Genomic DNA, 207,334 nt, shown 5'->3' with positions numbered 1-207,334 from the left:
GCTCGGTCACTTGCTTCACCGCCTCAGCTTTAAATTCCGCCGGGTATCTGACTCTCTTCATGACTAACTCTCCAGTTCAATTTCGACCTTAACAAGTGTCTATTGAAGCGGGTGAAGTCCACACTGATTGGACAGCCTGCAAGCATTTTCCAAAGAGGTCGCGTCTTCCCGAAGGGGCTCATCAGACCAAGTGACATAGATTCCGCCATCCCAGAACCAGTCACTCAAGTTAACCGGGGCACTAAAAAACACATCGTCATTGAGGTAAAAGTAGCGCTCAGAAAGATTAGGAATGCGGTGAATGTAGGATTCAATATTCCCAGAATCAAAAGTTGGCAGCGACTCTGCTGGTATCAATTCCTTGTGATCAACAACCGTGAGCCGGTCTGAGGGGCACAGCCATGCTGGCGCTTGGTCATCGGTCACGACGTAGACGTGTCCGTGCTCGGGAAAATAGCACTCAAGCGCTCGAAGGCTGTAACGCAATTCATCATTGTCCCGAAAACGTCCTTCAACGTTGCCATACATGGCAATGGCGTTGAGATTTCCAGGGCTTAATTTGTCAACAGCATGGTGACGTTTTCTTTGCCAGACGGGATCATTTCCATTGACCCAAAGGTAAACTATGTCGATGGGTTTGTCGATTTTCATGAGAGAAAAATGAACGTTCGAAAATGGTTTGAAAAACATCGACTGGAACATGTCGTACGTTTAACCACGTCTTTAAACTCAGTCGGGGCCTCAACTGGATAACATCAACTCAACGTCTCAAAAAGAGCTCAGAGGCAGGCGTAATGGCGAGGGTAAACCCAACAGGAGACACAACGACAAAGGGATTAGCAAGAGCTATCCTGCTAATCCCTGTCAAATTTGGTCGGTGTGAAAGGATTCGAACCTTCGACCCCTTGCACCCCATGCAAGTGCGCTACCAGGCTGCGCCACACACCGAACTAAGCTTTAATTATAACCGTTGAAAATCAAAAACTTTAGAGTGAAAGCGACAGTAAGTCACGAATTTCAAACAGTTCACGTCGTACGAATTGCAAGTGGTCGGAAATACTCTCGTAGGGCCTGTCCAGCTGACTATCTTTAAAATCATTTAGTCCGGCATCACCCATCTCGATGACTTCGACGCCATCCAACTGTATTTCACCCGTATTCTTTCTCTCTCGCTCGGAATGCAGTATTTCCTGCATTTTATTCCGGGCACCACTGATGGTGAAACCTTGCTCGTAGAGCAAATCACGGATGCGCCGGATCATCAGCACCTCATGATGCTGATAGTAGCGGCGATTCCCACGACGCTTCATGGGGCGCAGCTGCGTGAACTCCTGCTCCCAATAACGTAGCACGTGAGGTTTAACACCACATAAATCACCGACCTCACCAATGGTGAAATAGCGTTTAGCAGGAATGGGCGGAAGAACTTTCTCCATAGAAATCAATGCTTTACGAGAGAAATCGTAGAGATTACCCTAAGCCACTACGGTATGTAAAGTCACATTTTGCCCTTAAACACTAAATATTCAAATCAGGTACTAAATTACTGAAGCAGCACGACCTTCGCCCTGAATTTGTTCCTTGAGTTTGTGGCTGGCATGAAAAGTCACAACCCTGCGAGCCTGAATGGGGATGGACTCTCCCGTTCGGGGGTTGCGCCCCGGGCGCGGCGCTTTGGTACGAATTTGAAAGTTGCCAAAACCTGATATCTTGACGTCATCACCTTCAACAAGACTGTCAGAGATCAGGTCGAAAAATGCGTCAATCATGTCCTTGGATTCTCGTTTGTTCAGGCCAATTTGCTCAAACAATAGTTCTGACAGCTGAGCTTTGGTCAGTGCAGGGGTTTCCAGACTTTCAACCGAGGTATCCATTCAATCCTTGTATCTAAATGAAGCTGATAGTGACAATTTAGCCACGCTGACGAGCACCCAGAGTGCTTATCAGTGAAATCAAGACCGCTTGTACCGTGGTATCAATTTGATCTTCGGTCAACGTAGTCTCTTGGCTGTTGAGTGTCATGCGCACGGCCATACTTTTTTCAACACTTGCCACAGCAACCCCATCTGGATCTTTGGCAGGTTTTGGGCGATAGACATCAAACAGCACGGCACCGCGAAGCAGTCCAGCGGTAGGTGCGGCCCAAACAGCCTCCATCAAAGCAGCATACGTCACCTTTTCATCCACAAGAATGGCAATATCGCGCTCAACACCCTGGTGTTTGGTTACCGCTTTGTACACAGGCACTTCACGCTGGAGGACGGCATCAAGCTCCAGTTCAAACATGATAGGCGCTTGGGCCAGATCGTAAGCCTGACGCCATTTGGGATGCAATTCACCCACAAAACCAATCACTACACCGTCCAGCAAGACGCTGGCACAGCGTCCTGGGTGCATAGCGGGATGAGCAGCTGGCGAAAAAGTGGGCTTGCGTGGCGCAAGCATGGCGTCCACGTCGCCCTTAACGTCAAAGAAATCAACGCCCTTTTCTTTGACATCCCATTGCAGCTCGTCGGTACGGCCATACACCATGCCCGCTACCCGCATGGGTTGATGAAATCCTTCTACCGTGGTGTCGGTATTTTTAACCGAGGAATCACGCAAGAATACGCGACCTAACTCAAATACGCGCACGCGCTGGGCCTTGCGATCAAGGTTGAACTTTAAAACTTGAAGCAACGATCCCAACAAAGACGAGCGCATCACGCTCATCTGGCTGGCAATTGGATTGAGCAGTTTGATGGGATTCAGGTTACCGGCGAGTTCATGCTCCCAGCGCTCCTCAACAAAACTAAAGTTGATAGTTTCCTGATAACCCAACGCGGCAATAGCACGACGGACGGCAAATGGACTGCGCTGCGCCTCGGTCAGAATTTTGGCAGTAATAGGAGCCAACGGGGGCGTATGCGGAAGATTGTTGTAGCCCACCATACGGGCTACTTCTTCAATCAGGTCTTCTTCAATTTGAAGATCAAAACGATACGACGGAGGCACTACAGTGATGAGGCCATCGCTCTGGGTCACAGGCAGCCCCAGTCGCGTCAGCGCGTCAACACATTGAGCCTGTGTGAGTGGCATGCCAATGACCTTGCTGGCACGCGCCACACGCAGATTGACCGTACCGGCAGCCGGCAGATTCACCTGCAGATCGTCGATAGGGCTACATACCGTATCTGCAGTGCCACAAATATCTATGATCAATTGCGAGATGCGTTCGATGTGCTCGACGGTCTGGCATGGATCTACACCGCGTTCAAAGCGGTGGCCGGCATCGGTGGAAAAATTAAAGCGCCGTGACCGGCCTGCAATGGCTTTGGGCCACCAGAAGGCTGCTTCTACATAGACATGCTGCGTGTCATCAGACACCGCCGTCGCATCGCCGCCCATGATGCCAGCGAGCGACTCCACTTGTTGGTCGTCTGCAATCACACCGACCTTGTCATCCACCGTGACGGTGCTGCCATTCAGAAGCTTGAGTTGTTCACCCTGCTTGCCCCAGCGCACGTCCAGGCTGCCATGAATTTTTTCCAGATCGAAAATATGCGATGGACGACCCAATTCAAACATCACGTAGTTGGAGATGTCCACCAACGCGGTAACACTGCGCTGCCCGCAGCGCGCCAGCCGATCCACCATCCATTGCGGTGTACTGGCACGGGGATTGACGTTGCGCACAATGCGACCAGAAAAACGCCCACACAGATCAGGCGCGCTAACCTTCACGGGTAACTTATCAGAACAACCGACCGTCACAACGGGAAAGTCAGGAGACTTCAAAGGTGCGCCGGTCAGGGCGGCCACTTCACGCGCCACACCATAGACGCTCAGGCAATGTGCCAAATTGGGTGTGAGTTTGAGGGTGAATAAGGTATCGTCGAGATTCAAATGTTCGCGAATGCTTTGACCCAGCGGTGCATCACTGGCAAGTTCCAGCAGACCACCGTGATCATCCGCAAGCTTTAACTCACGAGCAGAACACAGCATACCCTGACTCTCGACGCCACGGAGCTTGCCCACCTTGATGAAGAATGGTTTTCCGTCATCACCTGGAGGCAACTCGGCACCGACTAAGGCAACTGGTACCCGGATACCCACCCGGGCGTTGGGTGCGCCGCACACAATGTCAAGCAAAGTTGCCTGACCAACATCGACCTTGCACACGCGCAGTCGATCCGCATTAGGGTGCTGGACTGCTTCTTTAATTTCACCCACAACAATTTTTGTGAATGGTGGCGCGACAGGCTTGAGTTCTTCAACTTCAAGACCGGCCATGGTAAGCGTCTCGGAAAGTTGGGCGGTAGTCAGTGGCGGGTTGCAAAATTCGCGCAACCAAGATTCAGGAAATTGCATAGTCAGCTTTTCTAATTAGTTGCGGACAGAGCTTGCACGGGCAGCACTACAGGCTGCGTTGCAAAGTCTTCTCATTGAAACTGCGACAAAAAGCGGATATCGCCGTCAAAAAACAGGCGTAAATCATTCACGCCGTAGCGCAACATGGTGAGACGATCTGGCCCCATTCCAAAGGCGAATCCAATGTATTTTTCAGGGTCGAGTCCCATGTTACGAATCACATTGGGATGCACTTGCCCCGAACCCGCCACCTCAAGCCAGCGACCAGAAAGCGGCCCGCTCTGGAATTGAATGTCAATCTCGGCACTGGGTTCGGTGAAGGGAAAGAAACTGGGGCGAAATCGCAGCACCAAGTCGTCTGACTCAAAGAAAGTCCGACAAAAATCAGTAAAAACAAACTTGAGATCTTTGAAGCTTATATTCTCACCTACCCACAAGCCTTCACACTGGTGAAACATGGGCGAATGGGTGGCATCACTGTCAACGCGGTAGGTTCGGCCGGGCGCGATAACGCGAATCTCGGGCATGGAACCTGAAAAGAGTCCCTCGCCAGCCTGTTCAGCATCAGCACGGTGCCGTTTGACGTGCTGCACGGCATGGCGAATCTGCATGGGACTGGTGTGAGTCCGCAATAGATTGGGCGCAGCAGCGGAGCCCCCCTCGACGTAGAAGGTGTCGTGCATCGAACGCGCAGGATGGTCCTCAGGCGTATTCAGGGCGGTAAAGTTGAACCAATCAGTCTCGATCTCGGGCCCTTGCGCCACCTCAAAACCCATTGAACCGAAAATGGCCTCAATACGTTCCAGTGTGATCGATACCGGATGCAAACCGCCCTGCCCGCGCTGGCGACCTGGCAAGGTAACATCCAACGCCTCTGCTTGCAGCTGAATCTGTAATTCGGCGTCGGCCAGCGCCTGACGACGGTTGTTCAAAGCAGTTTCAATGGCCTGCTTCGCGAGATTGATAGCAGCGCCGCGTGACTTTTTCTCATCCACCGGGAGGGCGGCCAAACCCTTCATCAACTCCGTGATACGGCCAGACTTGCCGAGAAACAGCGCTTTCGCGTTTTCCAGGTCTGCGGGTGTAAGAGCTTTCTCAAAAGCCACTTTTGCGCTGTCAACGACGACGTTCAACTCGTTCATAAATTCTCATTGTCAATGAAAAAGGGCTAGTGCTTTTTCAAGCTCTAGCCCTTGTTTCTAGTGCATAGAACGCTATTCAAAGAATAGCGAACCACCGTGAACTCAAGCAGCCAGCTTGGCCTTGACTTGTTCCACGATGCCGGCAAATGCGGCCATGTCATGAATAGCAATATCGGACAACACCTTACGGTCAATCTCGATGTTTGCTTTCTTCAGACCGTTGGCAAATTGACTGTAAGTCATGCCACACTGACGCGCAGCTGCATTAATACGGGCAATCCACAACTGACGGAAGACGCGCTTTTTAGTACGGCGGTCACGGTAGGCATATTGCCCAGCCTTCATCACCGCTTCTTTGGCTACGCGATATACATTACCGCGGCGACCGCGAAAACCTTTTGCAAGGGCTAAAACTTTTTTATGGCGGGCGCGAGCCGTTACACCACGTTTGACGCGAGGCATGTGATTACTCCTTATTCGTCGTTAATTAAATACCACGGCCGGGCAACATCTGTGCCATGTGACCCATATTGGTCTCATGTACAGCGGTCGTACCGCGCAATTGGCGTTTATTTTTAGTGGTCTTCTTGGTCAAGATGTGACGTTTGAAGGCTTGGCCGCGTTTAACGGTACCACCTGGACGGACTCGGAAGCGTTTTTTAGCCGCGCTCTTGGTCTTCATTTTGGGCATATTCATGCTCCTTCTTCATTGTGCTCGTGAGGCGTCTGTAAACTATTTACAGCCTTGTTGGCCCCGAGCCACTTTTAAGTGACACACATTTAATGCGTCACTTGCGTGGCAGTAGTTAAACCACCACTTTCGCAGAACACCAGTTAAAACCAATGTCCAAACAAAAATTTATGATGCCGCAGATGATGAGTCTGCGACGGGCTTGGCCGCAATCTTCTTCTTGCCAGGCGCGATCATCATAATCATCTGACGACCTTCAAGCTTGGGAAATTGCTCAATCAAGATCAAATCGCCCAATTCACTGCGAATACGATTCAACAAGGCCATGCCGATTTCCTGGTGCGTAATCTCGCGACCACGGAAACGCAACGTAATCTTGCACTTATCACCTTCGGACAAAAAGCGCTTGATGTTGCGCATCTTGATGTTGTAGTCGCCATCATCAGTACCAGGACGGAACTTGATCTCTTTGATCTCAATAACCGTCTGCTTTGCTTTCGCTTCCGCCGCTTTTTTCTGCTCTTGGTATTTGAATTTACCGTAATCCATCAAACGACAGACCGGCGGAACCGCCGTGGCAGAAATCTCAACCAAGTCAACATCCAAATCACCAGCCATACGCAGCGCCTCCATGAGGCTAACCACTCCAAGCGGCTCATTTTCAACCCCGGAGAGTCGAACTTCAGGAGCCATGATTTCACGGTTCAGACGGTGTTTGCGTTCTTCGCGGTGACGGCGGTCACGAAATTCAGTAGCGATGGCTTAATCCTTCACATATTCTGCTACATAAAACGTAGCGAAAACCAGTACATGTACGCGGGAAAACTGCAATCTTGCTTGATATCAGCTTAGACAACAGACTTGCCAGTGATGTCTTCTGCTATTTTCTGCACGAATGCATCGAGAGACATCACACCGAGATCTTGACCACCCCGGGCGCGCACTGCAACGGTACCCGCTGCCTTTTCCTTATCGCCCACGACAAGGATGTAGGGCAGCTTTTGCATTGAATGCTCTCGTATTTTATACGTTATTTTCTCGTTACGCAGATCCGTAATCACCCTAAGCTCTTGATTGGGCAATGACTTCTTTAATTTTTCAACAATTTCGCGACAGTAATCAGCTTGTGCATCGGTAATATTGAGCACCGCAACTTGCACCGGCGCCAGCCAGACAGGCAATGCGCCTGCACTTTCTTCAATCAAAATTCCGATGAAACGCTCCAGACTGCCCACGATGGCACGGTGCAGCATCACAGGTCGGTGACGAGCGCCGTCCTCACCTACATATTCAGCATCCAGGCGCTCAGGCATCGAAAAGTCAACCTGAATGGTTCCACATTGCCAATGACGCCCAATCGCATCCTTGAGTGTGTATTCGATCTTGGGACCATAAAAGGCACCCTCCCCCGGGGAGATTTCATACTCGCAACCAGAGGCACTCAGGCTTTCAATCAAAGCAGCTTCTGCCTTGTCCCAGACTTCATCACAGCCAATGCGCTGCTCTGGACGAGTGGCGATCTTGTAAATGATGTTTTTGAAACCAAAGTCGGTATAGACTTTTTGCAACAAGGCCGTGTAATCAACGCACTCTTGCAGGATCTGGTCTTCGGTGCAAAAAATATGGCCGTCATCCTGCGTAAAGCCACGCACCCGCATGATGCCGTGCAGACCACCCGATGGCTCGTTGCGGTGGCATTGGCCAAACTCGCCGTAACGCAACGGCAGATCACGATAGCTCTTGATGCCCTGCTTGAAAATCAGAATATGACCCGGGCAGTTCATTGGTTTCAGGGCGTACTCGCGTTTTTCCGACTCGGTCGTGAACATGTTTTCGCGGTACTTTTCCCAGTGACCCGTTTTCTCCCACAGCGTTTTGTCGATGATCTGCGGGCCCTTGACCTCCTGATAGCCGTTGTCGCGGTACACCTGGCGCATGTATTGCTCAACGCCCTGCCATAGCGTCCAGCCCTTGGGGTGCCAAAACACCAGTCCCGGCGCATGGTCATCAATATGAAACAGGTCGAGTTCACGCCCGAGTTTGCGGTGATCGCGTTTTTCGGCCTCTTCGAGCATTGTCAAATGCTGCTGCAATTCATCCTTGGTGGCCCAGGCTGTGCCGTAGATGCGCTGCAGCATTTCGTTGTGATGATCGCCGCGCCAGTAGGCGCCCGCCAGCTTCATCAGCTTGAAGTGCTTGAGCTTACCGGTACTGGGCACGTGCGGCCCACGACACAAGTCTTCGAAGTTACCTTCGCGATAGAGCGATACATCCTCGTTGGCGGGAATGCTGGCGATGATCTCCGCCTTGTAATGCTCGCCCAAACCCTTGAAATAGGCCACCGCTTCATCACGGGGCAGCACGCGACGGGTAATGGGCTCGTCTTTGGCCGCCAGTGAGAGCATTTTTTTCTCAATAACGATCAAGTCGTCCGGTGTGAAGGGCCGCTTGTACGAGAAGTCGTAGAAAAAACCGTGCTCAATCACCGGACCAATCGTGACCTGCGCATCCGGAAACAACTCTTTGACGGCATAAGCCAGCAAGTGCGCCGTGGAGTGGCGAATGACTTCCAAACCATCGGCATCTTTGGCCGTGATGATGGACAAAGGACTGTTTGCCTCGATCAGATAACTGGTGTCGACCACCTTGCCGTCAACCTTGCCTGCCAGCGCCGCTTTGGCCAGACCTGCACCGATGGAAGCAGCCACTTCGGCCACCGTCACCGGACCGGAGTAGTCACGTTGGGAGCCGTCAGGAAGTGTGATTTGAATCATGATGAAAAACCAGAATGAGGGAGAGCAAAACAAAAAGCGCGGAACCAGCCGCGCTTTACTATGAATTCTATAGCTACGTGCGCAATAGGCGCGGGGGCTAACGGCCTATAAGCTATTTAACTTTTCGGTGGTCGTTCGCGGTGTCATAACCAGACTGCCTTTCTCGCGCTTTTTATGAAATTAGGCTTTAAGTCTAACAAAAAAAGGGCCTGTGCCACCCACTTCAGGATGACACAGGCCCTTATTGAATCAGCAATTCTGCTTAGTGGAACTGCTCTTCTTCGGTGGAGCCGGTCAGCGCAGTGACACTGGACTTGCCGCCCTGAATCACGGTGGTGACTTCATCGAAGTAGCCGGTGCCCACTTCTTGCTGGTGCGACACGAAGGTGTAACCACGGTCACGGGCAGCAAATTCAGGCTCTTGCACCTTCTCGACGTAAGCCGACATGCCGCGTTTGACATAGTCTTGTGCCAGATCGAACATGTTGTACCACATGGAGTGAATGCCAGCCAAGGTGATGAACTGGTACTTGTAGCCCATGGCGCCCAGTTCTTTCTGGAACTTGGCGATGGTGGCATCGTCCAGGTTTTTCTTCCAGTTGAACGATGGCGAGCAGTTGTACGCCAGCATCTTGCCAGGATGTTTGGCATGCACAGCATCAGCAAACTTCTTGGCGAAGGCCAGATCAGGCGTACCGGTTTCGCACCACACCAAGTCAGCGTATTCAGCGTAGGCAACGGCACGGCTGATCGCCTGGTCCATACCCTTGTTGGTCTTGTAGAAGCCTTCTGCAGTGCGCTCACCGGTCAGGAATGGCTTGTCGTTTTCGTCATAGTCGCTGGTCAGCAAATCAGCCGCTTCTGCATCGGTACGGGCGATCACCAGTGTTGGCACGCCGCAGACGTCAGCCGCCATACGGGCAGCCACCAGCTTCTGGATGGCTTCGGCGGTTGGCACCAGCACTTTGCCGCCCATGTGGCCGCATTTCTTGACCGAAGCCAATTGATCTTCCCAATGCACACCAGCTGCGCCGGCCTTGATCATGGCCTTCATCAGCTCAAACGCGTTCAGGACACCGCCGAAACCGGCTTCAGCGTCCGCCACGATCGGGGCGAAATTATCAATATAGCCCTTGTCACCGGCGTCAACACCTCTGGAGTGTTGAATCTCGTCAGCGCGACGGAAAGTGTTGTTGATGCGTTCAACCACGGTCGGCACCGAGTCCACGGGGTACAAGGACTGGTCCGGGTACATGGAGGCATACGAGTTGTTGTCCGCAGCAACTTGCCAGCCGGACAGGTAGATGGCTTTCACGCCAGCCTTGACTTGCTGCATGGCTTGGCCGCCGGTCAATGCGCCCAGGCAATTGACATAGGGTTCGGTCGTGACCAGATTCCAGAGCTTTTCAGCACCGCGACGGGCCAAGGTGTGCTCGATGGGGAATGAACCACGCAGACGGACAACGTCAGCAGCGCTGTAGCCGCGTTTGATACCCTTCCAACGGGGGTTGGTCGCCCAGTCTTTTTCCAAAGCGGCGATTTGTTCTTCGCGGCTCAAAGTTTCTGTTGTGTATTTCGGCATGAGATCACTCCAAGGGTTGATTAAAACAGTCTGTACCGGCAATGATGCAATCCGGTGTTCATGAGATCTATTCTAGTCTTATATAAGACTTATTTTTAATCTTATGTCTTATATAAGACATAAATTTAACCCAATAAAATCAATGACTTGAGAGAGTGAATTTGCGATATGAAAAATATTCTCTTGTCTATTTTGTATTTCACGTCATGCAACTATTGAATTTTTTATAAAACAAACATTGATACCACAATGTGAAATATACGCATCATCTGCACGCCGGCGTCGGAATTGCATCACCGTACCGACTCTTTTTCTTACCTGCCGTGGTATTGGCTGCCCTGCCCGTCAGCGTCGACAAGGTTTAAACCCGAATCAAATCAAACGGCCGGCGCCAATCACCATGCCATCTTCATCGGCATAAAGCCAATCGCCGGGACGCACCCAGACCGCCTGTAATTGAACCGCGACGTCTTTTTGTCCTTCATTGCGCTTCTCCGTTGGCAGCGGCATGCTGGCCAAGGCGCGAATGCCGACGTCCAGCGCGGCCAACTCAGCCACGTCGCGCACACAACCATCAACCACAACGCCAGCCCAACCGTTTCTGGCCGCCGCAGCGCCAAGGTTGCCGCCCAACAAGGCCCGGCGCAAGGACCCTCCACCGTCAACCACCAATACCTTGCCGACCCGGCCGAAAGCAGTCTCTTCAAAGCCCACAGAATCAACCGCCGCTTTAACCAGCGAGTTGTCCTCAAAGCACTTGATGGTCACGACCGGTCCGCAAAACTTGCGCACAGCACCAAAGTCATGAAACACAGGAGGCAAGACTCGGAAGTCGCCGGCTGCATCATTTTTATGGACGTCGCACAGGTCACAAGTGGCAAATGAAGGGGTCATGGTGGGTTCCTTTAGTTCACAAAATTGTAGGGCTTCCCATCGGGATATCACCAGACGTTGGCGCATGAAATAGCGTTTCAAGACCGTGCGTTGATACCGACATCGTCAGACCTTTGCGCGTACTTTTCAGCGACACACACGGATACATTTTGCTTCCCACTCAAAAACCATTGAATCGCCTATGAAAAAACAACGTTCTCCAATGAAATAAACCCTTTTTCCCTAGGAAACACGCATATTCTCCAGTAGCATTCAGTTTGCCAGTGAAGAAGCAGTTTTTTGCTGGTGATTAATCAACTTCTAGAAGGACAATAAATCATGGCAACTGCAACGAAAGCTCCGGCAAAAAAAGCTGCTCCCGCAAAAAAAGCAGCGCCGGCCAAGAGCGCGGCCCCGGCTAAGAAAGTAGCCCCCGCCAAGACGGTCGCCGCCAAGGCACCAGCCAAAAAAGCAGCACCCGCTAAAAAAGTAGTCGCTGCCAAAAAGGCCGTACCGGCTAAAAAGCGGACTGCCAATGCAGCCTTCATGAAAGCCCTGACACCTAGCGCCGCACTGGCTGCTGTCGTGGGTGCAAGCCCACTGCCACGCACCGAGGTGGTGAAGCAGTTGTGGGTTTACATCAAAAAGAACAAGCTGCAAGACGCCATCAACAAGCGCATGATCAATGCCGATGCCAAGCTGAAGGAAGTCTTCGGCAAGGTGCAGGTGTCCATGTTCGAGATGGCTGGCCTGATCGGCAAGCACCTCAAGTAATCAGCCCCGGCTGTTTGCTCCAAAAAAGGCCGACGAAAGTCGGCCTTTTTTTGTTCTCAAAACCGTCAAACCAACTCGACGCTTTGTCTGATCAGTTAGGCGCCGTGCGTCTGGAAGTGCGCTGACCAACCCCCACCGCCGCCACCACGCTGAGTAGCAACACCGCGGCCGCGCCGAACAAGGTCGCGCCGTACCAGCCCCGATCCATGAAGCCGCCAAACAGGATCGGGGAAATTGCAAAGCCCACATCCAGCCCGGAATACACCATGCCATACACCCGGCCAGTGGCCCCTTGGGGTGTAGCTTTCTTGATCATCATGTCGCGCGACGGCCCGCCGATACCCACCGCGAAGCCGGTGCCGGCCAGCACCACCATCGTGCCCAAAGCCCCGAATAGACCGGTGCCACACAGCGCCAACAAGACCGCCGCCACGCTCATGGCGATAGCGACCACGCGGTCACTGTTGTCTGTGCGTGCGGCGATGAAACCGCCCACGAACATACCCACGGCACCACACAGCATGTAAGCGGTCAGTGTCAGGGTGGCCGCCTCAAAGCTCACGCCGTGCATGGCCTTCAGAATGGAGACGGAAAAACTTTGCACCACTGCCAGCGTCATGGTCGACAACATAAAGAAGCCAAAGCACCACCAGACCACCGGCAGCTTCATGAAGGCCAGGTCATGCTACGCAGGGGTGTCCGCATGGCGCACCGCAACCTGGGTGCTCAGTTTGTCGCGCTGCAGGACCAGCAAGCCCAAAATGACCACATACATGGCAGCGGCAGCCAGGTAAGCGGTGCGCCAGCTGTACAGGCTGCTGATTGACGCGAAAAAGACAGGCGCGGCGGCCCAGCCCAGGTTGCCCGTCAAGCCATGGGCACTGAAGGCATAACCCAGCCGCGGACCAGAAACCCGCTGATTCAAGATGGTGAAATCAACCGGGTGAAAAGTGGCATTGCCCAGACCCGCCAGCGCCGCCACCACCAGCAAGCCGGTGTAGCCAGTCACCATGGACGCCGCGCTGCACGCCAGCACAAAAATGCCGAGCGCCACAAACAGCAAAGGCCGCGCACCCAGCCGGTCCACCACAAAACCGGCGGACGCCTGTCCCAGACCCGAGACGACAAAAAACGTGGTCATCAGCAGGCCCAGTTCAGAGTAGCTCAAACCGAACTCTTGCATGAATACCGGAAACATCAGCGGCAGCAGCAGGTGGGCAAAGTGCGAGCTGGCATGGGCCAGCCCGACCAGGCCAATGATGGTGGCGTCCTGCTTGAGAGGAACAGGAAGAGGGAAATGGCTTGTCGTGCTGGTCATGGCGCAATGGTAAGTCAGGCAGCGCCGCCATATTCGCAGGTGGTCACCTCCGCGACATTTAGAAAAAAATAGCCTCTAGCCCCCGTCGAATATACGCAAGCAGCTATTATTTCCATAGTGGATAACGCGCGCAGAGACGATAGGATAATGGCGCACCTTTTGAAATTCAACCCGGGATACCCATGAATCTGGACCTCGCCATTGCCAAACACAGCGAATGGAAGAGCCGGCTGTTGGCGGCCATCACGAACAACGAAACACAGACATATCAGCTTCAGTTTATGAAGCATCCAAGATCACGCACCGCATGAATAAATTCCATACACCGATCGCCGTCTTCGCGGCACTGGGCGCGGCTGCCTTGTTTGGGGCCAGCACGCCTTTTGCCAAGCAGTTCGTTGGTGAATTGTCTGCCATGCTGCTGGCGGGCTTGCTGTATCTGGGCAGTGGTGTCGGGCTAATGAGCTGGCGCCTCATGCGTGACCGTGGCTGGCGCAACCCCGGGCTGATGCGAAGCGAATGGCCCTGGCTGCTGGCCGCGATTGCCTGCGGCGGCGTTGCCGGTCCTACCTTGCTGATGCTGGGCCTGGCACGCGTGAGCGCCGCTTCTGCGTCCCTGCTCCTCAACTTTGAAGGCGTCTTGACGGCCGTGCTGGCCTGGCTCGTATTCAAGGAAAACGCCGACCGGCGCGTGGTGCTGGGCATGTTGCTGATCGTGCTGGGTGGGCTGGTGTTGTCCTGGCCCGCGACCCAGGTTAGCGCGGGCGATGGGGGGCTGGGCGCGGCCTTGATTGTGGGCGCTTGCCTGTGCTGGGCGCTTGACAACAACCTGACGCGCCAGGTGGCCAACTCGGATGCGCTGTTTATTGCCGGCCTGAAAGGACTGAGCGCTGCCGTGGTCAACATCGGGCTGGCTTTAGTGATGGGCCAATCACTGCCGCCACTGCACGTGGCAAGTCCGGTCCTGCTGATCGGTTTTCTCGGTTACGGCGTCAGTCTGACGCTGTTCGTTGTGGCGCTGCGCGACTTGGGTGCGGCGCGCACCGGGGCTTACTTCGGCGCCGCGCCGTTCATGGGCGCGGCGATCGCCATTGGCGTGTTCCATGAAAGCACGTCACCCTTGTTCTGGGGCGCCGGGCTGCTCATGGCTCTCGGCATCTGGCTGCACCTGACCGAACGGCATGAGCACACGCACCAGCACGAGGCCCTGCAACACGGCCACTGGCACACGCATGACGCGCACCATCAACACCACCATGCCGAGGCGTTGGATGAGCAGGAGCCACATAACCATGCGCACACCCATGTCCCGCTCGCCCACAGCCACCGGCACTTTCCGGACAGTCACCACCGGCATGACCATCCCTAGGATGAATGCCAGTTGATGCGGTCAGTCGCTCAGTGTGCGGTTCGCTCGAAGCTGAACTGCCCGGGCGAACGGATCGGATCCACATCGACCGGGATCACGTCTTTGGGCAGGAACTTGCCTTCCAGCAGCAGCTTGGACAACGGGTTTTCAATCCGCTGCTGAATCGCACGCTTCAAGGGGCGGGCGCCAAACACCGGGTCGAAACCGACCTTGGCCAACTCGGCCAGCGCCGCCGGCGACACCTCCAGCGTCAGGTCCATCTTGGCCAGCCGGGCTTGCAGCACCTGGATCTGGATACCGGCAATCTCAGCAATATGCGTCGCATCCAGCGCGTGGAACACCACGGTTTCATCAATTCGGTTCAAAAATTCCGGCCGGAAATGGTTTTTCAGCTCGCCGGTCACCGCGTCCTTGATGTCCTCACTGTCCTGCCCCACCATCGACTGGATCAGGTGCGAGCCAATATTGCTGGTCATCACGATCACGGTGTTTTTGAAGTCCACGGTGCGGCCCTGGCCATCGGTCAGGCGGCCATCGTCCAGCACCTGCAACAGCACGTTGAACACATCGGGATGGGCTTTTTCGACTTCGTCGAGCAGCAGCACGCTGTAGGGTTTGCGGCGCACGGCTTCCGTTAAATAGCCGCCTTCCTCGTAGCCGACGTAGCCCGGAGGCGCCCCAATCAGGCGCGCCACCGAATGTTTCTCCATGAACTCGCTCATGTCGATGCGCACCAGATGGTCTTCCGAGTCGAACAGGAAACCGGCCAGGGCCTTGCACAACTCGGTTTTACCAACACCGGTGGGGCCGAGGAACAGGAACGAACCGGTCGGACGATTCGGGTCTGACAAACCAGCGCGGGAACGGCGAATGGCGTTCGACACGGCGGTGATGGCTTCGTCTTGCCCCACCACGCGTTGGTGCAATTTGGTTTCCATTTGCAGCAGTTTGTCGCGTTCACCCTGCATCATTTTGCTGACCGGAATGCCGGTGGCACGGCTCACCACCTCGGCGATTTCTTCGGCACCAACCTGGGTGCGCAACAGGCGCGGCGCAGCGCCTTCGCCGCGGGTAGCTTCCTTGGCCTGCACTTCTTGCAGGCGCTTTTCCAACTCGGGCAGCTTGCCATATTGCAACTCGGCCACCTTGTTGAAGTCGCCCTTGCGGGTGAATTCTTCGATCTGGAACTTGAGTTTGTCGATCTCCTCGCGCACCTGGGCACTGCCCTGGGCGCTGGCTTTCTCGGTTTTCCAGACTTCATCGAGGTCGGCAATTTCTTTTTGCAGTTTGCCGATCTCTTCGTTGATCAACCCGAAACGCTTTTGCGACGCTTCGTCTTTTTCCTTCTTGACGGCTTCGCGTTCGATCTGCAACTGGATCAATCGACGGTCCAGCTTGTCCATCACTTCGGGCTTGGAGTCCATCTCGATCTTGATCTTGGAGGCGGCCTCGTCAATCAGGTCAATCGCCTTGTCGGGCAAGAAACGGTCCGTGATGTAGCGGTTGCTGAGCTCGGCGGCCGCCACAATGGCCGGGTCGGTGATGTCCACGCCATGGTGCAACTCGTAGCGCTCTTTCAGGCCGCGCAGAATGGCAATGGTGGCCTCCACCGAGGGCTCACCGACCAGGATCTTCTGAAAGCGACGCTCCAGTGCGGCATCTTTCTCGATGTATTTGCGGTACTCGTCCAGCGTGGTGGCACCGACGCAGTGCAACTCGCCGCGCGCCAGTGCCGGCTTGAGCATGTTGCCAGCGTCCATCGCCCCTTCGGCCTTGCCGGCGCCCACCATGGTGTGCAACTCGTCAATGAACACAATGGTCTGGCCTTCGTCCTTGGCCAAGTCTTTCAGCACGTTTTTCAGGCGCTCTTCAAACTCGCCGCGGAACTTGGCACCGGCCAGCAGCGAGGCCATGTCCAGTGACAGCACGCGTTTGCCCTTGAGGGAATCCGGCACCTCACCGGCAACGATGCGCTGCGCCAAGCCTTCCACAATCGCGGTCTTGCCAACGCCGGGTTCGCCAATCAGGACCGGGTTGTTTTTGGTACGGCGCTGCAGCACCTGGATGGCGCGCCGGATTTCATCGTCGCGGCCAATCACCGGGTCCAGCTTGCCCATGCGGGCGCGCTCGGTCAGGTCGACACAGTATTTTTTGAGCGACTCACGCTGGTCTTCGGCATCCGCGCTGTCCACGTTCTGGCCGCCGCGCACGGCGTCAATGGCCGACTCCAGCGACTTGCGGGTCAGGCCGTTTTCTTTGACGATTCTTCCGATGTCCTGCTTGCTGTCGGTCAGCGCCAGCAGAAACAACTCACCAGCAACAAACTGGTCACCGCGTTTGATGGATTCTTTTTCGGCGGCCTGCAACAGCGACACCATGTCGCGTCCCACCTGCACCTGCTCGTGGCCCTGCACCTGGGGCAGCTTTTTCATGACCGTCTCGGCTGCCGCCAGCAAACCTGGCACATTCACGCCAGCCCGCTGCAGCAAGGCTTTCGGGCCGTCTTCCTGGCGCAGCATCGCCACCAGGACGTGCGCGGGCTCGATATAAGCGTGGTCATTGCCGAGTGCCAGCGTCTGCGCCTCGCTCAAGGCTTCCTGAAACTTGGTGGTGAGTTTTTCGATTCGCATATCTGTCCTTTGAGTTTGCTCGCAGCTTGCGCTTAATCCAGGATTTTCAAGGCTTCGACCCGGCTAGTTGTTAGACATTCATCAAGGCAAGCGCACTCTGCGCCCTACCCCAGCCGTCAACCGTTGCGCGACTCGATGCCCCATTTGGCCAAGGCGGCATCATCCGTGACCCGCGCATCGACCCAGCGCGCGCCCTCCGGCGTCTGCTCTTTTTTCCAGAACGGGGCCTGGGTCTTCAGGTAGTCCATCAAGAACTCACAGGCCTGAAAGCTCTCACCGCGATGGGCCGAAGTCACCGCCACCAGCACGATCTGGTCCAGCGGCTGCAACAGGCCGATGCGGTGAATGACGCGGGCCCCCCAAATATCAAACCGCTTATGCGCCTCGTCAATCATGGCTTCGATGGCTTTTTCGGTCATGCCGGGGTAGTGCTCCAGCTCCATGCTGCTGATGCTGCCCGGGGTGCCCGCGGTTCGGTCACGCACGGTGCCGACAAAACTGCAGACGGCACCGACGCGCGGATCATTGGCACGCAGGGCCTTGATCTCGCTACTCAGATCGAAATCAGCGGTCTGAATGACAACGCGTGGCGCGGAAATTTGAGAGGCGGTCATACCAGCCCTTAGCCGCCGGTGACCGGCGGGAAGAAGGCCACTTCGGCCCCGTCCAGCAGCACGGCGGCTTCGTCACTCATCACCTGGTTAACAGCCATGCGCACGGCCCGGCCACGCGCCAGGCTCTCGGCGTGGGCGCCGCCCAAGGCGATCAACTCATCCCGCAGCGCCGCCAGGGAGGACGCCGTGGTGGCGACCGACTCACTGGACACGCCAATGTCCTCGCGGATCGAGGCGAAATATTTCACTATGACATTCATCCCAACAACTCCGTAAAGGGAATAAACCGGACCACGTCACCCTGCGCGATGGTCTGACCGGGCGGGTTGTCGACCACGCCATCGCCCCAGACGGCGGAGGTTAACACCCCGGAACTTTGATTGGCAAACAGATCGAGCCCACCCGCGGCATTGCGTTGCACCCGCAAGAATTCACGGCGTTTATCGGCTCTAGCCCAGGTGAAATGGGCGGGGACAGCTATTGATTTAGGAGCAACCTGGGTGACGCCCTGTAATTGAAGCAAGAACGGGCGCACCAGCAGCAAGAAGGTGATGAAGCTCGACACCGGGTTACCCGGCAAACCAATGAAATGAGTGTCCTGCACCTGGCCGTAGGCAAACGGCTTGCCGGGCTTGATGGCAATCTGCCAGAGGTCCAGCGAGCCGAGCGACTGCACGGCGGGTTTGATGTGGTCTTCTTCACCGACCGAGACACCACCACTGGTCAAAATCAGGTCATGCTGTTGCGCCGCCTGTTGCAGGGCTTGCACGGTGGCCTCCAGCCGATCCGGCACGATGCCGAGGTCCGTCACGTCGCAGCCCAAGCGCACCAGCAGCGCCCGTAAGAAAAAACGGTTGGAGTTGTAGATGGTGCCGGGCTTCATCTGCGCCGGCGCCACGTCGCCGGGCATCACCAGCTCGTCGCCGGTCGAAAACAAAGCCACCCGCGGACGCCGCACTACCGGCAACAGGTTGAGGCCAATACTGGCCACCAGCCCAAGTGAAGCGGGCGTAAGGCGCTCTCCTTTTGAGAGCACGATCGAGCCGAGCGTGACATCCTCGCCAGCGCGGCGAATCCACTGCCCCGGCACCGGCACCGCCTTGATGCGCACCGCGCCGCCCTCCAGGACCTCGCAGTCTTCCTGCATCACCACTGCATCGGCCCCCGGTGGAATGGGGGCGCCGGTAAAAATCCGGGCCGCGCTCAGGGGCGCCAGCGGCGCGCCAGACGCGCCAGCGGCAATGCGCTGCGTCACCTGCACAACGCCCTGCGCCTGCAACACGTCAGCACAGCGCACGGCGTAGCCATCCATGGAACTGTTGTCCTGCGGTGGTACATGCAGGGCCGACACAATGTCTTGCGCCAGGACGCGGCCATCGGCCTCAAAAGTCGAGACTGACTCGACACCTTGCAGCACCGCGGCAAATCCCAGCAGTTCAACCAGGGCGTCATCGAGCGATTTCAGGGGGGGCCGTGATGCAGTCATGCAAAAGTCTCCAGGCGGTAGTCAAACCGGGTTGCGTTAGCGGTCAGCCAGTTCCCAAGCGCCGCAGCATCATTGAGGTCCAGCACGGGGAGCTGGGTGACATGGGGCAGTTGTTCCGGCGAATCGGTGGCAATCGCGACGATGAAATCATCGTCCAGGTAGCGGGTGGGTTTGCCTGATTGCGCCCGCCAGACTTCGATCTTGCGCAAATCAGAGTCCTTGAAGCCTTCCACCAGCACCCAGTCCACACCATCGTCCAGTTCGGCAATCAACTGGTGCACCGAGAGCTGCATCGGTTGCTCAAACTCGCGCATCAGCGCCAGGCGCCGGTCTGACGCCACCACCACTTCAAAGGCACCGGCCTCACGGTGCCGGTAGGTGTCTTTGCCGACGTGGTCAATGTCAAAACGGTGATGGGCGTGTTTCACGACCGACACGCGCAAACCCTTGAGCCGAAATTCCGGAATCAGGCGCTCCACCAGCGTGGTCTTGCCGGAGCCGGAATACCCCGCAAAACCCACGACCTTCATGGGCAATGCTGCACGATATAAGCCTTGACGGCCTCGGCGTCCGCCGCCATGCGGGTCACGCGTTTGGGCAGCACTTCAATGCCGTCAAACCGGACCGGTCGGTCCGGCTCACGCCCGAGCGCTTCCACAATGGTGGCGGCAAACTTGATGGGCAAGGCGGTTTCCAGCACGATCATCGGCCCCCCCGCTTGCAGATGCTCCCGCGCCACCTTGACGCCGTCTGCGGTGTGGGTGTCGATCATCACGCCAAAGCGCTCAAAAGTATCCTTGATGGTGGCCAGGCGGTCAGCATGCGTGCTCTTGCCACTCTCAAAACCATAGCGCGTCGCGGCTTGCTTGAAAGCTGGGTCGTTGCCCAGATCAAAGCGGCCGTCTTTGGCCAGGGTCTCGCCAAACAAGGCTTTGACACGCTCGCCATCACGGCCCAGCAGATCGAACACAAAGCGCTCGAAGTTGGAGGCCTTGGAAATGTCCATCGACGGACTGGAAGTCTCATGCGTGTCGGCGCTGCCGCGCACACGGTACACGCCGGTACGGAAAAACTCGTCCAGCACGTCGTTCTCGTTGGTGGCGACGATCAGTTTGTCAATCGGCAGGCCCATCATGCGGGCGACGTGGCCGGCACAGACATTGCCAAAATTGCCGGACGGCACGGCAAAGCTGACCTTCTCGGTGTTGGCTTGGGTGGCCTGGAAGTAGCCGGCAAAGTAATACACCACCTGCGCCATCAGGCGCGCCCAGTTGATGGAGTTGACGGTGCCGATTTTGTACTTGCGCTTGAAATCGAGGTCGTTGGACACGGCCTTGACCATGTCCTGGCAGTCGTCAAACACACCGTCCACGGCGATGTTGTGGATGTTCTCGTCCATCAGGCTGAACATCTGCGCTTGCTGGAACGGGCTCATGCGGCCATACGGGCTGGTCATGAAGACGCGCACACCTTTTTTGCCGCGCATCGCGTATTCGGCCGCGCTGCCGGTGTCGCCGCTGGTGGCGCCCAGAATGTTGAGCTCTTCGCCGCGCCGCGCCAACTCGTACTCGAACAGGTTGCCCAGCAACTGCATCGCCATGTCCTTGAAGGCCAGCGTCGGGCCGTTGGACAGGGCTTCCAGGTACAGCGCGTTTTCCAGATGGCGCAGCGGCACGATTTCACCGGTGCCAAACACGGCAGCGGTGTAGGTTTTTTCACACAGCGCGCGCAGGTCGGCGGCGGGAATGTCGTCGATGTAGAGCGACAGCACCTCGAACGCCAGCTCGGCATAGCCCTGCTCGTGGTAGACGGTGCGCCACTTCAACAGCGTGGCATCGTTGACCTGCGGGTAGGACTCGGGCAAATACAGGCCGCCATCCGGTGCCAAGCCTTCCAGCAGGATTTCACAAAACCGTTTGCGCTCAGTCGAATCAGTGGCGGCCGCGCGGGTGGAGAGGTATTTCATCAGGCCAACTCTTCCTTGCGGATACGGGTGATGGGTTCCAGCACCGTCGGCTGGGCCTGCATCAGGGCGATGGCGGCGTTCATTTTGGCTTCGACGCAATCGTGGGTCAGGATGATGAGGTCGGTTTGCGTGGAACCCTCGCCGCCCACCTCGTCGGCTTCGCGCTGCAGCACCGCATCAATGCTGATGCCGGCCTCGGCCAAGATGCCGGTCACCTTGGCCAATACGCCGGTCTCGTCGGCCACCCGCAACCGCAGGTAGTAGCTCGTTACCACTTCGCTCATGGGCAGCACATGCAAATCACTCATGGCGTTCGGCTGGAAAGCCAGATGGGGCACGCGCTGCGCCGGGTCCGCCGTGTGCAGGCGCGTGATGTCGACCAGGTCGGCAATGACAGCGCTGGCGGTGGGCTCGGCGCCGGCGCCCTTGCCGTAGTAAAGCGTGGTGCCGACGGCATCGGCTTGCACCATGACAGCGTTCATGGCGCCTTCGACATTGGCAATCAGCCGCTTGGTCGGGACCAGGCTGGGGTGCACGCGCAATTCGATGCCTGCGGGTGTGCGCTTGGTGATGCCCAGCAATTTAATGCGGTAGCCCAGTTGTTCAGCGTATTTGATGTCGGCGGCACCGAGTTTGGTGATGCCTTCCACATAGGCCTTGTCGAACTGCACCGGAATACCAAACGCGATGGCCGACATGATGGTGGCTTTGTGCGCGGCGTCCACCCCCTCGATGTCGAAGGTCGGGTCGGCTTCGGCGTAGCCCAGCGCTTGCGCTTGCTTGAGCACCACGCCAAAGTCCAGGCCCTTGTCGCGCATTTCAGACAGGATGAAGTTGGTGGTGCCGTTGATGATGCCGGCGATCCACTGGATGCTGTTGGCGGTCAGGCCTTCGCGCAGCGCCTTGATGATCGGAATGCCACCGGCCACGGCGGCTTCAAATGCCACCATCACGCCTTTGGCGGAAGCGGCCGCGAAAATCTCGGTGCCGTGCACCGCCAGCAGCGCCTTGTTGGCCGTCACTACGTGCTTGCCTGCCGCAATCGCTTCCAGCACCAGCGTCCTGGCAATGCCGTAGCCGCCGATCAGCTCGATCACGATGTCAATATCCGGGTTGGCAATCACAGCCCGGGCGTCGTTGACCACTTGAACGCCCGCACCGACAAGGCTTTGCGCCCGTGCCATGTCGAGATCCGCCACCATGGTGATCTCGATGCCACGGCCGGCACGCCGTTTAATTTCTTCCTGATTGCGCTGCAACACGTTGAACGTTCCCGTTCCCACAACACCCATGCCCAGCAGGCCTACTTGAATCGGTTTCATAAAGTTTTTTAGTTAAATCAGCCTGTAGCCCTCGTGCAGTAAGCGCGAGTAGCTATTAAATAAATAGCAAATCAGTTGCTATGCCGTTTGCGGTAATTTTCAAGAAACTTCGCCACACGGCCAATCGCCTCGCGCAAGTCGTTTTCGTGCGGTAAAAACACAATGCGGAAATGGTCGGGCGTCGGCCAGTTGAAGCCCGTGCCCTGCACCAGCATCACCTTGGTTTCCTGCAGCAGCTCCAGAAAAAACTGCTGGTCATTGGCGATCGGGTACATGGTGGGGTCCAGGCGCGGAAACATGTACAGCGCGGCCGACGGCTTGACGCAAGTCACCCCCGGGATCGCGGTGATCAACTCATACGCCAAGTCGCGCTGGCGGCGCAGACGTCCACCTTCACCGACCAGTTCATTGATGCTCTGGTGGCCACCGAGTGCCGTCTGGATGGCCCACTGGCCGGGCACGTTGGAGCATAGACGCATGTTAGAGAGCATGTTCAGTCCCTCGATGTAATCCTTTGCCGGCTTCTTGTCGCCGGACACCACCATCCAGCCGGCCCGATAACCACAGGAGCGGTAACTTTTGGACAGCGAATTGAACGTGAGCGTCAGCACGTCCTGCGAGAGGCTGCCGATGGCGGTGTGCTTGGCATCGTCGTACAGCACCTTGTCGTACACCTCGTCGGCAAAGATCACCAAGCCATGCTCGCGCGCGATCTGCACGATGCCCTTCAGCAACTCATCGGAATACAGCGCACCGGTGGGATTATTGGGATTGATGACCACAATGCCCTTGGTATTCGGCGTGATCTTGGCGCGAATGTCGTTCAGGTCGGGCATCCAGCCGTTGGCTTCGTCGCACGCATAGTGCACAGGGGTGCCGCCCGACAGGCTGGCCGCCGCCGTCCACAGCGGGTAGTCCGGCGAAGGCAGCAGCAACTCATCGCCCGTATCGAGCAGCGCGTTGGTTGCCATCACGATCAGCTCGCTGGCGCCGTTACCCAGGTAAATGTCGTCCAGCGTCACCCCCTTGGTGCCTTGCTGCTGGGTGTAGTGCATGACCGCTTTACGTGCCGCAAAAATGCCCTTGCTGTCCGAATAACCGGCCGAATTGGGCAGGTTGCGGATCATGTCCTGCTGGATTTCCTCGGGCGCATCAAAACCGAACACGGCCAGATTGCCGATATTGAGTTTGATGATCTTATGACCCTCTTCCTCCATTTGGCGGGCCGCGTCCATGATCGGACCGCGAATGTCGTAGCAGACGTTGGCCAGTTTGGCTGATTTTCGAATAGTCTTCAAAGTCCCTCCGGAAGTGGGTGACGTAAGGCGAAATCTATAATTTGACCACATTTCCGTACAGTTTCCTGTGAAACGTACTCAAGGGCAACCAGACTCAAGCGCAAACAACATGAAGATCCAGCCAGACAACATCAGTGTGCAATCCATCAGCGGTTATGGCCCCGACTGGATCAGCGTCGGGAACGAGAAAATCAGCACCAGTGTGGTTATTGGATCGAGCGGGGAACGTTTCATTTGGAATTGCAACCGCTTCGAGGATCTGACCACGGATCACTTTGCCCAACTGGCGGCCATGAACACGGAACTGATCATATTCGGCAGTGGCAACCGCCTCCGGTTTCCCCAGCCCGCCTGGATCAAATCACTGATTGACAAACAAACCGGCATCGAAACCATGGACACGCAGGCGGCCTGTCGCACCTACAACATTCTGGCGGGAGAAGGACGACGCGTCGCCGTTGCGCTGCTCATTGAAACAGCCCCGGGATAACACTGACAGCGACCCAAAGGGGTCGCAGTAGTTTTCGGGGTAAAATATTAGGTTGCAGTCGGAGGCGCCACACGCTGTCACAGGATAGCGCCAATGACTTGAGAGAACGACGCATCCTGTCACACGAGATTTAAGAACTATGGCGATTGTTGTCAATAAACCCATCCCTGAATTTGAATCGAATGCCACCAGTGGCATCAGAGTCTCCAACACGTCTCACCTCGGGAAAGTTGTCATTCTGTACTTCTACCCGAAAGATAACACGCCTGGCTGCACCACGGAAGCCATGCAGTTCCGGGACAAGTACAAAGACTTTGTAAAAGCTGGCGCTACTGTGTTCGGGGTGTCGCGTGACAACATGAAATCCCACGATGAGTTCAAAGCCAAACTGGAACTCCCCTTCGAATTGATTGCCGACACAGAAGAAAAAATGTGTCACATGTTTGGCGTCGTCAAAAACAAGATTATGTACGGCAAAAAAGTTAAGGGCATTGAGCGCAGCACTTTCCTGATTGGTGCTGATGGTTTGGTCAAGGAAGAATGGCGTGGACTCAAGGTTCCAGGCCATGTGGATGATGTTCTGAAAGCCGTGAAAGCGCTCAATAAAACGGCTGCACTCGTCTAACAACGACTGGGGTGAGTCAGCACGCATGTGTTGACGTATGCAAAGTTTATGCATAATGGGCACATGCCGTTGAAATTCACAACCGTGCTCCCCGAAAAAGCCGCCTTGGTCTCAAGGCGGCTTTTTCGCTTCTAAAGCCTGAATCCAATCCACTTTTTGCGAGCAAACCACCCTATGCCATTGCCAACTGCCCCCGCCAAACGTGCCGCGCTGCTGTCTGAGAAAGACTACGAAGTACAGGCCAGAACAGCACCCAAGGCACGCACGACTGAATCTTCATTGAGCGAACGTCCTGTTGCAGAAAAACCGCAAGCCCGGGACACGCTTGAACGAACAGACAGCAAATTGCAACCCCTCACCACGACAGAGAAAAGCGTGACTGAGAGCCGCAGCAAAACGCCCCGCGCGGACGCACCAACCCGGAAAACTCGTCCCGAAGCTGAAGCACCAACCGAAGTCCGCACCAAGAAAGTCAAGCACACCGGCCCAAGCAAACTGTTTGTGCTGGACACCAACGTGCTGCTGCACGATCCCATGTGCCTCTTTCGCTTTGAGGAACATGACATCTTTCTTCCCATGATCGTTCTGGAAGAACTGGATGCCCATAAAAAAGGCATGACCGAGGTCGCCCGCAATGCCCGTCAAACCAGCCGTACCCTCGACGCGTTAGCCGGCCATCAAGGCGCAGACATCACCATGGGCTTGCCACTGAGCACCACGGGTCACCGGGAAGCGGGCGGCAAGTTGTTCTTCCAGACCCAACTGCTGAACTACACCCTGCCCACCAGCCTGCCCCAAGGCAAGGCGGATAACCAAATTCTGGGCGTGGTGGAAGCGCTGCGTCAACAACATGCCCCACGTGAAGTGGTGTTGGTGTCCAAAGACATCAACATGCGCGTCAAATCGCGTGCACTGGGCTTGGCGACCGATGATTACCAGAATGACAAAACGCTGGATGACGGCGACTTGCTGTACGCCGGATCCTATGCCCTGCCCGCCAATTTTTGGACTTCTCACGGCAAAACGATAGAGAGTTGGCAGCAAGGTGCGCACACCTTTTACCGCATCACTGGTCCTATCGTCCCCAACTTGCTGATCAATCAGTTCGTCTACTTCGAGTCTCCCGGTGAGCCCAGCCTGTACGCCAGGGTCACAGAAATTCGTGGCAAGACCGCCGTATTCAAAACACTAAAGGATTACACCCACCTCAAAAACTCGGTTTGGGGCATCACCACGCGAAACCGTGAGCAAAACTTTGCCATGAACCTGCTGATGGATCCCGAGGTCGACTTTGTCACTTTGACGGGGACAGCGGGCACTGGCAAAACATTAATGGCACTGGCCTCCGGCCTGACCCAGGTGCTGGACGATCGGCGCTATACCGAGATCATCGTGACGCGCGCTACAGTGAGCGTCGGTGAAGACATCGGCTTTCTGCCGGGTACCGAAGAAGAGAAAATGGGACCCTGGATGGGGGCATTGGACGACAACCTCGAAGTATTGGGCAAAACGGATACCAGTGCAGGCGAATGGGGCCGCTCCGCTACCAGTGAACTCATCCGCAGTCGCATCAAGATCAAGAGCATGAACTTCATGCGGGGACGCACTTTCCTGAACAAGTACGTCATCATCGATGAAGCACAAAATCTGACCCCCAAGCAGATGAAGACCTTGATCACCCGAGCCGGTCCAGGTACCAAAATTATTTGCATGGGCAACATCGCCCAGATCGACACCCCTTACCTCACCGAGGGCTCTTCCGGCTTAACCTTTGCCGTTGATAAATTCAAGGGCTGGCCGCACGGCGGGCATATCACCCTGGCACGGGGTGAACGTTCGCGGCTGGCTGACTTTGCGAGTGAAGTTTTGTAATTTGAAAAGTTAGGGGACAAAAGGGCGTTAGCTAAGCCAACGCCCTTTTGTCTTTTAGAGCTTAAAAATCGCCGCTTCCGCCTGATGCCAGGGACTCAAACTTGGTAATCCGGTTAATGAAGGCCAGCTTCACCACACCCGTTGGACCATTTCGCTGTTTGGCGATGATGACTTCGGCCACCCCCGGCTCCTTGCAAGCATCCTTGGTGTAGTACTCGTCGCGGTAAATAAACATGATGATGTCCGCATCCTGCTCAATCGCGCCGGACTCACGCAAGTCACTCATCATGGGGCGCTTGTCTGGGCGCTGCTCCACACTTCGGTTGAGCTGAGATAGCGCAATCACAGGACATTGCAACTCCCGGGCCAACATTTTCAGTCCGCGTGAAATTTCACCCAATTCCGTCGCGCGATTTTCTCCATCGCTGGAGGAACCACTCATCAGCTGCAAGTAATCGACAACAATTAAGCCCAATTTTCCGCATTGGCGCGACAAACGACGGGCGTTGGCGCGGAGTTCGCTGGAGGTCAAACCTGCAGATTCATCGATGTGCAAGGAAATAGTCCGCAACTTCTCGATGGCCTCGGTTAGACGTGGCCATTCTTCGTCTGTCAGTTTACCGGTGCGCAAATGGCCCTGGTCAATGCGTCCAATCGAACCCACAATACGCACAGCAAGCTGTGCGGCACCCATTTCCATCGAAAACACAGCCACCGGCAAGCCTTCGTTGAGCGCCACATGCTCGGCAATATTGATCGCCAGCGCTGTTTTACCCATCGAAGGACGGGCCGCAAGCACAATCAAATCCCCAGCTTGAAAGCCAGCTGTCATGCGGTCAAGATCATAAAATCCGGTCGGCACCCCCGTGACATCATTGGGGTTGTCAGCCATTTCCTGAACCCGGTCGAGCAGATCAACCACCAGCGTGTCCATGGACTGAAAGCCCTGCTTCGTCCGTGCACCCTCTTCCCCAATATTGAATATCTTTTGCTCCGCCTCGTCCAGTATGGCGGCCACTGGCCGTCCTTTGGGATTGAAAGCGTTGGTCGATATTTCATCACTGGCAGTTACCAACTTACGCAGGACCGACCGCTCACGCACGATCTCGGCGTAGCGTCGAATATTGCCTGCGCTTGGCACATACTGGGCTAACGAGTTGAGGTAGGCCAGTCCACCGACTTCTTCTGCCTTGCCCTGGTTTTGCAATTGCTCAAACACCGTGATCACGTCAGCGGGTTTGGAGGCATTGATCAGGGCACCAATGGCGGCAAAAACCATTCGGTGTTCATATCGGTAAAAATCACGATCCGTCAACAAGTCACCCACACGATCCCAAGCGCCGTTATCCAACAGCAGCCCCCCCAGCACACTGGACTCGGCCTCGATGGAATGCGGAGGTATGCGCAGTTGCGCTACTTGTCGATCTTGACTGAAGTCGTCACCCACGGCAGAAAGTACGGCAGACATTGAGGTTTCCTTTAAGCTTGGATGCTACGACGACGCTTGATCGACGTCGAGTGAAAGGCTGGGCACAAGCCATTTATAAGCTGTGCACAAACTGTGGAAATTTCGGGACAAGTTTCCCCGAAAATACAAAAGCCGCCTAGGCTTGCACCCTGGCGGCTTTTGAACTGAGCGTAGCGGATTAAGCCGTTTCGCCGTATACCGAGACGGTGATGTCAACAACTACGTCGGTGTGCAATGACACACTGACCGTGCTGTCACTAACAATCTTGATCGGACCGTTAGGCATCCGAATCTGCGACTTGGTTACCTTGTAACCATTTTTGGTCAGTTCTTCAGCGATATCCGCATTGGTCACGGAACCAAACAGACGACCGTCAACACCGGCCTTTTGGGTCAACTTGCAGGTCGTACCAGCCAGTTTTTCACCCAATGCTTGGCATTCGGCCAACTTGACGGCAGCAGCTTTTTCAAGTTCAGCACGTTTGACTTCAAACTGCTGTTTTGCTGACTCCGTGGCGCGACGGGCGCGGCCAGAAGGAATCAGAAAGTTGCGGGCGTAGCCATCTTTAACGCGAACGATTTCGCCGAGATTGCCAAGGTTCACGACCTTGTCGAGCAGAATAATTTGCATGGTCGTATTCCTTAGATCTTGTGCTGATCGCTGTATGGCAGCATCGCGAGAAAACGCGCACGCTTGATAGCGGTGTTGAGTTGACGCTGGAAAATGGCACGGGTGCCAGTCAGGCGGGCAGGAATAATCTTGCCGTTCTCAGCGATGAAATCGCGAAGCGTGTCGATGTCTTTGTAATCGATCTCTTCAACGCCAGTCACGGTAAAGCGGCAAAAGCGCTTACGCTTGAACAGCAGGTTCTGGGCTGGGCGCTTAGGGCGCTTGTCTTTGTTATTGAAACGTTTTGGTCCGGCCATGATGGACTCCTTAAATTTTTACGAATTAGCTAATCTTGCTGAAATTCTTGAATATGAAACACGACATATTTTCCATTGCGCGGTGTCGCCAGAAAACCACTGAACTTCCAAGCACTGCCTATGGCTTGTTTAACAAGCCGTTCAGCCAATGCACCAAAAGCCACTGCTTTCATTGCTGCCTTAACCTGTCTTGTCTGCCCTGCTTCCTGAATGTCAGACTCATGATCGAGCCGGATGTTCAGTGCGGGTAATCCGGCTGGTGTGTAACGCAGAGCTTCAATCTCGGCGATACAGGCAGTCAGAACAAGCTGGTTGGCAACGTGGTTCACATTCCTAGCTGGAAAATAATGACGTTAAGCTTGGTATTCAGCTTGTTGTGTCTTGCGAGCATCTTCACGCTCGACAGTTTTCATCATCGAAGAAGGGCCGGTATCGGCTTTTTTCTTCAGCACTGTCAGGTGACGCAAAACAGCATCATTGAACTTGAATGCGTGTTCAAGTTCAGCCATCACAGCTTGATCAGCCTCGATGTTGACACAAAGATAATGAGCCTTGGCAAGCTTGTTGATCATATAGATCAACTGGCGACGGCCCCAGTCTTCAACACGATGCACTTTTCCACCGCCAGCTGTGATCATGCCTTTGTAGCGTTCCAGCATAGCGGGAACTTGCTCGCTCTGATCCGGGTGGATCATGAGAATAATTTCGTAATGACGCATTGATACTCCTTATGGATGGCCCAAATTCAGGCAGAAAAAACCACCCTCAGCGTCTAATTGAGGTATGGCAAGGGGAAGCCCAATATTATATGCCATCGTAAACCGGGCGTCGCACTAAATCAGTTGGCAAGGCTTGGGGGCGCGACAACAGGGTAACTAAAACCGTGACCAAAACGCCAGCAAAAACGCCAAATACACCGGAAGATACAGGCTGAATGCCAAACCACAAACCCGTGCCGCTTAAGCCTAATGCAGCTCTGACCTGTGTGGCATTGACCAACATATAGTAAATGGTCAAACCAAGACCAGAAAGCATTCCTGCGACAGCCGCCTTCCGCGTGGTCCTGGTCCAAAATATTCCCAGCACCATGACAGGTACAAATGCAGCGCCCGCCAGCGAAAACGAAGCGGAAACAAGATAAAGAATATCAGCGGGTCGCTGAGCTGCCACATAGGCCGCAGCAAGCGCTACGACCAACAGAGCAAACTTGGACAACATCACCTTTCGCACGGCCCCCGCCTGGTTGCTTTCTCCCTGAAAAAACAAATCGTGCCCTAACGCATTACCAATCGTCAACAACAGGCCATCCGCCGTTGAGAGCGCAGCAGCCAGCCCGCCCGCTGCCACTAAACCGGAGACAACATAAGGCATACCGCCAAGTTCAGGCGTTGCCAGCATCACAATATCGGCTCCCATTTTCAGCTCTGCGAACTGGAGAATGTGGTCGCCATTGACATCGCTGACCGAAATCAGCGTTGGATCTACCTTAGCCCACTGCGCAATCCATGGAGGCAAGGAGTCAAAATTTTGTCCCACCAGATGACTCATAACCTCGAATTTCACCAGAACAGCCAACGCAGGTGCCGCCAAGTACAGCAGCGCAATGAAAAACAAGGACCATGCCACCGAAGTTCTCGCCTCTGCCACGGTCCGGGTTGTGTAAAAACGAGTCAGCAGGTGCGGCAAACCCGCCGTGCCGACCATCAAACAAAACATCAGTGCCAAAAAGTTGCGTCGGGAAACTTCAAACGTCTGTTGCTCGCTAATGCTTCCCTGCGGGTCGCCAGCGAAGGGTTTGGCATGCGGGGGCATGCCGCCCAAAGGTTGGGCTCTGTCAAGGTTATCCTGCATGGCATGCGTCCAATGCTCGCGAGCAGATACTGAATCCCTGGGCAGCGCCGCAAGCTCTCGTCTTGCGGCGACTATGACCGATTCATCAGCATGGCGTTCGTTCAATGAACGAATTTTTTCCCTCATCGCATGACGTTCACTCTCCAGTGAGGCATCCACGTTTTGCAACTTCAGCTGATAGTCCCGCGCACGACGAGCGTATTCATTGATCACCTGCAACTCTGCGGGTGAATTTACAAGTTGCTGCTCCAGAGCGGTGATTTTTTGTAGTTGCTGACCGTATACGAATGGGGCCAGTGGATTGCCAAGCTGCTTGTAGGCAAGCCATGAAACCGGGATCAAAAAAGCCAGGATCAGGACGACATACTGAGTTACTTGAGTCCAGGTCACAGCCCGCATACCACCCAAAAACGAACATACCAATACGCCACCAAGCCCCAGCAAAATGCCAATTTCGAACTGGACACCTGTAAGTCGAGAAGTTATCAGCCCGACACCGTAAATCTGTGCCACCACATAGGTAAAAGAACACAGGACGGCGGCAAAAGCCGCAATCATTCGTGGCCAACGGCCTCCGAAACGAGCGCCAAAATAATCGGGGATTGTGTACAGACCCAGTCTTCTCAGGTAGGGCGCCACCAGCAGAGCAACCAAACAGAAGCCCCCTGTCCATCCCAGCACATAGACCAACCCTCCGGGCTGCGACTGGGTGCCAGAAAAGCCTTGAAGATAGAGGCCGCCGGCCATACTGATGAACGACGCCGCACTCATCCAGTCAGCGGCGGTCGCCATGCCGTTATAAACCGCAGGGATGCTGCGGCCGGCAACGTAATACTCGGCGGCATCCGACGTTCGGCCATAGATGCCGATCACAGCGTACAAACCAACCGTCGCGAACAGGAAAATGGCGCCCACCCATGTTTTTTTCAGACCCCACTGCTCAGCCAGGGCCAGAGCAAGCAAGAACAACAGCAAGCAGACAACATAAGTTGCAAATTTACGATGTAGCCGTTGCTTGTAGGCGCCATACGCAGCATCGCCCGTTGGCATCTCGCCATCCCGTCTATTGGCTACCCAAGCGAATACCGCGACGATGGCGATAAATACGAATACGCTCCCCTGCGCAGCAAACCAGTAGCCTAAAGGCCAGCTGCCCACAATCATTTGCAGATCACGTGCAAAGAAAACCACACCAAACGAGGCTGCGAACCAAGTTGCAAGAAGCCACCCGTGCAAGCGCAAGCCACCCGGAACAGGTTTAAATACGCTCGTCTCAACTACGGGTGGCATCATCGCTTCATCATGGCATCCAGTGATGCCGCCGGCTATAGGTGTTTGCTATTGCCCAGCCAGTTGCTTCCAGGTGGCAATGACAGAATCCGGATTCAGGGAAATGGATGAAATCCCCTCCTTTTTCAGCCACTCGGCAAAGTCAGGGTGATCACTAGGTCCCTGACCACAAATGCCGATGTACTTGCCTTGCTCTTTGCAAGCTTTAATAGCAAGGCTAATCAAGGTGGTCACGGCGGGGTCACGCTCATCAAAATCGGCGGCCAGCAGTTCCAGCCCGGAATCACGATCGAGTCCCAGTGTGAGTTGGGTCAGATCGTTTGAGCCAATCGAGAAACCATCAAAGTACTGCAAAAACTCATTCGCCAAGATGGCGTTACTGGGAATCTCGCACATCATGATGATCTTCAGACCATTCTCACCGCGTTTGAGGCCGTGAACCGCTAATAGCTCGGTCACTTTTTTGGCTTGTCCCAAGGTTCGTACAAAAGGAACCATCACTTGCACGTTACTCAAGCCCATATCCTGGCGAACACGCTTGAGCGCTTCGCACTCCATCGCGAATGCCTCGCTGAAATCAGCGCTGAGATAACGCGCTGCGCCACGAAAACCGAGCATTGGGTTCTCTTCTTCTGGCTCGTAGCGGCTGCCACCAATCAGTTTGCGGTATTCATTGCTCTTGAAATCGGACAAACGCACGATCACTGGTTTAGGCCAGAAGGCAGCGCCAATCGTGGCAACACCTTCAGCGACCCGGTCCACATAAAAAGCACGCGGCGACGCATGGCCACGGGCGACGGACTCGACTGCCTTCTTCAAATCAGCATCAATATTTGGGTAATCCAGAATCGCCTTGGGATGCACACCAATGTTGTTGTTGATGATGAACTCAAGGCGCGCCAAACCGACGCCCTCATTGGGTAACTGGCAAAAGTCAAACGCAAGCTGTGGATTGCCAACGTTCATCATGATCTTCAATGAAATTTCGGGCATTTCGCCGCGCTGAACTTCGGTGATTTCTGTTTCCAGTAATCCGTCGTAAATGAATCCTGTATCACCCTCGGAGCAACTGACAGTCACCAGCATGCCGTCCTTAAGCACTTCGCTCGCATCACCACAACCGACCACCGCTGGGATTCCCAACTCACGTGCGATGATGGCAGCGTGACAGGTACGCCCGCCACGGTTCGTCACAATGGCTGCCGCCCGCTTCATCACCGGCTCCCAGTTGGGGTCCGTCATGTCAGTTACCAGAACATCGCCGGGCTGCACTTTGTCCATCTCGCTGATGTTGTGCACGATGCGAACCGGGCCGGTACCAATCTTCTGGCCAATGGCCCGTCCTTCGACGATCACCGCGCTTTTACCCTTGAGCTTGTAACGGTATTCAGCCTTGCCTGCCGCCTGGCTCTTCACCGTCTCAGGACGCGCCTGCAAAATATAGAGTTCGCCGTCCAGCCCGTCTTTGCCCCATTCAATGTCCATGGCGCGACCGTAGTGCTGTTCAATCACCAACGCATAAGCGGCCAGCTTTTCGACATCAGCATCGGTTAACGAGTAACGATTACGCAGTTCGGTGGGAACATCTGTCGTTTTGACCAGTTTGCCACTGGCAGCTTTTTCCTCAGCCGTTGTGAACTGCATCTGGATCAATTTGGAGCCCAGACTGCGACGAATGACAGCGCGCTTGCCCGCCTTGAGCATTGGCTTGTGCACGTAGAACTCATCAGGATTCACCGCGCCCTGCACCACCGTCTCACCCAGTCCGTAGCTGGAGGTAATGAAAACTACGTCTTGAAAACCGGACTCGGTATCAATGGTGAACATGACGCCTGCCGCGCCCAAGTCAGAACGCACCATGCGCTGAATGCCTGCACTCAAGGCCACATGCTCGTGCGCAAAGCCTTTATGCACCCGGTAACTGATTGCCCGGTCGTTGTACAAGGAGGCGAACACCTCCCTGATTTTGTGAAGGATCTCGTCGATACCAATCACGTTCAAAAAAGTTTCTTGTTGGCCAGCAAATGACGCATCCGGCAAATCTTCTGCGGTGGCGGACGAGCGGACGGCAAATGACGCTTCTGGGTTTCCTGAACTCAGAGTGATAAAGGAATCGCGAATTGCCTGCTCCAGATCTGCTGGAAACGGCTGAGATTCCACCATGGCACGAATCTCGGCGCCAACCTGAGCCAGTGCCCTCACGTCTTCGGTATCCAAGGCACTCAGCCGAGCATTGATCCGGCCAGCGAGGTCTTCATAGGCCAGAAACTCGCGAAAGGCATGAGCCGTTGTCGCAAATCCGGTTGGTACCTTGACGCCTGTCGGCAAGTTAGAAATCATTTCGCCGAGACTGGCGTTTTTACCGCCAACCGACTCGACGTCGGTCATTCTCAGGTTTTCAAACGGTACGACCAAATCGGTCGGATTGAAAAGTGCAGACATGGGAAAGCTCCAGAAGTTAAAAACGGTGCGATGCATGAAGCCGAGCGTTCTGGTGCGCTGGCAATGCCCATGCAAACAGTCTGACTTTGTTGTTGTTCTAGTTGGTCAGTGCTGCGCATGGAAGAAATGGGTTAGATTGGCATTATTGTAGGTTGCCAACCAAAACGACAATAAAAGCCGTTCCTGTCGAAAGGCTGAAAACTAATCGACCCCCTAATTTTCAAAAGATCATGCCCAACAGAACTGTGTTTTTTATTTCCGACGGTACGGCCATCACGGCAGAAACCTTCGGCAAGGCCATTCTTGCCCAGTTTGAGACGGATTGTCTTCACATACGTTTGCCGTTTGTGGACACGGTCGAAAAGGCGAACAAGGCAGTCCGACAGATCAATCATGCCGGGATAGTGGACGGTAAAAGACCCATAGTTTTTACAACCTTGGTCAACATGGAGGTTCTTAAAGTCATCACCAACGGCTGCCAGGGCATGCTCCTGGACATGTTTGGCACCTTCGTCCATCCGCTTGAAACCGAACTTCAACTCAAGTCCAATCATCGAATTGGCCGCTTTACCGATGCCAGCAAAAGCAAGGAATACCAATTACGCATTGAAGCCATCAACTTTTCGCTGGCCCATGACGACGGGCAGTCCCACCTTGACCTTGAACACTCGGATGTTATTTTGGTAGGCGTCAGCCGGAGCGGAAAGACACCGACCTCCCTCTATCTGGCCATGCAATATGGACTCAAAGCCTCCAACTACCCGCTGATTCCAGAAGACTTTGAACGCCGCCATTTGCCGCCTGCGCTGACAACGCACAAGAACAAGCTCTTCGGCCTGACGATCCAACCTGAACGTTTGAGTGAAATCCGCAACGAGCGACGACCCAACTCCCATTACGCATCGCTGGAAAACTGTCGCCAGGAGGTGAAGGAAGCCGAGGCCATGATGCGTCGTTCCGGTATTCGCTGGCTGTCGACCACAACCAAGTCCATCGAAGAAATCGCAACGACCATCCTGCAAGAAATCAGACCGGAACGGCTGGCTTATTGATCTCCGTCAAGCGGGTTTTCAGTATCACTTGAATCTAATTGAGAATCAATGTCATTAGCGTGAGTTTTTAGTATACTGGGCGGCAAGGCGCTAACCCTTCAGCATTTGTATCGGCAGCGCATCCTCCCAACTAAAAACCAAACGCTCATGCGATCTAAGCAACTGAATACCTCCAGCCAACCTTTTCAATGTTCCGTTGATCAGATGGCAGCCAACAGCAGCGGAACCGTCATCGGCTTAATTGAGCCACCAGGTGTAGCAGGCGAATTGGGTCTGGTTCGACGCTTGTCCGAGTTGGGTTTTTTACCTGGTGAAAGCGTGACTGTTTTACGGCGTGGACCAGGAGGCCGCGAGCCCATCGCAGTGCAGATTGGGGAGACCGTTTTTGCACTGCGAAGCATTGAAGCCTCGTGCATTGAAATTGACCGGCAACTGATGACGGAGCCGGCATGAACCCGATGGCCATGAGTCTGCAGCAACCTTGCGTTGCGCTGGTGGGTAACCCCAACTGCGGCAAAACCGCGCTGTTTAACCTGCTTACAGGAGCCCAGCAAAAGGTGGCCAACTACGCTGGCGTCACGGTTGAGCGCAAGCAAGGTCATGCCCAGCTGGCCGATGGACGCACGCTCTCCATCGTCGATTTGCCGGGAACCTACAGCCTGAACCCCTCTACCGCCGACGAATCGGTGACGCATGATGTGCTGATGGGGCTTCGTTCTGGAGAAACACCCCCGGACGCCATCGTGGCGGTGGTGGATGCCACCAATCTGCGCATGAATTTGCGATTGGTTCTGCAGTTGCGCGCACTGGGACAGCCCATGGTCGTGGCACTGAACATGATGGACATTGCGCGCGCGCACGGCCTGCAAATCGATGTGCAAAAACTCAGCTCCGAGTTGGGTTTGCCGGTGGTGGAAACTGTCGCCGTTGACAACAGCCTGCTTGGCAACTGGCTGTCGCGCTGGACGGGCCACGCTGCGGAAAATGGCCGCGACGCCCTGCTTGCGGCTGCCCAACAGGCGCTGGCAACGCAGTCCATCAACGTCAAGCGCCTTGATCTGTTAAACCAAGTTCCGCTTGATCAGGTGGTATTACAAAAGCAGGTTAACCGCATCCTTTCAGTGGCAGTCCCGAGCGCGCCGCGCATCAAACGCTTTAACCACCGTGTCGATGCCGTGGTGATGCACCCGGTTTGGGGGCTGGTACTGCTGTCGGCTCTGTTGATGATGATTTTCCAAGCCGTTTTTTCATGGGCCAATGTGCCGATGGACATCATCAAGGAAGTGATGGCGGCCGTCGCTGACTTCATCCGGGCGAACATGCCGGCAGGCCTGCTGCAAAGCCTGCTGGTGGACGGCGTGGTGGCAGGCTTGGGCGGTGTGGTGGTTTTTTTGCCGCAAATCCTGATCCTGTTTTTCTTCATCCTGCTGCTGGAGGATTCGGGCTACCTGCCACGCGCTGCTTTCTTGCTGGACAACGTGATGGGCAAGGTCGGCTTGTCAGGCCGGGCCTTTATTCCACTTTTATCCAGCTTTGCCTGTGCCATTCCAGGCATCATGGCCACCCGCACCATCCCGAACTGGCGGGACCGACTGGCCACCATCATGATTGCGCCGCTGATGACCTGTTCAGCCCGACTGCCTCTTTATGCCTTGTTGATTGGAGCGTTCATTCCGGCGCGTGATGTCGGCATGTTCAACCTGCAAGGCCTGACCCTGTTTGGCCTCTACGCCGCTGGCATTCTGTCGGCCATGGCGGTTGCCTGGGTATTCAAACGCACCTGGATGAAAAGTGGGTACCAGCCACTGATGCTGGAGTTGCCACCCTACCGCATGCCCAATCTTCGCAATTTGATGCTGGGGCTGTGGCAGCGAGCCGCCATTTTTATGCGCCGGGTTGGCACGATCATTTTTACCGTTATGGTGCTGCTGTGGTTCCTGTCCACATTTCCCGGCCCACCGGATGGCGCCACCGGTGCCGCCATTCAGTACAGTTTTGCCGGCATGCTGGGCCACGCGTTGGAGTATATTTTTGCTCCGATTGGTTTTAATTGGCAAATTTCTCTCGCCCTGGTGCCCGGTATGGCCGCCCGTGAAGTGGCGGTCGGCGCACTGGCGACCGTTTACTCGCTGTCGGCCACAGGCGAAGAAACCGCCCAAGCCCTCAGTCCCATCATTGCCCAGGGCTGGTCGATTGCCACGGCCTACTCCCTGCTGGCCTGGTACGTTTTTGCACCGCAATGCATCTCGACCTTGGCTGTCGTCAAACGCGAAACCAATTCGTGGCGTTACCCGGTTTTGATGGCGGCCTATTTGTTTGCTTTGGCCTACCTGGCTTCGTTCGTCACATTTCGCGTTGTCAGTGCACTTGCGCTGAATTGACCACCATGAACACCCATTTTTTATTCGATGTTTTCCAGTTTCTGGTGATCTTTATTCTGGTCGCTGGTTGCACCGTGTACTGCCTGCTGACGCTGGCCCCGAACGTCATCAAGCAACCTTTGAAACTGGCTTTGCTGCGCTGCCCGCTACCTGCTTTTGTCTCGGCCAAGCTGCGGCAGACCACGGCCACCGGCGCCTGTAGCTCGAGCTGTGGCGCTTGCTCACCCAGCCCAAGTGCGCCACAAACCGTGAAGTGGCATCCACGCAAGCGGTAAAGCCAGGAATTTCAGCAGCGGCTAATGGACACCCCGTTCGCACGTCGACAGTAGCGGTGCATCGCAACGGGCTTGTGTCAGCAGCACCCACAAACAATCCAGACCCGGTACGAAGCGGCCGCGGAAATATCTTTTTAAATTGAGTTTCAAATAGTAATAATTCTCATTTAGAATAAAGGTAACTTTAAAGCCAGCCACACCGCGCATTTTTGCTGCTTGCGGATTCAGCCAGCCAATCACACTTTGACCAAGGCCGCAAGCATGACCACCCGCACAAAAATAGAGATAAAACAGGCTATAGCCCCCGTATTTATTGCGCAATCAGCTATTAATTCAATAGCAAATACTTCGACACTACTCCCACTTGGCGCCCTGCTGCTGGCCGGCTCCATGAGCGCCACGGCCCAGCAAACCGCCATTGACTCGGAAAAAACACTGACGCCTGTGGTCGTCAAGGAACGGGCGGAAGCGCCCGAGGGCAAAGACGCCCTGCGTGCCACCACGACCAGCATCGGCAAGGGCAAACAGGCATTGCGTGACATTCCACAATCAGTCACGGTGGTGACCGAGAAACTGGTGGATGACCGCAATCTGGACACCCTGAAAGACGTGCTGCACAACACCGCGGGCGTCACTTTTCAGGCGGCTGAGGGGGGCGAAGAAGATATTCGGTTGCGCGGCTTTTCACTGGCAACCACCGGTGACATTTTTGTAGACGGCCTGCGTGACCCCGCGTTTTATGAGCGCGACACCTTCAACAGCGACCGCATTGAGTTGCTGCGCGGCTCGGCCTCCATGCTGTTTGGCCGTGGCTCCACCGGCGGCGCGGTCAATCAGGTCAGCAAGCAACCGCATGCCATGGATGAGAGCGAAATTTCCACCACCCTGGGCAATTACAACTACCGACGCATCACGGGCGACTTCAACATCCAGACCGGTGAAAACGCCGCCTTGCGCATCAATGCCATGGCCACCAAAGCCGACAACAACGGCGCTGGCAGCAGCATTGACAAGAAAGGGATTGCAGCGACCTACCGCTTTGGCATCGGCACCGCCGACGAATTTTCGGTGGGGGCGTATGACCTGGACAACAACAACGGCATGAATTACGGCATCCCCTGGATCAAGCCCACCTCAGCCTCTGCGGCATCAACCACCACCCTCATCAACCAGCTCGACCCCAGCGCCTATTACGGCTTGGCCAGCGACTACAACGCGGGCAGCGCCCAGTACTTGACCGCCAGTCACACCCACCGCTTTCAAGATGACAGCGAGCTGAAAACCAGCATTCGCAAAGGCCGCTTTGAGCGTGATCAACGGGCCAACACCATCCGTCTGCCCAATACAACAGGCTTGAACAACCTAACTGACGCCACCGTACTGACCCGCAGTGCCAAGCTCAAAATCCAGGACCTGGACGCTTTGTATCTGCAAAGTGATTACAGCCACAAATTCGTGGCCCTCGGCTTCAAACACGAGGTACTGGCGGGCGTGGACTTTGCCGACGAAGCCAAAAATGTCTACCGCGCTTCGGGCAGCACGGCAAATTTGGGAACCACCGTGGGCACGCCAGACGACGGCGTCTGGGTCAATGAAAGCCAGCGCGTCGTCAGCGTGTCAAGTGCTTTTCAGGCTAAGAACATGGGGGTGTATGCCCAGGACATGATTCAAGTTGCACCGCACTGGAAAGTGCTGGCGGGCCTGCGCTACGACAGCATGGAAGGCAGGTTTGACAATGTGTCGACCGCAGGCGTCATCACCTCCAGTTACCAGCAAAGCATCGCGGACTGGAGCAAGCGCGTTGGTGTGCTGTACCAGCCCAATGAGCTGAGTTCGTACCACTTTTCGTTCGGCACGTCGTTCAACACCTCGGCCGACACTTACTCCTACAGCGCACTCAGCGCCAATACCGACCCGGAACAAAGCCGCAACATCGAAATCGGCGCCAAACTCGACACCGCCGACAAGCGCTTCACCACCCGCCTGGCACTTTTTTACTCGACCAAGTACAACGAGCGCAACACCGACCCGGACTCGGCCGCCACGGCGCTGCTGTTATCCGGCCAACGCCACACCGCCGGTTTTGAAATCGACACCACCGGCCGCCTGACCGACAAATGGGAGGTTTATGGCTCTTACATGTGGATGCCCACGGCGGTCATTGACATCGCTGCCCCTACGGCCCAAGCGGGTGAAAGACAGGGCGAGCGTCCCTCGCTAACCCCGGAACACAGCGGCACCGTATGGACGACTTACCAAGTCACCCCGCAATGGCGCGTGGGCACCGGTATCAACTTTCGCAGCGAACAGGCCCCCAACCGAAACCCAGGCTGGCTGGCACCCGGCTTCGCCACCCTCGACTTGATGAGCGAATACAAGTTTGACGAGCGCTACACCGTGAAAGCCAACCTGACCAACGTCGCCAACAAGCTCTATGCCGACTCCCTGTACACGGGGCATTACGTACCCGGCGCCGGTCGCATGGCGCAGGTCACACTGAACGTCAAGTTTTAAGCTACCGAAAGTCAACGCCATGCTGCTCCATATCCCCCATATCTTGACCACCGATGAAGTACGCCGCGCCCAGGACCTTCTGGCTAGCGCACCTTGGGGTGACGGTCGTCCCGGCGCTGGCGTGCAGGCGGCTCAGGTCAAAAACAACGAGCAGTTGCCGCACGATTGCGACGCTGCCCGGGAAATCCGCGCCCTGGTGCTGCGCGGGCTGGACCGCCAACCCCTGTTTTTTTCGGCGGCCTTGCCCAAACGGGTGTTCCCGCCCCGGCTGAACCGCTACGGCGGCGACAGCAATTACTACGGCAACCATATTGATGGCTCCGTGCGGTATATGCCGGAAACCGGTCAGCGCGTTCGCTCAGACGTCTCGTGCACCGTGTTTCTCTCCGACCCCGCAGACTACGACGGTGGCGAACTGTGCATTTCAGACACCTACGGCGAACAAGCCGTTAAATTACCCGCCGGTCACATGGTGCTGTACCCCGGCACCAGCCTGCACCAGGTGAAACCCGTGACGCGTGGCTACCGCCTTGCCTGCTTCTTCTGGATCGAAAGCATGGTGCGCAGTGATGAACAACGCCGCCTGCTGTATGAGCTGGACATGAACCTGCTGCGTCTGCGCGAGCGCCATGGCGAAACAACCGAAACCACCGGATTGACCGGCACTTATCACAACCTGCTGCGCATGTGGGCAGACACCTGAACCGGGAGCAAACGATGCAATTTATCTCAACCCTTGGCGCCAGCCTGACTTTGGTTATTGGCTCAGCTTGGTGGGTTTTTCGTAAATAACCATGGCTCACTACCAAAGCTGTTAGCTTCTAAACTATGGTTTTATCTGAACGCCCCAAGCATTTTCCCGTCATGAACCGCACTGTCACCATCGCTATCAGCGTTGTCGTCTTCCACATCGCCATGCTATGGGCTTTGCAAACCGGTCTGCTGCGTCGCGCCGTCGAGGTCATCGTGCCCGCCGAAATCCTGAGCGAGTTCATTGAAGCACCGTCGCCTAAAGTAGTGCCGCCACCGCCGGCACCACCGACACCCGTCAAACACCTGGCGGCCAAAGCACCCGCGCCGACCCAGACCGCGGCACCCCAACCGCTGGCCATTGCAGACCTTACGCCGTCACCCAATGCCCCGGTTAGCGTCATCGCCCCGGCGCCCGTCGCCCAGACGATTGCGGCCCCGGTGGCCATGGCGGCACCCGCGCCAGCCCGCGTGGAGTTACCGTCTAGCAACGCCGACTACCTGCAAAACCCCAAACCGCCCTATCCCGCTTTAAGCAAACGGCTGGGCGAGCAGGGCAAGGTCATGGTGCGTGTCCTGATCGGGGTGGACGGCATGGCGCAAAAAGCCGAAATCAAACAATCCAGCGGTTTTGACCGACTGGACCAGTCCGCCCTGAACACGGTCCTGCGCTGGCGTTACGTTCCCGGCAAGCGGGCTGGCGTGGCCGAGGCCATGTGGTTCAACGTGCCAATTAACTTCGTACTCGAATAATCTTTTTTCTCTGGAGAATTTATGGAATCACAACTCGGCCTGGTCAACGTCTGGACCCAAGGTGACTGGGTCACTAAAACCGTCGCCCTGATCTTGCTCACCATGTCGCTGGCCTCGTGGATGGTCATCATCATCAAGGCACTGGACATCCTGAAATACAAGAAACTGGCCGCCAGCGCTGAGAACTTCTGGCACAGCGAAGACTTGGCCGCCGGGCTGGCCCGCCTGGGCGGTGACGACAGCAACCCGTTTCGCCAGTTGGCACTGGCCGGGCGTGAAGCCACAGCCCACCACCGCAACACCAAGGTCCAGCTGCACGACACGCTGGATGCCAGCGACTGGATCACACGCTGTTTGCGCAACGCTATCGATGACAGTACCGCCCGCCTGCAATCAGGTCTGGCTGTGCTGGCCTCGGTCGGCTCAACGGCCCCGTTTGTCGGCCTGTTTGGCACGGTCTGGGGCATTTACCACGCGCTGTTAGGCATTGGCGCCGCCGGACAAGCCACCATTGACAAGGTCGCCGGCCCGATTGGTGAGTCGCTCATCATGACGGCACTGGGACTGGCGGTAGCCATTCCGGCTGTGTTGGGCTACAACGCGCTGGTGCGGGGCAACAAGTCCATACTGATCAAACTCAACCGCTTCGCCCACGATTTACATGCTTACTTTTTGACCGGGGCCCGGGTTGGCACTGGTGACGGCAAAGTCGTGGCCATGAAAAAGGCTTAAGAGGTACATCATGGCTTTTGGAACCCAAGACGAACCCGATGAAGTGATGAACGAGATCAACATGACGCCCCTGGTGGACGTGATGCTGGTGTTATTGATCATTTTCATCATCACCGTGCCGGTCATGAAACATGCCGTCAACGTGGATTTGCCGCGTGCGACCAACCAGGCGCAGGTGGTCAAGCCGCAAACCATTTTGCTGAGCGTGAATGCGCAGGGCAACTATTACTGGAACGAGACACGCGTGGAAGACGACGCCCTGCCCGCGCTGCTGCAGGCCGAGGCGGCCAAAACTCCACAGCCCGATTTACACATCCGCGGCGACAAGGATGTGCGTTATGAGCGGGTGGCGCAAGCCATGGCGGCCGCACAACAAGCCGGCGTCAAAAAAATCGGTTTTATTACCGAACCTAAACGCTGAAATCGGGACTTGATGATGCAGGCCACCACGCATATCCAGAAGCAAGGCTCCGTCGCCACGGGGGCCGTACTCCACCCATCTTCGGATGATTCGTCCGGAACGGTGCAAAGTACGGAACTATTCCAAGGGAAAAAATCAGTTGCGATAGAACACAACGGCGCGATCTACCGCCTGCAAATGACCAAATTAGGCAAACTTATTTTGACCAAATAGCGTTTGCCTGAATGCAAGGTCAGTTTTAAAGGCCGATTGCCGCAATGCCCGCCTTGGCGATCTGGGCATCTTCATTGGACTTCACGCCGCTGACACCCACGGCGCCCAGACATTGGCCGTCTTTCATGATTGGGACACCGCCTTCAAGCAGGCCTTTGATATCAGGCGCGCTCAAAAACGAGGTGCGGCCGCCGTTGACGACATCTTCGTACAGCTTGGTTTCACGGCGACCCAGCGCGGCCGTATGGGCCTTGGCGGGTGCAATGTGGGCAGAGATGGCGGCGGCGCCGTCCAGGCGCTGCAAGCACAGCAAATGGCCACCGTCATCCACAACCGCAATGGTCACGGCCCAGTTGTTTTTCAGGGCTTCCGCTTCGGCGGCGGCCACAATGGCTTTGACGTCTGTCAATTCGAGGGTAAATTTGGTTTGCATGGGTGAAATCACTTGATTTGAAGAAGTATTGAGGATAACGGCAACTTGGCCCGGCTTTGACCGCATTGTGGGTGAAGGTATCCTTACAAAATATAGGCGTCGGTCATGATAGATTTTCGCCACCATCCCGATTCGCCCTAAAATAATCTGTAACTGCATGATGCAGACACTGAAGGAGTTTGACTATGAATGACAACGTTCAATCGATCGGCTACGGCTACGTGGCATCGGCCGAACAGCGCAATAAAGTGCTGCGCAATACTTATTGGCTGCTGGCGTTAAGCCTGGTGCCTACCGTGCTGGGTGCCTGGCTGGGTGTGGCCACCGGTATCACCCGCTCTCTGGGGGGGGGCTTGGGCCTGGTTGTGTTTTTGGGTGGGGCGTTCGGCTTCATGTACGCCATTGAAAAAACCAAGAATTCAGCGGCGGGTGTGCCCGTGCTGCTGGGCTTCACTTTCTTCATGGGCTTGATGCTGTCACGCATGATTGCCATGGTGCTGGGCTTCAAAAATGGCCCGGAACTGATCATGACCGCCTTTGGCGGCACGGCGGGCGTGTTTTTTGTGATGGCCAGTCTGTCCAGCGTGATCAAGCGCGACCTCTCCGGCATGGGCAAGTGGCTGTTTGTGGGCGCCATGGCGGTCATGGTTGGCGGCATCATCAATGTGTTCGTCGGATCGACGGCAGCCATGATGGCCATTTCGGTCGCGGTGATTGGTATTTTCAGTGCCTACATGCTGTATGACCTGAAACGCATCGTGGACGGTGGCGAAACCAACTACATCAGCGCCACGCTGGCGCTGTATCTGGACATCATCAATGTATTCCAGGCCCTGTTGGCCCTGCTGGGCATTGCGGGCGGTGAGCGCGATTGAACGCCATTCGCTCACTGGAAAAAGACCCTTCGGGGTCTTTTTTGTTGGTAAAAACATGGCCGTGCTCAATGCAGCGCGCAATATGCCGATAAAGAAGTTATGCCTCTGCTCCATCCCATGACTCAACGCCTGATCATCACGGCGATCGCCCTGCTACTGGCAGGTTGCGAAATCCCCGGCATGGAGCCTGACCCGAGAATTGCCAAGCGCGAAGCCGATGCCAAAGCCATTGGCAGTGCCTGCCGGCACGGGTTGCGCAGCATTGAAGACTGTTACAGCCTCAATGAGGACGCCTCCAAAGCGGACATCTTTAGCGGCTGGAAAGACATGGATCAATACATGCGTGAGAACAAGATTGAGGGCGTTCGTGCGTCGGTGGGCAAGACCGAGCCAGCTGAAGAAGTAGTCACCGAAGAAAAGCCGTCCAAAGCCGACACCCGGGCGAGCGCTAAATCGACCACCAAGCAGGCCGCAAAAGCAGCCGCGCACTGAGAAGTTACTTCCTCAAGCGGCCGCTTCCCGGTCAGGCCTCCAGGTCGAACACCGCCATGCTCTCCACATGGGCTGTGTGCGGGAACATGTTCACCACCCCGGCTAAAGAACAGCGATAACCAGCCTGATGCACCAGCAATTCGGCATCGCGCGCCAGCGTAGATGGATTGCAACTCACATAGACAATTCGTTTGGGCGGCGTCCAGGCCTCGGCACCCGGCGTTAGCGGGTGATTGAGAGGGTCCAGCTTTTGCTGGTGCAAGTCAGCCAGCGCCTGCACCAAGGCAACCGCGCCCTCACGCGGTGGGTCAATCAACCATTTGTCAGCCACGCCGTCTTGAATCAACACCGCCGGTGTCATTTCAAAGAGGTTTCTTGCTACAAAATTAGTAGCTGCTAGCGCACTATGGACGGGGGCTAGAGCCACGTTTATCTTGTAATTTTCGCGCGACCGCGCCACCAATGCCTCGCTGCCCTCGACACCCAAAACCTCCCGCGCCTGCGTTGCAATCGGCAGCGTGAAATTGCCCAGGCCACAAAACCAGTCGATCACCCGTTCATTTTTTGTGGCGCCCAACAGGCGCAAGGACCGTGACACCAGCACCCGGTTGATGTGCGGGTTGACCTGCGTGAAGTCGGTCGGCTTGAACGGCATGTGGATGCCGAACTCCGGCAAGTCGTAACTCAACTCATCCCCGCCTTCGTCCAGCAGATGCACCGTCTCCGGGCCTTTGGGCTGCAACCACCATTGCACCCCGGCATGCCGTTGCGCAAAGTCACGCAGCAGGGCCAGATCGCCCTCACTCAAGGGCTGCATATGGCGCAGCACCAGCGCAGTCACGGAATCACCACACGCCAGTTCGATCTGGGGACAATCCTCAATCGCGTCCATCGACGTAATCAGTGCCCGCAGTGGCAGCAGCAAGTCGCTCACATGCGGCGGCAACACGTGGCACTCTTTCATGTCGGCCACATAGCCGCTCTTGCGCTCATGAAAACCCACCAGCACCGCGGCCTTTTTACGCACATGACGGACCGAAATCCGGGCCCGGTAGCGGTAACCCCAAGCCGGGCCTTCGATCGGCCGCAAAATATTGTCGGCCTTGACCTTGCCCAGATGCCACAAGTTGTCTTCCAGCACCCGCTGCTTGACCGCCACCTGGGCGCCGATGTGCAGATGCTGCATTTTGCAGCCACCACAAGCACCTTCATGCAAACCAAAATGCGGGCAACCCGGTTGCACGCGTTGCGAGGACTCGCGGTGAATCGCGGTCACCACGCCCTGCTCCCAATTGTTTTTCTTGCGGTGCACCGTGGCGCTCACCAACTCGAACGGCAACGCGCCCTTGATGAACACCACCTTGCCATCGGCCCGGTGCGCCACACCCTGTGCTTCGAGGTCCAGCGACTCGATCAATAGCCAGTCAGGCGGAAGAGTGTCAGTTTTTTGAATTTCGTCAGTCATGGGGCTATTGTCTCAGGCCCACGCCTTCAGATATTCAGCCCAATGCGATTCCAACGGTGCCAGCTGACCCAGTGTGTCCTTGACCATGGCGATCTCCTGCTCGTACTCGCTCGCCAGCAGGCCGCCGCGCATTTTCTGGAAACGACAGTACAACAGGTAAGTGTTCATGACATCGGTTTCGCAGTAGCGACGGATGTCGTCAAGCTTGCCTTCCAGGTACGCCGGATACACGGCTGAGCCGTCCATGCCCAGCTTGCCCGGAAATCCACAGAGCTTGGCCAGCGCGTCCATTGGCGCATTGTTTTTGGGCTGGTACATGGCCAGCAGATCCATCAAGTCAAGGTGCCGCATGTGGTAGCGGCTGATGTAGTTGTTCCACTTGAACTCACGATCATCCTCACCCATGTCCCAATATTTATCGGCCACCACGCCGTGTTTCAGCCCGCGGTAGTGCAGCACCGGTAAGTCAAAACCGCCGCCATTCCAGCTCACCAGCTGCGGCGTATGCTTTTCCAGCGTGTTGAAGAAAGTCTGGATCACCTTGCCTTCGCTGTGATCGTCTTTGTCCACAAACGAATGCACGCGCAAGCCCTCGGCATTGCGAAACACCAGGCTGATGACCACGATGCGTTGCAGATACAAGGGCATGAAATCGCTCTGTCCTTTGGCCTTGCGCTCTTCTAGCCAGGCGCCGTAGACATCGGCATCACTCACACCAGAAGATTCACCGCGCAAGGCGCGCAGGCCCGCAATGTCGGGAATGGTTTCAATATCGAAGACAAGAACCGGCGAACTCATCCGTTGCCCGTCAAAGCAGCGCTTGTTGCGTGATACCGCGCCGCGCCAGATAGCGCTTGAGCTTGCACAGCGCCTCGTTCTGGACCTGCCGCACGCGCTCGCGGGTCAGCCCCAAGCGCAGGCTGAGCACATCCAGCGTCTCGGGGTCGCGGTCATGCAAACCAAAGCGACCTTCGAGAATCTCTTTTTCGCGTTCCGATAAGGTGCCAATCCAGTCTTCCAGCAAACGCTCCACTTCGTGGGCCTGCGTCACGCCCAGTGGATCCACGGTGATCTCATCCACCAGTGAGTCACCCAAGGTCTGATCATCACCGGAGCGATCCAGCGAGGCGTCCAGCGATCTGGGCGCTTCTGCCAGGGCCAGTAAATCGGCAATGTCAGCGGCATCACGCCCCAACAAGGCGGCGATATCGTCGACACGAATGCCCTCAGGGCGATTGGTCACCAGCGTTGCATCATTTTCCAGCGCCCGGCGTGCGCGCAACACCTGCTGCAGCTCACGGACCACGTTCACGGGTAGCCGCACCGCCCGTCCCTGGTACATCAAGGCACGGTCTACCGATTGACGAATCCACCAGGTGGCATAGGTCGAGAACCGAAACCCGCGCTCGGGCTCGAACTTGTCAATGGCATGCATCAAACCCAGGTTGCCTTCCTCAATCAGGTCAGACAAGGGCACGCCGCGCCCCAGATAGGCCTTGGCGATGCTCACTACCAGCCGCAGATTGTGCTCAATCATGCTTTGGCGGGCGGCAAAGTCGCCAGCGCGGGCCTTGGTTGCAAACTCGAACTCTTCTTGCGCCGTGAACAGCTCGGTGCGGCGCACGTTGCGCAGATAAACGGTCAGGGCATCACCTGGTTCACCGGTCACATCGACCGTGAGAGGAAGTTCGGAGAATGAAGTATCTGCTATTAAATCAATAGCTATCTGCGTACTATCAACGGGGGCTAGGAGTGGATTTACCTCATAATTCGACGCGCCACGTGTCTGGGGTCTGGCTGACAGGCCATTGCCATTCACGGGGCGTTTTTTCACGGCATGTTCCCGTCACCTGGCTGGCAGGTACTTGGCCGGATCAACGGGTTTGCCTTGACGGCGAACTTCAAAATGCAGCTTGACGCGGTCTGCATCGCTGTTGCCCATCTCGGCAATCTTCTGGCCCTTGCGCACCGATTGATCTTCCTTGATCAGCAAGGTCTTATTGTGGGCATAAGCCGTCAGGTAAGTATTGTTGTGCTTCAGGATGATCAGGTTGCCATAGCCGCGCAAACCAGCCCCGACGTACACAACCCGACCGTCCGCCGCGGCCAGCACGGGGTCGCCCGCATTGCCGCCAATATCCAGCCCCTTGTTCTTGACTTCATCAAATCCGGCCAGCACGGTGCCGTTGGTGGTTGGCCAGATCCAGCCGATTTCATCTTCATTCGACGACGCAGCCGCAGCCGGCGTCGCACTGGCCGTACTGGCGGCCGATACGGCACGCTTGTCAGCACTGGCCGCCGAGGCTGGCGCAGTGGCCACCGGCGTGACGCTTGATGAGGCCACCGGCTTTGCAACCACCCCGTTCGACACTGTGGCGGTCGGCGGCACGACACGCACCACCTGACCCACTTCGATGAGATTGGGGTTTTCCAAGTTGCTCCAGCGAGCGATATCCTTGGCTGCTTGTCCGTGTTCCAGACCAATCCGGATCAGTGTGTCACCGGGTTTGACCGTGTAATAACCCGGCTTGCCTGCATTCTCAAAACCAGGCAACTGCTTGACGATCGGATCCACCACGGCGGACCCCGATCGACCGCCACCAGTCCCGCGATCTTCCACCGGCGCCCGATTGAGTGTTTTGGAACCACACCCTCCCAGCACCAAGACAACAGACACCACCGCCAAAACTGAACCCAAGCGGGCACTCAAACCAAACATACGACATCCCTTCATGCGATCCCCGATTTTAAAGGGACAAAGTGAACTGCCTCAAGAACAGTTTGCCGTATGCCCTGAGGGGTTTTATCAATCACCACAAGCGCTTGCTGTCCCGCAGCGGTCGCGCCAGCGGAAACGGGGGCCACGAGTCGCCCTCCCATGGCCAGTTGATCGACCCAGGCCTGGGGCACTGACTCGCCACCAGCGGCCGCAATGATGGCGGCATAGGGCGCGCCCTTGGCATAGCCCGCCATGCCATCACCAAACAGAAGATGCAGGTTGGCCAAGCGTAAATGGCGCAGATTTTCCCGGGCCTTGTCATGCAGACCGCGAAGGCGCTCGATACTGTAGACCTCTTGCGCCAGCAAACTCAACACAGCGGCCTGATAACCACAGCCGGTCCCAATCTCAAGCACGCGCCCCAGCCGGCCAGACGCGCCGTTGCGCAAAAGTTCAGCCATGCGAGACACCACACCGGGTTTGGAAATGGTTTGCCCCAAGCCAATCGGCAAACTTGTGTCTTCGTAAGCCTGATTGACCAAGGCGCTGTCTACAAACCGGTGACGCTCGATGGTCCGCATGGCGGCCAACACCAGCGGGTCCGTAATCCCTTGGCCGGCCAGTTTATGCACCATGTTCATGCGCACGGCGCTGGAATCCAGACCGACCCCTTGCGATAACACGCCGACTGGCGGCCGGCCCCCTTGACTCAGCACACTGTGAGCATGCCCGGTTGCCGGCCGGCTCGCCTTGGGTTTTCCGACCGTGAAATCCAGCCGGGCAGGAAATGTGGGGCGTTCTTTCATGCGGTGGTCATGTAGGGGTGCTCGAATGCGGGGCGGAAGACTCAGTCGGCTCAATCGTCTGTGGCGAAGACGCCGCCAGCCGGGCCGCCGTCTGGGCCCAATAACCCAAGTGATCATGGTCCGTCAAATCCACCTTCAACGGTGTGATCGACATGTGGCCCTGCGCGGTGGCATGAAAGTCGGTCCCTTCGGCCTCGTCCATGACCGGCCCCGCCGCGCCAATCCAATACATCGTGTCACCACGCGGACTGACTTGGGTAATCACGGCTTCGGCCGCATGACGCCGCCCGAGCCGACACAGCTTCACATGACCGACCTCGTCAAAGGGCAAGTTGGGAATATTGACATTGAGCAGCCAAGGACTGGTGCCGATCAGGTTTTGACGCGCCATCTGCAAAACCAGATCACGCGCCTTCAGCGCGGCCGACTCCAGATGTCCCCAATTTCTTTCAACCTGAGAAAATGCAATGGCCGGGATGCCAAACAGGAACCCTTCCATGGCCGCGCCCACGGTGCCGGAGTAAATCGTGTCATCGCCCATGTTGGCACCGTTGTTGATACCCGAGACCACCAGGTCAGGCCGATAGCCCAGCAGTCCGGTCAAGGCAATATGCACACAGTCAGCCGGCGTGCCATTGACATAGCGAAACCCATTGCTGGCGCGGGTGACATACAGCGGGGAATGCAGGGTCAAAGCGTTCGATTTAGCACTGTTGTTTTGTTCCGGCGCGATCACTTCGACATCGGCCACGTCTTTCAGGGCTTCATACAGCGCTACGATGCCTGGCGCCTGATAACCGTCGTCATTGCAAATAAGAATTTTCATATTCAACCAGAGTTCGTGTGGATTGTAGGTGGCTGATCCGCTCCTGCCTGCAGCGTCACAAGTGGGACATTTTTCACCGCGACTAACCTCTATCATTTGCCCAACTAATTTGGAGATTCCCCCCATGCATGCCTGGCTTTGTGAAAACCCCGTGGGCGTTGACGCCCTGACTTGGACAGAAATGCCCACGCCGCAGCCGAAGGCGGGCGAAGTGCTGATTGAAATCAAGGCGGCCAGCCTGAATTTTCCTGATTTGCTGATCGTGCAGAACAAGTACCAGATGAAGCCAGCCTTGCCTTTTGTGCCCGGCTCGGAGTATGCGGGCGTTATTCAGGCCGTGGGCGACGGCGTCAGCCACCTGCAAGTAGGTCAACACGTGGCCTGCCTGTCAGGCACGGGCGGCTTTGGCACGCACACCCTGGCACCAGCGGCACTGTGCATGCCATTGCCAGCAGGTTTCCCTTTTGTCGATGCCGCCGCCTTCATCATGATTTACGCCACGTCGTACCACGCGCTGGTGGACCGGGCGCAACTCAAACCAGGTGAAACCGTGCTGGTACTGGGCGCGGCGGGCGGCGTGGGTACTGCAGCTATACAAATCGCCAAAGCTTGTGGGGCCCGGGTGATTGCAGCAGCCTCAAGCGACGAAAAATGCGCCTTGTGCAAGTCAATCGGAGCCGACGCCACCATCAACTACGCGACCGAGAACCTGCGCGAAGCCATCAAGACCCTCACCGAGGGCCATGGCCCCGATGTCATCTATGACCCGGTTGGCGGCGACTTCACTGAGCCCGCCTTCCGCTCCATTGCCTGGCGCGGGCGCTATCTGGTGGTCGGGTTTGCCTCTGGCCCCATTCCGACAATGCCTCTCAACCTGGTGCTACTCAAGGGCGCCTCTATTGTGGGCGTATTCTGGGGCGACTTCGCGAAACGCGAACCCCAAGCCAATGCGGCCATGATGATGGAATTGTCCCAATGGTACGGTCAGGGAAAAATAAAGCCCGTCATTGATCGCACCCTGCCCATGGCCGAACTCAAGGCCGCCTATGCCCACATGGGATCAAGAGGCGTCATGGGAAAACTGGTCATGGTGAACTAACCTACCACTAGTCATTTGAGTCCACTCTCTGATTCTGCGACAACATCCTCCAGGTCAACCCAAGCGGCATATCGGTCTTGAATGACACCAGTTTTCTGGAAAGCCGCGCCATCTCAACCCCTTTGCGCAGATTGGCGCCAACTTGCCCCGCGACCTTGTCGGCGTTTGATATCACCCGGTCCAGATTGCCATTGATGCGAAGCAGTCCGGCTGCGGTTTTGCTACCGACCTTGTCCACACCAGGAATGCCGTCCACAGCATCACCCATGAGGGCCAGCAGATCGCCCATCTGAGATGGATTGACACCAAATTTCTCCAGAACATAGGCCGGATTGCGCCAAATGCCTTTGAAGTGATCATAGATGCAGATCTGGTCACTCGGCAGCTGCAAAAAGTCCTTGTCGGTCGACAAAATGATGGCCCGATCTGGGCACGCCATGCACCATTTCTCAGCCAGAGCGGCAATAGCATCGTCGGCCTCAATGGCAATCCAGTGCAAACCGATGTGCTGCAACTCTTGCTTGATGGTCAGCAAGCCGTCTCGCAAGAGTACCGGCATGGGTTTTCGGTTGGATTGGTAGTACGCATAGAGATCATGCTTCCACGTACGACCACCATGGTCAAAAACCGCAACGGCGTGTGTCGGACGGTGAGTCTTGAGCGCGCGCTTGAATGAGGCCAAGCTTGATTTGATGGTGTCCGTGACCTTCTCTTCACTTTCTGGCCCGGGAACGGCCTCATGGATGCGCCTGATGATGTTCATCGCATCAATAATCAGTAGAGACATCTTGTGATCACGCCTATTTGAAAGTTTTCATGCCGTGAAGTGTAGTAACGATGCCTGCTTTCTTTTCAGTCAAGACACCGAGAGGTGCCAGTAAAGCATCCAGATCGGCTTCGCCAAACTTCAGTGCGCCCACCGCATCGTGCCCTAGCACGCTGTTGGCCAGCGCCAGTTTTCGCGCCTGCAATTCCAGCATGCGCTCCTCGATACTGCCTTCCACCACAAGCTTGTAGACGAACACAGGCCGGTCCTGACCGATGCGGTGGGCGCGCGCGGTCGCCTGCTCTTCCACGGCTGGGTTCCACCACGGGTCCATGTGAATCACCGTGTCGGCGGCGGTCAGGTTCAGGCCTATGCCGCCAGCTTTCAGGCTGAGCAAAAGTACAGGTACTTCTTGCGCCTGAAACCGCTGCACCAAGCTGCCGCGCTCCTTGGTCAGGGTCTTGCCGGTCAGGCTGAGAAACGGCAACTTCAGTGTCAGCAGTTGTTCTGCAATCAGTTCCAGCAGCTCGGTGAACTGCGAGAACACCAGCACGCGGCGGCCTTGTTCCACCAGCGCCGGCAGCATGTCGGTCAGCAGCTCCAGCTTGGCGCGCTCCATTGTGGGGCCAGGCTTGCTGCCCTTGACCAAGTGCGGGTCGCAGCAGACCTGGCGCAGCTTGAGCAGCGCGTCCAGGATGCTGATCTGTGCGCCGTTAAAGCTTTGGCGTTGCAGCACGCGGCGCACCTGAACATCAGCCGCTACGCGCACACTCTCGTACAGCTCGCGCTGCCGACCTTGCAACTGCACGCGTTTGATGACCTCGGTGCGCGGTGGCAGTTCGCTGGCCACGTCCTGTTTGCGTCGGCGCAGGATAAAGGGGCGCACGCGTTGGGCCAGCAGCGCAGCGCGCAGGGTTTCGCCGTTCTCCTCGATCGGCTTGCGCCAGTGGGCGGCAAAGTGGCGGGAATCGCCCAGAAAACCGGGCATCAGCCAGTCAAACTGTGCCCACAGCTCGCCCAGATGGTTTTCCATCGGCGTACCGGTCAGGCACAAGCTGTGCCGGGTCTGCAGGCGCCGCAGGGCGCGGGCGCTGCGGCTGCCAGCGTTCTTCACCATCTGCGCTTCGTCCAGGATCACCAAGTGAAAGTGCTGCGCGGCCAGCGCATCCATGTCGCGCCACAGCAGAGGGTACGTGGTCAGCACCAAATCGTGGGTGGGCATCTGCACAAACAGCGCTTCACGCTGCGGCCCTTGTAAGGTCAACAGGCGCAGGCTGGGGGCCATGCGTTTTGCTTCTGCCTGCCAGTTGAAGATAAGGGATGTGGGCAGCACCACCAGCACCGGCAGATTCAAGCGACCAGCTTGTTTCTCAAGGAGCACATGGGCCAGCGCCTGCGCAGTTTTGCCCAGGCCCATGTCGTCGGCCAGTATGCCGCCCAGGCTGCGTGCGCGCAGGTATTGCAGCCAGGCCAGTCCCTCCAGCTGGTAGGGGCGCAGTTGCACTTGCAGGCCTTCGGGCGCAGCCACCGCTTGCGGCGCGCCCAAGACCTTCAAGCGTTTTGCCAAGCTGGCCAGGCCCAGATCGCCCTCCAGTTGCCAGGCGTTGTGCGAACCCACGCGGTGGGTATCCAGCAGGCTGGCACGCAAGGCGTCGAGTCGACGCGCTTCCCATGCGCCCAGGCGCAGCAAACCCTGATTTTGATGGCGAAGCGGGTCGGTCAGCAGGTCCAGCATCGCGCCGATGATGGCCTTCAGTGGGGCGACCGGCGCATCGATGCGCTTGCCACCCGGCGCGCGCAAGGACACGATGGCCAGATCGTCAATGGCGGCGATTTGCGCCGCGTTGAGCCAGCGGACGTCGCGGCGCAGCAGGTCGGCCAGCATGGGTGCCAAGTCGAGTGTTTGGCCATCAATCTCGATGCCCAGGCTCAGCAACCAGGCCCCTTCACGTTCAGGGAGTTGCAGCTTTTCGACGCCGCGCGCGGGTTTGACCAGCGGACTGTCAAGCTCCTTGCCCAGCACCTCACCGGTGTCCGGGCTCACCACCAGCCGCCAGCGTTGCACCGTGACACTCTCGTGGGCAAAGCCCGGTAGTACGGTAACCAACCAGCCTTGGGCTTGCAGATGAGGCACCTGGTCTGCCCAAAAGTCGCCAAAAAACTCTTCTTGCGCCAGTGTCCACACCGAGCCCAGCACCGGGCTGCGGTCACGACTGCGCCATTGGAAGGAGCTTTCTGCCAAAGGTACAAAGCTCATACCCCACACAAGCTCCATGGCAGCGGCTTCGGCGGCCAGGTCGCGCTGCATCCGCACCACGGGGCCACCGGTGTGGAACAGTTCCTGAATAAAAGGCTGACGATTGTTCAGGATGGAGGTGGGGGCGGACGTTTGCCAGCGATCTCCCGCCTCTGTCTGATAGGTCCAGTCGAACTGGGCCAGGGTCACGCTGTCCCCGCGGGGGCCGAGCTTGCCTTGGGGCTTAAGGCCCAGCAGTCCATGGCCACGGTCCAGGGTTTGAAGGGTGATGCGGGGGCGGAAGTGGCCGATGACACTGTTGCCAGACACTTCAACGAAAGGTAGTGGATCAGCAGCAGGTGGTTTGTCCAATCGCAGCATGGTCATCACCCGACTTGCATCTGCATCGGCCAGGATGGGCAGGTTTTTTAAGGTGGCTGCATCAGCCTTGCGCCGCAGCGCCTCAACCCACATCGCAACCGTGCGAGCACGCGCGTCAGCACCGGATGGCAGATTCAGGGGGTTGTTGCGAAGGTGCGTCATGTGGGAATTGTGCCGCGTGACTGAACCCATTGATGACGATAGCGACTGGGATCAGGCCAACTTGAGCTTTCGAGAAACTCAAATTCAATGATTGGCTTGTCGGCCAACAGTCATCCGTGTTCTCGACCAGACAAGCCAGAGTCATTCAACCTGCGAGACCAGATATTCCAATTCGTGGTCAGAAACGAAAAGGAACCCGTTATTTACGCTATTTGCAGGGAAAGACTAGCTGGACCGCCCAAACCATTGAGGCCAAGTCGCTAGAAACGAGCGCTTGATCAACCTCAGTGTTCCAGGCATGGTGGCCATTAGGCGATTTCCCCCAGCCGTCCGTCGCGGAAGTCGCTCAGTGCCTGGTAAATCTCGTCCTGCGAGTTCATCACAAATGGGCCATACTGAACAATAGGCTCTCCCAAAGGCTGGCCTGAAATGAGCAGCACCCTGGCGTCAACGCTGGCCTCGATCACAACACCATCGGCCTGGACGTCATTAACCAGGATGGCCATGCGCTGCACCGGTACGGCCTTGCCAGCAACGTTGACCTCACCGCGGTAGACATAGATAAAGGCGTTGTGGCCAGCGGGCAGTTGCTGCGCGAACCGTGCGCCAGCGGGCAGGTGCAAGTCGAGGTAGTTCGGCTGCGTGGTGTCGCGTGTCACGGCACCACTGATGCCGTGACTTTCACCCGCAATCACCGTCACGGCCACGCCTTCTTCAGTCACAAATTTTGGCAGGTCAGCGTTCTTGAAGTCGCGGTACCAAGGGGTGTTCATCTTGTCGCGTTGGGGCAGATTCAACCAGAGCTGAAAGCCCTCCATCACGCCTTCTTCCTGCTGCGGAATCTCGGAATGGATCACACCTTTGCCGGCTGTCATCCACTGCACGCCGCCGTTTTCCAGCAGACCCTCGTGGCCGGCACTGTCACGGTGCAACATGCGCCCGGCAATCATGTAGGTCACGGTCTCGAAACCGCGGTGCGGGTGGTCGGGAAAGCCGGCGATGTAGTCGTCAGGCTGGTCGCTGCCAAAGGCATCGAGCATCAGGAAAGGGTCGAGCCGATGCTGCAGGTTCTGTGTCAGCACGCGGGTCAGTTTGACACCAGCGCCGTCGGAAGTTGCCTGGCCGGCAACCAGCCGCTCCACAGTGCGTGATACTTGAACATTGTGCTTGTTGATGGTGGTGTTCATTTGCAGTTCCTTCTTGAAGCAGGGTGCTTGGCAACACCCTGCAGGGTTCATCAGTTATTCGAGGGTAGGTTCAAGCGCGACGTGAATCAAGACTCCATGCGCCAGCGCCGTTGGCAGCAATCGCCAGCAAGCCACCGACCACAGCGATGTTCTTGAAAAACAGCAGTTGCGTCACGAATGCCTGGTCAGCCGGGACGGCCCAGTAGGCGTGGAAAAAGAAGCTGGCGACCAGCGTGAACGCAGCCAGAACCAAAGCAGCGATGCGGGTCCCAAAACCGGCCAACAGTGCCAGGCTACCGACGATTTCAACGATCAGGGCCATGGCGGCCGCCATGGTGGGCAGCGGCAAGCCTACCGACGAGATGTAGCCCACGGTGCCGGCAAAGCCGGTGAGCTTGCCGATGCCGGCGGGCAGGAACAAAGCGACCATGAGCAAGCGGGCAGCCAGATTGAGGGGGTTTTGCATTGAGTTTGACATGATGGGTTTCCTTTAAAAAATGAGACAAACACTGTGTTTTACGGTGGATGTAGTTTATTTGTCATCAATCACTTTGAGAATCCCCTTGGATGGATATGATTGATCCCATGATGGAACAATCGAACGCAGCGATCGACCCCAACGACCTGCTTATCTTTGCCAGCGTGGCCGAGTTTGGCAGCTTCAGCCGCGCTGCCGAGCGCATGGGGTTGCCTAAATCCACCGTGTCGCGCCGGCTGGCCGCACTGGAACACCGCTTGGGCGAGCGCTTGCTCTTGCGCACCACCCGGCGCCAGTCATTGACCGAGTTCGGCCTGCAACTGCTTGAGCATGCGCGTCAGGTGGTGTCTGAGGTAGCGGCAGTGGCGGCGCTGAGCGAGCGTCGCCAGGCCACACCAAGCGGACGCTTGCGTGTTTCCATGCCCAGTGACTTTGCCAACCTGCTGTTGGCCGACACCTTGGCCGCGTTCATTGCGTTGTATCCGTCTATCCAGCTGGAGCTTGATTTGTCACCGCGTCGGGTTGACCTGCTGGGCGAAGGCTTTGATGTGGTCCTGCGCATTGGGAAACTGCCGGACGATGCCTCGCTGGCAGCACGGCGCCTGGCCGTATTTTCTTTCGGCTTGTACGCTGCCCCCAGCTATCTGGCCGAGCACGGGGAGCCCGCTGACCCCGATGATCTGGTCCGGCATGCGGCCATCAGGATGCTGCAAGCCAATGGTGAGGCGGCGGCCTGGACACTGGAACAAGGTGAGCAGCGTTGGCAGGGCATACCGCCCGGCAGGGCCAGCGCCAATGCGCCCGAGTTACTGATCAGATTGGCGTGCGCCGGTGCCGGGATTGCGGCCGTGCCAGATTACTTTGCCGCACCTGACGTGCGCCGCGGCGCGTTGCGACGGGTGTTGCCGAACTGGTGCCTGCCCAGCCATACCGCCTGGGCGGTGTTCCCGGAGCGCAAGCTGATGCCGGTCAAGACACGGGTCTTCATTGACATGCTGCAGACTGCGTTGTCACAGGTGCCGGCTTGAAGCCGGGCATCGCAGCCTGCGCGTGTGCGGGCGTTTATCGATCTGGTGGTGGCGCGCCTGTCAGGTGAAGGGGCCTTCGTGCTAACGGCCAAGGAACTCGCCTCTGCGGAGTCGGCTGGGCAAAAGGCCACCAGTCGTCGCCGATAACGTTTGTTCACGTTGAGTCTGGAAGTTACTTTCCGCTTCTGAATCGCCGCCATCGCCCCAACTACTTTCAAGGCCCGGATTGAGTATTGGGCACGTTGTTTAACGTCATGTGCGGCGACAGACTGGTCCCCTGACTCTCTCAATTGGCGTGTCGTGAAACTGTCACTGGTGAGCGTCGGCCACCATTGAGCGGTTGAATCCAAGCCGCAAACTAGGCATTCGGTTTGTACTGGTGACTGACAGCAAGTGTTAAAGGTGATCGAAGCCAAGAAATTTCAATGAAAGTCCCGACTCGGTGCAGTGAGCCGCCCCAGCAAGTGCGTTAAATCAATGAAGTGCTTGGCAATCAGATTGCGCACTTCGCCTTCGCGCTGCCAAGTCCCGTAAACGCCCAGCAGTTTTGCATTCATCAATTCTTTGCGCTGCTGTTCCCGCACCCCTTTCCAGACGATGACTTGCACGGCGCCATCTTCGTCCTCAAGCGATACGAAAATCACCCCTTTGGCCGTTTCAGGCTGCTGCCGAAGCGTCACGATGCCGCAGGCCCGCACCAGTCTTCCATTCGAAAAGTCATGCAATTCGCGCGATGACTTGAACCGCATGGCAGTCAATCGACCTCTGAGCAGCGCAAGCGGATGCCGCCTAAGCGAGAGGCCCAACGCGGCGTAGTCAAAGACGATTTCTTCCCCTTCGGGAGCCTCGGGCAGTTCAAGAATATTTTCTTCCACAGGGGCATCACGCAGCAACTCGGGTGGCGCATGCAGTGCTGCAGCATCCCAGACCTGCTGTCTTCGATGGCCGGACAGACTTGCCAGAGCATCAGCTCCGGCCAAAATTTTCATTTCATGCTGCTCCAGGTTCGCGCGCCGTGACAAGTCCTCGGCACTTTCAAAGGGATGCTGCGCGCGAGCGGCAACGATGCGCTGTGCGGATGCGCTCTTGAGCCCGGAAATCAGCCGCAAGCCCAGGCGCACCGCCGGCTCGTGTGGCAAGTCTTCGAGGGTGGTGTCAACATCACTGAACATCACGTCCACAGCCCGCACGTCCACCCCATGCCGCCTTGCATCTTGCACCAGTTGATTGGGGGAATAAAAGCCCAAGGGCTGCGAGTTCAGCATCGCGGCCAGGAACGCCGCGGGCTCGGCGTGTTTGAGCCAGCAGCTGGCGTACACCAGCAAGGCAAACGATGCGGCATGCGACTCGGGAAAGCCGTATTCTGAAAAGCCCTTAATTTGTTCAAAAATCTGGAGCGCGAACTCCTTTTTGTAACCGCGCGCCGTCATCCCATCCACGATGCGGTCATAGTATTTTTCGAGCCCGCCTTTACGCTTCCAGGCCGCCATCGCCCGGCGCAAACCATCCGCTTCGCCTGGGGTGAAGCCGGCGGCCAGGATACTGACTTGCATGACCTGTTCCTGAAAGACCGGTACCCCAAGGGTTCTGCCCAGCGCTTCCTCCAGGGCTGCACTGGGGTACGACACTGTTTCCTTACCTTGCCTTCGGTTCAGATACGGGCTCACCATGCCGCCCTGAATCGGGCCTGGTCGGACTAGCGCGACCTCAATCACCAGGTCGTAAAAGCACCGCGGCTGCAACCGGGGCAGCATGCTCATCTGCGCCCGTGATTCGATTTGAAACACCCCCACCGTGTCGGCTTTGCAAATCATGTCGTAGGTGTCCGGGTCTTCCACCGGAATGTCTTGCATCTGGAACTGAAAGCCGCGGCGCATGCTGACGAGTTCAAGTGACTTGCGAATCGCCGTGAGCATGCCCAAAGCCAGCACATCCACCTTGAGCAGGCCCATCGCATCCAGGTCATCCTTATCCCATTCGATGACCGTTCGGTCTTCCATGGACGCAGCTTCTATGGGAACCATTCTGGAAAGTGGCCCCTTGGTGAGCACAAAACCGCCAGGGTGCTGTGAAAGATGCCGCGGGAACCCCATCAATTGCCGGGTGAGTGACATCAGCTGCCGGACGTCCAGGTCATCAAGCGAAAGTCCCAACTCGTTTAGCCGGTCAGCGTGTATCTCTCGTCCATCCCAATGACGATGGGATTTGCCCAGCTTTTCCAGTAGCTCCAAGTCAAAGCCCAGTGCCTTTCCGACGTCCCGGATTGCTGACTTGGGTCGATACGAAATCACCACGCCAGTCAAGGCAGCTCGGTCTCGTCCATATTTCTGGTACAGGTACTGAATGACTTCTTCCCGGCGCTCGTGCTCAAAGTCGATGTCGATATCGGGCGGCTCATTGCGCTCTTTGCTGATAAACCGCTCAAACAACACACTCATGCGGGCCGGGTCCACTTCCGTCACCCCCAGGCAATAGCAGACAGCGCTGTTGGCGGCGGACCCTCGCCCCTGACAAAGAATGTGGCGAGACCGCGCGAAGGCGACGATGTCGTAGACAGTCAAAAAATATTGCTCGTAATGCAGCTCACAAATCAGCGTCAGTTCGTGCTCAATCTGATACTGTACTTTGGCGGTCATGCCACCGGGCCAACGACGGCCAGCGCCTTCATAGGTCACCCGGCGCAGATACGACGCAGGGGTCTGACCGGCCGGCACAACCTCCTGCGGGTACTGGTATTTCAACTCATCCAGAGAGAAATGACACCGGTCAGCCACCTTGAGTGTCTCTGTCAGCAGGTCTTGCGGGAACGCCTGCGCCAGCCGCAAACGGGTGCGCAGGTGCCGCTCCGCGTTTTGTTGCAAGTCCAGGCCGCATTCCGTGAGAGGCTTGCAAATTCGTATGGCCGTCATGACATCCTGCAGCGGCTTGCGCGAACGAACGTGCATGTGCACATCGCCGACCGCCACGAGCGAAATGGCAGTTGCGTTGCTGACTTGCCTGAGCTTGTACAGCCAGATTTCATCATCCAGCGTGCGCAGCTGTTCAACACCAAGCCAGCATCGGCCGATGAAGTGCTGCAGGGTCCATTGGCCAATGGCCAGGAGTTGTTCAGGGGTACTGCCGCGGTCGGGTGACACGACCACCAGGCAATCGGCCAACTCCTTCCCCTGCAGCTCGTCTTGCCGCAAGCGGTACGTGCCCTTTTTCTCGGATGTTCGCCTCAAGCGAGTGATGAACTCGCACAGATTGCCGTAGCCGTTCAGGTTGCAGGCCAGGATGACCAGATTGAAGGGCTTGTCACACTCGACTTGAAACTGTGAGCCAATCAGCAGGTTGAGTCCAACTGCCTTGGCCTCGACATGCGCGCGCACGATGCCGGCCATGCTGCATTCATCTGTCACGGCCAGCGCCGAGTAGCCCAGAGCGTTAGCGCGCTGAACAAGCTCCTCAGGCTTACTGGCACCCTTGAGGAAGGAAAAGTTGGAGAGGCACCGAAGCTCGGCGTAATGGGGCAGTACGGACATTGTGCTGACTCACGCAAAAAGCCCATGCAAATACCAGGACGCAATTTCGTCTTTTGGCAGGCGCTGCTGGAATATCCAAAGAGTCCCCGCATGCTGGCTCAGCGCCACCCAGTAGTCGCGCGCGACATTCAGGCTGCGTTGGCCACTGCCCTCGGTGTCCTTGACGCGATGCCACCAGCCGCCCTCGACGCGCTCCGGGCCCAACAGCAATTGCAGCGGCCCCTGATACAAGGGTCGCTCGTCCATGACGTCCAACCTCAGCGGTGTTTTGAGAATCCAGGTCGGCTGCGGTCCCGGCACCTGGCGTACTTTCGTGGTCGGCCTTTTGGCGTCCATCGGTTGCCAACGGTTCATCCATTCCATGCGGGTGTCTTCAGTCAGCACGGGCCGCAGCACGCGTTTCTTGCCGAGGCGCGCCTCGATGCGCTCCAGCACCAGTTCAACCGCTTCCCCAGTGGCTCGGGCATCGGGCAACAGGGAGCGGCTCTCTTCAATGATGGAAGTGACCTCAGTGGCGCTCAGGACGAGGTCACTGGCGGGTGCCAACAATTGCACCTTCGCCAGGTTTTCGGTCAAGAGGCGGCACAGGTGCTCCACGCTCTGGGTTGACTGCGCGGTGCGAACGGTGATTTCGCCGCCGTCGCCAGCGTCCCGGGTGCGCATCGTGTCATGGCACCAGTGCAGAGTGAAAGCGGTAACACCACAATGGCGTGCCGCAAGCCATCCACCCAGCTGCACCAGCAGGCGACGGGCACCGAACATCAGGCCGGGTGCCGTGTCGACGCGACCAGGCAGCTCTAACTTCGCAGAAAACGTCTCAGGCAATGTCACCCAGGGGTACCCCTCGGAGCGCAATCCGTAGGCTTGGTCCAGCGCCAAAAGCAATTGGCTATCGAAGCGCCGACTGATACCGCCTCGGGGCAACTTGCGTACATCGGCCAGTGTTCTGCATCCCAATCGGGCCAAAGTGGCGCCATGGACATTGACGGCATCGATGCACTCAAACGGCAAGGGGTCCAGCACCTTTGCAAGCGGTCCGGCAAAACCGTCGCGGATGCCTACGCGTGCGCAGGCCAGTGCAGCCAGGCTGGTTGGGGCCCAGGCTAGCCGTGAGACCCCGAGTTCCGAGGCACCTTCCTCCACGAGCTGATGCATGTGGTCTTCACCGCCAAACAGGCGCAGGCTCTGCTCGACCTCCAGCAATACCGTTTGGTCCTTCTGTGCCACACGAGGGGTGAACTGAAGGGCCCAAACAGCAACGCCGCAGGGGTCAATGCGCAGCGAGCTGTCGCCGGCGTTGTCGAGTAACAGCGCTGCCCAATACATGGACATGGGAGGCCTCCGTCTTTGCAATTAACTGGCTCGGGTGCATCAACCGCGGTGTGAGCACGCTTGCCAGCGTTCCCGGTATGGAAGACAGCACGATGGTGCCGTCCAACAAAGCACCTTTGCGTTTCAGAATGTGGACGTGAAGCGCCCAGTCATGGCCGAGAGTCGTCAGCACACGTAACGGCGCCGGTGACGCATCAAGCTGTGCCGCCGCTGGTCGAAAAAGAAAAACCGGGCAGTCACAGGATTGGGCATGCACCTGCAACCGGCGAAGTTGCTCAGCGCGCACTTGGGGCAGCCAGGCCAGAATGGCACCACCACGTGGATTGGCCTTCACAAGCTGCTCGGTGCACCACAAGCGTTCGGCCGGGGTGTCGGCAGCAATCCAGACCAGGTTCTTTTCTGAAATACCCAACTTCACCAGTCCAGGTGCATGCGGGCGTTTGGGTGGGCCTACCAGCAAAATTTGACCGCCGGAAGCTACGAGTCGCGCCAATGCGGGCGAGAGCAGGCGCCACTCGCAAAGAGACGGTTGCGGCTGCAGCAGTTCGGTTAGCGAATTACATGGCCAGCCACCGCCAGGCAACTGCGCATCAAGGCTGTCGAATCCGGTTGCAACGACGGTTTGATTAGCCTGACCAATGTCTGTACCGCGCCAAATGGCCTGCGCAACATTGCCAGGAAGTTGTCCGACTTCAAACGGCGGCGACGACACAGCACCAAGAGGTGGTGCGGCGCTCACTGTCCATTGACGTGCTGTAGACATTGAGGTCCTGGCTATTGCTGTATAAAACAACAGTATATCCAAATCCACCAAGTAATCAAAACTTTATGCTCAGCAAGCTCCGTTTGACATCAGAACAAGTCATCCGTCGGGTCGCTGGGTTTCGGTGCTGGCAGCTTCGATTCCCTCTTGGGCGCTTGGGTATGGGGAAGGTATTTGTCAATTGCTTTCACAGGGGCTGCTCCACAGGTTTGTGTTACAGGCTGTGTGACAACTGAGCAGTCGCCAAAAGCAAAAGAGCTTGATTCCCTAGGAAATCAAGCTCTTAGCACGTTAAAACGAAATTTTGGGGTGGCTGATGGGGCTCGAACCCACGACAACAGGAATCACAATCCTGGACTCTACCAACTGAGCTACAGCCACCGTAAGCTTTATATTATAGCGCGCTAGAGTTTACTTTGAAGCAGCTACTGATAAATCTATTGAAGTCCGCGCCGGACGTGCAGCCATGATCTCAACTTTGAAAGTTTCTTTAAGAAGATTGTAATAAGCTTGATTTTCGGCACCGATCCACCACTGGGCATATTGGGCGCGATCTTGCTTGGCGGCGGACTCCGTGGGCGTCGGACGCGGCACAATCTTATTGATCTTGACGATAGCGTAACCCTGGGCGCCTAAATCAACACCAACAAAAGCAGGCAAAGCTGAAACATCCGCCCGCAAAGCAGCACTCAAAACCTGCGGTGGAATATTTTGAGACTGATCGCGCGACACGACCAGTGCCGTCGGCATAAGCGCTGAGGCAGGCGCGGCCTTCCAGGCCAGCAGTTTTTCCAAACCTTGTTTCTTAGCAAGCTCGGCAGCATGCGCAGCAACGACACGGTCACGTACAACACTGCGCACATCAGTAAACGGGATGGTCCGCGCCGGAGTGTATTGGGTGATTCGAGCAGCCGTTAACTGATTCGGCGCTGTTTCAATTGCTTCCGTATTCCGTTTTTTCTCAATTGAGTCAGGTCCGAAAATCGCAGCCAGAAATTTTGCATTCGCCAATACACCTGTCGCGCCAGGCACAGGATTGCGGGTCAAATTGGCAGCTGACTTGATTTCCAGCTTGAGCTTCTCAGCAACTGGCTTCAGGCTATCAGACTGTTCATAAACACCGTTAGTGAAAGCCTCGGCTGTTTCGGCAAACTTGCGTTGGGCTTGCTGCGCCTTCAGGTCCGCCTCAATACTGGCACGCAACTCCTCAAAGCTGCGCTGCTTGGGTGTTTTGACCTCGGTGAGCTTGATGATGTGGTAGCCAAAATCAGACTCAACCACTTCACTAATATCCCCTTTTTTCATGGCAAATGCTGCAGCTTCAAACGGTTTGACCATCGCGCCACGCGCAAAAAAATCAAGATCCCCACCATTCGCGGCGGATCCGGTATCTTGCGAGTTCTTCTTGGCAACTTCAGCAAAACTGTCAGGCGATTTACGCACTACTTGCAATAATTCCTCAGCACGTGCTTTGGCTTTTTGACGATCGGCAGCAGAGGCGTCCTTGCCCGCATTGATCAAGATGTGACTCGCACGCCGCTCTTCATTTCCACTGAGACGAAGCGCATTTTGGTCGTAATACGACTTGAGGTCAGCCTCATTGATAGAGATGCTCTTTTTTACCGCTTCCAGGTCCAGCACAACATATTCAATACTGGCCTGCTCGGGCGCCTGGAACAACGCCTGATTGGCTTTGTAAAACGCATCCAGTTCGGCCTCGGTTGGTGCGACTTTTGACGCAAACTCGGAAGTCGTGAAGCTGGCGATCTGCACTTCACGTTTTTCGAAAAATGCATTCAATGACACATCGGCGACGCTTGCCGCAGAAAAACCTGTGCTGATCACGCCGGCTTCCACCTGACGGACCGATAAATCTTGGCGTACACGGGCTTCAAAGCCTTCAGGCGTCAAGCCCTGACTGGCGGCCAATTGTCGATAGCGCTCCATGTCCAGTTTGCCATCAGGCAAACGCAGCGATGCAATGGTGGGGTTCTCCTGCAACTCGCGGGCAAGTCGTGCATCGCTGGTCGTCAGTTTGAATTTGTCAGCAGCTTGGGCCAGAACCCGTTCGCGCACCAGTCGCTCCAGGGTGGCATAACGGGCTTCCGGAGAATCCAGCAGTTTGGCATCCAGATTGGGCATTGAAGCGCGCAAACGGTCAGCTTCCGATTTGTGTGCCGCATCCCATTCGCCCTGGGTAATCTCATGCCCACCTACCCGAGCTACAGCCAAGCCATTTTCTCGAGATCGGTTATAGCCATCAATACCAAACAACACAAAGGAAGGGATGATCAGCAGAAACATCACGAACATCATGATCTTCGTGTGCTTGCGGACAAAATCAAACATGCGCGAACTCTCCAGAATATAAACAAAAAAGGCGAACATTTTGTTCGCCTTTGCTTGGGTGGGTGGTGGGTGATGACGGGCTCGAACCGCCGACCTACGCCTTGTAAGGGCGCCGCTCTACCAACTGAGCTAATCACCCCACCTAAACCTGCTATCAGTTCAAAGCATCCTTCAACGCTTTGCCCGGACGGAATTTTGGCACTTTGGCCGCTTTGATTTTAATCGCATCACCAGTTCGGGGATTGCGACCCACGCGTGCTGCACGTTTGCCGACAGCAAATGTACCAAAACCAACCAGCGATACAGAGCCGCCTTTTTTCAGTGTGGTCTTGACAGCACCAATCGTTGCTTCCAGAGCCCGGGCAGCGGCTGCTTTGGAAATATCTGCATGCACTGCAATGTGCTCAATCAGTTCTGTTTTATTCACAAACAACCCCTAGTATAAAAACAGAGTTAATCAAATTAACTCTTTAAAAATTCTTGCAATTACTGATGATGCATGCGATTGACGCAAGGGCCTTGACTGTGTCAATACTACCTGCAGCTTTACAACAATGCGGTGGTAAATTCTAGTCGGTTTTCAGACGCCCACCTGTTCTATCCAAGCTGATTTTTTCGATTTTTGAATAAAGTTGTGATTTAAAAAATCTCGACCAACTCGTTAAAGCGCACCTGCAATGGCGAGCCCTACATCTTTCGTACTGGCTGTTCCGCCCATATCAGGCGTGAGAGGTGCCCCACTTTGGGGATCGAGAACTTTTTCAATGGCAGCCAAGACAGCATCATGTGCGTTCTTGTATCCCAGATAGTCCAGCATCATGGCGCCACACCAGATCTGACCGATAGGATTTGCGATGCCCTTGCCGGCAATGTCGGGGGCCGAGCCATGAACTGGCTCAAAGAGTGAAGGAAATTTGCGTTCAGGGTTCAAGTTGGCACTGGGCGCTATCCCAATAGTCCCCGTGCAGGCTGGCCCCAAGTCACTCAGGATGTCGCCAAAGAGATTACTAGCGACGACTACATCAAAAAAATCGGGACGCTGTACAAAGTGTGCAGTGAGGATGTCAATGTGAAATTTATCCAGCGTGATGCCGGGGTAGCCTTTCGCCATTTCAATCACACGTTCATCCCAATACGGCATCGTGATGGCAATGCCATTGGATTTAGTGGCGCTGGTCAGATGCTTTTTGGGACGCGACTGGGCCAACTCGAAAGCGAACTTCAACACACGATCAACGCCAATACGGGACATCACGGTTTCCTGCATCACGATTTCGCGCTCAGTGCCCTGGTACATGCGCCCACCAATACTGGAGTATTCACCTTCGGTGTTTTCACGCACGATGTACATATCGATTTCGCCGGGCTCACGCCGACTGCCATCTCGTCGCACCACAGGCGCAATGATGCCCGGCATCAAGCGTGCAGGGCGCAGGTTCACATACTGGTCAAACTCGCGGCGAAACAGCAACAGAGAGCCCCACAGCGAGACATGATCCGGAATTTTTTCAGGCCAGCCCACCGCGCCAAAGTAGATGGCGTCATGACCTCCTATCAAATCCTTCCAGTTGTCGGGCAACATTTTTCCGTGTTTCTCACAGTAGTCCCAACTGGAAAAATCGAAATAATCAAACTGCAAGTCGATGCCGAATTTGCTGGCAACAGCATTCATCACCCGAATGCCTTCGGGCATCACTTCCTTGCCGACTCCATCACCGGCGATGACTGCGATTCTTTTCTTGCTCATGTCGATTCATTCCTTGCTTAACGGGCATAAAACTGAAAGCACCAGACCATCAAGAGGCCATGCGGGGTGAACGCACCACGAGGCTCACACCAAAAGCAGTGAGTGCAGTGCCTCCGATGGTGATCGCGGTAATCGGCTCTGCAAACAACAGCCACGCCAGGAGCGCCGTTGTAGGTGGAACCAGGTACATCAAACTGGCCACAGACGTTGCAGCGCCACGCTGAATCAGCAGATACAACAGTGAACTGCCGCCCAGCGTTACCATTACAGACCAGGTCATGGCGCCGACCAGTTCAGCGTTCCAGCGCATGGACTCAGTTTCAAGAAATATAAAAGGCAACGTCACAAGCAAAGCGGCCCCCAGTTGAATGGCGTTGGCCGATCGAACATCGCAGGCTGACACAAAACGTTTTTGGTACAGGGTCCCGATGGTGATGCTGAACAAGGCGCCAACCGCCAATGACATGTTCAGCCAGTCGGCCTCACCTCCCTGCCCAAACTTGCGCGACACCACCAGCACCAGCCCCACAAAACCCAGCACCAACCCAACCCACTGCCGGGCCGCAATTTTGCCGCCCGTGGCGGACAGCCACAGCGCGGTCAACACAGGCTGCAAGCCAACAATCAGTGCGGAAAGTCCGGAACCCATCCCTGCCTTTACAGCCGACCACACACCGCCCAGGTAAAAGGCGTGCATGAACACCCCGGTCACTGCGAGATGCAGCCACTGGGCGCGGGTACGTGGCCAAGCCACATGGGCCAACATGATCCACGGCAAAAAGCACAGAATGGACAAGGCGTAGCGCACGACCAGAAACTTCATGGGCGGTGCGTAGGGCATGCCATACCGGGCGACAATAAAACCTGTACTCCAAATCAGCACAAACAAGGCTGGCATGGCCCGGATCAAAGCGCGATCGTCGCGCACAGTCACTTTACCCTTGCCCGAATTTCAGGCAGCGCCTTCTGCAGGTAGTACACCATGGACCAGACCGTCATGACGGCGGCAATCCAGATGAGCCAGACACCCCATTCATGGGTATCGATGACACCGAGCAACAGACCGTCAAACAACAAAAACGGAATCGCCACCATTTGCACCACCGTTTTGAGTTTGCCAACCATGTGCACCGCCACGCTCTTGGAGGCCCCGATCTGGGCCATCCATTCACGCAGCGCGGAAATTGCAATTTCGCGACCGATGATGATGAGGGCGACGAAGACGTCGGCACGGCCGAGATGCACCAACACCAGCACGCTGGCACACACCAGAATCTTGTCGGCCACCGGGTCCAGGAACGCACCAAAAGAAGATACCTGATTGAGCTTGCGGGCAAGGTAGCCATCCAGCCAGTCGGTGGCTGCCGACACCACAAACAGGACTGTTGCAACCAAATTACGGCTGGCCGGCTCAATCGGCAGGTAGAACACTCCGACTATCAACGGGATCGCAGCAATGCGCGCCCAAGTCATGATCGTCGGAATAGTAAAAAACATAGCGTGATTGTGGCACGACCCGACGGCAATCTGGCCGGGTCCGGTCAGTGCAGGGCCCGGTATATTTCCTCGGCCAGTTCCCGGGAGATACCCTCCACGGTCGCAATATCTTCGACACCCGCCAACCCCACGCCACGCACCCCGCCAAAACGCTGCAACAACCTGGCGCGCCGTTTCGGCCCGATACCGGGAATTTCCTCCAGTTTGCCGCCATCCACCCGCACTTTGGCCCGTTTCGCGCGCATGCCGGTGATGGCAAAACGGTGCGCTTCGTCCCGAATCTGGGCTACCAGCATCAAGGCCGCCGAGTCCTTGCCCAGATAGACCTTCTCGCGGCCATCGGCAAACACCAACTCTTCCAGCCCAACCTTGCGCCCTTCCCCTTTCTCGACCCCCACGATCAGTGACAGGTCCAGCCCCAACTGCTCAAACACCTCACGCGCCATGGACACCTGGCCCTTGCCGCCGTCCACCAGCACCAGATCGGGCAGCCGGCCAGTACCAGCGGGCGTTTGCCCGGTCTTTTGCGCTTCCCGCAAAGTCTCGGCCAATTTGCCGTAGCGCCGCAGCAGTACCTGGCGCATGGCCGCATAGTCATCACCCGGGGTGATGCCGTCAATGCTATAGCGGCGGTACTCGGCGTTTTGCATTTTGTGGTGATGAAACACCACGCACGAAGCCTGGGTCGCTTCGCCGGCGGTGTGCGAAATGTCGAAACACTCCACACGCAGCTCATCCAGATTGTCGAGCGCCAGATCCAGCGCATCGGCCAACGCCCGCGTGCGCGCCTGCTGCGAGCCCTCTTCCGACAGCAACCGGGCCAACTGCAGACTGGCATTGGTTTGCGCCATTTCCAGCCATTGGCGGCGCTGTTCGCGCGGCTGGTGCACGGCCGTCACCTTGACGCCGGACTGGATCGACAGCGCTTTGATCAGGTTTTTATTCACCGGCTCACTCACCACCAACGAGGGTGGGATCGGCACATTCAGGTAATGCTGCGCCACAAAGGCCTCCAGCACCTGGGCCTCAACGGACGGCGCCGCTGCCGCGCCCTCGTCGTCTTCGGTGTAGACCCCCGCCGCATCTTCCACATGCACCGGAAAATAAGGTCGGTCACCGAGGTGGCGCCCACCGCGCACCATCGCCAGATTGACGCAGGCACGACCGCCCTGCACCTTCACCGCCAGAATATCCACATCGCGGTCCGACACATTGTCGACCGACTGCTGGTGCAGCACATTGGACAGCGCCGCCACCTGATTGCGCAGTTCGGCCGCCTGCTCAAACTCCAGCCGTTCCGCATGCGCCATCATGCGGGCCTCCAGCACGTCCATCAGCTGGCGGGCATCGCCGCGCAAAAAGCGCTCGGCATTGGCCACATCCTGCGCATAGTCCGCCGCTGAAATATGCCCCACGCACGGCGCGGAACAGCGCTTGATCTGGTACAGCAGGCAAGGCCGCGTGCGGTTGTTAAATACTGGGTCTTCACAGGTGCGCAGGCGAAACACCTTCTGCATCAGCAAAATGGCCTCTTTGACCGCCCAGGCGCTGGGGTACGGCCCAAAATAATGGTGCTTCTTTTCAACCGCACCCCGGTAATAGGACACCCTGGAAAAGCTCGAACTCGGATTCGCAGAAGGACTCACCCCCGTCATCTTCAAGTACGGATAACTCTTGTCATCCCGGAACAGAATGTTGTACTTGGGATTGAGCGTCTTGATCAGGTTGTTTTCCAGCAGCAGCGCCTCGGCTTCTGAACGCACCACCGTGGTTTCCATGCGCACAATCTTGCTGACCATGTGCCCGATGCGCGTGCCGCCATGATTTTTCTGAAAATAGCTGGACACCCGCTTTTTCAGGTTGATGGCTTTGCCCACATAGAGCACCATGCCTTCGGCATCGAAATAGCGGTACACACCGGGCAGCGCGGGCAGGCTCGCCACGTCACTTAATAACTGTTCGGGGTGAGCCGGCAGTGAAGTCAATTCAGAGGACACGGAGGGCTCGGGCGGGTTGGAATCAGGCAAAACGGGCATAGGTGCGTATTGTGGACAATCTCTAGCGTGAATACAGAAAACAGCAAGCTTTGGGACATTTTTTGCAAGGTCATCGATAACTACGGTGACATTGGTGTGTGCTGGCGTTTGGCGGTCGGCTTGGCCGCGCGGGGCGAGCGGGTGCGTTTATGGGTGGACGATACCAGCGCCCTGGACTGGATGGCCCCCGGGGGTGCCGCCGGTGTCGAGGTCCGGGTCTGGACACAGCCGATCCCAACCAATGACTTGGTGATGGGCGATATTTTGGTGGAAACCTTCGGCTGCGAGATCGCTCCTGAATTTATAGCTGCTTACGCAATGAGTACGAGGGCTAGAGGCCTAAAAAGCACTTGGGTTAATCTGGAGTACCTGAGCGCCGAAGGCTACGCAGAACGAAGCCATGGCCTGCTCTCCCCCGTGATGTCCGGGCCGGGCAAAGGTCTGACCAAACACTTTTTTTACCCCGGCTTCACCGCGGGCACCGGGGGGCTGCTGCGCGAAGCCGATCTGCTGGAACGCCAGGCCCGCTTTGACCGCACCGCCTGGCTGCAGCAATTGGGCATTGAATTTCAGGGCGAACGGCTGGTGTCATTATTTTGTTACGAGCCACCCGCCTTGGGGGAATTGCTGGACAAACTGGCCAGCGACCCACAACCGACCCGGCTCCTGGTCACCGCCGGACGGGCCACGGCGGCCGTTGCAGCCTGGATTAAGGATAAAAATAGCTCCCAGCCCGCATGGAACATGCGCAAGTCGCTATCATTTTCTTACCTCCCCGCACTGACCCAACACGATTTTGATCACCTGCTGTGGGCCTGCGATCTGAATTTTGTGCGGGGAGAAGACTCCCTGGTCCGGGCCTTGTGGGCCGGCAAACCTTTTGTCTGGCAGATTTACCTGCAGCATGACGACGCCCACCACAGCAAGCTTGACGCTTTTCTGGACCTGCTGCACGCCACGCCCTCATTGCGGGATTTTCATCATGTCTGGAATGGTGTGAGCCAGGCGGCTTTGCCCGCGCTCTCCCTCGCTGAATGGCAGCAAACCGTGACGGCAGCACGGGCCCAACAACTGCAGCACGCTGATCTTGTGACACAGATCATGCGGTTAGCGTAAAAAACCATTAAAATCGAAGACTTGCGAAATTTGACCGGATTAGTCCAGTCCATGCCGCCCTCGCCGCTAAGCAAGCGGCCAACCTTCACATAATCGCTATGAAAACCGCTCAAGAAATTCGCGCCGGCAATGTCATCATGCACGGTAAAGACCCTATGGTCGTGCTCAAGGCTGAATACAGCCGCGGCGGCCGCAACTCCGCCACCGTGCGCATGAAGCTGAAAAGCCTGATCGCCAACTTCGGTACCGAAGTCGTGTTCAAGGCCGACGACAAGCTCGACCAAGTCGTTCTGGACAAAAAAGAGTGCACCTACTCTTACTTTGCCGAACCGATGTACATCTGCATGGACACCGAGTTCAACCAGTATGAAGTCGAAGCCGAAAACATGGGCGACTCGCTGAACTACCTCGAAGACGGCATGGAACTCGAAGTCGTGTTCTATGACGACAAGGCCATTTCAGTTGAAATGCCCACCAGTGTCGTGCGCGAAATCACCTGGACCGAACCTGCCGTCAAAGGCGACACGTCTGGCAAAGTGCTCAAGCCTGCCAAAATCTCCACCGGATTTGACTTGGGTGTGCCAATTTTTGTAGCCCAAGGCGACAAGGTCGAAATCGACACCCGCACTGGCGAATACAGAAAACGCGTCTAACTTTAGTTCGCTGCAAAAAGGCTTCTTCGGAAGCCTTTTTTATTGGGTTTCCCCCAATGAGCATTGAGCGCCCTGACCGATTCCAGTCCATGAAACGGGTGTAGGCTACAGCCATGAGCAATATCTCCGATGACCGGCTAGCGCCCGATGCGCCGCAAGGTGAAAATCTGGTGACCTCCAACCTGGCGGTTCGCCGGGTTGCAATCGATACTTACCGCGAAAATGTGGTTTATCTGCACCGGGATTGCGCGGTCTACCGGGCCGAGGGCTTTCAGGCCCTGTCCAAAGTTGAGGTTCGGGCCAATGGGCGGCACATTCTGGCAACCCTGAACGTGGTCGATGATCTGGCCATCGTGGGTTGTCATGAGCTTGGACTGTCCGAAGACGCTTTTCTGCAACTGGCGGTCAAGGATGGACATACAGCCTCGGTATCTCAGGCCGAGCCACCCAAATCCATTGGTGCGCTGTACCGAAAAATTGCCGGTGAACGACTGAGCCGGGACGATTTTCGGGACATCGTGCGCGACATTGCCGAGTTGCACTACTCCAAGATCGAGCTGACCGCCTTTGTTGTTGCCACCAACCGGGATGAACTGGACCGGGAAGAAGTCTATTTTCTGACTGAGGCAATGGTGGCCAGTGGACGAACACTCGACTGGCACGAACACCTGGTGGTTGACAAACATTGCATTGGCGGCATCCCCGGCAACCGCACCTCCATGCTGGTGGTGCCGATTGTGGCGGCGCATGGCCTGCTCTGCCCCAAAACATCCTCCCGTGCCATCACCTCACCCGCCGGCACCGCCGACACCATGGAGGTGCTGGCCAATGTTGAACTTCCCTTTGAGCAACTGGCTGCCATCGTGCGCGAACACCGGGCTTGCCTGGCTTGGGGCGGGACCGCCAATCTGTCACCGGCTGACGATGTATTGATTTCTGTGGAGCGGCCCTTGGGCGTCGATTCGGCGGGACAAATGGTGGCCTCTATTCTCTCCAAAAAAATTGCGGCCGGGTCGACCCATCTGGTGCTTGACATTCCCATCGGCCCCACCGCCAAAGTGCGCTCGATGCCCGAGGCGCAACGCCTGCGTCGACTGTTCGAGTATGTGGCCGGACGCATGCATCTATCGCTGGATGTCATCATTACCGACGGTCGCCAGCCCATCGGCAATGGCATTGGCCCTGTGCTCGAAGCCCGCGATGTCATGCGGGTGCTGGAAAATGACCCCAGAGCGCCCAACGACTTGCGGCAGAAATCTTTGCGGCTGGCTGGCCGATTAATCGAATGCAATCCGGACGTCCGGGGCGGTGATGGTTTCGCAATTGCACGGGACATCCTGGACTCCGGCCGCGCGTTGACCAAAATGAACGCCATCATTGCGGCCCAGGGGCAAAAAACGTTTGATCACAACAATCTTCAACTTGGCGCGTTAACGTTTGATATTTGCGCGGCCGAATCAGGCGTGGTGACCGGCATTGACAATCTTCAGGTCGCGCGCATGGCCCGTTTAGCCGGTGCGCCCAAGGTTATTGGTGCGGGCGTTGATCTGTTTCGCAAGCTGGGGGATGCCGTGTCCAGCGGAGACGTTCTTTACCGCGTGCACGCCGGGTTTCAGAGTGACCTTGAATTTGCACGTCAGACCTGCGCCAAGTCAACCGGTTACACGATTGGCCGCGCCGATGAAGTGCCTCATGTCTTTGTGGAATTCTGATGAAATCAAAACCAGTTTTACTGTACTTCGCTGATGAGCAAGAGAGTGCGGCTCGCATCGCTCTGGCCGGCCACCTGAATCTCGGAAAAATTCAGAGCCATCGCTTTCCTGATGGCGAAATCAAGTTGCGTCTGCCTGAGTCCTTATCTGCGCAAGTTGTTATTCTGCGCACGCTGAACAACCCGAATGAAAAATTGATTGAACTGTTGCTAGCCGCTCAAACCGCACGCGACCTGGGCGCCAGGAACTTGACGCTGGTGGCGCCTTATTTATCCTACATGCGCCAGGATGTCGCTTTTCATCCGGGCGAAGCCATCAGTCAGCGCATTGTCGGACGGTTTCTGGCAGGCCTCTTTAACGCCGTAATCACCGTCGATCCGCACCTGCACCGGGTGGCCACGCTGCAGGAAGCCGTGCCCGTCGCCAACGCCATTATGCTCAGCGGCGCCCCGCTACTGGCTGATCTGATTGCGGCGCAGCGACAGAATCCGTTGTTACTGGGCCCGGACGAAGAGTCGGCTCAGTGGGTCGCGCAGGCCGCAGCACGCCATGGGTTCGATCACGCGGTATGCCGCAAGGTCCGTCATGGCGACCGGGCGGTGGAAGTGACACTGCCCGACGTGGCGCTTTCCGGTCGACAAGTGGTTCTGCTGGATGATGTGGCCAGCACCGGCCACACCGTCGCGCAGGCGGCACGCCTGCTGCTGACCGCTGGAGCGGCTTCAGTTGATGTCGCGGTAACCCACGCACTTTTCGCTGGCGACGCCTTGCAGGTCATGCAGGAGGCTGGTATCCGTGAAGTCTGGAGCACCGACTGCATCAACCATCCAAGCAATGCGGTCAGCATGGCCAAAACCATCGCAGCCGCTTTAACGCTTGTGCAGCCAGCAGCGTAACGGCCCACAGGCACGCTTTAAAAAAGCGTCAATAACCGGCAGCCGTCACTTAACGTCTGGACGCGCCACGATCCGTTGGGCCTTGCCACTGCGCCCCCTCGGTACGGCTTGCCCCAGTTCCGCAATCACATCCAGCGGCGCCAAACCTTGAACCTCTGCAAAATGCGCCAATGCAGCACGGCAACGCGTCACAACGGTTTCGGCCGGTTCTCCATTTAGTTCAAGCCGCAGCACCAAAGTGTGATCATCCTGTTGGCGCAACTGAAAATCGAATACGCCGGCTTCGTCTTCGAGAACCGTGGTCAGCGCCAGCGGCAGCAGTGTGACAGACTGCCCATCCCGTCCGGCCATTAGCAGTGGATCATCACGCCGCCCCCGCACCTCAATCACCGGCAATGAAGAACCGCATTCACAGCGCTCCTGGTGCACTGTTACTTGATCGCCCAGGTCATAGCGAATAAGCGGTTGCACGTGATTGGCCAAGTTGGTCAACAAGGTCGAATTTGAAGGCTGACCGGCTGGCACCAATCGGCCCCGCTCATCAATCGGTTCAAGAATAACCCAGTCGGTATTGGCGTGCAGTTGACCGTGATTGCACTCCCATCCAATCGACATGAACTCAGAGGCGCCATAGCTATTGCGTACAGGGCATCCCAGCGCCAGCTCAACCCGCTGCCGCACGGCAACGCTCAAGGTTTCACCGCCGGTCCAGACCTCCTTCGGCCTGAAGGCCAGCGACCCGCGGTAGGCCTCTTCAGCCAGCAATGCGGCCACAGTCGGATAGGTGGCAATCACGGTGGGCGCGAACGCATTGAGCTCGCCGACCAATGTGCTGGTGGACTGCAAAATGGAGAAGCATTGCAAGGATTGCGCCATCCATGGGTTAAGTTGTCGCAACCTTTGCAAAGACACAACGCTGGAAAAATGACCACCAATTGCACCAACAAAAGCGATGCGTTCATTCAGCATCACGGCGTCAAACCAGTATTGCAGTGGACGCGGCGTACTTCGCCTTAGCGCCTCCAAGGCGTCGTAGACTGCTAACGCTTGCGCATCCTGTACGAACACACCGGGCTCATGACTGGTACCGGAACTTTCCCAAATCAGGTACTTGTCAAGGTAGGACTCTCCAATGCGATGAGGGTCGGCGATAAACAACTGAAGTTGCGCCAGTTTGAGCTGCGGGTCAGTCACCCAATCATCGAACCGCGCCATCAGCTCGCACCGGGACACCGAGGGCAATGTGCTCAACTCCGCTGAATCGAGCTGAATGCCACGCAGGCGTTCGCGGTATACCTTCGAACCCTGTACTGCAACGGCAAGCAGCTTGGCAAGTCGGGCATTTTGGCGAACGGCAAGAGCTTCCGGGGTGGCATGTCCACAAACCAGGATATCCAGCGCCACAGCAGCCAAACGCAGAGGATCAAAAACTGACATCATCGGATGGACATGATCTTGGACAGGAAACCTGTCGAGAATTGCATCGTGCAATCAAAATGAAAAAATCAAGGCGAACGTGTTTGCGCTCTTCTATTATTTTTTGAATAGTAGGCCAGCCATCCCACCTGTATTTGAGTTTGATCAAGTGACTCATCAACCCCGCACATAACAAATTGTGCGCCTTGCTGCAAGAATGAGGCACGAGTGTCAACTCAAATTCATCTGCCATCCCTTGATTTTTGTCAGGATATAAAACAGGATAAAGAATACTATTAAACTTGATTTTTTCAAACATTGGAGGGTTGATATGACTGATATGACTTCTGTTCAAAAAGACAAATTAATGGGCGATTTGCGCGTGGTTATTACTGACGCCGAGGAATTGCTGCGCATGACTGCCGACCAAGCAGGTGAAAGTGCAGCCGACATTCGCAGCCGGGTTCAGACCCGAATGAATCAGGCCAAGGCCGATTTACTACACTTGCAGGAAGCTGCTGTCGCAAAGGCCAAAGCGGCCGGTCACGCCACCGATGAATTTGTGCATGAAAACCCTTGGAAATCGATTGGCATCGCTGCTGGTATTGGACTCGTCATGGGCTTGCTGGTAAGCCGTCGCTAGTTCATCGCAGGTTATGAGCAGCCCTAACAATGAGAGCGGCCTCTTTGTCTCGTTACGTCGTTTTCTGGACACTGCGCTTGAAATGGCGCAAGTACGCTTGGATCTATTCGGCACCGAGGTTGAATTTGAGAAACGCCGTTTATTTGACGGGCTGCTTTGGGGTGCTATCGCCCTGCTAATTCTGGGTATAGGGTTTGTGTTGTTTTGTGGCTTCGTCATCCTTCTGTTTTGGGAGGGATATCGGTTGGCAGCAGTGGGGGTAATGGCGCTGCTGTTTCTTACCGGTGGGATTTTGTTGATCCGCGAGGCTCGACAGCGTCTACGCAACCCAACAGGAATATTTCACGCCAGCTTGGCTGAACTAAAACAAGATCGAGCAGGACTTCAAGCGGCAGGTCAACATGAGCAACGATGATCTAGTTCAGCAGCAGCAGCGTTTATTGATGCGCAGTGTTGCATTAAGAAATAATCTAACGGATCAAGCACAAGTTTTCAAACGACCTCTTGCAGTGGCCGACCAAGCTCGTGCGGCTCTGCAATGGCTTTATCGCAACCCTCAGTGGCCAATTGGTGCCTTGGTGGTAGTAGCGGTGCTCAAACCACAACGTGCCATTATTTGGAGCAGCCGTTTTTTGCTGGCATGGAGAAGTTTCAAACGGGTCCGAAACTGGATTTCAAAACTGCCCATGCAAACGCTCTAGTCCTTAATTGATCTGTCCACTCAATTTGGGAAGATGGGTCAGATTTTTCGCACACAATGGCCTTCATGGAAAAACCCCAACACCTTACCGAGCGCCGTCTGGCCGATGCTTGGGCTGAACTACAAAGCCACTCCGACTTAGGCAACCCACTGGAGGCTGATGCCTACCGACTGGCCTTTGCCGATCCTGAGTTCTTATTACGGCGTGAAACGCGCGGTATTCGATTTCAGCTTGAAATGCTCAAACCCGATCTGGACCAGACTGAACAGGGCATCGAGAACACTATCGTCGTTTTTGGCAGCGCTCGGTTTCCCTCGCCCGAGGAGGCTCAAAAAAATCTTCAAAATGCACAGCGTGGCGGCGATGCCAGCGCTTTGGCCTTGGCACAACGACAGTTACGAAACGCCCACTTTTACGATCAAGCTCGCCTGTTTTCTCGACTTGTCGCTGGCTACAGTGCACACCGACGACCCGAAGAGCGATTGTTCATTTCAACAGGAGGCGGCCCCGGCATCATGGAGGCCGCCAACCGCGGCGCACATGAAATGGGCGCACCCAGTGTGGGCTTGAATATTGCCTTGCCACATGAACAAAACGCAAACCCCTATGTCACGCCTACTCTAAGCTTCAAGTTTCATTATTTTGCCCTGCGCAAAATGCATTTCATGATGCGCGCCAAGGCATTGGTTGCCTTTCCGGGTGGTTTTGGCACACTCGATGAATTGTTCGAGGTCATCACCCTGGTGCAGACACGCAAAGCCAAGCCGGTGCCGATTGTTCTATATGGCAGCGACTACTGGAAGCGGCTATTCAACACTGAGGTGATGCTGGAAGAAGGCGTGATATCACCACAGGACATGGATCTGTTTAGTTACGTGGACGATCCCCAATCCGCATGGGATGTCATTCGAACTTTTTACGGTCTTTGATTAAGGAAGCCCTGCCGCACGACGGGGCAATACCGAATATGTCCGGCCAACCCAATCGCGCGCGATTTAAATCACCAAAACAAAAAAGCCTGCTATTTAACTAATAGCAGGCTTTTCAGAACCCGTTAAGGAAATTTGGTGGGATGTGCGGGGGTCGAACCCACGACAAACGGATTAAAAGTCCGCTGCTCTACCAACTGAGCTAACATCCCAATATGACAGCAAGTTATTAATTAACTTACCTAGCCAAGCCTCAAATTATAACGTCATTTTGATGACTTTCCGCCTTCGCTAGAAATTCTATCAAGAAGCCAACCGGCTGCACATTGCCCAAATGTAGCGGTCACGCTAACGACTGAACCATAACCATGACAATTAAGTGTCCCGTCGCCTTCAACGAGACAGGAAGCATCGGGTGCTTTAACCGACTCGCGACTAAAAACACAAGTTACTCCAATTTTCTTTCCTTCACGTGCCGCACTATGCTCTTTACGAAGACGATAGCGTAACTGTGCCAGTAAGGGATCGTGGGTTGTCAAGGCGAGATCATCAATATCAACCAAATGAGCATGGCGTTTACCGCCAGCAGCACCAACAGAAATGAAGAGTGTTCCGGTTTTTAACGCCCAAGCCGCCATCGCTGTCTTTGCTTTAACCTGATCGCAAGCATCGATAACGGCGTCTACACCCTCTGGCAAAAGCGTTGGCCAGTTGACTGGATCGACAAATTCTTCAATGCACGTCACTTCACAGTTCGGATTGAATGAAAGGATACGGTCCCGCATGGCCAATACCTTCGCTTGCCCTAAGGTTGCCTCCACTGCGTGAATTTGGCGATTGATATTAGACTCAGCCACGTGATCCAGATCAACTAGAGTCAGATGCCCTACCCCGCTACGCGCCAGAGCCTCAACAGCCCAGGATCCAACGCCCCCAATACCAATGACAGCCACATGCGAGGCGCAGATGCGCTGCGCCCCTAAAACACCGTACAGACGAGCCAACCCTCCAAACCGTCGATCCCTATCTATGCTTGACGAATCCTCAGGCACATCAATTTTAGGTATTGATAGTTCAATGGTTGGCGTAACCAAATTAATTAGGTCATTGGACACTATTTAAGGCGAGCCAGTCTCTCTTTTGCAGCCACAGCGGCTTCTGACTGGGGATAAGCTTTGATCAGATCATCCAGTGTCTTGCGGGCCCCGCGCGCGTCCTTGATTTCAATTTGACAATTGGCTATAGACAACACGGCCTCAGGTGCGCGTAGATGCTCCGGTGTTCTTGAAATCAGAGTTCGAAAATTAGTCATCGCCTCTTTGTAATCTCTCGTTGCATATTGCGCGTTGGCAAGCCAAAACAGCGCTGACGGCTTATAGCCGCTCTGTACGTAACGCTTAAGGAAATCAAGGAAGCTTGTTTGTGCGGCTGGGAAATCGCCTTTTCTGAAAATAGCTAACGCCGCTTCATAGTCTCGCTTTTCTGCAGGATCAGCCATGAACTCGCGACCATCAACCGCAACTTTCGTGGGTTCAAACTGACGAAGACGATCATCAACACCTTGAGCGCTGTCTTTCTGCCGTCGTTGAACATCCGCAACGTCACGTGACAACTGTTCATTCAAACCTCTGAGATTTGCCATTTCGGAACGCAACGTTTCGATCTGATTTTGCAGCTCAAGCAAACTTCGCCGCAGCGCAGAGCCATCTTCACTGGAACGCATTGCTGCTTGCTCAGATTCCACCCGAACGTTGTCAATACGTTGACGAAGATCGAGTATCGCCTTACGCGCTTCCTCGTCATCGAACAATCCAGCACCAGCCGTTGTCGCCCCAAAAAAAAGTAAAGCGGATAAAACAGCCAGGTGAATTTTTTTCACTTTAACAATTCTCACATCAATCAGCGATAGCTAATTTCAGCCCGACGATTTTTAGCCATTGCATCCTCGTCAGTTCCTTGAACTGCAGGCTTTTCCTTACCAAAACTGACTGCTTCCACTTGACTATCCGCTACGCCAAGAAGGCCCAATGCACTGCGTACAGCTTCAGCTCGTTTTTGCCCAAGTGCCAAGTTATATTCGCGACCTCCGCGCTCATCGGTATGTCCCTCGATTGCAACTTTCCGACTCTTATCTGCTTTGATGTAGCGTGCGTGCGTTTCAATGATGGGCTGAAACTCATGTTTAATAACAAAGCTGTCGTAGTCAAAATACACAGTCCGCGGTCCAGCAAGAATTGCAGCATGTTGAGCCGCTTTATCCAAATCGACAGATGTCACGCCACCTTTGCCGACGCCACTACCAAGACCATCAGCGCCTTCCTGCGAAATAGTCGTTCCGGCCTTGTCCTCAACAGGTACGTTGTCAAGCTTGACAGCAGAACTACACCCAGCCATCAGGACCGCAGCGGCAATAGCGAGCAAAAGATGTTTCATTGAATAACTCCTTAAAAAATTCATTGTTTCTGGAACGGACCCCAGTCCGGTTCACGGATATTGCCGTTTTTACCAGCAAGACGTGCTTTGATTTTACCGTCGAGTGTTGTTGTCATTAGTGCTTCCCGCCCCTGTTGCTGGGTCGCGTAAACAATCAAACGGCTATTGGGTGAAAAACTGGGACTTTCGTCTGCGGATGTATCTGTAATTGCGCTGACGGCTCCACCGGCAAGTTCCATAACATGTAATTTAAAAGCACCACTCACTCGCGAAATGTAAGCTAGCCATCGCCCATCAGCACTGATGGCAGGAGAAATGTTGTAACTACCGGTAAACGTTACCCGCTCAGCATTACCTCCCGACGAAGGCATTTTGTAAATCTGCGGTGCACCACCACGGTCACTCACGAAATAGATGTTTTTACCATCCGGTGTATAGACAGGTTCGGTATCAATGCTACTGGACTGCGCCAGCCTGCGCGGATCTCCGCCGCCTGAGCTTATGGCATACAGTTGCGACCCCCCGTCACGGCTGAGTGTCACTGCTATCGTGTTCCCATCAGGAGACCAAGCTGGTGCACTGTTGGAACCCCTGAAGTTTGCAATAAGACGGCGTTTGCCACTAGCGACATCGTGGGTGTAGACAACGGGTTTTCGAGACTCAAACGAAACATAAGCCAACTGGCTGCCGTTCGGCGACCAGGCTGGCGAAATAATGGGTTCAGGACTTGCCAGCGCCGACTGTGCATTTTCACCATCTGCGTCGGCGATCCATAGCTGGTACCGCTGTGCCGCCTTGGTGACGTATGCAATACGCGTTGAAAAAGCGCCTTTTTCACCCGTCAATTTTTCGTACACAAAATCGGAAATTCGATGTGCTGCCAACCGCAAGTCTGCCTGCGTCACAGCATAACTCTGGCCACCCAAATCCTGCCCGCGAACCACATCCCATAAACGAAACCGTACGTCATACCGACCATCTGCAAGGCGTGTGACACGACCCGAAACCAAAGAATCAGCACCTTTTTGCCGCCATACAACGACATCAGGCCGGCTAGCCTCGTCAAGGGCAATACCCGCAGTATCCACACCGCGAAATTGTCCACTGCGTTCCAGATCCGCCTGCACAATGGCTGCTATTTTTTGCGGAGAACCATCTTCTCCACGAAAGGCGGCCACTGCAATCGGCAATTGATTCATGCCAACACCGGAAACATCGACACGAAATTGAGCTTGCACAGGAAAACCTGCAATTAGCATGAGACCTAGTCCCAAATAACGAAACAGGTCAGACAGATGGCGGAACGGGTGAAATGACATTTTTCTGATTCAAGCAATACAAAGCAAAATATTTTCCAAATGCTGCTTGGGCTTGCATGCTGCACACTGCAAAACCCATTGCCCCATCAAGAAAACCTAAACGGAAGAAGTAGCTTCGCAAGAATGCTACCACTCCAGCCAAAGCGGCCCGTAACATAGAAGTTTTTTGACCACATGCAAAACGCTGTCGAGCCCAAGCTTGACTATATTGTTCCAGCTTACGCCAGTAGTGGGAAGGTGTGGGATAACTGTAATGCAGCAGTGAGGAAGTCAAACGACTCGGCACACCACGCAGTAGTACAACACGCTCATGAACAAGATCGTCACTGAAGTGGGCCGAACCTCGCTTGAACAAACGCAAGACATAATCTGGCGTCCAGCCGCAATGACGTATCCATTTTCCACAGAATTGGGTTAATCGAGGAATTTCATAGGCACTACCGACGTCTTGATCAACCACTTGTCGAATCATATTTGCGAGTTCCGGTGGCACACGCTCGTCAGCGTCGAGTGACAACACCCAAGAATATTGCGCAAGGTCAAGTGCGCGATTTTTTTGAGGACCAAACCCTGGCCAGTCGGTTGTGACATGCACACTTGCACCCATGCCACGTGCTAAATCCGGTGTCCCATCTGTACTCCCGGAGTCCAGCACGACGATCTCGTCTGCAAAAGATACCGACTTCAAACAGGCCTCAATGTTAGCGGCCTCGTTGAAAGTGATGATGATCACACTGAGTTGAGTCAAGGACACTACTTTAGATTTTTTTGAATTGCACTGAGCATAGTCCAACATCGCGAGCGCCCAGGTAATTAGAGCGTAGATAATATGTTTTCACAGCCTACGACCATGACACCAATAAATTTTCGAACTTTTTTAATCTATTTTTCGGCTGTTTCGGTGGCTTTACCGATTGCTGTTATCAGCATCTCCAAAATCCTGTTGTTTTTATGTGCCTTGGCTGTCATAGCAAACAGATGGCGGCATCACCGCAGTTCCGCGGCGATCTTACCTGGCGCTACATCCCCCTTGATTCTGCTTACGTTTGTAATTTTAGCTGCCAGCGCTCTTTGGAGCACTGGAACTACAGATGAGGCTTTAACTTCACTTACAAAACACGGAAAATTGTTGCTAATCCCCATTTTTTTATGTCTGATACGGTCACGTCGTGAAGCCCTGATCGCTCTTGCTTTCTTTATGGGGGGACAGGCTTTTTTACTAGTTAGTACATGGATGATGTACATAGGAATTTCTTTGCCGTGGGCAATTTCTAAAGAAGCAGGCGTTTCATATGCTGTTTTCTCAAGCTACCTGGACCAGTCGATCATGACGGCTGTCTTGGCTGCTTTATGCTGGCACATGAGGTGCTATGCACCAGTTCGCTATCGAAACCCAATCGCATTAATTTTTGTCGGACTGGCTTTGATATGCGTCTTCTTCATTTTCCAAGGGCGCACCGGTCATGTGGTTGCTATCGCCCTGATTTCTTTAGCCATTTTTTGGGAGATGCCCAGAAAATTTCGAGGTCTGGTGTTCGCCATACCCTTCGTGATGGCACTGCTGCTTGTATCGATCTCCGACAAAGTCCGCCATGGCTTTGTGGAAATAAGCAGCAGCATCGAATACTTCAATAAAACAGGCGATATTTCCACATCATCGGGGACACGGCTTAACCTTTGGCACCGATCCCTGCAGTCCATCGGCGAAAATCCATGGCTTGGTACTGGCGTCGGAAGCTGGAATCGGGAATTCAATCGACAAGAGGCTCTTCACGCCCCAAAAACATTCGTCGAAATTACGGGCAACCCACACCAAGAGTACCTTTTATGGGGCGTCGAACTTGGCATACTGGGATTGACGTTATTCTGTGCAATGTTGCTGGCGCTGTTCAGAGACAGCCTGCGGCTGGAGCCCCCGGAACGCAGGGCTTTGCAGTCTATTCTGACTGCGCTGGCCTTGTCATGTATGTTCAATTGCTCTTTGTATGACGCATTAATTGGTGATTTTTTCTGCGTCGCACTCGCTCTTCTACTTGCTTTCAGCATTCACTCCGCGCCGCCCGAGCACTCCACTGTGTCTCCTACGCCCAGCACTTAAAGGGTTGACACCGTGTCCATACAAACATCACAAGCTCCGTCCAACCTAATTAAGAGAGTAGGACGGCTGTGGCCATATTTTGGAAAACCTTATGCAGCCTGGCTGGTGGCATTAGGTTCCACGATTGTGCTATCTATGACAGAACCCTTGATTCCAGCACTGCTGCAACCTTTACTGGACAAAGGTTTCCAACAGGGCAATCTGAAAATCTGGGTCGTGCCTGTCACGCTCATCTTGCTGTTCGGTGTGCGTGGACTGTCAGGTTTTGTAGCGCAACTAGCTTTGGCTAAAGTGACCAACTTTGGCCTATTAACTTTGCGTAAAGCAATGTTTGAAAAACTTCTTACCGCGAGGCTCTCCCTATTTAGTCATAAGTCTTCTAGCGCATTAGCTAACACCTTGGTCTATGAAGTTCAAACGGGCTCCGTTCTATTGGTCAATGCATTGATGACTCTGACACGTGACAGCCTGTCCTTGCTGGCGCTGGTAAGTTATCTGATGTACCTGAACTGGAAGCTCACGTTGATCGTGGCGTGTCTTTTTCCAGCGGTTGCCATCGTGATGCGCACCCTTTCCAAGCGTTTGTACAGGCTTACCAAGGACAGCCAGGACGCCACGGATCAACTGGCTTATGTTGTCGAAGAAAATGTGCTGGCGCACCGTGATATCCGGTTACAGGCAGCCCAGGAATCTCAGACAATCAGGTTCAGCCAGTTGGGCGAAGCGCTACAACGGCTGTCCATGAAGTCGACGTCCGCATCTGCTGCAATGACGCCCCTTACCCAGATACTGGCAGCAATTGCGCTGTCTGCAGTAATTTCGGTTGCACTGATACAAAGCGCGGGGCAGACCACATCCGTTGGCAGTTTCGCAGCATTTGTAACCGCCATGTTGATGCTGATTGCCCCCATCAAACACTTGTCTGAGGTGGCAAGCCCCATCACGCGTGGCCTAGCGGCAATGGAACGAGGTCTGGACCTGATCGCATTGACCCCCAGTGAGTCAGGAGGAACATTTTCCAAGCCTAGGGCTCAAGGCAGTCTGAGCTTCATGCAAGTTGGCGTAACCTACCCCGACAGCAATACCCCTGCGCTGGATCAGTTCAGCCTTGACATACAACCAGGTGAGATCGTCGCTTTGGTGGGCGCGTCGGGTTCAGGGAAGACGACGCTGGTCAGTTTGCTGCCACGGTTTGTTGAGTTAAGTACTGGCCGCATAGAGCTTGATGGCCACACACTTGAGGATTGGAATCTAAAGTCACTGCGCTGTCAGTTTGCATTAGTCAGTCAGCACGTGCTGATGCTCAACGACAGCATTGCGACCAATGTTGCATTGGGGCAAGCAATGGATCGGAATCGGGTATCCCATTGCCTGCAGGCTGCAAACCTCACCGGATTTATCACGGACCTTCCAATGGGCATCGATACGATAGTCGGCCACAACGCGATGCAGCTTTCAGGTGGGCAGCGTCAGCGCCTGGCGATTGCAAGAGCACTTTATAAAGACGCACCCATTTTAATCCTTGACGAGGCCACCTCGGCTTTGGACGCAGAATCGGAGCGAGCCGTTCAAGAAGCGTTGCAGCGACTTATGCACCAGAGAACAACACTGGTCATCGCGCATCGACTCTCGACAATTCAGCATGCAGATCGAATTATCGTGATGGAGGCGGGTAGGATGGTGGAATCAGGCACGCATTCTCAACTGCTGTCTGCCCAAGGCGTTTATGCGCAGTTATACCGGATGGGCTTCTCACCGGCACCATCAAAAACTAACGAAGATCACCGACCCGATCTTTGAAGTTAGGCTAGCCAAGCCTTTATTTCGCTAAAGCGGCGCTTGCGACGAAACTCAGGACTCTCCTCTGGCTCAGTCAGAGCCATCTGCGTTGCAGCGTCTCCCCGGCGAAGGTAATAACGATCAAACAGCGAAGACGTGATACCCCATTTCCGCATGAACTGCTTTCGTCCATTGTTCTTGACAATCCGCCCCGTGCTTTTGCACATAAAGTGGTAAACCAAACTATCCCCCACTCCCAGAAAAATTCTGCAGCCGGCAGCCCACATTTTCATGGAAAAGTCGTTGTCACTGCTCATTCCCGGGCTGAACTCCAAGCTGTAACCACCTACTGCCTGCCACCAGCGTTTGTGCACCAGTGTAGGAGGCCAAGTTGATCCATACCAGTCGGCCTTGGCCAGTGACATATATTTCTTCAGAATTTCATCTTGCTGAAACTTGTCCGCATCGCGTCCGAAATCACACACACTTACGCAAGGGTTGCCTGAATCAACCGGTTCAATCATGGTGCTGGACAGCATGAATGCATCGTGCCCAATCTCATGCACTTTCTCTAAAAGCTTGGTGTCCCATTGCGGACAACAGTACATGTCGTCATTAAGATAGAGAATCAAATCATGTTGGGCCAACGTGGCAGCCTGGTTGACGGTCAGGCAAATACCCATATTCTCTGTCGAGTGGGTGTGTGTCAATCCTTGCGACCGAACCCAATCAAGGGTGCCGTCACTCCCATCATTTACATGAATGATGATTTGATGAGCATATGCACTGTTGGCCTTCACACTACTAACACATAGTTTAAGTAATGCCAAGTTGTTCCAGCTTGGAATAACAATCGAGAACAGACTTAAGTGAGAAATGGGTTGCGGATTTAAGTTCATGTCCTGTAGTCTAGATGGGATGGAATTTTTACGATGCCTCAGCGGCTATCTCTTCATACATCAACGCCTGCAACTGGGAGATTCTGGCCCACGACCACTGCAGAGCGAAGTGAAGTGATTCCCTTGCAAGTCCTTCGCGAAGAACCGGCTCGCTCAGAATTCGCTCAAGCGCAACGGCAAGTTGTGGGACGTCCGTCGGGGATGACAAAATCACAGCGTTCACGCCATTTTTAAGAAAACCCGCGATGCCGCAATATCGGGAGTCGCTCACCACAACTGGCAGTCCGTGCGCCATAGCCTCCAAAACCACCATCGCGAATGTATCTTCCGTGGTGGGATGTGCCAAGACGTCTGCAGCTTCATAAAGCGGAGATACATCTTTGAGGTGCCCCAGAAAATGCACCCTCTCACCAAGACCCAGGGTCACAGCTTTTTTTTGAAATCGCTCAATGTGTGAAGGGTTGCCAACAACCGCCAACTCCACATCAGATGGCAAACGGATCATTGCCTCCAGCAATGTTGTGAGTCCTTTTTTCTCATAATCGTTGGCCACAAAGGCTAGTAGACGCCCCTGCTCGGTCAAACCCAAACCGAGTCTGGCAGCTTGGCGATTCAATGCTACTGCCGGTAGCGCTACCCCTGGAGGAATGACGGATACATCACACGCAGGATAGGTCTGGTTCATCACCGCTTTCAATGCTGGTGAAGTCACGACTACACGGTGCATTAATTGCTGACTAAAACGAAATTTCTCCATGGCCAGATAAGCCAGAAGGCGTGGACTGCTCAGCACTTTTAACCACCGTATTGCTAAACGAAGGCCTGTTCGGCCGTTAAAAAGGTTGTATTTAACTGGCAGCACATGCACGGTCTGAACCTGCCCATGCCACGTATTCTCATGCGAATGCACGATATCAAAACCGCGACGCGTGGCCCACCATGTGGCGGTCGCGTACCAAAGCTGGTTGATCCAACGCGGCTTGACCAGTGGGGCGGACACCCGGTGATAAGTAACCCCCGGCCAATGATGATCGATTTGCTGGGCAAACACATGGATTTCGTGGCGTTGCGCCAATTGCTCCACCAGCGCGATGGAGTACCGCTCTGCCCCGCCGCCGGTAGGTGAAAAAACACGGTTCAACACGGCAATGCGCAAACGCTTTTCAGGTCCAGGCTTTATGGCTACTTCAGACGCTGGCTGGCATTGCTTTTCGCCGTCACCAGATTGTGCGTCGGTCGTCATGTGCGACGCCGATCTTCATAACCTGTGGCTACTTTGAGCCACAGTAACGGCAAGCTGGTCGAACGAACTACGGGCACGCGCGGCAGCAGCATCATGTCCTCACTAGTCTGACATCGACTGCGTTGTGTTGTAGTCACCGACTCATACCCCGCTGCCCGAGCCATCGCAACATGATCTGCTGTGTAGTCCCCATAGGGGTAACAAAAATGTCGGACTGAGGAATCGGTCATCTCTTCCAGCTCTGATTTGCATAACGAAATTTCTTTCGTGCAAGTCGAGAGATCCGCTTGTGTAAGCCTCACATGATGCCGAGTGTGCGCACCCACCTCCTGCCCACCTGCAAGCCACAACCGAAGATGTGATGCATTCATCAGCGTTGTTTGCACGATACCAGCCTCAATGTCCCACGCGTTGGTCTTGCCGAGTTGCTGACTGACCGCGTAACAGGTAGACGAAAAACCATGCCGTTTCAAAACAGGTAACGCATTCGTCAAATTATTCAGGTATCCATCATCAAACGTGATGCCCACCACTTTGCCTGTTCGCTCGCCCTTCAAATAGGGCATTAATGCCGACATGGAAAGCCCGCGATAGCCCATCAGGCTCAATAAAGCCATTTGACGGGAAAAGTCTCGAGGTGAGACGTACAAACTTCGAAAAGCAGCACCCTTAGGCGGTGCAACTTCAATCTGGTGGTACATCAGAATGGGAATTGGGGACGGATTGGCAGTGCGAAAAGTTGACATACAAAAACTGGACCAAACAACCTACAGAAGAACAATATCGTACTGCTCTTGCCCCATGGCACCTTCGCTCTGCAATGACACTGGTTTTCCTATGAACTCGCTCAAACCCGCCAAATGCTGGCTTTCTTCATCCAGAAACAGTTCAATCACTTTGGGCGAGGCGATCACGCGAAACTCACGTGGATTGAACTGGCGTGCTTCGCGCAGAATCTCGCGGCAAATGTCGTATGCCACACTGCGCGCGGTCTTGACAATACCTTTGCCGGCACAGGTCGGGCAAGGTTCACACAACATGTGCGCCAGCGACTCACGGGTGCGCTTGCGGGTCATCTCGACCAGACCGAGTTGCGAAAACCCGCCTGCCGTTGTTTTGACGCGGTCCCGCACCAGTTGTTTTTTGAATTCAGCCAAAACCGACTCACGGTGATCGTCTCGCACCATGTCAATGAAATCGACAATGATGATGCCACCGAGATTGCGAAGACGCAGTTGCCGCGCAATCGCCTGGGCGGCTTCCAGGTTGGTTTTGAAAATAGTGTCGTCAAAATTGCGGGCACCGACAAAACCACCGGTATTCACATCGACCGTGGTCAAGGCTTCCGTCTGGTCCACGATCAGATAGCCACCTGACTTCAAATCAACCCGGCGTCCCAGCGCCTTGGCGATTTCCTCGTCAATGGCGTACAGGTCAAAGATGGGACGTTCACCCTTGTAATGCTGCAATTTTGCAGAGGCTGCCGGCATGAATTCGAGACCAAACGTCTTGAGGGAGTCAAACTGCTCCCGTGAATCTACCTTGATGGTTTGCGTGCTTTCACCAACCAGATCGCGCAAGACACGCTGCAACAGGTTCAAATCCTGGTGTAACAGTGACAAAGGTGGCAGTCGCATTGAGGCGCTCTTGATACGGGCCCAGGCCTTGCGCAGATAGCCAATATCTTCAGACAACTCCAGATCAGAAGCATCCTCTCCATTGGTTCGCAGAATGAAGCCGCCGCCCTCGGTGCCCGTCAGGCGCTGCAGCCGCGCTCGAAGTTCATCACGCTGGTGTTGCGAGATTTTTTGTGACACCCCAACATGGTCATCCTGCGGCAAAAACACCAGCATCCGCCCCGCGATACTGATCTGCGTCGACAGCCGAGCCCCTTTGGTCCCGATCGGATCCTTGATGACCTGCACCATCAGTGCCTGGCCTTCAAACACCTGCTTTTCTATCGGAATCTGCGGCTGCGTGTTGCGCACCATGCTGGGCGGCTCGCCATCGGGCTGGCGATGCCAGACATCGGCCACATGTAAAAACGCGGCACGCTCAAGTCCAATGTCAATAAACGCGGACTGCATGCCCGGCAGCACGCGGGCCACCTTGCCCAGATAAACATTGCCAACCAGGCCGCGTTCCAGCGTGCGTTCGACGTGCAACTCCTGCAACACACCATTTTCAACAATGGCAACACGGGTTTCCTGCGGAGACCAGTTGATCAAAATGTCTTCTTGCATGGGTGGTGGCGGGCAAAAACCCAATTAAACCTTGAATCCAAAAGACCGAAGCAACTGCGCAGTCTCGAACACGGGCAATCCCATAATGCCAGAATAACTTCCGGACATGTGTGAAATAAACGCGGCCGCCCTGCCCTGCACGCCGTAGGCGCCAGCCTTGCCCATCGGCTCATTGGAGGCGATGTAAGTTTGCATCTGACGCAGGCTCATTTCAGCAAAAGTGACACGCGACTCACACAATGTTTGCTCGCGTTTACGCCCGGTCCCAAGCGCCACAGCCGTCAAAACACGATGTGTCTTGCCGGAGAGTTCTGCCAGAATCCGGGCAGCATCAACGGCATCGGCTGGCTTGCCATAAATGATGCGACCCAATGCCACGGTCGTGTCCGAGCACAGCACGGGTGCCGCTGGCAAACCTCTCAGCTTGAGCCGCTTCAATGCGGCGTCCAGCTTGAGTTGCGTCACCCGTCTGACATAAGCCGCCGGGGCCTCGTTATGCAAAGCTACTTCAAGTGCTTCCGCATCTTCATCCGCGCCGGGCAACAGCAATTCATGACGCACGCCCAACTGTTCCAGCAACTGGCTACGCCGCGGACTTTGCGAGGCAAGATAAATAAACTTAGTCACGATGAAAACATAAAAATATCACTCGCGGTGGTAAGGATGATTGGCATTGATTGACCAGGCCCGGTACAGCTGTTCAATCAGCAACACCCTAACCATGGCATGGGGCAGGGTCAAATCCGACAAACGAATGCGTTCATGCGCCGCTTGTTTGAATGCGGGGTCAAGTCCATCGGGTCCGCCGATGACCAAGGCCACATCGTCGCTTTCCAACTGCCAGTGTGTGAGCTTTTTTGCAAGGGCTGCCGTCGTTAGCGTGGTGCCCCGCTCGTCCAGGACCACAATGCGACAGCCTTTGGGTATGACTGCTTCAATGCGGGCACGCTCAGCCGCATACAAAGTTTCTACCGTCTTGGAACCACGTGGTTCGGTCTTGACGGTTTTGAGTTCAACTTTGAGTTCGTAGGGAAAGCGCTTGGCGTAATCGTCCCAAGCAGTTTGCGCCCAATCGGGCACCCGCTGCCCCACGGCGACAATCACCAGCCTCACAAAAAGTATCCGGTCAGGCCTTGCGGACGGCCGTTTTCTTGGCAGGTGCTTTCTTGGCGGCCAACTTGGGCGACGATTTCTTGGCTGAAGCCTTGGCCGGATCGTTGATGGTTACCTTTTTAATTGCGACTTTCTTGGCCGCAACTTTAACGGCAGACTTCGGGGCAGTCTTGCGCTCAGCAACCGCGGAGACCGCCTCTGCCGGCGCTTTCTTCACAGCAGTTTTTCTGGCTGGGGCTTTTTTTGCAGCCGACTTGACTGCCATATCTTTCTTCACCTGGGCTTTGGAAGGGAAGGCTTCGGCCACCCCTTTTTTAGCGGCATTGGACCGACGCAGATTACCTTCCAGCTCTACGACTTTTTTCGTCGCTTTGACTGGCTCAACCAGCTCTTTCTCTTCCGGCTTGGCGGCACCAAATTTGAGACGCACCGGCTTTTCGCCCCAGAGTTCTTCCAGGTTGTAGTACTGACGAAAACTAGGTTGCATGACATGCACCACGGCGGCGCCGCAATCCACAATAATCCACTCACCGTTCGCTTCGCCTTCAACCCGGGGTTTTGGAAAACCAGCATCACGGACCGAATCGCGCACACTGCCAGCCAGCGCCTTGGTCTGCCGGTTGGATGTGCCTGAAGCAATGATCACCCGTTCAAACAAGGCCGAAAGATGTTCTGTATCGAACACCTGAATGTCCTGGGCTTTGACGTCCTCCAGACCATCGACGATGGCACGCTGAAGTTTCTGGATGTCTTTTTTTGCAACGGTAGAGTTAGTCATCAAATAGTCTGATAAAGGTGGTGGTCGTCAATATAACGCGCAACTGGCTCAAAAACCAGTGGGACAACGCATTGATGCGCTGCAATTCGGGTCCGAATATCGGTTGCGCTGACAGGCATGGCTGGCATTTGCAGCCGCCTGAAACGCGATTCATGCGACTTCTGTGCAATAAACTGGGGGCTGGCCCCCGTCAAATCTTCGCGCTCAGCTACACAAATTATAGCGAGTCGCAAAACCTCTTGCCATTCATGCCAAGTTGACAGCGCCCGGGCCTGGTCTTCACCCATGATCAAAAACAACTCGGCGTCAGGCCATTGCGCCTTCAACTCACGCAACGTATCCACGGTATAGCTTGGGCCGGAGCGCTGGGTTTCACGGGGATCGATGACCACGCGGGGTAAATCGGCAAACGCCAGCTGTGCCATGGCCAGACGGTGATGGGCGGGACTCAAGGCCCGGGCCTTGTGCCAGGCTTGCCCGGTGGGAACAACGATGAGTTGATCAAGCTGCAAATCGGCCAACGCCGCCTGCACCAGCGCCACGTGCGCAGCATGCGGCGGGTCAAACGCGCCTCCAAACACGCCGATTCGCCTGTGCACGGACTGATCGGGCATTAAGCCCATGTCAAACCCATTCCTTGCGGACCAGGAATTTTACGTACAAATCGGCTTCGGGCGAGCCGGCTTCAGACACGTTTTGATACGACCAACTGGCCAGCGGTGGCATGGACAGCAAAATTGATTCAGTGCGCCCGCCTGACTGCAAGCCAAAATGCGTGCCGCGATCCCAGACCAGATTGAACTCAACATAGCGGCCGCGCCGGTAAAGCTGAAACGCGCGTTCCCGCTCACCGTAGGCCATGTCCTGGCGCCGCGCCACAATCGGCAGATAGGAGGTCAAGAATGAATCGCCTACCGACTTCATCATGGCCAGACTGCCTTCAAAGCCCAGTTCGGAAAAATCGTCAAAAAAGATGCCGCCCACACCGCGCTGTTCTGAGCGGTGCTTCAAATAGAAGTACTCATCACACCAAGTTTTAAAGCGCGGGTATTTATCGCTGCCATAGAGCGCCAGCGCAGCTTTGCAGCTGGCGTGGAAATGCACCGCATCTTCCTCAAAACCGTAGTAAGGCGTCAAATCCATGCCGCCACCAAACCAGCACACCTCTTGCCCATCCCGACCTTTGGCCGCCAACATGCGCACGTTCATGTGCACGGTTGGCACATAGGGATTGCGCGGATGAAACACCAGCGATACCCCCATCGCCTCGAAGGGTGCGCCGGCCAACTCGGGTCGGTGTTGAGTGGCCGAAGGCGGCAAGCTGGGCCCACGCACATGCGAAAAACCACAACCGGCCCGTTCAAAAACCGGGCCACCCTCCAGGATTTTGGTGATGCCGTTGCCCTGCAGCTTCTCACCGGGCTCTTTTTGCCAGACATCCGTCAAAAACTCCGTGCCATCCAGTGTGGCGATGGCCGAAGTGATGCGCGCCTGCAAGTCTTGCAAATAGCCGCGTACAGCCTCCGTTCGCGGCGTGTTCAGATTGGACAGCGTCATGCGCGTTAGTTTTTGGCGGCGCGATGGCCAATATCCGTCCGGTACTGCATGCCATCAAAACGGATACCCAAGGCCACTTCGTAGGCGCGTTGTTGCGCCTGACGGACGTTGTCAGCCAGCACCGTGACACACAAAACACGTCCCCCAGAGGTGACAATCTCACCGTCTTTGAAGGCCGTACCGGCATGAAACACGACGGCATCATCTTCTGCCATAGGCAGGCCGGTGACGACGTCACCCTTGCGCGGATGCATCGGATAACCATGCGCCGCCATCACCACACCCAAGGCGGTACGGCGATCCCACTGCAACTCAATTTGATCCAGACGTCCATGCGGACCGGGCTCGGTGGCCGCCAGCATCACATCGACCAGATCGGTCTTGAGTCGCATCATGATCGGCTGGGTCTCGGGGTCGCCCATGCGGCAATTGAACTCCAGGGTTTTGGGGTGTCCGTTGGCATCGATCATCAGACCGGCGTACAAAAATCCGGTGTACGGAATGCCGTCTTTCTCCATGCCCCGAATTGTCGGCAAAATGATTTCCCGCATGGCGCGCGCATGCACATCGGGTGTCACCACGGGTGCGGGCGAGTAGGCGCCCATACCGCCGGTGTTGGGCCCCAGATCCCCATCCAGCAGTCGCTTGTGGTCCTGGCTGGTGGCCAGTGCCAACACATTTTTGCCGTCGCACATCACAATGAAACTAGCTTCTTCGCCGATCAAAAACTCCTCGATGACGACACGGGCGCCGCCTTCGTTGTGCGTCACGCCCAGCGTGTTGTCCACCAGCATGAAGTCCACCGCTTCGTGCGCCTCAGCCAGCGTCATGGCGACCACCACGCCCTTGCCCGCTGCCAGGCCGTCGGCCTTGACCACAATCGGAGCGCCTTTTAGATCAAGGTAAGCGTGTGCCGCCACCGGGTCGGTGAAGGTCTCATATTCCGCGGTGGGAATGCTGTGGCGCTTCATGAAGGCCTTGGAAAACGCCTTGGAGCTCTCCAACTGGGCAGCAGCCTGGGTTGGGCCAAACACGCGCAAGCCATGTTTGCGAAACTCATCCACCACGCCCGCCGCCAGGGGGGCTTCCGGCCCCACCACGGTCAGCGCGATTTTGTTAGCAATCGCCCACGCCCGCAGTTCGTGGACGTCCGTGATGTTGACATTCTCAAGACGTCCATCCAGGGCGGTACCGCCGTTACCCGGTGCTACGTAAATCGTTTGCACCTTGGACGACTGCGCCAATTTCCAGGCCAAAGCATGTTCGCGGCCACCGCCGCCAATCACAAGAACGTTCATAGTGCCTCGCTGTCTATTTCTGCATTGTGATAAATGTCTTGCACATCATCCAACTCTTCCAGTACATCCAACAGTTTTTGCATGCGTACCGCATCGTCGCCGGTGAGTTCGATCGGGTTTTCGGCACGCATGGTGACCCCAGCCACTTCGGGCTTCAAGCCCGCAGCTTCCAGTGCATTTTTGACGGTCTCATAGTCGACATAGGCGGTCAACACCTCAATCGCACCGTCGTCGTCGGTAATCACGTCCTCTGCACCGGCTTCCAGCGCCACTTCCATGACCTTGTCTTCATTCGTGCCGGGGGCAAAAATCAGCTGGCCACAATGCTTGAACTGGAACGCCACCGAGCCTTCGGTGCCCATGTTGCCACCGTATTTGGCGAAAGCGTGGCGCACTTCGGCCACCGTACGCACTTTGTTGTCGGTCATGGTATCGACCAGGATGGCCGCGCCGCCAATGCCGTAGCCTTCATAGCGAATTTCTTCGTAATGCACGCCTTCCTGGTTACCCGTGGCCTTGTCGATGTTGTACTTGACACGGTCCGCCGGCATGTTGGCCGCCTTGGCGCGGTCCACCGCCAGCCGCAAGCGCGGATTGGTGGCCAAATCGCCACCACCGGCGCGCGCCGCCACCGTGATTTCACGGATGATGCGGGTCCACACTTTGCCCCGTTTTTCGTCTTGGCGACCTTTACGGTGCTGAATATTGGCCCATTTACTGTGTCCTGCCACGGGGAATCCTTCAAAAGTTCGTTACGCTACGCCAACAATTGTACTTTTTGAGAGCCACATGTCTGAACCGATCCTGATTGCCCAACATGGTGACACCCAGTGCTTCCTGCGGCCTGACAAGGCCAACCGGCACGGACTCATCACCGGCGCCACCGGCACCGGCAAAACTATCACGCTGCAAACCATGGCCGAGGGCTTCTCGCGCATCGGCGTGCCGGTGTTCATGGCCGACGTCAAAGGCGATCTCACCGGCATCTCCCAGGCCGGCACCTTGGGATCAAAACTGGCCAAAGTCCTCGCCGATAGAGCGCTAACAGCGCCTGAATTTATAGCATTTCCAACGACCTTGTGGGACGTCTTTGGCGAGCAAGGCCATCCGGTGCGGGCCACGGTGAGCGATCTGGGGCCCCTGTTATTGGCACGCATGCTGAATCTGAACGAGACCCAGGCCGGCGTGCTGCAACTGGTGTTCAAAATCGCGGACGACGACGGCCTGCTGCTGCTGGACATGAAAGACCTGCGCGCCATGTGCCAGCTGGTGGGTGACAACGCGTCCGACTTCACCACCGAATACGGCAACGTCAGCGCCGCCAGCATCGGCGCGATTCAGCGCGGGCTGATGCAGATTGAAGCCCAGGGCGGGAATGAATTCTTTGGCGAGCCGATGCTCAACATCGAAGACTTCATGCAAACCGACGCCGACGGACGCGGCGTGGTCAATGTGCTGGCGGCCGACAAGCTGATGAACTCGCCCCGGCTGTACGCCACGTTTTTGCTGTGGCTGCTGAGTGAACTGTTCGAAACCCTGCCCGAAGTGGGCGACCTGGACAAACCCAAAATCGTATTCTTCTTTGACGAAGCGCACCTGCTGTTTGCGGACGCACCCAAGGTGCTGCTGGAGCGCATTGAACTGGTGGTACGGCTGGTGCGCTCCAAAGGCGTGGGCGTCTATTTTGTGACGCAAAACCCGCTCGACATTCCGGACTCGGTGCTGGCCCAGCTGGGCAACCGCGTGCAACACGCCCTGCGCGCCTTCACGCCACGCGACCAGAAGGCGGTCAAATCGGCCGCGGACACCATGCGGCCCAATCCGGCGCTGGACATCGGCGCCGCCATCACCGAACTGGCGGTGGGCGAAGCGCTGGTGAGTTTTCTGGACGAAAAAGGCCGTCCCGGTGTCACCGAACGTGTGTTTGTGCTGCCGCCGGCGAGCCAGATTGGCCCGATCACACCCGAACAGCGCCAAGCCCTGATGGCCGGCTCGATCGTGACCGGGGTTTATGAAAAACACCTGGACCGGGAATCCGCGTTCGAGAAAATCAAGGGGCGCACCGAGTCGCGCCTGGAGCGCGCATCCGCCTCGCCCGCCTCGAATGCCGCAAACGGTCAGCGAAACGGCCAAAACCGACCCGGCGATGACCAAGCCACACCAGCGCCCGCCGGCGGTGGCCTGCTCGACAGCCTGGGTTCCATTTTCGGCGGTGGCGCACGCCGAACCCGCACCTCGGCCGGTGAACAGATGATCCGCAGCGCCGCCAGCGCCGTCGGCCGCGAAGTCGGCCGCCAGATCATCCGCGGCGTGCTCGGCGGCATCTTTGGCGGCGCCAAACGCTGACAAACCGGCTTGCGACACAACATTCCGCTCGGCACACGCCTTCCCGCCACACCCCATTTTGAGAAAGTCCCCCGATGAGCACCTCCAACGACCTTGCCCCCCAAGTCCACTTGGTGAATCACCCTTTGGTTCAGCACAAACTGACCCTGATGCGCAAAAAGGACACCAGCACCAACAGCTTTCGCAGCCTGCTCAATGAAATCAGCATGCTGATGGCGTTTGAGGTCACGCGCGACATGCCGATGCTGGACGTGGAAATCGAGACACCACTGGAGACCATGACCGCCAAGGTGATTGACGGCAAGAAACTGGTGTTGGTGTCGATCCTGCGCGCCGGTACCGGCATTCTGGACGGCATGCTGACGGTGGTGCCGGGGGCACGGGTCGGCCACATTGGCCTGTACCGCGACCCCAAAACCCTGCAGCCGGTGGAGTACTACTTCAAGATGCCCCAAGACATGCAGGAACGCGACGTGGTGGTGGTGGACCCGATGCTCGCCACCGGCAATTCAGCCGTGGCCGCGATTGAACGCATCAAGACGTTGCAACCCAAATCCATCAAGTTTGTCTGCCTGCTGACCTGCCCCGAAGGCATTGCCACGCTGCGCAAAGCGCACCCGGATGTGCCGATCTACACCGCGGCGATTGACCGCCAACTCAATGCGCACGGCTACATCCTGCCGGGCTTGGGCGATGCCGGTGACCGGATTTTTGGCACGCAATGATTTTTATAAGCCAAATCGACCGCTAGCCCCCGTGTAACCAGCGTAGATAGCTACGCTTTTTATAGCATTAAACCAGAGCGCGGCCGCACGCGGAGGACGTGGCCGGCTACTGCCTTAGCGGCGCCGCGCCGCCCGCACCCCGTTCAACTCCGCCACGATCCCCAGCACCTTGGCCAGCCGCCCGGAGTCGGACACCTCGACCGTGAAGGTCATCCAGGCGGTGCCCTTCATGGACTGGGTCTGGACCCCGATCACGTTCATTTTTTCTTTGGCAAAGACTTCGGAAATATCGCGCAGCAGGCCCTGCCGGTCCGCAGCTTCCACCGCCACATCCACCGGATAGACAGAAGCACCGGCCGATTGGGGCTGCCCCCATTCCACCTCAATGACGCGCTCGCCATTTTTTGCCACCATCTCACGCAGGTTGGAGCAATCGGTACGGTGCACGCTCACCCCCTTGCCGCGCGTGACAAAGCCACAAATCGCATCCGGCGGTGCGGGCTTGCAGCATTTGGCCAACTGCGTCATGAGCGAATCAACCCCCACCACCAGCACCCCGCCCTTGGCTGAATTGGCCGTACTGCGCGGTTTTTTGAGTGGCAGGTAGTCCTCGTCAGTCTGCACCGGCTCGGGCGGACGCAACACGGTCTCAATGTTACGCAGCGAAAACTCGTCTTTGCCGACCACTTCAAACAGTCCGTCGGCCGAGTTGAAACCGAGTTGCGACGCCAGATCTTCCAGTTTGACAGCGGTCTTGCCCAGCCGTTGCATCAGTTTTTCCACCGCCTCGCGGCCTTTCGCCACCGTCTCGCCCACCGCCAACGCGTTGAACCAGGCCCGCACCTTGGCCTTGGCCCGGTGACTGACCAGATAACCCAGCTCGGCATTGAGCCAGTCGCGCGAGGGGCCGCCTTCTTTGACCACCGTGACTTCCACCGTCTGGCCGTTTTTCAGCGGCGTGTTCAAGGGCACCATGGCACCGTCCACCCGCGCACCGCGGCAACGATGGCCCAGCGTGGTGTGCACGCTGTAGGCAAAATCCACCGCGGTCGCGCCCTGCGGCAATTCAACGATGGCCGCCTCCGGCGTCAAGACATAAATGCGGTCGTCAAACACGCCGGCATGCTCTTGCGCGCCCGAGAGATCACGCTCCCACGCCAGCAACTGGCGCAACACGGCAATTTTGGCGTCGTAGACACCACTGGCCGACACGCCCGAATAGCCCTTGACCCCGGCCTCTTTGTAGGCCCAATGCGCCGCCACCCCGTGCTCGGCATGGTCGTGCATGGCCTGGGTCCGGATCTGGATCTCGATCGGTTGCCCACTGCGGTCGCGCACCACCGTGTGCAATGACTGGTAGCCGTTGGCTTTGGGCCGGGCAATGTAGTCGTCAAATTCATCGGTGATCGGAGAAAACTCGCTGTGCACCCAGCTCAAGGCGGCATAACAGTCCGGCACGGTTGCCACCACAATGCGCAGCGCCCGGATGTCGTACACCTGGTCAAAATTGAGCGACTTGCCGCGCATCTTCTTGACGATGCTGTAGATGTGTTTGGGTCGCCCCTGCACCTTGGCCTCCATGCCCTGCGCCGTCAATTCGGCCTCCAGCCGGGCCCGCAATTGCTCGACATGGACTTCGCGTTCGGAGCGTTTTTCGTCCAACAGGCGGGCCACCTGCCGGTAGGTATCCGGCTCCAGAAAACGGAAAGCCAGGTCTTCCATCTCCCACTTGATTTCCCAGATGCCCAAGCGATTGGCCAGTGGCGCAAACACCTGTTGCGCCTCGCGCGCCAAGCCCGCCGGGACCGGCCGCTTGCTGGCGGCAAAAAAGCGCAGCGTTTGCAGGCGCGAGGCCAGGCGCAGCATCACAACGCGCAAGTCACGCGAAAACGCCAGCAGCATCTTGCGCACGCTCTCGGTCTGGGCCGCCACGGTTTGCGCCATCGGGATCGCCGTTGAGGCCCGTGCATTGGCAACCTGCGCCTGGCGCGCTTGCCGCTGCACCCGCACCAGCTTGGTGGTCTCAATCGCCAGCGCGGCAAAGTTGTCGCCAAAGGCTTTGGCGATCACCTCCTGCGGCTTGTTCAGGTGATCGCAGGCGTACACCAGATAGCTGGCCGCCTGCATCGCCTCGGAGCCGCCAATGGTCTTCAGGATGGCCGCGACGGCATCGGCATGGGCCAGAATGTTTTCGCCAGTGTCCAGCGTCTCACTGGCCAACAGCGGCTCGGCAAAGGCGCGGGCGCGCGCCAGCGCATTGGCCTGCTCCGGCAGGCTCTCGGTGGTGGCCGCTAACAATTGCGTTAGCGGTTGCGGCAAGGGGGTCGAACCATGGGATTCGACTGAGAGACTTTTCATCCGGAATTCACCAATTTTCTAATCAAGCAGGAAGGAGGTCACCGTTTGCACCTGGCCATCGACGATGAAGGTCGGCGCGTGACCGACCCCCGCAAATTCAACCAGCCGTGCCTTGGGGCCACGGACCGTCATGGCCTGGGCGGTTTCCAGCGACAGCAAGTCCGACTGGGCGCCGCGCAGCAACAGGGTGGTGGCCTTGATGTTGTCATACAGCTGCCACAGCAGGGCTTCGCTCTGCGCGGCCATCTCAGGGGTCATGGCGCGAAACGGCACCGCAATGGCCGGATCGTAATGCAGCGTCCAGCGGCCTGGGACGCCCGCCACCGCCTTGACCATCGGCCGTGAAAACGCCAGCCACTGTGCCGGCGTGTGCGGCCCAAAGCTGGTGGAAATGGCCCACAGGGCATCGGCGGCCTGCTGCACCGAGTCAAACTGCACGGCCCGGCCCAGATATTCACCAATCCGCTGCAAGGCGTCCCACTGAATGCTGGGGCCGACGTCGTTCAGCACGAGGCGACGCACCGGCACGGGCAGCGGCAGATCAGCTTGCCCGCACACCACCAGACCAATCAGCCCGCCCATGCTGGTGCCGACCCAGTCCAGCGTGGTTGGTTGGAGCTGCGCCAGCAGGGCCAGCATGTCGGCGGCGTAGTTGGGCACCTGGTAGCCGGCCGGGTCTTTCAACCAGTCGCTTTGCCCCCGACCCACGACGTCCGGACAGACCACCCGAAGGTCGTTGCCCGCCTTGTCACACAAAGCCCGCGCCAGCACGTCAAAGTCACGCCCCTGGCGCGACAGGCCATGCACACAGACAACCACATGGGCACTTTGCGGATTGCCCCATTCCCAGTAGGCCATGCGATGCCCGCCGGATGCATCAGGGCAATGTACGTAATTCAGTGTCGGTTCAATCATGGTGAACTTAATGGTTTGATAATGGCAAGGTGTTAACAGGTAAGCGGTCTCACCGTCACGGTCATCACATCCTAATTCAATCGCAGCATCCCCCTGCCCCTTTACGGAGAAAACCCATGCTAAAAGGCAAAACAGCTCTCGTTACCGGATCCACCAGCGGCATTGGCCTTGGCATTGCCAAAGCCTTGGCCCAGCAGGGCGCCAACATCGTGCTCAACGGCTTTGGCGACACCGAAGGCCCGAAGGCCGAAGTGGCGGCTATGGGCGTTAAAGTCGCCTATCATGCGGCCGACATGAGCAAACCCGCCGAGATTGAAGACATGATGAAGTTCGCCGCCGCCCAGTTTGGCCGCGTCGATATTCTGGTGAACAACGCCGGCATCCAGCACGTGGCCCGGATCGAGAACTTCCCGATTGAGCGCTGGGACGCCATCATGGCGATCAACCTGAGCAGCGCCTTTCACGCCACCCGCCTGGCCCTGCCTGCCATGCAAGCCGCCGACTGGGGCCGCATCATCAACATCGCCTCGATCCACGGCTTGGTCGGCTCTGCCGAAAAATCGGCTTATGTCGCCGCCAAGCACGGCGTGGTGGGTTTGACCAAGGTGACGGCCCTGGAAAACGCCACCAGCGGTGTGACCTGCAACGCGATCTGCCCCGGCTGGGTGCTCACGCCGCTGGTGCAAAAACAGGTGGACGCCAAAGCAGTGACACTGGGCATCTCGGTGGAAGAAGCCACCAAGCAGTTGCTGGCCGAAAAAGAGCCGTCCATGCAGTTCACCACCCCGCAAGAGTTGGGCGCCCTCGCCGTCTTCTTCTGCTCACCCGCAGCCAACAATGTGCGTGGCGTGACGTGGAACATGGATGGCGGTTGGACGGCGCAGTAACGCTATCAATAGCATAGCTACCTGCGCAGACTAGACGGGGGCTAGAAGCCTAAAACATGCACAACAATCAGGTCGATTGCTTGAACGCCATCACCGCCTGATTGCGCAACGTCTGCATCAACGCCAGTTCTTTGGCGTCCAGAACCAGCCCACCCTTTGCTGCTTTATCCGCGTAAATCAAGCCAAAGGGCTTGCCCTTGATATTCACCGGCAGCAGCAAAAAAGTGGGGGCGTTGATCGCCTTGCGATACCAAACCGGCAGGCGCCCGGCAATCTGCGCCTCGGTGGCATCGCTGATCATGGCGTCGGCGCCCTTGCTGCACACCGCCGTGAACAAGTCCGGCGTACCGGCCTTGAGTGTCACGTTAAAGACTTTGACCAGGCTCTCCACATCTTGACCCAAGCCAAAACGGCCGGTCAGAGTGTCAGTTTTGGGGTCGCGCATACAAAAGATGATGCGTTGAAATTCCATGGCCCGGAACATGGTTTCCAGAATCATGCGCAACAGGTCGCTCAGCTTGACGTCTTCCACCATGGCATTGGTGATGTCCTGAATACCCGCCGCCAGAATTTGCGCCACACGTTGCGCATCGTGCGCGGCTACTTCGCTCATCTGCGGCGGTAACACCGCCTGGGTGGCATGCAACTCAAGCGGCGACAGGGTGTCCGGTGGCTCCGCTTCGCGCTCCTGGAGCGACCCGGCATCTTCTTGCGGTGATTTCAACAACTTGGATGCCGCGGAATCGGGCCGTACATTAACATCCATGGCCGACGCCATCTCGATCAGTTTTTTGCGGGCGACGCTGGTCGCCACCAACACTTGGCCGGAACTGACCCCCAGGGTTCGGGCATAGAGTTTGGCCATCTGCGCCAGCCGCCCATCCAGGGCCTTGGGATCGGTGAGCAACAGAATGTCGGCCATGTCATTGGCGGCCAGCGCCATCCAGCGCAGACGCTCAGCGGGGTCCGTGGGTGTGCGCATGGGCGGCTCCCCGAGGGGCCGGCGCATGCAGCGCTGGATACCTTCAGGCAGGCCCCAGGCTTTGGCCACGCCCATGCCCATCTCCTCAAAACTCAAACCCAGCACATTGGCAGAAGCGGTCGACTCACTCACCGGCTGGCGGGTGGATGAAGTCAGGCTGCGCACCGTGCGCGCTTCTTCCGGAAAGTAAAACTCGGCCAGCAGTCGCCCCAAATTATGGAACATGGCACCAATAAAAGCTTCCTCACTTTCCTGTAACGAAGCACACAGTTCACCGGCAATCGAGGCGGCCATCAAGGAACGCAAAAACTCTTCCTTCAACACATTGGCGTGCGCTTTGTCCTGCATGTGCTCCAGCAGTACCAGACTGAGCGCCATGTTGCGAATACCGTTAAAGCCCACCAGGCTCACGGCCCGCGACACGGTGCTGATGCTGCCACCGCGGGCGAAATGAACGCTGTTCACCAGACGCAACAGCTTGTTGGTCAGCGCGACATCCTTCAAGATTTCGTTGGTCACACTGCCGATGCTCTCGGTCTCGGACGTGGCCATGCCCTGAATGCGCACCACCGAGTCCGACATGGCCGGAAAATCGCTTTTATGACGCATACGGCGCAACAAAAACTCAAGCGTGCTGTTATTCCCGCTGGCATTGGATGGCTTATCGGCTTCACCGCCTTTGGCTGCGGCCCCCGACCAGTTGGCGAGCTCGTCACGAAAAACCTTGGCACTGGGGTGCCGTTGCTGTGGATCTTGGGCCAGCGCGCGCATCAAAATGGCGCGCAACCGGTCGTCAACCGCGTCGCTCAAATCCTTGGGCAACATGAGTTGCTCATGAATGACGCGGTAAATGGCCCGCATCGGATCCACCTCAGCGATGAGCGGCTTGCCCGAGAGCATCTCGGTCAACACAATCCCGGCTGAAAAAACATCCACCAAGGGCGTCGCGGGCTTTCCCTGGGCGGCTTCGGGTGACAGATAGCCCGGCGTACCGCCATCTGGCGTGGCCAATCCTGGGGCTCCGGCCGCTCTCGAATCATTCATGCGCGCCGCAATGCCGAAGTCCATCACCCGAGCCCGGCCCGCTTCGTCAACCATCACATTGGAGGGTTTCAGATCGCGATGTACCACCCCGGCGGCATGAGCCACCACCAGCGCGTCCAGCACATCCAGCATCAGGGCGACCGCCTCGGCGGGCGGCAAGGCACCGCGTTTGGCCAGCAAGGTGGACAGGGTCTGGCCCGGCACATATTCAAACACCAGGTAGGGCTGCTGCTCCTGCACATCGGCTTCAAAGACAGGCACGATGTTCGGGTGTGTCAAACGGCTGACACTGCGGGCTTCCTGCAGCCACTGCGCAATGACGGAGGCATCGGAGCCATGGCCGACCTTCATCAGCTTGATGGCCACCTCGCGTTCCAGGCGCGGGTCAAACGCCAGCCAGACGATCGACTGGGCACCCCGACCCAGGATGCGGCGCAACTCGAAACGCCCCAACATGGCGGGTTGCGGCTGCGCGGACAGGCCGGTTGCCAGTCTCTTGATAGTGGAGAGCGGGGAAAATGAAACCATGAATCTATGTGTACAAGGGAAATCGAAATATACCGTTTATTTAGCGGGCCGAGTATGACATTGCCTCGGTTTTGCCTCCCGGCACAACGCGCCATCCGCCAGATAACAGGCCCATCAGACAGGCAGCGGAATACACGCAGAAACCGAACCCAAAAACTGCTCAAATTCATTCAGCGGCAGGGGCCGGCTGAACAGGTAACCCTGGTAAGCGTGGCAGCCATGCTGCGCCAGAAAATCTCGTTGCGCTTCGGTCTCGACCCCTTCGGCAATCACCGCCAGCCCCAGGCTCTGGGCCAGCGCAACAACGGTTTTGGCAATGGCCGCATCGTTCGGATCAATCAAGACATCACGCACGAAGGACTGGTCAATCTTGAGCTGGTCCAGCGGCAATCTTTTCAGGTAGGACAGCGAGGAATATCCGGTCCCAAAATCATCCAGTGAAAAACTGACGCCCCGCTCTCGCAGCGCCGTCATTTTGCTGACGATGTCCTCCAGATTGGCGGCCAGCACGCTCTCCGTCAATTCGAGCTTGAGCTTTTTCGGGTCGGCCCCGGTGTAATCGAGCAGACCCAGCAAATAGTGGGCAAAGTCCGGCTCGCGAAACTGGCGGGCGCTCACATTGACCGCCAAGGTCAACTGGGCGCAAGCCGGCTGCTGTGCCCACGCCAACAACTGGGCGCAGGCGGTCTCCAGCACCCAATTGCCCAGCGGCAGTATTTGCCCGGTTTCTTCCGCCAGCGGAATAAAGTCGGCCGGCGACACCATGCCGCGCCCAGGATGAAGCCAGCGCAGCAGTGCTTCCGCGCCCGTGACATGATTGAACGCATCCACCTGAGGCTGGTAATAGAGCAAGAATTGCCCCTGCAAAATGCCTTCGCGCAAATCGGATTCCAGCTTTGCCCGCGCATTCACCAAGGCCTGCATGGTCGGATCAAAAAATCGCATGCTATTGCGTCCGTCCGACTTGGCCTGGTACATCGCCAGATCGGCTTGCTTGAGCAAGTCGTCCATCGGCACCGACTGGCCGCTGTACAAAGCCACGCCAATGCTGGAGGTACTGTGGAAATCAAAATCAACCAGGTGGTAGGGCTGGTTGAGCAGCGCCAATATCTTTTCGCCCACGCTTTTGGCCTCGTCTGCCGCGATCTCACGCACCGCATCAAGCTCTTCCAGCATTACCACAAACTCATCCCCGCCGAGACGGGCCACGGTGTCACCTTCACGAATACACCCGGACAGACGCATGGCAACCTGTTGCAAGAGCAGATCACCTTTTTCGTGGCCCAGCGTGTCGTTAATCGTCTTGAAGTGGTCCAGATCGATGAACAGCACAGCGCCACTGCGCTTGTTCCGACCACTCACGGCGAGTGCATGCTGCAGACGGTCCAGCAACAAACGACGATTGGGCAGACCGGTCAGCGGGTCGAAAAACGCAAGTTGCCGGATATGTTCTTCAGCGGCCTTGCGTTGCGTAATGTCCGTCAACGTCGCCACGTAATGGCTCACCTGTATTTTCTCGTTCCACACCGCCGTGATGTTGATCCACTGTGGAAAAACCTCGCCACTCTGGCGCCGACTCCAGATTTCACCCGCCCATTGACCACTGCGCTGCAACTGCTGATGGATGTCTGCATAAAACGCGTCATCATGCCGCTCCGAATAAATCAGGGCCAGCGTCTGTCCCACCGCTTCGGCCTCGGTGTAACCGACACTGTCTGTAAAAGCTTTATTGACGCGCAAAATGACCTGCTGCGCATCGGTCACGATGATGCCCTCCTGAGCCTCAAACGCCACGGCGGCAATACGCAATTCGGACTCCGTCCGGTTGCGTTCAGAAAGATCAATATCAAAACGAAAAACTTCGGGATCAACCCCCGAATGGCTCACAAATCCATGACTGGAAAAAACGGGCACTTCTGAACCATCCTGGCGCACCAGCAACAGTTCGGCGGCGGGAATGGCCTGATGGGTTTCGAACATCTGGCGCATCGCCTGCTGGACACTTTCGCGCAGTCGGACAGGAATAATGAGGTCAAGCTTTTTTCGACCGATCGCTTCCTCGGCGCTAAAACCATACAGCCGTTCGGAGGCTGCGTTCCAGAAGTTAATCGTGCCGTCCGGCCCGTAGCCCTGAACCGCGACGCCAGGAATATCTTGCAGCAGACTGCGAAACCGGGCCTCGGATTCGCGCAGGGCCTGTTCGGTTTCTGCACGATGCACACCATCCCGCAGCAACAAGCCCAAAAATAACGTGGCGGGGGTGAAAGTCAGCAGCAGCGGCAGCGACACACTGGCCAGCACTTGCGGGGCAACCCCAGCCGGCAACTGGGTAAAAAGCAAAACCACAAACAGATGGACCACAAAGCCAAACACCAGGAGTTGCCACACCCCCACTTTGGCCCAGCCCCGGGCAACGGCATGGCGCAAAAGCAAGCCAAGCGTGACGCTACTGAGCACCACGAGCAGCCCCACATCAACGCCGAGGCCACCAAGCCAGAGCCGGTACCCCCCCGCGATGATCGCCGCCACCCCAGCCACCAGCGGCCCGCCAAACAGGCCGGCCATGCTGAGAACCACCGAGCGGGCATCAAAAATCACACCCGGTGTGAGCACGATGGGGGTCATCATGCCCACAATGCAAATCACCCCAAAGAGAACACCGGAGGACACTTTGCCGGCTGTTTGGCGGTCATGCCAGAAGCGGCTATTGATACTCTGCAGCAAACTAAGTGCCAGCAGCAGTGCGACTCCTTTGATGAGCTCAATGACCAATCGCAATCTCCCCCGAATTGACGTTTGTCGGATTATGTACCGCCGGGGCACCAATCCGAACGGGGGTTAACCTGCGACTTGCGCGCTCTATTTCAGTTGCACAGTCCCCGACACGATGATCACGACGGAAGCCTTGCCAGCCTCGACCGGCACCGGCGCATCAGCCGTCGCCGCCCTGGCCTCCATCGCCATCATCCGCGGCCGTGGTGAAAAATCCTGCTCATTGGCACTGACATTGACTTCCCGCAGGGTATAGCCGGCAAAGCCAAAACTACGGGCAATCTCCGTCGCGCGGGTCTTGAAGCTTTCAATGGCAATCACTTGCGCATCACCTTCCACCTTGGCACGCTGCTCCCGACTCAGGCCAAAACTCACGTTGGCAACCGTCAAGGTCTGAATCTTTCCGGCGGTACTGCTGATGCGGGTGAAATCACGCCCTTCGAGGATCAGCTCGGCCGAGCCCTGCCAGCCGCTGGGTTTGCCATCGCGGCCATAGCGCGGAGACAAGCTAAAGTTACCGGTACGCACGTCCAGCTGCCCCGGTTTAGCCGCCTTTTTGGCTTCGGCCAGTGCCGCATCCATTGCGGTCTTGAGTTGACTTTGCACTGCATCGGCGTCGGGGCCATTGAAGCTGGTGCTCATGACAATCGACAGCAAATCCTGCTGAACCTCGACCGAACCATTGGCGGAGAGTTGAACGACGTTCTGCAGAGGCGGGTTCACATTTTTTTGAGCAAAACTGACACTGGCCGCCGTCACCAGTACACAAGTAGCTATTATTTTAGTAGCAAGATTCAAAATCACTTCTCCTTGAAAAATCGGGTTCACAGTCGCAAGAACGCCTCATTGACGCTCCGGTCTGGTTTCTCGCCGCGGCGGACGCAATTGCTGGCGCAGGTCGGCCCGCTCCTGATCGGACAAATGGCGGAAGGCCGGGGCAACTTCAAGCGATTGATCCTTGCGCTCCTGGGCATCTCGTGCCCGCTGGGCTTTCAGCGCCGACCGCAATTCCGCCCGCCGCTGCTCTGCCGCAGACGGCTCGGCCGTCGTCGGGTCGCGGCTGGCTGGCGGCTGAGCCCAGGCACCCACCACGGACAAAGAGATAAGGAGAAAAAACAATATATTTTTCATAGTCAGAACATAACGCCAAATCACATGCTGGCGATCACATTGCTATTGCTTGGGCTTGCGTGCCGGGGCAACTTCTGTAACAGTATGTCAGCAGCGGCCGCTAATTCGGGAATTCGCCCCGTTAACCCTGCAAAATGGCCTCTGTTACATATTAGGTGATGCACACATGAGCCAAGCTTCTATTAGAAATGACAAGATCATGGTCGTCGACGATGACGCGCGCATCCGCGACCTGCTGCGCCGTTACCTGACGCAGGAGGGTTTTGACGTTCTGCAGGCCGAAGATGGCAAGTCCCTCACGCGCATCCTGCTGCGTGAACCGGTTGACCTGATCGTGCTGGACCTGATGATGCCCGGCGAAGACGGCCTGTCGATCTGCCGGCGCCTGCGCGCCGCCAACGACCGCACACCCATCATCATGCTGACCGCCAAAGGCGAGGATGTGGACCGCATTGTTGGCCTGGAGGTCGGCGCCGACGACTACCTGGCCAAGCCCTTCAACCCGCGTGAACTGCTGGCCCGTATCAATGCCGTGCTGCGCCGGCGCCCCGTGCCCGAAGCACCAGGCTCGCCATCGACCGATAACCATGTCGTGGCGTTCGGGCCATTCACTTTTGACCTGGGTGCCCGCACGCTGCGCAAAGACACCGAAGACCTGCCTCTGACAACTGGCGAATTCGCCATGCTGAAGGCACTGGTACGCCATCCGAGCCAGCCGTTGTCCCGCGAAAAACTGGCCCAACTGGCACGTGGTCGCGAGTTTGAACCCTTTGACCGCAGTCTGGATGTGCAGGTCTCGCGCTTGCGCAAACTGGTCGAAGTCGACCCCGCCGCCCCCCGCTACATTCAAACCGTTTGGGGTGTTGGCTATGTATTTGTTCCAGATGGCGCGGGTTGAACACATTGACAGCAACGCAAACAACAACGCAGCACGACCTCACCAGCCCGATGCCGCTGGAGCCCCCCGCCCCCCGGGGCCTCAAGGCGATAACACGGCTGGGCTTGAGTCTGTTCTGGCGTACTTTTTTTCTACTGGCCCTGCTGTTGATTGGCAGCGTTCTGGCCTGGCTGCAATCGCTGCGCGCGCTGGAGTTTGAACCGCGCGCCATCCAGACCGCGCAACAAATCGCGTCACTGGTCAACCTGAGTCGCGCCGCCCTGATTCACTCCGACGCCATCAACCGGGTGTCCCTGATCAAGACCATGACCGAGGAAGAAGGCGTGCGCATTGTTCCGCGCGAACCCGGTGACTTGTATGAGCCGTTTGACACCGATGCGCTCGGCCAGCGCATTTCGCTGGAACTCACCGCCCGCCTTGGCCCCGGCACGGTGGTGGCCAACAGCGTTAACCATACCGAAGGGCTGTGGGTCGGGTTCACCATCGACGGTGACAACTACTGGATGCGCACCGATCGCGCCCGCTTCAACCGCGCGGCCGGCAGCACCTGGATGATCTGGTTAACAACGGCCGCCGCACTGTCGCTGGCCGGAGCGGCCCTGATTGCCCGTCTGATCAACCAGCCACTCAAGCAGCTGTCGTTTGCGGCCGGCCGCGTACGCGACGGCGATTTTCACGCCAGCTCGCTGGACGAAACCGTGGCAACCAGTGAGATAAGAGACGTGAATATTGGCTTTAATCGCATGACCCAAAAGTTGGCGAAAATTGAACAGGACCGGGCCATCATGCTGGCCGGCATCTCGCACGACCTGCGCACTCCGCTGGCCCGCTTGCGGCTGGAGACCGAACTCAGCGTCTCGGACATCGAAGCACGCGCCAACATGGCCGCCGATATTGCACAGCTCGACGCCATCATTGGCAAGTTTCTGGATTACGCACGGCCCGGCAACGTCAACCTGACGTCCGTCCCGCTGCGCGAAGTCATTGAGGCCTGTCTTTTCAGTGTGCGCAACCGGACCGACATGCGCTTCAACCTGGACCTGTCGGATGACCTGATCGTGCTCGCCGACGAGGTCGAACTGGGCCGCGTCATCACCAACCTGCTGGAAAATGCCCGCCGTTATGGCAAGTCCCTGGACACCGGCGTTGCCGTGGTGGACATTGCCGCCAAGGCGCGCGACAAATGGGTGATGCTCCGGGTGCGCGACCACGGCATGGGCGTCTCGACCGAACAGCTGGCCAACTTGACCAAGCCGTTTTATCGCGGCGAAGCGGCCCGCACTGCCGCCAACGGCGCCGGCTTGGGTCTGGCCATTGTCGAAAAGACCATTTCGAGCATGGGCGGGACTTTTGTCCTGAGCAATACGACCTCAGGTGGCCTCGCCGCCAATATCAAGCTGCAAAGAGCCCCGGCGGCTTGACCGCAAATCAGCTATTAGATTTATAGCTAAGTACGCATAGCCCGCAAGGGCTAGCGGTCTATTTGGCTATAAAACAAGCGTTAGCGCAGCTTTTTGGCTGCCGTGCCAGCGACACGTCCGGCACCGTTTTGACGCGGTGGCAAACCGGTGTGCTGCGTCAGCAAACGGCCTTCCTTGACGGGGTTGACCGTCGCCGGTTTGGCTGCCACGGCGGTGGAATTTTTGCGCCGCGCGCTGGTGTAGTTGCCATCGGTCAGCGGCTGAAAGGTCGGGATCAAATGGTGTTTGCCATTGCCGATCAGGTCAGCGCGGCCCATCGTTTTCAGCGCCTCACGCAGCAGCGGCCAGTTGTTGGCATCGTGGTAGCGCAAAAAGGCTTTGTGCAGGCGGCGGCGGCGCTCGCCGCGCACGATGTCCACCGTTTCGCTGTCGCGCGTGATCTTGCGCAACGGGTTTTTGTTGGTGTGGTACATCGCCGTGGCAGTGGCCATGGGCGAGGGGTAAAACGTCTGCACCTGGTCAGCGCGAAAGCCATTTTTCTTCAGCCAGACCGCCAGGTTCATCATGTCTTCGTCGCTGGTGCCGGGGTGGGCGGCGATGAAGTACGGGATCAAAAACTGCTTTTTGCCCGCTTCCAGCGTGAACTTGTCAAACAGCGTTTTGAACTTTTCGTAGGTGCCGATGCCCGGCTTCATCATCTTGGTCAGCGGGCCCTGCTCGGTGTGCTCGGGCGCAATCTTGAGGTAGCCGCCGACGTGGTGCGTCACCAGTTCTTTGACGTACTCAGGGCTTTGCACCGCCAGGTCATAGCGCACGCCGGAGCCGATCAGGATTTTCTTGATGCCTTTGAGGGCCCGACCACGGCGGTAAATTTTGATCAGTGGCGCGTGGTCCGTGCCCAGGTTTTGGCAAATGCCGGGGTAGACGCAGCTCGGTTTGCGGCAGGCCGCTTCAATCGCGGGGCTGCGGCAACCCAGCCGGTACATATTGGCCGTCGGGCCGCCCAAGTCGGAGATGGTGCCGGTAAAGCCCTTGACCTTGTCGCGCACGTCTTCAATCTCACGGATCACCGATTCTTCCGAACGGCTCTGGATGATGCGGCCTTCGTGTTCGGTGATGGAGCAGAAGGTGCAGCCACCAAAACAGCCGCGCATGATGTTGATGCTGAAACGGATCATCTCCCACGCCGGGATTTTGGTGGCACCGTCATGGTTGCCCGCCTCATCCGCGTAGCTGGGGTGCGGGCTGCGTGCGTAGGGCAGATCAAACACGAAGTCCATCTCCGCCGTGGTCAGCGGAATCGGCGGGGGTGTGATCCAGACATCGCGCGCCGTCACGCCCTCGCCGTGCGCCTGCACCAGGGCTCTCGCGTTGCCGGGGTTGGTTTCCAGATGCAGCACGCGGTTGGCGTGGGCATAGAGCACGGCATCGCTTTTGACCTGCTCGTAGCTGGGCAGACGAATCACCGAGCGATCGCGCGGTGGCACCTTGACGCTGCCCTTGCCGTACAAGGCCGGATTCGGCACAAAAGTCAGCGGCTTGATCACGGGATTGACTTCACTATTTGAGTCATTCAGGCCGGTAGCCCCCGTCGAACCTGCGCTAGCAGCTACGTTATTAATAGCATTTTGCTGGCCGTCTTCTTTGGCACAAGAGCTGCCCTGCCCGGCCGCCTGCTCACTGGTGGTCTGGTACGGGTTGATTTGCGCCTCGACCCGGCCCGGCTCGTCCACGCTGGTGGAATCAATCTCGAACCAGCCTTTGCCGGTTTCGTCATCGGTGCGGCGCACAAAGGCGGTGCCGCGCACATCGGTAATCTGTTCCACCGGCACTTTGGCGGCCAGGCGGTGGGCGATCTCGACCAGTGCCCGCTCGGCGTTACCGTAGAGCAGCAAGTCGCACTTGGCGTCGACCACGATTGAGCGTCGCACCTTGTCGGACCAGTAGTCATAGTGCGCAATACGGCGCAGCGAGCCTTCGATACCACCCAGAATAATCGGCACGTCTTTGTAGGCTTCACGGCAGCGCTGGCTGTAGACAATGGCGGCGCGGTCCGGCCGTTTGCCACCGACATCGCCCGGCGTGTAGGCATCGTCACTGCGGATTTTGCGGTCAGCCGTGTAGCGGTTGATCATGGAATCCATGTTGCCCGCGGTCACACCCCAGAACAAATTAGGCTTGCCCAGCACCTTGAAGGGGTCGGCACTTTGCCAGTCGGGCTGGGCGATGATGCCAACCCGAAAACCCTGCACCTCCAGCATGCGGCCAATCACCGCCATGCCAAAACTGGGATGATCCACATAGGCGTCACCGGTCACCAGAATGATGTCGCAGCTGTCCCAGCCCAACTTGTCCATCTCGGCGCGGCTCATGGGCAGAAATTTGGACGTGCCGAAACGGGCTGCCCAGTACTTGCGGTAGCTGGTCAGCGGCTTGGCGGCACGCGCGAAAAAGGAGACGTCAACGGGGGCGTTCATAAAAAGTACATAAGGGGGCAACCCACCAGTGTAAGGTTTTACGCATGGCGGCGCCTTTTAAAGGGGTACTTGACAGGCATTGGGGTCACGGCATTCATGGCCAAAAATGCGTTATGGTTACAGAATGCCAACTTTTGAAACACTTCTCGCCTTTTGGTCCGAGCCCATCGTTACCGTCAACTTCCTTGTTTTTCTGAATCTGGCGGGTGCCCTGCTGCTGATTGGCTGCGAGCGGTCGTACCACGGGCGCGACGTGGGTATGTGCGCCATCAGCATGGTCTGGATTTCAAAACTCGAAGAATGGCGGCCCTCCAGGCAGGCCGTAGCTTTTACCTTGAAATTTGTTGAAAACTTGCGGGCAATTGAGGCCGCTGCGCCGGGCATGACGAATGCCCGTGGTTATGACATCGCCGGTGGCAGCAACAGCACCCGGCTCAGAGAGGGGCGTCGGAATGGAATTTTGTGGCGGTTGCGTGCATCCGCCACAAAAATAGGGTCCTTGCTAGCGTTGACCCAGCAAATTGCGCAGTTCAGCGGCGTTGGCGGCTTCCGCCCGAGCGACACCCGCAACTCATCCACCTGGAATCCAGAAATGAAATCACATGCTTAATTTTTTGCCTGCGCCCTTGGTGGGCCTGATCGCGACCTTGCTGATGGTGCTCAACGTGCTGTTTTGGGTGCCGATACTGCTGGTTTTTGCCATCATCAAACTGATCATTCCGGCCAAAAGGGTGCGCCTGATGATTGACCCGCTCATTTTGCGCATCGCTGAATCCTGGATTTCGGGCAACAGCGGCTGGATGGCGCTGACGCAGCGCATCACTTGGGATGTGCAAGGTATTGACGGCCTGAACTACCGCAGTTGGTACCTGGTGAACTGCAACCACCAGTCCTGGGTGGACATTCTGGTGCTGCAGCACTTGTTCAACCGGCGCATTCCGCTGCTCAAGTTCTTTCTCAAGCAGCAACTGATCTGGGTGCCAATCATGGGCCTGGCCTGGTGGGCGCTGGATTTTCCGTTCATGCGACGCCACAGTGAAGAATTTTTGAAAAAACACCCCGAAATGCGGGGCAAAGACCAAGCCACCACCCGCAAGGCCTGCGAAAAATTTGCCCGGATTCCCACCAGCGTGATGAATTTTTTGGAGGGCACGCGCTTTACGCCTACCAAACATTTGCGGCAGAAATCACCGTACAAGCATTTGTTAAAGCCCAAGGCCGGCGGCATGGCGCTGGCGCTGAACGCGATGGGCGACAAATTCCAGGCCATTCTTGATGTGACGATTGTTTATCCGGACGGTCCGGTCGATTTTTGGCAATTTCTGACAGGCAAACTCAAACGGGTCACTGTTCGCGTGCGGCCGCTGCCCATTCCCCAACACCTGGTGCAAGGCGATTACGCGGGAGACCCCGCCGTGCGCGAGGCGTACCAGCAATGGGTACAGCAAATGTGGCGGGAGAAGGATGTGCAGATCGAGTCTCTTCTTACGAGGTAAACAGGGCTCTAGCCCTCGTCCTTCATGCCTATCAAGCTATTTATTCAATAGCATCAGATTGTCACTTGAAATCGTCTTGCGACGAGCGCTGGTCAGGCCGAAAAACGTGCGCGGTAGTCCAGCGGGTTGATGCCAAATTGCCGCACAAAAGCCCTGCGCAGATTTTGTTCATTGCCCAGACCGCACTCGCTTGCGATCCGCTTGAGCGGCACATGGCTGATCTCCAGCATGCCGCACGCAGCCTCCAGCCGCATGGCTTCTACGCTTCGAGCCGGTGTTCGTTTGACTTTGCTGGCATACAAACGGGCAAAGGTACGGGTCGTCATGTTCACCTGTTCCGCCAGAATTTCCACACATAAATCATCGCGCAAATGGCTGGCCATCCAGGCGTGCAGGTCTGAAAAACTGTCATCCGCCGTTTGCTTGAACAGCGGCACGCTGAACTGCGATTGCCCGCCGGGCCGCTTTAAAAAAACGACCATTCGACGCGCCACCTGCATCGCCAGGGTATGACCCAGGTCCGCCTCCATCAAAGCCAACGCCAGGTCAATGCCGGCCGACACACCGGCTGACGTCCATATATTTTCATCGCAGACATAAAGCGCATCTTGTTCCAGGCGAACCAGAGGTTCAACCCGGCGCAATTCATCGATGGCCAGCCAGTGTGTGGTGGCACGGCGATGCGCCAGCAGTCCGGCTTGCGCCAATGCAAAGGCACCGGTGCAAACCGAACACAAACGCCTGACGCGCGGGGCCATGCCGGCAATCCAATCCACCACGGGTGGCGACGCAAAAGGTTGGAAATTAGGCCCCCCGCCCGGGATGATCAACGTATCGACCACTTCTGCGTCCAAGGCGCTGATCGGCTCGGTGATCAGGGACAGACCTGATGACGTGCGCACCGCACCACCGGCCAGCGATATCACCTTAATTCGATACGGGGCCTGGCTGACATCGACCATGCGACAGGGTTGCGAAAAAACTTCCAACGGCCCCGTGACATCCAGCACGTTGACACTGTCATAGAGCAAAAATACGATAAGCCGTGGGTGGGACATTGTTCAAGTTCTCAAAAAATCAGGTCAATTGCAATGACGCGCGGCGCTCCTGCCAAGCCCACGTCAGGGTTGCCACTGCGGACAGTGCCAGCAAAGGCAAAACCGCCATGTTCATGTTCGCCCACCCCATGTGAATCAGCAACTGCCCCGCGCCCAGCGAGGCCAGCGCCGTTGCGGCAAAGGTCGAGAATTCGCTGGTCGCCTGCGCCTTGCCTTGTTCACCGGGACGATAGGCTCTGGCCAGCAGGGTGGTGCCGCCGACAAACATAAAGTTCCAGCCCAAACCAAGGCACAGCAGCGCCAGATAAAAATTGGCCAGATCGTTGGCCATACCGGCCAACGCAACGCACAGTCCGCACAGCGCGGTACCCGTCAACAGAACCATCGTCACGCCATAACGTTGAATCAACCAGCCGGTGAAAAAAGAAGGCGCATACATCGCCACCAGATGCCATTGAATCACGCTCACGCTGTCGTCGATGCCGTAGTTGCAGTTGATCATGGCCAAGGGCGTCGCCGTCATGATGAACATCATCACCGCATAACCGATCAGGTTGTTCGCCAATGCTGCGATGAAGATGGGCTGACTCAAAATAACACGCATTGGCCGTATCTGGTCCTGCCGCGTGGTTTCACTTTCAGCAGGAGATACCCGAAGCGTGCTGCGCGGCCGTTGCAAGTCCTGGTACTGCCACATCAGCACGATGACGGTCAAAAGGCCCAGCAAAGTAACCACGGCATAGGCCCCGGCAAACGCATTGCCGGGGACGGCGCCGCGGCTCCATTGCGCAACCAGCGGCCCCAGCACGGCGGCAATCACGCCGCCGGTCATCACCAATGAGATGGCTTTACTTTTACGGTCAAGGCTCACGCCATCAGCCGCTGCCAATCGGTAGTACTGAGCAAACGCCTGAAACACACCCATGCAGGCCGTACCGACACAGAACAGCACGAAATCGCCTCGCATGATGGCCCCGATCGAGACCAAACCACCGACCGCACAAACCAGCGCCCCCGCCGCAAAGCCGAGACGGCGACCGATGCGCTGCATCCACAGCGAAGCAAAAACCGTGGTCAATGCGGCCGCCACAGTGATCAATGAAAACGGCAAGGTTGCGTAAGCCTTGTTGCCTGCCAGCGTGTAACCGACCAGACCGGTCAAGGTCAGATTGATCGACATGGCAGAAATAAACAGGGCCTGGCACACCGCCAATACGCGCGCATTGCGCCAGCCAATGGTGGACTCTGAGGGAGGGGATTGAATTGCAGTGCGGTTCATGTCGCTTGCCTGGTGATGGTTGAAGCGACAAAGTCTCGCAAAGATTGCACTGTCTCAAATGACAATAAAGCATCAATTTCTGCCAAACGTCAGCGGACGTTCGCTGGGTCTGTCTACCCGTCCGGGAGTTATCGCATGTGTTTGAACATCTTGGCGTTGAACGACTCGGTGATCGACAAGCGCCGCGGGCCGGGGACCAGTTCAAAAAATTCGCCAGCGCTGAGGGTGCCGGGTTGGTCCACCGCCAGATAAAAGCCGCAGAACCCGCTTTGTGCCATGGCTTTAACGGCGCCATTGAAACCCATGGCGGCATTGAATTTGTAGCAAGGCTCGCGCGGCAAAGTGACGCGCAACTCACACTGGGCGAACTTGAGCACATCACCCACCCACACGTCGGTCTCCAGCACGCCTTGCAAGGTCAGGTTCTCGCCGACCGAGCCAAATGGCAGGGCATCGTCAATGCCGGATACCCCGGCTTGGGCGCGGGCCTCGCGCCAGAACGGGTAATGATCACTGGGGTAGGCATACACCGCTTTGTCCAGCCCGCCATGCACCGATAAATCAGCCTGTTCGTCGCCGGCCAGGCCCAGGCGCATGACCGGCACCGCGCCCGACACCGGCAGTTTGTGAATGGCCGTCAGGATGGCGCGGCCGTTGATTTGAACGCGGCGCGCGGCCGCGCTCTGGAGGCTGAGAAGTGTGGGCATGGTTCCGGAGACTTTGTGCGGTAGAGGCGTTATTTTCCTCCCAAGCCCATCGACCGCGTAATCACCTCTTTCATGATCTCGTTGGTGCCGCCGTAGATGCGCTGCACGCGGGCGTCGGCGTAGGCGCGGGTGATCGGGTATTCCCACATGTAGCCGTAGCCGCCAAACAACTGCACGCACTCGTCCATCACCTTGCACTGCAAATCGCTGCACCAGTACTTGGCCATGCTGGCGGTGGCGGTGTCGAGGGTGTTGGCCAGCAGCAGTTCGGTGCATTTATCGACAAACACGCGTGCCACCTGCACCTCGGTTTGCAGTTCGGCCAGCGTGAAGCGCGTGTTCTGGAACGAGGCCACCGGCTGGCCAAACACTTTGCGCTCTTTGACATAGTCCACCGTCCAGTCGATCGCGGCCTGCGAGGCGGCGACGGCGCTGATGGCAATTTGCAGGCGCTCCCACGGCAGCTGCTCCATCAGGCAGATGAAACCGCGGTTTTCCTGCGCTGGCCCGCCCAGCAAATTGGCCGCCGGGACGCGCACATTGTCAAAAAAGAGTTCAGAGGTGTCCTGCGCTTTCATGCCCAGTTTTTTCAGCCGCTTGCCGACTGAAAAACCAGCCATGCCGCGCTCCACCAGCAGCAGGCTGGTGCCCTTGGCACCGGCGGCCGGGTTGGTTTTGGCCACCACAATCACCAAGTCGGCATGCCAGCCGTTGGTGATGAAGGTTTTGCTGCCGTTAAGCAGATAACTGCCGTCCGGCTGCTGGATGGCGGTGGTCTTGATGCCCTGCAGGTCGGACCCCGCCGCCGGCTCGCTCATGGCAATGGCGCCAATCATCTCGCCGCTGGCCATTTTGGGCAGGTACTTCTTCTTTTGCTCCTCGGTGCCATAGTGCAAAAGGTACGGCGCCACGATCTCGCTGTGCAAGAAGTAGCCAATGCCGGAGAAGCCGCCGCGGCTGAGCTCCTCCATCTGCGCCACCGAAAACAGTTTGTCAGCGCCGGCACCGCCGTATTCCTCGGGCATCGTCATGCACAAAAAGCCGTTCTCGCCGGCCTTGTTCCACACCGCGCGGTCCACATAGCCCTGCTCTTCCCAATCCGCATGAAAAGGCGCAATTTCCTTGTCCATAAAACGGCGAAAGCTATCGCGAAAGGCCTCGTGGTCGGACGTAAAAAGGGTTCGCTGAATCATGGTGGCACCTGCTTGACGAAAGTTATATTAATAATACAAAGCAGTTGCTTTGTGAAAAGAAATATACTGCATTCCAGTATTTCGCAGTACATAATTTTTTTGCACCCTATTTTTCAATGTCAAACCTTGTGGGACAGTCCGCAGCAACGCGCTTGCTGAGCACATTCTGTCCCCAACTCATCAGGATCGACCCATGACCGAAGCTTTTGTGTATGACGCCATCCGCACCCCGCGTGGCAAGGGTAAGAAGGACGGCAGCCTGTTTGAAGTCAAACCCGTCAATCTGTTGGCCGGTGTGCTGACCGAACTGCAGCGCCGCAATGACTTCGACACCTCGAAAGTGGACGACGTGGTGATGGGCGTGGTGTCGCCGGTGGGCGAACAGGGCGCCGTGATTGCCAAAGTGGCAGCGCTCAAGGCCGGGTGGGACTTCACCTGCTCGGGGGTGCAAATCAACCGCTTTTGCGCCTCGGGCCTGGAAGCCGTCAACCTGGCAGCGCAAAAAGTGCGCTCCGGCTGGGAAGACCTGGTGGTGGCCGGCGGTGTGGAGAGCATGAGCCGCGTGCCAATTGGCGCGGACGGCGGCGCCTGGGCCATGGACCCGGAAACCAGTATCGCCACCGGCTTTGTGCCGCAAGGCATTGGCGCCGACTTGATTGCAACCTTGGGCGGCTTTTCGCGCCAGGATGTGGATGCCTTCGCGCTGGAATCGCAAAAGCGCGCCACCCAGGCGCGTGAAAGCGGCTATTTCACGCGCTCGATCGTTCCGGTGAAAGACGTTCTGGGCCAGGTCATTCTGGCGCAGGACGAGTTCATCAAGCCGAACACCACGCTGGAAGGCCTGGGTTCGCTGAAACCGTCGTTTGAGCAGATGGGCGGCATGGGTTTCGATCAAATCGCCCTCTCCCGTTATCCGCAGGTGGAGCGCATCCACCATGTGCACCACGCCGGCAATTCGTCCGGTCTGGTCGATGGCGCCGCGGCGGTGCTGATTGGCTCGGAGGCTGCCGGCAAGATCCACGGCTTCGCGCCACGCGCCCGCATTGTGGCCGCCGCACTCAGCGGTGCCGACCCCACCATCATGCTGACCGGCCCCATGCCCGCCGCCCGCAAGGCGCTGGCCAAGGCCGGGTTGACCATTGAGCAGATTGACCTGTTTGAAGTGAACGAAGCCTTTGCCGCGGTGGTGATGCGCTTCATGAAAGAAATGAACGTGCCCTTTGAAAAGGTCAACGTCAACGGTGGCGCCATTGCCATGGGCCACCCGCTGGGGGCCACCGGCGCCATGATTTTGGGCACCCTGATTGACGAGTTGCATCGCCGCAAGCTGCGCTACGGCATGGCCACGTTGTGCGTTGGCGGTGGCATGGGGATTGCCACCATTGTTGAAAGAATCTAATGAAAACCATCCGATACGAACTGCAAGACGGCATTGCCACCATCACCTTTGACGAGCCGGGCTCGGTCGTCAACACCATGAGCCAGCAGTGGCAGCAAGACATGACGGCGCTGGCGGCACAGGTGACCCGCGACAAGGACACCATCAAGGGCATTATTTTGGCTTCCGCCAAATCGACCTTTTTTGCCGGGGCGGACCTGAAGTCGGTGATGCGCCTGAGCGCCGCGGATGCCAGCGCCCTGTTCACTGAAATTGAAGGGGTTAAAAAGAGCTTTCATACCCTCGAGTCATTGGGCAAGCCGGTGGTGAGTTGCCTGAACGGCACGGCCTTGGGCGGAGGCTGGGAAGTGGCGCTGGTCGGCCACTACCGCATTGCGGTGGACGACCGCAAGATCCAGTTCGGCCTGCCCGAAGTGACGCTGGGCTTGTTGCCCGGCGCCGGCGGCGTCACCAAAATGACGCGCCACCTCGGCCTGGTCGGTGCCCAGCCTTATTTGGTGGAGGGCAAAACCTTCTCGCCAACAGAAGCGAAAGTCCTGGGGCTGGTGCATGAACTGATCGCCCCGTCTGACCAGGTGGCCACCGACCTGCGCAACCGGGCCCTGGCCTGGATTGCCAGCAACCCCAGCGCCCAGCACCCGTGGGACGAGAAGGACTACAAGGTGCCCGGCGGTACACCGGCCAATCCCAAGCTGGCCAACCTGCTGGTGCTGGCACCCGCCGTGATCCGACAAAAAACACGCGGTCTGTTTCCCGCCCCCGAGGCCATCCTGGCCTGCATGGTGGAAGGACTGCAGGTGGACTTGCCGACCGCCCTGCGCATTGAAAGCCGCGCTCTCGCCAAGCTGATGACCGGCCGCAACGCCCGCGCCATGATCAACACCTTCTTCTTCAATCTGAACGCCATCAAGAGCGGTCAGTCGCGCCCTGGCCAGTCAGCGCGCTTCAAGCCCACCAAAGTGGGTTTGCTGGGTGCCGGCATGATGGGCGCCGGCATTGCCTTCGCGCAGGCCAGCAAAGGCATCGCCACCGTGCTCAAGGATGTCAGCCAGGACAAGGCCGACGCCGGCAAAGCCTACAGCGCCAAGCTCACGCAGGCTCGCGTGGACAAGGGCCGCATCAGTGCCGTCGAGCAACAGCAGGTGCTGGCACGCATCCACGCCACCGACCAACTGGCGGACCTGGCCGGGTGTGACCTGATCATTGAGGCGGTGTTTGAAAATCGCGAGCTCAAGGCCCGCGTCACGCAAGAGGCCGAGCCGATGCTGGCGCCGGGTGGTTTTTTTGCGTCGAACACCTCCACCTTGCCGATCAGTGGTCTGGCCGCAGCGAGCGTCGCAGCAGATAAATTCATCGGCATTCATTTCTTCAGCCCGGTGGACAAGATGAAGCTGGTGGAGATCATCCGCGGCCAGCAAACCAGCGACGACACCGTGGCCCGTGCCTTTGATTACGTGCAGGCCATCGGCAAGATCCCGATTGTGGTGAACGATTCACGCGGCTTCTTTACCAGCCGCGTGTTTGGCACCTTCGTCATGGAAGGTGCGGCCATGCTGGGCGAAGGCATCCCGGCGGCAGCGATTGAAAACGCCGGCCTCCAGTGCGGCATGCCGGTCGGACCGCTGGCGGTACTGGACGAAACGGCGCTGACTTTGAGCCTGCATGTGACCGAGCAAACCCGTTCCGACTTGGCGGCCGAGGGCAAAATTTATGCCGCCAGCCCGGGGGAACTGCTGGTCGAGCGCATGGTGAAAGAGTTCAAGCGGCCAGGCCGGGCCGGAGGCGGTGGCTTCTACGACTATCCCAGCGTGAAAGGCGTCAAAAAATCCCTGTGGCCACAACTCAAACCGCTGTTTGAAAAACCCGACATGGCCTGGGACATCACCGACCTGAAAGATCGTCTGCTCTACCGGCAGGCGGTGGAAACGGCACGCTGTTTGAACGAAAACGTGCTGACCAGCGTGCATGACGCCAACATTGGCTCCATCTTCGGCATTGGTTTTCCGGCCTGGACCGGTGGCGCCATGCAGTTCATCTATGGCATGGGCGTGCCGGCCTTTGTCAAACGGGCGGATGAACTGGCGGCCCGGTTCGGGGACGGCTTTGCGCTGACGGACGAGGTCAAGGCCACGGTCATGCGCTACCAACCGGTCTACTGACCGTCCAGACCAGGGGCCTTATTTGTTGGCACGACTGCTTCGCCGCCTGTTGTGGGGCCAAATCCTGGTGGGGACCTTGTTCGGCTGGCTGCTGGCGAGGCAAACCGGTACCTCAAGTTGGCTGATAGCCGTTACCGCGCTGCTGCTGCCGCTCCTGACGCCCATGCTGTTGAGCCTGACCAGCAGTATCAAGTCACGGCCGCCGGGCGCCACTGCGCTGTGGTGGCGCTCGCTGTTCGGGGAATGTGGGGCATGGCTGCGGATTGGCCTGCTGCAGCTGCCTTGGGCACGGGCCGCCCCGGCGGCAAAACCGGCGACGGCTGATGCGCTGCTGCCGGCCTCTCGCCTACCGGTGGTTCTGGTGCATGGCTACCTGTGCAACCATCGGGTTTGGGATGCCATGGCGCACCATCTGCGCACCGCCGGGCATCCGGTCCTGGCGTTAGATTTGGAGCCTTTATTCACCTCCATCGACCACTATGCGCCCCTCATTGAGCAAGCGGTCGCCGAGTTATGCCGCCAGACCGGTGCACCCCAAGTCGCCCTCGTCGGTCACAGCATGGGCGGGCTGGTCATCCGGGCCTGGATGCGCCGCTACGGGACCCAGCGTGTGGCGCGCATCATCACGCTGGGCACGCCCCATGCCGGCACAAAGATCGATGCCCAACCCAAAACGACCAGCGGCCAACAGATGCTCTGGCGCAGTGCCTGGCTGCAAGAATTGGCGGCCAGCGAGAGTGCATCGACCCGCCGTCTGATGCGCCTGGCCCTGACACCGCAGGACAACCTTGTTTACCCCCAGCGCGAACAGGTGCTTGACGGGGCTCAGGTCACGCTCTTTGAAGGGCTGGGGCACTTGCAACTTGCCCTTGATAGCCGGGTCATTGCCTGGGTGTTGCAGCAACTCGAAGACCCGGCCAGTTCCATTGCCGGTGTCGTGCCGCATCGTTCAACCACCCGTGTGTGACCCGCTCGCCGGCGTCTCGTCGGCATCGTATAAGCTAGCTACATAGCCGTAGATTTGTAAAGACCATGACCGACTCGACCGACAGCGAACAGTATTTCACCCAAGCCGTGGCCGAATTGGGTGAAAAGGAACCCGTTATCGCCAATTGCGCGATTTTCAATGCCAACGGCGTGAAGATCGTCGACAAAGGGACGACGATCAATCTGGGGCTGTACGAGCGTTTGATGCAGCACAAGTTGTCGGCACCCATTGAAAATTGCGTGAGCAGCCGTAACACGGTGACAGGCAAAACCCTGAGGATCAGTGCAGAAGCGATATTGAATGACATCCCGTTCTTTTCGCGCATGGTCCCCGATAGCCAGTCCCGCAACCTCTTGCTCGACGCCATTGAAACCATCCCCTTGCCTGCGCCCATTGCGTTTCAACTGACCATCGCGCGTGATGTGCATCCGGAAATTTATCTGCAACTGATCCGGACTGCATTGACCGCTGGCTGGCTGACGAAAACCCCGTTGTTGTCGCGCTTCGACGTGAATATTGCCTGTGCGGCCGGCTTGCTGAGCGACATTGGCATGCTGCACGTCGACCCGCTGTTGCTGTCGCCAGAACATGCGCTCAACAGTGCGCAACAGCGCCAGCTTTATTCGCACCCGCTGGTCTCCACCATGTTGATCGAACGACACCACCAATACCCCAAAGAAGTCGTCCGTGCCGTTCGGGAGCACCATGAGTACATGGATGGCTCTGGCTACCCCCGCCATCTGGTCGGCGACGCGATCAGTCCACTGGGCAAATTATTGTCGCTTGCCAAAGTGGTCGCAGCCATGTTTTCGACAGAACGCGACGCCCCGGAGTTGCGGTTGTCCGTGTTGTTGCGAATGAATACCCACCGGTACGACAACACACTGGCCCTTCAAATCATTGGCTTGCTACAGTCACCAACAGACAGCATGGCCACCGAGCTTGAACATCTCTCTAACCCGATGCAGCTGTTATTAAATATTGACGAGGCGCTGGGTCAATGGTCTGCTGAACTCTCCAAGAACCCCGAGTTAAGCGCGGCCCGTCGTGAGGGACTTGAGTTATTGACGGTTCAGCTTCAGAAAATCCAGCGTGCGCTGGCCCAAGTCGGGGCGGCACCGGACCAACTCGCCTACCTTGGCAGCGATACGCTCGACAACAACCTGCTCAACGAGATGACCCTCATTACCCGAGAAGCCGGATGGCAGTTGCGGACGGCAGCGCGCCAGCTACGGGTTCGCTGGCGGGCCGTACTCGACGAAACCTATCCCGCCGCCTTGCAGGCGTGGCTGGACTGTGTCGACAAGGTCATGGCCAACATCGGCGGGTTTGAAACCCAGGACAAGGTGAGCGCTGAAACGGCCTGAACGTGGCACGTTATTTAGGGGGGCGCAGGTGCCCCCGATAATCTGGCCATGACACATCCCGACTCGCCAACACCCGACGTTCCGCCCCACCCCGCGGACAAAGTTCACGCGCAGCCGGCGTCTTTGCGCGACTTGTTTTGGTCGTTTACGTGGTTGGCGCTGCAGGGCTTTGGTGGTGTGCTCGCCGTGGTGCAACGCGAACTGGTCGAAAAAAAACGCTGGCTGACCCCCGCGGAGTTCGTGGAAGACTGGGCCGTGGCGCAAATTTTGCCCGGCCCCAATGTGGTCAACCTGTCACTGATGATTGGCGACCGCTACTTTGGCCTGCGCGGCGCGTTGGTGGCGCTGGCCGGCATGCTGGCCTTTCCGATGCTGATCGTGCTAGTGCTGGCGGCCGTGTTCGCCGGCATTTCTGATTCACCCGGCATTCAGGGCGCGCTGCGCGGCATGGGCGCGGTCGCGGCGGGTCTGATTGCGGCCACCGGCTTCAAACTCATCGCTTCCTTGAAGATAAATATCATGGGCGCCACCGTCTGCTGGGTGCTAGCAGCTATTACTTTTGTAGCTATTGCACTGCTGCGGGTACCTTTGGCGTGGGTACTGCTGAGCGTGGGAGGCCTGGCATGTGCCTGGGCTTACCGGCAACTGGACCAGGTCCGTGTGCTGGGGACAAAAAAATGAGTCTGACTGCCGCCGACTGGCTGGCCCTGTTCACCCATTTCATGTCACTGTCCTTGCTGGCGATCGGCGGCGCCATCACCACGGCACCCGACATGCACCGCTATCTGGTGGATGAACGGCACTGGCTGAGCGATGGCCAGTTCACCTCGTCCATTGCGCTGGCGCAGGCCGCACCGGGGCCCAATGTGCTGTTTATTGCCTTGCTGGGCTGGAACGTGGGTATGAACGCTGGCGGCGGCATGGGCGGCGGGCTTGCCGCGTGGGCCTTTGCCTTGCTGGGCGTGGTCCTGGCCATGGTCGGCATCATGCTGCCAAGCACCACCCTCACCTTCGCCGCTGCCCGCTGGGGCCATCAGAACCGTGAACTGCGGGCGGTGCGCGCCTTCAAACAAGGCATGGCGCCGATCGTGATTGCACTCCTCATTTCCACCGGCTGGATTCTGGCCGCCAGCCACGGCAGCCCGCTGCAACACGGGCCGTTATGGCTAGTCACCGGTATAACGGCCCTGCTGGTATGGCGCACCCGCTTGCATTTGTTGTGGCTGTTGGCTGCGGGCGGATTGTTGGGCTGGCTGGGCTGGATATAACGCCCGCCGACTCACAGGCGGACACGATGCTTGACGTTCAGCGCGGGCTCTCGAAGAACAGGTAATTCGAGCCAAAGTCGCTGATCTCGAAATAGACTTTTTTCTCTCCCGGATCGGCCACGAAGTTCAAATTCTCATCCAGCACGCCATAGCCAAAGCGGTAGGGACGTGGCTTGCCGTCTTCGGTCCCCATGGCGGTGCTGAGTTTGTCAATTTTCAGGAAGCGGCGCACCAGTTTGTCACCCGCATAGAACTCCAGCACGCCATTGGTGCCCGTCCAGTTCTGGATGTCACGGCTGAGCTTGTTTTGTTGCTCCTGTGTGCAGCCAGCCCCCGCCAATACGGCGCATATAGCTATAAATAGTGCAGCAAGACGGATCATGGTGACTCCTGGTGGCTCAATATCAGTGAGGGGCTGGCAGCCAGAAGGCGTCTAGCCGTTATTTAAACTGCGCTGGCGCACGGCTTCATACAGGCAGACGCCGCTGGCCACCGACACATTCAGACTTTCGACCGCGCCGCGCATTGGAATGCTGACCAGTTCATCGCAGGTCTTGGCGGTGAGCTGACGCATGCCGTCGCCTTCGGCGCCCAGCACCAGCGCCACCGGGCCTTTGAGGTCGGCCTGGTAAATCGTTCGCGGGGCCACGTCGCTGGTGCCGATGATCCAGATGTTGCGCTCCTTGAGCTCATTCAGGGTGCGCGCCAGATTGGTCACCATGAAGTAAGGCACTGTTTCGGCCGCGCCACTGGCCACTTTGGCGACCGTGGCGTTGATGCCGGCAGCGTTGTCTTTGGGCGCAATGACGGCGTGCACACCCGCGCCATCGGCCACCCGCAGGCAGGCGCCGAGGTTGTGCGGATCGGTCACACCATCCAGCACCAAAATCAAGAGCTGCTCACGCTCAGCCAGGGGCTTGTCGAGCTGTGCCGCCTCCAGGCGTTCCAGTAATTCGTCCAGGGAATGCACCTGTGGCAGTTCTTGCACGCGGGCCGCAACACCCTGGTGACCGTGGCCTCCGCACAGCTTGGCGAGCCGATCGCCGTCAGACTCGATCAGGCGGCAACCGACCTCTTTGGCTTTGTCAATGAACAAACGCATGCGTGCATCGCGACGCGTAGGCTCGAAATAAATCTCGATGATGGATTTGGGCGCCGTTTTGAGACGCACACCGACGGCATGAAAGCCGAATAAAACTTTAGATGAAGACATACCCCAATTATCGCGGGTTGCAACTCACTACCAAAACAATAGCTGCCTATGCAGAAGCAACGGGGGCTAGAGGCCAAAACGGCTTAAACATCGGCCGTAGTATCCAGCACCTGCCCGGCTTCAATCGTGATGCAACGGGCACAGCGCGCGGCAATAGCGCGGTCGTGCGTGACCAGCACCAGCGTGGTCCCTTGCTCGCGGTTCAGGTCAAACATGAGCTCCATCACTTTTTCACCGGTGGCAAAGTCCAGGCTGCCGGTCGGTTCGTCCGCCAGCAGCACGGCCGGTTTGACCACAAACGCACGCGCCAGCGCCACCCGCTGCTGCTCGCCGCCACTCAACACCTTGGGGTAATGGCCAAGCCGCTCCGACAGGCCAACGCGGGCCAGCATCTCGGTGGCCGCTTTCCGGGCATCGCGCCGGCCACTCAGCTCCAGCGGCAACATCACGTTCTCCAGCGCCGTCAGATTGCCCAGCAACTGGAAACTCTGAAACACAAAACCCACTTTCTGGGCCCTTAAAGCGGCGCGCTGGTCCTCGTTCATGGCGAACAGATCCTGCCCCGCCAGCCGCACCGTGCCGCGGGTCGGTGTATCCAGACCGGCAATGATGGACAGCAGCGTGCTTTTGCCGGAACCGGAGGCCCCGACGATGGCCACCGTCTCCCTGACATTCAGCACAAAATCAATATCGCGCAAAATGTCGAGGGTGCCGGTCGAATCGGTCACCGACTTGAAAACATGCTCGACGGAAATAATTGAATCAGACATGAGGCTTTCTTTGTATCGACGACACTTTATCTCTGCAGGCGTATTGGCTGCTGCTGTGGGGGTTTCCACCGCAGGCGCGGCAACGGCAGCACGGCCGGCCCGAACCATCTTGGTGCTGGGCGACTCCCTGAGTGCCGAGTATGGCCTCAAACGTGGCAGCGGCTGGGTTGCGTTGCTTGAGAAGAAACTCCAAGCTGAGAAACTGTCCGTCACCGTGGTCAATGCCAGCATCAGTGGCGACACCACGGCAGGCGGCCGCTCGCGGCTGGCCGGGCTGCTGGCACAGCACCGGCCAACCCATGTGATTATTGAACTGGGCGCCAACGACGCGTTGCGCGGCCTGCCCCTGCAGCTCACCGAAGACAACCTGAACCAGATGACACAGGCAGCCCAAAAGTCCGGCGCCAAAGTGCTGCTGATTGGCATGCAGATGCCGCCCAACTATGGCAAGGACTACGGTGCGCGCTTTGCCGCCCTCTATGCAGCCGTCGCCAAAACCAACAAGGCGGCGCTGGTGCCGTTCTTGCTCAAAGGCATTGCCGATGCACCTGGTAATGCCGCGGACAGCACCCGGCTGTTCCAAGCTGACCGTATTCACCCCAAAGAAGAGGCTCACCCCCTCATGCTGGCCAATGTCTGGCCCGAACTAAAGAAAATCCTGAAATGAGCCTGACCACCCTATCCGCCACCGAAGTCATTCAGCGGCTGCACGAATTTGACACCGTGATCGACGCCCGCAGCGAAGGCGAATACGCCGAAGACCACCTGCCCAGCGCCGTCAACTGGCCAACCCTCAACAACGACGAACGGCGCGACATCGGCACCCTGTACAAGCAGGTCAATGCGTTCGAGGCGAAAAAACGCGGTGCGGCCATTGCGGCGCGCAATATTGCCGGCCACATCGATCGCGAGGTCATCGACAAGCCGAAAGACTGGAAGCCACTGGCCTACTGCTGGCGCGGCGGCAACCGCAGCGGTGCACTGTCGCTGATCCTGAGTCAGATCGGTTTTCGCGTCACGCTGGTCGAAGGCGGTTACAAAGCCTTTCGGGCCGCCGTGGTGCAGGACATTCCCCGCCTGGTGAGCAGTATTGACTGGCGCGTGATCTGCGGCACCACCGGCTCGGGCAAAACCCGGCTGCTGCAGGCGTTAACGGCGCAGGGGGCGCAGGTGATCGATCTGGAAGGTTTGGCGCGCCATCGCAGTTCGGTGTTGGGCGCCATTCCGGGGCTGACGCAACCCACGCAAAAGCGGTTTGACACCCTGGTGTGGGACGCGTTGCGCAGCCTGGACCCCACTCGCCCGGTGTTCATCGAGAGTGAAAGCAAAAAAGTGGGTAATGTGGCCGTGCCCACTTCGCTGATCGAAGCCATGCGCAAAAGCACTTGCCTGAACCTGGTGCTGCCGGATACCGAACGGGTAGCCCTGCTGATGGAAGACTACGCGTTCTTTGTGCGCGACGTCGAGCATTTCTGCAATCGACTGCAGGTCTTGGCCGAGTTTCGGGGCAAGGTGGTGGTCGATGGCTGGAAAGCCTCGGTGCGGGAGGGAAACATCGAACCGGTCGTGCGCGAGCTGCTCACGACGCACTACGATCCGACTTACCTGCAGTCCATGAAGCGCAACTTCCAGCAATTTGAAGACGCAAAAATAATAGCCCCCGACGACCATACGATGGGGGCTATGCGACTGTTAGCGGAGGAATTAGTCCAGGAGACGACCCGCGCTACGCCTCTTTGATGAACGGCAAGGTTGGGGGGTGATTCCTGACAATTGCCGTTGTAAAACTCAGGGCTGGGGAGTGTCAGCGCCGGGTTCTGTCGGTTCGGTAGCGTCATTTTCATCCGGCGCACCCTCTTCAGGCCCATCACCGACCTTGCGGTCGGCTTTGTGCTTCAGCTTTTCTTCTTTTTTCTTCTTCTTTGCCAGTTCTTTCTGACGCTTCTCGTATCCGTAATTGGGTGTTGCCAAGGTATGCTTTCAAGTAGTTAGAGGCACTTTAACATTTCATGAGCAGTGTCCGCCATGCTGGGTGCACTTTTATTACATCAAGTTGTCACAACCGTGCCTTCGTCATCCGGCCAACGCACGGAACCCCGGTAAGCATGCCAGCTCGCATGCCCTAACCAGGGACCAATGAGCAACAGCCCGAGACACCAGGGAACGAGCGCAACGAACACCAGCCCGGTGATTAACATTCCCCACAGCACGAGCACGGCCGTGTTCTCAAAAACCACTTCAAAACTGGTAATAGCCGCTGAAATGGCGTCGGTATCACGGTCCAGAATCATGGGGATCGACACCACGGCCACAGCAAAGACCAGACTGGCAAACACACCGCCAACGACCGCATAAACGGCCAAAAATTCCCAATTTTCAGGATTGAAAATGGCTTTAATTACGCCCGTCGTGGAGGGCATGCCGGTATTAAAAAATACCGCAAAAACCACCAGTGACGCCCGCCCCCACAACAGCTCCAGAACAATCAGAACCAAAACCAGCATGCCCATGCTGCGCAAATGGGGTTTCCAGCAGGTCAGGGAGGAGCTCAAGTCGGGCAGCAGCCCCTGCTCCCGCCGTCGGCTCACTTCATACAGGCCCATCGCCAGGAATGGCCCCAGCAGCAAACAACCAGAGGCGATAGACATGGCGTACTCGGGTTTGCTGCGAAATACGGCCCCCAGCACCAGGGCCATCAGCCAGAAACAAATGCCGTAAAAGAGACTGATGCCTTTGGCGCCCATCAGGTCACGCCAACCGAGCAACAGCCAGTGAAACGGGTCACTCAAGCGCAGGGCCACAATTTCCTTCCGCGGAGCCTCAGAGGGCGGTGGCACGTACGGCGCAGGGCCTGCGGGAGAGGCTGGCGTTACCGATGATGCGGTCGAAAGATCAGGGCTGTTGCCGTTACTGGCAGTCGAATCGGTGGATAGGTTCATGCGGTCCAGACTATCCAAGTCTGCGCCCCATGCCTATTCAGGTAAACACTGATTCAAATCAAAGAAGTCTGTAGCGCTTGCGATAAATCAATCTGTAAATCGGCTACGGCTTCCAGACCCACCGAAAAGCGCACCAACGTGCCCGGCTTCAAATGGGTTGGCCAGCCACTGCGCATGGACGCCAGGTCATAAGGCACGACCAAGCTCATGGGGCCACCCCAGCTGTAACCCAGTTTGAACAGCTTGAGCGAGTCGCAAAATGCATCAATCTGGTGTTGGCTGTAGCGCGGATGAAAAATCACACTGAACAGCCCGGCCGCACGGCCCAGGCCGGATGAACAAAGATCGCGCCAATGCTTATGCCCCGGCGAATCCGGCAGCGCGGGGTGCAAGACCTGTGCAAATTCAGCCCGGGTTTGACACCAAGCAGCCAATTGGCGCGTCGCCTCGTCATGCGCCCGGTAGCGCAACGCCATGCTCGGCAACGCCCGCAACACGGCCTCGACATCATTGGCCCCCACACCCAATCCGAGCCGCATGTGCGTCAACTGAAGCTTCATGTGCAGCGAAGCGTCGCGGGTGATGACGCTGCCCATCAGCACATCGCCACCGCCACTGGGGTATTTGGTCAGCGCGTGCACCGATATATCAACACCGAGGGCAGGACTGACACCGGGCAACAGGTCAAACGGCGCAAAAGCCAGACCCGCACCCCAGGTGTTGTCCAGCGCCGTCAACACGCCGCGGGCCTTGCAGACACGCACCAGCTCGCACAGATCCGGGAACTCCAGCGTCACGGACCCTGCCGCTTCCAGCCAGACCAGCCGCGTCTGCGGGCTGATCCTGGCCGCCAGATCCTGTGGATTCATGGGGTCATAAAACTGGTGCGTGATGCCCCAGGCCTTCAGTTCACCCTCGGCCAGCGCCTTGTTGGGACCGTAGGCGTTGTCCGGGATGAGCACCTCGTCGCCCGTGCGCAAGAGCGACAGGGCCACATTGGCAATGGCCGCCAGCCCGCTGGGAAGCAGCAGGCATTGCAGGCCACCCTCCAGCGTACACAGACGCTCTTCCAGTGTGTAGGTGGTGGGTGTGCCGTGCAGACCGTAGGTGTAGGCGGTTTTATCTTTCCACTCAAAGTTGCGCATGGCGGCAACATTGGGGAAGATGACCGTAGACGCCTTGAACACACCCGGCTGCGGCGCCGCAAAGCCCTCAGGCGGCGTGTAGGGGTGATGAATCAGCGTGGTGGTGAGGTCAACCATACTCAACTCCGACCTCAAACACTCCACTTTTGAATCAACTGCTCCGGTCGCAAAACGTCGTAGCCTTCAAACGGCTGGTGAATCCAGGGATTGGTTGGCAAAAATTCAACCGAATAGTCCGGCGTGTAGGTGGACAGCGCCTTGGTCCAGATCACGGCGCTGCGCAATTCGGTAATGGGGGCGTAGTTGCTCTTGAGCTGCTTGATCACAGCGTTGAGCGTCTGGCCGGAATCGGCCAGGTCATCCACCAGCAACACTTTGCCGGCGATTTCGCCTTTGGGCGTGGTAATGAAGCGGGCAATGTCCAGATTGCCCTGCACCGTGCCGGCATCCGAGCGATAGGAACTGGTGGACATGATGGCCAACGGCTTGTTGAATACACGCGACAAGATGTCGCCTGGACGCAAACCACCACGGGCCAGACACAAAATGGTGTCAAATTCCCAGCCGGACTGGTGAATCTTGATCGCCAGTTTTTCGATCTGGTTGTGGTACTCGTCATAGCTCACATACAGGTGTTTGCCGTCTTCCGTCAACATTGTGTTGCTCCTGAATTAATAGCTATGTACGCATGCAGCACGGGGGCTACAGGCTGATTTGACTTGAAATTTTGACTACGTGACGAATTAATCGGCCAGATAGGGATGGCGCATCATGATGGTGTGATCCCGATCCGGGCTGGTCGACACCATGTGGATCGGAACGCCGGTGACCTGCTCAATGCGCTGCAAATACAGACGCGCATTGGTCGGCAGCTTGTCGTACTGGGTCACGCCCACCGTGCTGTCGCTCCAGCCTTCGATAGTTTCATAGACCGGCTTGCAGCGCTCGATGTCATCGGCGCCCATCGGCAGGATGTCAATCAACTCACCGTCCAATTCATAGCCGGTGCACAACAGCAACTCTTTCAAGCCGTCAAGCACATCCAGCTTGGTGATGCACAAACCGGTCAAGCCGTTGACCTGCGCCGAACGCTTGAGCAAGGCCGCATCGAACCAGCCACAGCGACGGCTGCGGCCGGTGGTGACGCCTTTTTCGGCGCCGATGGTGCTCATGTGGTAGCCCGGTGTGCCCGGCTCTTCCCAGTCCAGTTCGGTCGGAAACGGACCACCACCGACCCGGGTGCAATAGGCTTTGGTAATGCCCAGGATGTAATGCAGCATGCCCGGACCGACGCCGGAACCGGCAGCGGCATTGCCGGCTACGCAGTTGCTGGAAGTCACATACGGGTAGGTGCCGTGGTCCACGTCCAGCAGCGTGCCCTGGGCGCCTTCGAACAACAAATTGGCGCCTTTGAGGTGCGCCTCATTGAGTTCGCGCGACACATCGGCCATCATGGGCTTGAGCAGTTCGGCGTGGCGCATGGCCTCATCAAAGACGGCCTGGAACTGCACTTGGCCGTCCACCAGGTAAGGGGTGAGCGTCGGGCCGAAATCAAAGGCGGCAGAATTGAGATAGGTGGTCAGCACATGGTTGTGTAAATCAAGCAATTCGCGCAGTTTGCTGGCAAAGCGCTCGGGGTACTTGAGGTCTTGCACCCGCAGCGCCCGCCGCGCAATTTTGTCTTCATAGGCGGGGCCGATACCACGCCCGGTGGTGCCGATTTTGGCGTTGCCGCCCTTCTCACGCGCTGCTTCACGTGCCACGTCCAGCGCGGCGTGAAACGGCAGAATCAGCGGGCAGGCCTCGCTGATGCGCAGACGCGAACGCAGTTCGATACCGACTTTTTCCAGGCCCTCGATTTCCTCGAACAACTTGGCCGCCGACAGTACGACACCGTTGCCGATGTAGCACTTGACGCCTGGACGCATGATGCCGCTGGGAATCAGGTGCAGCGCCGTCTTGACGCCATTGATCACCAGGGTGTGGCCCGCATTGTGACCGCCCTGAAAACGCACTACGCCCTGGGCGCTCTCTGTCAGCCAGTCGACCAGCTTGCCCTTGCCCTCGTCGCCCCACTGGGTGCCTACGACAACAACGTTACGACCTTTGGTTGCATTCATTTCAATATTTCTCAAACGGATTTCACGACCCACTGCCCCGCAACCTGAATCAGCTCGCGGTCGCAATGGAACTCATCAACTTCATGCTCATGCCCCGGCATGGCACACACGACGGTCTCACCCTGCGCCCGTAAGGACGCAATGGCGGCGCGCAAATCGGTAGCTTCGTGCCACGACGCACGTATGGCCGCGCGCAGCGGAAGCGCCGCCAGCACGCCCACCAAGGCTTTGACATCAAGACTAAAACCAGCCGCAGGACGGTTACGGCCAAACACGGCACCCACTTGGTCGTAACGTCCGCCCCGCACCAGCGCATCACTGGCGCCTTGGACGTAGATCGAAAACCGCGTCCCGGTGTAGTAGGCATAACCGCGCAAATCGGCCAGATCGAAGGTTACATTGGCCCCGCCCAGATGGCTGGCGAGCCACTTCAAATTTGATAGCGCCTCATGCACAGCAGGCATGGACGGGAGGACCTTTTCAGCCTCAAGCAAGACCTGTTCGTCGCCATAGAGTTGCACCAGCGCCAGGAGGCCCTGACGTGCAGCAGATGGGAAATTCTTGGTCAGTGCCGACAACTCACTGCTGTCTTTGGCCGCCAGGGCAGCATGCACCTGCGCCAGCAAGTCGCCTTGCAGCGGCACGCCTTCCAGCAGGGCACTCACGATGCGGGCATCGGCCATGTCCACACTGGGCATTTGCACCTTGGCCACTTTGAGGCAATCCAGTGCCAGCAACAGCGTTTCCAGATCAGCTTCCAACCCGGCATGGCCGTAGATTTCCGCACCAAATTGCAGCGGCTCCCGTGTCGCATGGGGCGCACCAGGCCGCGTATGCAACACCGGGCCGCAGTAGCACAGGCGGGTAACACCCGGACGATTCAATAAGTGCGCATCAATGCGGGCCACTTGGGGCGTGCTGTCGGCCCGCAGGCCCATCATGCGCCCGGAGAGTTGGTCCACCAGTTTAAAAGTTTGCAGGTCAAGCGCCTCACCAGCACCCGTGAGCAATGACTCCAGATGTTCCAGCAAGGGGGGCATGACCAACTCGTAGCCATAGCAACGCGCCATGTCCAACAAGTCGCGACGTAGTTCTTCGATGTGCCGTGCTTCGGACGGCAAGACATCGGCAATGTGATCCGGCAGGACCCAAGCAGACATGTGATTTTGGGGGAGCTGTTAAAACCGTGATTTTACCGGGCTTAGGTGCCGGAATCTCTCACAGCAGATACCAAATCAGCAGCGCACCGACAGATATGCTGCACATTCCGAAAAAACGGAGCTGTCCATCGGTCAATTGAAGAATCTGAGCAAACATCCGACGCCAACCGGCCGGGGATACAAATGGGTAAAGGCCCTCGATCACCAGAACGAGGGCCATCGCCAGCCAGAGCGTGTCGCTATCCAAGTTTATTTCTTGGAAGGAGCGCCGGCAGCGTTACCGCGAAATACCTTGAAGAACTCCGAGGAGGCAGGGTCGACCACCATGACATCGCTCTTCTTGTTGAAGCTGGCCTTGTAGGCATCCAGACTGCGGTAAAACTGGGCAAATTGAGGGTCGCGACCAAAGGCTTCGGCATAGATGCGGGCGGCTTCAGCGTCGCCCTCGCCTTTGATCTTTTGCGCATCGCGGTAGGCATTCGCCACTGCGACCTCCCGCTGACGATCCGCATCGGCACGAATCTTTTCACCCTCGGCCGCACCAGTCGAGCGCAATTCATTGGCGACCCGCTTACGCTCGGCTTCCATGCGTCGATACACCGACTCGGTGATCGCGTCGACGTAATCCGCGCGGGTGATCCGAACGTCCACAATGTCAACGCCCCAGGGCTTGCTGCCCTTGACTTTGTCCAGCACTTCAGCCTTCACATCGGCCGTGATGGCTTCTCGTTTGGTTGCCAGCAGTTCCTTGACCGTGCGCTTGTTGATTTCTTCCTGAAATGCATTACGAACCACTCGATTAAGTTGATTGGCACCATCAGCCTCCGTCAAACCGACGTTTCGGATGTATTGGGTGGGATCAGTGATGCGCCAGCGAACGTACCAGTCAATCACCATGCGCTGCTTTTCAGCCGTCAGCATGGGTTCGGTATCGCTGGTTTCCAGCGTCAACAGTCGCTTGTCAATGTAAGACACATTTTGAAATGGCGGCGGCAATTTGAAGTTCAAACCGGGTTCGGTAATGACCTCCTTGATTTGCCCCAAGGCGTACACCACACCAAACTGCCGTTGATCAACCACAAACAGCATTGAACTAGCGAGCGCCAAGGCCACCAGAAGAGCAGAGAAAATAAAACCTAGCCTGTTCATTGTGGGCTCCTAGCGTATATCACGATCGCGGACACGGGCAGCATCCCGTGTCCGTGCGTCTGGTATCGGGTTGGCAGGCGTGGTCGCAGGCACGACCGGAACTGTTCCCGCAGCGTCCGGACTCTGTCCGCTCATTTGCATGATCTTGTCAAGCGGGAGGTACAGCAGGTTTGAACCTTGTTTGGAGTCAACCATCACCTTGGTGACATTGCTGTAAATCTGCTGCATTGAATCAAGGTACATGCGGTCGCGCGTTACCTGGGGTGCTTTCTGGTACTCCGCCAGCACCGATTTAAAACGTTGCGCATCACCTTGCGCCTGCGCCACAATTCTTGATTTGTAAGCATCCGATTCTTCTTTTAAGCGCGATGCGGAACCCACTGCGCGCGGCACCACGTCATTGGCATAGGCTTGGCCTTCATTCTTGGCACGCTCGCGCTCCTGACCGGCCTTCAGCACATCATCAAAAGCCGCCTGCACCTGCTCTGGCGGACGCACACCGCCCTGCTGCAAATTAATACCGACGACATCAATACCCACTTTGTACTGGTCCAGAATTCTTTGCATGATGGCACGTACCCGAGGTGCTATCTGGTCGCGTTCTTCTGACAGGGCGCCATCCATGCGCATCTTGCCAACCACTTCACGCACCGCCGTCTCGGCCGCCTGGACGACAGCCCCACCCGGATCTTTGCTTTCAAACAGAAAAGCGCGGGCGTCGTTCAGACGGTACTGCACGGCAAATTTGATTTCGACGATATTCTCATCTTCAGTCAGCATTGCCGACTCGCGTAAACCGGTTGCCTTGACAACCGTATCACGCCCCACATCCACCGAGCGGATTTGGGTCACAAAAATCAATTCATGCCGCTGAATGGGATAAGGCAGACGCCAGTTAAAACCAGCCCCCACTGAGGACTTGTATTTCCCAAACTGGGTAATAACCGCTTGCTGGCCTTCCTGGACGATGAAAAATCCCGTTCCCAGCCAGATCAAGAGGACAACGCCAACAATCAGACCCACACCAATTCCGGCACTCTTCATGTCAGGCTGAAAGCCTCCGCCGGAACCATTGCCACCGCCTGAACCACCACCAGAAATGCCGCGACCTGCATTTTTAATCCCCCCAAACAAACCACCCAGTTTGTTGTTGAAATCGCGCCACAACTCATCGAGATCGGGAGGCCCTTGGTTCGGGCCTCGCTTCTGACCGCGCTCATTACCATTCTTTGGTGGTGTAGCCGGCGAATTGCCATCCGAAGGCGCAGGATCACTTTTTTCACCCTCGGCGGGTTTGTCGTCGCTACGACCCCAACGGGGATCATTCAGGTTGAACATTCCCCTGATCCGCTCCGGCAAATAAGCCCAGCGAAAGCTGCGTAAATGAAGTTTCATTTCTTCTTCTCTTGTGTATCGTTACAGGATTGTGACCAATCAGGGGCCAGCCTCACGACTATCAGGGAATTGATCCCCAGCCGTCGCAGGCAAGACGCCCCCACTCACAATACGAGCCAACTCCTGACGCAAAGCCGGCAGGCCCTCGCCACTTTTAGCACTCAAAAATATCCGTGGCATTTGAACACCATCCAGATCAAATGTATCTTCCAGTTGCAGGGGGCGGTGTTCCGCGTCAAGGGCGTCTAATTTGTTAAACACCAGCACCTGGGGAATGTCAGCGGCACCGATCTCACCCAGCACGCGCTGAACCTCAGCAATCTGTTCACGAAAATTAGGACTGGCAGCATCCACCACATGCAGAAGCAGGTCTGCATCCACAGCTTCTTGAAGGGTCGCCTGAAATGCATCGATCAACCCGTGTGGCAAGTCTCGGATAAAACCAACAGTGTCAGACAGAGACACTGAACGCCCGGCCTCGCCCAGATAAAGCTGGCGCGTTGTGGTGTCAAGCGTTGCAAACAACTGATCTGCGGCATAGGCACGGGCTTTGACCAGCGCGTTGAACAGTGTGGACTTCCCTGCATTGGTATAGCCGACAAGGGAAATATTAAATGCATCGCGTCGTTCGCGCTGACGACGTTGAGTCTGCCGCTGACGCTTGACTTTTATCAGGCGCTCTTTGATTTTTTTGATGTTATCGCCAATCATCCGGCGGTCAAGTTCGATCTGGGACTCGCCGGGACCACCACGCATGCCAATGCCACCGCTTTGACGTTCCAAGTGCGACCAGCGGCGAACCAAGCGCGTACTCAAGTACTGCATTCGTGCAAGCTCGACCTGCAGCTTGCCTTCATGACTGCGCGCTCTTTGACCGAAAATTTCCAGTATCAAAAGCGTGCGGTCATTGACTGGCAGCTCTAGATGACGTTCAAGATTACGCTGCTGAGCCGGGCTGAGACTTTGATCAAACAGAACCTCAACGGCGCCCAGTTGAGCTGCCAGCAACTTGATCTCATCTGCTTTTCCAGTGCCAACAAATAAGGCCGCATCTGGGGCTTTGCGCTTGCAAGTCATACGGGCAACAGGATTTAGGCCTGCTGTTTGCGCCAGCAGACCTAACTCTTCAAGTTGCCCATCGAAATTGGGGAGTCCAAAATCAACCCCAACCAGTATGGTTGGAGCCGATTGGCGTTTAGACGGCTGCAGGTTCGTCACCCTCACCAGTTGCAAAAGTTACAGCACGCCCCGGCACAATGGTGGAGATGGCGTGTTTGTAGACCATTTGAGTAACCGTATTGCGAAGCAGCACGACATACTGATCAAAAGATTCGATCTGCCCTTGCAGCTTGATCCCATTGACGAGATAAATGGAGACCGGCACATGTTCCCGACGTAAAGCGTTCAGGAAAGGGTCTTGAAGTAACTGACCTTTGTTGCTCACGATATTCTCCGTGTTCAAAAATTAAAGAAGCATTAACGATAACACAGCAAAGTGAGTTGCCTAGCTGACAACCGTCAAACCCATACTAAAGTTAACGTCACTCTGTATCATTGAATAATTGGACAACGACAACCCTCTGCGGACGACCGTCAGCCCCGCGGGAATTCAACCTGCGTACTTGTCGGCAAAAGGATTGCTGGACGTTTTAAACTCGATGCGCATCGGAGTGCCCGTCAAATCAAACTCTTTACGGAAACGTCCTTCCAGAAATCGCTTGTAGGCATCCGTCACATGTTCCAGCGAGTTACCGTGAATCACAATCACCGGTGGATTCATGCCCCCTTGGTGGGCATAGCGCAATTTCGGACGGAACATACCCGATCGTTTGGGACTCTGAAACTGAACCGCCTCCAGCAGCAAACGAGTCAAGACGGGCGTTGACATCTTGCAGTTGGCGGCCTTGTAAGCCTGTGCAATAGACGCCCAAAGTGGCCCCAACCCCTGCCTTTTTGTCGCCGATATCAAGTGCATGGTGGCGAATTTCAAGAAAGGCAAACGGGTCTCGATAGAGCGTTTAACGATTTCACGCTGGTATTCATCTACCGCATCCCATTTATTGACAGCGAGTACCACGGCGCGGCCATTTTCAAGAATATAGCCGGCAATGTGCGCATCCTGATCCGTGACGCCTTGCGTGGCATCAATCAGTAGTAACACGACATTCGACGATTCAATGGCCTGCAGTGTCTTGACCACTGAGAATTTTTCGATCGCCTCAAATACTTTACCCTTGCGACGCAAGCCTGCCGTGTCAACCAGTTCAAATTTTTGACCGTTGCGTTCAAACGGAACAGAAATCGCATCCCGTGTCGTTCCCGGCAAATCAAAGGCGACCAAACGTTCTTCACCCAACCACGTATTGATCAGCGTTGATTTACCAACATTGGGGCGACCGGCAACTGCCAGCTTGATAATGCCTGGCTCGCGCTGCTCTTCAGCGTCATCAGGTTCTACCAGGTGAAGCGGCTCCAGCGCCAACTCTACCAACGAGTTGATACCCTGACCGTGCGCGGCCGAGACCGGATGAACCTCACCGAGACCCAGTTCAAAGAATTCAACCAGTTGTGCGCCCGCCAACATACCTTCGGCCTTGTTGGCTGCCAGCACACAGGGCTTACCAAGACGGCGAAGGTATTTGGCTATCTCGTGATCCTGCGCAGAAATTCCTTCCCGGGCATCAACCACAAAGATAACAACATCGGCTTCAGCAACAGCCTGACGCGTCTGTTTGGCCATTTCCTTGAAAATGCCATTCGCGGCATCGGGTTCGAATCCACCGGTATCAATGGCAATGAACTCATGTTTGCCTTGTTTTCCGTTACCGTAGTGACGATCACGGGTAAGCCCGGCGTAATCGGCAACGATGGCATCACGAGACTTGGTTAGCCGATTAAAAAGCGTCGATTTTCCAACATTGGGGCGACCGACAAGGGCCAATACAGGTTTCATGAAATAGAGTCCAACACTTACTCAGGCTTGAAGCCAAAAATTCCACCATTTCGGGTGACAACAACCAGCGTTCCGCCAGCCAAAACAGGTGCAGCGGCAATCGCCGAACCATCGGTTGCGACTCGCGTGAGCGCAGCCCCATCTTCACGAGACAATAAATGAACCAGACCGGTGTCATCGCCCACAACCACTGAACGCCCAACGACCAACGGAGCGGTCAGTGTGCGGTACCGCAAACGCTCAGATACCCAGGCACGCTCCCCGTCAGCCCGGCGCCAAGCCACCAATTTCCCGTCACCCTCAGCGCCATAAACATACCTATCATCGCCATGGACGCCAACCGACCCGCTGGCAGGTTTGCTCCAAAGCAACGTTCCACGAGCGGTATCGACACAGCCTACAGCCGCCTGAAAAGCACGCGAGCACACCACATCGCCATCACGACTGACACGTCCGACCAAATCCACCAGCCGCTCGATATCGTTGGTACCACGTGGTGAGGCAATCGGGGACTCCCAACGGATGGCACCGCTTGATGGATTGATACCCGCAAGACGACCCGCCAGACCGGCAACCAAGGTATCACCCACCGCAAGCAATACACCCGATTGACGAAGCACCAAGGACTCACCTGGCCGTTGCTGATTCCAGAGTTTGCGCCCTGTCTGACCGTCGAAAGCGGTAACAGACCGGTCCGCCGCCAGGATAAAGACACGACCACCGGCAACCAACGGCGGGGTAAAACCCTGCGCTGCCATTTTTTGACGCCAAATTTCGCGCCCGGCATCCAGTGCAACCAATTCATTGCCACGCGTCACCACAGCGGCAAAACGTCCATCACTTCCTACGCCGGCAGCAATTTGCGCACCTACATTGGTTCGCCATAGTTCAGCGCCGGTGAGTGCGTCAAACGCCCCTACCACACCATCCGAACTGGCTACAGCAACGGTATTACCAGTAACTTTAACGTCTAATGGAAAATCAACAGCGCCGACTTTCGACGTCCATGCCAAGCGCACACCTAGCAGGCCAACATTGGGCCCCAACTCGGCGGGCTTCAGCTTCTCCGGCCCACTTGAACAAGCAGAAATTAAACCTAAAACACCAGCAATAAGCGCCGCCTGAGTGGCCGCTTTTAAAAGAAAATTAAACTTCACTTTTTACCTTCCGGTGCTTGAAATTCTGCGACAGGCACTGTGCCACTATTTTTAGACACATCGACGGCACCGCCGGCGTTACCAGCGCTCAAAGGATCAACCCCAAGGGAGTTCAATTTAACCTCGACCAAACGCCGGTATTCCGTGCGCTCATCGAAAGTCTTGAATGCCTTTCCGTATGCGGCAATTGCTTCTGCCTTTTTCCCTTGCAAAAGGTAGATATCTCCTTGGCGATCGGCCACCAGCGCATCAAAATTGGCGGGAAATGAACCGCTCAACTGCTTCAACGCATCATCGAAAGACTTGGACTCCATCAAGATGCCAGCCAAACGCAGCTTTGCAATGGCCTGGTGCCCGGCATCAGAGGATTTATCAGCAACCCAGCTCAAAGCGGCTTTGGAGGCTTCAACATTACCTGCGTTGTAATACTGTTTTGCCACCAATAACCCAGCTTGCTGGGCATAAGTCGTGGACGAGAACCGGTCTTTCATATCAATGAAAACACGGTCAATTTTTGCAGCATCAGCCGACTTTACGACCCGTTCGACTTCATCGTACATGGCAGAAGCCTGCGTTGCCTGACTGCGCTGCCAATACTGATAAAAATTCCAGCTTGCAAATGCACCCAATACAACGATCAGAAACCATGTGATCAGGTTGCCGTACTGCTTCCAAAAATGCTTAAGCTGGTCGAGTTGCTCTTGTTCTTCTAGATCTAAATGATTTGCCATGAGGTTTTTTTAATTAAGTGCGCGATTGTAGGGTGGACGCCCAGTCAGCGATCTCATTGAGCGATTGGCTAGCTTGCGCGCCGCCACCATCTCGAAGTGATTTAATAGTCACCAAATTCTGGGAAACTTCATCAGTCCCAAAAATAATTGCATAGTGTGCGCCGCTGCTATCCGCTCGCTTGAATTGAGATTTCATGCTGCCCATACCGTCTCCTGAACTGGCGTGCATCTGAACACTGACACCGGCGGCTCTCAGCGTTTGCAGTGTCTGCAGCACCAAGGGCAAGGCGGTGACCTCGGACACAATCGCATAGGCATCTAGCGTTGACTCCACGGCGCCCAAGCCTTGTTCTCTGATGAGCTCCAGCACCCGGTCTACCCCAAGTGCCCATCCGACGGCAGGTGCGGGTTTGCCACCCAATTGTTCGACCAGGTAATCATATCGACCACCAGCACAAACTGTCCCCTGCGAACCAAGACGATCGGTGGTGAATTCAAATACAGTGAGGTTGTAATAATCCATACCCCGAACCAGCCGCGGATTAACGGTGTAGGCCACGCCATTCGCATCCAGGATAGATTTCAATGTCGTGAAATGTTCCAGCGATGCCGCGCCTAAATAATCCAGTGGTCTTGGTGCCGACTCCACAATCGCCTGCATCGCCGGGTTTTTTGTATCAAGAATCCGTAGCGGATTGGTGTGCAGACGCCGCTTGGCGTCTTCATCCAACACCTCCATATGCAGCTCAAAATGAGCAATCAAAGCTTGTCGGTGCTCTGCTCGCTCATTGGGTTGCCCCAAACTGTTGAGCTCAAGGCGAACATCCGTCAAGCCCACTTCCTTCCATAAAGCCACCGCCAGCAAAATCAACTCCGCATCAACCTCTGCACCAGAGAAGCCAAGCGCTTCGGCGCCAATTTGGTCAAACTGTCGATAACGGCCGCGTTGCGGCCGCTCGTGGCGAAACATGGGGCCCATGTAGTACAGCCGCTTACCACCGTCATACAACATGGAGTGCTCCACAACCGCCCGCACCACACCAGCCGTGGCTTCAGGGCGCAGTGTCAGGGGGTCCCCATTCAAACGATCCTCAAAGGAATACATTTCCTTTTCGACAATATCCGTGACCTCGCCCAAACCCCGGACGAACAATGGTGTCCGCTCAACGATGGGCGTACGAATATTGCGGTAGGCATAACGGGCCATCAACGAACGGACTTTACCTTCAAGCCATTCAACCGCCGCCGATTGCGGCGGCAGAACATCGTTCATACCCTTAACAGCGGTTAGTTTTTCAGACTTTGTACTAATTATTTTTTCGCTCATGAATTCAATCAAACCATCTCGGCAGTCGCAGGAGTACCAAAACGTTTTTCAACATAGTTTTCGACAATTTTCTGAAACTCTTGCGCAATAGTGTCTCCGCGCAAGGTTAAACGCTTTTCACCGTCAATGAAGACTGGGGCGGCTGGTGCCTCCCCGTTGCCCGGCAGACTGATTCCGATATCAGCATGCTTGCTTTCACCGGGGCCATTCACAATACAACCCATCACCGCGACCTTCAACTTTTCGACGCCTGGGTATTTCTCGCGCCAGACGGGCATTTGCGCCCTCAAAAAGTCTTCTATCTGTTTGGTGAGCTCTTGGAAAGTTGTACTGGTGGTGCGACCGCAACCAGGGCAGGCCGTCACACTGGGGACGAACGACCTTAGCTCCAATGCTTGCAGAATTTCACACGCAATTAGAACTTCCTGGGTTCTGGATTCGCCCGGCTGCGGCGTCAGAGAAACGCGTATCGTGTCACCAATACCCTCTTGTAACAAGATGGAAAGCGCTGTCGCGGAGGCAACGGCCCCTTTGGTTCCCATACCCGCTTCAGTCAAACCCAAATGAAGTGGATAGTTGCAGCGTCTGGCCAGTTCACGATAAACAGAAACCAAATCTTGCACGCCACTGACTTTGCACGACAAGATGATCTGGTTTTCATCCATGCCCATCTCAGCGGCTCGGCGTGCAGACTCCAAGGCCGACGTAATCAAGGCCTCATACATGACCGGTTTGGCATCCCAAGGCGTGGAGCGGCGGCTGTTTTCGTCCATTAAACTGGCCAGCAACTCCTGGTCCAGACTACCCCAATTTACACCGATCCGAACCGGCTTATCCCAACGCATGGCGGCTTCAATCATCAAGCCGAACTGCTTGTCGCGCTTGTCCCCTTTGCCTACATTGCCGGGATTAATTCGATACTTGGACAAAGCTTGCGCACATGCCGGAAAATCTGTGAGCAGACGATGACCGTTGAAGTGGAAGTCACCAATCAGAGGAACATCAATTCCCATGCGGTCTAGTTGCTCCCGAACATGCGGCACAGCCTGCGCAGCCTCCGGCGTATTTACCGTCAGACGCACCAGTTCAGATCCGGCAAGGGCCAATTCCTTGACTTGGATAGCGGTGCCGATGACATCGACCGTGTCGGTGTTGGTCATGGACTGAATACGCACAGGCGCATCACCACCCAAGGTAACAACTCGTCCACCCCAGACTACGCGGGCCTGACCGGACCGCCGTGTCTTGGGAGTCGCCGATTCAATCGGTAAAAAAGATTCCACTATTTCACCTCAAAGCGAGCAACGTTATCTTTTGCAAGACGTGACAAATCAAATGGTTTGCCGCGCACTTGGACCTCAGTGGTATCAGCCCGCCCAACCACAACAGAAAGAGGCATGACACCGGAAGCACCAACGGTCTCGCCATCCTTCATGGTCTTACGTACTTGAACGACCCCGCTAGCGTCAACAACCTCGACCCAGGATGATCGATGCGCGGTCAAGACTACAGTGCCGGTCGTTGCGCCCGAACCAGCCACCATCGCAGGCGATGCAGTTGCCACATCACCCGGCAATATTGCCAAAGGCACAACAGACGCCTGACTCATTGCCAATGGAGCCGCCGAAGTTGCAACCGTCGAGTCGATTACCTGTGGCGGTGCAGCTGCCTCGTTGGCAGCATCATTGTCCGATGACATGGGTGCCTGTAAAGGGGAATTTATAGCGGCAACATCAGACCTCAGAATATTGGCAATTTCGGCTCGCTGTGTGAAGGGGAGAAAAACAAGTACAACCACACCAACAAGAAGCACCAAAACAGCCAACACAAAAGGTTTGGAAAGCTGATTCAAAAACGACAAATTAAATTTATCACCGGAGGTACGAAATGGCGTATTGATCCCCGATTCATCGGTTTTCAACCGTGGTGCTGTCGGATGTGGCAAGCGTTCCAATATCGGCGCCGGATCAATTTTCAAGGTTCGACAAACGCTGGCAGCAAGTGCTCGAGCAAAAACGTTATCAGGCAACAAATCAAATCGGTCTGCTTCTAGCGCTTCCAGCTTTTTGACGGGTACCTTCAGTGAAACAGCAAGGACAGCAATGCTCAGCCCTTCGGCTTCGCGTGCATTTTTTAGCATCGTTCCTGCAGATACCAGCTCACTCATCGATTGCTCAGGCGCATTCAGGTCAGAAGTAGACAAATTATTTTCACTCATCAAAAGCACCCCGTTGATAGACGCCAGCCTCACGCGACTGAGGGAAGCGCTTCTCCAACTGTGCAGCAAGCTGTTGCATGGCATCGCGATTTTCCATTCGCCGTTCAACCTTGATACCTAACCAAAGAGACTCCGCATTTGCCAGTTCACTGTTGTTCAATCGTCGTACATAGAACTGAGCCCGAACAAAGTCGCCTCGCTGAAAAAGCAAGGTGGCAAGGTTGTACGCCGTAACAGGGTTCCCAGCATCAAACTCATAAGATTTCAAAAGGCTAAGCTCGGCATCTCTTGGCAGTCCGGCCCTGACCTGACACAGGCCCTGCGCTCTGAATGTCTTGGCTCGCTCACCATACTGCGGGTTTAAAAGCGCCTGCGTGAACAACTGCTGAGCCTCAGGATAGCGCGCCTGTTGACAGAATAACCAGCCAAGATTGTGGAGAACATTTGAATCATTAGGATTCATAGAAAGAGCTTTTTTAAAGCTTTCTTCGGCAAAACGGAAATCATTGAGGCGCATGTAAATAAGCCCCCGTAAACTGTAAGCTTCACTGTAGGCAGGATCCGCAGCAATCGACTGCTTAAGCTCATCCAGGGCGATCGTTGTTTGCCCCTGCTCGAAATAACCTACAGCCAGTTCAAGCCGAATACGAGCGCGCTTGCGCGCCTCCGGCTCATCCGATTCAGTCACCATCTCTTGTCCGGTACCGCTCGGTCCGGTCCCATTCGATTTTGAAGCACAGCCAGAAAGCCCCGTCAGTACAACAACAAGGAGGCAGGCACCGAACAACCAGTGCCTGATTTGAAACCATCTTGCACCGTTCATCTTCATGCTTCCTTAACATCCGTGTTAAACGACGTAACCGGCTTCAACATCACCGTGCGCTGACGTGCGATTCGCTGGTTGATACCCGTACGATCTTTAACGTCACCCGCAAGCTGGCCGCAGGCAGCGTCAATATCATCACCGCGGGTCTTGCGAATGGTTGTAACAATACCGGCATCACTCAAAATCTTGGCGAAAGCTTTGACTTGCTCAGGGGCAGATCGAAGCAACCCGGATGCAGGAAAAGGGTTGAAAGGGATCAAATTAAACTTGCACCAAACACCGCCGCTTGAATACTTACGGACCAAATTCACCAACTGATGTGCATGTTCTGCTTGGTCATTAACACCATCAAGCATGCAATATTCAAAAGTAATGAAATCCCGCGGCGCGTAGGCCAAATACCGGTTACAGGCTTCCAACAACTCTGCGATCGGATATTTTTTATTAAGCGGAACCAGGTTATCCCGCAACGCGTCATCCGGCGCATGCAAGGAAACGGCCAATGCCACTGGACAATCTTGCGCCAAGCGATCCATCATAGGCACAACACCCGAGGTAGAAACCGTGACACGCCGTCGTGACAAACCATACCCATGGTCATCCAGCATGACGCGCAACGCTGGCACCAATTCAGAATAGTTCTGCAGGGGCTCGCCCATCCCCATCATCACGACATTCGAAATGACACGCTCATCACGATGCAAATGCTTGCGCAAAAAATGCTCAGCAAACCACAATTGGGCGACGATCTCACCAGTTTTCAGGTTTCGACTAAACCCTTGGTGCCCCGTGGAACAAAACCGGCAGCCCACAGCACAACCGGCTTGGGATGAAATACAGAGAGTTCCTCTATCATCTTCGGGAATAAAAACAGCTTCGACCGCATCACCAGCACCTACATCAAACAACCATTTAATCGTACCGTCTGCTGAAATGTGCTGTGAAATTACGTCCAGCGCCTTCACATACGCTACAACTTTGAGTTTTTCGCGCAAGGACTTTGCGAGATCACTCATCTCATCAAAATTGGATGCACCTTTTTGATGAATCCAACGAAACAACTGGACAGCGCGAAAGCGCTTTTCACCCAGCCGCTCGCAAAAAACGGCCAAACCCTCGAGGTCGTAATCGAGCAAATTGGCCGTCATTGCTTAACTTATCGTGAATAAATGTTCATACCAGGGAAGAAGAAGGCAACTTCCACGGCGGCAGCATCAACAGCATCGGAACCGTGAACAGCGTTGGCATCAATGCTGTCAGCAAAGTCAGCACGAATGGTGCCAGCTGCTGCTTTTTTAGGATCAGTCGCACCCATGAGGTCACGATTTTTCAACACAGCATTCTCACCTTCGAGCGCCTGAATCATGACTGGGCCGGAGACCATGAAATCAACCAGGTCCTTGAAGAAAGAGCGCTCTTTGTGAGCGGCGTAAAAAGCTTCAGCCTCACCACGCGACAAACGAACCATTTTGGAGGCGACAATTTTCAGGCCAGCAGCCTCAAAACGAGCATAAATTTGGCCAATTACGTTTTTGGCAACCGCATCAGGCTTGATGATGGAGAGAGTACGTTCGATAGTCATGATTTTTTCCTGAACTTGATATTTAAATATTCACCCACTGGGCAAAGCGTTCGATTTTAACCCGGTCACTTCAGCAATTTATCCGTAATGACAAATACAGCGTCATATGAAAACCCATCCGCGTCAATTCTCAAACGTGGATCGAAACGAACATTAACGCCCCCGTCCACCTCGACGCTGACCACCACCCGAACCGCCGCCACCGCGCTGCTGCCCCTGATCCTGCCGCTGACGGGTGAAACTGTCGGCTCCGATATAGCCAAAAGCTGTTTTCAACGGATCTGGCTGACCCGCTCCAGCTTGCCGATCACCTGGCTCCGTCTGATTTTTACGCCCTTGACCTGAGCCCGAGGAAAAATTCTGATCCCTGGGTTTGGGGCCACTGGGTGCATTGCGCTGACCGCTTCCAGAGCTGCGCGGTCCACTGCCACGGACGCCGCGACGTCGATTGCGACCACCCGGATCTTGATTGGAGCCGCCGCGCAGGGGACCGTCCGCACTACCCTGAACCGTCTCATCGCCCTGCTCCCTGGAATTACGAGTTCCAGCGGCCTGCATCAAGGACTTGATATCGCCTTCATCCAGTTCCATCCATGCCCCGCGCTTGAGACCACGTGGCAACACCATCGCACCATACCGGATTCTGATTAACCGACTGACGGCATGTCCGACAGCCTCAAACATGCGGCGAACCTCCCGGTTGCGGCCCTCGGAAATCGTGACTCGGTACCAACAATTGGAGCCCTCACCCCCACCGGCCTCGATAGAACCAAATTGGGCTACACCGTCATCCAGCTTGACGCCATCCAGCAATTTTTGTTTTTCTTCCTTGTTCAAAGCCCCGAGCACGCGCACCGCGTACTCACGCTCCAAGCCGAACCGAGGATGCATCAGGTTGTTTGCCAATTCCCCAGAACTGGTAAACAGCAGCAAGCCTTCGGTGTTGAGATCCAGCCGCCCCACCGACTGCCACTTCCCCTGAAACAACTTGGGAAGCCGGCGAAACACCGTAGGACGGTTCTGCGGATCATCGTGCGTCACAACCTCACCGACAGGCTTGTGATAAGCAATGACCCGCGCGGGTGGCGCGTCAATCCGGAACCTGATTGGCTTGCCATTCACTTTGACGTGATCGCCAAACTGGACACGTTGACCAATATGCGCAGGTTCATTATTGACCGTGATACGGCCCTCCATGATCAACTGTTCCATCTCCAGTCGCGATCCCATGCCAGCCTGCGCAAGGACTTTGTGCAACTTGGGAGTTTCAGCCATCGGCGCCAGCACGCGTTTAACTGGTGCCAGGTCGACGCTTTCCTCATCCTCATCGAACTGACCGGATACAACGTCATCAAAACGATTTTCCGAATCAGGTTCCATAGGTTGTTGCGTCTTTTCGACTGCAACTGAGAGCGGCGGTGTAGCCTGAGAGCTTGAGTCCACAGCAGTTAAGGACTCTGCCGTCACCACGTCACGCCCCTCAACGACCGGCTTTTCCGGCTGGCTAGAAGAATCCGCGGCCAACTGGGCCGCAGCGTCTGGATTGTTTATGGTCATGGTTGAGTCCCCATCAAGAAAAATAAATCTTTGTCAGAACCGGTGTCGCCAGTTATGACCGTTTGTGCTGCAACGCCATCGTCATTCGAAGGCGGGGCAATAGCGGACGAAATATCCAGCTCCACCTGCGAGTCTGGCTCGCCGGCACCGAGCGCCTCCATGGCGCTGGTCCGCTGCTCGGGCGTATCCAACAATGGCAACTGATCAAGAGACTCAAGACCCAAATCGTCCAGAAAATGCTTGGTCGTTGCAAAAAGAGCCGGCCGCCCGATGGCCTCCCGATGCCCAATAACTTCAATCCAACCCCGATCTTCCAATTGTTTGATCAAAAGAGAGTTGACCGTCACACCCCGTATGTCTTCTATATCACCACGTGTTACCGGTTGCCGGTAGGCAATGATGGCCAAGGTTTCCAAGGTGGCACGGGTGTAACGCGGCGGTTTTTCAGGATGCAAACGATCAAGAAATTCCCTCATTTCTGGTCGACTTTGAAAACGCCATCCTGTGGCGACGCTGACCAACTCCACCCCGCGTTGCGACCAATCCTGCTGAAGCTCCTGCAACAGCACTTTAAGCGTATCCAAACCCAGTCCATCGTCAAACAGTGCACGCATATCGCGCACCTGCAGAGGTTGCTGCGAGCAAATCAAGGCAGTCTCTAGTACGCGCTTGGCATCCGCCGTATTCATGGTGTTGCGATTCCGGGAAAACACCCTCAAGGTGAAAAGTCAGCGTGTGCGCTGGAGAGCAGCATGCAAATTGATGAATCTGCAGCGCTGGACCACGGCGAACAGCCGCGGCGTTAGTTTTTTATACTATTGAATAGGATTGTAACTTAGACCCCACTGACTCAAGGCCAGAGTCAAATCTTCGGCCAAAGGAGCCTGGAAAACCATCGATTCTTGCGTTACCGGATGTGAAAAAGCGAGACGAAACGCATGCAGAGCTTGTCGATGCATGCCTGCCGCTGCCGCACCGCCATAGAGTTCGTCGGCCACCAATGGATGGCCAATGGAAGCCATGTGAACGCGAATTTGATGGGTTCGACCCGTATGCAGGGTGCATCGAACCAAGCAACCCAGGTCACAATTTTGTAGCAAACTCACATCTGTTCTAGCCAACTTCCCTGAGTTCTTCTCCAGGTCAACCACCGCCATCCGTAGCCGATTACGTGGATCCCGCCCCATGGGCGCATTGATTTCGCGGGTAGCCGCCCCAACCCAGGGCCGATGGGCCAGCGCCACGTACTGACGACTTACTTCTCGCGCGGCGATTAAACGGATTAAAGCATCCATCACGGGGCGCGTCCGGGCTACCACCATCAAACCACTGGTATCTTTATCCAATCGATGAACAATGCCGGCGCGCGGTAAATTCATGGCCTTGATGTCATGCGCCAGCAACCCATTTAATAAAGTGCCACTCCAGTTGCCAGGCGCAGGATGAACCACCAGACCGGCCGGCTTATTAATGATGAGCAAGTGCTCATCCTCATACACAATCTCCAGCGACATAGCTTCGGGCTTGAACGCCTGGCTTTGAGGTGTCGGTCGTAGTTCAATGATCCCACGGTCAGCCGCCTTGACACGCGTAGACGGTTTTCGGACCACTTTCTCATTGATTGAGACACCCTCCAAATCAATCAATTGCTGTAAATAACTGCGCGAGAACTCTGGAACCAACTCAACCAGCGCTTGGTCAAGACGCAGCCCATGTTGGGCCTCGCCAAAAACCAAGTGACGGAGTTCGACATCCGGTCCAGTATCCACCCGGTCTTCTGGATCTTCGGCTTCAAGCCCGCTCGATATAATCAATTTGGTATTTTTCAAGAAAGATGTCCCTCATGCTTCAAGCCAAATTATCGGTTGTCTACGCCTGGTCGCTAACAGGTGCAGCATTGCTGCTGCTGGCAGGGTGTTCAACCACTCCCGAGGACAAGACTGCCTCATGGAGTCCCAACAAGATTTACGCAGAAGCCAAAGATGAATTGAATGCAGGTGGGTATGACAAGGCCGTAACGCTTTTTGAAAAGCTGGAAGGTCGGGCAGCCGGAACCCCGTTGGCGCAACAAGCCCAACTCGACAAAGCTTACGCACAATACAAGGCGGGGGAAGCGGCGCAAGCCATTGCCACACTCGATCGATTCCTGAAGTTGCACCCGGCCAGTCCCGCACTTGATTACGCTTTGTACCTGAAGGGGATCATTAACTTCAATGACGACTTGGGCATGTTCTCTGCAGTTACCCGTCAAGATTTGTCTGAACGGGATCAGAAGGCAGCCAAAGAGTCTTTTGAATCCTTCAAGGAATTGGTTACCCGGTTCCCGGATTCACGCTATGCACCCGACGCCAAGCTGCGGATGAATTACATTGTCAATTCACTGGCCCAGTACGAGGTGCATGTGGCTCGATATTACTTTGGCAGAGGCGCCTATGTGGCAGCCATCAACAGGGCTCAAGTCGTTGTGTCCGACTACCAAGGCATGCCGGCCCTTGAAGAAGCGCTGTTCATCATCGTCAAGTCCTATGACGCGCTGGGTATGACGCAGTTGCGAGACGATGCGAAACGGGTGCTCGAAAAGACTTACCCCCAGACTGAGTACCTGACGCGCGGGTTCAAAGCCAAATCGGATCCGTGGTGGAAGGTCTGGTAAGTGCATTGAGCGCCTCGATCAACTCATCTTCCGAGTTGATCTTTCGCATGGGCGGCAAGGCGGCCAGCAGTCGTCGGCCATAGCCCATGAGAACCAATCGTGTATCACACACCACCAGAACCCCCTGATCGGATTCGCGCCGAATCAATCGACCAGCGCCTTGCTTGAGGGCAAGCGCTGCTTCAGGAATAAAGTAGCTGTTGAACACGCTGCGCCCAGCAGCCTCCAGGCGTTTGGATCGCGCCTCCACCAGTGGGTCGTTTGGCGGCGGAAATGGAAGCTTGTCAATGACCACCAGTTGCAAGGCGTCTCCGGGGACATCCACTCCTTCCCAAAACGAGGCGGACGCCACCAGGATACAACCGGCTCGACCGTCCTGCTCACCCAGGCGAAATCGTTCGATGAGCTCGCGTTTGGGCTGTTGACCCTGCACCAGAATTTCAATGGTCTTTGAGTCTATGAAATGTCGTTGCAATGCCTCACTGATGGCTTGCAAAGCACGCAGAGTCGTAGTCAGGACCAAGGTTCGGCCGCCAATTACCGCAGCGCTTTTGGCAACAAACTCGGCCACCTGCGCACTGTGACCGGGATCACTCGGCTTCGGTAAATGTCGTGGGACATACACCGCCGCTTGTGTCGAATAGTCAAACGGACTGCCCACTTTTAGAATCTCAGCATCGCCAAGTCCGCAGGGCTCGGTAAACCACTTAAGCTGGGCGTCATTCCCCAAGGTTGCGGAAGTAAAGATCCACGACCGTGGTGTCTCATCCTCTTCCGAGGGCTTGATGAGTCGCGTACGGATCGTGTCCGCAATATCAAGGGGCGACTCAACCAGTCTGAGTTGTACGCCAACATCCAACCAGCGCATCGAATCCAGCGCACAAGCGCCTGAAAAAATTTCAAGGCGATCAATCAATACGCTGACACGCTCGCTCAAACGGACCAGGTCAGGCGCGATTTCACTGACGGTATCAAGCGCTACCCTGGAACGAGTACATGCGGCCAGAAGCGTATTCAGCGCCGCCGTCCAGTCAGCAGCACTGACCTGTTCCGGGACCACCTCTGTCCAACGCAGTTTGGCACTTGAGGTCTTGCCTACGAGCATTCGCAAATCACGCGCAGCGTGTTCGGCATCCGACGCCAGTGTCTGCCAATCAACCAGTCCGCGTGCATGCAACAGGCCTTGCATCAACATATCGCGTGCAAAGTCCAAGAGCTGCCCGGTACTCAATTGCTGACCCAGGAACTGCACACCCGTTTCATTGAGTTGATGCGCTTCATCAAAGATAACCGTGCGCACAGAAGGGAGCAACTCAGCCATACCCGATTCGCGAACGGCCAAATCAGCAAAAAACAAATGATGATTAATGACAACAACATCGGCCGCCAGCGCCTCGCGTCTGGCCAGGTTGACATGACAACTTTGGAATTGGGGGCACTGCGACCCCAGACAATTGTCCCGGGAGGACGTGACCACGGGAATCACCGGCGAACGCTCATCAAGTCCTGGCAACTCGGCCAGATCACCCGTCCGGGTGACTTGAGCCCATTCCTCAATTTTGGCCAAAGCCCGCACGGCCACACGATCAGGAAGAGTTGCGTTTTGTCGCGCCTCCGCCAAACGATGAAGACACAAATAACTACCGCGGCCTTTCAACAGAGCGGTTCGTACCGGCAGACCCAAAGCCTTGATCAGCCGCGGAAGGTCACGACCAAACAACTGATCCTGCAAAGTTTTGGTTGCGGTAGAAAGCAGGACACGTTTACCACTTAACAAAGCCGGGACCAGATACGAAAAGGTTTTTCCCGTGCCAGTCCCTGCCTCAACGACAAGCGCCCCGCCCTCGTCGATGGTCCGTGCAATGGCGATTGCCATTTCTGTTTGCCCAGCCCTGGGGGTGAACTCTTCCACCGTACGCGACAACAAACCACCCGGCGCGAAGGTATCGCCAACAAGGTCTTGAAAACTCATTGATCAGGCAGGCAGATCAGGTGTCAATAGCCGCTCAATTCGCGCAATATCATCGCGCAAGCCCAATCGCCTCTTCTTCAAACGTCGCATCAGAAGCTCGTCCAGCGGATTCTGATCACTGGCACGGTCTATCATGGCGTCCAAGTCCCCGTGCTCAATGCGCAGTTCAATCAGTCGGCGTTCGGGAGAGTGCAGGTTGGAGTCCAAAATATCAGCGAGGGTAAACACCCAAAATTAGCGGTCTGGATTGCGTCATAAGATGGCTCGATAATACGACGTTCAAACGCATTTATTGGGGTCTTCGCTTCAAAGCAGTTCATCATGACCAAAGGTTACCGACTCACCGCATCAACGGGCATCCACAAAGGTGACCGTGACTACCAACAAGATCAGGTCATTTTCCTGAGCCATTCACGCGTCAGTGGCTGCGTGCTGGCCGTGCTGGCAGATGGCATGGGTGGTCGTAGTGGCGGGCGCAAAGCCTCGGATCAGGTCATGATGACTGCCAAGCAACTGTTTGAGCGCTACTCACCCGAGACCGATGACGCAGCGGCGGCATTGATGCAACTGGTGCAGGAGGCCCACACGGTAATCAAACTAACCGCCATTTCATCGGAAGAAGAGCCGCACAGCACGGTGGCGGCATTTTTGATCAATCCGGGCGGTGATTGCTACTGGGCACACGCAGGTGACTCACGGATTTATCACTATCACGGCAGCAAATTTATCAAGCGAACCATGGATCACTCCTACGTTCAGACATTGGTCGACCGTGGGGAGATCACCGAGGAACAGGCGAGCGTGCATCCGCAGTCCAATATTCTGATGGGCTGCCTGGGAACGGAAAGCGACCCGCCGGTCGGGACGCACTTCATACCCAAGCTGCGTGCCGGCGACATCCTGATGGCCTGCAGCGATGGCGTCTGGCATTACTTCAATACGGCGGAAATTGGCTCCGTTCTCTCCAATCTGTCAGCCCGTGAAGCCTCCGAATTTTTGATAGAAAAAGCCAGATCCCGCGGTCACGGCAGCGGAGACAATCTGTCCCTCGTGGTGGTCAAACTGGAACCGCTGGGCTCGTGATTTCCACAACGACCTGACGTTGCGCTCAGGGCGCTACGGGCAATGGTTTTGACCCTGTACCGGCTTTCTCTTTATTAATTTTTTCCCGACTCTCTCGACGCTCCTGTGCTTGCCGCAGTTTGTCGTTAAATTGCTGCTGTTCTTTGGCAATATCATCCGCCGTACGGGTCTGCTCAGCGGACTTTTTCTCGCGCGCACCAGCTGGCTGGTCGGGCTTTACAGCGCCGGCAGCAGAAGCTTTCTGACTTGCACGTTCTTCGCGTTCCTGCTGCGCCTTTTGGGCTTCGACCCGGCTTGCAGCCTGTTCCTCCAGCCGCTGGGCTGAAGATTTTTCCTTGATCCGTTCCAGCTGCTCCAGCCCTTTTCGTTTGCGCTCTGCATCGTTGATCGCAATTTCCTGACGACGAAGCGTGTCAAGCGCTTCGCGCTGACGCACCCGAACTTTGCGCAAGCAATCGGTTACGGCAAAACGGGCATAACACGCGGCCACGTCCGGCTGGTAACGCACCTCGATGCGTGCCCGTTCAGACTGAATGCGATTTCGATCCCCCTCGATATCCAGCGGCTGCAAAGCGTCGGTACCGGTATCTTTGGGCTGTGAAAAGGCGCCGACCGCCAGGAGAAGCAATGCAAAAATAGAAACGGATTTTTTCATGTCAACCGCGTGTCAACAACACGACGCTCCAAGGCTAAAAACTCACTGGATTGCATTTCATTCAAACGGGAAACCGTCCGGGGAAACTCATGGGCCAGTGGACCTTCGGTGTACAAACCTTCAGGCGGCACGGCGGCTGACATGATCAGTTTGACACGACGGTCGTAAAGGACATCCACCAGCCAGGTAAAACGGCGCGCTTCGGAGGCCATGCGCACCGGCATATGCGGGACATCACTTAACAAAACCGTATGGAATTGCGTCGCAATTTCAAGATAATCATTTTGTGATCGTGGCCCGCCGCAGAGGGTCTTAAAGTCAAACCACACCAAGCCACCCGCTTTGCGGCGGGCCTGAATCTCCCGGGCCTCAATATGCAGAACCGGATCTTCATCCTGCGTTTCTGCCAAACGGTCAAATGCGTCACGCATGGCCGCGTCGGCCTCGGCACCGAGAGGCGTGAGATACAGCTTCAGTTGCTCCAAGGTGCGACGACGATAGTCCGTTCCGTTATCGACATTAACGACCTCCAGATGCTCGTTGAGCAGGGCAATCGCGGGCAGAATGCGGTCGCGGTGCAAGCCGTTGGGATAAAGGTCTTGCGGCTTGAAATTGGAGGTGGTGACGAATCCCACACCGTTGTCGAACAAGGCCGCCAACAAGCGATGAAGAATCATGGCGTCCGTGATGTCGGCGATATGAAATTCGTCAAAACAAATCAGACGGTATTTTTTGGCAATCCGCTTGGCCAACACATCAAGGGGATTGACGGTTCCCTGCAGTCCCGCCAGTTCCCGATGAACTTCACGCATGAATTCATGAAAGTGGAGCCGGGTTTTGCGCCTCAACGGGACCGCGCCAAAAAAGCAATCCATCAAGAAGCTTTTACCGCGCCCGACCCCACCGTACATATAGACGCCGCGTGGAATGTCGGGCCGATTAATCAGCTTTTTGAGGGTGTTGGAGCGCTTTTCCTTGAACCTCGCCCACTCGTGGGCACAACGCTCCAAGGCATCCACGGCACGCAACTGCGCAGGATCCGCGGTATAGCCCCGGGCGACGAGTTCGGCTTGATAGGCTTTTTTGACGCTCACAGAGAAAACCTTGAAATGCTATCAATTAAATAGCTGCTTGCACAGACTGCACGGGGGCTAACAGCTACTTTCATCAATAACCAGATCAGAAGTTCAGCGTGCGCTTGTCCACCGCCAACGCGGCTTCCTTGGTGGCTTCACTCAAGGACGGATGCGCATGGCAGATGCGGGCGAGGTCTTCACTGCTGGCCCGGAATTCCATGGCCACCACGCACTCGGCGATCAATTCGCTGGCCATGGGGCCGACAATGTGAACGCCCAGAATTTCGTCCGTTGTGGCATCGGCCAGCATTTTCACCATGCCGGTCGTGTCGCCCAGCGCCCGGGCACGGCCATTGGCCAGGAACGGGAAAGTGCCGGCCTTGTAAGCCACGCCATCGGCCTTGAGCTGTTGCTCGGTGCGACCGACCCAGGCAATCTCGGGGCTGGTGTAAATCACCCAGGGGATGGTGTTGAAATTGACATGACCATGTTGACCGGCAATGCGCTCAGCCACGGCAACGCCCTCTTCTTCGGCCTTGTGCGCCAGCATCGGGCCACGCACCACGTCGCCCACCGCCCACACACCAGGCAAGTTGGAACGACACTGCTCGTCCACCACAATCGCACCACGCTCATCAAGCGCCAAGCCCACCGCTTCGGCGTTCAGGCCGATGGTGTTGGGTGTGCGGCCAATCGACACGATCAGCTTGTCAACTTCCAGCGTCTGGGCTTCACCCTTGGCATTGGTCCAGGCCACGCTCACGCCCTTCTTGCCCGTCTTGATCTCGCCGACTTTGACGCCGAGTTCGACTTTGAGTCCCTGCTTGACGAAGGCTTTATGCGCTTCCTTGGCGATTTGCTCGTCCACCGCGCCCAAGAATGTGGGCAGGCCCTCCAGAATGGTGACGTCAGAACCCAGACGACGCCAGACTGACCCCATCTCAAGTCCGATGACGCCGGAACCAATCAGGCCCAGTCGTTTCGGCAACGCACCAATGCGCAATGCGCCGTCGTTGGAGAGAATGGTTTCTTCGTCAAACGGCGTGCCCGGCAGAGCCCGTGCATTGGAGCCGGTTGCCACAATGATCTGCTTGCCAACAATGCTTTCTTCAGCGGCACCGGCCACCTTGAGCTCGTAACCGCCCTCGACCACTTTCACGAAGGAGGCACGACCGTGAAAAAAGGCAACCTTGTTTTTCTTGAGCAGGTACTGAATGCCGTCGTTGTTCTGCTTGACCACGGAGTCTTTGCGCGCCACCATTTTGGCCACATCCATGCTCACACCCGTAGCCGAAATACCATGATCGGTAAAGTGATGATTGGCGTGGTCAAAGTGTTCCGACGACTGCAGCAGCGCCTTGGAGGGAATGCAGCCCACATTGGTGCAGGTGCCACCCAGAGCCGGGCCGCCTTTGGCGTTTTTCCATTCGTCGACACAGGCGACGTTCATACCCAGTTGCGCCGCACGAATGGCTGCGATATAGCCGCCAGGACCACCGCCGATAACGATCACGTCGAATTGTTTGCTCATGAGAATTCCTTAAATTTTGTTGTAGAAAAACCCACCGACGGGAGGGACTTGGTGTCCGTCCACATGGGTGGGTCTGTCAGGCGTGCTACTTAGATTTCGAACAACAAGCGAGCTGGGTCTTCCAGCGCTTCCTTCATCGCCACCAGGCCCAGCACGGCTTCGCGGCCGTCGATGATGCGGTGGTCGTAGCTCATGGCGAGGTAGTTGATGGGTTGCACCACCACTTGCCCGTTGACCACCATGGCACGGTCTTTGGTCGCATGCACGCCCAAAATAGCCGACTGGGGTGGGTTGATGATGGGGGTGGACATCATGGAGCCGAACGTACCACCATTGGAGATGGAGAAGGTACCGCCGGTCATTTCTTCCAGGCTCATCTTGCCATCACGCGCTTTGGCACCGTATTCAGCAATCTTCTTCTCGATATCAGCAAAGCTCATCTGGTCGGCATTGCGCAGGATGGGCACCACCAAACCGCGGGGCGAACCCACGGCAATACCGATGTCAAAGTAGCCGTGATAAACAATGTCGGTACCGTCCACCGAAGCATTGAGCACCGGAAACTTCTTGAGGGCGTGAACTGCAGCCTTGACGAAGAAGCTCATGAAGCCAATCTTGATGCCGTGCTCTTTCTCGAACTTGTCCTGGAAGCGCTTGCGCATTTCCATCAGGGGGCCCATGTTGACTTCATTGAAAGTGGTCAGAATGGCATTGGTGGACTGTGATTGCAGCAGACGCTCGGCCACGCGGGCACGCAGTCGGCTCATCGGCACACGCTGCTCAGGACGGTCCCCCAGGGACGCCACCGAGATCGCCACTTGAGGCAACGAAGCAACGGCAGCCTTGGCAGGCATTGCGGCAACCGCTGCAACTTTAGGAGCAGAACCAGCGGCCACGGCACCCAGTACATCACCCTTGGTCACGCGGCCATCTTTGCCCGTGCCGGCAACAGAACCAGCAGCGAGTTGGTTGTCGGCCATCAATTTGGCAGCCGCAGGCATGGCCACGCCCGCCATGGAGTTACCGGTGGCAGGTGTAGCTGCCACCGAAGTTGCCGCGACGGCAGGGGCTGCAACAGCAGCGGCGGTAGTCACCGCGCCAGCTTTGCCTTCCGTGTCAATGCGGGCAATCAACTGCTCGGCAGCCACGGTGGCGCCGTCGCCAACCACCAACTCAACCAACACACCCGCTGCGGGTGCGGGAACTTCCATCACGACCTTGTCAGTTTCGACTTCAATCAGAATTTCGTCGATCGCAATCGCGTCACCGACTTTTTTCTTCCATTGCAACAAAGTGGCTTCGGCCACGGATTCTGACAACTGAGGAACTTTAACTTCTACGATAGCCATATCAATCTTTCGGTGTTTGTTTTTTCAAAGTCTGCGGGGCAGACGCTTAATCTGCCCCCAACTGATTTAAAAGAAGCTTATTTGGTCAGCACAAAGCCTTTGAGCTTGGCAAACGCACCTTCAACCAGCGCTTTTTGCTGCTCTTGGTGCAGGTGCGAATAACCCACGGCTGGAGAGGCAGAAGCCGCGCGCCCTGAGTAACCCAGTTTTTGGCCTTCCACCATGTTTTCATGGATGTAATGCTGGACAAAGAACCAGGCACCCTGGTTTTGTGGCTCATCCTGACACCAAACGAGGTCAGTCGCATTCGGGTATTTTTTGAGCTCAGTGGCAAACGCTTTGTGCGGAAAAGGGTACAGCTGTTCGACACGCAGAATCGCGACGTCATCCGCACCTTTTTCTTCACGCTTTTTAACCAGGTCGTAATAGACTTTGCCAGAGCAGGCCACCACGCGCTTGACCTTGTCCGCCTTGAGCGCCTTGCTCTCGGGGATCACGGTCTGGAAGCAGCCTTTGGTGAACTCCGACAACGGAGACGCGGCATCCTTGTTACGCAACAGTGACTTGGGCGTAAAGATGATGAGCGGCTTGCGCAGATTGCGCACCATCTGGCGGCGCAACACGTGGAAGATCTGGCTGGCCGTGGTGGGCTGCACGATCTGCATGTTGGTGTCGGCCGACAACTGCATGAAGCGCTCCAGACGCGCCGAGCTGTGCTCAGGGCCTTGGCCTTCATAACCGTGCGGCAACATCATCGTGATGCCATTAACGCGACCCCACTTCACTTCACCCGAAGCGATGAACTGGTCAATCACCACTTGAGCGCCGTTGGCGAAGTCGCCGAACTGGGCTTCCCAGATCACCATGGTGTTCGGATCAGTGGAGGCGTAGCCGTACTCAAAGCCAAGCACCGCCTCCTCCGACAGGATGGAGTCGATGACGACGAACGGGGCTTGTGCTTCTGCCACATTTTGCAAGGGCACGTAGGTGCCCGTATCCCACTTTTCACGCTTTTGGTCATGAATGACCGCGTGACGGTGTGTGAAGGTGCCGCGACCAGAGTCTTCGCCCGACAAACGAACCGGGTAGCCGCTGGCCACCAGGGAAGCGAGAGCCATGTGCTCGCCCATGCCCCAGTCCACCGGAACATCGCCCCGCCCCATGGCGGCACGGTCGTCATAGACCTTGCGAACCAGTTGGTGCGGTGTCACGCTCTCGGGAATGGTGGTGATTTTTTCAGCCAGGCGCTTCCACTCGGACATGGGAATGGCGGTATCGCCCGCATCGGTCCATTTATTGCCAAGGAATGGCGCCCAATCCACCGCGTACTTGCTCTTGAAGTTGCTCAGCACCGGATCGATCGGGTGCTTACCCGAGTCCATTGCTGCGCGGTAGGCCTTCAGCATGTCGTCACCCAAGGTCTCGCCCAAGCCCTGCGCGGCCAACTTGTCGGCGTACATCTTGCGGGTACCGGGATGAGCAGCAATCTTTTTGTACATCAGCGGCTGTGTCAGCGCGGGGGTATCTTGCTCGTTGTGGCCCAACTTGCGGAAGCAGGTGATGTCCAGCACCACGTCTTGACGGAACTCCATGCGGAATTCGAGCGCCAATTGCGTTGCCAGCACCACGGCTTCAGGATCGTCCCCGTTGATGTGCAACACCGGCGCCTCAACCATCTTGACGATGTCGGTGCAATACACCGAGGAGCGCATGTCGCGCGGATCGGAGGTGGTGAAACCGATCTGGTTGTTAATGATGATGTGAACCGTGCCGCCCGTGGTGTAACCACGCGTCTGCGCCAGAGCCAGAGTTTCCTGATTCACGCCTTGACCGCCAAAAGCGGAGTCACCATGCACCAACACCGGTAAAACTTGCTTGCCCAAGGGGTCAGCGCGGCGATCCATGCGTGCGCGCACGGAGCCTTCCACCACCGGGTTCACAATTTCAAGATGAGACGGATTAAACGCCAGGCTCAAATGCACGGGGCCACCAGCGGTGGACACATCAGAGCTGAAGCCTTGGTGGTATTTCACGTCGCCACTTGGCAAATCTTCAGGTGCCGTATGGTCAAACTCAGCAAACAGGTCGCTAGGCATCTTGCCCAGCGTGTTAACCAATACGTTCAGACGACCGCGGTGGGCCATGCCGATCACGATTTCTTGCACGCCTTTGGCACCGGCCGATTGAATCAGCTCGTCCATGGAGGCAATGAAACTCTCGCCCCCTTCAAGGGAAAAGCGCTTTTGCCCCACGTACTTGGTATGCAGGAAGCGCTCCAAGCCTTCCGCAGCGGTCAGACGATCGAGAATATGTTTCTTCTTCTCGCCGTTGAAGCTGGGTTTGCTGCGAATACTCTCCAACTTTTGTTGCCACCAGCGCTTTTGATTCTGGTCGCTGGTGTACATGTACTCGGCGCCAATGGTGCCGCAGTAAGTCTCACGCAGGGCATTCATCAGCTCGCGCAAAGACATGGTCTCTTTGCCGAAGAAGGTGTTGCTGGTATTGAAAACAGTTTCCTGGTCAGCGTCGCCGAAACCATAGAAAGAGGGATCAAGCTCAGGAATATTCGCGCGTTCGGTGCGTTTGAGAGGATCGAGGTCGGCCCAGCGTTGGCCAACATTACGGTAAGCCGCAATCAACTGCTGAACAGCAGTGCGCTTGCGTCCCATCTCCACATCGACGTTTGCCACCACCACTTTGGTGCCGCCGCGTTTGGCGCGCTCGGCAAAGGCATTGATGACAGGCTGGTGCGGAACGTCTTTGGCATTGCTGCCATCGACGGCAGGCACATGCTGCAAGGCATCGAAATAATCTCGCCAGGAGTCTGTCACGCTCGCCGGATTGGCGAGGTAGTTTTCGTACATCTCTTCGACATACGGTGCGTTGCCACCAAAAAGATAGGTGTTGGCCTGATAGGCTTTAAAAACCGAGTTTGTCTCACTCATTTTCCGCTGACCTTCGTTTCCCTGAAGGAAACATTAGCTGGTTAAAGCTGTTTGTTGATTAACCTTCCGCGTCACGGCTGAACCGTTTGGCGGATGCGACTGTGGCATGGAAGGGCCGAGTAACTCACGCGATTGTGCCACCAAAAGCAGCACCCAATAGAGACACTGGCAAGCAGCGCCGAACTAAGCTGTTACCAAATCCTTGATTTGTTGCAGTGCGGCCGGGTCGTCCATGGTGGTCAGATCGCCCGGATCACGCCCTTCGCAAACCGCCTGCACCGCCCGTCGCAACAGCTTGCCGCTGCGGGTTTTCGGCAGTGTGCTGACGAACCGAACGCGTGCTGGACGCGCCACGGCGCCCAGATCCCGGTCCACGAGCTTCATGATCTCACCCTCAAGTTTGAGGCGAGCAGCTTCATCCGTGAGCAGACTGGCATCCTTGACCACGGCAAAAGCCATCGCCACTTGGCCCTTGAGTTGGTCGGCCACGCCCACCACCGCCACCTCAGCTACATTGGGATGGGCAGAAATGCTCTCTTCAATCTCGCGGGTACCGAGGCGGTGCCCCGCTACGTTGATCACGTCATCGGTGCGACCCAGAATGAAGAAGTAGCCGTCGGCATCGCGGATGCCCCAGTCAAACGTGCTGTAAACCATTTTTCCTGGCACGCTGGACCAATAGGTTTTGACAAACCGTTCGTCGTCACGCCAGATTGTCTGCAAGCAGCCCGGAGGCAGCGGGCCTTCAATGGCAACCACGCCTTTCTGGTTCGGGCCGGTCAATTCTTCACCCGTCTGATCGTCCAGCAGCTTGACGTCGTAACCATAGACCGCCTTGCCCGGAGAACCGAACTTGCTGGACGTCGGCTCAACACCATTGCAAAGCGAGAGGATCGGCCAACCGGTTTCGGTCTGCCAGTAGTTGTCGATGATGGGTTTACCCAGACCTTGACTGATCCACTGCGCCGTCGGCTCGTCCAAAGGCTCGCCGGCCAAAAACAAGGCGCGCAGGGTGGACAGATCGTATTTCGTGAGCAAGGCCGGATCTTGTTTTTTGAGTACCCGCACCGCCGTGGGCGCACTGAACATCACGGTCACTTTGTATTTCTCTACCAAGCTCCACCAGATACCGCCATCCGGGCGCGTGGGCAAGCCCTCGTACATGATGGTCGCCATACCGGCAATCAGCGGTCCGTAAATGATGTAGCTGTGGCCAACCACCCAGCCGATGTCGCTGGTGGAAAAAAAGGTTTCACCCGGATTGCAGCAGTAAATGTGCTTCATGCTGGCAGCCAGCGCCACGGCATAACCACCGGTGTCGCGCTGCACGCCTTTGGGCTTGCCGGTCGTGCCGCTGGTGTAGAGCGTGTAACTGGTGTGGGTGGCGTCGACCCACTCGCAGTCGACCACTGTATTCAGGTGTTTTTCACGCAAGGCTCCCCACAAATGGTCGCGGCCAGCAACCAGATTCATCGCAACCAACCCACGATCGACAAGCAACACGGCGTCGGGCTTGTAGCTGGACAGGCGAATGGCTTCGTCCAGCAGGGGCTTGTACGCCACCGCTTTGCCGCCGCGCGAACCAGCGTCAGCGCTAATAATCAGTTTGGGCTCCGCATCTTCAATGCGCGACGCCAGTGAGCCGGAGGCAAAACCGCCAAACACCACCGAATGAATCGCACCAATGCGGGTGCAAGCCAGCATGGCAAATGCCGCTTCGGCAATCATGGGCATGTAAATCAGGACCCGATCGCCCTTTTGTACATCCAACTCCTGGAGAGAGGCCGCCATGCGCTGCACTTCGGCATGCAACTCACGAAAGGAATACACCGTTTCCTCGTTGGTTTCCGTTGAGACGAAAATCAGCGCCGCCTGATCGGCTCGCTCTGTGAGGTGCCGGTCTACCGCGTTATGACACAGGTTGGTGGTGCCGCCCACAAACCATTTGGCAAACGGTGGATTGCTGTAGTCGCAAATTTGTTGGGGCGGGGTTTTCCACTCGATGAGTTGGGCCTGCTCGGCCCAGAATGAATCACGTTCGGTGAGTGAGCGCTTGTGAAAATCTGCATACGTTGACATAATTTATCTCCGGTCTAATCAGTAGACTGCATTCATAATTATGAGCAATCAACTTGCAACAGTCTGACTTGCACCCACACCCGCAACCCAACAAGGCCGGCGGTAACTTACTTGATCAGGGCTTGCGCTGACTTGAACGCGGGGTGTTCGGCCGTGCGCAGCCATTCAAACGCCACCATCTCGGTTGTCACCAATTCCGCCCCGGCACCGGCCAGCCGGTCAAACGCGGCGTCCCGGTTGCGCTCGGTGCGCGAACTGCAGGCATCGGTCACGACCCAGACATCGAATTCATCTTCCAGTAAATCCAAGGCCGTTTGCAGCAGGCAAATATGGGTTTCACAACCAGCGATCACCACGGTGTTACGTTCGTCCGCATTCGTGGCAGGCTTTTGCAGGTGTTTGGGCAAGCTGCGCGCGTTGCCGCCCACCGGTTTGGCTGGTGGCCGCAACCATTCACCCAGGCCCTCCTCCACGCCGCTGAAATGCATTTTGCTCAGGGTCTGGGCACACAGCGCTTTGACCTCGGCCACGTTCTCGCCCAGCTTGGACGGACTCTGCTCCGTACCCCACACAGGCACTTCCATCAAACGCGCCAACTGCCCCAGTCGTACAGCGTTAGCGACCACCTGGGCGCCCTCAAAAATGGCGGGTAACAGGCGGATTTGATAATCCACCAGGACAAGTTGGGATTCAGCGGCGTCTAGCAACATGGCAAACTTTCTGGAGAGGTTGAGCTAATTCTGGCAATCCCTGATTAAACCGCAGGTGACGGGTTTACTTTTACCCATGACAGGCGACCCACTCAAACCCCGATTTCGAATCGCGCCTCGTCCATATAGCGGTGCGGCCCGAAAGCGGCCGTCATGGCAGCGGCCTCGGCGGCCTGCCACTGGTCAAACACTTCTCGCTCGGAGGAACTCAGCGCCTCCAGGTCAGGGGACTCACCGTAGACGCCCACAATCTGCAAGTAGGCCCTGTAGGTGGGCGCCACCAGACTGGCACTGCCCAAGGCGCTGTCCAGCGCGCTGCGAAAGCGTTTCTCGACTTCGCGGCGCGCTGTGTCAGAGGTCTCTTCAAATGTTCTGAGAGTCAGGGTGTAGCTCATGGGCTGATTGTCACCCGTGGCCGCAGTGCTGGCTGCTTCATTCAAACCGCACCAAATTTAGCGGCGAGTCTTGACCACCACCCGGCCTCGCACCTTGCCATTCATCAAATCATGCGCCTTGGCAATGGCGGCTTCAAGTGGAATCTCTTCAATCATCGACTCCAGCAAAGTGGGGTCCAGGTCACGCGCCAGGCGGTCCCAGGCGCGCTGCCGTTTGGCGAGCGGCGCCATGACCGAATCAATGCCTGCCAGTGTCACGCCCCGCAAAATAAAGGGCATGACCGTGGTCGGCAAATCCATGCCCTGCGCCAAGCCACAGGCGGCCACCACGCCGCCATAGCGAGTTTGCGCCAGCGCATTGGCCAAGGTGTGGGAACCAACTGGATCGACCACCGCCGCCCAGCGCTCTTTCTGGAACGGCTTGCCGGGATTGGACAGGAGTGCGCGGTCGATGACGCTGGCGGCACCCAGCGAATTGAGATACGCCGCCTCCCCTACCTTGCCGGTGGCCGCCACCACGGTATAGCCCAGTTTGCCCAGCAAGGCGATCGCTACGCTGCCGACACCGCCGGTGGCGCCGGTGACCAGCACTTCGCCTGCGTCCGGCTTGATGCCATGGTCTTCCAGCGCCAAAACGCACAACATGGCGGTATAGCCCGCCGTGCCAATCGCCATGGCCTGGCGCGGGGTAAAGACGGTGGGCAACTTGACCAGCCAGTCACCCTTGAGGCGCGCTTTCTCGGCCAGACAGCCCCAGTGTGTTTCACCGACACCCCAACCATTGTGGACAAATACATCGCCTGTCTTCCAGGCAGGGTGACTGGACTCAATCACCGTGCCCGCGCCGTCGATACCTGCCACCATGGGCCAGCTTCGTACCACCGGGCTCTTGTTGGTGATGGCAAGACCGTCCTTGTAATTCAGGGTCGAGTAGGCAACCGCAACGGTCACATCGCCCTCCACATCGCCATTAAGAAGGCGTGAATCTTCCAACGATCGAACCGAAGCGGTAAACCCGTCGGTATTTTCCAGGAGCAATGCATTGAACATAGAAAAGCCTTAAAAACATATGTAACTCAACAGGTTGCAAGCGTCATTTAGAAAAAACTTCACCTTGACAGAGAGCCGGGACTGCCAGTATGCTACGCGCGATGCGTATTACTGCCACCCTTCTTGCCCTTTTTTTTGCTGCCAGTGCGCATGCCAGCCCCCCCGCTGCGAATGATGACATGGACAAGCTCTTGACCGACAAAGGGCTGTTGGCACGGATTGACCATGTACGGCAGTCGGTGGGCAACAAAGCTTCTGAGTTGGTCGTTACGGCGATTGGTTTTCTGGGTGTACCTTACCGGCGCGGCGGAAATACGGCGGAATCCGGCTTTGATTGCAGCGGTTTTGTGCGGGCCATGTACCAGCAATCAGTGGGACTGCTCCTGCCCCGTAAAGCCGAACAACAAGCAGCAGCCACCGAAAAAATAGACCGCGCCGACCTGCAACCCGGTGACTTGGTTTTTTTCAACACCATGCGCCGTGCCTTTAGCCATGTTGGTATTTATGTCGGGGAAGGCAAATTCATTCACTCCCCCAAACCAGGTTCTGAAGTGCGGGTAGAAGACATGGGCATCGCTTATTGGAGCCACCGCTTTGACGGCGCGCGTCGGGTGCAAACATCCCAGCCAGAGCCCCTCTCTCGTCAGGCCGTGCAGACAATTGAACCAGCGGTACGCTGAACCCCATCCACATTGCTATATTTTATATAGCAATGTGCACAGCCTCCATCAGGGCTACAAGCCCAAAATACCTGTAATTTTTAGCCCGCTGTCGAGTATCAGACTGGCGCCAATGGCCTGTACAGGAAACCCATGAACGATCGAATTTCCCAAATACTGGCCCAAATGGCCGCGCTTGAAAATGATCTGCGCACGGCGGTGCAAGAAAAAGAGAGCACGATGTTCTTCCAGATCAAGGGCAAGCGGGTCGAGTTTGAAAGTTCGGTCAAAGCAGCGCACCGCAAACTCAAGACCAATTTCTTTCGCTGGCTCGTCACCAACCGTCCGCAAAACCTGATTACCGGCCCCATCATCTACGGCATGGTGTTCCCACTGATGATGCTGGACTTTTTTGTCAGCTTCTACCAGTGGGCTTGTTTTCCTATCTACGGAATCACCAAAGTGCGACGCGGTGACTACATCGTGTTTGACCGCCGTCACCTCGGTTATCTCAATTTCATCGAGAAATTCCACTGCACCTACTGCGAATATGGCAATGGACTAATGGGCTATATGGGCGAGATTCTGGCCCGCACCGAAGAGTATTTTTGTCCGATCAAACACGCGCACAAGATTCTCGGAACCCACGCTCACTACAACCGCTTTTTAGACTACGGCGATGCCGCTGACTACGAAGCCAAGCTGGAAGAATTTCGCGTGGCCCTCGGCAAGAAAAAATAAACTGATGCCCTATCTACCGTCGCCAAGCAAAGAGGAGATAGCCGGACTTGAACCCCTGAACCGCCTCGGGCTGGACAATATCATTGTCGTTTCCACGCGGCGACAAGCCTCTGAGGCATTTCAGGCACTTGAAAAAAGTAGCGTGTTGGGGTTCGACACCGAGTCAAAACCGACGTTTGTCAGGGCTGAAATCTCTGAAGGACCGCACGTGGTGCAATTCTCGACCCTGCACACGGCCTATGTTTTCCAGTTGCATGACGCGGGGTGCTGTGAGACCGTGTCCGCCCTGCTGCTATCCGAAAGCATAACCAAAGTTGGCTTTGGCTTGGCGGGTGACCATGTGCAAATCATGCGTACTTTGGGTGTTCGACCCCAAAAAGTACTCGATCTCAATAACGTCTTTCGGGATCGAGGTTACGCCAAAGAACTCGGCGTCCGGGGCGCCGTGGCGGTGGTATTCAACCGGCGTTTTTTGAAGTCACGGAAAGCCACCACGTCCAACTGGTCGAACAGGCAATTGACGGAAAGCCAGATTATTTATTCGGCCAACGACGCCTGGGCCGCGATGCAAGTGTTTCACGCGCTGGACTTGCGGCTGGGTCAGACTTAGACCCCCATCCACTTCAAACCACGAAAAAGGCGGCCCGCAGGCCGCCTTTGCGTCAACAGCAGAAGACGACTCAGTCGCTCAGCCTTTCAACTGACGCCGTCTGGCGAAGCCGAGGCCGATCAAGCCAAGGCCGAACAAGCTAAGTGTCGCAGGCTCGGGAACCTGACTGACCCTAACTTGCACGTCCAGGTGGCTTGATGCGCTTTCAGCCGTATAGACAGTGTCTCCAATCTGTGTCGCACCGACTAAATTCGCAAGGCGGAAATCGGCCACCCAGTGAGTGCCATCGTTCGCGTTAAAAAACAGGCTCTGAAGTCCGACAGCTGTAAACGTGAAATGGTCATCACAGGTGGAGCCTTGGGGATTGGGCGCAGGACATGGAGCCGTATTTAGTGTTTCGACGAAAGAGATGGTGATGGCGTCATCACTGTCCAGCCTCACAGACGCCGGCCCGCTACTGTCCGTGACGACAAGCCGTCCCCAAATATTCTGGGGACCCCAGCTGGTCGACGTAGGAATAATGATATTGTTATGCGTCAATGTTGAAATGGTCGTCCATGTGGCAAACGGCAGAGCGGCAGGACCCGTTACGGTCGCGAGGTTCAATGAACTTTGAGGATTTAGACCAGTAACCCAGCTCATCGTGCTATAGACTGGTGTTACGGCAGGAATAACACTAGCGGCTCCGACAACCGGGACGGAGTAAGTGGCCACAGCCACTTGATTCTCGAAACCGCCATATTCAGTGAAGCTAAAGATAGGGGCTGCACTGGCCTGCAGGGCATAACCCGAGGCTATTGCGAGCACCCCGACTGCCAATCCTTTGCGTAGCATCTTGCTTTTCATTTTCTTACTCCTAAAAGTTAAGTTCGACAGGTTTTAGAAACAAGAGAGCAATCGTCGGAACTTGATTTCCCTTTTAGTGCCCTCTCAAAAACAAAACTACGCAACTGTCGTGCCAGCGCCTCTAGTGTTATGAATTTAAAGGGTATTTTTGATTTCGCCAGTTTTTTCGGCAGGCTACATGTAAGAAAAATTGACAGCTGAGGGACTGCGTTTGATCCTCGGCCATGGCCTAGATCAGGCATTGGGCAAGGCCGCAGCCAATGACTCTATGGGGAGCAAAGCTCGGCCCCTACCGAAGACCAGGCCACGTCAGGGTCGGTGTCGGCGACACTGGGGATGAAACTGATGGTGGCGGGCGCTGGCGCGGTTTTCAATCTGCCAGTACGACTGCGGAGCCGTGGCGACCTCAAGTGATGCACTGAACTGTCGACACGGCAGCCCGGCAAACCCGAAACCTTGCAGCGCCATCACACCCTGCTGACCCTCGGCAGTTTGACGTATCGTGATGGCCCCACTGAGCCACAGCAGCGGTTCAAACTGACCAATGTCCTTGCTGCCAGGCGCTATCGGCACCACCGGCGCCGTTGTGCTCCTAGCGCGCTCCTACAACGCCGCAATCACCGGGTTGCCACGCCGCTTGGCGACCGCAATCGGGGGCGCCCAGCGGCTGTCGCGGGGTTTTTTACTGGTCACCAGGGTGATCTCAGCGGGCTCGAACACCTCCAGATTGTGGGTAATCGGTGTGGTCAAAACGTACTGCGCCTGGGTCGAGCGCAGGAAGTGCCCCACCAGCTGGATGTTGCGCACGTCCAGATGGGCAAACGGTTCGTCAATGAACACAAAACCGCCGGAGGCACTGTCTTCGTCCTTCAGCAAACCCACCAGCAAAATCAGCGACTTGATCACCTGCTGCCCACCTGAGGCCTCGCCGTCGTTGAGGCCGATACTGCCTTTGCCATCAAAATTGAAGTTAACCTTGAGCCCCGCTTGCGCCAGCACCGTGTCGTCGTTTTCCAGGGCGGGCAGGTCGGCTGACACCTCCACCCCCGCCAACACGCCCAGTTCCTGGATGTTGTTGCGATAGCGGCGCACGGTACTGCGCAGCACTTCGATATAGCTCTCGCGCGCGTTGAACACGGCGGTGGCGGCCTGGAAATTTTTCACCTTATGGTCGTCCAGGTTAAAGCCTTGGTCACGCACGGTGTGCTCCATGCGCCGGTAGCGCTCTTGCACTGTGCTGTCCTGCTCCCAGGTGTCCTGGGCCAGATCGATCTCCACCGCCTCCAGCCGCAGCCGGGCCTGAATGTCATTGCGGTAGTGCTCCACCAGCGCCTGCAAGGCGGCGGGTGTGCGCCATGCCGGGGGGATTTGGCGGCGCCGGAGTTGGGACGTATCCGCGTCGCTGGTGAGTTGCGTGCGGCGTTGCACCAGCTCGGCGGCCAGTCGATCGGCCTCCTGAAAACGCTGGCGCAGTGCGGCCTCCAGGCTGCGGTACTGCGAATCGGCGCGCTGGTGCTGGGTTTTGGCCTCGCCATAGGCCGTGTCCAATTGTTGCCAGCGCGTGGCGGCGGCAATGCGCGCCTGTTTGGCGCCGGGCCACGCTTGGCGCGCGGCGGCAAACTCGTCGCAGCGCCGCGCCAGTTCCTGGGCGGCGCTGTGGCCGGCCAGGGCTTGCTTGCAGTCTTCAATTTGGCGTTTGACCGCCAGAAACGCCTGGGTCAGCGGACCCAGCTCGGTTTCCAGGCGGCGCTGGTCGCGCTCCAGCGCATCGCGCTGGGCCTGCAGGGCAGCCGCCCCAAACTGGTGGTCGCGCGGCTCCACCCAGACCGAGCGCGCACCCCGGCCGTCAAAGCTGTAGGCCTGCGGCGTGATCCACGATCCGGTGGTCTGCCGCCCCTCGCTGGGGATGTCAACGCAGCGCAGGTTTTGCAATTGTTGAATGAGCCAGCGCGGTAGCCGGGCATCAAACTGCACTTGCGCCAGCAGGGCGTGGGGGTCGGCCGCAGGCACCACGTCGCCGGGTGCGACGGTGTAATGACGGTAGCGCTCGGCGGAGGCGATGGTGTCGGCCGCGGCCAGGTCGCCCGCCTTCTCCAGCAGCACCATCCAGCGCAAGGGGCGCAGCACGCCTTCGATGGCGGCGCGCCAGTGCTCGTCCTTCACCTCCACCACCTCGGCCAGAAAGCGGTGGTCGATTTTTTGCGCCTGCAGGCGCTGGCGCAAGCGCCGCGCATCTTCTGGTTGGGGTGGAGCCTTTTGACCCTCTAGCCCCGATAGATCCTGCGTAATGCGCTTCTTTTTTTGTAGCAACTCGCTGTGCCGCTCGTTCAGCTCCTGCTCTTGCGCCTGCAGGGTTTGCAGGTGGCGAGTCAGGGCTTCGGCATCGCTTTCCTTGTCCACCAGGGCCAGCAGCTCGGTTTCGCGCTTGACCAGGTCTTCCAGCGGGCGTTCGACATCGCGGGTGGTATCGCGCTGGGTCGCGGCGCCGTCGCGCTCTTGCAGCAGGCGGGCTTCTTCGGTTTCGGCGTGGCTGCGGGCTTCCAGCAAGGTGAGCAGCTCGGCGTTCTTTTGCGCGCGCTCGGCCTTGGCCTGGCTGGCGTGCTGGCGTTGTCGGCGCAGGTCGCGGCTGCGTTCGGTCAATTTTTGCCGCTGGCCGTGCCACTCCAACACGGGCAGGACTTCAGTGGCCAGGCGCTCACGCTCCTGCACTTTGTGCTGCCAATTGAGGTAATTGGTGACCTTGTTTTGCAGTTCGGCCAGCTGGGCTTTGCTGTGATCAAGTTCTTTTTCAGCTTGCACCATTTCGCGGCCGAGCTGTTGCTGGTGCTCACGCGCAGTGTCGTAGTGGTTGAGCACCTCCTGGTCGCCAAACACATCAAACACCAGGCGCAGCAACTCGCGCGGGCTGTACTCGCACAGGCGGTCGGTTTGGCCTTGTTCCAGCGAGAGCACTTTGGCAATGGCGGGCGACAAACCGGCATCGGCCAGCATGCGCCCCCAGGCCTCCACGCCCATGACTTGCAGTTCTTTGTCGGGCCGCTCGGTGAGTTGCTCGATGCTGACATCGCCCTCCACCACCATGTAACGGCGCTGCCAGTCACCGCCGTTGCGGTCGATGCGGCACGCCAGGGTGACCTGGTCGCTGTACATCAGGCGGCGCGCAAACGGGCGACTGGAGGTTTGCCGCGTGTGCGGCCGGTTGTCGACGACGGCGCGCAGCCAGGCCACGTTGGCCCCAGCGTGGCGGGCGTAGGTCTTGAAGTCGCGCGGCTGCGAGCACTTCAACCCGAGCAGGGTGCGCATGGCGTCGAGCAAGGTGGTTTTACCCGAGCCATTGGGGCCGGCAATGGTGATGATGGAGGCATCCAGCGGCAAACTCACGCGCTGGCAATAGTCCCAATGCACGAGTTCAAGGTTTTGCAGGTGAAACATGGGGTCGGGGTCCGGGTCAAAGGGTCGGGAGAGCGGCGACGGCAGCGACGGTTGGGTCCTGCTGGGCTTGCTGCGCTTGTTCGCGGGTCAAGACATCCGCCAGCGCGCCATTGAGAATGCGGGGCGCCAGCACGTCATAGTCCAACAACACGTCGAGCAACGGACCTTCCTTGATATCGTCTTGCGAGCGCGCGATGAAGCCATGGCGTTCCAGCAGCTTGAGGTTGGCGTCCAGCCGGATGCGTTTGCCGAGCTGGTTGCCGTAGTCTTCCAGCAAGGCCTTGTAGGACAGCACCGGGCTGACACTGCGTGCGGGAGGCAGCGGCTTGCTGCTGGCGAACATCTCGTTCTGCGGGACTTCAGGCTCCATGCGGCTGGCTTGCCGCTCGCGTTTGGGCAGCACGATGAGCGCCCACACCACCACCAGCAAGGCCACGGCATCACGCGGCAAATCCAGGTTGTTGTTGGCATTGAGCCCCGCTTCGCCCAGCACACTGGCCAAGGGTGCGGGCAACAGCGTCAGGGTGACATGGTCGGCATACACGTTGTCAACCCAACGCAGTCCGACCTGGGCCAGTCTTTGCTCCACGGCCAAAAACAGCTCGGCATCGGACAGGGCTTTTTTGACCCGGGGATGGGTGCGCGGCAGGTATTTACGCGAGAGCAGTTCGGCAATCAGCTGCGCGGCTTGGTCGGCAATATTAGTCATGATTTTTGGTCGAGGGGGGGGGGCTGACGTAGGCCAACTGGCCGCTGCTCAAATGGGAAATGGCGGGGTGATCCAACGGCGTCAGGACGTTATGCCACTGCAGTTGCCAGGGTTGACGCGCCAGGTCACCGGTGGCGCCCGGCAGGTCTTTGGCCTGGGCATCGCCGAGCAAAGGCAACAACTGCGCCTTGTAGGCCACCTGGGCATAGCGCGCCGCCAGGCCGTTGGCATCCGCCAGCAAGGCGGCCTGCACGGTGCGCACCAGCGCCCCGTCGGCCGCCAGCGTGGCGTCGTGGTTGCCGTCGGCCCAGTGGGCCAACAGCGCCGACAAGTCAGTCAACTCATGCGGCAACGCCACCGCCGTGAGGTCGCCCTCCGGCGCGATTTGTGCCAGGGGCAAGGGCTCCGCCCGTAACGCCTCGGGGCGATCCCGCTCAAACTCGGCCTCGGCCACATCCAGCATCTCATGCGGTGCCAGCACCGTGATGGCCACGGGGCTGTGCAGTGCCCCGTCCACCAGGCGCGCCAAGTGAAATTGGGTTTGCAACCAGCGCTTGACGTCGGTGCTGGTGATGCCGGTGGTGCCCAAGGTCACGCGCTGGCGATCCACTTGCTGCAAGGCCCGGTTGAATTGGCTGGCCATCGCCAACAAACGCGATTGCGCCAAGCCCAGTGAGCGTGCCGCCTGTTCCAACGCGCGCTGCCCCCGGGCATTGCTGATGATGGCGGTGATGGTGTCGGACGCCTTATCGATCAGGCGCGAGGCCCGGTCGTAGCGTTTGCGTGCTTCGCGCAAACGAAACTCCGAACCGCTGGCAATCGCATCGGCAAATTCGTGGTGCAGGCGCACCAGCTGCGCCTGCAACAGGTGTACCTGGCTACCCTGCAGCGTGCCCAACTGGTCGGCGCCGACGACTTGGCTCAGCAGACCAGCCAGTTCATCGTCCACCGGCTGACCCACCGGGTTGAGCATGGTCGCGATGTGTTGCGCCATCGGCGTGAGCCCATACTGGCGCTGCGAATCGTCCCAGGTCAGCAAGGCGGCCTCGCGAAAGCGCTTGAGCACACTGTCCACTGCTTCCGGGCGGACAGCGTAAAACAGCTGGTCCAATTCCTCGCGCAGCAGAAACGCTTTGCCTTGGCCGACCAAGGCAAACAGCATCCACAGCCGCAAGCGCACCAGCCCGGAGGCCCCCTGAAACAGCGAACGCAAAGCGTCGACCAGATCGGCATTGTTCTCAACCTGCCAGGCTACCGGGGAGTCGATCAGGGCCTCGGGGTCGCGAAAATAATCCGACAGGGTCGATTCAGATTCAGGCGAATGGAGGGACGCGGGGGGGCGTGTGTCTTGCATCGTCAGCACAGGGCAAGGCCATCCCGGAGATGGGCTTTTATGAATATAGACATGGTCGGTGAAGGCGTTGCTCGTGAAAACTCAAAGGTGCGGGGGAATTCATGCGCTGACAGGGGCTGGCAGAAGCACTCAAACGTCGCTGAGAGCGCCCTGCCCGAAGTGAGCAAGCGGAGGAAAATTCTAATGGTTTGGCGCAGCGGCAGAGTTACATGTGTAACCGCTATAAATTCAGGAGCTACTTGCGCAGACGCTACGGGGGCTAGATCCGGATTTTTTATTGAATCATTGACACTTGAGGCACGCGGTGTAACGGGCCGCTATTTGAAATCAGATCGGCAGGCCGAAGAGCTGAACCCAGTAGACGCCCATCGTGCTGCTTGTATTGGCAGCGAGCAGCGCCATCAGCATCATTGCCCTAAATTTGATTTATTCAACTTAATTCGCCCGCAGCTTTCGCAAGAAATTACCCAGCACACTGTTCACGATCTCCGTGATCGGGTTGTCTGCTTGCGGCGGCTCGGGCCGCAAAGGCCGTGAGCGCGGAATCTCGAATTCAATATTTTGGTCAAGCCAGTGGTTGCGAAAGCCCTGCTGAAAAACTTCCCCCACCATGGGCAGTGCGCTGTGGGCGCCCTGCCCCCACGATCCCATCGTCACACTGTTGTCGTTGAAGCCGACCCGGGCCCCGGCCACCAGTTGCGGGTTCATCATGATGAACCAGCCGTCCGTGTTGTCTTGCGTGGTGCCGGTCTTGCCGGCAACGTCGGCTGTGATGCCGTAACGCTGGCGAATAGCCGAGCCCGTGCCCTCGTCGATCACCCCGCGCATGGCGTTCACCAAGGTCAGCGCCTGTGCCCGAGGCATGGCGGGCTCGCTCTCTGTGACCTGTGCGAACTGCTCCAGCAACTGACCGTTGCGGTCTTCCACTCGCAACACCAGCATGGGTGGAAAGTAGTTGCCGCCATTGGCAATGCTGCCGTAAGCCGCCACCATCTCGATCAGCGTGACCGGGCTGGTACCCAAGGCCAGTGAGGGCACCAGGTCCAGCTTGCTCTGGCGCACCCCCAAGGCCTGCGCCAGCTGGCCCACGCGGGCGGGGCCCACTTTTTGCATGAGCTGGACTGTGATGGTATTTTTGGAATAAACCAGCCCGTCGTGCAATGTGGTGGGCTGGTAAGTGGACGGCGTGGCATCGCTGGGGGTCCATACCTCGCTGCCTGGCAACGAGATGGCCACGGGCTCATCCATCAAGGTGTAAGACGGATCGAACCCCTGCATGAAGGCCGCGCCATAAACAAATGGTTTGAAGGTCGAGCCGGGCTGGCGCCGCGCCTGGCTCACATGGTCAAACTGCTCCTGCGCAAAGTCGCGGCTGCCCACCCACGCCCGCACTTCGCCATTGCGTGGGTCCAGCGCCAGAAAACCAGCCTGCAGCACGGCGCGCTCCTGGCCCGCGTTGCGCCGACCCCGACCGTCTGCCAGCTTTTGCAGTTGCGCCAGCTGCCGCGCCACGGCCAGGTTGGCGGCTTTCTGCAACCGGGCGTCCAGGGTGGTTCGAACCCTCAGGCCGTCAGTTTGAATGTCATAGCCATTGCGGTCTGCCCAGCCGATCAGCCATGCGCGCAAGTGCTGGGCCACATGCGGTGCCGGACCCAACGGCTCCACTTGCCGCTCAAATGTCAACCGCAGGGGCCGCTTGGCCAGCCCCTCGAACCGGGTAGGGTCCAAGCTACCATTTTTGACCATCTGCGCCAGCACCAGGTTGCGACGCTGCACCGCACGTTCCGGGTTTTGCACCGGGTTGTAGTAACTCGTGCCCTTGAGCATGCCAATTAATGTGGCGCTCTCCAGCACGTCCAGCTTGTCGGCAGGTTTGTCGAAATAGGTGCGCGCCGCCATCTCGATGCCGAAGGCGTTGTAGAGAAAAGGCACGGTATTGAGGTAGGTCTCCAGAATCTCGCGTTTGGAATACACCGCCTCGATCTTCAGCGCGGTGATGGCCTCTTTGACTTTGCGCTTGAGGCTGGCGGCGCGCCCGATTTCTTCAGGATAGAGATTGCGCGCGAGCTGCTGGGTGATGGTCGAGCCCCCCTGCAAATCCCCTGTCAAGGTGCTGAGTACCGCGCCTGCCGTGCGCCGAAAGTCGATGCCGTGGTGCTCGTAAAAGCGGCGGTCCTCGGTGGCGATCAAGGCATTCACCACATGCGGCGCAATCTTGTCCAGGCTCACCCACTGCCGGTTGATGCGCCGGTACTCGGCCAACACCGTGCCGTTAGAGGCCAAAAGCACCGAGGGGGCTTCAGACTTGGCCTTGCGCAAATCGCCAATACCGGGGGTGAACGGAATCAGCGCCAGCACGTAAAGCAGCATGAGCGCCGGAAGCACCAGAGCCGCCCGCACGGGATACCGCTTGGCGACTCCGAGGAGACGGCGCGACTGTTGTGCGGCAGAAACGGCGATGCGTTGGAATGCAGGAATCATGTTGGAGTTTAAGGTGATACAAGTCAACACGGGCGCCGTGGCGGCTTCACCCCTCGTATCTATTGCGCAGATAGCTATCAATTAAGGAGCGTTTTAGCAAACTCCGGCCCTCGCCCCGAGAAGATCGCCGCTCCCTGCCCGGCTATCATCTCCAGCACTTAATCAGGGGGATCACGGATGCTGAATGGCCTATGGTTTGGATTTTTTTTAGTCGCCACCGTGTCGGCGCTTTCGCGCTGGCTACTGGGCGACCCAACCGTGTTTGCGGCGATGGTCGAAAGCCTGTTTGCCATGGCCAAGTTGTCGGTCGAAGTGATGGTGATCCTGTTCGGCACCCTGACGTTGTGGCTGGGCTTTTTGCGCATTGCCGAACGCGCCGGGCTGGTGGACTGGCTAGCGCGGCTGCTCGGGCCGCTGTTTGCCCGCCTCATGCCTGAGGTGCCACGCGGCCACCCGGCACTCGGCCTGATCACACTGAACTTTGCCGCCAATGCCCTCGGGCTGGACAACGCCGCCACCCCGATTGGCCTGAAGGCCATGAAGGCCCTGCAGACGCTCAACCCCAGCACAACCACGGCCAGCAACGCGCAAATTCTGTTTCTCGTGTTGAACGCCTCATCGCTGACCCTGCTGCCGGTGAGCATCTTCATGTACCGCGCCCAGCAAGGTGCCGCTGATCCGACCCTGGTGTTTTTGCCGATTCTGCTGGCCACCAGCGCCTCCACCCTGGCCGGGCTGTTGTCGGTGGCTTTCATGCAGCGGCTGAAACTCTGGGACCCTGTGGTGCTGGGCTACCTGATTCCCGGTGCGCTGCTGCTGGGCGGCGGCATGGCGGTACTGGCTGGCTTGTCGGCCACCGCGCTGGCAGCGCTGTCGTCGCTCATGGGCAACCTGACGCTGTTTGGCTTGATTCTGCTGTTCCTGCTGGTCGGTGCTTTAAGAAAAGTGCCGGTGTACGAGGCCTTTATCGAGGGCGCCCAGGAAGGTTTCGAGGTGGCCAAAAATCTGCTGCCGTATCTGGTGGCCATGCTGTGTGCGGTGGGCGTGCTGCGCGCCTCCGGCGCCCTGGATTTGGGCCTGGACGGCATTCGCACCCTGATCGGCTGGACCGGTTGGGACGCGCGCTTTGTCGATGCCTTGCCAACGGCGCTGGTCAAACCTTTTTCCGGCAGTGCGGCCCGGGCGATGCTGATCGAAACCATGCAGAGTCATGGCGTCGACAGCTTCCCGGCGCTGCTGGCGGCGACGATGCAAGGCAGCACCGAAACCACCTTCTATGTGCTGGCGGTGTACTTCGGCTCGGTCGGCCTCCAGCGTGCGCGGCATGCCGTGGGCTGCGCGCTGTTGGCAGATTTGTCCGGGGTGCTGGCTTCCATCGGTGTTTGCTACTGGTTCTTCGGCTGAGTCGCCATCCAAGCCCATGACCTGAAAATCAACGATGAACATGAACCCCGCTTTCCCCATCCACTATGTCAACCCGGTTTTTCGCCCGCCCAGCGAAGCGCAGTCGCTGATCCTGCCGGTGACCAACGGTTGCTCGTGGAACAAGTGCACCTATTGCGAGATGTACACCGCGCCACAAAAGAAATTTCAGGTGCGCGACGAAGCCGAGATGCTGGCGAGCATCCGCGGCTGCGGGGAACAGTTTGCCGCCGAGGTGCAGCGCGTCTTTCTGGGCGATGGCGATGCCATGGTGCTGTCCACCCGTCGGCTCATGACCTTGCTGGCCGCCATCAAAGACGGCTTGCCCAAAGTTCGACGCATTTCCAGCTACTGCTTGCCGCGCAACCTGCGCAACAAGTCGGTTGCGGAACTTCAGGAACTGCGCGAGGCGGGCTTGTCACTGGTCTACGTCGGCGCCGAGTCGGGTGACGATGAGGTGCTGCAAAGGGTGAACAAGGGCGAAACGTTGGAGTCCACCCGCGAGGCGCTGGACAAGCTGGGCGCGGCGGGCATCAGCCGCTCCGTGATGCTGCTCAACGGGCTGGGCGGCCGGGCGCTGTCACAGCAGCATGCCACCAACTCGGCACGCCTGATCAACCTGACCCAGCCGGAATTTCTGGCCACCCTGGTGGTCAGTTTCCCCCAGGGCGAAGCGCGATTTCGCCAGGCTTTTGCGCAATGGGAGCCTTTGGATCAGCAGGAACTGTTTGCCGAGATGGCGCAATTACTGCAGGCGCTGGAGCTCAAACGCACCGTATTCCGCAGCGACCATGCCTCGAACTGGCTGGTACTCAAAGGCGTGTTGGGGGCGGAAAAGGAGCGGCTGCTCTTGGAAGTCAAAACCGCGATGAACCGACCGGAGTCGGCCAGCTTAAGGGAGGAGTGGCAGCGGGGTTTGTAGGGAGCGGCGGCTTTCGCGGTTGCCGCCCTCCTCCACGGTCGTCAACGTGACCTGTATGCTGACAAGTGGATTCCTGACAGAAGAAAATTGAACCCAAGTCAATGACAACGCGGCAGTGCGGCAATGCGGCACTGCATTAGGCATGTCATTGACCAGGATCCATGTAGCGGTAGTTCTCTGCCAGCAAGCGGGTGGCTTCGGCGTTGCGCAAATGAAAAAGGCTTGAAGCGCTGCTTACTTCCGCGTCCGAGGCAAATCGGTACAGCGACGCAACGGGAAACAGGTGGGTCAGATGTAGCCCAGAATGCGCCACCAAATGCTGCCGACCACGACCAGAATCAGCAGGTTGATCACGCTCATCACCGCGCCAGCTTTCCACCATTCATTCAAGGTGGTGTAACCCGAACCAAAAATAATAGGTGCCGTGCCTGTGGCGTAGTGGGTCAACGACATCATCAGCGAAGACGCAAAAGCCAGCACAAAAGCCAGCAGCATTGGCGGCGCGCCCAGCGCCACACCGGCGGTAAAGAAGGCGGCAAACATGGCGGTAATGTGCGCCGTGGTGCTAGCAAAGAAGTAGTGGGAGTAGAAATAGATCAACACCAAAATGGCCGTGGCGCTGATCCAGCCCAAGCCGAGATAGCTAATGCCGTTTTGAATGCTTAACGAAAACCAGCCAATCAAACCCAGTTTGCCCAGAAAAGAAGCCATCATGACCAACGCGGCAAACCAGATCAACGTGTCCCAGGCGCTCTTGGCTTTGAGAATGTCGTCCCAAGCCAGCACGCCAGTCACGATTAAAAGCGCCAAACCAATGATGGCCGTGGTGGTGGGATTGACGTCAAAAGCGGGGCCAAACAACATGCTCGGTACACCGGCCCACATAAACAGCATCAACCCTGAAACGGCCAGCAGGATGAACTCGGACAACTTCAATGGTCCCAGTTTGACCAGCTCGGTTTTGGCAAACGCTCTGGCGTTCGGCGTGTTTTTGATTTCAGGCGGAAACATGAAATACAACACCAAGGGCATCAACAGCAACATGCAAGCGCCAGGCAGCAACGCCGCCAAAGCCCATTGCGCCCAGGTGATGCTGATGGCTGAGTTGGTGGCTTTGGCAACCAAGTCCACGATCAAGGGATTGGGCGCGGTAGCCGTAATAAACATGGCGGATGTAATGGGGTTGGTGTTGTAGTTCACCAGCGCCAGATACTTGCCGATCTTGTTTGAAGTGCCCAACTCAGGGCTGGAGCCAAAGCTGTCGGCAATCGACCGCATGATCGGGTGAATGATGGCCCCGCCGCGCGCCGTGTTGCTGGGCGTCACCGGGGCAATCACCAACTCGGACAAAACCAAACCATACGCCACGCCAATGGTTTTTTTACCAAACAGGGCAATAAAGTAATAACCAATTCGGGTACCCAATCCGGTTTTGGTCAGGGCCACGGCCATCATCACGGCAATGGCAATCAGCCAAATCAGCGGGTTGGAAAAACCACTCAACGCATCGGCAATCGCGCCATCCGGGTTGCCCGGACGGGTGACTTCGGTCACGGCGACCAAAGAAATGCCCACAATTGACAAAGCGCCAATCGGCATGGCTTTGCCAATAATGGCGGCAACGGTGCCAATAAATATCGCCAGCAGATGCCACGCTTCTGGCGTGACTTTGGCTGGAACAGGAATGACAAACCAGATAAGGAGCGCCAAGGCGACCGCAACGGCGGTGGGAAGGGGTTTGGGGAGTGTGAGATTGTTCATCGCGTTTTTCACCTCAAGCCAGGCTGCGGTGCAGCCCAAGACAACAAAAGGGTTTTAAGAATCAATGACGTGGGAGGTCACCAAGTCTGTAAGTTAGTGTAAGGAAAGTACGGCGCTGAAAGCCCATTTTCCAGAATCAAAAACTTGACTTGAATCAATCTAAATCGTTAATTTATATCAATTTGAAGACTTTACACGCCGCAAGAGCAGCACCATCGGCGTCACGGCAGTGATCGGAATCAGCGACGAAAACGCCACCGTCCCAGCGCAAAATTTGACGCCCGGTAATGGACACGGGCAGGCAGGCAAAAACAACCGTGAACACGGCCCTCAGCGAGGTCGCGACTTCGGGCATGGCGGTGCCCACCGCCACAAGCCAGCAAAAAGCCCGAACCGGTGAGGGTTCGGGCTTTGCACTAAGGTTTAACGGTGAAGTTACTTCCTGGCTGGCGGCAAATCCGTGCAGCTGCCGTGCGCCACTTCCGCCGCCATGCCGATGCTCTCACCCAACGTCGGGTGTGGGTGAATCGTTTTGCCGATGTCCACCGCATCGGCGCCCATCTCGATCGCCAGCGCAATCTCGCCGATCATGTCGCCGGCGTGGGTGCCGACCATGCCGCCGCCGAGGATCTTGCCGTGGCCGTGGGCCTCGGGTGAATCGTCAAACAGCAGCTTGGTGACGCCTTCGTCGCGGCCATTGGCAATGGCGCGGCCGGAGGCGGTCCAGGGGAACAGGCCCTTCTTGACCTTGATGCCTTGCGCTTTCGCTTGGTCTTCGGTCAGGCCAACCCAGGCCACTTCGGGGTCGGTGTAGGCCACGCTCGGGATGACGCGGGCGTTGAAGGCGGCGCTGGCCAGCTCTTGGTTGCCTTGCAGTTCACCGGCAATCACTTCCGCTGCCACATGGGCTTCATGCACCGCTTTGTGCGCCAGCATCGGCTGGCCGACGATGTCGCCAATGGCGAAGATGTGCGGCACATTGGTGCGCATCTGGATGTCGACGTTGATGAAGCCACGGTCCGTCACGGCCACGCCGGCTTTGTCGGCGGCGATCTTCTTGCCGTTCGGCGTGCGACCCACTGCTTGCAGCACCAGGTCGTAGGTCTGTGGCGCCGGGGAGCTACCGCCCTCTTCCGCTGGCGCAAACGTGACTTCAATGCCTTCGGGGGTCGCTTTGGCGCCCACCGTCTTGGTCTTGAGCATGATGTTGTCAAAGCGCGGTGCATTCATCTTTTGCCAGATCTTGACCAGGTCACGGTCGGCGCCCTGCATCAGACCGTCCATCATTTCCACCACGTCCAGGCGGGCGCCCAGTGCGCTGTACACGGTGCCCATTTCCAGGCCGATGATGCCGCCGCCCAGAATCAGCATGCGCTTGGGGACTTCTTTCAAAGCCAGCGCGCCGGTACTGTCCACCACGCGCGGGTCGTTCGGCATGAAGGGCAGGCGCACGGCCTGGCTACCGGCGGCGATGATGGCTTTCTTGAAGGCAATGGTTTGGGTCTTGCCGGTTTTTTCTTGCGATGTGCCGGTGGTTTCTTCCACCGTCACATGGTTGGCGCCAACGAAGGCGCCGTAACCGCGCACCACGGTCACTTTGCGCATTTTGGCCATGGCCGCCAACCCGCCGGTCAGCTTGGTGATGACTTTTTCTTTATGGCCGCGCAGCATGTCCACGTTGACGGTGGGCGCGCCAAAATCGACGCCAAGCGCCGCCATGTGGCTGACTTCGTCCATGACGGCAGCGACATGCAGCAGCGCCTTGCTGGGGATGCAACCCACGTTCAGGCAGACGCCACCCAGTTGGGCGTAGCGCTCGACCAGGATGACTTTCAGGCCGAGGTCGGCGGCACGGAAGGCGGCCGAATAACCGCCGGGGCCGGCGCCGAGCACCAGCAGGTCGCAGTCCAGATCGACGCTGCCGGCAAAGGAAGCGGCGGCAGGCGCGGCTGATGCAGCCACGGCAGCAGCGGGAGTTGCTACAGTTTGTGTAGCTGCTTGCGCAGGCACGACGGGGGCTGCAGCCTGTTTTTGCTCTACAACTGGGGCAGCGACTTCACCGGCCGCCTCCAGCAGCAGCAGCACAGAGCCTTCTTTCACTTTATCGCCGAGTTTGACCTTGAGCTCCTTCACCACGCCGCCATGGCTGGAGGGGATTTCCATGGAGGCTTTGTCGCTCTCCACCGTGATCAGGCTCTGATCCGGCTGGATGGTGTCGCCTACTTTGACCATGAGTTCGATGACGGTCACTTCAGCGAAGTCGCCGATGTCTGGTACTTTGATGTCGATGATTGCCATGTCGTCTCTCTCTTTTTACTTTTTGAGCTTGACCGTGAATACTTCAATCGGTTCAGCGGAATTTTTGTCGAATTCGCACCCGGCCTGGACGCCAATGGTGGCCAATTCACGGGCGGTCTTGGTGCGGCCCCAGGTGGCGTGCATGGCGCCCAGCGCAAAGCCGCGCCCCGAGCCGATGCCCCAGAACTCGTTGAATTCAAACACTTCGCGGTAGCTGTACAAGCCATAAATGCCGGAGGCATTGGCAATCAGCACACTGAACTGGCTGGATTCATACGGGTCGTTGTCGTCTTCTTTGGTCTGCAGGAAAAACGTTTCCTTCAGCAGCGGGTGCAGCCGGGTGAAGGTGTCAAACACGTCGTCCTTGCTGCCGAGCTTGAGCTGGTCTTTGGGCAAGGCCGTCATGGCCTTGCGCAGCACCGGAAAATGCGCCACGGTGCCCGCAAGGCCCACATAGCTCACGCCCGTGGGCGTGTCCACCTTGAACAGCTTGCTGTTGGGCTCGTAGCGGTGGCTCAGGCGGGTATCGCCAAAAGTCACCAGCGTGTCCGCCGCAATGGCCACCTGCCCGGCTTTTTTGACGACAACCACGGTGGTCACAGCGAACGGCCCGGGTTCGTCACAACAAGACCCGGCGGAAATCGCCCAGGATCTGGCCCAGATAAACGTTGAAGCGGGCCGCCGCGGCACCGTCAATCACCCGGTGGTCCCAGGTCAGGCTGAGCGGCAACATCAGGCGTGGCTGGAACGCTTTGCCATCCCAGATGGGCTGGATGGTGGACTTGCAGACACCCAGAATCGCCACCTCCGGCGCATTGATGATCGGCGTGAAGTAACGCCCGCCAATGCCACCCAGGCTGGAAATGGTGAAGGAGGCACCCGACATTTCGGCCGGACTCAACTTGCCGTCACGCGCCTTTTTGGCCAGCTCGCCCATCTCTTGCGAGATTTGCATGATGCCTTTTTTATCGGCATCCTTGATCACCGGCACCATCAGTCCATTGGGCGTATCGGCGGCAAAACCGATGTGGTAATACTGCTTGTAGATCAGGGCGTCGCCATCCAGCGAGCTGTTGAACTCGGGGAATTTCTTGAGCGCGGCGACGCAGGCCTTGATCAGAAACGCCAGCATGGTGACCTTCACGCCCGACTTTTCGTTCTCCTTGTTGGTGGAGACGCGGAAGGCTTCCAGATCGGTGATGTCGCAGTCGTCATGATTGGTGACAGCCGGAATCATGATGGCGTTGCGCAACAGGTTGGCGCCGCTGATCTTCTTGATGCGCGACATCTCTTTGCGCTCAATTGGGCCGAACTTGGCGAAGTCCACCTTGGGCCACGGAATCAGGCCCAAGCCGGCACCGTCAGTACCCGCTCCGGCGCTCTTGGCCTTGGCCTCAACCGCCAGCGTTTGAATCGCACCGCTCATGACCGAGCGAGTGAAGGCTTGCACGTCCGCATCGGTGATGCGGCCTTTCAGACCGCTGCCTTTGACCTCGTTCAGGGGCACGCCCAGTTCGCGGGCAAATTTGCGGACCGAGGGTGAAGCGTGCGGCAGACCGACCGGCGCACTGGTCGGATTGTGGGCCGGCACCGCCAGCACGGCGGCTGGTACAACGACAGCCGCGGCAGACACAGCGGCCTGCGCAACCGGCGCTGGCGCTGCTGCTGCAACGGGCGCTGCCACAGATGCGGGCGCCTGCGCTGGTGCGGTGTCAGCCGCTGGCGCAACGCCTTCCAGAATCGCCAGCAGATCGCCAATATTGACCTTGTCGCCAACCTTGACCTTGAGCTCTTTGAGCACACCGGCACTGCTGGACGGAATCTCCATCGCCGCCTTGTCGGACTCCACCGTCATCAGCGACTGTTCCAGCCGGATGTTGTCGCCCGGCTTAACCATGATCTCAATCACGGCCACGTCCTTGAAGTCGCCAATGTCGGGCACCCGGACTTCAACCGGAGCGGTGCTGGCCGCCGGACTCACGGGGGCGGCGGCAATTGCTACTGAATTTGTAGCTACTTGCGTAGGTGCGACGGGGGCTTTCGCCTGTTTTGACTCTAAAACGGGTTCATCAGGAGCAGCGGCAACAAATTCGGGCGCAGGCGCCGCGTCGGCCACTGCCGCCACGTCCAGCAGCAGCACCAGTGAACCCTCTTTCACCTTGTCGCCCAGCGCAACTTTCAGCTCTTTCACCACGCCGGCGTGGCTGCACGGGATTTCCATCGAAGCCTTGTCCGACTCCACCGTGATCAGGGATTGCTCGGCCTTCACCGTGTCGCCGGGTTTGACCAGCAACTCGATGACGGTCACCTCGGAAAAGTCACCGATATCCGGGACTTTAATTTCAATTACAGACATGCGTGCTCCTTGTTCTTTTTAAGCGTAAAGCGGATTGACCTTGTCGGTCTGGATGCCGTATTTGGCAATGGCCTCCACCACTTTGGCCACCGGCACGGTGCCCTCTTCGCTCAAGGCCTTGAGCGCCGCCACCACGATGTAATGGCGATTGACCTCGAAATGCTCGCGCAGCTTGCTGCGGAAATCGCTGCGGCCAAAACCGTCGGTGCCCAGCACCTTGTAAGGCCGGCCCTTCGGGATGAACGAACGGATTTGTTCGGCATACGCCTTCATGTAATCGGTCGATGCCACCACCGGGCCGGTGTGTTTTTCCAACTGCTGGCTGACAAACGACACGCGCTGTTCACCGGCGGGGTGCAACAGGTTGTAGCGCTCACAGTCCTGGCCGTCCCGCGCCAGTTCGTTGAAGCTGGGGCAGCTCCAGACATTGGCGGCAACGCCCCAGTCTTTTTCCAGCAACTCCTGTGCCGCAATCGATTCGCGCAGGATGGTGCCGGAGCCCAACAGTTGCACGCGCGGCGTCAGTTTGGAGCCTTCCTTGCACAGGTACATGCCCTTGATGATCTGCTCTTCCGTGCCAGCGGTCAGACCGGGCATGGGGTAGTTTTCATTCAGCAAGGTGATGTAGTAATAGACGTTGTCCTGCTTCTCCACCATGCGCTTCAGGCCATGGTGCAGGATGACGCCGACTTCATGCGCAAAGGTGGGGTCGTAGCTGACACAATTCGGAATCGTGCCGGCCATGATGTGGCTGTGACCATCTTCGTGTTGCAGGCCTTCGCCGTTCAGCGTGGTGCGTCCCGAAGTGCCGCCCAGCAAGAAGCCCCGCGCCTGCATGTCACCGGCCGCCCAGGCCAGATCCCCCACGCGCTGGAAGCCGAACATCGAGTAGTACACGTAGAACGGGATCATGATCCGGTTGTTGGTGCTGTAGCTGGTGGCGGCGGCAATCCAGCTGCTCATACCACCGGCTTCGTTGATGCCTTCCTGCAGGATCTGACCCTTTTTATCTTCCTTGTAGTACATCACCTGGTCTTTGTCGACCGGCGTGTATTTCTGGCCTTCCGGGTTGTAGATACCGATCTGACGGAACAGACCTTCCATGCCGAAGGTGCGGGCCTCGTCCACCAGTATCGGTACCACACGCGGGCCCAAGGCTTGGTCGCGCAGCAACGTGGTCAAGAAGCGCACATACGCTTGCGTGGTCGAAATTTCGCGGCCTTCGGCCGTGGGTTCCATCACCGACTTGAAGGTTTCCAGCGAAGGCACGGTAAATTGCTCGTCCGCCTTGGTGCGGCGATGTGGCAAGTAGCCACCCAGCGCCTTGCGCCGTTCGTGCAGGTACTGCATTTCAGGCGTGTCGTCCGCTGGCTTGTAAAACGGCACTTCCGCGAGCTGGCTGTCAGGAATAGGGATGTTGAAACGGTCACGGAAGATTTTGATGTCTTCATCGGTCAGCTTCTTGGTCTGGTGCACATTGTTCTTGCCCTCACCGCTCTTGCCCATGCCAAAACCTTTGACGGTCTTGATCAGCAACACGGTCGGCTGGCCTTCGTGTTTGACGGCAGCGGCATAGGCGGCGTAGACCTTTTTTGGATCATGGCCGCCGCGACGCAAGGCCCAGATCTCGTCGTCGCTCATGTGCGCAACCATCTCCAGCGTCTTCGGGTCACGGCCAAAGAAATGCTTGCGCACGTAGGCGCCATCATTGGCCTTGAAGGCCTGGTAATCGCCATCCAGCGTTTCCATCATCAGCTTCTTCAAGGCGCCGTCTTTGTCACGCGCCAGCAGGGGATCCCAGTCGCTACCCCACACCAGCTTGATGACGTTCCAGCCAGCACCGCGGAACTCGCCTTCGAGCTCCTGAATAATCTTGCCGTTGCCGCGCACCGGGCCATCCAGACGCTGCAAATTGCAGTTGATGACAAAAATCAGGTTGTCCAGTTTTTCGCGCGCCGCCAGACCGATGGCACCCAGCGATTCCACTTCGTCCATTTCGCCGTCACCGCAAAACACCCAGACCTTGCGATTGGCCGTATCGGCAATGCCACGGGCATGCAGGTACTTCAAGAAGCGCGCCTGGTAGATCGCCATCAGCGGGCCCAGCCCCATCGACACGGTCGGAAACTGCCAGAACTCGGGCATCAATTTGGGATGCGGATAGCTGGACAGGCCGTTACCGCCGACTTCCTGGCGGAAGTTGAGCAGCTGCTCTTCCGTCAAGCGTCCTTCGAGATAGGCGCGAGCGTAAACACCCGGGGAAACGTGGCCTTGAATATAGAGACAGTCACCGCCATGGTTTTCGCTCTCGGCATGCCAGAAATGGTTAAAGCCAGCGCCAAACATGTGCGCCAGTGAGGCAAAGGAACCAATGTGACCACCCAGATCGCCGCCATCCACCGGATGATGGCGATTGGCTTTGACCACCATGGCCATCGCATTCCAGCGCATGTAGGAGCGCAGACGCTCCTCAATTTCGATGTTGCCGGGACAACGCTCTTCCTGATCTGGCTCCAGCGTGTTGACATAGCCGGTGTTGGCCGAAAACGGCATGTCGATGCTGCTTTGGCGGGCATGCTCGAGCAACTGCTCCAGCAAAAAATGGGCGCGTTCGGGGCCTTCGCTCTGAATCACGGCGGACAGGGCGTCCATCCACTCTCGGGTTTCCTGACTGTCCGCATCTTGCGCGGGGGAGCCTGATGAATTCTCGGGAACTGCTGACATGCTTGTCTCCTGGGTTTTTTTTACTAATCTGACGCGATTTTTAACACGGCAAATTAATTCTCTCATAATTATCTGAGTATTTCAAATGGCGCATCATCATTTCATATTAAGAAATATGAATAATCAAATGAAGCTTGATCCTTCATAAAAACAGTGCGCCGCATACACTTGACAGCATGTCTTTGCCACAGCAACCCCTCTCATTTCCCAGCCCCATGAATCTGCCCCCTGTGGCCCGGTTGAAGCGCTGGTGGCAGCGCTTGACGCCGCAACGCCAGGATCGATTCGCCGTCTTGGCGCCGCTGGCGGCGGTGCTGCTTTTTCTGGCGGCCATCGTGGCCGCGTTTGGCTACTTGCGACTGGAAGAAATTGAGCGCGAACAGGAAGCCGTTCAACGGGATGTGGAATACACCCAGCAGCGTCTGCGGCTGCGCCTGCTGGAGCGACAGGAGCAGCTCATGCGGATCGCCCGCGAGATTTCCAACAATGAACTCGATCCCGACGAATTCCAGAGTCGGGCAGAGGCGCTGGTCAACCAGTACCCTGATTTGCAAAGCCTGACCTGGATTGATGGGCGTCGGCGTATTCGGGCCACGTTTGGCACGGCCAGTCTGTCGGCCAATCAGCTCCGCATGGTGGGAAGCACACTCAATACGGGCGAAACCGAAAGCACCTTCAAACTGACCCAGGAGCTGCAGCAACCTATTTACTCGCAGAGTTTGGTGACAACAGACGCCCCTGCCCCGCTGCAACTGCACATCCCCTTAACCGAGCGCGCCGGTTTTTCGGGAGTTCTGCTGGCCGAATACTCGGTCGATGGTTTGTTTCGTTATGGCGTTCCAGCCGAGGTGTCGGCTCGGTATGCCATTTCATTCCATGATGCCCACGGGGGCTTGCTGGCGGGCACCAGTATTCCGGCCCGCAACCCCGCCACCCGACTGATGCCCTGGGCCAGTCCGGTCAACAGCTACGAGGTGCCGGTTTCCCCCGTCGGCAACGGCCTCGTCATCCGGGGCCAGGCTTACCGCACCTCGCTGGGCGTGATCGGCAGTGGCCTGTTTTGGCTGGTGACCGCGTTGAGCATGATGACGGCCTGGATGCTGATTGCCAACTGGCGCCATACCCGCCGTCGCCTGCAGGCCCAGCAAGCACTGATTTCAGAAACAAGCTTCCGTCGGGCCATGGAAAACTCCATGCTGACCGGCATGCGGGCGCTGGATTTGCATGGTCGCATTACCTATGTGAACGCGGCTTTTTGCCAGATGACCGGCTGGAATGAATCCGATCTGGTGGGGCGGACCGCACCGTTCCCGTATTGGCCGGAAGAAGAACAGAACACGCTGGCCGTCCGTCTGGAAGAAGAACTGGAAGGAAAAATCCAGCCGGGTGGCATGCAAATGCACGTCAAGCGGCGCGACGGCTCACTGTTTGATGCCCGGCTGTACGTGTCACCGCTGATTGACGCCCAAGGCATCCAGACCGGCTGGATGACCTCGATGACCGACATTACCGAACCCAACCGGGTTCGCGAGCAACTGTCCGCTTCGCATGAACGTTTCACCACCGTCCTGGAAGCACTGGACGCGTCCATCTCGGTGGCACCGCTGGGCAGTGACGAGTTGTTGTTTGCCAACAAGCTGTACCGTCTTTGGTTCGGCATCCAGGCCGGGGGACATCTGCAACTGGTCGCCCAGGCGGGTGTGCCCGAGACGCCGCCCAGCGATGAGTCCCTGGACAACGTCGACGCTTTTGCGGGCCTGCCCACCGACTCGCTGCCCGACACCGAGGCCGAGAGTTCAGAAATCTACCTGGAGCCGTTAGGCAAATGGCTGGAGGTACGCACCCGCTATTTGAGCTGGGTCGATGGTCGCCTGGCGCAGATGGTGATTGCCACTGACATCACGGCACGCCGGCTCGCCGAAGAACAATCAGCGGCACAGACCGAACGGGCGCAAACCGCCAGTCGCTTGATCACCATGGGTGAAATGGCGTCCAGCGTGGCGCATGAGTTGAACCAGCCGCTTACTGCCATCAACAACTACTGCAACGGCATGGTGTCGCGCATCAAGGCCCACCAGATCAGTGAAGAGGATTTGTTGGGTGCGCTGGAAAAAACGGCCAAACAGGCGCATCGCGCCGGCCAGATCATTCAGCGCATTCGCTCCTTCGTCAAACGCAGCGAGCCCAATCGCTCACTGGCGGTCATCTCCGGCATGGTGGATGAGGCGGTTGAGTTGGCCGACATTGAACTGCGTCGCCGCAATGTGCGGCTGACGCACTATGTGGCGCCTCACATGCCGGCCCTGCTGGTGGATCCGATTCTGATCGAGCAAGTCCTGGTCAATCTGCTCAAAAATGCGGCCGAGTCGATTGACTCGGCACAGCGCCCCACAGCCCAGCGCAGCGTCAATTTACGGGTGGCCCCCAAACAGGTCGATGACAAACCCGTGATTGAATTCACGGTCGTGGATTCCGGCATGGGGCTTGCGCCGGAAGTGATGGCGCGGCTCTACGAAGCTTTCTATTCGACCAAGGCCGAAGGCATGGGCATCGGACTGAGCCTGTGCCGCTCGATTGTGGAATCGCACATGGGCCGAATGAAAGCCGAGAACCTCTACAATGGCGCCGAGGTAACAGGGTGCTGTTTTTCCTTCTGGATTCCCTTGACAGAATCCCCGCAGCCGATGGCGCAACTCCCGCACTGATAACCAAGGACACCAAGGTAAAGCATGAGTTTGATACCGAAAAAAGGCACGGTTTACGTGGTGGACGATGACGAAGCGGTCCGCGACTCGCTTCAGTGGCTGCTGGAGGGCAAGGACTACCGCGTACGTTGCTTTGACTCCGGCGAGTCTTTTTTAAGCCGTTACGACGCGCGCGAAGTGGCTTGTTTGATTGTGGACATCCGCATGGGCGGCATGACCGGGCTGGAACTGCAAAGCCGCCTGATCGAGATTCACTCGCCGCTGCCGATCGTGTTCATCACCGGCCACGGGGACGTTCCCATGGCCGTGGACACCATGAAAAAAGGCGCAATGGATTTCATCCAGAAGCCGTTCAAGGAAGATCAACTGGTGGCGCTGGTGGAGCGCATGCTCGACCAGGCCAAAGACTCCTTTGCGGAACACCAGAATGCGGCCAGCCGAGGCGCGCTCATGGCCCGCCTGACGCTGCGCGAAGCGCAGGTGCTGGAGCGCATTGTGGCCGGGCGCCTGAACAAGCAGATTGCCGACGACCTGGGCATCAGCATCAAGACGGTGGAGGCGCACCGCGCCAACATCATGGAAAAGCTCAACGCCAATACCGTCGCCGACCTCCTGAAAATTGCTTTGGGACAAACCACAGCAAAAGCTTGACGCTACTATATTTATAGCTACCAATGCCCGCCCCATAAGGACCAGCGGGCGTTTTTACTTGTGAAACCGAAACTATGACAACTCAACAAACCGGCCAGATCATCGATGGCGTCGCCCTCTCCGCCCGTCTGCGCGCCGATGTCGCCACGCGCGCCCTGGCCCTCAAGGCCCGCGGTGTAACGCCCGGCCTGGCCGTCATCCTGGTGGGCGAAGACCCCGCCAGTGCCGTCTATGTGCGCAACAAGGTCAAGGGCTGTTTGGACACCGGCGTCCATTCAGTGTTCGAGAAATACGAGGCCACCTTGTCGGAAGCCGATCTACTGACCCGCATTGCAGCGCTGAATGTGGACCCCACGATTCACGGCATTCTGGTGCAAATGCCCTTGCCCAAACACATCAACCCGCACAAGGTGATTGAGGCCATTTCCACGAGCAAAGACGTGGACGGTTACGCGACCCTGAGCGCCGGTGAGTTGATGACGGGGCAACCCGGTTTTCGGCCCTGCACGCCTTATGGCTGCATGAAGCTGATCGAGAGCACCGGCATCGATTTGCGCGGCAAACACGCGGTGGTGATTGGCCGCAGCAACACGGTGGGCAAACCGATGGCACTGCTGCTGTTGCAAGCCAATGCCACGGTCACGGTGTGCCACAGCGCCACCGCCGACATCGGTTACCACACCCGCCAGGCCGACGTGATCGTCGCCGCCGTGGGCAAGCGCAACGTGCTGACCGCCGACATGGTCAAGCCCGGTGCCGTCGTCATTGACGTGGGCATGAACCGCAACGACGAAGGCAAGCTGTGTGGCGATGTGGACTTTGCCGGTGTCAAAGAAGTAGCCAGCTTTATTACCCCGGTGCCGGGCGGGGTTGGCCCCATGACCATTACGATGTTGTTGGTCAACACCCTTGAAGCCGCCGAACGCGCCGCAACATAAGCCATCATGAACAATCCATTGCTTTCATTCAACGATCTGCCTCTGTTTGACCGGATTAAGCCCGAACACGTGGCGCCCGCCATCGACCAGTTACTGGCCGATGCCAATGCGGCGCTGGAAACGGTGACGGCGCCTGATTTTCCGGCGCGCTGGAGTGAGATCGCCAGCGTGCTGGATGTCTCGACTGAAAAGCTGGGGAGTTCCTGGGGCGCGGTGAGCCACTTGAACAGCGTCGCCGACACGCCCGAGTTGCGGGCGGCCTACAACGAAGCCCTGCCCAAAGTCACCGAGTTCTTTACCCGGCTTGGGGCCGACGAACGACTGTATGCCAAATACAAGGCAATTGATCCGTCTTCACTCAACGCGGAACAACGCCAGGCCCATAAAAACGCCATGCGCAACTTTGTGCTGGGCGGCGCGGAATTGGTCGGCGCAGACCGCGAACGATTTGCCGCCATTCAGGAACGCCAGGCCGAATTGGGGCAGAAGTTCAGTGAGAACGCGCTGGATGCCACCGACGCCTTTGCCTACTATGCCGAGGCCTCTGAACTCGACGGTGTCCCCGACGATGTGCAGCAGACCGCATTGGCCGCTGCCAAAGCAGAAGGCAAAGAAGGCTACAAGCTCACCCTCAAAATGCCGTGCTACCTGCCGGTGATGCAGTTTGCCCGCAGCAGTGCTCTGCGTGAGAAGCTGTATCGCGCCTACGTCACGCGCGCCTCCGACCAGTCCGACACCGAGACCCGCAAGTTCGACAACTCGGCCCTGATCAACGAGATGCTGGCTTTGCGGCTGGAAGAAGCCAAGTTGCTGGGTTACCGCAACTTTGGTGAGCTCTCGGTGGTGCCCAAAATGGCCGAGTCGCCAGAACAGGTCATCACCTTTTTGCGCGATCTGGCCAGCAAGGCCCGCCCGTATGCGGAGAAGGATCTGGCCGACCTGCGCGAATTTTCCACGCAACAGCTGAACCTGCCCGACCCCCAAGCCTGGGACTGGCCTTATGTCAGCGAGAAGCTCAAGGAAGCCCGCTACGCGTTCAGCGAGCAGGAAGTCAAACAGTATTTCACCGCGCCCAAGGTGCTGGCCGGTCTGTTCAAGATCGTCGAAACGCTGTTTGATGTGAACATCAAACCAGACAGCGCACCCGTGTGGCACCCGAGCGTCGAGTTCTACCGCATTGAGCGTGCGGGCAACTTGGTGGGCCAGTTCTATCTGGACCCGTCGGCACGCACCGGCAAGCGCGGCGGCGCGTGGATGGACGACGTGCGCGGCCGCTGGTTGCGCCCTGACACGCACCAGTTGCAAACACCGGTGGCGCATCTGGTGTGCAACTTTGCCGAAGGGGTGGATGGCAAGCCCGCCCTGCTGACACATGACGATGTCACCACCCTGTTTCACGAATTTGGTCACGGTCTGCATCACCTGCTGTCGCAGGTCAACGAGCGCGACGTGTCCGGCATCAGCGGCGTGGAGTGGGATGCGGTGGAGTTGCCCAGCCAGTTCATGGAAAACTTTTGCTGGGAGTGGGATGTGTTGCGCCACATGACCGCCCATGTCGATACCGACGAGCCACTGCCGCGCGCGCTGTTTGACAAAATGCTGGCGGCCAAGAACTACCAGAGTGGCATGCAAACCCTGCGCCAGATCGAGTTTTCGCTGTTCGACATGCTGCTGCACACCGCCCACGACCCAGCGCTGGATCTGATGCCCCTGCTGAACCAGGTACGGGCCGAAGTGTCCGTGCTGCAGCCGCCCACCTGGAGCCGCACGGCCCATACCTTCAGCCATATTTTTGCGGGCGGTTATGCCGCCGGTTATTACAGCTACAAATGGGCCGAGGTGTTAAGCGCCGATGCCTATGCGGCCTTTGAGGAAACGGTTGGACCGAGTGGCTTGCCCAATGTCGAAACCGGTCGAAAATACCGGCAAGCCATTCTGGAAGCCGGCGGCAGCCGCCCCGCGATTGAATCGTTCAAGGCCTTCCGTGGGCGCGCGCCCAATCTGGAGGCCTTGCTGCGCCATCAAGGCATGTCCGGCCACAAGTAACCAGAGTCACCGTCATGAACAACACTACCCAGTCAACCCGCCAGAACATTTTGGCTGGGCATGCGTCGCTCTTGGCGGCAGTATGTGCCGCCATGCTGCTGACGGCAGGCCCGGCACAAGCCCAGACGGTGTACCGGGTGGTGGGGCCTGACGGCCGCGTTACCTTTTCCGACAAACCACCGTTAGCGTCCGACAAGGCGACCGCCACGGGGGTTGGAGGCAAGTCAGTGGGTGGCGTCAGCACACTGCCGTTCGAGTTGCGCCAAGTGGCCAGCAAGTACCCAGTGACCCTGTACACGTCCAGCAACTGTGCCCCCTGTGGAGCGGGCCGTGCACTGCTGAGCAATCGCGGCATCCCCTTTACCGAAAAAACAGTCAACACCGCGGAAGACGCCGAGTCCATGCAACGCCTCAGCGGCGAGAGCTCATTGCCATTTTTAACCATCGGCAGCCAGCAGATCAAGGGTTTCGCGGATGCCGAGTGGACGCAGTTTCTGGATGCAGCAGGCTACCCCAAGTCTTCGGTCCTGCCCGCCAACTACCGTCCCCCGGCCGCAACGCCATTGGTCACGCTGCAAAAGCCAGCAGCCCCCAGCCTCGAATCCCAAAACCCTACCCAACGCGCGCCAGCCGAGCCAAGCTCGCCCTCAATGGACACCCGGTCCAATCCGGCGGGCATCAAGTTTTGATCCGTGCGGGACAGCGCTAAAAGGCTGTCCCGCAAGATTTCAGAAGGTCAGCGTTTTGACGCCACTGGCCGTGCCCAACAGGCAGACTTGGGCTTTTTGTACGGCAAAAACGCCCACCGTCACCACCCCTGGCCACTGACTCACTTGCATCTCGAACGCCAGCGGATCGGCAATCTGTAAACCCGTGACATCCACAATGATCTGGCCGTTGTCGGTCACCAACGGCTGACCGTCTTTCAGGCGCACCTGCGCCTGGCCACCCATGGCGGCAAACTGGCGTATCACGCGCTTGGCGGCCATCGGGATCACCTCGACCGGCAAGGGAAACTTGCCCAGCGCTTGAACCAGTTTGGACTCATCGGCGATGCAGACAAACTTGCGTGACTGGGCCGCCACAATTTTCTCGCGCGTGAGCGCCGCGCCGCCGCCTTTCACCATATGGCCGTGGCCGTTGATCTCGTCAGCGCCATCGATATAAACCGATAACTCTTCCACGTCGTTCGAATCAAAAACCGGGATGCCCAGCGCCAGCAGGCGCTCGGTACTGGCCACCGAACTCGACACGGCGCCCTTGATCTGGTCTTTCATGGAAGCCAGCGCCTCAATGAATTTATTGACGGTCGAGCCGGTGCCGACGCCGACGATTTCGCCCGGCACGACGTACTGAAGCGCGGCCTGGCCCACCAGGGTTTTGAGTTCGTCTTGTGAAAGAACGGCGTTAGTCTGGGAATTGAGGTTGGTCATCTGAGAAAATCGGTTGAGTTACAAGAAATTTGTACAAGAACTTTGCAGGAATTATCCGATGTCTCTCGTCCCCTACGCCCTCGCCCGCCCGTTTTTATTTAGCCTTGACCCGGAAACGGCGCACGAGTTAACCCTGAAATCCCTCGCCGCCCTGCAAGGCACCCCCTTGCAACTGGCATTTTGCGCAGGCCGGGTCGATGACCCGATTGAACTGGCCGGTCTGACTTTTCCGAACCGGGTGGGTCTGGCCGCAGGTCTGGACAAAAATGCCAAGTGCATTGATGGACTGGGCGCCATGGGCTTCGGTTTTGTCGAAGTGGGCACGGTCACGCCGCTGGCGCAGCCGGGCAACCCTAAACCCCGCATGTTTCGCCTGCCCAAGGCCGAAGCCTTGATCAACCGGCTGGGCTTCAACAACGAGGGTCTGGACGCCTTCATTGCGAACGTCAAACGCTCCGCCTTGTACCAGCAGCGCCAGAACGCAGGTACGGCCAAACCGGCGGATACAAGCAAAGCGTCGCCGATGCTGCTGGGTTTGAATATCGGCAAAAATGCAGCCACGCCGATTGAAAACGCGACCGATGACTATCTGGCCTGTCTGGAGGGTATCTATCCGTATGCGGATTACGTCACCATCAACATCTCCAGCCCCAACACCAAAAACCTGCGGGCGCTGCAGAGCGATGAAGCACTGGATGGTCTGCTGGGCGCCCTTGCCCAACGGCGTGAAACGCTGGTTACGCAACATGGCAAACGCACCCCCATTTTTGTCAAAATCGCGCCCGACCTCGATGAAACCCAAGTGGGCCTGATTGCCGCCACACTGCAACGTCACGGCATGGACGGCGTGATCGCCACCAACACCACGTTGAGCCGGGATGCCGTCAAGGGCCTTGCCCACGCCGAGGAAACCGGTGGCCTGTCCGGCGCTCCCGTGCTGGAAATGAGCAACCGCATCATCACGCAACTGCGCAGCGCCTTGGGCAAGAACTTTCCCATCATTGGGGTGGGGGGCATCTTGAGCGCCGAGGATGCGGTGAGCAAAATCAGGGCGGGAGCCGATGTGGTGCAAATCTACACCGGCCTGATTTACAAAGGACCGACACTGGTGAAACAGGCCGCAACTTTGATTAAAAAGACCTTCTAGCCCCCGTCCTGCTTGCGCAAGTAGCTATTATTTCAATAGCAACTAAAGCGCACGCGGGTCCGTTTTCAACAACCGGGTCACCAGCGAGCGCAGACTGGTCTGCAGCGCGGCAAAACCGCCTGTGATCGCCAACGTTTCTTCATTCATGTACAACTTGCGATTGATCTCGACCTGAATGCTGTGCCGATGCCGCGCCGGGTCGCTGTGGCGGCGCACCAGCTCGACCCCTTTGTAGGGGTGGTTGTAGGAAACGCTGTAACCCAAGTCCGCCAGATGCTCACAAATTTGTTGCGATAGCCGTGCAGAAGCCGTCGACTCATCACGGTTTCCGATTACAAAATCGGCATGCGCTTCACCCGGAAAATCGGTGGCATGGCTGGACGCCACCGCCGGCATGGAATGACAATTCAGGTGAATGCTGTAGCCGTGGCGCGCCTGGGCCGCATCAATCGCCGTACCGACGGCAGCGTGGTACGGTCGCCAGCAACGGTCGATGCGCGCCCGCACTTCGGCCACCGACAGCTGACGCTCATAAATGGGAACCCCGTCATCCGTCAAGCGCCAAATCAAGCCTTTGCCCAGCCGGACCTTCGACAGAAGCACCGGATCGGTCTCGACCGGGTCCGGCCAGGCTTGACTGAACAGGGTGGTATCGATCTCGGTGGTGTTGCGGTTGGCATCCAGGTAGCTGCGCGGAAAATACGCTTCAATCCAGGCCACCCCGAGGCCAAGGGCAAAGTCGTAGAGTTTTTCCACATGGGTGTCTTCGGCCCGGCGCAAGCCGGCCAGATCACAGGAAAAATCGAAGTCAACCGGATAACAGGTGCCACTGTGGGGAGAGTCAAGCACCAGCGGGGTGGTGCCCGGCAGAAAGCGAACCGATGAAGTCATAGCGTGAATTGTGCCGCAGCCAGTGCGCAGCCGTCCAACGCACTAAATTAACGAGGGCAAGCACCCGCCCACCTGACCTCGGCGTGGCGCTTGCCATGCTGCGCCACGCGGGTGAAGAAATTACCCCTGACCCTTACCCGCCAACGGAAGGTAAGGGTCAGGTCCGTGTTGACATCAACGGGGCGTCAACTCAAGCCGCATAGCCCGGATTGGGCAAACCACCTGTGATCTTGGGCGCATTGAGCTTGCGTGCCGAGACCTTGCCGCCACGGGCCTTGAGCCAGGTTTCCACCACATCCCAGACCATCGGATTGTTGGCATTCTTGGCTTCCTCGGCCACCGGTGCCCAGCCCGCCACCTTGTACTTCTTGCCCGCCTCGATCGGTTTGCCATTGAGCCGCATGTCGTCAATACGCTTGCCCATGCCTGCCAGCGGGTTGCAGCTGTACTGCAAGCCGCCGACGCGCACCATGTCGCCGCCCTGCTGGTAATACGGGTCGGGGTTGAACAGGTTGTCGGCCACGTCTTCCAGCACCGTCTTGATGGTGTCCCCGCTCATCTCGCTCACCGTGGCGTAGGAGTAGGTGGTGGCTGTCATGTCCATCAGCCATTCACGCGTGATGGCCTGGCCAGGCAGCAGCGTGGTGCCCCAGCGGAAGCCAGGAGAGAACGCAATGTCGGCGCCCTGCACGTCCATCAGCGCGTCCACCAGCAACTGGTCACCCGTGCCGTTGAAGTTGCCTCGGCGGTACAAGGTGCCTTCCGTGTAGGCGAGTTTTTCGGCCAGCTTGCCTTCATACGGTCCGCGAATTTTGGTGATGAGCGCATCCATCTCTGGATCAGCCGGCAGCATGTTGGCAAACACCGGCAGCAGCTTGTAGCGGAAGTCGGCGACGCGTTTGTCCTTGACGTCAAAGTCAATCACGCCCAAGAACTTGCTGTTCGAGCCGGCGTTGGTGACGATGGTCTTGCCGCCTTTGTTGCTGACGATGCTGGCCACCGGCATGCCGTCATGCGTGTGGCCACCCATGATGGCATCAATGCCGCTGACGCGACTGGCCATTTTCAAATCCACGTCCATGCCGTTGTGACTCAGGACGACAACCACCTGCGCGCCTTTGGCGCGGGCCTCGTCCACCATCTTCTGCATGTTGTCGTCCTGGATGCCAAAGGCCCAGTCGGCCACCATGTAGCGCGGGTTCGCGATCGGGGTGTAGGGAAACGCCTGGCCGATGATGGCGCAGGGCACACCATTGATTTCGCGGATCACATAGGGCTTGAACACCGGGTCGCCAAAGTCGTTGGTCTTGACGTTTTGCGCGACAAAATCAACCTTACCCGCAAAGTCTTTCTCGATGATTTCCTTCACACGCTCCATGCCCAGTGTGAACTCCCAGTGGCCGGTCATGACGTCCACGCCCAGCAACTTGCAGGCATCGACCATGTCCTGGCCGTTGGTCCACAGCGCCGTACCCGAACCCTGCCAGGTATCGCCGCCGTCCAGCAAGAGCGCGCCGGGGCGGCTGGCCTTCATGCGTTTGACCAGCGTGGCCAAATGCGCAAAACCGCCGACCTTGCCATAGCGGCGGGCCGCCTTCTCGTAGTCCAGGTAGCTCAACGCATGGGCTTCGGCCGTGCCGGGACGCACCTTGGCGACCCGGAGCAGGTGCTCGCCCACCAAGTGGGGCAGATTGCCCCGCATGGAGCCGATCCCCATATTGATGCTGGGTTCCCGGAAGTGGATGGGCTTGAGTTGCGCGTGGCAATCGGTCATGTGCAGGAACGACACATTGCCAAATTTCGGAATGTCATACAACCCGTTGGAAGCCGTGGCCGCGTCAGCCTCGGCATAGGTACCCAGCCCCATGCCGGCCATGGTGCCGGCCCCCAGCACTTGAAAAAACTCACGTTTGGTTAAGTTCATATTTTTGCGACTACTGAATTGATAAATAAATGGGAACCCGGGCAAGCCAGGTTGGAGCGCTGCTGATTCAGCTTATTGATTGACTGGCGACTTGGGGTCCAGCAGCAGGGCCATGATGTCTCGCACCTGCGCTTCGTTGAGGATGCCCATATGACCGGCGCGTGGCATGTTGGAACACGCGCTGTAGGCCTTGGCGTTCCAGATCTTGCCCCAGGTATATTCCACAATGGCCTTTGCCGCCGGGCTGTTGGGATCATCCGTTACCCCGCGCAACTTGCCGTAGTTGTACAGGCTTGGGCCGATCGTTCCAAAGGAAATTTCCTTTTTATCGATTTGGTGGCAGTTGTAGCAATTGCCGCCGTTTGGCGTATCCGCCTTGTCGGTCCAGGTCAGACCCCGGCCATTTTGTGCCAACGCCTCGCCGGCTTTCCAGTTACCCAGAAACTTGCCGTCCGAAGGCCACTTGATGGTCTTGAGGTTGGCTTCTTGCAGCGCATTGGCGGTTGCGTCATCGAGCGGCTTACCGGCCACGTCGGCGGCGCTGCAAGCACGATTGGTTTCATCGGTGTCGAGCACCGACACCTTGACAATACCTTCATCGCGAAAGGAAGCTTTGACGATATTGGCCGTTAATTTATCCAGATCGATCAAACCCGGATCGTTGGCGCAACCAGCAACGATAGCCGTCGCTGCCAATACGGACAACATGATTTTGTATTGTTTTTCCATAACGTTTCTCCTGAACAATCAGCGCTTGATAGCCGGGGCAACAGACGCAGAACCCTGGCTGTTAACGCCCAGGTAGACCCCCAGAGCCACAGTGGCATCGCTGGCAAAACCAGGGTACGGAAAACGTTGCTGGCGGTAGCAGTCGTTCAGACGTTGCTGCATGCCCCACATCTGGCCGTTCGACACGCGGTAAGCCGGCCAGGCGGCAAAGCCAACGCCATCGCCCGGGTTTTTGGTCAGGTTGGGGAGATCCTGCAAGCGGATACGGGTGTTGTCCTGCCCGTGGCACGATGCGCACGCAAAATCATGTGGCCCACCGCGCTGAAAGAACAAACGTTTACCTACTTCAAAGAATACTTTTTCTTGTTGGTGTGCTTGTGGAAGATTGAACTTCATGCCCTTGGATTCAGCCGAAATCCAGGTGGCGAGCGCCGTTATATTTTTCTGTTCGCCTTTGCCAAAAGCCGTTTTGGCAATCTCGGCGGCATTGAAACCCTGCAGGGTTTCCACGCAAGTCAAAAGACGAGACTCCACGTCCTGAACCTTCTTGGTATCAGGAAAGTAGCGCGGCAACTCAACAAACACCCCTTTGACCACGCCAGGGCCCTTGCCCAGATCGCATTTCTCCAGCGAAGCATTTTTGGGGCCGCGTTTTTGCTTCCACAAGTCTTCTCCTTTGGCCTCAAAAAGATCTGCCGGATTGCCATCCTGCAGCATGGCACGGTATTCCTCAATGCTTTGAACGGCCGACTTCTGCGCCATGGCAGCCGTGGTAGCAAGGCAACCCAATGCCAGAAGCGAAAGCGTTTTTGTCATCCTCATGATGATCTCCTGTGGTTTTGAAAACGAGCCATGAGAAAAAAAGGGTGAAGCATTCAAAGCCCCACCCTTGTCTAAAAATACCGCGTCAATCAGGAAGCGGTGGCTTCGTCGGTACGGGTTTCACCCTTGGTGTCTTTCCAGGTCACGCCGATCTTGTCGCCTGCTTTGGCGCCCTTGATAACGAACTGGAGAAACGGGTTCTTGGAGACCGCAGGGCCCCACTCCGCTGTCAAGACGGTCTTGCCGTTATGGGTGGCGGTTACTTCCTCGATGTGCCAGGCGGGAACGATTTTGCCAGCCGCGTCTTTGCGTTGACCGGACTCCATCTCGTGACTCATCAAAACACGAACGGTTGCTTTGTCGCCAGCTACTTGAGCTCGAATGCGCATTGGATCTGCCATTTTTTTACTCCTGAATCAGTATTGAATAAATTGAAAAAATAGGGAACGGGTGGCGATCAACCGCCGCAGCCGCCCAGAGTGACCTTGACTTCTTTTTTGGCAAAAAATACCTTGCCATCGGCCATCACGGCCACGGCATACACGTCAGACGACTGACCCATCTTGGAACGCGTGGCAAAGTTCGCTTCTACACTGTCGGTCACGTTATACAGAGCCACCAAGGCAGCCGGATTCTTCTCGACCAGAATCAAAATCTGTTTGACTCCGGGCAGTGACGTGCTGGCTGTCAGCGGTACCACAGCACCGTTTTCGGCGATGTCCGGGCCGCCAATAATCACATCTTTACTTTCGACCGGGGCACCGGCTCCAAGCGCCTTCAAAACATCAGCGAGGCTCTTGGCCTCAAAGGCGTTCTTGTTGTAGGCAAAGGCGTACTGCGGAAACAGGCCCGTAGATGCGAGGAGCCCTGCCAAGATGGCGCCTTGCTTGAGTGTCTTGCGACGAGTTTGCATGTGAATCTCCTTGATTAAATCAATACTAATTAAAAAATACAACGTACGAATTCGTAGTTACCCTATTTCCCAGCACCCGCAGCAAGCCAAGTTCCAATGGTATTGGCTTCAGCGTCACTCAAAGTCTGGGCTGGCATGGGTATGGGTCCCCACACGCCCGATCCACCTGACTTGATTTTTCCGGCCAGGTAGTCCGCCTTGCCGGCATACTTCTTGGCTATATCCACGAAGCTGGGGCCTAGTATTTTTTTGTCAACAGCATGGCAGGCCGTGCAGTTGTTCTTTTGCAGCAACGCCAGAGCCGCCTTGTTATCAGCGCTTGCGGCGTCTGCCTTGGGCGAAGCAGCTGGCTTGACCTGACCAACGGTCTGCGCTGCAGCCACTGGAGCGGCAGGCGCCGGCGCAACATC

The 207,334-nt window shown here is 57.0% G+C and carries 190 protein-coding genes, 4 tRNA genes and 1 pseudogene (1 of these 195 only partly in view); 58 read left to right on the top strand and 137 right to left on the bottom strand.

Translation table 11 applies throughout. The features are described 5' to 3' along the window. Window positions 1–99 precede the first annotated feature (99 nt). The 12 genes from HHJ17_RS04200 to rraA form a co-directional block, all read right to left on the bottom strand. Window positions 100–651, bottom strand: a complete 552-nt coding sequence (locus HHJ17_RS04200) for a stealth family protein (RefSeq protein WP_296505041.1) — start codon at window positions 649–651, stop codon at window positions 100–102. 220 nt (window positions 652–871) lie between these two features. Next, window positions 872–948, bottom strand: a tRNA-Pro gene (locus tag HHJ17_RS04195). Window positions 949–986: 38 nt separating this feature from the next. After that, the gene (locus HHJ17_RS04190) at window positions 987–1,436 is read right to left on the bottom strand and encodes a MerR family transcriptional regulator (RefSeq protein ID WP_296498325.1); all 450 of its coding nucleotides are present in this window, start codon (window positions 1,434–1,436) and stop codon (window positions 987–989) included. A 102-nt stretch (window positions 1,437–1,538) separates the two neighbouring features. Beyond that, entirely contained in the window at window positions 1,539–1,874 is a 336-nt protein-coding gene (locus tag HHJ17_RS04185) for an integration host factor subunit alpha (RefSeq protein WP_296498323.1), read from the bottom strand. A 37-nt stretch (window positions 1,875–1,911) separates the two neighbouring features. Further along, entirely contained in the window at window positions 1,912–4,350 is a 2,439-nt protein-coding gene (gene pheT, locus HHJ17_RS04180; protein WP_296505040.1) for a phenylalanine--tRNA ligase subunit beta, read from the bottom strand. 71 nt (window positions 4,351–4,421) lie between these two features. After that, window positions 4,422–5,492 carry a phenylalanine--tRNA ligase subunit alpha gene (pheS, locus tag HHJ17_RS04175; protein ID WP_296498317.1) on the bottom strand — a complete coding sequence of 357 codons (1,071 nt, stop codon included), beginning with the start codon at window positions 5,490–5,492 and terminating at the stop codon, window positions 4,422–4,424. Window positions 5,493–5,594: 102 nt separating this feature from the next. Continuing rightward, the gene (gene rplT / locus HHJ17_RS04170; protein WP_296498315.1) at window positions 5,595–5,954 is read right to left on the bottom strand and encodes a 50S ribosomal protein L20; all 360 of its coding nucleotides are present in this window, start codon (window positions 5,952–5,954) and stop codon (window positions 5,595–5,597) included. 25 nt (window positions 5,955–5,979) lie between these two features. Further along, complete coding sequence (rpmI, locus tag HHJ17_RS04165; RefSeq protein ID WP_296498360.1) at window positions 5,980–6,183, bottom strand: 50S ribosomal protein L35; 204 nt, start codon at window positions 6,181–6,183, stop codon at window positions 5,980–5,982. A gap of 168 nt (window positions 6,184–6,351) precedes the next feature. After that, on the bottom strand, window positions 6,352–6,942 hold the full coding sequence (infC, locus tag HHJ17_RS04160) for a translation initiation factor IF-3 (protein WP_296498358.1): 591 nt from the start codon (window positions 6,940–6,942) through the stop codon (window positions 6,352–6,354). Between the two features lie 89 nt (window positions 6,943–7,031). After that, entirely contained in the window at window positions 7,032–8,957 is a 1,926-nt protein-coding gene (thrS, locus tag HHJ17_RS04155) for a threonine--tRNA ligase (protein WP_296498312.1), read from the bottom strand. Between the two features lie 262 nt (window positions 8,958–9,219). After that, entirely contained in the window at window positions 9,220–10,539 is a 1,320-nt protein-coding gene (gene aceA / locus HHJ17_RS04150; protein WP_296498311.1) for an isocitrate lyase, read from the bottom strand. Between the two features lie 372 nt (window positions 10,540–10,911). Further along, a complete protein-coding gene (rraA, locus tag HHJ17_RS04145) occupies window positions 10,912–11,433 on the bottom strand; it encodes a ribonuclease E activity regulator RraA (RefSeq protein ID WP_296498308.1) in 522 nt (173 codons plus the stop codon). 318 nt (window positions 11,434–11,751) lie between these two features. Here rraA and HHJ17_RS04140 point away from each other — a divergent pair, with 318 nt between their 5' ends. Further along, window positions 11,752–12,186 (top strand): SWIB/MDM2 domain-containing protein, encoded by a 435-nt coding sequence (locus HHJ17_RS04140; RefSeq protein ID WP_296498306.1) that lies wholly within the window; start codon window positions 11,752–11,754, stop codon window positions 12,184–12,186. Window positions 12,187–12,277: 91 nt separating this feature from the next. Here the strand turns inward: HHJ17_RS04140 and HHJ17_RS04135 are convergent. Then, window positions 12,278–13,504, bottom strand: a pseudogene (locus HHJ17_RS04135) (MFS transporter). A gap of 182 nt (window positions 13,505–13,686) precedes the next feature. Here HHJ17_RS04135 and HHJ17_RS04130 point away from each other — a divergent pair. After that, window positions 13,687–13,815: a hypothetical protein gene (locus tag HHJ17_RS04130; RefSeq protein ID WP_296498301.1), complete on the top strand. Its 129-nt coding sequence runs from the start codon at window positions 13,687–13,689 to the stop codon at window positions 13,813–13,815. Beyond that, entirely contained in the window at window positions 13,812–14,873 is a 1,062-nt protein-coding gene (locus HHJ17_RS04125) for a DMT family transporter (protein WP_296498298.1), read from the top strand. Before HHJ17_RS04130 ends, HHJ17_RS04125 begins: the two co-directional genes overlap by 4 nt. A gap of 29 nt (window positions 14,874–14,902) precedes the next feature. On the opposite strand, the gene clpB is transcribed toward HHJ17_RS04125, so the two are convergent. The 8 genes from clpB to HHJ17_RS04085 all read right to left on the bottom strand — a co-directional run bounded on the left by clpB (window position 14,903) and on the right by HHJ17_RS04085 (window position 24,189). After that, complete coding sequence (clpB, locus tag HHJ17_RS04120) at window positions 14,903–17,503, bottom strand: ATP-dependent chaperone ClpB (RefSeq protein WP_296498295.1); 2,601 nt, start codon at window positions 17,501–17,503, stop codon at window positions 14,903–14,905. A 116-nt stretch (window positions 17,504–17,619) separates the two neighbouring features. Beyond that, window positions 17,620–18,102 carry a molybdenum cofactor biosynthesis protein MoaE gene (locus HHJ17_RS04115; protein WP_296498356.1) on the bottom strand — a complete coding sequence of 161 codons (483 nt, stop codon included), beginning with the start codon at window positions 18,100–18,102 and terminating at the stop codon, window positions 17,620–17,622. Window positions 18,103–18,125: 23 nt separating this feature from the next. Beyond that, on the bottom strand, window positions 18,126–18,377 hold the full coding sequence (locus tag HHJ17_RS04110) for a MoaD/ThiS family protein (protein WP_296498293.1): 252 nt from the start codon (window positions 18,375–18,377) through the stop codon (window positions 18,126–18,128). Continuing rightward, window positions 18,374–19,603 carry a gephyrin-like molybdotransferase Glp gene (gene glp / locus HHJ17_RS04105; protein WP_296498291.1) on the bottom strand — a complete coding sequence of 410 codons (1,230 nt, stop codon included), beginning with the start codon at window positions 19,601–19,603 and terminating at the stop codon, window positions 18,374–18,376. Before glp ends, HHJ17_RS04110 begins: the two co-directional genes overlap by 4 nt. Next, window positions 19,600–20,133, bottom strand: a complete 534-nt coding sequence (gene mobB / locus HHJ17_RS04100) for a molybdopterin-guanine dinucleotide biosynthesis protein B (protein ID WP_296498288.1) — start codon at window positions 20,131–20,133, stop codon at window positions 19,600–19,602. The genes glp and mobB overlap by 4 nt, the downstream gene beginning before the upstream one ends. Then, window positions 20,130–21,569 (bottom strand): threonine synthase, encoded by a 1,440-nt coding sequence (gene thrC, locus HHJ17_RS04095; protein ID WP_296498287.1) that lies wholly within the window; start codon window positions 21,567–21,569, stop codon window positions 20,130–20,132. Before thrC ends, mobB begins: the two co-directional genes overlap by 4 nt. Continuing rightward, window positions 21,569–22,891 (bottom strand): homoserine dehydrogenase, encoded by a 1,323-nt coding sequence (locus HHJ17_RS04090; protein ID WP_296498285.1) that lies wholly within the window; start codon window positions 22,889–22,891, stop codon window positions 21,569–21,571. Before HHJ17_RS04090 ends, thrC begins: the two co-directional genes overlap by 1 nt. 71 nt (window positions 22,892–22,962) lie before the next feature. Next, entirely contained in the window at window positions 22,963–24,189 is a 1,227-nt protein-coding gene (locus HHJ17_RS04085; RefSeq protein WP_296498282.1) for a pyridoxal phosphate-dependent aminotransferase, read from the bottom strand. 109 nt (window positions 24,190–24,298) lie between these two features. Between HHJ17_RS04085 and HHJ17_RS04080 the strand changes: the two genes are divergently transcribed. From HHJ17_RS04080 to HHJ17_RS04070, 3 genes are all read left to right on the top strand, one after another. Then, window positions 24,299–24,679: an Mth938-like domain-containing protein gene (locus HHJ17_RS04080; RefSeq protein ID WP_296498278.1), complete on the top strand. Its 381-nt coding sequence runs from the start codon at window positions 24,299–24,301 to the stop codon at window positions 24,677–24,679. A 139-nt stretch (window positions 24,680–24,818) separates the two neighbouring features. Further along, window positions 24,819–25,304, top strand: coding sequence for a peroxiredoxin (locus HHJ17_RS04075; RefSeq protein ID WP_296498274.1), 486 nt, complete (start codon window positions 24,819–24,821; stop codon window positions 25,302–25,304). 174 nt (window positions 25,305–25,478) lie between these two features. Further along, window positions 25,479–27,176 carry a PhoH family protein gene (locus HHJ17_RS04070; RefSeq protein ID WP_296498271.1) on the top strand — a complete coding sequence of 566 codons (1,698 nt, stop codon included), beginning with the start codon at window positions 25,479–25,481 and terminating at the stop codon, window positions 27,174–27,176. Between the two features lie 61 nt (window positions 27,177–27,237). Here the strand turns inward: HHJ17_RS04070 and dnaB are convergent, their stop codons facing one another. The 7 genes from dnaB to ppsA all read right to left on the bottom strand — a co-directional run bounded on the left by dnaB (window position 27,238) and on the right by ppsA (window position 35,154). Further along, window positions 27,238–28,644 carry a replicative DNA helicase gene (gene dnaB / locus HHJ17_RS04065; RefSeq protein WP_296498268.1) on the bottom strand — a complete coding sequence of 469 codons (1,407 nt, stop codon included), beginning with the start codon at window positions 28,642–28,644 and terminating at the stop codon, window positions 27,238–27,240. A gap of 178 nt (window positions 28,645–28,822) precedes the next feature. Beyond that, the gene (gene rplI, locus HHJ17_RS04060) at window positions 28,823–29,275 is read right to left on the bottom strand and encodes a 50S ribosomal protein L9 (protein WP_296498265.1); all 453 of its coding nucleotides are present in this window, start codon (window positions 29,273–29,275) and stop codon (window positions 28,823–28,825) included. Window positions 29,276–29,286: 11 nt separating this feature from the next. Continuing rightward, window positions 29,287–29,571 carry a 30S ribosomal protein S18 gene (gene rpsR / locus HHJ17_RS04055; RefSeq protein ID WP_011464487.1) on the bottom strand — a complete coding sequence of 95 codons (285 nt, stop codon included), beginning with the start codon at window positions 29,569–29,571 and terminating at the stop codon, window positions 29,287–29,289. 29 nt (window positions 29,572–29,600) lie between these two features. Beyond that, window positions 29,601–29,900: a primosomal replication protein N gene (gene priB / locus HHJ17_RS04050; RefSeq protein WP_296498263.1), complete on the bottom strand. Its 300-nt coding sequence runs from the start codon at window positions 29,898–29,900 to the stop codon at window positions 29,601–29,603. A 24-nt stretch (window positions 29,901–29,924) separates the two neighbouring features. Next, the gene (rpsF, locus tag HHJ17_RS04045; protein WP_296442847.1) at window positions 29,925–30,290 is read right to left on the bottom strand and encodes a 30S ribosomal protein S6; all 366 of its coding nucleotides are present in this window, start codon (window positions 30,288–30,290) and stop codon (window positions 29,925–29,927) included. An 85-nt stretch (window positions 30,291–30,375) separates the two neighbouring features. Next, window positions 30,376–32,715 (bottom strand): VC_2705 family sodium/solute symporter, encoded by a 2,340-nt coding sequence (locus HHJ17_RS04040; RefSeq protein WP_296498260.1) that lies wholly within the window; start codon window positions 32,713–32,715, stop codon window positions 30,376–30,378. 45 nt (window positions 32,716–32,760) lie between these two features. Continuing rightward, complete coding sequence (ppsA, locus tag HHJ17_RS04035; protein WP_296498258.1) at window positions 32,761–35,154, bottom strand: phosphoenolpyruvate synthase; 2,394 nt, start codon at window positions 35,152–35,154, stop codon at window positions 32,761–32,763. Window positions 35,155–35,384: 230 nt separating this feature from the next. On the opposite strand from ppsA, the gene HHJ17_RS04030 reads away from it, so the two are divergent. The 4 genes from HHJ17_RS04030 to HHJ17_RS04015 all read left to right on the top strand — a co-directional run bounded on the left by HHJ17_RS04030 (window position 35,385) and on the right by HHJ17_RS04015 (window position 38,862). Then, window positions 35,385–36,206: a pyruvate, water dikinase regulatory protein gene (locus HHJ17_RS04030; RefSeq protein WP_296498354.1), complete on the top strand. Its 822-nt coding sequence runs from the start codon at window positions 35,385–35,387 to the stop codon at window positions 36,204–36,206. A 147-nt stretch (window positions 36,207–36,353) separates the two neighbouring features. Next, window positions 36,354–36,659: a FeoA family protein gene (locus HHJ17_RS04025; protein ID WP_296498255.1), complete on the top strand. Its 306-nt coding sequence runs from the start codon at window positions 36,354–36,356 to the stop codon at window positions 36,657–36,659. Beyond that, the gene (feoB, locus tag HHJ17_RS04020; RefSeq protein WP_296498253.1) at window positions 36,656–38,587 is read left to right on the top strand and encodes a ferrous iron transport protein B; all 1,932 of its coding nucleotides are present in this window, start codon (window positions 36,656–36,658) and stop codon (window positions 38,585–38,587) included. Before HHJ17_RS04025 ends, feoB begins: the two co-directional genes overlap by 4 nt. Window positions 38,588–38,592: 5 nt before the next feature. Continuing rightward, window positions 38,593–38,862, top strand: a complete 270-nt coding sequence (locus HHJ17_RS04015; protein WP_296498251.1) for a hypothetical protein — start codon at window positions 38,593–38,595, stop codon at window positions 38,860–38,862. A 21-nt stretch (window positions 38,863–38,883) separates the two neighbouring features. Here the strand turns inward: HHJ17_RS04015 and HHJ17_RS04010 are convergent, their stop codons facing one another. Next, the gene (locus tag HHJ17_RS04010; protein WP_296505038.1) at window positions 38,884–39,183 is read right to left on the bottom strand and encodes a hypothetical protein; all 300 of its coding nucleotides are present in this window, start codon (window positions 39,181–39,183) and stop codon (window positions 38,884–38,886) included. A gap of 69 nt (window positions 39,184–39,252) precedes the next feature. Between HHJ17_RS04010 and HHJ17_RS04005 the strand changes: the two genes are divergently transcribed. From HHJ17_RS04005 to HHJ17_RS03980, 6 genes are all read left to right on the top strand, one after another. Next, a complete protein-coding gene (locus tag HHJ17_RS04005) occupies window positions 39,253–41,376 on the top strand; it encodes a TonB-dependent siderophore receptor (protein WP_296505036.1) in 2,124 nt (707 codons plus the stop codon). A gap of 19 nt (window positions 41,377–41,395) precedes the next feature. Next, window positions 41,396–42,079: a Fe2+-dependent dioxygenase gene (locus tag HHJ17_RS04000; protein ID WP_296498245.1), complete on the top strand. Its 684-nt coding sequence runs from the start codon at window positions 41,396–41,398 to the stop codon at window positions 42,077–42,079. Between the two features lie 161 nt (window positions 42,080–42,240). Beyond that, the gene (locus HHJ17_RS03995) at window positions 42,241–42,879 is read left to right on the top strand and encodes an energy transducer TonB (protein ID WP_296498244.1); all 639 of its coding nucleotides are present in this window, start codon (window positions 42,241–42,243) and stop codon (window positions 42,877–42,879) included. Window positions 42,880–42,900: 21 nt separating this feature from the next. After that, the gene (locus tag HHJ17_RS03990) at window positions 42,901–43,611 is read left to right on the top strand and encodes a MotA/TolQ/ExbB proton channel family protein (RefSeq protein WP_296498241.1); all 711 of its coding nucleotides are present in this window, start codon (window positions 42,901–42,903) and stop codon (window positions 43,609–43,611) included. A gap of 10 nt (window positions 43,612–43,621) precedes the next feature. Beyond that, complete coding sequence (locus HHJ17_RS03985) at window positions 43,622–44,032, top strand: biopolymer transporter ExbD (RefSeq protein WP_296498239.1); 411 nt, start codon at window positions 43,622–43,624, stop codon at window positions 44,030–44,032. Between the two features lie 12 nt (window positions 44,033–44,044). Next, window positions 44,045–44,245, top strand: a complete 201-nt coding sequence (locus HHJ17_RS03980) for a hemin uptake protein HemP (protein ID WP_296498236.1) — start codon at window positions 44,045–44,047, stop codon at window positions 44,243–44,245. Between the two features lie 25 nt (window positions 44,246–44,270). Here HHJ17_RS03980 and HHJ17_RS03975 read toward each other — a convergent pair whose 3' ends face one another. After that, a complete protein-coding gene (locus HHJ17_RS03975) occupies window positions 44,271–44,678 on the bottom strand; it encodes a heme-binding protein (RefSeq protein WP_296498235.1) in 408 nt (135 codons plus the stop codon). Between the two features lie 185 nt (window positions 44,679–44,863). On the opposite strand from HHJ17_RS03975, the gene HHJ17_RS03970 reads away from it, so the two are divergent. Further along, window positions 44,864–45,553 (top strand): Bax inhibitor-1/YccA family protein, encoded by a 690-nt coding sequence (locus HHJ17_RS03970; protein WP_296498232.1) that lies wholly within the window; start codon window positions 44,864–44,866, stop codon window positions 45,551–45,553. Window positions 45,554–45,670: 117 nt separating this feature from the next. After that, a complete protein-coding gene (locus HHJ17_RS03965; protein WP_296498229.1) occupies window positions 45,671–46,045 on the top strand; it encodes a hypothetical protein in 375 nt (124 codons plus the stop codon). Between the two features lie 31 nt (window positions 46,046–46,076). On the opposite strand, the gene rlmD is transcribed toward HHJ17_RS03965, so the two are convergent. The 6 genes from rlmD to surE all read right to left on the bottom strand — a co-directional run bounded on the left by rlmD (window position 46,077) and on the right by surE (window position 51,861). Next, window positions 46,077–47,510: a 23S rRNA (uracil(1939)-C(5))-methyltransferase RlmD gene (gene rlmD / locus HHJ17_RS03960; protein WP_296498227.1), complete on the bottom strand. Its 1,434-nt coding sequence runs from the start codon at window positions 47,508–47,510 to the stop codon at window positions 46,077–46,079. Between the two features lie 12 nt (window positions 47,511–47,522). Beyond that, a complete protein-coding gene (locus HHJ17_RS03955; protein ID WP_296498223.1) occupies window positions 47,523–48,308 on the bottom strand; it encodes a 3'-5' exonuclease in 786 nt (261 codons plus the stop codon). Window positions 48,309–48,318: 10 nt separating this feature from the next. Continuing rightward, on the bottom strand, window positions 48,319–49,179 hold the full coding sequence (locus tag HHJ17_RS03950) for a sigma-70 family RNA polymerase sigma factor (protein ID WP_296498220.1): 861 nt from the start codon (window positions 49,177–49,179) through the stop codon (window positions 48,319–48,321). Between the two features lie 177 nt (window positions 49,180–49,356). Beyond that, on the bottom strand, window positions 49,357–50,229 hold the full coding sequence (locus HHJ17_RS03945) for a peptidoglycan DD-metalloendopeptidase family protein (RefSeq protein ID WP_296498217.1): 873 nt from the start codon (window positions 50,227–50,229) through the stop codon (window positions 49,357–49,359). 11 nt (window positions 50,230–50,240) lie between these two features. Continuing rightward, window positions 50,241–51,035: a protein-L-isoaspartate(D-aspartate) O-methyltransferase gene (locus tag HHJ17_RS03940; RefSeq protein WP_296498215.1), complete on the bottom strand. Its 795-nt coding sequence runs from the start codon at window positions 51,033–51,035 to the stop codon at window positions 50,241–50,243. Window positions 51,036–51,042: 7 nt separating this feature from the next. Next, window positions 51,043–51,861 carry a 5'/3'-nucleotidase SurE gene (gene surE / locus HHJ17_RS03935; RefSeq protein ID WP_296498213.1) on the bottom strand — a complete coding sequence of 273 codons (819 nt, stop codon included), beginning with the start codon at window positions 51,859–51,861 and terminating at the stop codon, window positions 51,043–51,045. Window positions 51,862–51,985: 124 nt separating this feature from the next. On the opposite strand from surE, the gene HHJ17_RS03930 reads away from it, so the two are divergent. Further along, complete coding sequence (locus HHJ17_RS03930; protein WP_296498211.1) at window positions 51,986–52,960, top strand: NADPH:quinone oxidoreductase family protein; 975 nt, start codon at window positions 51,986–51,988, stop codon at window positions 52,958–52,960. Between the two features lie 7 nt (window positions 52,961–52,967). On the opposite strand, the gene HHJ17_RS03925 is transcribed toward HHJ17_RS03930, so the two are convergent. From HHJ17_RS03925 to HHJ17_RS03910, 4 genes are all read right to left on the bottom strand, one after another. Continuing rightward, complete coding sequence (locus tag HHJ17_RS03925; protein WP_296498210.1) at window positions 52,968–53,747, bottom strand: 5'-3' exonuclease H3TH domain-containing protein; 780 nt, start codon at window positions 53,745–53,747, stop codon at window positions 52,968–52,970. A 13-nt stretch (window positions 53,748–53,760) separates the two neighbouring features. Continuing rightward, window positions 53,761–56,505 carry a DEAD/DEAH box helicase gene (locus HHJ17_RS03920; RefSeq protein WP_296498207.1) on the bottom strand — a complete coding sequence of 915 codons (2,745 nt, stop codon included), beginning with the start codon at window positions 56,503–56,505 and terminating at the stop codon, window positions 53,761–53,763. A 308-nt stretch (window positions 56,506–56,813) separates the two neighbouring features. Beyond that, the gene (locus HHJ17_RS03915; RefSeq protein ID WP_296498205.1) at window positions 56,814–57,692 is read right to left on the bottom strand and encodes a pirin family protein; all 879 of its coding nucleotides are present in this window, start codon (window positions 57,690–57,692) and stop codon (window positions 56,814–56,816) included. 70 nt (window positions 57,693–57,762) lie between these two features. Further along, window positions 57,763–58,170, bottom strand: coding sequence for a DoxX family protein (locus tag HHJ17_RS03910; protein WP_296498203.1), 408 nt, complete (start codon window positions 58,168–58,170; stop codon window positions 57,763–57,765). Between the two features lie 89 nt (window positions 58,171–58,259). Here HHJ17_RS03910 and HHJ17_RS03905 point away from each other — a divergent pair, with 89 nt between their 5' ends. After that, on the top strand, window positions 58,260–59,198 hold the full coding sequence (locus HHJ17_RS03905) for a LysR family transcriptional regulator (RefSeq protein WP_296498202.1): 939 nt from the start codon (window positions 58,260–58,262) through the stop codon (window positions 59,196–59,198). A gap of 422 nt (window positions 59,199–59,620) precedes the next feature. Here HHJ17_RS03905 and HHJ17_RS03900 read toward each other — a convergent pair whose 3' ends face one another. The 11 genes from HHJ17_RS03900 to uvrC all read right to left on the bottom strand — a co-directional run bounded on the left by HHJ17_RS03900 (window position 59,621) and on the right by uvrC (window position 72,446). After that, the gene (locus HHJ17_RS03900) at window positions 59,621–62,722 is read right to left on the bottom strand and encodes an error-prone DNA polymerase (RefSeq protein ID WP_296505034.1); all 3,102 of its coding nucleotides are present in this window, start codon (window positions 62,720–62,722) and stop codon (window positions 59,621–59,623) included. Between the two features lie 9 nt (window positions 62,723–62,731). After that, entirely contained in the window at window positions 62,732–64,054 is a 1,323-nt protein-coding gene (locus tag HHJ17_RS03895; protein WP_296498609.1) for a DNA polymerase Y family protein, read from the bottom strand. Beyond that, on the bottom strand, window positions 63,993–64,817 hold the full coding sequence (gene imuA, locus HHJ17_RS03890) for a translesion DNA synthesis-associated protein ImuA (protein ID WP_296498607.1): 825 nt from the start codon (window positions 64,815–64,817) through the stop codon (window positions 63,993–63,995). Before imuA ends, HHJ17_RS03895 begins: the two co-directional genes overlap by 62 nt. 305 nt (window positions 64,818–65,122) lie before the next feature. Further along, window positions 65,123–65,198, bottom strand: a tRNA-His gene (locus HHJ17_RS03885). A gap of 30 nt (window positions 65,199–65,228) precedes the next feature. Continuing rightward, on the bottom strand, window positions 65,229–67,166 hold the full coding sequence (locus tag HHJ17_RS03880; protein WP_296498643.1) for a SurA N-terminal domain-containing protein: 1,938 nt from the start codon (window positions 67,164–67,166) through the stop codon (window positions 65,229–65,231). Between the two features lie 63 nt (window positions 67,167–67,229). Then, a tRNA-Val gene (locus tag HHJ17_RS03875) sits at window positions 67,230–67,305 on the bottom strand. A gap of 15 nt (window positions 67,306–67,320) precedes the next feature. Further along, window positions 67,321–67,593: an HU family DNA-binding protein gene (locus HHJ17_RS03870; RefSeq protein WP_296498605.1), complete on the bottom strand. Its 273-nt coding sequence runs from the start codon at window positions 67,591–67,593 to the stop codon at window positions 67,321–67,323. A gap of 234 nt (window positions 67,594–67,827) precedes the next feature. Beyond that, window positions 67,828–68,913, bottom strand: a complete 1,086-nt coding sequence (locus HHJ17_RS03865) for a tartrate dehydrogenase (RefSeq protein WP_296498604.1) — start codon at window positions 68,911–68,913, stop codon at window positions 67,828–67,830. Window positions 68,914–68,962: 49 nt separating this feature from the next. Beyond that, a complete protein-coding gene (locus HHJ17_RS03860; protein WP_296498640.1) occupies window positions 68,963–69,811 on the bottom strand; it encodes a DMT family transporter in 849 nt (282 codons plus the stop codon). 32 nt (window positions 69,812–69,843) lie between these two features. Next, complete coding sequence (pgsA, locus tag HHJ17_RS03855; RefSeq protein WP_296498603.1) at window positions 69,844–70,410, bottom strand: CDP-diacylglycerol--glycerol-3-phosphate 3-phosphatidyltransferase; 567 nt, start codon at window positions 70,408–70,410, stop codon at window positions 69,844–69,846. 44 nt (window positions 70,411–70,454) lie between these two features. After that, the gene (gene uvrC / locus HHJ17_RS03850) at window positions 70,455–72,446 is read right to left on the bottom strand and encodes an excinuclease ABC subunit UvrC (RefSeq protein WP_296498601.1); all 1,992 of its coding nucleotides are present in this window, start codon (window positions 72,444–72,446) and stop codon (window positions 70,455–70,457) included. A 27-nt stretch (window positions 72,447–72,473) separates the two neighbouring features. Between uvrC and earP the strand changes: the two genes are divergently transcribed. The 4 genes from earP (at window position 72,474) to HHJ17_RS03830 (ending at window position 76,823) form a co-directional block, all read left to right on the top strand. Then, the gene (gene earP, locus HHJ17_RS03845; RefSeq protein ID WP_296498599.1) at window positions 72,474–73,562 is read left to right on the top strand and encodes an elongation factor P maturation arginine rhamnosyltransferase EarP; all 1,089 of its coding nucleotides are present in this window, start codon (window positions 72,474–72,476) and stop codon (window positions 73,560–73,562) included. A 98-nt stretch (window positions 73,563–73,660) separates the two neighbouring features. After that, window positions 73,661–74,215: an elongation factor P gene (gene efp / locus HHJ17_RS03840; RefSeq protein ID WP_296498596.1), complete on the top strand. Its 555-nt coding sequence runs from the start codon at window positions 73,661–73,663 to the stop codon at window positions 74,213–74,215. A gap of 182 nt (window positions 74,216–74,397) precedes the next feature. After that, window positions 74,398–75,927: a thymidine phosphorylase family protein gene (locus tag HHJ17_RS03835; RefSeq protein ID WP_296498635.1), complete on the top strand. Its 1,530-nt coding sequence runs from the start codon at window positions 74,398–74,400 to the stop codon at window positions 75,925–75,927. After that, window positions 75,927–76,823: a ribose-phosphate pyrophosphokinase gene (locus HHJ17_RS03830; protein ID WP_296498594.1), complete on the top strand. Its 897-nt coding sequence runs from the start codon at window positions 75,927–75,929 to the stop codon at window positions 76,821–76,823. The genes HHJ17_RS03835 and HHJ17_RS03830 overlap by 1 nt, the downstream gene beginning before the upstream one ends. A 45-nt stretch (window positions 76,824–76,868) precedes the next feature. Here HHJ17_RS03830 and HHJ17_RS03825 read toward each other — a convergent pair whose 3' ends face one another. Beyond that, window positions 76,869–78,314 carry a phenylacetate--CoA ligase family protein gene (locus tag HHJ17_RS03825; protein ID WP_296498592.1) on the bottom strand — a complete coding sequence of 482 codons (1,446 nt, stop codon included), beginning with the start codon at window positions 78,312–78,314 and terminating at the stop codon, window positions 76,869–76,871. A gap of 256 nt (window positions 78,315–78,570) precedes the next feature. On the opposite strand from HHJ17_RS03825, the gene HHJ17_RS03820 reads away from it, so the two are divergent. From HHJ17_RS03820 to HHJ17_RS03805, 4 genes are all read left to right on the top strand, one after another. After that, window positions 78,571–78,882, top strand: coding sequence for a DUF883 family protein (locus HHJ17_RS03820; RefSeq protein WP_296498590.1), 312 nt, complete (start codon window positions 78,571–78,573; stop codon window positions 78,880–78,882). A 13-nt stretch (window positions 78,883–78,895) separates the two neighbouring features. Continuing rightward, complete coding sequence (locus tag HHJ17_RS03815; RefSeq protein ID WP_296498587.1) at window positions 78,896–79,297, top strand: phage holin family protein; 402 nt, start codon at window positions 78,896–78,898, stop codon at window positions 79,295–79,297. Then, complete coding sequence (locus HHJ17_RS03810; protein ID WP_296498584.1) at window positions 79,284–79,583, top strand: YqjK-like family protein; 300 nt, start codon at window positions 79,284–79,286, stop codon at window positions 79,581–79,583. The genes HHJ17_RS03815 and HHJ17_RS03810 overlap by 14 nt, the downstream gene beginning before the upstream one ends. A gap of 65 nt (window positions 79,584–79,648) precedes the next feature. Continuing rightward, window positions 79,649–80,512: a TIGR00730 family Rossman fold protein gene (locus HHJ17_RS03805; protein ID WP_296498580.1), complete on the top strand. Its 864-nt coding sequence runs from the start codon at window positions 79,649–79,651 to the stop codon at window positions 80,510–80,512. A gap of 136 nt (window positions 80,513–80,648) precedes the next feature. On the opposite strand, the gene HHJ17_RS03800 is transcribed toward HHJ17_RS03805, so the two are convergent. The 6 genes from HHJ17_RS03800 to HHJ17_RS03775 all read right to left on the bottom strand — a co-directional run bounded on the left by HHJ17_RS03800 (window position 80,649) and on the right by HHJ17_RS03775 (window position 85,060). After that, a tRNA-Lys gene (locus HHJ17_RS03800) sits at window positions 80,649–80,724 on the bottom strand. Between the two features lie 54 nt (window positions 80,725–80,778). Continuing rightward, window positions 80,779–81,591, bottom strand: coding sequence for a tRNA threonylcarbamoyladenosine dehydratase (locus HHJ17_RS03795; RefSeq protein WP_296498631.1), 813 nt, complete (start codon window positions 81,589–81,591; stop codon window positions 80,779–80,781). A 35-nt stretch (window positions 81,592–81,626) separates the two neighbouring features. Next, a complete protein-coding gene (gene ybgF / locus HHJ17_RS03790; RefSeq protein ID WP_296505051.1) occupies window positions 81,627–82,382 on the bottom strand; it encodes a tol-pal system protein YbgF in 756 nt (251 codons plus the stop codon). 29 nt (window positions 82,383–82,411) lie between these two features. Next, window positions 82,412–82,945, bottom strand: coding sequence for a peptidoglycan-associated lipoprotein Pal (pal, locus tag HHJ17_RS03785; RefSeq protein ID WP_296498578.1), 534 nt, complete (start codon window positions 82,943–82,945; stop codon window positions 82,412–82,414). 20 nt (window positions 82,946–82,965) lie between these two features. Continuing rightward, window positions 82,966–84,204, bottom strand: coding sequence for a Tol-Pal system beta propeller repeat protein TolB (gene tolB, locus HHJ17_RS03780; RefSeq protein WP_296498626.1), 1,239 nt, complete (start codon window positions 84,202–84,204; stop codon window positions 82,966–82,968). A 28-nt stretch (window positions 84,205–84,232) separates the two neighbouring features. Next, window positions 84,233–85,060 carry a glycosyltransferase family 2 protein gene (locus HHJ17_RS03775; protein WP_296505032.1) on the bottom strand — a complete coding sequence of 276 codons (828 nt, stop codon included), beginning with the start codon at window positions 85,058–85,060 and terminating at the stop codon, window positions 84,233–84,235. A 54-nt stretch (window positions 85,061–85,114) separates the two neighbouring features. Between HHJ17_RS03775 and HHJ17_RS03770 the strand changes: the two genes are divergently transcribed. Together HHJ17_RS03770 and msbA are read left to right on the top strand one after the other, a co-directional pair. Continuing rightward, window positions 85,115–86,362 carry an O-antigen ligase family protein gene (locus tag HHJ17_RS03770; RefSeq protein WP_296505030.1) on the top strand — a complete coding sequence of 416 codons (1,248 nt, stop codon included), beginning with the start codon at window positions 85,115–85,117 and terminating at the stop codon, window positions 86,360–86,362. A gap of 12 nt (window positions 86,363–86,374) precedes the next feature. Next, window positions 86,375–88,162, top strand: coding sequence for a lipid A export permease/ATP-binding protein MsbA (gene msbA / locus HHJ17_RS03765; RefSeq protein ID WP_296505028.1), 1,788 nt, complete (start codon window positions 86,375–86,377; stop codon window positions 88,160–88,162). Between the two features lie 2 nt (window positions 88,163–88,164). Here the strand turns inward: msbA and HHJ17_RS03760 are convergent, their stop codons facing one another. From HHJ17_RS03760 to HHJ17_RS03710, 11 genes are all read right to left on the bottom strand, one after another. Beyond that, the gene (locus HHJ17_RS03760) at window positions 88,165–89,004 is read right to left on the bottom strand and encodes a glycosyltransferase family 2 protein (protein ID WP_296505050.1); all 840 of its coding nucleotides are present in this window, start codon (window positions 89,002–89,004) and stop codon (window positions 88,165–88,167) included. Between the two features lie 64 nt (window positions 89,005–89,068). Then, on the bottom strand, window positions 89,069–90,283 hold the full coding sequence (locus HHJ17_RS03755) for a glycosyltransferase family 4 protein (protein ID WP_296505026.1): 1,215 nt from the start codon (window positions 90,281–90,283) through the stop codon (window positions 89,069–89,071). Beyond that, window positions 90,280–91,029 carry a polysaccharide deacetylase family protein gene (locus HHJ17_RS03750; protein WP_296498565.1) on the bottom strand — a complete coding sequence of 250 codons (750 nt, stop codon included), beginning with the start codon at window positions 91,027–91,029 and terminating at the stop codon, window positions 90,280–90,282. The genes HHJ17_RS03755 and HHJ17_RS03750 overlap by 4 nt, the downstream gene beginning before the upstream one ends. Before the next feature lie 21 nt (window positions 91,030–91,050). Beyond that, complete coding sequence (gene rng / locus HHJ17_RS03745) at window positions 91,051–92,526, bottom strand: ribonuclease G (RefSeq protein ID WP_296505025.1); 1,476 nt, start codon at window positions 92,524–92,526, stop codon at window positions 91,051–91,053. A 24-nt stretch (window positions 92,527–92,550) separates the two neighbouring features. Further along, the gene (locus tag HHJ17_RS03740; protein ID WP_296505023.1) at window positions 92,551–93,153 is read right to left on the bottom strand and encodes a Maf family protein; all 603 of its coding nucleotides are present in this window, start codon (window positions 93,151–93,153) and stop codon (window positions 92,551–92,553) included. An 18-nt stretch (window positions 93,154–93,171) separates the two neighbouring features. After that, window positions 93,172–93,639 (bottom strand): 23S rRNA (pseudouridine(1915)-N(3))-methyltransferase RlmH, encoded by a 468-nt coding sequence (rlmH, locus tag HHJ17_RS03735; protein ID WP_296498557.1) that lies wholly within the window; start codon window positions 93,637–93,639, stop codon window positions 93,172–93,174. 13 nt (window positions 93,640–93,652) lie between these two features. Continuing rightward, window positions 93,653–94,417 (bottom strand): ribosome silencing factor, encoded by a 765-nt coding sequence (rsfS, locus tag HHJ17_RS03730; protein WP_296505021.1) that lies wholly within the window; start codon window positions 94,415–94,417, stop codon window positions 93,653–93,655. Further along, window positions 94,417–95,040: a nicotinate (nicotinamide) nucleotide adenylyltransferase gene (nadD, locus tag HHJ17_RS03725; RefSeq protein ID WP_296505020.1), complete on the bottom strand. Its 624-nt coding sequence runs from the start codon at window positions 95,038–95,040 to the stop codon at window positions 94,417–94,419. The genes rsfS and nadD overlap by 1 nt, the downstream gene beginning before the upstream one ends. A 1-nt stretch (window position 95,041) precedes the next feature. After that, window positions 95,042–95,974, bottom strand: a complete 933-nt coding sequence (hemF, locus tag HHJ17_RS03720; protein ID WP_296505019.1) for an oxygen-dependent coproporphyrinogen oxidase — start codon at window positions 95,972–95,974, stop codon at window positions 95,042–95,044. A gap of 5 nt (window positions 95,975–95,979) precedes the next feature. Beyond that, window positions 95,980–97,272 (bottom strand): phosphoribosylamine--glycine ligase, encoded by a 1,293-nt coding sequence (purD, locus tag HHJ17_RS03715; protein ID WP_296505017.1) that lies wholly within the window; start codon window positions 97,270–97,272, stop codon window positions 95,980–95,982. Next, a complete protein-coding gene (locus HHJ17_RS03710; RefSeq protein ID WP_296505015.1) occupies window positions 97,269–98,003 on the bottom strand; it encodes a YebC/PmpR family DNA-binding transcriptional regulator in 735 nt (244 codons plus the stop codon). The genes purD and HHJ17_RS03710 overlap by 4 nt, the downstream gene beginning before the upstream one ends. A gap of 58 nt (window positions 98,004–98,061) precedes the next feature. Here HHJ17_RS03710 and HHJ17_RS03705 point away from each other — a divergent pair, with 58 nt between their 5' ends. After that, window positions 98,062–99,618 carry a helicase HerA-like domain-containing protein gene (locus HHJ17_RS03705; RefSeq protein ID WP_296505014.1) on the top strand — a complete coding sequence of 519 codons (1,557 nt, stop codon included), beginning with the start codon at window positions 98,062–98,064 and terminating at the stop codon, window positions 99,616–99,618. 74 nt (window positions 99,619–99,692) lie between these two features. After that, window positions 99,693–100,343 carry a uracil phosphoribosyltransferase gene (gene upp / locus HHJ17_RS03700; RefSeq protein ID WP_296505013.1) on the top strand — a complete coding sequence of 217 codons (651 nt, stop codon included), beginning with the start codon at window positions 99,693–99,695 and terminating at the stop codon, window positions 100,341–100,343. Window positions 100,344–100,457: 114 nt separating this feature from the next. Here upp and HHJ17_RS03695 read toward each other — a convergent pair whose 3' ends face one another. Beyond that, window positions 100,458–102,701, bottom strand: coding sequence for a bifunctional (p)ppGpp synthetase/guanosine-3',5'-bis(diphosphate) 3'-pyrophosphohydrolase (locus tag HHJ17_RS03695; protein ID WP_296505011.1), 2,244 nt, complete (start codon window positions 102,699–102,701; stop codon window positions 100,458–100,460). Window positions 102,702–102,719: 18 nt separating this feature from the next. Further along, window positions 102,720–103,616, bottom strand: coding sequence for an alpha/beta hydrolase (locus HHJ17_RS03690; protein ID WP_296505009.1), 897 nt, complete (start codon window positions 103,614–103,616; stop codon window positions 102,720–102,722). 116 nt (window positions 103,617–103,732) lie between these two features. On the opposite strand from HHJ17_RS03690, the gene HHJ17_RS03685 reads away from it, so the two are divergent. Further along, window positions 103,733–104,503 carry a 3-hydroxybutyrate dehydrogenase gene (locus HHJ17_RS03685; protein ID WP_296505007.1) on the top strand — a complete coding sequence of 257 codons (771 nt, stop codon included), beginning with the start codon at window positions 103,733–103,735 and terminating at the stop codon, window positions 104,501–104,503. 67 nt (window positions 104,504–104,570) lie between these two features. Here the strand turns inward: HHJ17_RS03685 and HHJ17_RS03680 are convergent, their stop codons facing one another. The 4 genes from HHJ17_RS03680 to HHJ17_RS03665 form a co-directional block, all read right to left on the bottom strand. Continuing rightward, window positions 104,571–107,057, bottom strand: coding sequence for a serine/threonine protein kinase (locus HHJ17_RS03680; protein ID WP_296498531.1), 2,487 nt, complete (start codon window positions 107,055–107,057; stop codon window positions 104,571–104,573). A gap of 114 nt (window positions 107,058–107,171) precedes the next feature. Continuing rightward, on the bottom strand, window positions 107,172–109,829 hold the full coding sequence (locus tag HHJ17_RS03675) for an EAL domain-containing protein (RefSeq protein WP_296498528.1): 2,658 nt from the start codon (window positions 109,827–109,829) through the stop codon (window positions 107,172–107,174). 87 nt (window positions 109,830–109,916) lie between these two features. Next, on the bottom strand, window positions 109,917–110,627 hold the full coding sequence (locus tag HHJ17_RS03670; protein ID WP_296498525.1) for an SIMPL domain-containing protein: 711 nt from the start codon (window positions 110,625–110,627) through the stop codon (window positions 109,917–109,919). Between the two features lie 45 nt (window positions 110,628–110,672). Further along, window positions 110,673–110,960: a hypothetical protein gene (locus HHJ17_RS03665; RefSeq protein WP_296498522.1), complete on the bottom strand. Its 288-nt coding sequence runs from the start codon at window positions 110,958–110,960 to the stop codon at window positions 110,673–110,675. A 166-nt stretch (window positions 110,961–111,126) separates the two neighbouring features. Here HHJ17_RS03665 and ompR point away from each other — a divergent pair, with 166 nt between their 5' ends. Together ompR and HHJ17_RS03655 are read left to right on the top strand one after the other, a co-directional pair. Further along, window positions 111,127–111,858 carry a two-component system response regulator OmpR gene (ompR, locus tag HHJ17_RS03660; protein ID WP_296505004.1) on the top strand — a complete coding sequence of 244 codons (732 nt, stop codon included), beginning with the start codon at window positions 111,127–111,129 and terminating at the stop codon, window positions 111,856–111,858. A 50-nt stretch (window positions 111,859–111,908) separates the two neighbouring features. Next, the gene (locus HHJ17_RS03655) at window positions 111,909–113,279 is read left to right on the top strand and encodes a sensor histidine kinase (RefSeq protein ID WP_296505048.1); all 1,371 of its coding nucleotides are present in this window, start codon (window positions 111,909–111,911) and stop codon (window positions 113,277–113,279) included. 80 nt (window positions 113,280–113,359) lie between these two features. Here the strand turns inward: HHJ17_RS03655 and HHJ17_RS03650 are convergent, their stop codons facing one another. Beyond that, on the bottom strand, window positions 113,360–115,756 hold the full coding sequence (locus HHJ17_RS03650; protein WP_296505002.1) for a YgiQ family radical SAM protein: 2,397 nt from the start codon (window positions 115,754–115,756) through the stop codon (window positions 113,360–113,362). Between the two features lie 106 nt (window positions 115,757–115,862). Between HHJ17_RS03650 and HHJ17_RS03645 the strand changes: the two genes are divergently transcribed. Both HHJ17_RS03645 and HHJ17_RS03640 read left to right on the top strand, forming a co-directional pair. Continuing rightward, the gene (locus HHJ17_RS03645; protein ID WP_296505000.1) at window positions 115,863–116,366 is read left to right on the top strand and encodes a hypothetical protein; all 504 of its coding nucleotides are present in this window, start codon (window positions 115,863–115,865) and stop codon (window positions 116,364–116,366) included. Next, window positions 116,359–117,252: an acyltransferase gene (locus HHJ17_RS03640; protein ID WP_296498509.1), complete on the top strand. Its 894-nt coding sequence runs from the start codon at window positions 116,359–116,361 to the stop codon at window positions 117,250–117,252. Before HHJ17_RS03645 ends, HHJ17_RS03640 begins: the two co-directional genes overlap by 8 nt. A 92-nt stretch (window positions 117,253–117,344) precedes the next feature. On the opposite strand, the gene HHJ17_RS03635 is transcribed toward HHJ17_RS03640, so the two are convergent. From HHJ17_RS03635 to HHJ17_RS03620, 4 genes are all read right to left on the bottom strand, one after another. After that, on the bottom strand, window positions 117,345–118,310 hold the full coding sequence (locus HHJ17_RS03635) for a DJ-1/PfpI family protein (protein WP_296498507.1): 966 nt from the start codon (window positions 118,308–118,310) through the stop codon (window positions 117,345–117,347). Between the two features lie 19 nt (window positions 118,311–118,329). Then, window positions 118,330–119,589 carry an MFS transporter gene (locus HHJ17_RS03630; RefSeq protein ID WP_296498505.1) on the bottom strand — a complete coding sequence of 420 codons (1,260 nt, stop codon included), beginning with the start codon at window positions 119,587–119,589 and terminating at the stop codon, window positions 118,330–118,332. Window positions 119,590–119,717: 128 nt separating this feature from the next. Next, window positions 119,718–120,296 carry an MOSC domain-containing protein gene (locus HHJ17_RS03625; RefSeq protein ID WP_296504997.1) on the bottom strand — a complete coding sequence of 193 codons (579 nt, stop codon included), beginning with the start codon at window positions 120,294–120,296 and terminating at the stop codon, window positions 119,718–119,720. 29 nt (window positions 120,297–120,325) lie between these two features. Then, on the bottom strand, window positions 120,326–121,489 hold the full coding sequence (locus HHJ17_RS03620) for an acyl-CoA dehydrogenase family protein (protein WP_296504996.1): 1,164 nt from the start codon (window positions 121,487–121,489) through the stop codon (window positions 120,326–120,328). Window positions 121,490–121,682: 193 nt separating this feature from the next. Between HHJ17_RS03620 and HHJ17_RS03615 the strand changes: the two genes are divergently transcribed. The 6 genes from HHJ17_RS03615 to HHJ17_RS03590 all read left to right on the top strand — a co-directional run bounded on the left by HHJ17_RS03615 (window position 121,683) and on the right by HHJ17_RS03590 (window position 128,670). Then, window positions 121,683–122,888 carry an acetyl-CoA C-acetyltransferase gene (locus HHJ17_RS03615; RefSeq protein WP_296504995.1) on the top strand — a complete coding sequence of 402 codons (1,206 nt, stop codon included), beginning with the start codon at window positions 121,683–121,685 and terminating at the stop codon, window positions 122,886–122,888. After that, window positions 122,888–125,047, top strand: a complete 2,160-nt coding sequence (locus HHJ17_RS03610) for a 3-hydroxyacyl-CoA dehydrogenase NAD-binding domain-containing protein (RefSeq protein ID WP_296498495.1) — start codon at window positions 122,888–122,890, stop codon at window positions 125,045–125,047. The genes HHJ17_RS03615 and HHJ17_RS03610 overlap by 1 nt, the downstream gene beginning before the upstream one ends. A 25-nt stretch (window positions 125,048–125,072) precedes the next feature. After that, window positions 125,073–126,014, top strand: a complete 942-nt coding sequence (locus HHJ17_RS03605; protein WP_296498493.1) for an alpha/beta fold hydrolase — start codon at window positions 125,073–125,075, stop codon at window positions 126,012–126,014. Window positions 126,015–126,079: 65 nt separating this feature from the next. Further along, window positions 126,080–127,402 carry an HD domain-containing phosphohydrolase gene (locus HHJ17_RS03600; RefSeq protein ID WP_296498491.1) on the top strand — a complete coding sequence of 441 codons (1,323 nt, stop codon included), beginning with the start codon at window positions 126,080–126,082 and terminating at the stop codon, window positions 127,400–127,402. Between the two features lie 48 nt (window positions 127,403–127,450). Beyond that, window positions 127,451–128,083 carry a chromate transporter gene (locus HHJ17_RS03595; RefSeq protein ID WP_296498488.1) on the top strand — a complete coding sequence of 211 codons (633 nt, stop codon included), beginning with the start codon at window positions 127,451–127,453 and terminating at the stop codon, window positions 128,081–128,083. Then, a complete protein-coding gene (locus HHJ17_RS03590) occupies window positions 128,080–128,670 on the top strand; it encodes a chromate transporter (RefSeq protein ID WP_296498486.1) in 591 nt (196 codons plus the stop codon). The genes HHJ17_RS03595 and HHJ17_RS03590 overlap by 4 nt, the downstream gene beginning before the upstream one ends. A gap of 37 nt (window positions 128,671–128,707) precedes the next feature. Here HHJ17_RS03590 and HHJ17_RS03585 read toward each other — a convergent pair whose 3' ends face one another. From HHJ17_RS03585 to HHJ17_RS03575, 3 genes are all read right to left on the bottom strand, one after another. Further along, window positions 128,708–129,052: a hypothetical protein gene (locus HHJ17_RS03585; RefSeq protein WP_296498483.1), complete on the bottom strand. Its 345-nt coding sequence runs from the start codon at window positions 129,050–129,052 to the stop codon at window positions 128,708–128,710. Window positions 129,053–129,103: 51 nt separating this feature from the next. Next, window positions 129,104–129,883, bottom strand: a complete 780-nt coding sequence (gene rlmB / locus HHJ17_RS03580; protein ID WP_296498480.1) for a 23S rRNA (guanosine(2251)-2'-O)-methyltransferase RlmB — start codon at window positions 129,881–129,883, stop codon at window positions 129,104–129,106. An 83-nt stretch (window positions 129,884–129,966) separates the two neighbouring features. Next, the gene (locus HHJ17_RS03575; protein WP_296498477.1) at window positions 129,967–130,653 is read right to left on the bottom strand and encodes an ABC transporter ATP-binding protein; all 687 of its coding nucleotides are present in this window, start codon (window positions 130,651–130,653) and stop codon (window positions 129,967–129,969) included. Here HHJ17_RS03575 and HHJ17_RS03570 point away from each other — a divergent pair. After that, entirely contained in the window at window positions 130,652–131,320 is a 669-nt protein-coding gene (locus HHJ17_RS03570) for an arylesterase (RefSeq protein ID WP_296498475.1), read from the top strand. The genes HHJ17_RS03575 and HHJ17_RS03570 overlap by 2 nt on opposite strands. Beyond that, on the top strand, window positions 131,317–132,393 hold the full coding sequence (gene mnmH, locus HHJ17_RS03565; RefSeq protein ID WP_296498472.1) for a tRNA 2-selenouridine(34) synthase MnmH: 1,077 nt from the start codon (window positions 131,317–131,319) through the stop codon (window positions 132,391–132,393). The genes HHJ17_RS03570 and mnmH overlap by 4 nt, the downstream gene beginning before the upstream one ends. Before the next feature lie 48 nt (window positions 132,394–132,441). Here the strand turns inward: mnmH and HHJ17_RS03560 are convergent, their stop codons facing one another. The 23 genes from HHJ17_RS03560 to HHJ17_RS03450 all read right to left on the bottom strand — a co-directional run bounded on the left by HHJ17_RS03560 (window position 132,442) and on the right by HHJ17_RS03450 (window position 154,681). Beyond that, entirely contained in the window at window positions 132,442–132,624 is a 183-nt protein-coding gene (locus HHJ17_RS03560) for a hypothetical protein (protein WP_296498469.1), read from the bottom strand. Window positions 132,625–132,701: 77 nt separating this feature from the next. Then, window positions 132,702–133,592 (bottom strand): DUF2189 domain-containing protein, encoded by an 891-nt coding sequence (locus HHJ17_RS03555; protein ID WP_296498466.1) that lies wholly within the window; start codon window positions 133,590–133,592, stop codon window positions 132,702–132,704. Window positions 133,593–133,645: 53 nt separating this feature from the next. Beyond that, window positions 133,646–134,854 carry a PLP-dependent transferase gene (locus tag HHJ17_RS03550; protein WP_296498463.1) on the bottom strand — a complete coding sequence of 403 codons (1,209 nt, stop codon included), beginning with the start codon at window positions 134,852–134,854 and terminating at the stop codon, window positions 133,646–133,648. Window positions 134,855–134,868: 14 nt separating this feature from the next. Further along, on the bottom strand, window positions 134,869–135,393 hold the full coding sequence (locus HHJ17_RS03545) for a phosphoribosyltransferase (protein ID WP_296498460.1): 525 nt from the start codon (window positions 135,391–135,393) through the stop codon (window positions 134,869–134,871). 87 nt (window positions 135,394–135,480) lie between these two features. Then, complete coding sequence (locus HHJ17_RS03540) at window positions 135,481–136,857, bottom strand: adenylosuccinate synthase (protein ID WP_296498457.1); 1,377 nt, start codon at window positions 136,855–136,857, stop codon at window positions 135,481–135,483. An 11-nt stretch (window positions 136,858–136,868) separates the two neighbouring features. Next, on the bottom strand, window positions 136,869–138,017 hold the full coding sequence (locus HHJ17_RS03535) for an ATP phosphoribosyltransferase regulatory subunit (protein WP_296498455.1): 1,149 nt from the start codon (window positions 138,015–138,017) through the stop codon (window positions 136,869–136,871). A gap of 58 nt (window positions 138,018–138,075) precedes the next feature. Further along, window positions 138,076–138,264 carry a DUF2065 domain-containing protein gene (locus HHJ17_RS03530; protein ID WP_296498453.1) on the bottom strand — a complete coding sequence of 63 codons (189 nt, stop codon included), beginning with the start codon at window positions 138,262–138,264 and terminating at the stop codon, window positions 138,076–138,078. A 2-nt stretch (window positions 138,265–138,266) separates the two neighbouring features. Further along, a complete protein-coding gene (hflC, locus tag HHJ17_RS03525; protein WP_296498449.1) occupies window positions 138,267–139,166 on the bottom strand; it encodes a protease modulator HflC in 900 nt (299 codons plus the stop codon). A gap of 9 nt (window positions 139,167–139,175) precedes the next feature. Beyond that, window positions 139,176–140,561 carry an FtsH protease activity modulator HflK gene (gene hflK / locus HHJ17_RS03520; RefSeq protein ID WP_296498446.1) on the bottom strand — a complete coding sequence of 462 codons (1,386 nt, stop codon included), beginning with the start codon at window positions 140,559–140,561 and terminating at the stop codon, window positions 139,176–139,178. A 39-nt stretch (window positions 140,562–140,600) separates the two neighbouring features. Beyond that, window positions 140,601–141,779: a GTPase HflX gene (hflX, locus tag HHJ17_RS03515; RefSeq protein WP_296498444.1), complete on the bottom strand. Its 1,179-nt coding sequence runs from the start codon at window positions 141,777–141,779 to the stop codon at window positions 140,601–140,603. Next, window positions 141,757–142,023, bottom strand: coding sequence for an RNA chaperone Hfq (hfq, locus tag HHJ17_RS03510; protein ID WP_296498442.1), 267 nt, complete (start codon window positions 142,021–142,023; stop codon window positions 141,757–141,759). Before hfq ends, hflX begins: the two co-directional genes overlap by 23 nt. Window positions 142,024–142,170: 147 nt before the next feature. Beyond that, entirely contained in the window at window positions 142,171–143,514 is a 1,344-nt protein-coding gene (der, locus tag HHJ17_RS03505; protein WP_296498439.1) for a ribosome biogenesis GTPase Der, read from the bottom strand. A gap of 17 nt (window positions 143,515–143,531) precedes the next feature. Further along, the gene (bamB, locus tag HHJ17_RS03500) at window positions 143,532–144,671 is read right to left on the bottom strand and encodes an outer membrane protein assembly factor BamB (RefSeq protein ID WP_296498436.1); all 1,140 of its coding nucleotides are present in this window, start codon (window positions 144,669–144,671) and stop codon (window positions 143,532–143,534) included. After that, complete coding sequence (locus tag HHJ17_RS03495) at window positions 144,668–145,402, bottom strand: tetratricopeptide repeat protein (protein WP_296498433.1); 735 nt, start codon at window positions 145,400–145,402, stop codon at window positions 144,668–144,670. The genes bamB and HHJ17_RS03495 overlap by 4 nt, the downstream gene beginning before the upstream one ends. 13 nt (window positions 145,403–145,415) lie before the next feature. After that, a complete protein-coding gene (hisS, locus tag HHJ17_RS03490; RefSeq protein WP_296498619.1) occupies window positions 145,416–146,729 on the bottom strand; it encodes a histidine--tRNA ligase in 1,314 nt (437 codons plus the stop codon). 8 nt (window positions 146,730–146,737) lie between these two features. Continuing rightward, complete coding sequence (gene ispG / locus HHJ17_RS03485) at window positions 146,738–148,012, bottom strand: flavodoxin-dependent (E)-4-hydroxy-3-methylbut-2-enyl-diphosphate synthase (protein WP_296498431.1); 1,275 nt, start codon at window positions 148,010–148,012, stop codon at window positions 146,738–146,740. Further along, window positions 148,012–148,947, bottom strand: coding sequence for a helix-turn-helix domain-containing protein (locus HHJ17_RS03480; RefSeq protein WP_296498428.1), 936 nt, complete (start codon window positions 148,945–148,947; stop codon window positions 148,012–148,014). Before HHJ17_RS03480 ends, ispG begins: the two co-directional genes overlap by 1 nt. Next, the gene (gene pilW, locus HHJ17_RS03475; protein ID WP_296498425.1) at window positions 148,940–149,776 is read right to left on the bottom strand and encodes a type IV pilus biogenesis/stability protein PilW; all 837 of its coding nucleotides are present in this window, start codon (window positions 149,774–149,776) and stop codon (window positions 148,940–148,942) included. The genes HHJ17_RS03480 and pilW overlap by 8 nt, the downstream gene beginning before the upstream one ends. After that, window positions 149,773–150,921 carry a 23S rRNA (adenine(2503)-C(2))-methyltransferase RlmN gene (gene rlmN, locus HHJ17_RS03470; protein ID WP_296498423.1) on the bottom strand — a complete coding sequence of 383 codons (1,149 nt, stop codon included), beginning with the start codon at window positions 150,919–150,921 and terminating at the stop codon, window positions 149,773–149,775. Before rlmN ends, pilW begins: the two co-directional genes overlap by 4 nt. Window positions 150,922–150,929: 8 nt before the next feature. Further along, window positions 150,930–151,355: a nucleoside-diphosphate kinase gene (gene ndk / locus HHJ17_RS03465; protein WP_296498422.1), complete on the bottom strand. Its 426-nt coding sequence runs from the start codon at window positions 151,353–151,355 to the stop codon at window positions 150,930–150,932. 153 nt (window positions 151,356–151,508) lie between these two features. Beyond that, entirely contained in the window at window positions 151,509–152,912 is a 1,404-nt protein-coding gene (locus tag HHJ17_RS03460; protein ID WP_296498420.1) for a pseudouridine synthase, read from the bottom strand. Then, entirely contained in the window at window positions 152,909–153,601 is a 693-nt protein-coding gene (gene scpB, locus HHJ17_RS03455) for an SMC-Scp complex subunit ScpB (protein ID WP_296498417.1), read from the bottom strand. The genes HHJ17_RS03460 and scpB overlap by 4 nt, the downstream gene beginning before the upstream one ends. 126 nt (window positions 153,602–153,727) lie before the next feature. Beyond that, entirely contained in the window at window positions 153,728–154,681 is a 954-nt protein-coding gene (locus tag HHJ17_RS03450; protein WP_296498616.1) for an RluA family pseudouridine synthase, read from the bottom strand. A gap of 74 nt (window positions 154,682–154,755) precedes the next feature. On the opposite strand from HHJ17_RS03450, the gene HHJ17_RS03445 reads away from it, so the two are divergent. Further along, window positions 154,756–155,565, top strand: coding sequence for an outer membrane protein assembly factor BamD (locus tag HHJ17_RS03445; protein ID WP_296498414.1), 810 nt, complete (start codon window positions 154,756–154,758; stop codon window positions 155,563–155,565). Here the strand turns inward: HHJ17_RS03445 and HHJ17_RS03440 are convergent. Then, the gene (locus HHJ17_RS03440) at window positions 155,528–157,537 is read right to left on the bottom strand and encodes an ATP-dependent DNA helicase (RefSeq protein ID WP_296498412.1); all 2,010 of its coding nucleotides are present in this window, start codon (window positions 157,535–157,537) and stop codon (window positions 155,528–155,530) included. The genes HHJ17_RS03445 and HHJ17_RS03440 overlap by 38 nt on opposite strands. Before the next feature lie 3 nt (window positions 157,538–157,540). After that, window positions 157,541–157,744 carry a YdcH family protein gene (locus HHJ17_RS03435; protein ID WP_296498613.1) on the bottom strand — a complete coding sequence of 68 codons (204 nt, stop codon included), beginning with the start codon at window positions 157,742–157,744 and terminating at the stop codon, window positions 157,541–157,543. A gap of 114 nt (window positions 157,745–157,858) precedes the next feature. Here HHJ17_RS03435 and HHJ17_RS03430 point away from each other — a divergent pair, with 114 nt between their 5' ends. Beyond that, window positions 157,859–158,620, top strand: coding sequence for a protein phosphatase 2C domain-containing protein (locus HHJ17_RS03430; RefSeq protein WP_296498410.1), 762 nt, complete (start codon window positions 157,859–157,861; stop codon window positions 158,618–158,620). A gap of 25 nt (window positions 158,621–158,645) precedes the next feature. Here the strand turns inward: HHJ17_RS03430 and HHJ17_RS03425 are convergent, their stop codons facing one another. From HHJ17_RS03425 to HHJ17_RS03385, 9 genes are all read right to left on the bottom strand, one after another. Then, window positions 158,646–159,275, bottom strand: coding sequence for a hypothetical protein (locus tag HHJ17_RS03425; protein WP_296498408.1), 630 nt, complete (start codon window positions 159,273–159,275; stop codon window positions 158,646–158,648). Further along, window positions 159,272–160,369, bottom strand: a complete 1,098-nt coding sequence (zapE, locus tag HHJ17_RS03420) for a cell division protein ZapE (RefSeq protein ID WP_296498405.1) — start codon at window positions 160,367–160,369, stop codon at window positions 159,272–159,274. The genes HHJ17_RS03425 and zapE overlap by 4 nt, the downstream gene beginning before the upstream one ends. An 85-nt stretch (window positions 160,370–160,454) precedes the next feature. Then, the gene (lpdA, locus tag HHJ17_RS03415; protein WP_296498404.1) at window positions 160,455–161,882 is read right to left on the bottom strand and encodes a dihydrolipoyl dehydrogenase; all 1,428 of its coding nucleotides are present in this window, start codon (window positions 161,880–161,882) and stop codon (window positions 160,455–160,457) included. 89 nt (window positions 161,883–161,971) lie between these two features. Next, the gene (gene odhB, locus HHJ17_RS03410; protein ID WP_296498402.1) at window positions 161,972–163,231 is read right to left on the bottom strand and encodes a 2-oxoglutarate dehydrogenase complex dihydrolipoyllysine-residue succinyltransferase; all 1,260 of its coding nucleotides are present in this window, start codon (window positions 163,229–163,231) and stop codon (window positions 161,972–161,974) included. A 77-nt stretch (window positions 163,232–163,308) separates the two neighbouring features. Further along, window positions 163,309–166,176: a 2-oxoglutarate dehydrogenase E1 component gene (locus HHJ17_RS03405; protein WP_296498399.1), complete on the bottom strand. Its 2,868-nt coding sequence runs from the start codon at window positions 166,174–166,176 to the stop codon at window positions 163,309–163,311. A gap of 183 nt (window positions 166,177–166,359) precedes the next feature. Further along, window positions 166,360–168,255 (bottom strand): propionate--CoA ligase, encoded by a 1,896-nt coding sequence (locus tag HHJ17_RS03400; RefSeq protein WP_296504994.1) that lies wholly within the window; start codon window positions 168,253–168,255, stop codon window positions 166,360–166,362. 107 nt (window positions 168,256–168,362) lie between these two features. Continuing rightward, complete coding sequence (locus tag HHJ17_RS03395; protein WP_296504993.1) at window positions 168,363–168,965, bottom strand: isochorismatase family protein; 603 nt, start codon at window positions 168,963–168,965, stop codon at window positions 168,363–168,365. A gap of 92 nt (window positions 168,966–169,057) precedes the next feature. Continuing rightward, window positions 169,058–169,360, bottom strand: a complete 303-nt coding sequence (locus HHJ17_RS03390) for a hypothetical protein (RefSeq protein ID WP_296504992.1) — start codon at window positions 169,358–169,360, stop codon at window positions 169,058–169,060. A gap of 57 nt (window positions 169,361–169,417) precedes the next feature. Beyond that, window positions 169,418–170,410, bottom strand: coding sequence for an MDR family oxidoreductase (locus HHJ17_RS03385; protein ID WP_296504991.1), 993 nt, complete (start codon window positions 170,408–170,410; stop codon window positions 169,418–169,420). Between the two features lie 179 nt (window positions 170,411–170,589). Between HHJ17_RS03385 and HHJ17_RS03380 the strand changes: the two genes are divergently transcribed. The 3 genes from HHJ17_RS03380 to HHJ17_RS03370 all read left to right on the top strand — a co-directional run bounded on the left by HHJ17_RS03380 (window position 170,590) and on the right by HHJ17_RS03370 (window position 172,420). Then, window positions 170,590–171,090 carry a C40 family peptidase gene (locus HHJ17_RS03380; protein WP_296498386.1) on the top strand — a complete coding sequence of 167 codons (501 nt, stop codon included), beginning with the start codon at window positions 170,590–170,592 and terminating at the stop codon, window positions 171,088–171,090. 132 nt (window positions 171,091–171,222) lie between these two features. After that, a complete protein-coding gene (locus HHJ17_RS03375; protein WP_296498384.1) occupies window positions 171,223–171,810 on the top strand; it encodes a hypothetical protein in 588 nt (195 codons plus the stop codon). Beyond that, entirely contained in the window at window positions 171,749–172,420 is a 672-nt protein-coding gene (locus HHJ17_RS03370) for a 3'-5' exonuclease (RefSeq protein ID WP_366557518.1), read from the top strand. Before HHJ17_RS03375 ends, HHJ17_RS03370 begins: the two co-directional genes overlap by 62 nt. Window positions 172,421–172,498: 78 nt before the next feature. Here the strand turns inward: HHJ17_RS03370 and HHJ17_RS03365 are convergent, their stop codons facing one another. The 6 genes from HHJ17_RS03365 to HHJ17_RS03340 form a co-directional block, all read right to left on the bottom strand. Continuing rightward, window positions 172,499–173,266 carry a THxN family PEP-CTERM protein gene (locus HHJ17_RS03365; RefSeq protein WP_296498382.1) on the bottom strand — a complete coding sequence of 256 codons (768 nt, stop codon included), beginning with the start codon at window positions 173,264–173,266 and terminating at the stop codon, window positions 172,499–172,501. 309 nt (window positions 173,267–173,575) lie between these two features. Further along, window positions 173,576–173,839 (bottom strand): hypothetical protein, encoded by a 264-nt coding sequence (locus HHJ17_RS03360; RefSeq protein WP_296498380.1) that lies wholly within the window; start codon window positions 173,837–173,839, stop codon window positions 173,576–173,578. A 30-nt stretch (window positions 173,840–173,869) separates the two neighbouring features. Continuing rightward, a complete protein-coding gene (locus tag HHJ17_RS03355; protein ID WP_296498378.1) occupies window positions 173,870–176,698 on the bottom strand; it encodes an ATP-binding protein in 2,829 nt (942 codons plus the stop codon). Window positions 176,699–176,714: 16 nt separating this feature from the next. Beyond that, complete coding sequence (locus tag HHJ17_RS03350) at window positions 176,715–177,407, bottom strand: hypothetical protein (protein WP_296498376.1); 693 nt, start codon at window positions 177,405–177,407, stop codon at window positions 176,715–176,717. Beyond that, entirely contained in the window at window positions 177,400–178,761 is a 1,362-nt protein-coding gene (locus HHJ17_RS03345; RefSeq protein WP_296498374.1) for a hypothetical protein, read from the bottom strand. The genes HHJ17_RS03350 and HHJ17_RS03345 overlap by 8 nt, the downstream gene beginning before the upstream one ends. Window positions 178,762–179,196: 435 nt before the next feature. After that, the gene (locus HHJ17_RS03340) at window positions 179,197–181,242 is read right to left on the bottom strand and encodes a transglycosylase domain-containing protein (RefSeq protein ID WP_296504988.1); all 2,046 of its coding nucleotides are present in this window, start codon (window positions 181,240–181,242) and stop codon (window positions 179,197–179,199) included. A 177-nt stretch (window positions 181,243–181,419) separates the two neighbouring features. Between HHJ17_RS03340 and HHJ17_RS03335 the strand changes: the two genes are divergently transcribed. Both HHJ17_RS03335 and HHJ17_RS03330 read left to right on the top strand, forming a co-directional pair. Beyond that, on the top strand, window positions 181,420–182,646 hold the full coding sequence (locus HHJ17_RS03335) for a spore maturation protein (RefSeq protein ID WP_296498368.1): 1,227 nt from the start codon (window positions 181,420–181,422) through the stop codon (window positions 182,644–182,646). 34 nt (window positions 182,647–182,680) lie between these two features. Next, a complete protein-coding gene (locus tag HHJ17_RS03330; RefSeq protein ID WP_296498366.1) occupies window positions 182,681–183,586 on the top strand; it encodes a radical SAM protein in 906 nt (301 codons plus the stop codon). Between the two features lie 288 nt (window positions 183,587–183,874). Here the strand turns inward: HHJ17_RS03330 and HHJ17_RS03325 are convergent, their stop codons facing one another. From HHJ17_RS03325 to aceE, 6 genes are all read right to left on the bottom strand, one after another. Continuing rightward, the gene (locus tag HHJ17_RS03325; protein ID WP_296504986.1) at window positions 183,875–185,347 is read right to left on the bottom strand and encodes a DASS family sodium-coupled anion symporter; all 1,473 of its coding nucleotides are present in this window, start codon (window positions 185,345–185,347) and stop codon (window positions 183,875–183,877) included. 172 nt (window positions 185,348–185,519) lie between these two features. After that, window positions 185,520–185,702, bottom strand: a complete 183-nt coding sequence (locus tag HHJ17_RS03320; protein ID WP_296503460.1) for a hypothetical protein — start codon at window positions 185,700–185,702, stop codon at window positions 185,520–185,522. A gap of 80 nt (window positions 185,703–185,782) precedes the next feature. Beyond that, on the bottom strand, window positions 185,783–187,645 hold the full coding sequence (gene lpdA, locus HHJ17_RS03315) for a dihydrolipoyl dehydrogenase (protein WP_296503462.1): 1,863 nt from the start codon (window positions 187,643–187,645) through the stop codon (window positions 185,783–185,785). 15 nt (window positions 187,646–187,660) lie between these two features. After that, window positions 187,661–188,245 (bottom strand): MFS transporter, encoded by a 585-nt coding sequence (locus tag HHJ17_RS03310; protein ID WP_296503465.1) that lies wholly within the window; start codon window positions 188,243–188,245, stop codon window positions 187,661–187,663. A gap of 19 nt (window positions 188,246–188,264) precedes the next feature. Beyond that, complete coding sequence (gene aceF / locus HHJ17_RS03305) at window positions 188,265–190,001, bottom strand: dihydrolipoyllysine-residue acetyltransferase (protein ID WP_296503467.1); 1,737 nt, start codon at window positions 189,999–190,001, stop codon at window positions 188,265–188,267. Window positions 190,002–190,019: 18 nt separating this feature from the next. Beyond that, on the bottom strand, window positions 190,020–192,725 hold the full coding sequence (aceE, locus tag HHJ17_RS03300; RefSeq protein ID WP_296503468.1) for a pyruvate dehydrogenase (acetyl-transferring), homodimeric type: 2,706 nt from the start codon (window positions 192,723–192,725) through the stop codon (window positions 190,020–190,022). Between the two features lie 215 nt (window positions 192,726–192,940). Between aceE and HHJ17_RS03295 the strand changes: the two genes are divergently transcribed. The 5 genes from HHJ17_RS03295 (at window position 192,941) to HHJ17_RS03275 (ending at window position 199,754) form a co-directional block, all read left to right on the top strand. Beyond that, window positions 192,941–195,430 (top strand): PAS domain-containing sensor histidine kinase, encoded by a 2,490-nt coding sequence (locus HHJ17_RS03295; RefSeq protein ID WP_296504985.1) that lies wholly within the window; start codon window positions 192,941–192,943, stop codon window positions 195,428–195,430. 24 nt (window positions 195,431–195,454) lie between these two features. Then, window positions 195,455–196,081, top strand: coding sequence for a response regulator (locus tag HHJ17_RS03290; RefSeq protein WP_296503475.1), 627 nt, complete (start codon window positions 195,455–195,457; stop codon window positions 196,079–196,081). 74 nt (window positions 196,082–196,155) lie between these two features. Then, complete coding sequence (folD, locus tag HHJ17_RS03285) at window positions 196,156–197,019, top strand: bifunctional methylenetetrahydrofolate dehydrogenase/methenyltetrahydrofolate cyclohydrolase FolD (protein WP_296503478.1); 864 nt, start codon at window positions 196,156–196,158, stop codon at window positions 197,017–197,019. Between the two features lie 6 nt (window positions 197,020–197,025). After that, window positions 197,026–199,065, top strand: coding sequence for a M3 family metallopeptidase (locus HHJ17_RS03280; RefSeq protein WP_296504984.1), 2,040 nt, complete (start codon window positions 197,026–197,028; stop codon window positions 199,063–199,065). Window positions 199,066–199,079: 14 nt separating this feature from the next. Beyond that, on the top strand, window positions 199,080–199,754 hold the full coding sequence (locus HHJ17_RS03275) for a glutaredoxin family protein (protein ID WP_296504983.1): 675 nt from the start codon (window positions 199,080–199,082) through the stop codon (window positions 199,752–199,754). 39 nt (window positions 199,755–199,793) lie between these two features. Here HHJ17_RS03275 and rpiA read toward each other — a convergent pair whose 3' ends face one another. After that, window positions 199,794–200,498: a ribose-5-phosphate isomerase RpiA gene (gene rpiA, locus HHJ17_RS03270; protein ID WP_296504982.1), complete on the bottom strand. Its 705-nt coding sequence runs from the start codon at window positions 200,496–200,498 to the stop codon at window positions 199,794–199,796. A 58-nt stretch (window positions 200,499–200,556) separates the two neighbouring features. Between rpiA and HHJ17_RS03265 the strand changes: the two genes are divergently transcribed. Next, window positions 200,557–201,645 (top strand): quinone-dependent dihydroorotate dehydrogenase, encoded by a 1,089-nt coding sequence (locus HHJ17_RS03265; RefSeq protein ID WP_296503487.1) that lies wholly within the window; start codon window positions 200,557–200,559, stop codon window positions 201,643–201,645. A gap of 42 nt (window positions 201,646–201,687) precedes the next feature. On the opposite strand, the gene HHJ17_RS03260 is transcribed toward HHJ17_RS03265, so the two are convergent. The 7 genes from HHJ17_RS03260 to HHJ17_RS03230 form a co-directional block, all read right to left on the bottom strand. Next, window positions 201,688–202,536 (bottom strand): N-formylglutamate amidohydrolase, encoded by an 849-nt coding sequence (locus HHJ17_RS03260; protein WP_296503490.1) that lies wholly within the window; start codon window positions 202,534–202,536, stop codon window positions 201,688–201,690. A gap of 190 nt (window positions 202,537–202,726) precedes the next feature. Continuing rightward, the gene (gene soxB / locus HHJ17_RS03255; protein ID WP_296503492.1) at window positions 202,727–204,460 is read right to left on the bottom strand and encodes a thiosulfohydrolase SoxB; all 1,734 of its coding nucleotides are present in this window, start codon (window positions 204,458–204,460) and stop codon (window positions 202,727–202,729) included. A gap of 72 nt (window positions 204,461–204,532) precedes the next feature. Then, the gene (soxX, locus tag HHJ17_RS03250) at window positions 204,533–205,189 is read right to left on the bottom strand and encodes a sulfur oxidation c-type cytochrome SoxX (RefSeq protein ID WP_296503494.1); all 657 of its coding nucleotides are present in this window, start codon (window positions 205,187–205,189) and stop codon (window positions 204,533–204,535) included. Window positions 205,190–205,207: 18 nt separating this feature from the next. Continuing rightward, window positions 205,208–206,005, bottom strand: a complete 798-nt coding sequence (gene soxA, locus HHJ17_RS03245) for a sulfur oxidation c-type cytochrome SoxA (RefSeq protein ID WP_296503678.1) — start codon at window positions 206,003–206,005, stop codon at window positions 205,208–205,210. Window positions 206,006–206,100: 95 nt separating this feature from the next. Further along, a complete protein-coding gene (gene soxZ / locus HHJ17_RS03240; RefSeq protein ID WP_296503497.1) occupies window positions 206,101–206,412 on the bottom strand; it encodes a thiosulfate oxidation carrier complex protein SoxZ in 312 nt (103 codons plus the stop codon). Between the two features lie 56 nt (window positions 206,413–206,468). Further along, on the bottom strand, window positions 206,469–206,924 hold the full coding sequence (soxY, locus tag HHJ17_RS03235; protein WP_296503500.1) for a thiosulfate oxidation carrier protein SoxY: 456 nt from the start codon (window positions 206,922–206,924) through the stop codon (window positions 206,469–206,471). Between the two features lie 62 nt (window positions 206,925–206,986). Further along, a protein-coding gene (locus HHJ17_RS03230; protein WP_296503503.1) for a c-type cytochrome crosses the window boundary here: on the bottom strand, window positions 206,987–207,334 show its final stretch. 774 nt of this gene lie beyond the right edge of the window; 348 of the gene's 1,122 nt are visible here — the last part of the coding sequence; its start codon lies off the right edge, out of view — the gene reads right to left on this strand; its stop codon occupies window positions 206,987–206,989.

Source organism: Rhodoferax sp. (genome assembly GCF_012927445.1).
GTDB lineage: Bacteria > Pseudomonadota > Gammaproteobacteria > Burkholderiales > Burkholderiaceae_C > Rhodoferax.
Note: the sequence above shows the minus strand (reverse complement) of the source record. Positions and strands in the feature narration are given on the sequence as shown.

Bases quoted from the DNA above. Each gene is read 5' to 3' on its own strand.
- HHJ17_RS04200 (WP_296505041.1), bottom strand. From the start codon at position 651: ATGAAAATCGACAAACCCATCGACATAGTTTACCTTTGGGTCAATGGA.
- HHJ17_RS04190 (WP_296498325.1), bottom strand. From the start codon at position 1,436: ATGGAGAAAGTTCTTCCGCCCATTCCTGCTAAACGCTATTTCACCATT.
- HHJ17_RS04185 (WP_296498323.1), bottom strand. From the start codon at position 1,874: ATGGATACCTCGGTTGAAAGTCTGGAAACCCCTGCACTGACCAAAGCT.
- pheT (WP_296505040.1), bottom strand. From the start codon at position 4,350: ATGCAATTTCCTGAATCTTGGTTGCGCGAATTTTGCAACCCGCCACTG.
- pheS (WP_296498317.1), bottom strand. From the start codon at position 5,492: ATGAACGAGTTGAACGTCGTCGTTGACAGCGCAAAAGTGGCTTTTGAG.
- rplT (WP_296498315.1), bottom strand. From the start codon at position 5,954: ATGCCTCGCGTCAAACGTGGTGTAACGGCTCGCGCCCGCCATAAAAAA.
- rpmI (WP_296498360.1), bottom strand. From the start codon at position 6,183: ATGCCCAAAATGAAGACCAAGAGCGCGGCTAAAAAACGCTTCCGAGTC.
- thrS (WP_296498312.1), bottom strand. From the start codon at position 8,957: ATGATTCAAATCACACTTCCTGACGGCTCCCAACGTGACTACTCCGGT.
- aceA (WP_296498311.1), bottom strand. From the start codon at position 10,539: ATGCCGAAATACACAACAGAAACTTTGAGCCGCGAAGAACAAATCGCC.
- rraA (WP_296498308.1), bottom strand. From the start codon at position 11,433: ATGACCCCTTCATTTGCCACTTGTGACCTGTGCGACGTCCATAAAAAT.
- HHJ17_RS04140 (WP_296498306.1), top strand. From the start codon at position 11,752: ATGGCAACTGCAACGAAAGCTCCGGCAAAAAAAGCTGCTCCCGCAAAA.
- HHJ17_RS04130 (WP_296498301.1), top strand. From the start codon at position 13,687: ATGAATCTGGACCTCGCCATTGCCAAACACAGCGAATGGAAGAGCCGG.
- HHJ17_RS04125 (WP_296498298.1), top strand. From the start codon at position 13,812: ATGAATAAATTCCATACACCGATCGCCGTCTTCGCGGCACTGGGCGCG.
- clpB (WP_296498295.1), bottom strand. From the start codon at position 17,503: ATGCGAATCGAAAAACTCACCACCAAGTTTCAGGAAGCCTTGAGCGAG.
- HHJ17_RS04110 (WP_296498293.1), bottom strand. From the start codon at position 18,377: ATGAATGTCATAGTGAAATATTTCGCCTCGATCCGCGAGGACATTGGC.
- glp (WP_296498291.1), bottom strand. From the start codon at position 19,603: ATGACTGCATCACGGCCCCCCCTGAAATCGCTCGATGACGCCCTGGTT.
- mobB (WP_296498288.1), bottom strand. From the start codon at position 20,133: ATGAAGGTCGTGGGTTTTGCGGGGTATTCCGGCTCCGGCAAGACCACG.
- thrC (WP_296498287.1), bottom strand. From the start codon at position 21,569: ATGAAATACCTCTCCACCCGCGCGGCCGCCACTGATTCGACTGAGCGC.
- HHJ17_RS04090 (WP_296498285.1), bottom strand. From the start codon at position 22,891: ATGAAACCGATTCAAGTAGGCCTGCTGGGCATGGGTGTTGTGGGAACG.
- HHJ17_RS04080 (WP_296498278.1), top strand. From the start codon at position 24,299: ATGAAGATCCAGCCAGACAACATCAGTGTGCAATCCATCAGCGGTTAT.
- HHJ17_RS04075 (WP_296498274.1), top strand. From the start codon at position 24,819: ATGGCGATTGTTGTCAATAAACCCATCCCTGAATTTGAATCGAATGCC.
- HHJ17_RS04070 (WP_296498271.1), top strand. From the start codon at position 25,479: ATGCCATTGCCAACTGCCCCCGCCAAACGTGCCGCGCTGCTGTCTGAG.
- dnaB (WP_296498268.1), bottom strand. From the start codon at position 28,644: ATGTCTGCCGTACTTTCTGCCGTGGGTGACGACTTCAGTCAAGATCGA.
- rplI (WP_296498265.1), bottom strand. From the start codon at position 29,275: ATGCAAATTATTCTGCTCGACAAGGTCGTGAACCTTGGCAATCTCGGC.
- rpsR (WP_011464487.1), bottom strand. From the start codon at position 29,571: ATGGCCGGACCAAAACGTTTCAATAACAAAGACAAGCGCCCTAAGCGC.
- rpsF (WP_296442847.1), bottom strand. From the start codon at position 30,290: ATGCGTCATTACGAAATTATTCTCATGATCCACCCGGATCAGAGCGAG.
- HHJ17_RS04040 (WP_296498260.1), bottom strand. From the start codon at position 32,715: ATGATGCCACCCGTAGTTGAGACGAGCGTATTTAAACCTGTTCCGGGT.
- ppsA (WP_296498258.1), bottom strand. From the start codon at position 35,154: ATGTCTGCACTTTTCAATCCGACCGATTTGGTCGTACCGTTTGAAAAC.
- HHJ17_RS04030 (WP_296498354.1), top strand. From the start codon at position 35,385: ATGCCCAACAGAACTGTGTTTTTTATTTCCGACGGTACGGCCATCACG.
- HHJ17_RS04025 (WP_296498255.1), top strand. From the start codon at position 36,354: ATGCGATCTAAGCAACTGAATACCTCCAGCCAACCTTTTCAATGTTCC.
- feoB (WP_296498253.1), top strand. From the start codon at position 36,656: ATGAACCCGATGGCCATGAGTCTGCAGCAACCTTGCGTTGCGCTGGTG.
- HHJ17_RS04015 (WP_296498251.1), top strand. From the start codon at position 38,593: ATGAACACCCATTTTTTATTCGATGTTTTCCAGTTTCTGGTGATCTTT.
- HHJ17_RS04005 (WP_296505036.1), top strand. From the start codon at position 39,253: ATGAGCGCCACGGCCCAGCAAACCGCCATTGACTCGGAAAAAACACTG.
- HHJ17_RS04000 (WP_296498245.1), top strand. From the start codon at position 41,396: ATGCTGCTCCATATCCCCCATATCTTGACCACCGATGAAGTACGCCGC.
- HHJ17_RS03995 (WP_296498244.1), top strand. From the start codon at position 42,241: ATGAACCGCACTGTCACCATCGCTATCAGCGTTGTCGTCTTCCACATC.
- HHJ17_RS03990 (WP_296498241.1), top strand. From the start codon at position 42,901: ATGGAATCACAACTCGGCCTGGTCAACGTCTGGACCCAAGGTGACTGG.
- HHJ17_RS03985 (WP_296498239.1), top strand. From the start codon at position 43,622: ATGGCTTTTGGAACCCAAGACGAACCCGATGAAGTGATGAACGAGATC.
- HHJ17_RS03980 (WP_296498236.1), top strand. From the start codon at position 44,045: ATGATGCAGGCCACCACGCATATCCAGAAGCAAGGCTCCGTCGCCACG.
- HHJ17_RS03975 (WP_296498235.1), bottom strand. From the start codon at position 44,678: ATGCAAACCAAATTTACCCTCGAATTGACAGACGTCAAAGCCATTGTG.
- HHJ17_RS03970 (WP_296498232.1), top strand. From the start codon at position 44,864: ATGAATGACAACGTTCAATCGATCGGCTACGGCTACGTGGCATCGGCC.
- HHJ17_RS03965 (WP_296498229.1), top strand. From the start codon at position 45,671: ATGACTCAACGCCTGATCATCACGGCGATCGCCCTGCTACTGGCAGGT.
- rlmD (WP_296498227.1), bottom strand. From the start codon at position 47,510: ATGACTGACGAAATTCAAAAAACTGACACTCTTCCGCCTGACTGGCTA.
- HHJ17_RS03955 (WP_296498223.1), bottom strand. From the start codon at position 48,308: ATGAGTTCGCCGGTTCTTGTCTTCGATATTGAAACCATTCCCGACATT.
- HHJ17_RS03945 (WP_296498217.1), bottom strand. From the start codon at position 50,229: ATGTTTGGTTTGAGTGCCCGCTTGGGTTCAGTTTTGGCGGTGGTGTCT.
- HHJ17_RS03940 (WP_296498215.1), bottom strand. From the start codon at position 51,035: ATGAAAGAACGCCCCACATTTCCTGCCCGGCTGGATTTCACGGTCGGA.
- surE (WP_296498213.1), bottom strand. From the start codon at position 51,861: ATGAAAATTCTTATTTGCAATGACGACGGTTATCAGGCGCCAGGCATC.
- HHJ17_RS03930 (WP_296498211.1), top strand. From the start codon at position 51,986: ATGCATGCCTGGCTTTGTGAAAACCCCGTGGGCGTTGACGCCCTGACT.
- HHJ17_RS03925 (WP_296498210.1), bottom strand. From the start codon at position 53,747: ATGTCTCTACTGATTATTGATGCGATGAACATCATCAGGCGCATCCAT.
- HHJ17_RS03920 (WP_296498207.1), bottom strand. From the start codon at position 56,505: ATGACGCACCTTCGCAACAACCCCCTGAATCTGCCATCCGGTGCTGAC.
- HHJ17_RS03915 (WP_296498205.1), bottom strand. From the start codon at position 57,692: ATGAACACCACCATCAACAAGCACAATGTTCAAGTATCACGCACTGTG.
- HHJ17_RS03910 (WP_296498203.1), bottom strand. From the start codon at position 58,170: ATGTCAAACTCAATGCAAAACCCCCTCAATCTGGCTGCCCGCTTGCTC.
- HHJ17_RS03905 (WP_296498202.1), top strand. From the start codon at position 58,260: ATGGATATGATTGATCCCATGATGGAACAATCGAACGCAGCGATCGAC.
- HHJ17_RS03900 (WP_296505034.1), bottom strand. From the start codon at position 62,722: ATGTCCGTACTGCCCCATTACGCCGAGCTTCGGTGCCTCTCCAACTTT.
- HHJ17_RS03895 (WP_296498609.1), bottom strand. From the start codon at position 64,054: ATGTCCATGTATTGGGCAGCGCTGTTACTCGACAACGCCGGCGACAGC.
- imuA (WP_296498607.1), bottom strand. From the start codon at position 64,817: ATGTCTACAGCACGTCAATGGACAGTGAGCGCCGCACCACCTCTTGGT.
- HHJ17_RS03880 (WP_296498643.1), bottom strand. From the start codon at position 67,166: ATGTTTGATTTTGTCCGCAAGCACACGAAGATCATGATGTTCGTGATG.
- HHJ17_RS03865 (WP_296498604.1), bottom strand. From the start codon at position 68,913: ATGAGCAAGAAAAGAATCGCAGTCATCGCCGGTGATGGAGTCGGCAAG.
- HHJ17_RS03860 (WP_296498640.1), bottom strand. From the start codon at position 69,811: ATGCCAGCCTTGTTTGTGCTGATTTGGAGTACAGGTTTTATTGTCGCC.
- pgsA (WP_296498603.1), bottom strand. From the start codon at position 70,410: ATGTTTTTTACTATTCCGACGATCATGACTTGGGCGCGCATTGCTGCG.
- uvrC (WP_296498601.1), bottom strand. From the start codon at position 72,446: ATGCCCGTTTTGCCTGATTCCAACCCGCCCGAGCCCTCCGTGTCCTCT.
- efp (WP_296498596.1), top strand. From the start codon at position 73,661: ATGAAAACCGCTCAAGAAATTCGCGCCGGCAATGTCATCATGCACGGT.
- HHJ17_RS03830 (WP_296498594.1), top strand. From the start codon at position 75,927: ATGAAATCAAAACCAGTTTTACTGTACTTCGCTGATGAGCAAGAGAGT.
- HHJ17_RS03820 (WP_296498590.1), top strand. From the start codon at position 78,571: ATGACTGATATGACTTCTGTTCAAAAAGACAAATTAATGGGCGATTTG.
- HHJ17_RS03815 (WP_296498587.1), top strand. From the start codon at position 78,896: ATGAGCAGCCCTAACAATGAGAGCGGCCTCTTTGTCTCGTTACGTCGT.
- HHJ17_RS03810 (WP_296498584.1), top strand. From the start codon at position 79,284: ATGAGCAACGATGATCTAGTTCAGCAGCAGCAGCGTTTATTGATGCGC.
- HHJ17_RS03805 (WP_296498580.1), top strand. From the start codon at position 79,649: ATGGAAAAACCCCAACACCTTACCGAGCGCCGTCTGGCCGATGCTTGG.
- pal (WP_296498578.1), bottom strand. From the start codon at position 82,945: ATGAAACATCTTTTGCTCGCTATTGCCGCTGCGGTCCTGATGGCTGGG.
- tolB (WP_296498626.1), bottom strand. From the start codon at position 84,204: ATGCTAATTGCAGGTTTTCCTGTGCAAGCTCAATTTCGTGTCGATGTT.
- HHJ17_RS03775 (WP_296505032.1), bottom strand. From the start codon at position 85,060: ATGTTGGACTATGCTCAGTGCAATTCAAAAAAATCTAAAGTAGTGTCC.
- HHJ17_RS03770 (WP_296505030.1), top strand. From the start codon at position 85,115: ATGACACCAATAAATTTTCGAACTTTTTTAATCTATTTTTCGGCTGTT.
- HHJ17_RS03755 (WP_296505026.1), bottom strand. From the start codon at position 90,283: ATGACGACCGACGCACAATCTGGTGACGGCGAAAAGCAATGCCAGCCA.
- HHJ17_RS03750 (WP_296498565.1), bottom strand. From the start codon at position 91,029: ATGTCAACTTTTCGCACTGCCAATCCGTCCCCAATTCCCATTCTGATG.
- rng (WP_296505025.1), bottom strand. From the start codon at position 92,526: ATGCAAGAAGACATTTTGATCAACTGGTCTCCGCAGGAAACCCGTGTT.
- rsfS (WP_296505021.1), bottom strand. From the start codon at position 94,417: ATGACTAACTCTACCGTTGCAAAAAAAGACATCCAGAAACTTCAGCGT.
- nadD (WP_296505020.1), bottom strand. From the start codon at position 95,040: ATGGGCTTAATGCCCGATCAGTCCGTGCACAGGCGAATCGGCGTGTTT.
- hemF (WP_296505019.1), bottom strand. From the start codon at position 95,974: ATGACGCTGTCCAATCTGAACACGCCGCGAACGGAGGCTGTACGCGGC.
- purD (WP_296505017.1), bottom strand. From the start codon at position 97,272: ATGAACGTTCTTGTGATTGGCGGCGGTGGCCGCGAACATGCTTTGGCC.
- HHJ17_RS03705 (WP_296505014.1), top strand. From the start codon at position 98,062: ATGTCTGAACCGATCCTGATTGCCCAACATGGTGACACCCAGTGCTTC.
- upp (WP_296505013.1), top strand. From the start codon at position 99,693: ATGAGCACCTCCAACGACCTTGCCCCCCAAGTCCACTTGGTGAATCAC.
- HHJ17_RS03695 (WP_296505011.1), bottom strand. From the start codon at position 102,701: ATGAAAAGTCTCTCAGTCGAATCCCATGGTTCGACCCCCTTGCCGCAA.
- HHJ17_RS03690 (WP_296505009.1), bottom strand. From the start codon at position 103,616: ATGATTGAACCGACACTGAATTACGTACATTGCCCTGATGCATCCGGC.
- HHJ17_RS03685 (WP_296505007.1), top strand. From the start codon at position 103,733: ATGCTAAAAGGCAAAACAGCTCTCGTTACCGGATCCACCAGCGGCATT.
- HHJ17_RS03680 (WP_296498531.1), bottom strand. From the start codon at position 107,057: ATGGTTTCATTTTCCCCGCTCTCCACTATCAAGAGACTGGCAACCGGC.
- HHJ17_RS03665 (WP_296498522.1), bottom strand. From the start codon at position 110,960: ATGAAAAATATATTGTTTTTTCTCCTTATCTCTTTGTCCGTGGTGGGT.
- ompR (WP_296505004.1), top strand. From the start codon at position 111,127: ATGAGCCAAGCTTCTATTAGAAATGACAAGATCATGGTCGTCGACGAT.
- HHJ17_RS03655 (WP_296505048.1), top strand. From the start codon at position 111,909: ATGCCGCTGGAGCCCCCCGCCCCCCGGGGCCTCAAGGCGATAACACGG.
- HHJ17_RS03650 (WP_296505002.1), bottom strand. From the start codon at position 115,756: ATGAACGCCCCCGTTGACGTCTCCTTTTTCGCGCGTGCCGCCAAGCCG.
- HHJ17_RS03645 (WP_296505000.1), top strand. From the start codon at position 115,863: ATGCGTTATGGTTACAGAATGCCAACTTTTGAAACACTTCTCGCCTTT.
- HHJ17_RS03640 (WP_296498509.1), top strand. From the start codon at position 116,359: ATGCTTAATTTTTTGCCTGCGCCCTTGGTGGGCCTGATCGCGACCTTG.
- HHJ17_RS03635 (WP_296498507.1), bottom strand. From the start codon at position 118,310: ATGTCCCACCCACGGCTTATCGTATTTTTGCTCTATGACAGTGTCAAC.
- HHJ17_RS03630 (WP_296498505.1), bottom strand. From the start codon at position 119,589: ATGAACCGCACTGCAATTCAATCCCCTCCCTCAGAGTCCACCATTGGC.
- HHJ17_RS03625 (WP_296504997.1), bottom strand. From the start codon at position 120,296: ATGCCCACACTTCTCAGCCTCCAGAGCGCGGCCGCGCGCCGCGTTCAA.
- HHJ17_RS03620 (WP_296504996.1), bottom strand. From the start codon at position 121,489: ATGATTCAGCGAACCCTTTTTACGTCCGACCACGAGGCCTTTCGCGAT.
- HHJ17_RS03615 (WP_296504995.1), top strand. From the start codon at position 121,683: ATGACCGAAGCTTTTGTGTATGACGCCATCCGCACCCCGCGTGGCAAG.
- HHJ17_RS03610 (WP_296498495.1), top strand. From the start codon at position 122,888: ATGAAAACCATCCGATACGAACTGCAAGACGGCATTGCCACCATCACC.
- HHJ17_RS03600 (WP_296498491.1), top strand. From the start codon at position 126,080: ATGACCGACTCGACCGACAGCGAACAGTATTTCACCCAAGCCGTGGCC.
- HHJ17_RS03595 (WP_296498488.1), top strand. From the start codon at position 127,451: ATGACACATCCCGACTCGCCAACACCCGACGTTCCGCCCCACCCCGCG.
- HHJ17_RS03590 (WP_296498486.1), top strand. From the start codon at position 128,080: ATGAGTCTGACTGCCGCCGACTGGCTGGCCCTGTTCACCCATTTCATG.
- HHJ17_RS03585 (WP_296498483.1), bottom strand. From the start codon at position 129,052: ATGATCCGTCTTGCTGCACTATTTATAGCTATATGCGCCGTATTGGCG.
- rlmB (WP_296498480.1), bottom strand. From the start codon at position 129,883: ATGTCTTCATCTAAAGTTTTATTCGGCTTTCATGCCGTCGGTGTGCGT.
- HHJ17_RS03570 (WP_296498475.1), top strand. From the start codon at position 130,652: ATGAGGCTTTCTTTGTATCGACGACACTTTATCTCTGCAGGCGTATTG.
- HHJ17_RS03575 (WP_296498477.1), bottom strand. From the start codon at position 130,653: ATGTCTGATTCAATTATTTCCGTCGAGCATGTTTTCAAGTCGGTGACC.
- mnmH (WP_296498472.1), top strand. From the start codon at position 131,317: ATGAGCCTGACCACCCTATCCGCCACCGAAGTCATTCAGCGGCTGCAC.
- HHJ17_RS03555 (WP_296498466.1), bottom strand. From the start codon at position 133,592: ATGAACCTATCCACCGATTCGACTGCCAGTAACGGCAACAGCCCTGAT.
- HHJ17_RS03550 (WP_296498463.1), bottom strand. From the start codon at position 134,854: ATGGTTGACCTCACCACCACGCTGATTCATCACCCCTACACGCCGCCT.
- HHJ17_RS03545 (WP_296498460.1), bottom strand. From the start codon at position 135,393: ATGTTGACGGAAGACGGCAAACACCTGTATGTGAGCTATGACGAGTAC.
- HHJ17_RS03540 (WP_296498457.1), bottom strand. From the start codon at position 136,857: ATGAATGCAACCAAAGGTCGTAACGTTGTTGTCGTAGGCACCCAGTGG.
- HHJ17_RS03535 (WP_296498455.1), bottom strand. From the start codon at position 138,017: ATGTCTGCTTGGGTCCTGCCGGATCACATTGCCGATGTCTTGCCGTCC.
- hflC (WP_296498449.1), bottom strand. From the start codon at position 139,166: ATGAACAGGCTAGGTTTTATTTTCTCTGCTCTTCTGGTGGCCTTGGCG.
- hflK (WP_296498446.1), bottom strand. From the start codon at position 140,561: ATGAAACTTCATTTACGCAGCTTTCGCTGGGCTTATTTGCCGGAGCGG.
- der (WP_296498439.1), bottom strand. From the start codon at position 143,514: ATGAAACCTGTATTGGCCCTTGTCGGTCGCCCCAATGTTGGAAAATCG.
- HHJ17_RS03495 (WP_296498433.1), bottom strand. From the start codon at position 145,402: ATGGCAAATCATTTAGATCTAGAAGAACAAGAGCAACTCGACCAGCTT.
- hisS (WP_296498619.1), bottom strand. From the start codon at position 146,729: ATGAGCGAAAAAATAATTAGTACAAAGTCTGAAAAACTAACCGCTGTT.
- HHJ17_RS03480 (WP_296498428.1), bottom strand. From the start codon at position 148,947: ATGAGTGAAAATAATTTGTCTACTTCTGACCTGAATGCGCCTGAGCAA.
- pilW (WP_296498425.1), bottom strand. From the start codon at position 149,776: ATGAAGATGAACGGTGCAAGATGGTTTCAAATCAGGCACTGGTTGTTC.
- rlmN (WP_296498423.1), bottom strand. From the start codon at position 150,921: ATGACGGCCAATTTGCTCGATTACGACCTCGAGGGTTTGGCCGTTTTT.
- ndk (WP_296498422.1), bottom strand. From the start codon at position 151,355: ATGACTATCGAACGTACTCTCTCCATCATCAAGCCTGATGCGGTTGCC.
- HHJ17_RS03460 (WP_296498420.1), bottom strand. From the start codon at position 152,912: ATGACCATAAACAATCCAGACGCTGCGGCCCAGTTGGCCGCGGATTCT.
- scpB (WP_296498417.1), bottom strand. From the start codon at position 153,601: ATGAATACGGCGGATGCCAAGCGCGTACTAGAGACTGCCTTGATTTGC.
- HHJ17_RS03445 (WP_296498414.1), top strand. From the start codon at position 154,756: ATGCTTCAAGCCAAATTATCGGTTGTCTACGCCTGGTCGCTAACAGGT.
- HHJ17_RS03440 (WP_296498412.1), bottom strand. From the start codon at position 157,537: ATGAGTTTTCAAGACCTTGTTGGCGATACCTTCGCGCCGGGTGGTTTG.
- HHJ17_RS03430 (WP_296498410.1), top strand. From the start codon at position 157,859: ATGACCAAAGGTTACCGACTCACCGCATCAACGGGCATCCACAAAGGT.
- HHJ17_RS03425 (WP_296498408.1), bottom strand. From the start codon at position 159,275: ATGAAAAAATCCGTTTCTATTTTTGCATTGCTTCTCCTGGCGGTCGGC.
- lpdA (WP_296498404.1), bottom strand. From the start codon at position 161,882: ATGAGCAAACAATTCGACGTGATCGTTATCGGCGGTGGTCCTGGCGGC.
- odhB (WP_296498402.1), bottom strand. From the start codon at position 163,231: ATGGCTATCGTAGAAGTTAAAGTTCCTCAGTTGTCAGAATCCGTGGCC.
- HHJ17_RS03405 (WP_296498399.1), bottom strand. From the start codon at position 166,176: ATGAGTGAGACAAACTCGGTTTTTAAAGCCTATCAGGCCAACACCTAT.
- HHJ17_RS03400 (WP_296504994.1), bottom strand. From the start codon at position 168,255: ATGTCAACGTATGCAGATTTTCACAAGCGCTCACTCACCGAACGTGAT.
- HHJ17_RS03395 (WP_296504993.1), bottom strand. From the start codon at position 168,965: ATGTTGCTAGACGCCGCTGAATCCCAACTTGTCCTGGTGGATTATCAA.
- HHJ17_RS03390 (WP_296504992.1), bottom strand. From the start codon at position 169,360: ATGAGCTACACCCTGACTCTCAGAACATTTGAAGAGACCTCTGACACA.
- HHJ17_RS03385 (WP_296504991.1), bottom strand. From the start codon at position 170,410: ATGTTCAATGCATTGCTCCTGGAAAATACCGACGGGTTTACCGCTTCG.
- HHJ17_RS03380 (WP_296498386.1), top strand. From the start codon at position 170,590: ATGGACAAGCTCTTGACCGACAAAGGGCTGTTGGCACGGATTGACCAT.
- HHJ17_RS03375 (WP_296498384.1), top strand. From the start codon at position 171,223: ATGAACGATCGAATTTCCCAAATACTGGCCCAAATGGCCGCGCTTGAA.
- HHJ17_RS03370 (WP_366557518.1), top strand. From the start codon at position 171,749: ATGCCGCTGACTACGAAGCCAAGCTGGAAGAATTTCGCGTGGCCCTCG.
- HHJ17_RS03365 (WP_296498382.1), bottom strand. From the start codon at position 173,266: ATGAAAAGCAAGATGCTACGCAAAGGATTGGCAGTCGGGGTGCTCGCA.
- HHJ17_RS03355 (WP_296498378.1), bottom strand. From the start codon at position 176,698: ATGTTTCACCTGCAAAACCTTGAACTCGTGCATTGGGACTATTGCCAG.
- HHJ17_RS03350 (WP_296498376.1), bottom strand. From the start codon at position 177,407: ATGACTAATATTGCCGACCAAGCCGCGCAGCTGATTGCCGAACTGCTC.
- HHJ17_RS03345 (WP_296498374.1), bottom strand. From the start codon at position 178,761: ATGCAAGACACACGCCCCCCCGCGTCCCTCCATTCGCCTGAATCTGAA.
- HHJ17_RS03340 (WP_296504988.1), bottom strand. From the start codon at position 181,242: ATGATTCCTGCATTCCAACGCATCGCCGTTTCTGCCGCACAACAGTCG.
- HHJ17_RS03335 (WP_296498368.1), top strand. From the start codon at position 181,420: ATGCTGAATGGCCTATGGTTTGGATTTTTTTTAGTCGCCACCGTGTCG.
- HHJ17_RS03330 (WP_296498366.1), top strand. From the start codon at position 182,681: ATGAACATGAACCCCGCTTTCCCCATCCACTATGTCAACCCGGTTTTT.
- HHJ17_RS03325 (WP_296504986.1), bottom strand. From the start codon at position 185,347: ATGAACAATCTCACACTCCCCAAACCCCTTCCCACCGCCGTTGCGGTC.
- HHJ17_RS03320 (WP_296503460.1), bottom strand. From the start codon at position 185,702: ATGCCCGAAGTCGCGACCTCGCTGAGGGCCGTGTTCACGGTTGTTTTT.
- lpdA (WP_296503462.1), bottom strand. From the start codon at position 187,645: ATGGCAATCATCGACATCAAAGTACCAGACATCGGCGACTTCGCTGAA.
- aceF (WP_296503467.1), bottom strand. From the start codon at position 190,001: ATGTCTGTAATTGAAATTAAAGTCCCGGATATCGGTGACTTTTCCGAG.
- aceE (WP_296503468.1), bottom strand. From the start codon at position 192,725: ATGTCAGCAGTTCCCGAGAATTCATCAGGCTCCCCCGCGCAAGATGCG.
- HHJ17_RS03295 (WP_296504985.1), top strand. From the start codon at position 192,941: ATGAATCTGCCCCCTGTGGCCCGGTTGAAGCGCTGGTGGCAGCGCTTG.
- HHJ17_RS03290 (WP_296503475.1), top strand. From the start codon at position 195,455: ATGAGTTTGATACCGAAAAAAGGCACGGTTTACGTGGTGGACGATGAC.
- folD (WP_296503478.1), top strand. From the start codon at position 196,156: ATGACAACTCAACAAACCGGCCAGATCATCGATGGCGTCGCCCTCTCC.
- HHJ17_RS03280 (WP_296504984.1), top strand. From the start codon at position 197,026: ATGAACAATCCATTGCTTTCATTCAACGATCTGCCTCTGTTTGACCGG.
- HHJ17_RS03275 (WP_296504983.1), top strand. From the start codon at position 199,080: ATGAACAACACTACCCAGTCAACCCGCCAGAACATTTTGGCTGGGCAT.
- rpiA (WP_296504982.1), bottom strand. From the start codon at position 200,498: ATGACCAACCTCAATTCCCAGACTAACGCCGTTCTTTCACAAGACGAA.
- HHJ17_RS03265 (WP_296503487.1), top strand. From the start codon at position 200,557: ATGTCTCTCGTCCCCTACGCCCTCGCCCGCCCGTTTTTATTTAGCCTT.
- HHJ17_RS03260 (WP_296503490.1), bottom strand. From the start codon at position 202,536: ATGACTTCATCGGTTCGCTTTCTGCCGGGCACCACCCCGCTGGTGCTT.
- soxB (WP_296503492.1), bottom strand. From the start codon at position 204,460: ATGAACTTAACCAAACGTGAGTTTTTTCAAGTGCTGGGGGCCGGCACC.
- soxX (WP_296503494.1), bottom strand. From the start codon at position 205,189: ATGGAAAAACAATACAAAATCATGTTGTCCGTATTGGCAGCGACGGCT.
- soxA (WP_296503678.1), bottom strand. From the start codon at position 206,005: ATGACAAAAACGCTTTCGCTTCTGGCATTGGGTTGCCTTGCTACCACG.
- soxZ (WP_296503497.1), bottom strand. From the start codon at position 206,412: ATGGCAGATCCAATGCGCATTCGAGCTCAAGTAGCTGGCGACAAAGCA.
- soxY (WP_296503500.1), bottom strand. From the start codon at position 206,924: ATGCAAACTCGTCGCAAGACACTCAAGCAAGGCGCCATCTTGGCAGGG.